The organism is Streptomyces sp. NPDC048191 (assembly GCF_040652655.1).
Taxonomy (GTDB): Bacteria; Actinomycetota; Actinomycetes; order Streptomycetales; family Streptomycetaceae; genus Streptomyces.
The window spans coordinates 343,363-568,586 of record NZ_JBEZMO010000001.1 but is presented as its reverse complement, the minus strand read 5'-3'; the positions used below and the strand labels follow the sequence as shown (position 1 = coordinate 568,586).

211 protein-coding genes, 2 tRNA genes and 3 pseudogenes (2 of these 216 only partly in view) are annotated in these 225,224 nt (G+C 72.1%); 96 read left to right on the top strand and 120 right to left on the bottom strand.

The window, feature by feature from the left end; genetic code table 11:
- Positions 1-438 carry the 5' end (the start) of an endonuclease III gene (gene nth, locus AB0D93_RS02625; RefSeq protein ID WP_362111633.1) on the bottom strand. It extends 537 nt beyond the left edge of the window, so 438 of the gene's 975 nt are visible here — the first part of the coding sequence; it begins with the start codon at positions 436-438; the stop codon falls past the left edge of the window.
- Between the two features lie 276 nt (positions 439-714).
- Here nth and AB0D93_RS02620 point away from each other — a divergent pair, with 276 nt between their 5' ends.
- Together AB0D93_RS02620 and AB0D93_RS02615 are read left to right on the top strand one after the other, a co-directional pair.
- Positions 715-1,389 (top strand): Crp/Fnr family transcriptional regulator, encoded by a 675-nt coding sequence (locus AB0D93_RS02620; RefSeq protein ID WP_030734182.1) that lies wholly within the window; start codon positions 715-717, stop codon positions 1,387-1,389.
- A gap of 135 nt (positions 1,390-1,524) precedes the next feature.
- Positions 1,525-2,370: a nucleotidyltransferase domain-containing protein gene (locus AB0D93_RS02615; protein ID WP_362111628.1), complete on the top strand. Its 846-nt coding sequence runs from the start codon at positions 1,525-1,527 to the stop codon at positions 2,368-2,370.
- Here AB0D93_RS02615 and AB0D93_RS02610 read toward each other — a convergent pair.
- From AB0D93_RS02610 to AB0D93_RS02595, 4 genes are all read right to left on the bottom strand, one after another.
- Positions 2,367-3,197 (bottom strand): MBL fold metallo-hydrolase, encoded by an 831-nt coding sequence (locus AB0D93_RS02610; RefSeq protein WP_362111625.1) that lies wholly within the window; start codon positions 3,195-3,197, stop codon positions 2,367-2,369. The two genes, AB0D93_RS02615 and AB0D93_RS02610, sit on opposite strands and share 4 nt — an antisense overlap.
- Positions 3,194-4,087, bottom strand: coding sequence for an NUDIX hydrolase (locus AB0D93_RS02605; protein WP_362111622.1), 894 nt, complete (start codon positions 4,085-4,087; stop codon positions 3,194-3,196). The genes AB0D93_RS02610 and AB0D93_RS02605 overlap by 4 nt, the downstream gene beginning before the upstream one ends.
- 66 nt (positions 4,088-4,153) lie before the next feature.
- Positions 4,154-4,618, bottom strand: coding sequence for a RidA family protein (locus tag AB0D93_RS02600; protein WP_362111619.1), 465 nt, complete (start codon positions 4,616-4,618; stop codon positions 4,154-4,156).
- Positions 4,615-4,776, bottom strand: a complete 162-nt coding sequence (locus tag AB0D93_RS02595; RefSeq protein ID WP_003975360.1) for a DUF4177 domain-containing protein — start codon at positions 4,774-4,776, stop codon at positions 4,615-4,617. The genes AB0D93_RS02600 and AB0D93_RS02595 overlap by 4 nt, the downstream gene beginning before the upstream one ends.
- Positions 4,777-4,894: 118 nt before the next feature.
- Between AB0D93_RS02595 and AB0D93_RS02590 the strand changes: the two genes are divergently transcribed.
- The gene (locus tag AB0D93_RS02590; protein ID WP_362111616.1) at positions 4,895-5,872 is read left to right on the top strand and encodes an ArsA-related P-loop ATPase; all 978 of its coding nucleotides are present in this window, start codon (positions 4,895-4,897) and stop codon (positions 5,870-5,872) included.
- Positions 5,869-7,224, top strand: coding sequence for an ArsA family ATPase (locus AB0D93_RS02585; protein WP_362111613.1), 1,356 nt, complete (start codon positions 5,869-5,871; stop codon positions 7,222-7,224). Before AB0D93_RS02590 ends, AB0D93_RS02585 begins: the two co-directional genes overlap by 4 nt.
- Before the next feature lie 373 nt (positions 7,225-7,597).
- Here the strand turns inward: AB0D93_RS02585 and wblA are convergent, their stop codons facing one another.
- Positions 7,598-7,936 (bottom strand): transcriptional regulator WblA, encoded by a 339-nt coding sequence (wblA, locus tag AB0D93_RS02580; protein ID WP_362111877.1) that lies wholly within the window; start codon positions 7,934-7,936, stop codon positions 7,598-7,600.
- Positions 7,937-8,432: 496 nt separating this feature from the next.
- Between wblA and AB0D93_RS02575 the strand changes: the two genes are divergently transcribed.
- Positions 8,433-10,754 (top strand): transglycosylase domain-containing protein, encoded by a 2,322-nt coding sequence (locus AB0D93_RS02575; RefSeq protein ID WP_362111610.1) that lies wholly within the window; start codon positions 8,433-8,435, stop codon positions 10,752-10,754.
- A gap of 166 nt (positions 10,755-10,920) precedes the next feature.
- Here the strand turns inward: AB0D93_RS02575 and AB0D93_RS02570 are convergent, their stop codons facing one another.
- A complete protein-coding gene (locus AB0D93_RS02570) occupies positions 10,921-11,388 on the bottom strand; it encodes a GatB/YqeY domain-containing protein (protein ID WP_356938574.1) in 468 nt (155 codons plus the stop codon).
- Between the two features lie 94 nt (positions 11,389-11,482).
- Here AB0D93_RS02570 and AB0D93_RS02565 point away from each other — a divergent pair, with 94 nt between their 5' ends.
- The 3 genes from AB0D93_RS02565 to AB0D93_RS02555 all read left to right on the top strand — a co-directional run bounded on the left by AB0D93_RS02565 (position 11,483) and on the right by AB0D93_RS02555 (position 13,453).
- Entirely contained in the window at positions 11,483-12,409 is a 927-nt protein-coding gene (locus AB0D93_RS02565) for a metallophosphoesterase (RefSeq protein ID WP_362111606.1), read from the top strand.
- A gap of 146 nt (positions 12,410-12,555) precedes the next feature.
- The gene (locus AB0D93_RS02560) at positions 12,556-13,314 is read left to right on the top strand and encodes a Pr6Pr family membrane protein (protein ID WP_362111603.1); all 759 of its coding nucleotides are present in this window, start codon (positions 12,556-12,558) and stop codon (positions 13,312-13,314) included.
- 65 nt (positions 13,315-13,379) lie between these two features.
- A tRNA-Pro gene (locus AB0D93_RS02555) sits at positions 13,380-13,453 on the top strand.
- 117 nt (positions 13,454-13,570) lie between these two features.
- Here the strand turns inward: AB0D93_RS02555 and AB0D93_RS02550 are convergent.
- Together AB0D93_RS02550 and AB0D93_RS02545 are read right to left on the bottom strand one after the other, a co-directional pair.
- Positions 13,571-14,029: pseudogene (locus AB0D93_RS02550) on the bottom strand (tyrosine-type recombinase/integrase); the annotation flags it as partial.
- Positions 14,030-14,190: 161 nt separating this feature from the next.
- Positions 14,191-15,456 carry an IS701 family transposase gene (locus AB0D93_RS02545; RefSeq protein WP_362111600.1) on the bottom strand — a complete coding sequence of 422 codons (1,266 nt, stop codon included), beginning with the start codon at positions 15,454-15,456 and terminating at the stop codon, positions 14,191-14,193.
- A 619-nt stretch (positions 15,457-16,075) separates the two neighbouring features.
- On the opposite strand from AB0D93_RS02545, the gene AB0D93_RS02540 reads away from it, so the two are divergent.
- On the top strand, positions 16,076-16,297 hold the full coding sequence (locus AB0D93_RS02540) for a hypothetical protein (RefSeq protein WP_362111597.1): 222 nt from the start codon (positions 16,076-16,078) through the stop codon (positions 16,295-16,297).
- 313 nt (positions 16,298-16,610) lie between these two features.
- Here AB0D93_RS02540 and AB0D93_RS02535 read toward each other — a convergent pair whose 3' ends face one another.
- Positions 16,611-16,886 carry a hypothetical protein gene (locus AB0D93_RS02535; RefSeq protein WP_362111595.1) on the bottom strand — a complete coding sequence of 92 codons (276 nt, stop codon included), beginning with the start codon at positions 16,884-16,886 and terminating at the stop codon, positions 16,611-16,613.
- A gap of 553 nt (positions 16,887-17,439) precedes the next feature.
- Here AB0D93_RS02535 and AB0D93_RS02530 point away from each other — a divergent pair.
- Entirely contained in the window at positions 17,440-17,649 is a 210-nt protein-coding gene (locus AB0D93_RS02530) for a hypothetical protein (protein ID WP_362111592.1), read from the top strand.
- Between the two features lie 166 nt (positions 17,650-17,815).
- Here the strand turns inward: AB0D93_RS02530 and AB0D93_RS02525 are convergent, their stop codons facing one another.
- Positions 17,816-18,586, bottom strand: a complete 771-nt coding sequence (locus AB0D93_RS02525; protein ID WP_362111589.1) for a calcium-binding protein — start codon at positions 18,584-18,586, stop codon at positions 17,816-17,818.
- Positions 18,587-18,807: 221 nt separating this feature from the next.
- Between AB0D93_RS02525 and AB0D93_RS02520 the strand changes: the two genes are divergently transcribed.
- Complete coding sequence (locus AB0D93_RS02520) at positions 18,808-19,818, top strand: sigma-70 family RNA polymerase sigma factor (RefSeq protein WP_362111586.1); 1,011 nt, start codon at positions 18,808-18,810, stop codon at positions 19,816-19,818.
- Between the two features lie 78 nt (positions 19,819-19,896).
- On the opposite strand, the gene AB0D93_RS02515 is transcribed toward AB0D93_RS02520, so the two are convergent.
- Positions 19,897-21,033, bottom strand: a complete 1,137-nt coding sequence (locus tag AB0D93_RS02515; RefSeq protein ID WP_362111874.1) for an MFS transporter — start codon at positions 21,031-21,033, stop codon at positions 19,897-19,899.
- Positions 21,034-21,319: 286 nt separating this feature from the next.
- Between AB0D93_RS02515 and AB0D93_RS02510 the strand changes: the two genes are divergently transcribed.
- The 4 genes from AB0D93_RS02510 (at position 21,320) to AB0D93_RS02495 (ending at position 27,169) form a co-directional block, all read left to right on the top strand.
- Entirely contained in the window at positions 21,320-21,826 is a 507-nt protein-coding gene (locus AB0D93_RS02510) for a hypothetical protein (protein ID WP_362111583.1), read from the top strand.
- Between the two features lie 93 nt (positions 21,827-21,919).
- Positions 21,920-22,858, top strand: coding sequence for a hypothetical protein (locus AB0D93_RS02505; RefSeq protein ID WP_362111580.1), 939 nt, complete (start codon positions 21,920-21,922; stop codon positions 22,856-22,858).
- A 147-nt stretch (positions 22,859-23,005) separates the two neighbouring features.
- Positions 23,006-23,926, top strand: a complete 921-nt coding sequence (locus AB0D93_RS02500) for a hypothetical protein (RefSeq protein ID WP_362111577.1) — start codon at positions 23,006-23,008, stop codon at positions 23,924-23,926.
- Between the two features lie 78 nt (positions 23,927-24,004).
- Complete coding sequence (locus AB0D93_RS02495) at positions 24,005-27,169, top strand: BTAD domain-containing putative transcriptional regulator (protein WP_362111574.1); 3,165 nt, start codon at positions 24,005-24,007, stop codon at positions 27,167-27,169.
- A 25-nt stretch (positions 27,170-27,194) separates the two neighbouring features.
- On the opposite strand, the gene AB0D93_RS02490 is transcribed toward AB0D93_RS02495, so the two are convergent.
- On the bottom strand, positions 27,195-27,986 hold the full coding sequence (locus tag AB0D93_RS02490; RefSeq protein WP_362111571.1) for an ABC transporter permease: 792 nt from the start codon (positions 27,984-27,986) through the stop codon (positions 27,195-27,197).
- Positions 27,983-28,969, bottom strand: a complete 987-nt coding sequence (locus tag AB0D93_RS02485; RefSeq protein WP_362111568.1) for an ATP-binding cassette domain-containing protein — start codon at positions 28,967-28,969, stop codon at positions 27,983-27,985. The genes AB0D93_RS02490 and AB0D93_RS02485 overlap by 4 nt, the downstream gene beginning before the upstream one ends.
- Positions 28,970-29,127: 158 nt before the next feature.
- Between AB0D93_RS02485 and AB0D93_RS02480 the strand changes: the two genes are divergently transcribed.
- Positions 29,128-31,170, top strand: a complete 2,043-nt coding sequence (locus tag AB0D93_RS02480; protein WP_362111564.1) for an NAD(+) synthase — start codon at positions 29,128-29,130, stop codon at positions 31,168-31,170.
- A 50-nt stretch (positions 31,171-31,220) separates the two neighbouring features.
- Here AB0D93_RS02480 and AB0D93_RS02475 read toward each other — a convergent pair whose 3' ends face one another.
- Positions 31,221-31,934 (bottom strand): TIGR03943 family protein, encoded by a 714-nt coding sequence (locus AB0D93_RS02475; protein ID WP_362111561.1) that lies wholly within the window; start codon positions 31,932-31,934, stop codon positions 31,221-31,223.
- On the bottom strand, positions 31,931-32,950 hold the full coding sequence (locus AB0D93_RS02470; protein ID WP_362111558.1) for a permease: 1,020 nt from the start codon (positions 32,948-32,950) through the stop codon (positions 31,931-31,933). Before AB0D93_RS02470 ends, AB0D93_RS02475 begins: the two co-directional genes overlap by 4 nt.
- Before the next feature lie 154 nt (positions 32,951-33,104).
- Here AB0D93_RS02470 and AB0D93_RS02465 point away from each other — a divergent pair, with 154 nt between their 5' ends.
- Positions 33,105-34,907 carry an NAD-binding protein gene (locus AB0D93_RS02465; RefSeq protein ID WP_362111871.1) on the top strand — a complete coding sequence of 601 codons (1,803 nt, stop codon included), beginning with the start codon at positions 33,105-33,107 and terminating at the stop codon, positions 34,905-34,907.
- 40 nt (positions 34,908-34,947) lie between these two features.
- On the opposite strand, the gene AB0D93_RS02460 is transcribed toward AB0D93_RS02465, so the two are convergent.
- Positions 34,948-36,765 (bottom strand): prolyl oligopeptidase family serine peptidase, encoded by a 1,818-nt coding sequence (locus AB0D93_RS02460; RefSeq protein ID WP_362111555.1) that lies wholly within the window; start codon positions 36,763-36,765, stop codon positions 34,948-34,950.
- Between the two features lie 84 nt (positions 36,766-36,849).
- Between AB0D93_RS02460 and AB0D93_RS02455 the strand changes: the two genes are divergently transcribed.
- Positions 36,850-37,698: a class I SAM-dependent methyltransferase gene (locus AB0D93_RS02455; protein ID WP_362111552.1), complete on the top strand. Its 849-nt coding sequence runs from the start codon at positions 36,850-36,852 to the stop codon at positions 37,696-37,698.
- A gap of 61 nt (positions 37,699-37,759) precedes the next feature.
- Positions 37,760-38,545, top strand: coding sequence for an SURF1 family protein (locus tag AB0D93_RS02450; protein WP_362111549.1), 786 nt, complete (start codon positions 37,760-37,762; stop codon positions 38,543-38,545).
- Between the two features lie 46 nt (positions 38,546-38,591).
- Here AB0D93_RS02450 and AB0D93_RS02445 read toward each other — a convergent pair whose 3' ends face one another.
- The 4 genes from AB0D93_RS02445 to AB0D93_RS02430 all read right to left on the bottom strand — a co-directional run bounded on the left by AB0D93_RS02445 (position 38,592) and on the right by AB0D93_RS02430 (position 43,261).
- On the bottom strand, positions 38,592-39,800 hold the full coding sequence (locus AB0D93_RS02445) for a hypothetical protein (protein ID WP_362111546.1): 1,209 nt from the start codon (positions 39,798-39,800) through the stop codon (positions 38,592-38,594).
- A 128-nt stretch (positions 39,801-39,928) separates the two neighbouring features.
- Positions 39,929-40,612 (bottom strand): SigE family RNA polymerase sigma factor, encoded by a 684-nt coding sequence (locus tag AB0D93_RS02440; protein ID WP_362111543.1) that lies wholly within the window; start codon positions 40,610-40,612, stop codon positions 39,929-39,931.
- A 313-nt stretch (positions 40,613-40,925) separates the two neighbouring features.
- On the bottom strand, positions 40,926-41,990 hold the full coding sequence (locus AB0D93_RS02435; protein ID WP_362111540.1) for an aspartate-semialdehyde dehydrogenase: 1,065 nt from the start codon (positions 41,988-41,990) through the stop codon (positions 40,926-40,928).
- On the bottom strand, positions 41,990-43,261 hold the full coding sequence (locus tag AB0D93_RS02430; protein ID WP_362111537.1) for an aspartate kinase: 1,272 nt from the start codon (positions 43,259-43,261) through the stop codon (positions 41,990-41,992). Before AB0D93_RS02430 ends, AB0D93_RS02435 begins: the two co-directional genes overlap by 1 nt.
- Before the next feature lie 212 nt (positions 43,262-43,473).
- On the opposite strand from AB0D93_RS02430, the gene AB0D93_RS02425 reads away from it, so the two are divergent.
- A complete protein-coding gene (locus AB0D93_RS02425) occupies positions 43,474-44,190 on the top strand; it encodes a sulfite exporter TauE/SafE family protein (RefSeq protein ID WP_362111534.1) in 717 nt (238 codons plus the stop codon).
- An 8-nt stretch (positions 44,191-44,198) separates the two neighbouring features.
- On the opposite strand, the gene AB0D93_RS02420 is transcribed toward AB0D93_RS02425, so the two are convergent.
- Together AB0D93_RS02420 and AB0D93_RS02415 are read right to left on the bottom strand one after the other, a co-directional pair.
- Positions 44,199-44,381 (bottom strand): DUF397 domain-containing protein, encoded by a 183-nt coding sequence (locus AB0D93_RS02420; protein ID WP_362111531.1) that lies wholly within the window; start codon positions 44,379-44,381, stop codon positions 44,199-44,201.
- A complete protein-coding gene (locus tag AB0D93_RS02415) occupies positions 44,374-45,153 on the bottom strand; it encodes a helix-turn-helix transcriptional regulator (RefSeq protein ID WP_362111868.1) in 780 nt (259 codons plus the stop codon). The genes AB0D93_RS02420 and AB0D93_RS02415 overlap by 8 nt, the downstream gene beginning before the upstream one ends.
- A 102-nt stretch (positions 45,154-45,255) precedes the next feature.
- On the opposite strand from AB0D93_RS02415, the gene AB0D93_RS02410 reads away from it, so the two are divergent.
- A complete protein-coding gene (locus tag AB0D93_RS02410; protein WP_362111528.1) occupies positions 45,256-45,690 on the top strand; it encodes a hypothetical protein in 435 nt (144 codons plus the stop codon).
- Here the strand turns inward: AB0D93_RS02410 and AB0D93_RS02405 are convergent.
- From AB0D93_RS02405 to AB0D93_RS02395, 3 genes are read right to left on the bottom strand one after another with little or no spacing between them, the layout of a single operon-like run.
- Positions 45,641-46,303 (bottom strand): DUF5063 domain-containing protein, encoded by a 663-nt coding sequence (locus AB0D93_RS02405; RefSeq protein ID WP_362111525.1) that lies wholly within the window; start codon positions 46,301-46,303, stop codon positions 45,641-45,643. The two genes, AB0D93_RS02410 and AB0D93_RS02405, sit on opposite strands and share 50 nt — an antisense overlap.
- Positions 46,296-46,895, bottom strand: coding sequence for a recombination mediator RecR (recR, locus tag AB0D93_RS02400; RefSeq protein WP_031164801.1), 600 nt, complete (start codon positions 46,893-46,895; stop codon positions 46,296-46,298). Before recR ends, AB0D93_RS02405 begins: the two co-directional genes overlap by 8 nt.
- A 51-nt stretch (positions 46,896-46,946) precedes the next feature.
- The gene (locus AB0D93_RS02395) at positions 46,947-47,291 is read right to left on the bottom strand and encodes a YbaB/EbfC family nucleoid-associated protein (RefSeq protein WP_362111865.1); all 345 of its coding nucleotides are present in this window, start codon (positions 47,289-47,291) and stop codon (positions 46,947-46,949) included.
- A gap of 264 nt (positions 47,292-47,555) precedes the next feature.
- On the opposite strand from AB0D93_RS02395, the gene AB0D93_RS02390 reads away from it, so the two are divergent.
- Positions 47,556-48,305, top strand: coding sequence for an SLATT domain-containing protein (locus AB0D93_RS02390; RefSeq protein WP_362111520.1), 750 nt, complete (start codon positions 47,556-47,558; stop codon positions 48,303-48,305).
- A gap of 23 nt (positions 48,306-48,328) precedes the next feature.
- Here the strand turns inward: AB0D93_RS02390 and AB0D93_RS02385 are convergent, their stop codons facing one another.
- The gene (locus AB0D93_RS02385; RefSeq protein ID WP_362111862.1) at positions 48,329-50,380 is read right to left on the bottom strand and encodes a serine/threonine-protein kinase; all 2,052 of its coding nucleotides are present in this window, start codon (positions 50,378-50,380) and stop codon (positions 48,329-48,331) included.
- Positions 50,381-50,626: 246 nt separating this feature from the next.
- Between AB0D93_RS02385 and AB0D93_RS02380 the strand changes: the two genes are divergently transcribed.
- The 5 genes from AB0D93_RS02380 to AB0D93_RS02360 all read left to right on the top strand — a co-directional run bounded on the left by AB0D93_RS02380 (position 50,627) and on the right by AB0D93_RS02360 (position 53,956).
- A complete protein-coding gene (locus AB0D93_RS02380) occupies positions 50,627-51,982 on the top strand; it encodes an aspartate aminotransferase family protein (RefSeq protein ID WP_362111517.1) in 1,356 nt (451 codons plus the stop codon).
- An 87-nt stretch (positions 51,983-52,069) separates the two neighbouring features.
- Complete coding sequence (locus AB0D93_RS02375; protein WP_362111514.1) at positions 52,070-52,765, top strand: GntR family transcriptional regulator; 696 nt, start codon at positions 52,070-52,072, stop codon at positions 52,763-52,765.
- Positions 52,766-52,813: 48 nt separating this feature from the next.
- The gene (locus tag AB0D93_RS02370) at positions 52,814-53,464 is read left to right on the top strand and encodes a hypothetical protein (RefSeq protein WP_362111511.1); all 651 of its coding nucleotides are present in this window, start codon (positions 52,814-52,816) and stop codon (positions 53,462-53,464) included.
- Between the two features lie 74 nt (positions 53,465-53,538).
- Positions 53,539-53,778 carry a DUF6400 family protein gene (locus AB0D93_RS02365; RefSeq protein WP_362111508.1) on the top strand — a complete coding sequence of 80 codons (240 nt, stop codon included), beginning with the start codon at positions 53,539-53,541 and terminating at the stop codon, positions 53,776-53,778.
- Positions 53,765-53,956 carry a hypothetical protein gene (locus AB0D93_RS02360; protein ID WP_362111505.1) on the top strand — a complete coding sequence of 64 codons (192 nt, stop codon included), beginning with the start codon at positions 53,765-53,767 and terminating at the stop codon, positions 53,954-53,956. The genes AB0D93_RS02365 and AB0D93_RS02360 overlap by 14 nt, the downstream gene beginning before the upstream one ends.
- 71 nt (positions 53,957-54,027) lie before the next feature.
- On the opposite strand, the gene AB0D93_RS02355 is transcribed toward AB0D93_RS02360, so the two are convergent.
- The 4 genes from AB0D93_RS02355 to AB0D93_RS02340 form a co-directional block, all read right to left on the bottom strand.
- Entirely contained in the window at positions 54,028-54,462 is a 435-nt protein-coding gene (locus AB0D93_RS02355; RefSeq protein WP_362111502.1) for an ester cyclase, read from the bottom strand.
- 29 nt (positions 54,463-54,491) lie between these two features.
- Entirely contained in the window at positions 54,492-56,309 is a 1,818-nt protein-coding gene (locus AB0D93_RS02350; protein WP_362111499.1) for a 5'-nucleotidase C-terminal domain-containing protein, read from the bottom strand.
- Positions 56,310-56,481: 172 nt separating this feature from the next.
- Positions 56,482-56,694 carry a hypothetical protein gene (locus AB0D93_RS02345; protein WP_362111496.1) on the bottom strand — a complete coding sequence of 71 codons (213 nt, stop codon included), beginning with the start codon at positions 56,692-56,694 and terminating at the stop codon, positions 56,482-56,484.
- A gap of 43 nt (positions 56,695-56,737) precedes the next feature.
- Positions 56,738-58,021, bottom strand: a complete 1,284-nt coding sequence (locus AB0D93_RS02340) for an adenylosuccinate synthase (protein ID WP_362111493.1) — start codon at positions 58,019-58,021, stop codon at positions 56,738-56,740.
- A gap of 196 nt (positions 58,022-58,217) precedes the next feature.
- Between AB0D93_RS02340 and AB0D93_RS02335 the strand changes: the two genes are divergently transcribed.
- From AB0D93_RS02335 to AB0D93_RS02320, 4 genes are all read left to right on the top strand, one after another.
- Positions 58,218-59,054, top strand: a complete 837-nt coding sequence (locus AB0D93_RS02335; protein ID WP_362111490.1) for a diacylglycerol kinase — start codon at positions 58,218-58,220, stop codon at positions 59,052-59,054.
- Positions 59,055-59,277: 223 nt separating this feature from the next.
- Positions 59,278-60,789 (top strand): APC family permease, encoded by a 1,512-nt coding sequence (locus AB0D93_RS02330; protein ID WP_362111487.1) that lies wholly within the window; start codon positions 59,278-59,280, stop codon positions 60,787-60,789.
- Complete coding sequence (locus AB0D93_RS02325; protein ID WP_362111484.1) at positions 60,743-61,663, top strand: ABC transporter ATP-binding protein; 921 nt, start codon at positions 60,743-60,745, stop codon at positions 61,661-61,663. Before AB0D93_RS02330 ends, AB0D93_RS02325 begins: the two co-directional genes overlap by 47 nt.
- Entirely contained in the window at positions 61,660-63,231 is a 1,572-nt protein-coding gene (locus AB0D93_RS02320; RefSeq protein ID WP_362111481.1) for an ABC transporter permease, read from the top strand. The genes AB0D93_RS02325 and AB0D93_RS02320 overlap by 4 nt, the downstream gene beginning before the upstream one ends.
- Before the next feature lie 3 nt (positions 63,232-63,234).
- Here AB0D93_RS02320 and AB0D93_RS02315 read toward each other — a convergent pair whose 3' ends face one another.
- The 22 genes from AB0D93_RS02315 to AB0D93_RS02210 form a co-directional block, all read right to left on the bottom strand.
- Positions 63,235-63,831: a Uma2 family endonuclease gene (locus tag AB0D93_RS02315; RefSeq protein WP_362111859.1), complete on the bottom strand. Its 597-nt coding sequence runs from the start codon at positions 63,829-63,831 to the stop codon at positions 63,235-63,237.
- Positions 63,832-63,918: 87 nt separating this feature from the next.
- Positions 63,919-65,142 carry a cytochrome P450 gene (locus AB0D93_RS02310; protein WP_362111478.1) on the bottom strand — a complete coding sequence of 408 codons (1,224 nt, stop codon included), beginning with the start codon at positions 65,140-65,142 and terminating at the stop codon, positions 63,919-63,921.
- 74 nt (positions 65,143-65,216) lie between these two features.
- Positions 65,217-65,678, bottom strand: a complete 462-nt coding sequence (locus AB0D93_RS02305; RefSeq protein ID WP_362111475.1) for a hypothetical protein — start codon at positions 65,676-65,678, stop codon at positions 65,217-65,219.
- A gap of 11 nt (positions 65,679-65,689) precedes the next feature.
- Entirely contained in the window at positions 65,690-66,355 is a 666-nt protein-coding gene (locus AB0D93_RS02300; protein WP_362111472.1) for a response regulator transcription factor, read from the bottom strand.
- A complete protein-coding gene (locus AB0D93_RS02295; RefSeq protein ID WP_362111468.1) occupies positions 66,352-67,683 on the bottom strand; it encodes a histidine kinase in 1,332 nt (443 codons plus the stop codon). The genes AB0D93_RS02300 and AB0D93_RS02295 overlap by 4 nt, the downstream gene beginning before the upstream one ends.
- A 127-nt stretch (positions 67,684-67,810) precedes the next feature.
- The gene (locus tag AB0D93_RS02290; protein ID WP_362111465.1) at positions 67,811-68,491 is read right to left on the bottom strand and encodes a response regulator transcription factor; all 681 of its coding nucleotides are present in this window, start codon (positions 68,489-68,491) and stop codon (positions 67,811-67,813) included.
- The gene (locus AB0D93_RS02285) at positions 68,488-69,792 is read right to left on the bottom strand and encodes a histidine kinase (RefSeq protein ID WP_362111856.1); all 1,305 of its coding nucleotides are present in this window, start codon (positions 69,790-69,792) and stop codon (positions 68,488-68,490) included. Before AB0D93_RS02285 ends, AB0D93_RS02290 begins: the two co-directional genes overlap by 4 nt.
- Before the next feature lie 139 nt (positions 69,793-69,931).
- A complete protein-coding gene (locus AB0D93_RS02280; RefSeq protein ID WP_362111853.1) occupies positions 69,932-71,101 on the bottom strand; it encodes an acyltransferase in 1,170 nt (389 codons plus the stop codon).
- 190 nt (positions 71,102-71,291) lie between these two features.
- Positions 71,292-71,474, bottom strand: coding sequence for a hypothetical protein (locus AB0D93_RS02275; protein WP_362111462.1), 183 nt, complete (start codon positions 71,472-71,474; stop codon positions 71,292-71,294).
- Positions 71,467-72,549: an alpha/beta hydrolase gene (locus tag AB0D93_RS02270; RefSeq protein WP_362111459.1), complete on the bottom strand. Its 1,083-nt coding sequence runs from the start codon at positions 72,547-72,549 to the stop codon at positions 71,467-71,469. The genes AB0D93_RS02275 and AB0D93_RS02270 overlap by 8 nt, the downstream gene beginning before the upstream one ends.
- Before the next feature lie 217 nt (positions 72,550-72,766).
- Positions 72,767-73,663 (bottom strand): alpha/beta hydrolase, encoded by an 897-nt coding sequence (locus AB0D93_RS02265; protein ID WP_362111456.1) that lies wholly within the window; start codon positions 73,661-73,663, stop codon positions 72,767-72,769.
- 157 nt (positions 73,664-73,820) lie between these two features.
- Positions 73,821-75,005: a kynureninase gene (gene kynU / locus AB0D93_RS02260; protein WP_362111452.1), complete on the bottom strand. Its 1,185-nt coding sequence runs from the start codon at positions 75,003-75,005 to the stop codon at positions 73,821-73,823.
- A complete protein-coding gene (locus tag AB0D93_RS02255; protein ID WP_362111449.1) occupies positions 74,998-75,846 on the bottom strand; it encodes a tryptophan 2,3-dioxygenase family protein in 849 nt (282 codons plus the stop codon). The genes kynU and AB0D93_RS02255 overlap by 8 nt, the downstream gene beginning before the upstream one ends.
- A gap of 153 nt (positions 75,847-75,999) precedes the next feature.
- Positions 76,000-76,413, bottom strand: coding sequence for a DUF3151 domain-containing protein (locus tag AB0D93_RS02250; RefSeq protein WP_362111446.1), 414 nt, complete (start codon positions 76,411-76,413; stop codon positions 76,000-76,002).
- Between the two features lie 153 nt (positions 76,414-76,566).
- Positions 76,567-78,024 carry an MFS transporter gene (locus AB0D93_RS02245; protein ID WP_362111443.1) on the bottom strand — a complete coding sequence of 486 codons (1,458 nt, stop codon included), beginning with the start codon at positions 78,022-78,024 and terminating at the stop codon, positions 76,567-76,569.
- Positions 78,025-78,093: 69 nt separating this feature from the next.
- The gene (fbaA, locus tag AB0D93_RS02240) at positions 78,094-79,116 is read right to left on the bottom strand and encodes a class II fructose-bisphosphate aldolase (protein ID WP_362111440.1); all 1,023 of its coding nucleotides are present in this window, start codon (positions 79,114-79,116) and stop codon (positions 78,094-78,096) included.
- A gap of 143 nt (positions 79,117-79,259) precedes the next feature.
- Complete coding sequence (gene pyrE, locus AB0D93_RS02235) at positions 79,260-79,808, bottom strand: orotate phosphoribosyltransferase (protein WP_067042079.1); 549 nt, start codon at positions 79,806-79,808, stop codon at positions 79,260-79,262.
- Positions 79,809-79,818: 10 nt separating this feature from the next.
- Positions 79,819-80,625 carry an aldose 1-epimerase gene (locus AB0D93_RS02230; protein ID WP_362111435.1) on the bottom strand — a complete coding sequence of 269 codons (807 nt, stop codon included), beginning with the start codon at positions 80,623-80,625 and terminating at the stop codon, positions 79,819-79,821.
- Positions 80,626-80,667: 42 nt separating this feature from the next.
- Positions 80,668-81,432, bottom strand: coding sequence for an SRPBCC domain-containing protein (locus AB0D93_RS02225; RefSeq protein ID WP_362111432.1), 765 nt, complete (start codon positions 81,430-81,432; stop codon positions 80,668-80,670).
- 54 nt (positions 81,433-81,486) lie between these two features.
- On the bottom strand, positions 81,487-83,124 hold the full coding sequence (locus AB0D93_RS02220) for a polyamine aminopropyltransferase (RefSeq protein ID WP_362111429.1): 1,638 nt from the start codon (positions 83,122-83,124) through the stop codon (positions 81,487-81,489).
- 97 nt (positions 83,125-83,221) lie between these two features.
- On the bottom strand, positions 83,222-83,746 hold the full coding sequence (locus tag AB0D93_RS02215; protein ID WP_362111426.1) for a DUF2617 family protein: 525 nt from the start codon (positions 83,744-83,746) through the stop codon (positions 83,222-83,224).
- 319 nt (positions 83,747-84,065) lie between these two features.
- Positions 84,066-84,413, bottom strand: coding sequence for a hypothetical protein (locus tag AB0D93_RS02210; protein ID WP_362111423.1), 348 nt, complete (start codon positions 84,411-84,413; stop codon positions 84,066-84,068).
- Between the two features lie 118 nt (positions 84,414-84,531).
- Here AB0D93_RS02210 and AB0D93_RS02205 point away from each other — a divergent pair, with 118 nt between their 5' ends.
- Complete coding sequence (locus tag AB0D93_RS02205; protein ID WP_362111420.1) at positions 84,532-85,716, top strand: pyridoxal phosphate-dependent aminotransferase; 1,185 nt, start codon at positions 84,532-84,534, stop codon at positions 85,714-85,716.
- Positions 85,717-85,831: 115 nt separating this feature from the next.
- A complete protein-coding gene (locus AB0D93_RS02200) occupies positions 85,832-87,025 on the top strand; it encodes a hypothetical protein (protein ID WP_362111417.1) in 1,194 nt (397 codons plus the stop codon).
- Positions 87,026-87,036: 11 nt separating this feature from the next.
- Here the strand turns inward: AB0D93_RS02200 and AB0D93_RS02195 are convergent, their stop codons facing one another.
- Positions 87,037-87,576: a YbjN domain-containing protein gene (locus AB0D93_RS02195; RefSeq protein WP_362111414.1), complete on the bottom strand. Its 540-nt coding sequence runs from the start codon at positions 87,574-87,576 to the stop codon at positions 87,037-87,039.
- A gap of 161 nt (positions 87,577-87,737) precedes the next feature.
- On the bottom strand, positions 87,738-90,335 hold the full coding sequence (clpB, locus tag AB0D93_RS02190; RefSeq protein WP_362111411.1) for an ATP-dependent chaperone ClpB: 2,598 nt from the start codon (positions 90,333-90,335) through the stop codon (positions 87,738-87,740).
- A gap of 117 nt (positions 90,336-90,452) precedes the next feature.
- On the opposite strand from clpB, the gene AB0D93_RS02185 reads away from it, so the two are divergent.
- Positions 90,453-90,845, top strand: a complete 393-nt coding sequence (locus tag AB0D93_RS02185) for a TIGR03618 family F420-dependent PPOX class oxidoreductase (RefSeq protein WP_362111408.1) — start codon at positions 90,453-90,455, stop codon at positions 90,843-90,845.
- Between the two features lie 147 nt (positions 90,846-90,992).
- Here AB0D93_RS02185 and AB0D93_RS02180 read toward each other — a convergent pair whose 3' ends face one another.
- The gene (locus AB0D93_RS02180; RefSeq protein ID WP_362111405.1) at positions 90,993-91,328 is read right to left on the bottom strand and encodes a hypothetical protein; all 336 of its coding nucleotides are present in this window, start codon (positions 91,326-91,328) and stop codon (positions 90,993-90,995) included.
- Positions 91,329-91,663: 335 nt separating this feature from the next.
- On the opposite strand from AB0D93_RS02180, the gene AB0D93_RS02175 reads away from it, so the two are divergent.
- Both AB0D93_RS02175 and AB0D93_RS02170 read left to right on the top strand, forming a co-directional pair.
- The gene (locus tag AB0D93_RS02175) at positions 91,664-92,626 is read left to right on the top strand and encodes a helix-turn-helix transcriptional regulator (RefSeq protein WP_362111402.1); all 963 of its coding nucleotides are present in this window, start codon (positions 91,664-91,666) and stop codon (positions 92,624-92,626) included.
- 57 nt (positions 92,627-92,683) lie between these two features.
- Positions 92,684-93,667, top strand: coding sequence for a helix-turn-helix transcriptional regulator (locus tag AB0D93_RS02170; protein WP_362111399.1), 984 nt, complete (start codon positions 92,684-92,686; stop codon positions 93,665-93,667).
- On the opposite strand, the gene AB0D93_RS02165 is transcribed toward AB0D93_RS02170, so the two are convergent.
- The 7 genes from AB0D93_RS02165 to AB0D93_RS02135 form a co-directional block, all read right to left on the bottom strand.
- Positions 93,630-94,676: a LuxR C-terminal-related transcriptional regulator gene (locus tag AB0D93_RS02165; RefSeq protein ID WP_362111396.1), complete on the bottom strand. Its 1,047-nt coding sequence runs from the start codon at positions 94,674-94,676 to the stop codon at positions 93,630-93,632. The genes AB0D93_RS02170 and AB0D93_RS02165 overlap by 38 nt on opposite strands.
- A gap of 309 nt (positions 94,677-94,985) precedes the next feature.
- Complete coding sequence (locus AB0D93_RS02160; RefSeq protein ID WP_362111393.1) at positions 94,986-96,092, bottom strand: substrate-binding domain-containing protein; 1,107 nt, start codon at positions 96,090-96,092, stop codon at positions 94,986-94,988.
- 255 nt (positions 96,093-96,347) lie between these two features.
- A complete protein-coding gene (locus AB0D93_RS02155) occupies positions 96,348-96,794 on the bottom strand; it encodes a helix-turn-helix domain-containing protein (protein WP_362111390.1) in 447 nt (148 codons plus the stop codon).
- Positions 96,795-96,799: 5 nt separating this feature from the next.
- On the bottom strand, positions 96,800-97,972 hold the full coding sequence (dnaJ, locus tag AB0D93_RS02150) for a molecular chaperone DnaJ (RefSeq protein WP_362111387.1): 1,173 nt from the start codon (positions 97,970-97,972) through the stop codon (positions 96,800-96,802).
- 48 nt (positions 97,973-98,020) lie between these two features.
- Positions 98,021-98,683, bottom strand: coding sequence for a nucleotide exchange factor GrpE (grpE, locus tag AB0D93_RS02145; protein WP_362111384.1), 663 nt, complete (start codon positions 98,681-98,683; stop codon positions 98,021-98,023).
- Entirely contained in the window at positions 98,680-100,527 is a 1,848-nt protein-coding gene (gene dnaK / locus AB0D93_RS02140; protein ID WP_362111381.1) for a molecular chaperone DnaK, read from the bottom strand. Before dnaK ends, grpE begins: the two co-directional genes overlap by 4 nt.
- Positions 100,528-100,621: 94 nt before the next feature.
- Positions 100,622-101,641, bottom strand: a complete 1,020-nt coding sequence (locus AB0D93_RS02135) for an undecaprenyl/decaprenyl-phosphate alpha-N-acetylglucosaminyl 1-phosphate transferase (RefSeq protein ID WP_362111378.1) — start codon at positions 101,639-101,641, stop codon at positions 100,622-100,624.
- A 200-nt stretch (positions 101,642-101,841) separates the two neighbouring features.
- On the opposite strand from AB0D93_RS02135, the gene AB0D93_RS02130 reads away from it, so the two are divergent.
- Both AB0D93_RS02130 and AB0D93_RS02125 read left to right on the top strand, forming a co-directional pair.
- Complete coding sequence (locus AB0D93_RS02130; protein WP_362111375.1) at positions 101,842-104,109, top strand: (Fe-S)-binding protein; 2,268 nt, start codon at positions 101,842-101,844, stop codon at positions 104,107-104,109.
- A gap of 206 nt (positions 104,110-104,315) precedes the next feature.
- Entirely contained in the window at positions 104,316-105,056 is a 741-nt protein-coding gene (locus AB0D93_RS02125; protein ID WP_362111372.1) for an NAD(P)H-binding protein, read from the top strand.
- Here AB0D93_RS02125 and sigJ read toward each other — a convergent pair.
- Both sigJ and AB0D93_RS02115 read right to left on the bottom strand, forming a co-directional pair.
- Positions 105,043-105,978, bottom strand: coding sequence for an RNA polymerase sigma factor SigJ (gene sigJ / locus AB0D93_RS02120; RefSeq protein ID WP_362111369.1), 936 nt, complete (start codon positions 105,976-105,978; stop codon positions 105,043-105,045). The genes AB0D93_RS02125 and sigJ overlap by 14 nt on opposite strands.
- A 626-nt stretch (positions 105,979-106,604) precedes the next feature.
- Positions 106,605-106,931: an antibiotic biosynthesis monooxygenase gene (locus AB0D93_RS02115; protein ID WP_362111366.1), complete on the bottom strand. Its 327-nt coding sequence runs from the start codon at positions 106,929-106,931 to the stop codon at positions 106,605-106,607.
- A gap of 277 nt (positions 106,932-107,208) precedes the next feature.
- On the opposite strand from AB0D93_RS02115, the gene AB0D93_RS02110 reads away from it, so the two are divergent.
- The 3 genes from AB0D93_RS02110 (at position 107,209) to AB0D93_RS02100 (ending at position 111,508) form a co-directional block, all read left to right on the top strand.
- On the top strand, positions 107,209-108,687 hold the full coding sequence (locus AB0D93_RS02110) for an FG-GAP and VCBS repeat-containing protein (RefSeq protein ID WP_362111363.1): 1,479 nt from the start codon (positions 107,209-107,211) through the stop codon (positions 108,685-108,687).
- A 216-nt stretch (positions 108,688-108,903) separates the two neighbouring features.
- Positions 108,904-110,340 (top strand): FG-GAP-like repeat-containing protein, encoded by a 1,437-nt coding sequence (locus tag AB0D93_RS02105; protein WP_362111360.1) that lies wholly within the window; start codon positions 108,904-108,906, stop codon positions 110,338-110,340.
- A 103-nt stretch (positions 110,341-110,443) separates the two neighbouring features.
- Positions 110,444-111,508 carry a YIP1 family protein gene (locus tag AB0D93_RS02100; RefSeq protein WP_362111357.1) on the top strand — a complete coding sequence of 355 codons (1,065 nt, stop codon included), beginning with the start codon at positions 110,444-110,446 and terminating at the stop codon, positions 111,506-111,508.
- 67 nt (positions 111,509-111,575) lie between these two features.
- Here the strand turns inward: AB0D93_RS02100 and AB0D93_RS02095 are convergent, their stop codons facing one another.
- The 3 genes from AB0D93_RS02095 to AB0D93_RS02085 form a co-directional block, all read right to left on the bottom strand.
- Positions 111,576-112,073 (bottom strand): phosphoribosyltransferase, encoded by a 498-nt coding sequence (locus AB0D93_RS02095; protein ID WP_362111354.1) that lies wholly within the window; start codon positions 112,071-112,073, stop codon positions 111,576-111,578.
- 13 nt (positions 112,074-112,086) lie between these two features.
- A complete protein-coding gene (gene dcd, locus AB0D93_RS02090; RefSeq protein WP_362111351.1) occupies positions 112,087-112,662 on the bottom strand; it encodes a dCTP deaminase in 576 nt (191 codons plus the stop codon).
- Between the two features lie 108 nt (positions 112,663-112,770).
- Positions 112,771-112,929, bottom strand: a complete 159-nt coding sequence (locus tag AB0D93_RS02085) for a hypothetical protein (protein ID WP_362111348.1) — start codon at positions 112,927-112,929, stop codon at positions 112,771-112,773.
- A gap of 279 nt (positions 112,930-113,208) precedes the next feature.
- Here AB0D93_RS02085 and AB0D93_RS02080 point away from each other — a divergent pair.
- Together AB0D93_RS02080 and AB0D93_RS02075 are read left to right on the top strand one after the other, a co-directional pair.
- Positions 113,209-113,282: transfer RNA gene (locus AB0D93_RS02080), tRNA-Gly, on the top strand.
- Positions 113,283-113,495: 213 nt separating this feature from the next.
- The gene (locus AB0D93_RS02075; protein WP_362111345.1) at positions 113,496-114,761 is read left to right on the top strand and encodes a DUF4365 domain-containing protein; all 1,266 of its coding nucleotides are present in this window, start codon (positions 113,496-113,498) and stop codon (positions 114,759-114,761) included.
- Positions 114,762-115,415: 654 nt separating this feature from the next.
- On the opposite strand, the gene AB0D93_RS02070 is transcribed toward AB0D93_RS02075, so the two are convergent.
- From AB0D93_RS02070 to AB0D93_RS02055, 4 genes are all read right to left on the bottom strand, one after another.
- The gene (locus AB0D93_RS02070) at positions 115,416-115,814 is read right to left on the bottom strand and encodes a PIN domain-containing protein (RefSeq protein ID WP_362111342.1); all 399 of its coding nucleotides are present in this window, start codon (positions 115,812-115,814) and stop codon (positions 115,416-115,418) included.
- Positions 115,811-116,092, bottom strand: a complete 282-nt coding sequence (locus AB0D93_RS02065; protein WP_362111339.1) for a hypothetical protein — start codon at positions 116,090-116,092, stop codon at positions 115,811-115,813. The genes AB0D93_RS02070 and AB0D93_RS02065 overlap by 4 nt, the downstream gene beginning before the upstream one ends.
- Positions 116,093-116,522: 430 nt before the next feature.
- A complete protein-coding gene (locus AB0D93_RS02060; RefSeq protein WP_362111336.1) occupies positions 116,523-116,729 on the bottom strand; it encodes a hypothetical protein in 207 nt (68 codons plus the stop codon).
- 261 nt (positions 116,730-116,990) lie between these two features.
- The gene (locus AB0D93_RS02055; RefSeq protein ID WP_362111333.1) at positions 116,991-117,899 is read right to left on the bottom strand and encodes a serine/threonine-protein kinase; all 909 of its coding nucleotides are present in this window, start codon (positions 117,897-117,899) and stop codon (positions 116,991-116,993) included.
- 108 nt (positions 117,900-118,007) lie between these two features.
- On the opposite strand from AB0D93_RS02055, the gene AB0D93_RS02050 reads away from it, so the two are divergent.
- The 3 genes from AB0D93_RS02050 (at position 118,008) to AB0D93_RS02040 (ending at position 120,182) form a co-directional block, all read left to right on the top strand.
- Positions 118,008-118,553: a sigma-70 family RNA polymerase sigma factor gene (locus tag AB0D93_RS02050; RefSeq protein ID WP_362111330.1), complete on the top strand. Its 546-nt coding sequence runs from the start codon at positions 118,008-118,010 to the stop codon at positions 118,551-118,553.
- Positions 118,554-118,614: 61 nt separating this feature from the next.
- A complete protein-coding gene (locus AB0D93_RS02045; protein WP_362111327.1) occupies positions 118,615-119,361 on the top strand; it encodes a hypothetical protein in 747 nt (248 codons plus the stop codon).
- Between the two features lie 137 nt (positions 119,362-119,498).
- Positions 119,499-120,182, top strand: a complete 684-nt coding sequence (locus AB0D93_RS02040; protein ID WP_362111324.1) for a hypothetical protein — start codon at positions 119,499-119,501, stop codon at positions 120,180-120,182.
- A gap of 258 nt (positions 120,183-120,440) precedes the next feature.
- Here the strand turns inward: AB0D93_RS02040 and AB0D93_RS02035 are convergent, their stop codons facing one another.
- A complete protein-coding gene (locus AB0D93_RS02035) occupies positions 120,441-120,884 on the bottom strand; it encodes a PIN domain-containing protein (protein ID WP_362111321.1) in 444 nt (147 codons plus the stop codon).
- Positions 120,881-121,147: a CopG family transcriptional regulator gene (locus AB0D93_RS02030; protein WP_329327816.1), complete on the bottom strand. Its 267-nt coding sequence runs from the start codon at positions 121,145-121,147 to the stop codon at positions 120,881-120,883. The genes AB0D93_RS02035 and AB0D93_RS02030 overlap by 4 nt, the downstream gene beginning before the upstream one ends.
- 327 nt (positions 121,148-121,474) lie before the next feature.
- Between AB0D93_RS02030 and AB0D93_RS02025 the strand changes: the two genes are divergently transcribed.
- A complete protein-coding gene (locus AB0D93_RS02025; RefSeq protein WP_362111316.1) occupies positions 121,475-122,659 on the top strand; it encodes a DUF6236 family protein in 1,185 nt (394 codons plus the stop codon).
- A complete protein-coding gene (locus AB0D93_RS02020) occupies positions 122,656-124,191 on the top strand; it encodes a hypothetical protein (RefSeq protein WP_362111313.1) in 1,536 nt (511 codons plus the stop codon). Before AB0D93_RS02025 ends, AB0D93_RS02020 begins: the two co-directional genes overlap by 4 nt.
- Before the next feature lie 10 nt (positions 124,192-124,201).
- On the opposite strand, the gene AB0D93_RS02015 is transcribed toward AB0D93_RS02020, so the two are convergent.
- From AB0D93_RS02015 to AB0D93_RS02005, 3 genes are all read right to left on the bottom strand, one after another.
- Positions 124,202-127,678 (bottom strand): protein kinase, encoded by a 3,477-nt coding sequence (locus AB0D93_RS02015; protein ID WP_362111310.1) that lies wholly within the window; start codon positions 127,676-127,678, stop codon positions 124,202-124,204.
- A 543-nt stretch (positions 127,679-128,221) separates the two neighbouring features.
- Positions 128,222-128,776 carry a GNAT family N-acetyltransferase gene (locus tag AB0D93_RS02010; RefSeq protein WP_362111307.1) on the bottom strand — a complete coding sequence of 185 codons (555 nt, stop codon included), beginning with the start codon at positions 128,774-128,776 and terminating at the stop codon, positions 128,222-128,224.
- Between the two features lie 229 nt (positions 128,777-129,005).
- Positions 129,006-129,701 carry a Clp protease N-terminal domain-containing protein gene (locus tag AB0D93_RS02005; RefSeq protein ID WP_362111304.1) on the bottom strand — a complete coding sequence of 232 codons (696 nt, stop codon included), beginning with the start codon at positions 129,699-129,701 and terminating at the stop codon, positions 129,006-129,008.
- A 261-nt stretch (positions 129,702-129,962) separates the two neighbouring features.
- Between AB0D93_RS02005 and AB0D93_RS02000 the strand changes: the two genes are divergently transcribed.
- Genes AB0D93_RS02000 through AB0D93_RS01985 form a run of 4 tightly spaced genes read left to right on the top strand, consistent with a single transcriptional unit; the run spans position 129,963 to position 132,340 of the window.
- On the top strand, positions 129,963-130,571 hold the full coding sequence (locus tag AB0D93_RS02000) for a phosphatase PAP2 family protein (protein ID WP_362111301.1): 609 nt from the start codon (positions 129,963-129,965) through the stop codon (positions 130,569-130,571).
- On the top strand, positions 130,568-130,690 hold the full coding sequence (locus AB0D93_RS01995) for a hypothetical protein (RefSeq protein WP_362111298.1): 123 nt from the start codon (positions 130,568-130,570) through the stop codon (positions 130,688-130,690). The genes AB0D93_RS02000 and AB0D93_RS01995 overlap by 4 nt, the downstream gene beginning before the upstream one ends.
- Before the next feature lie 26 nt (positions 130,691-130,716).
- Positions 130,717-132,072: a HAMP domain-containing sensor histidine kinase gene (locus AB0D93_RS01990; RefSeq protein ID WP_362111295.1), complete on the top strand. Its 1,356-nt coding sequence runs from the start codon at positions 130,717-130,719 to the stop codon at positions 132,070-132,072.
- 52 nt (positions 132,073-132,124) lie between these two features.
- Positions 132,125-132,340 (top strand): hypothetical protein, encoded by a 216-nt coding sequence (locus tag AB0D93_RS01985; RefSeq protein ID WP_362111292.1) that lies wholly within the window; start codon positions 132,125-132,127, stop codon positions 132,338-132,340.
- Here the strand turns inward: AB0D93_RS01985 and AB0D93_RS01980 are convergent.
- The 9 genes from AB0D93_RS01980 to AB0D93_RS01940 form a co-directional block, all read right to left on the bottom strand.
- Entirely contained in the window at positions 132,328-132,996 is a 669-nt protein-coding gene (locus tag AB0D93_RS01980; RefSeq protein ID WP_362111289.1) for a response regulator transcription factor, read from the bottom strand. The two genes, AB0D93_RS01985 and AB0D93_RS01980, sit on opposite strands and share 13 nt — an antisense overlap.
- Entirely contained in the window at positions 132,993-134,291 is a 1,299-nt protein-coding gene (locus tag AB0D93_RS01975) for a sensor histidine kinase (RefSeq protein WP_362111850.1), read from the bottom strand. Before AB0D93_RS01975 ends, AB0D93_RS01980 begins: the two co-directional genes overlap by 4 nt.
- Positions 134,292-134,355: 64 nt before the next feature.
- Positions 134,356-135,207, bottom strand: coding sequence for an ABC transporter permease (locus AB0D93_RS01970; RefSeq protein WP_362111286.1), 852 nt, complete (start codon positions 135,205-135,207; stop codon positions 134,356-134,358).
- On the bottom strand, positions 135,204-136,142 hold the full coding sequence (locus AB0D93_RS01965; protein ID WP_362111283.1) for an ATP-binding cassette domain-containing protein: 939 nt from the start codon (positions 136,140-136,142) through the stop codon (positions 135,204-135,206). The genes AB0D93_RS01970 and AB0D93_RS01965 overlap by 4 nt, the downstream gene beginning before the upstream one ends.
- Positions 136,143-136,269: 127 nt before the next feature.
- Positions 136,270-138,000 carry a SpoIIE family protein phosphatase gene (locus AB0D93_RS01960; protein ID WP_362111280.1) on the bottom strand — a complete coding sequence of 577 codons (1,731 nt, stop codon included), beginning with the start codon at positions 137,998-138,000 and terminating at the stop codon, positions 136,270-136,272.
- A gap of 168 nt (positions 138,001-138,168) precedes the next feature.
- Positions 138,169-138,678 carry a DinB family protein gene (locus AB0D93_RS01955; RefSeq protein ID WP_362111277.1) on the bottom strand — a complete coding sequence of 170 codons (510 nt, stop codon included), beginning with the start codon at positions 138,676-138,678 and terminating at the stop codon, positions 138,169-138,171.
- A gap of 326 nt (positions 138,679-139,004) precedes the next feature.
- Positions 139,005-139,454, bottom strand: coding sequence for a DUF6114 domain-containing protein (locus AB0D93_RS01950; RefSeq protein WP_362111274.1), 450 nt, complete (start codon positions 139,452-139,454; stop codon positions 139,005-139,007).
- Positions 139,445-140,017 (bottom strand): DUF6230 family protein, encoded by a 573-nt coding sequence (locus AB0D93_RS01945; protein ID WP_362111271.1) that lies wholly within the window; start codon positions 140,015-140,017, stop codon positions 139,445-139,447. The genes AB0D93_RS01950 and AB0D93_RS01945 overlap by 10 nt, the downstream gene beginning before the upstream one ends.
- Positions 140,018-140,215: 198 nt before the next feature.
- On the bottom strand, positions 140,216-141,082 hold the full coding sequence (locus tag AB0D93_RS01940) for a GNAT family N-acetyltransferase (protein WP_362111268.1): 867 nt from the start codon (positions 141,080-141,082) through the stop codon (positions 140,216-140,218).
- A gap of 134 nt (positions 141,083-141,216) precedes the next feature.
- Here AB0D93_RS01940 and AB0D93_RS01935 point away from each other — a divergent pair, with 134 nt between their 5' ends.
- Together AB0D93_RS01935 and AB0D93_RS01930 are read left to right on the top strand one after the other, a co-directional pair.
- Positions 141,217-141,537: a GYD domain-containing protein gene (locus AB0D93_RS01935; RefSeq protein ID WP_362111265.1), complete on the top strand. Its 321-nt coding sequence runs from the start codon at positions 141,217-141,219 to the stop codon at positions 141,535-141,537.
- A 33-nt stretch (positions 141,538-141,570) separates the two neighbouring features.
- Complete coding sequence (locus AB0D93_RS01930; protein ID WP_362111261.1) at positions 141,571-143,052, top strand: multicopper oxidase domain-containing protein; 1,482 nt, start codon at positions 141,571-141,573, stop codon at positions 143,050-143,052.
- Between the two features lie 11 nt (positions 143,053-143,063).
- Here the strand turns inward: AB0D93_RS01930 and AB0D93_RS01925 are convergent, their stop codons facing one another.
- Positions 143,064-143,378: an ANTAR domain-containing protein gene (locus tag AB0D93_RS01925; RefSeq protein ID WP_362111258.1), complete on the bottom strand. Its 315-nt coding sequence runs from the start codon at positions 143,376-143,378 to the stop codon at positions 143,064-143,066.
- 213 nt (positions 143,379-143,591) lie between these two features.
- Between AB0D93_RS01925 and AB0D93_RS01920 the strand changes: the two are divergent.
- From AB0D93_RS01920 to AB0D93_RS01905, 4 genes and pseudogenes are all read left to right on the top strand, one after another.
- Positions 143,592-143,825, top strand: a pseudogene (locus tag AB0D93_RS01920) (D-beta-D-heptose 1-phosphate adenosyltransferase); the annotation flags it as partial.
- Positions 143,822-144,835, top strand: coding sequence for a glycosyltransferase family 9 protein (locus tag AB0D93_RS01915; RefSeq protein ID WP_362111255.1), 1,014 nt, complete (start codon positions 143,822-143,824; stop codon positions 144,833-144,835). The pseudogene AB0D93_RS01920 and the gene AB0D93_RS01915, both read left to right, overlap by 4 nt.
- A 120-nt stretch (positions 144,836-144,955) precedes the next feature.
- Positions 144,956-145,720, top strand: coding sequence for a GAF and ANTAR domain-containing protein (locus AB0D93_RS01910; protein WP_362111252.1), 765 nt, complete (start codon positions 144,956-144,958; stop codon positions 145,718-145,720).
- Positions 145,721-145,760: 40 nt separating this feature from the next.
- Positions 145,761-146,513, top strand: a complete 753-nt coding sequence (locus AB0D93_RS01905; protein WP_362111249.1) for a GAF and ANTAR domain-containing protein — start codon at positions 145,761-145,763, stop codon at positions 146,511-146,513.
- A 26-nt stretch (positions 146,514-146,539) separates the two neighbouring features.
- Here the strand turns inward: AB0D93_RS01905 and AB0D93_RS01900 are convergent, their stop codons facing one another.
- Both AB0D93_RS01900 and AB0D93_RS01895 read right to left on the bottom strand, forming a co-directional pair.
- Complete coding sequence (locus AB0D93_RS01900; protein ID WP_362111245.1) at positions 146,540-148,075, bottom strand: FAD-dependent oxidoreductase; 1,536 nt, start codon at positions 148,073-148,075, stop codon at positions 146,540-146,542.
- 177 nt (positions 148,076-148,252) lie between these two features.
- Positions 148,253-149,068, bottom strand: a complete 816-nt coding sequence (locus AB0D93_RS01895; protein ID WP_362111242.1) for a helix-turn-helix domain-containing protein — start codon at positions 149,066-149,068, stop codon at positions 148,253-148,255.
- 254 nt (positions 149,069-149,322) lie between these two features.
- Between AB0D93_RS01895 and AB0D93_RS01890 the strand changes: the two genes are divergently transcribed.
- Positions 149,323-150,594: a S53 family peptidase gene (locus AB0D93_RS01890; RefSeq protein WP_362111239.1), complete on the top strand. Its 1,272-nt coding sequence runs from the start codon at positions 149,323-149,325 to the stop codon at positions 150,592-150,594.
- Positions 150,595-150,715: 121 nt separating this feature from the next.
- Here AB0D93_RS01890 and AB0D93_RS01885 read toward each other — a convergent pair whose 3' ends face one another.
- Positions 150,716-151,183, bottom strand: a complete 468-nt coding sequence (locus tag AB0D93_RS01885; RefSeq protein WP_362111236.1) for a DUF1877 family protein — start codon at positions 151,181-151,183, stop codon at positions 150,716-150,718.
- Between the two features lie 390 nt (positions 151,184-151,573).
- Here AB0D93_RS01885 and AB0D93_RS01880 point away from each other — a divergent pair, with 390 nt between their 5' ends.
- The 4 genes from AB0D93_RS01880 (at position 151,574) to AB0D93_RS01865 (ending at position 156,627) form a co-directional block, all read left to right on the top strand.
- Positions 151,574-152,206, top strand: coding sequence for a sigma-70 family RNA polymerase sigma factor (locus AB0D93_RS01880; protein ID WP_362111233.1), 633 nt, complete (start codon positions 151,574-151,576; stop codon positions 152,204-152,206).
- A gap of 96 nt (positions 152,207-152,302) precedes the next feature.
- Entirely contained in the window at positions 152,303-153,127 is an 825-nt protein-coding gene (locus AB0D93_RS01875; protein WP_362111230.1) for a hypothetical protein, read from the top strand.
- Between the two features lie 208 nt (positions 153,128-153,335).
- Positions 153,336-155,360 carry a cell wall-binding repeat-containing protein gene (locus AB0D93_RS01870; protein ID WP_362111227.1) on the top strand — a complete coding sequence of 675 codons (2,025 nt, stop codon included), beginning with the start codon at positions 153,336-153,338 and terminating at the stop codon, positions 155,358-155,360.
- Between the two features lie 94 nt (positions 155,361-155,454).
- The gene (locus AB0D93_RS01865) at positions 155,455-156,627 is read left to right on the top strand and encodes a PP2C family protein-serine/threonine phosphatase (protein ID WP_362111224.1); all 1,173 of its coding nucleotides are present in this window, start codon (positions 155,455-155,457) and stop codon (positions 156,625-156,627) included.
- 78 nt (positions 156,628-156,705) lie between these two features.
- Here AB0D93_RS01865 and AB0D93_RS01860 read toward each other — a convergent pair whose 3' ends face one another.
- From AB0D93_RS01860 to AB0D93_RS01850, 3 genes are all read right to left on the bottom strand, one after another.
- The gene (locus AB0D93_RS01860) at positions 156,706-157,899 is read right to left on the bottom strand and encodes an FAD-dependent oxidoreductase (RefSeq protein WP_362111221.1); all 1,194 of its coding nucleotides are present in this window, start codon (positions 157,897-157,899) and stop codon (positions 156,706-156,708) included.
- Positions 157,900-157,996: 97 nt separating this feature from the next.
- Positions 157,997-158,947, bottom strand: coding sequence for an RNA polymerase sigma-70 factor (locus AB0D93_RS01855; protein WP_362111218.1), 951 nt, complete (start codon positions 158,945-158,947; stop codon positions 157,997-157,999).
- A gap of 102 nt (positions 158,948-159,049) precedes the next feature.
- Positions 159,050-159,337, bottom strand: coding sequence for a metal-sensitive transcriptional regulator (locus AB0D93_RS01850; protein WP_362111215.1), 288 nt, complete (start codon positions 159,335-159,337; stop codon positions 159,050-159,052).
- Positions 159,338-159,451: 114 nt separating this feature from the next.
- On the opposite strand from AB0D93_RS01850, the pseudogene AB0D93_RS01845 reads away from it, so the two are divergent.
- Positions 159,452-159,568, top strand: a pseudogene (locus AB0D93_RS01845) (transporter); the annotation flags it as partial.
- A 36-nt stretch (positions 159,569-159,604) separates the two neighbouring features.
- Here AB0D93_RS01845 and AB0D93_RS01840 read toward each other — a convergent pair.
- Positions 159,605-159,850: a hypothetical protein gene (locus tag AB0D93_RS01840; RefSeq protein ID WP_362111212.1), complete on the bottom strand. Its 246-nt coding sequence runs from the start codon at positions 159,848-159,850 to the stop codon at positions 159,605-159,607.
- 220 nt (positions 159,851-160,070) lie between these two features.
- On the opposite strand from AB0D93_RS01840, the gene AB0D93_RS01835 reads away from it, so the two are divergent.
- Positions 160,071-161,165, top strand: a complete 1,095-nt coding sequence (locus tag AB0D93_RS01835) for a hypothetical protein (protein ID WP_362111209.1) — start codon at positions 160,071-160,073, stop codon at positions 161,163-161,165.
- 422 nt (positions 161,166-161,587) lie between these two features.
- Here the strand turns inward: AB0D93_RS01835 and AB0D93_RS01830 are convergent, their stop codons facing one another.
- Entirely contained in the window at positions 161,588-162,361 is a 774-nt protein-coding gene (locus AB0D93_RS01830; RefSeq protein WP_362111206.1) for a VOC family protein, read from the bottom strand.
- 214 nt (positions 162,362-162,575) lie between these two features.
- On the opposite strand from AB0D93_RS01830, the gene AB0D93_RS01825 reads away from it, so the two are divergent.
- Together AB0D93_RS01825 and AB0D93_RS01820 are read left to right on the top strand one after the other, a co-directional pair.
- The gene (locus AB0D93_RS01825; RefSeq protein ID WP_362111203.1) at positions 162,576-163,409 is read left to right on the top strand and encodes a hypothetical protein; all 834 of its coding nucleotides are present in this window, start codon (positions 162,576-162,578) and stop codon (positions 163,407-163,409) included.
- An 89-nt stretch (positions 163,410-163,498) separates the two neighbouring features.
- The gene (locus AB0D93_RS01820; RefSeq protein ID WP_362111200.1) at positions 163,499-163,975 is read left to right on the top strand and encodes a hypothetical protein; all 477 of its coding nucleotides are present in this window, start codon (positions 163,499-163,501) and stop codon (positions 163,973-163,975) included.
- 53 nt (positions 163,976-164,028) lie between these two features.
- Here the strand turns inward: AB0D93_RS01820 and AB0D93_RS01815 are convergent, their stop codons facing one another.
- Positions 164,029-168,840 (bottom strand): DNA repair ATPase, encoded by a 4,812-nt coding sequence (locus tag AB0D93_RS01815; protein WP_362111197.1) that lies wholly within the window; start codon positions 168,838-168,840, stop codon positions 164,029-164,031.
- A gap of 76 nt (positions 168,841-168,916) precedes the next feature.
- Complete coding sequence (locus AB0D93_RS01810; RefSeq protein WP_362111194.1) at positions 168,917-171,073, bottom strand: flotillin family protein; 2,157 nt, start codon at positions 171,071-171,073, stop codon at positions 168,917-168,919.
- 272 nt (positions 171,074-171,345) lie between these two features.
- Between AB0D93_RS01810 and AB0D93_RS01805 the strand changes: the two genes are divergently transcribed.
- The 4 genes from AB0D93_RS01805 to AB0D93_RS01790 all read left to right on the top strand — a co-directional run bounded on the left by AB0D93_RS01805 (position 171,346) and on the right by AB0D93_RS01790 (position 174,301).
- The gene (locus tag AB0D93_RS01805) at positions 171,346-172,425 is read left to right on the top strand and encodes a helix-turn-helix domain-containing protein (RefSeq protein WP_362111191.1); all 1,080 of its coding nucleotides are present in this window, start codon (positions 171,346-171,348) and stop codon (positions 172,423-172,425) included.
- Between the two features lie 102 nt (positions 172,426-172,527).
- The gene (locus AB0D93_RS01800; protein WP_362111188.1) at positions 172,528-173,373 is read left to right on the top strand and encodes a lipocalin-like domain-containing protein; all 846 of its coding nucleotides are present in this window, start codon (positions 172,528-172,530) and stop codon (positions 173,371-173,373) included.
- A 116-nt stretch (positions 173,374-173,489) separates the two neighbouring features.
- Positions 173,490-173,954, top strand: coding sequence for a hypothetical protein (locus tag AB0D93_RS01795; protein WP_362111185.1), 465 nt, complete (start codon positions 173,490-173,492; stop codon positions 173,952-173,954).
- Complete coding sequence (locus AB0D93_RS01790; RefSeq protein WP_362111182.1) at positions 173,951-174,301, top strand: transcriptional regulator; 351 nt, start codon at positions 173,951-173,953, stop codon at positions 174,299-174,301. Before AB0D93_RS01795 ends, AB0D93_RS01790 begins: the two co-directional genes overlap by 4 nt.
- Positions 174,302-174,313: 12 nt before the next feature.
- On the opposite strand, the gene AB0D93_RS01785 is transcribed toward AB0D93_RS01790, so the two are convergent.
- The 3 genes from AB0D93_RS01785 to AB0D93_RS01775 all read right to left on the bottom strand — a co-directional run bounded on the left by AB0D93_RS01785 (position 174,314) and on the right by AB0D93_RS01775 (position 176,795).
- On the bottom strand, positions 174,314-175,261 hold the full coding sequence (locus AB0D93_RS01785; protein WP_362111178.1) for an MIP/aquaporin family protein: 948 nt from the start codon (positions 175,259-175,261) through the stop codon (positions 174,314-174,316).
- Positions 175,262-175,344: 83 nt separating this feature from the next.
- Positions 175,345-176,010 carry an SDR family NAD(P)-dependent oxidoreductase gene (locus AB0D93_RS01780; RefSeq protein WP_362111174.1) on the bottom strand — a complete coding sequence of 222 codons (666 nt, stop codon included), beginning with the start codon at positions 176,008-176,010 and terminating at the stop codon, positions 175,345-175,347.
- An 83-nt stretch (positions 176,011-176,093) separates the two neighbouring features.
- Positions 176,094-176,795: a DUF4328 domain-containing protein gene (locus tag AB0D93_RS01775; protein ID WP_362111171.1), complete on the bottom strand. Its 702-nt coding sequence runs from the start codon at positions 176,793-176,795 to the stop codon at positions 176,094-176,096.
- Positions 176,796-176,996: 201 nt separating this feature from the next.
- Here AB0D93_RS01775 and ctaD point away from each other — a divergent pair, with 201 nt between their 5' ends.
- Positions 176,997-178,712, top strand: coding sequence for a cytochrome c oxidase subunit I (ctaD, locus tag AB0D93_RS01770; RefSeq protein ID WP_362111168.1), 1,716 nt, complete (start codon positions 176,997-176,999; stop codon positions 178,710-178,712).
- Positions 178,709-179,053: a cytochrome C oxidase subunit I gene (locus tag AB0D93_RS01765; RefSeq protein ID WP_362111165.1), complete on the top strand. Its 345-nt coding sequence runs from the start codon at positions 178,709-178,711 to the stop codon at positions 179,051-179,053. Before ctaD ends, AB0D93_RS01765 begins: the two co-directional genes overlap by 4 nt.
- A 217-nt stretch (positions 179,054-179,270) precedes the next feature.
- Here the strand turns inward: AB0D93_RS01765 and AB0D93_RS01760 are convergent, their stop codons facing one another.
- The gene (locus AB0D93_RS01760; RefSeq protein WP_362111847.1) at positions 179,271-180,107 is read right to left on the bottom strand and encodes an SDR family NAD(P)-dependent oxidoreductase; all 837 of its coding nucleotides are present in this window, start codon (positions 180,105-180,107) and stop codon (positions 179,271-179,273) included.
- 142 nt (positions 180,108-180,249) lie between these two features.
- Complete coding sequence (locus AB0D93_RS01755) at positions 180,250-180,936, bottom strand: DUF6445 family protein (RefSeq protein WP_362111162.1); 687 nt, start codon at positions 180,934-180,936, stop codon at positions 180,250-180,252.
- Between the two features lie 207 nt (positions 180,937-181,143).
- On the opposite strand from AB0D93_RS01755, the gene AB0D93_RS01750 reads away from it, so the two are divergent.
- Positions 181,144-181,884 carry a DUF4142 domain-containing protein gene (locus AB0D93_RS01750; RefSeq protein WP_362111844.1) on the top strand — a complete coding sequence of 247 codons (741 nt, stop codon included), beginning with the start codon at positions 181,144-181,146 and terminating at the stop codon, positions 181,882-181,884.
- An 8-nt stretch (positions 181,885-181,892) separates the two neighbouring features.
- Here AB0D93_RS01750 and AB0D93_RS01745 read toward each other — a convergent pair whose 3' ends face one another.
- The 3 genes from AB0D93_RS01745 to thrS all read right to left on the bottom strand — a co-directional run bounded on the left by AB0D93_RS01745 (position 181,893) and on the right by thrS (position 185,870).
- Complete coding sequence (locus AB0D93_RS01745; protein WP_362111159.1) at positions 181,893-183,539, bottom strand: glycoside hydrolase family 13 protein; 1,647 nt, start codon at positions 183,537-183,539, stop codon at positions 181,893-181,895.
- Between the two features lie 86 nt (positions 183,540-183,625).
- Positions 183,626-184,594 (bottom strand): nucleoside hydrolase, encoded by a 969-nt coding sequence (locus AB0D93_RS01740; protein ID WP_362111156.1) that lies wholly within the window; start codon positions 184,592-184,594, stop codon positions 183,626-183,628.
- A 40-nt stretch (positions 184,595-184,634) separates the two neighbouring features.
- On the bottom strand, positions 184,635-185,870 hold the full coding sequence (gene thrS / locus AB0D93_RS01735; protein WP_362111153.1) for a threonine--tRNA ligase: 1,236 nt from the start codon (positions 185,868-185,870) through the stop codon (positions 184,635-184,637).
- Positions 185,871-186,238: 368 nt separating this feature from the next.
- On the opposite strand from thrS, the gene AB0D93_RS01730 reads away from it, so the two are divergent.
- Complete coding sequence (locus AB0D93_RS01730; RefSeq protein WP_362111150.1) at positions 186,239-187,027, top strand: hypothetical protein; 789 nt, start codon at positions 186,239-186,241, stop codon at positions 187,025-187,027.
- Between the two features lie 6 nt (positions 187,028-187,033).
- Here the strand turns inward: AB0D93_RS01730 and AB0D93_RS01725 are convergent, their stop codons facing one another.
- From AB0D93_RS01725 to AB0D93_RS01715, 3 genes are all read right to left on the bottom strand, one after another.
- Complete coding sequence (locus AB0D93_RS01725; protein WP_362111147.1) at positions 187,034-188,377, bottom strand: helix-turn-helix domain-containing protein; 1,344 nt, start codon at positions 188,375-188,377, stop codon at positions 187,034-187,036.
- 270 nt (positions 188,378-188,647) lie between these two features.
- Complete coding sequence (locus AB0D93_RS01720) at positions 188,648-188,911, bottom strand: DUF397 domain-containing protein (RefSeq protein ID WP_362111144.1); 264 nt, start codon at positions 188,909-188,911, stop codon at positions 188,648-188,650.
- Complete coding sequence (locus tag AB0D93_RS01715; RefSeq protein ID WP_362111141.1) at positions 188,871-189,719, bottom strand: helix-turn-helix transcriptional regulator; 849 nt, start codon at positions 189,717-189,719, stop codon at positions 188,871-188,873. The genes AB0D93_RS01720 and AB0D93_RS01715 overlap by 41 nt, the downstream gene beginning before the upstream one ends.
- A 74-nt stretch (positions 189,720-189,793) precedes the next feature.
- Between AB0D93_RS01715 and AB0D93_RS01710 the strand changes: the two genes are divergently transcribed.
- A complete protein-coding gene (locus tag AB0D93_RS01710; RefSeq protein WP_362111138.1) occupies positions 189,794-191,038 on the top strand; it encodes an amidohydrolase in 1,245 nt (414 codons plus the stop codon).
- A 14-nt stretch (positions 191,039-191,052) separates the two neighbouring features.
- On the opposite strand, the gene AB0D93_RS01705 is transcribed toward AB0D93_RS01710, so the two are convergent.
- Complete coding sequence (locus AB0D93_RS01705; RefSeq protein WP_362111135.1) at positions 191,053-192,252, bottom strand: hypothetical protein; 1,200 nt, start codon at positions 192,250-192,252, stop codon at positions 191,053-191,055.
- A 73-nt stretch (positions 192,253-192,325) separates the two neighbouring features.
- Complete coding sequence (locus tag AB0D93_RS01700) at positions 192,326-193,480, bottom strand: PP2C family protein-serine/threonine phosphatase (protein WP_362111841.1); 1,155 nt, start codon at positions 193,478-193,480, stop codon at positions 192,326-192,328.
- Between the two features lie 154 nt (positions 193,481-193,634).
- Here AB0D93_RS01700 and AB0D93_RS01695 point away from each other — a divergent pair, with 154 nt between their 5' ends.
- The 6 genes from AB0D93_RS01695 (at position 193,635) to metG (ending at position 201,916) form a co-directional block, all read left to right on the top strand.
- Positions 193,635-194,117 (top strand): hypothetical protein, encoded by a 483-nt coding sequence (locus tag AB0D93_RS01695; protein ID WP_362111132.1) that lies wholly within the window; start codon positions 193,635-193,637, stop codon positions 194,115-194,117.
- A gap of 236 nt (positions 194,118-194,353) precedes the next feature.
- A complete protein-coding gene (locus tag AB0D93_RS01690; RefSeq protein ID WP_362111129.1) occupies positions 194,354-195,292 on the top strand; it encodes a hypothetical protein in 939 nt (312 codons plus the stop codon).
- A 72-nt stretch (positions 195,293-195,364) separates the two neighbouring features.
- On the top strand, positions 195,365-196,321 hold the full coding sequence (locus AB0D93_RS01685) for an endonuclease/exonuclease/phosphatase family protein (protein ID WP_362111126.1): 957 nt from the start codon (positions 195,365-195,367) through the stop codon (positions 196,319-196,321).
- 60 nt (positions 196,322-196,381) lie between these two features.
- Positions 196,382-198,343, top strand: a complete 1,962-nt coding sequence (locus tag AB0D93_RS01680; RefSeq protein WP_362111122.1) for an FUSC family protein — start codon at positions 196,382-196,384, stop codon at positions 198,341-198,343.
- A 73-nt stretch (positions 198,344-198,416) separates the two neighbouring features.
- Complete coding sequence (locus tag AB0D93_RS01675; RefSeq protein ID WP_362111119.1) at positions 198,417-200,045, top strand: VWA domain-containing protein; 1,629 nt, start codon at positions 198,417-198,419, stop codon at positions 200,043-200,045.
- Between the two features lie 155 nt (positions 200,046-200,200).
- Positions 200,201-201,916, top strand: coding sequence for a methionine--tRNA ligase (gene metG, locus AB0D93_RS01670; RefSeq protein ID WP_362111116.1), 1,716 nt, complete (start codon positions 200,201-200,203; stop codon positions 201,914-201,916).
- A gap of 221 nt (positions 201,917-202,137) precedes the next feature.
- Here metG and AB0D93_RS01665 read toward each other — a convergent pair whose 3' ends face one another.
- On the bottom strand, positions 202,138-202,485 hold the full coding sequence (locus AB0D93_RS01665) for a DoxX family protein (protein WP_362111113.1): 348 nt from the start codon (positions 202,483-202,485) through the stop codon (positions 202,138-202,140).
- A 101-nt stretch (positions 202,486-202,586) separates the two neighbouring features.
- Between AB0D93_RS01665 and AB0D93_RS01660 the strand changes: the two genes are divergently transcribed.
- Positions 202,587-203,270 carry a hypothetical protein gene (locus AB0D93_RS01660; RefSeq protein WP_362111110.1) on the top strand — a complete coding sequence of 228 codons (684 nt, stop codon included), beginning with the start codon at positions 202,587-202,589 and terminating at the stop codon, positions 203,268-203,270.
- 63 nt (positions 203,271-203,333) lie between these two features.
- Here AB0D93_RS01660 and aspS read toward each other — a convergent pair whose 3' ends face one another.
- On the bottom strand, positions 203,334-205,097 hold the full coding sequence (gene aspS, locus AB0D93_RS01655) for an aspartate--tRNA ligase (protein WP_362111107.1): 1,764 nt from the start codon (positions 205,095-205,097) through the stop codon (positions 203,334-203,336).
- Between the two features lie 233 nt (positions 205,098-205,330).
- On the opposite strand from aspS, the gene AB0D93_RS01650 reads away from it, so the two are divergent.
- Positions 205,331-207,598: a SpoIIE family protein phosphatase gene (locus tag AB0D93_RS01650; protein ID WP_362111104.1), complete on the top strand. Its 2,268-nt coding sequence runs from the start codon at positions 205,331-205,333 to the stop codon at positions 207,596-207,598.
- A 16-nt stretch (positions 207,599-207,614) separates the two neighbouring features.
- On the opposite strand, the gene AB0D93_RS01645 is transcribed toward AB0D93_RS01650, so the two are convergent.
- On the bottom strand, positions 207,615-208,715 hold the full coding sequence (locus AB0D93_RS01645) for an AI-2E family transporter (protein ID WP_362111101.1): 1,101 nt from the start codon (positions 208,713-208,715) through the stop codon (positions 207,615-207,617).
- Between the two features lie 101 nt (positions 208,716-208,816).
- On the opposite strand from AB0D93_RS01645, the gene AB0D93_RS01640 reads away from it, so the two are divergent.
- Positions 208,817-209,452: a MerR family transcriptional regulator gene (locus AB0D93_RS01640; protein WP_362111098.1), complete on the top strand. Its 636-nt coding sequence runs from the start codon at positions 208,817-208,819 to the stop codon at positions 209,450-209,452.
- A 114-nt stretch (positions 209,453-209,566) separates the two neighbouring features.
- Here AB0D93_RS01640 and AB0D93_RS01635 read toward each other — a convergent pair whose 3' ends face one another.
- The 3 genes from AB0D93_RS01635 to AB0D93_RS01625 all read right to left on the bottom strand — a co-directional run bounded on the left by AB0D93_RS01635 (position 209,567) and on the right by AB0D93_RS01625 (position 211,619).
- Positions 209,567-210,544 (bottom strand): pirin family protein, encoded by a 978-nt coding sequence (locus AB0D93_RS01635; RefSeq protein WP_362111095.1) that lies wholly within the window; start codon positions 210,542-210,544, stop codon positions 209,567-209,569.
- Positions 210,545-210,650: 106 nt separating this feature from the next.
- Positions 210,651-211,073, bottom strand: a complete 423-nt coding sequence (locus tag AB0D93_RS01630; RefSeq protein ID WP_362111092.1) for a hypothetical protein — start codon at positions 211,071-211,073, stop codon at positions 210,651-210,653.
- A 78-nt stretch (positions 211,074-211,151) separates the two neighbouring features.
- Entirely contained in the window at positions 211,152-211,619 is a 468-nt protein-coding gene (locus AB0D93_RS01625; RefSeq protein WP_351803055.1) for an SseB family protein, read from the bottom strand.
- Between the two features lie 412 nt (positions 211,620-212,031).
- Here AB0D93_RS01625 and AB0D93_RS01620 point away from each other — a divergent pair, with 412 nt between their 5' ends.
- The 3 genes from AB0D93_RS01620 to AB0D93_RS01610 all read left to right on the top strand — a co-directional run bounded on the left by AB0D93_RS01620 (position 212,032) and on the right by AB0D93_RS01610 (position 215,565).
- Complete coding sequence (locus AB0D93_RS01620; protein WP_362111838.1) at positions 212,032-213,858, top strand: acyl-CoA dehydrogenase; 1,827 nt, start codon at positions 212,032-212,034, stop codon at positions 213,856-213,858.
- Between the two features lie 76 nt (positions 213,859-213,934).
- Positions 213,935-215,233: a M18 family aminopeptidase gene (locus AB0D93_RS01615; RefSeq protein WP_362111088.1), complete on the top strand. Its 1,299-nt coding sequence runs from the start codon at positions 213,935-213,937 to the stop codon at positions 215,231-215,233.
- Positions 215,234-215,310: 77 nt separating this feature from the next.
- Entirely contained in the window at positions 215,311-215,565 is a 255-nt protein-coding gene (locus tag AB0D93_RS01610) for a DUF6458 family protein (protein ID WP_362111085.1), read from the top strand.
- A gap of 172 nt (positions 215,566-215,737) precedes the next feature.
- Here the strand turns inward: AB0D93_RS01610 and AB0D93_RS01605 are convergent, their stop codons facing one another.
- Positions 215,738-216,142, bottom strand: a complete 405-nt coding sequence (locus tag AB0D93_RS01605) for a cupin domain-containing protein (RefSeq protein ID WP_362111082.1) — start codon at positions 216,140-216,142, stop codon at positions 215,738-215,740.
- A 52-nt stretch (positions 216,143-216,194) separates the two neighbouring features.
- Between AB0D93_RS01605 and AB0D93_RS01600 the strand changes: the two genes are divergently transcribed.
- Positions 216,195-217,178 carry a helix-turn-helix domain-containing protein gene (locus AB0D93_RS01600; protein ID WP_362111079.1) on the top strand — a complete coding sequence of 328 codons (984 nt, stop codon included), beginning with the start codon at positions 216,195-216,197 and terminating at the stop codon, positions 217,176-217,178.
- Positions 217,179-217,209: 31 nt separating this feature from the next.
- Positions 217,210-217,704 carry an LURP-one-related family protein gene (locus AB0D93_RS01595; RefSeq protein WP_362111076.1) on the top strand — a complete coding sequence of 165 codons (495 nt, stop codon included), beginning with the start codon at positions 217,210-217,212 and terminating at the stop codon, positions 217,702-217,704.
- A gap of 18 nt (positions 217,705-217,722) precedes the next feature.
- On the opposite strand, the gene AB0D93_RS01590 is transcribed toward AB0D93_RS01595, so the two are convergent.
- Positions 217,723-218,541, bottom strand: coding sequence for a carbon-nitrogen family hydrolase (locus AB0D93_RS01590; RefSeq protein ID WP_362111073.1), 819 nt, complete (start codon positions 218,539-218,541; stop codon positions 217,723-217,725).
- 220 nt (positions 218,542-218,761) lie between these two features.
- Here AB0D93_RS01590 and AB0D93_RS01585 point away from each other — a divergent pair, with 220 nt between their 5' ends.
- Complete coding sequence (locus AB0D93_RS01585; protein ID WP_362111070.1) at positions 218,762-219,586, top strand: maleylpyruvate isomerase family mycothiol-dependent enzyme; 825 nt, start codon at positions 218,762-218,764, stop codon at positions 219,584-219,586.
- A 156-nt stretch (positions 219,587-219,742) separates the two neighbouring features.
- Here AB0D93_RS01585 and AB0D93_RS01580 read toward each other — a convergent pair whose 3' ends face one another.
- Both AB0D93_RS01580 and AB0D93_RS01575 read right to left on the bottom strand, forming a co-directional pair.
- Positions 219,743-221,053, bottom strand: a complete 1,311-nt coding sequence (locus AB0D93_RS01580) for an MFS transporter (RefSeq protein WP_362111066.1) — start codon at positions 221,051-221,053, stop codon at positions 219,743-219,745.
- Positions 221,050-221,724 carry a GntR family transcriptional regulator gene (locus AB0D93_RS01575; RefSeq protein ID WP_362111062.1) on the bottom strand — a complete coding sequence of 225 codons (675 nt, stop codon included), beginning with the start codon at positions 221,722-221,724 and terminating at the stop codon, positions 221,050-221,052. Before AB0D93_RS01575 ends, AB0D93_RS01580 begins: the two co-directional genes overlap by 4 nt.
- Before the next feature lie 188 nt (positions 221,725-221,912).
- Between AB0D93_RS01575 and AB0D93_RS01570 the strand changes: the two genes are divergently transcribed.
- The 5 genes from AB0D93_RS01570 to AB0D93_RS01550 form a co-directional block, all read left to right on the top strand.
- Entirely contained in the window at positions 221,913-222,827 is a 915-nt protein-coding gene (locus AB0D93_RS01570) for a D-alanyl-D-alanine carboxypeptidase (protein WP_362111059.1), read from the top strand.
- Positions 222,828-222,926: 99 nt separating this feature from the next.
- A complete protein-coding gene (locus tag AB0D93_RS01565) occupies positions 222,927-223,277 on the top strand; it encodes a GntR family transcriptional regulator (protein WP_362111056.1) in 351 nt (116 codons plus the stop codon).
- A 5-nt stretch (positions 223,278-223,282) separates the two neighbouring features.
- Entirely contained in the window at positions 223,283-224,263 is a 981-nt protein-coding gene (locus tag AB0D93_RS01560; protein ID WP_362111053.1) for a DUF1648 domain-containing protein, read from the top strand.
- Between the two features lie 7 nt (positions 224,264-224,270).
- Positions 224,271-224,822, top strand: a complete 552-nt coding sequence (locus AB0D93_RS01555; RefSeq protein WP_362111050.1) for an RNA polymerase sigma factor — start codon at positions 224,271-224,273, stop codon at positions 224,820-224,822.
- Positions 224,819-225,224 carry the 5' portion of a hypothetical protein gene (locus AB0D93_RS01550; protein WP_362111047.1) on the top strand. Its footprint extends 50 nt past the window's final position, so the window shows 406 of its 456 coding nt (coding positions 1-406); it begins with the start codon at positions 224,819-224,821; its stop codon lies beyond the right edge, outside the window. Before AB0D93_RS01555 ends, AB0D93_RS01550 begins: the two co-directional genes overlap by 4 nt.

Sequence of the window (225,224 nt, the reverse complement as noted above, 5' to 3'; positions counted from 1 at the left end):
CTCCTCGACCTCCTCCGGGTTGGCGGCGGCCAGGTCCTCGGGGGTGGGGTACCTCGCGAAGAGCGCGGGGGTGGTCTGGTTGACGCGCAGGTCGGTGGTCTGCGCCGACAGCACGGTGGCCACCAGCAGCTGGAAGGGGTTCTCGAAGTCCAGCTCGGGGTGGGCGTACGGATACACCTCGGCGAGCTCGCGGTTGATGCGGCGGGCCCGGCGGACCAGGGCGGTACGGGACTCGTCCCTCGGCGGCCGCACGGCGACCTTCTTCGCGGGCGCCGCCTTCTTCACGGCCACGGCCTTCCCGGTCCCCACGGCCTTCTTGGCCGGGGTGACCTTCTTGGCCGGGGTGACCTTCTTGTCCGGGGCCCCCTTCTTGACCGGGGCGGCCTTTTTTGCCGTTTTTCCGGTTTTCTTACTACCGCCGGAGCTCTGTTCGCCCACAGCGGAATCGCGACGTACAACCACCCGCTAAGCCCCCTTGGCCTGTGCTCTCACCGGCGATTTGGACACCCGGCCACCCTAAAGCCCGGCACCGACATCCGCCCCGGACCCGGGGGATCGGACCCCGATTGGACCCCTGACGCTTACCTCGGGAGGCCTGTGCGGCATCCTTGTGACAGATCACACTGTTTGGACCGTCCGGCAAAATGGGGAACACGGTCCCCTGGCACTCGGGGGAGCAAGATCCCCTGAGCAGGTCGACAAGGAGAGAACTCAGTGGACGACGTTCTGCGGCGCAACCCGCTCTTCGCGGCTCTCGACGACGAGCAGGCCGCGGAGCTTCGCGCCTCCATGAGTGAGGTGACCCTCGCACGCGGCGACTCCCTGTTCCACGAGGGCGACCCGGGCGACCGGCTGTACGTCGTCACCGAGGGCAAGGTGAAGCTGCACCGCACCTCCCCCGACGGCCGCGAGAACATGCTCGCCGTCGTCGGCCCCGGCGAACTGATCGGCGAGCTGTCGCTCTTCGACCCGGGCCCCCGTACGGCCACCGCGACCGCGCTGACCGAGGTCAAGCTGCTCGGTCTCGGCCACGGCGACCTCCAGCCCTGGCTGAACGTCCGCCCCGAGGTGGCCGGCGCCCTGCTGCGGGCCGTCGCCCGCCGCCTGCGCAAGACCAACGACGCCATGTCCGACCTGGTCTTCTCCGACGTCCCCGGCCGCGTGGCGCGCGCCCTGCTGGACCTGTCGCGCCGCTTCGGCGTGCAGTCCGAGGAGGGCATCCACGTCGTCCACGACCTCACGCAGGAAGAGCTGGCCCAGCTGGTCGGCGCCTCGCGCGAGACCGTGAACAAGGCGCTGGCGGACTTCGCCCAGCGCGGATGGCTCCGCCTGGAGGCGCGTGCCGTGATCCTGCTGGACGTGGAGAGGCTGGCGAAGCGGTCCCGCTGACGCCGGTGCGGCCGTACGACTGGGGGCCCTGCTCCTCGTGAGCCGGGCCCGTGTCGTTGCCGGCCGTTCCCCGGGAACGGCGAGCCGGGCCGGAAACGAGCCCCACGGCCGCCAGGCACCCGGCACAGTGGCCCCATGCCCCGACCGCCCGCCCCGCACGGCCTCGACCCCTTCGGCCACATCGCACGCGAAGGCTCCCTCGCCCACGTGCCCGCCGCCTTCCGCCCGGTCGTGGCCGCGGCCCGCGACCGGCTGCCGGAGGTCTTCGGAGCGCGCCTGCACAGCGCCTACCTCTACGGGTCGATCCCGCGCGGCACCGCCCTGGTGGGGCGCAGCGACCTGGATCTGTTCGTCGCGCTGCGGGACGAGCCGACCGACGCCGACCGGGACGCCGTACGGGCGCTCGGTGCCGCCGTCGACGGGGAATTCCCGCAGATCGACGGCGTCGGCACGCTGCTGTACGGCCGGGACCGCCTGCTGAGCGAGCTGGAACGGTACGACCTGGGGTGGTTCGTCGCGTGCCTGTGCACCCCGCTGCTCGGCGAGGACCTCGCCGCACACCTGCCGCGCTACCGCCCCGACTCGCTGCTCGCCCGCGAGACCAACGGCGACCTGGCCCGGCGGCTGCCGCGCTGGCGGGAGCGGATCGCGGGCACGGAGGACACCGAGACTGCCCGTCGGCCGCTCGTGCGCTTCATGTCCCGGCACCTGGTCCGCACGGGCTTCACCCTCGTCATGCCCCGCTGGAACGGCTGGACCAGCGATCTGCGGGAGATGGCCGAGGTGTGCGGCGCCTTCTACCCCGAGCGGGCCGCACCCCTGCGGACGGCGGCGCGGTACGGCAGCGAGCCCGTCGGCGATCCGGAGGTGCTGCGGTCGTACGTGGACGACCTCGGGCCCTGGCTCGCCGAGGAGTACGCGCGCGTGCACGGCGTGAAGGCCCCGCGCCCGGAGGATCGACAAGGCGCTCGACGGCCCTAGATCAGCCCGTGCTCGCTCAGGTAGTCCAGCTGGGCCCGCACGGACAGCTCCGCCGCCGGCCACAGGGAGCGGTCCACGTCGGCGTACACATGGGCGACGACCTGGGCCGGGGTGCGGTAGCCGTCCTCGACCGCCGTCTCCACCTGGGCGAGCCGGTGCGCGCGGTGGGCGAGGTAGAACTCGACGGCGCCCTGGGCGTCCTCCAGTACCGGCCCGTGGCCCGGCAGGACGGTGTGCACGCCGTCGTCCACGGTCAGGGACCGCAGCCGGCGCAGGGAGTCCAGGTAGTCGCCCAGGCGGCCGTCAGGATGCGCCACGACCGTCGTACCGCGCCCGAGGATGGTGTCGCCGGTCAGCACCGCCCGATCGGCCGGCAGATGGAAGGACAGCGAGTCCGCGGTGTGCCCCGGGGTCGGTACGACCCTCAGCTCCAGCCCGCCGACGTCGATCACGTCCCCGGCGGCCAGGCCCTCGTCGCCCAGGCGCAGTGCGGGGTCCAGCGCACGCACGCGCGTGCCGGTCAGTTCCGCGAAACGGGCGGCGCCCTCGGCGTGGTCGGGGTGGCCGTGGGTGAGCAGGGTCAGGGCTATGCGCTTGCCGGCCTTCTCGGCGGTGTCGACGACGGTGCTCAGATGGCCGTCGTCCAGCGGGCCCGGATCGATCACCACGGCGAGGTCGGAGTCGGGCTCGGCGACGATCCAGGTGTTGGTGCCGTCCAGGGTCATCGCGGAGGCGTTGGGCGCGAGGACGTTGACGGCCCGTGTGGTGGCGGGCCCGGAGAGCACCTGGCCGCGGGGCTGGCCCGGCAGCGCGCCGGCGTCGGTCATGCGGGGCCTCCACCCGTGGTCTCGGCGGTCGTCGGAGCCGTAGGGACGTGCTTGGTGAACTCCTCGTGCCCCGGCCAGGACAGGACGATCTCGCCGTCCTGGAGACGGGCGCTCGCCATCACCGGCGTCATGTCGCGCTCCGGGGCCGCGGCGAGTGCCCCGGCGGCGGTGGCGTACGGCAGCAGCTGGCGCAGGGTGGCGATGGTGGGCGGCATCATCAGCAGCTCGCCCTTGTCGTAACCGGCGGCGGCCTCGGCGGGGCGGATCCACACCGTGCGGTCGGCCTCCGTGGAGGCGTTGCGGGTGCGCTGGCCCTCGGGCAGGGCGGCCACGAAGAACCAGGTGTCGTAGCGGCGTGCCTCGAACTCCGGGGTGATCCAGCGGGTCCAGGCACCCAGCAGGTCCGAGCGCAGCACCAGACCGCGCCGGTGCAGGAACTCGGCGAAGGACAGCTCGCGCGCGACCAGCGCGGCCCGGTCGGCCTCCCAGTCCGCACCGGTGGTGTCGCCGACGACCGAGTCCGGGTCCGGCCCGGCGAGCAGGACGCCCGCCTCCTCGTACGTCTCGCGCACGGCCGCGCAGACGATCGCCTGTGCCCCGGACTCGTCGACGCCGAGCCGCTCGGCCCACCACGCGCGCGTGGGGCCCGCCCAGCGCACCAGACGGTCGTCGTCGCGCGGGTCGACACCGCCCCCGGGATACGCGTACGCGCCTCCGGCGAAGGCCATGGAGGCGCGTCTGCGCAGCATGTGGACCACCGGGCCGGACTCGGTGTCCTTCAGGAGCAGGACCGTGGCCGCGCGCCTGGGGGACACCGGGGTGAGGGTGCCGTCCGCGAGCGCGCGGATGCGGTCCGGCCACTCCGGGGGGTACCACTGACCGTTCGCCATGGCCGGAGGCTATCCCGTGTAGGGCGAATGTTCGAGAGGTGCCCGAGGTCAGTGGTGGTTCGCGGGCTACTGCGCGAGTTCCACCTGGATCTCGACCTCCACCGGCGCGTCCAGCGGCAGCACCGCGACGCCGACGGCACTGCGGGCGTGCACGCCCTTGTCGCCGAGGACCTCGCCGAGCAGTTCGCTGGCGCCGTTGACGACACCCGGCTGCCCCGTGAAGTCGGCCGCGGAGGCCACGAAACCGACGACCTTCACCACGCGCGCGATGCGGTCCAGGTCGCCGGTGACGGACTTCACGGCGGCCAGCGCGTTCAGCGCGCAGATGCGGGCCAGGTCCTTGGCCTCCTCCGGGGTGACCTCGGCGCCCACCTTGCCGGTGACCGGCAGCTTGCCCTCGACCATCGGCAGCTGGCCGGCGGTGTAGACGTACACGCCGGACCGCACGGCCGGCTGGTACGCGGCCAGCGGCGGTACGACCTCCGGCAGGGTCAGGCCCAGTTCGGCCAGCTTGGCCTCGACCGCGCTCATGCCTGCTTCTCCCGCTTCAGGTAGGCCACGAGCTGCTCGGGGTTGTTGGGCCCGGGCACGACCTGGACGAGCTCCCAGCCGTCCTCGCCCCAGGTGTCCAGGATCTGCTTCGTGGCATGGACGAGCAGCGGCACGGTTGCGTATTCCCACTTCGTCATGGGGCCGACTGTAGCCGCTGCGGCCGCGGGTACGGTGACCTGCGGCCCCGGGGGCCGTGACCTGCGTTATCCACAGCCTCTCGCGTGAGTGTCGACGGGACTGGTTAGTCTCGAAGACGTGAGCAGGCTCCAGGTCGTCAGCGGCAAGGGCGGGACCGGAAAGACGACGGTCGCCGCCGCACTGGCGCTGGCCCTCGCGACCGAGGGGAAGCGGACGCTTCTCGTGGAGGTCGAGGGCCGGCAGGGCATCGCCCAGCTCTTCGAGACGGAGGCGTTGCCGTATGAGGAGCGGAAGATCGCGGTCGCCCCCGGCGGAGGCGAGGTGTACGCCCTCGCCATAGACGCCGAACTGGCCCTTCTGGACTACCTCCAGATGTTCTACAAGCTCGGTGGCGCGGGCCGGGCCCTGAAGAAGCTCGGCGCGATCGACTTCGCCACCACCATCGCGCCCGGCATCCGGGACGTCCTGCTGACCGGCAAGGCGTGCGAGGCCGTGCGCCGCAAGGACAAGAGCGGCCGGTTCGCGTACGACTACGTCGTGATGGACGCCCCGCCGACCGGCCGCATCACCCGGTTCCTCAATGTGAACGACGAGGTGGCGGGCCTGGCGAAGATCGGCCCGATACACAATCAGGCGCAGGCCGTGATGCGGGTGCTGAAGTCGCCGGAGACGGCCGTGCACCTGGTGACGCTGCTGGAGGAGATGCCGGTCCAGGAGACGGCCGACGGCATCGCGGAACTCCGCGCGGCCAGGCTGCCGGTGGGCCGCGTCATCGTGAACATGGTCCGGCCGCAGGTGTTGGACGAGACCGACCTGGAACTCGTACGAGGCGTGCGGCGTTCTTCGGTCGCGCAGGCGCTCTCGGCGGCCGGACTGGGCGGGGCCCGGCGCGGCGGGAACGCGGAGAAGCTGGTGGACCCGCTGCTGGCGCAGGCAGCGGAGTACGCCGAGCGGTACGCCCTGGAGCAGGAGCAGCGCGCTGTCCTCGGCGAGCTGGACCTGCCGCTGGGCGAGCTGCCGCTGCTCGCCGAGGGCATGGACCTGGCGGGCCTGTACGAACTCGCCACCGAGCTGCGGAAGCAGGGGTTGTCATGAGTGCGGACCCGGCCAAGGCGCCCGAGACGGCCGAGGGGCGGGAGAGGGCCCACGGCCTCTCCCCCGCGCGCGTGCTGGACGTCGACCCGCTGCTGGACGACCCGAACACCCGGATCGTGGTCTGCTGCGGCTCGGGCGGGGTCGGCAAGACGACGACCGCGGCGGCCCTCGGCCTCCGGGCGGCCGAGCGGGGCCGCAAGGTGGTCGTGCTGACCATCGACCCGGCCAGGCGGCTGGCCCAGTCGATGGGCATCGACTCCCTCGACAACGTCCCGCGCCGGGTCAAGGGCACCGACGGCGACGGCGAGCTGCACGCCATGATGCTCGACATGAAGCGCACCTTCGACGAGGTCGTGGAGGCGCACGCCGACCCGGAGCGGGCGGCCACGATCCTGGCCAACCCCTTCTACCAGTCGCTCTCGGCGGGCTTCGCGGGCACGCAGGAGTACATGGCGATGGAGAAACTGGGCCAGCTGCGCGCGAAGGACGAGTGGGACCTGATCGTCGTCGACACCCCGCCGTCCCGCTCCGCGCTGGACTTCCTGGACGCGCCCAAGCGGCTGGGCTCCTTCCTCGACGGCCGGCTCATCCGCCTGCTGACGGCGCCGGCCAAGCTGGGCGGACGCGCGGGCATGGCGTTCCTCAACGTCGGCATGTCGATGATGACCGGCACGCTGGGCAAGCTGCTGGGCGGTCAACTGCTCAAGGACGTCCAGACGTTCGTGGCCGCGATGGACACCACCTTCGGCGGGTTCCGTACGCGCGCGGACGCCACGTACAAGCTGCTCCAGGCGCCCGGTACGGCGTTCCTGGTGGTCGCGGCACCGGAGCGGGACGCGCTGCGCGAAGCGGCGTACTTCGTGGAGCGACTGGCCGCGGAGAAGATGCCGCTGGTGGGACTGGTGCTGAACCGGGTCCACGGCAGCGGCGCCGGCCGGCTGTCGGCGGAGCGGGCGCTCGCCGCCGCCGAAAATCTTGAGGACTCCCGCATTGTGGATCAGGGCGCCGGGAAAGCTGGACTTCGTAACTCTCCCGACCCATACGGCAGTTCGCGATCTCCCGCATCCGAGACCGCACCCGACGCCCCCGCTTCCGAGGAAGGCTCCCCCGCCGACACGGAACGCTCCGTCGACCGGCTCACCGCGGGCCTGCTGCGACTGCACGCCGATCGCATGCAGCTGCTCTCGCGCGAGCAGCGCACGCGTGACCGTTTCACCGCCCGTCATCCCGAGGTCGCGGTGGTCGACGTACCCGCCCTGCCCGGCGACGTCCACGACCTCGCGGGCCTGCGTGACATCGGCGCCCTCCTCGCGGCGGGCGCGGAGGAGCGCAGACGTACGGAGCTGCCGTAGCGCGGCCCGGCACCAAGTACGTGCGTGCGGTATGTGCGTGCGGTACGTGCGTGGGCGGCGCCTACGTGAGCAGGTGGCGGGTGCCCGTGCGCAGGCGACGCACGCCGACGTGCGGCCGACCGTCGCACGCGCGCGTGGGTGGCACACGCGCGAACGGCGTGAGAGACGCACGGCGTGCCTTCCACGGGCACAGCGGCGCCGTGGCTCCGTGACCGCGTGCCGCGAGGCCCGCCCTTTCCGCGAGCCGGGGCCGCGAGGCCGATCGTGGCTTCCCCAGGCGTAGGCCCGACCGCCGCTCCCCGCACCCCGTCGCTTGCCGTGCCCCGGGCATGCACCCACTCGGCTTCCCCGGGAATGTACCGGGGGAACGCCCTCAGCTCACGGCCGCGTAGTGCTCGTACACCTCATCGCTGTCGAGGGGCACGATGCCCGCGCCGCGCTCGTACTCCGAGCGCGCGGTCTCCAGCAGCCTGCGCCAGGAGGTCACGGTGGGCCGGCGGCGCAGCAGTGCGCGGCGCTCCCGCTCCGTCATGCCTCCCCACACGCCGAACTCGACGCGATTGTCCAGCGCATCGGCCAGGCACTCGGTGCGTACCGGACATCCGGTGCACACCGCCTTGGCCCTGTTCTGCGCTGCTCCCTGAACGAACAGTTCATCCGGATCGGTAGTGCGGCAGGCGGCCTGCGCACTCCAGTCGGTTACCCAGCCCATACCGGCGCCGTCCTCTCCCGAATCGAGGCTCCCCCACGGCGGCAGCGGCATATTCACCGCCGCCAGTTGAGGACGTTACGGAAGGTGGGCACAGCGCAACACCCCCTTCGGGCCCAATCTTGAATGGCCCGAACGGACTATGGGTAAGCGGCAGATCACCCGCGGGAGTGAGCTGGCGACATATGCAACCATCCCGGCAAACCGGGACAGCTGTGGTGCGCCGCAACGGGCGCCGAGTGACACATGAGGCGGATTCGGACACGTCCGCCCCGGAAGCCGGTCATGCACCCGCGCGAAAAAAGCGGGCTACGCCCGGAACGATTCGGGGTCGCCGGACGTATTGATACGTGACCGCACTGCTGTGACAGTTGAGAGCAGCTTAGGCCAAGGCCTGCGCGCGTGTCCGGCGATTGGGAAGGTAGGCGTCCCTGCGTTGCCGTGCCGTGATGCGGTCACCCTTTCGGAACGCCCATTGGTACGGATTAGGCTGCCCCTCATGGGAAAGAAGCGCTCGGGCGGTGGTCTGTCGCCGACGCAACAGGCCGCCAAGTTCCTCGGTGTCAGTGTGCTCGCCGGAGCCGTGATGGCGGGCATCGCGCTGCCCGCTGCCGGTGCACTGGGCCTCGCGGCCAAGGGCTCGGTGAAGAGCTTCGACGAGATCCCGGCCAACCTCAAGAGCCCACAGCTGAGTCAGCGCACGACGATCCTGGACAACCAGGGCAACCAGATCGCGGCCGTCTACTCGCGTGACCGTACGGTGGTGGACCTCAAGGACATCTCGCCGTACATGCAGAAGGCGATCGTCGCGATCGAGGACTCGCGCTTCTACCAGCACGGTGCGATCGACCTCAAGGGCGTGCTGCGCGCCCTGAACAAGAACGCCCAGGAAGGCGGTGTCGCCCAGGGCGCCTCCACGCTCACGCAGCAGCTGGTGAAGAACTACTTCATCGAGGAGGCCGGCGACGACCCGACGAAGGTCGCCGAGGCCACCCAGCAGACCCTTGGCCGCAAGATCAAGGAGCTGAAGTACGCGATCCAGATCGAGGAGAAGCTCGGCAAGAAGAAGATCCTCGAGAACTACCTGAACATCACCTTCTTCGGCGAGCAGGCCTACGGCGTCGAGGCCGCCGCCCAGCGCTACTTCTCCAAGCACGCCAAGGACCTGAACCTGCAGGAATCGGCGCTGCTGGCGGGCATCGTGCAGTCCCCGAGCCGCTACGACCCGGTCAACGACGAGGCGGAGGCCACCAAGCGCCGCAACACCGTCCTGCAGCGCATGGCGGAGGTCGGCGACATCTCGCAGCAGGAGGCCGACCAGGCCAAGGAGCAGCCGCTCGGACTGCACCCGAGCCAGCCCAAGAACGGCTGCATCACCGCCGTCAAGGGGGCCGGCTTCTTCTGCGACTACGTCCGCGACGTCGTCCTGAACGACCCGGTCTTCGGCAAGTCCAAGGAGGAGCGGGCGAAGCTGTGGAACCAGGGCGGTCTGACGATCCGTACGACGCTCGACCCGCAGGCGCAGGAATCGGTGCAGGCGTCCATCAGGAAGCACGTCTACAAGACCGACCCCGTGGCGACCGCCGCGACGATCGTCGAGCCCGGCACCGGCAAGATCCTCGCCATGGGCCAGTCCCGCCCGTACGGCTTCGGCAAGGACGAGACGCAGATCAACCTCTCCGTCAACGCGGACATGGGCGGCGGCGCGGGCTACCAGGGCGGTTCGACGTTCAAGCCGATCGTCGCGGCGGCCGCGGTCGAGGGCGGCAAGTCCCCGACGCAGCAGTACTCGTCGCCGTACGCGATGACGTATCCGAGCCCGGTGCAGGCGTGTGACGGCAAGGTCTGGCGCAACGACCCGCGCAAGCTCGAAAAGCTGACGAACGAGAACGAGTCCGAGCACGGCCCGATGGGCATGAAGGAGGCGACCGCCAAGTCGGTCAACACCTACTACGTGCAGCTGATCAGCGACATCGGCATCTGCCCCGTCACCGACATGGCGACGAAGATGGGTGTGCAGCGCGCGGACGGCCGCGCCATGGACCAGGCCCCGTCCATCGCGCTCGGCACCCAGGAGGTGTCCCCGCTGACGATGGCGAACGCGTACGCCACCTTCGCCTCGCGCGGCATGTACTGCACCCCGGTCGCCATAGACTCGATCACGCAGAAGACCGGCACCGAGGAGAAGTCCCTCCAGGTACCGAAGTCGGCCTGCACGCGCGCGATGTCGGAGAAGACCGCGGACACCATCAGCACGCTCCTGAAGGGCGTGGTCGAGGACGGTACGGGCCAGGAGGCCGGCCTCGGCGACCGCCCCAGCGCGGGCAAGACGGGTACGACGGACGAGCGCTTCGCGGCCTGGTTCGACGGCTACACCCCGAACATGGCGGGCGCGGTCTGGGTCGGCGACCCGGCGCACAAGCGCCACATGACCAACATCACCATCGGCGGCGTCTACAACGAGAAGGTCTACGGCGGCCAGGTCCCCGGCCCGATCTGGCGCGACATGATGACCGGCGCGCTGAGCGGCAAGCCCGTGGAGGACTTCCACCTGATCAACATCCCCGACGACAAGAAGAAGGGGGATGGTCAGGGAAAAGGCCGAGGGGGGAACAACGGGGGAAACAACGGGGCGGGCCCGGGCGGGATCGGCGGACTGATCGGCGGACTGACGGACGGGGGAGCGGCGGCGGGCAGCACCACGGGTGACGCGACCGGCGGCGCCTTCCCCACGCCGACCATCTCCCTCCCCGGCAACTTCGTCCAGGGGCAGGGGAACGGCGGAATCAACGGGAACGGAAACGGGGGCTGGCACGGCTAGGCCCTGGTCCCGGTGACGTGAGTACGGCGGCGGGCCGCACCCCTCGGTCGGGGGTGCGGCCCGCCGCCGTACCTGTGCCCGCGTTGGCCGCATCCGGCCCGGGCCAGCCTTGAAGCAGCCCGTTCAGTCCTGAAGCAGCCTGTTCTTCAGTCCTGCAGCAGCCTGTTCAGCCCTGAAGCAGCTTCTTCACCGCGGCGGCGACGCGGCCGCCCTCGGCCTGGCCGGCCACCTTCGGGTTCACGATCTTCATGACGGCACCCATGGCCCGCGGACCCTCGGCACCGGCCGCCTTCGCCTCTTCCACGGCCTGGGCGACGATCGCGTTCAGCTCGTCGTCGGACAGCTGCTTGGGCAGGTACTCGGCGAGCACCTCGCCCTCCGCCTTCTCCCGCTCGGCCTGCTCGGCGCGGCCACCCTGTGCGAAGGCATCGGCCGCCTCGCGGCGCTTCTTCGCCTCACGGGTGATCACCTTGAGGACCTCGTCGTCGGAGAGCTCCCGCTTCTCCTTGCCCGCGACCTCCTCCTTGGTGATCGCGGCGAGCGTCAGCCGGAGCGTCGAGGAGCGGAGCTCGTCACGCTCCTTGATCGCGGCGTTGAGGTCGTCGTGCAGCTTCGACTTGAGCGTGGTGGTCATGCGGTCGATTGTCTCAGGTGTGCCGACCTTGACGCCCGCTGATTTAGGGGACGGCCGGTCTCGTCGGTGTTCGCGGATCTGACACGATGGAAGTATGCGCGCGCGATACGGAGTACCCCTGGGAATCATGGCGGCGGGCGTCGCCGGCCTGACGTACGCGGCGGGCTTCGAGGTCCGCTCCTTCCGCCTCCGACGAGTGACGGTCCCGGTCCTCCCGCCGGGTATGCGCCCGCTGCGCCTGCTCCAGGTCTCCGACATCCACATGGTCAGCGGCCAGCGCAAGAAGCAGCGGTGGCTGCGGTCGCTGGCGGGCCTGCGCCCCGACCTCGTGATCAACACGGGCGACAACCTGTCGGACCCCGAGGGCGTCCCCGAGGTCATGGACGCCCTGGGCCCCCTGATGGAGTTCCCGGGCGCATACGTCTTCGGTTCCAACGACTACTACGGCCCCAAACTCCGCAACCCCGCCCGCTACTTGCTGGAGAAGACGAGCGGCCGCCACGGCCTGAACGGCAATCCGCCGGCGGTCGGCGCCGTCCACAACCCGTGGGAGGACCTGCGTGACGGTTTCGACGAGGCGGGCTGGCTGAACCTGACGAACACACGGGGTGTCCTGAAGGTCGAGGGCGTCTCGATCGAGCTGACGGGCCTGGACGACCCCCACATCAAGCGCGACCGCTACGCCCAGGTGGCAGGCGGCCCCTCCGGCACGTCCGACTTCTCCCTCGGCGTGGTCCACGCCCCCTACCTGCGTGTCCTGGACTCCTTCACGGCGGACGGCTACCCCCTGGTCCTGGCCGGCCACACCCATGGCGGCCAGTTGTGCATCCCCTTCTACGGCGCGCTGGTCACCAACTGCGACCTGGACACCGACCGGGTGAAGGGCCTGTCCACCCACACCGCGGAGGGCCGCACCTCCTACCTCCACGTCTCGGCGGGCTGCGGCACCAACCGCTACACCCCGGTCCGCTTCGCCTGCCCACCGGAGGCGACGCTGCTTACGTTGGTGGGGCGGGCGTGACCGATCCGGGGCGGTCGTGACCGAGGGGGCGTCATCCCCCGGGGGACGGGCGTAACGAGGTCAGCCGTGACCACCCAGGAGCCGGGCGTAACCCACCCGGGCCAACCCATATGGCCCCGTCCCTCCCCCGCTCCTAGCGTGAGGGCATGACCGCCCCGATACCCAGGGACATCCCGGACCTGCCCGCGGTCCCGGGCCCGCCCCTGCTGCTGCCCTCCCCGGTCCCGGCCACGGCAGTGGTGGCCCCGGTCCGCCGCCCCGTGGTCGCGCTCCTGCGCCTCCTGATCGCCCTGGCGGCGGCAGCCGGTGTGACCCTGGAGATCCTGCTGGGGACCCCCGCCCGCACCCTGAGCTACTTCGGCATCCAGGCCACCGCCCTGCTGGCCATCGTCATGCTCATGTCAGCATCGAGGGCCTGGCGGGCACGACGCCCCCTGCCGTCCGGCATGACAGGCGCCACACATCTCTACGTCGTGATCGCAGCGCTCGTCTACCACCTGATGCTGGCCCGCACGACGCCCCCGTTCTCCATGACCGGTGCGACGACGATCCCGGAGCGCTGGCACGGCTCCTGGGCCACGCTCCAGATCCTGCACACCCTGACGCCCACGGCGGCCGTGCTGGACTGGCTGCTGCTCACCCCCGCGGCCCGCCTGCACCTGCGCCAGACGGTCACCTGGCTCCTCTGCCCCCTGGCCTACCTGGCCTTCTACCTGATCCGAGCGGCCGTCCTCGCCCCCACGGACCCCACCCGCTACCTCTACCCCTTCCTGGACGTGGCCGCCCACGGCTACCGCAGCACCCTGGCCAACGCCCTCCTGCTGGGCCTCGCGATCTACGCCCTGGCCGTCCTCCTCGTGGCCGTGGACCACACCCGCCCGACCCCGGTCCGCCGCCGGGTCTAAACCGGATTTCGTCTACAGCCACCGGTGGGCTAAAGTAAACGTCGTCGCCGCGAGAGCAGCGACATCGGGGTGTAGCGCAGCTTGGCAGCGCGCTTCGTTCGGGACGAAGAGGTCGTGGGTTCAAATCCCGCCACCCCGACAGCCGAAACACCAGGTCAGGGCCGGTCTTCCTTCATGGGAAACCGGCCCTGACTCGTTCCACAGGAGCCCTGGGGAGTGAATGGGGAGTGGATCAAGGAAATCGACTCCCCGAACGTCACCCTTGGCGGGCTCTCAGCAGCGCATCGAGCGGGCGCACCGGTGACCGCGGATGCATGGCAGACCGTGTCGCCAACGCTTCTTCCCACTGCTCGGTCAGTTCGTCCATGAGCCGGTTCCTCATCCGCGCCGTGATGTGCGAGTAGCGGGCTTGCACCGAGCCATCCTCGTGTCCCATCCGTTCGTCCATGAGTTTGGGCGGGGTCCCGAGCTCCTCCATGACTGTCTTGTGGGAGTGCCGGAGCCCGTGCGGAGTGAGGCCTCGTGCGATCGGTAGCCAGCATGCGTCGGCACGGCCCGAGGCATTCCGGCCCCGCGCCGGCACTCCTGGCCAGGGGTGCGCCATGACGGGCACGGGGCGCGCCTCCTGCGGGGCCTTCTTCGGGTACCACCCCGTCGTGGCCGGATGGAACAGCCAGGTCGCGAAACCGGTACGGCGCCAGTGGGCGGCCGTCTCGCGCCACTATGGTTTGCTCTGCAGAGCGATACGACTTTTCCTGCTGCACCAAGCCCCGGCTCCGCTACGGGCGACGCTCCTGCCTCCGGCCCGCTCCGCCCGCGCTGCGCCGAGGCGCGCCCACATGTGGATAGGGCCGGTGGTCATGAGCCGATCACCACTTATCGCGGCCCCGGCCAGAACAGTGCCTCCGGCGGGGGATCGGCCGATCGCCGGTAGTGGCTGCTGCGTGCTCGCTGCTGATGGCGGCGCCGCCAGTCCGACCAGCCGAGCCGGTGGGCCGCGTCGTGGAGAGGCTGGATGACAAGGGTGATGAACAGGCGTTGGATCTCGTTGCAGGACAGCGGGATTAGACCGTTGGGGGTGGGCTGGCGGGCGTGTTCATCGGCGCGGACCACGGCCAGGAAGGCGTGGGCGAGCATCGCGAGGGTGACCCTGCGACTCCAGGAGGGGTAGCGGCGGACCTGGTGCTCATCGAGTACCGCCGGCCCCTTCTCGGTCTGGAAGGTCTCCTCCACCCGCCATCTGGATCCGGCGACCTTCACCAAATTGGTCAGCGGCACCGGCTCGGGTGAGTAGCAGCGGTAGTAGGCGAGTTCGCCGGTAGTGCGGTTGCGGCGGATCAGCAGCTGGCGCCGGCCCGACGCCGGCTCGGCGAGGTCGATGACGGCCCAGTCGTAGAACCGCTCTCCCTTCGCGCCGCGTCCGGCCGAGAGCTGCTGCCAGGCCCGCTTCGGCACCTTCTTCACCAGGGCATCGGCGCGGAAGGTGCCTGCACCGGTGGTTACTTCGGCTGAGCAGGCCGCCGCCAGGACGTAGCCGGTGCCGCGTGCCTCGAGAGCTGCCCGCAGTTTTGGGTTGCCGCCGTAGACCTCGTCACCGGTGACCCAGTCAACGCGGTGTCCGGCGTCCAGGAACCTTTCGATCATCGTGCGGGCCAGTTCTGGCTTGGTCGCGAAGGCGGTGTCCTCGCCGAGTCCGGCTGCCCGGCAGCGGTCGGGGTCGGCCGTCCAGGAGCGCGGGATGTACAGCTCGCGGTCCACTGCCGCGTGTCCCCGGGCGCCGGCGTAGACGAGGTAGACGGCGACCTGGGAGTTCTCGATCCGTCCGGCCGTGCCGGTGTACTGGCGCTGGACCCCGACGGTGTGGGTCCCCTTCTTCAGGTCGCCGGTCTCGTCGACGACCAGCACCGCGGCCTCGTCGTGGAGGTGCTCGACGACGTATTCGCGCACGTCATCGCGGACGGCATCGGCATCCCAGACGGCCCGGCACAGCAGATGCTGCATGCCATGCGGGCTGGCCTCCCCGGCCCACTCCGCAATCGACCAGCAGTTCTTGCGTGGCAGGTCCGACAGCAGGCCCAGTACCAACCGGCCAGCTCGCAGGCGGGGTTCGTACCGGGCGAACCGGCCCGCGATCCGGCTCATGGCCACCTCGAACGCCTCACGCCAACGGGCGGGATCTATGCTGTGGCCCGCGGCCACCGTCTCGTCGCTTGTCCACACAACTCACGATGATCATCGGTGGCCGCACCCGTCTCCGCACTGGCCCGACCAGCAGGATCACGATCTACAGCTGGAGTACTAAGTGGACCGTGCCTCAGGGGCGTCCTTGGGGAGTAAACGGGGAGTGGATCAAGAAAATGTGGCCGCAGGGTACCGACACCGATCAAGGCATACCAAGGTTCTGACCTGCGTGCATGCCCAACGATTCTGGTCAGCCATCTTCCCGCACCTTATTCGGGATGAAGAGGTCGTGGGTTCAAATCCCGCCACCCCGACAGCCAAGTAACACGCCAGAGGGCCCTCACCGAGTCGGTGAGGGCCCTCTGGCTTTGCTGCGTGTCCATCCGCGTGACGGCGTTCCTGAAAGGCCGGCAAGTCGGCGTGCGCTCGCTCTGCCGAGACGCTGTCCGACGCCCCACGTCACCGACCCCGCACCCGTCGCCACTGTCACCCGAATGGCGCAACATGACGTGCCACCCACATGGGTGAAGATCAAGCTGACTAGTGCCCCGAACGAGGCAATCCGTGAAAGGGGAACCACATGCGCATTCGACGAATCCTCGCCGCCGTCACCGCCGCGGCAGCCCTCGCCGGACTCGGCCTCACAGGCGCCGCCACCGCCATCGCCGCCAGCGCCACCGCACAGGGTGCGCCCTCCTACGTGACCCCCTCCGAGTGCAGGCAGGGCGGCGGAACGCCCGCGATCAATGAGGCGGGCAACTACTGCAAGGGCGGTACGAAGGACGGGGAGAAGATCGACTAGACCCCACAAGGCGCCCCGCAGCCACGCGCCGCGGGGCGTTCCCGCGCGAGCGTAGCCGGGAGAGTGGCAGGGAGAGTCGCAGGGACTGTGCCGAGCCGTCGGGCACAGTCCCGCCTGTCGGCTCCGCCGTGCTTCTCGACGACCCCCGGGACGACTCCGTCGTTCGGCCCATCAAGGGCACCGGCCGCAATGCTGAAGGGGGCCAAGCGGAGTCGCCACACCCTCGCGTTCCGGTACGCCTCCGGCTTCCCGCTCCTCTCAGGCGCCTTCGTCCGGCCTTCGGGACGGGCAAGTCCAAAGACGACGGCGCCCTCTAACGCGGTTCGTGGGCCGCCGCCCGGCAGGCACCGGTCGCGGCGCCGCCCGCCACTCCGGCCCCGGTCAGTCCGGTCACGCAACCCTGCAGGTCTCCCACCACGCCACGGCTGCAGGCCGCTGTGACGGCGTCGGAGGCGGTGGCACCGGCCAGTTCGGCCATCCGTGTGCAGGCGGGGATGTCCGCCCGGGCCGCGGGAGCGGCGAGGACCGCACCGCCGAGGGTGAGGGTCAGGCCGGTGAGGGCACCGGCGATACGGGTCGACGTGCGCATGGGACGCACCTGCCTTCCGGGTCGGTCGCGCGGTCCTGGTCCCGGCGGGCCGGATCCGCGCGGTAAGGCCGCCTGGCGCCGCCCGGTGAGTGGTGCCCAGCCGGCGGGCGCACCGACTGACGCACGATTCCGCGTCGAATCCATCGAGCCGCCCCGGGCCATGGTCGCCAGGCCGAAGGAGAGGACCCGGACCGGATGAGACGCACTCGGACCTCCACTCGCGGGCCCCTCACTCCAGCGTCGCATCCTCTTCCCCGCCCGTCCTGGGCACGCGGGGGGCGGCATCGCTGAGTAACCGCGATGGTGCGAAGCGCGGTCCCGCGGGGTGCCGGGCCGTCACCGCGGTGGCACTTCACGGCGAGCGCCGGTGGAAGGACGAGGTGTCGTCGGGGGCACGTTCGCCCGAGTTGCTCCGCCGCAGTTGCCCACCCTGGGACCGAGACAGACGACTCGCGTGCCTGCTCACCGTCACCCATTCTGAGAAATAGGCCGTCCCTGGCACAGCCCGGTCGTCCCGCAGCACCGAACCAGGGACACGCGAGAGGAGAACGCCATGCGCACACGACGGTTGCTCGGGCTCGCCCTCGCCACCGCGACCCTCGTCGGCATGAGTGCCGTCGGCGCCGCCACCGCTCGGGCAGCGACGTATCCGTCCATCTCGGCCGAACAGTGCACGGCCGAGGGCGGAACCGTCCATCAGGGCGGCCCCTACACCGGCCCCACGTGCAAGTTCCCCGACGGGCACTCGGAACTCATTACCTGAACGCGCCGCACCAGACGGTCGGCGGGCCGCACTCGCGTCCTGCGGGATCGCCGGTGGCGGCTGTCTACGACAGCAACGTCCGTACACCGAACCGGACTTGACCGCTTCGGGTTCGGATCCCGCCACCCGCCAGCCGAAGCACACAGACCGTGGGTGCGGCCCCTCGTCACCGCACGTCGACGAAGTCGCCCGTGGCCTTGGCGGCCGGCGTGGTGGTCGTGCCCGGGAAGTAGTAGCGCCAGTAGCCGTCGGTGGAGGCGGTGACCGTGGTCCTGGCGTTGCCGCTGCCGTCCGTGGTCACGGTCTTGACGGTGCTGTAGGTGCTGCTGCCGGCCTTGCGGAACTGCAGCTTGACCGACTGTCCGGTGTACCCGTGATACAGGTGGTCCTCCCAGTTCGCCCTGGTCAGCTTGCCCGTGACGGTGATCGTCCGGCCCTTTGCGACCGGCTCCGGCGAGGCGTTGACCGTGAGCTTGGAGTAGCGCTGCACGTGGAAGGTGCCGAGGTTCGTCCGCTTCGCCGAGTCGCCGTCCTTGGCCTTCGCGTACGCCCCGAAGTGCCAGGTGCCCGCGAAGGCGTTGTAGTGCAGGTCGTACTCGGGGACGACGGTGTACGTCGACGTGCAGGTGGCCGTGGTCCCCGACGTGCACGTGGTTTCGCTGGGCGAGTCCTGGGTCCAGAAGGCGTCGGGGTCGCTCCAGGTGCCGTGGTACAGGTACGTCTGCCCCGACGCTATGCCGGACGGGTCGGAGGCCGTGAACGTGACCTTGAAGGTCACCTTGTTCGTCGTGCCGACGGCGACGTCCTTGCCACCGTTCACCACCACGTTCGAGACATTGGTGTCGCCCACCACCGTGTCCGCGTGAGCGACCGGAACGGTGAGTGCGATGAGTGCCAGCGCGCCGGACGAAGCGGCACCGATGGCGAGTCTGCGCATGAGTTCCCTCAGGAAGAGAGGCCTGTCGCCCGGGTAGGCGTTCGGCGGGTGAAGGAACTGTAAGGGATGGCCTCGCTCTTTCGGACACCTGTTCCCGGGCACCGCTGCCCCGGCGTGACGACGGCGACGGACAGGGGCGGGCAGGCATCCCGCCCCCACGGCCGGGTACTCGTCGTCCTCTGGAAGCAGAGCCGAAGCGACAGGACTCGGAGGCGGGAACCATGTCCGGCCCGGCACGGTCCGCTGTGGCGGACCCGCGAGAGCATCGCCGTGCCGCCGCCCGCTCCGCACGCCCGCGCAGCCGGGTGCCGGAGACGGGCGACGACGCCGATCTACTCGGCCAGTATCTGAACCAGATCGCCGCGACCCCGTTGCTCGACGCCGACGGAGAGGTACGGCTGGCCCGCCGCATCGAGGCCGGTGTGCGGGCCGCCGGGGAACTGGAGCGCGGGGCGGGCGAGCCGTCACCGGACCGGCGCCGTGAGCTGGAGACGGCTGTACGGGACGGCGCGCGCGCCAAGGACCACATGATCCGGGCCAATCTGCGGCTCGTGGTGTCGATAGCCAAACGGCACGCCCACCGGGGGGCGCCCCTGCTCGACCTGATCCAGGAGGGCAACCTCGGACTGATTCGGGCCGTGGAGAAGTTCGACCACACCAAGGGCTTCAAGTTCTCCACCTACGCGACCTGGTGGATCCGGCAGGCGATCGAACGGGGCCTGGCCCAGCACGCCCGTACCGTACGGCTGCCGATGCACGTCGTGGAGCAGCTGCAGAAGCTCGCGAAGGTCGAACGGCAGCTGCAGTTGCGCCTCGACCACGAGCCGACGGACGGCGAGGTCGCCCGGGAGAGCGGGTTCGACGAGGAGCGGGTCGCGTGGCTGCGCCGGGTCGGGCGGCAGACACTGAGCCTGGACACACCGGTGGACGAGACCGGCGAGACCGTGGTCGGTGACCTCATCCCCGCCACCGACGTGCTCCAGGCTCCGCAGGTCGCCGAGTACCGGGCGCTCGCCGAGGAGCTCAGGGACGCCCTGGGCGTGCTCGCGCCCCGCGAGGCCTTGATCCTCAGCCTGCGCTACGGGCTGCACGACGGGCACGCGCGCACCTTGCAGCAGGTGGCCGACCAGGTGGGGCTGACCCGGGAGCGCGTGCGCCAGCTGGAGAAGCAGTCCCTCACCCGGCTGCGGGCGCCGGAGACCGGCGAGCGGCTGCTGGACTGGGCGAGCTGATCGGCCGTGCGGTCACCGTGCTGGGCGAGCTGACCGGCCGTGCGGTCACCGTGCTGGGCGAGCTGACCGGCCGTGCGGTCACCGCGTCCGGGTGCGGTGCCGTACGAGGGCGAGTGCCGGGGCGAGGGCCAGCAAGGTGCCGAGGGCCGCGTAGCCGTGGGTGAGGGTGGTGAGCGAGGCGACCACCGCGACCAGCAACGGCCCGCCCGCGTCGCCGAGTTCGCGACCGAGTTCGGCGGCGCCCATGGTCTGGCCGAGACGCCCGGCCGGGGTCGCGGCGGCCAGGGCGGCGAAACCGAGCGGGGTGATCAGACCGGTCCCGGCACCGATCAGGGCGGCGCCGAGCAGGATGCCGGTCAGACCCGGCAGCATCGCGCAGCCCAGCCCGGCGGCGGTCACCAGCAGCCCTGCCGCGATGCCGGACCGGGTGGTCAGGCGCCCGTCGTCCCGCGCCCGCCCGGCCCACGGCTGCATCACGGCCGCACAGGCGGCGAGCACGGACACGGCGGCCCCGGTCGCCACCGTGCCCAGACCGGCCGCCCGGCCCGAGACCGGCAGGAAGCCCACGCCGACGGACAGGGCGGCGGTCGCCGCGGCCAGCGCGGACGTCGGCACGAGGAACGCCGGGTCGGCCAGCCGCCGGGCCAGGTCCAGCACCGTCTGCCGGGCCTTCGGCAGCGGGGGTACGACGGGAACGGCGAGCGCCGCCCAGCCGGCGACCGCAGCGCCGAGCACCGCGAGCACGGCGAACAGCAGCCGCAGGCCGCCGGCCCACACCAGGACACCGCCGAGCAGCGGACCGAGCGTGTAGCCGATGGACTTGTGGAAGCCGTAACTCCCGAAGGCGCGGCCGTGCCGGGCGGCCGGGTTGAGGCGGGCGACCAGTGCGGAGGCGGACGGGGAGAAGGCGGAGGCCGCGGCGCCCTGCCCGAGCCGGGCGGCCCAGAGCCAGCCGGGGCTGTCCGCGAGGGCGTACAGGGCTGAGGCCGCGGCGAAGGCGACGAGTCCGCCGAGCAGCACCGGGCGTGCGCCGACGCGGTCGGCGAGGGTGCCGAAGACCGGCTTGAGGAACACCTCGGCGCCGTCGTAGAGCGCGAGCAGGCCGCCCAGGACCAGCAGGGAGGTGACCGCGCCCGCGGCGTGACCGCCCAGGTTGGCGGCGATGCCGTGCGCGCCGAAGGCCGTGGTGAACCCCGCCGCGTACAGCGGCCACATCTGCCGGCCCGGCGGCGCCGGCCGTGCGCTCACCGCTTCCCCTCCGGGGCCCCGGCCGGGCCCCGGGGCCGCTTCCGGTTCCGTGTTCGGCACAGCCGTGAACGTAACAGGTGCCCCCTCCACGGCGTGGCCGGGCGCAGGGGGCGGAGCACGGAGCTCAGGTGGTCGCCCCGCGCCTACGCGCCGTCGGCAGGCCGTTGGTCTCTCGCCCCGCTCCTCGCCCGCCGGGTCCCCCGGTCGGCCGCGCTGCCCGCCCTCCCGCTCGTACCCCCCGTAAGGTGGAGCCGTGATCCACGCGCAGCCCGCCGGCCCGGCCGGGGCCCGTTTCCGCTCGGCGGTACGGCCCTCGGTGCTGGTCGCGGTGCTGCTCGGGCTGTTCCTCATGCACGGCGGTCCGGCCGCGGCCTCAGGCGGCTGCCACGGGGCCATGGCGGCGGACGCCGTCATGCGGACGGCGCCCGCCGCGACGACCGCGCACTCCGCCCTCCCTCACGAGCCGATGCCGGGCCGGCCGGAGACGACGGCCGGCCACCCCGGGACCGCAGCCGGGCAGGTCGTGGCCGGTGGTGACAAGGCCGCAGCCCGCACGGCTGAGGCCGTGCGGGGTGACCTCTGTCAGGCCACCACACCCCGCTCGCAGATCCCGGCGCCCCCGGTCGCGTCGGTCGCCCTTGTCCTTCCGGCCGTCGCCCTGCTGCCATGGGCCCGGCCCGGTTACGGCGGTACCCGCCGTCGAGGTCCACCAGGCGGTGGACGCCCTCTCCTGCTCCAGGTGTGCGTCGCGCGGACGTGACGGGACCCGGGACCGCGGCTCGTCGCCGCCGTCCCGCCCGGCCCCCACGTTCACCCGCGCCGGCTCACGGCGCCCACCTGGAAAGACACACCCATGTCCCAGCGCTTCCGCACGCCCCGCCGCGTCCTCGCGGCGGCCGCCGCCACCGCGGCCCTCGCCCTGACCCTCGCCGCCTGCGGCACGGACTCCGACCGCGACTCCGGCCACGGCTCCGCCATGGGCGGCATGCACCACGGCACCACCTCGTCCCCCTCGGCCTCGGCCTCGGCCGAAGGGGACGGCATGGCGTCGATGCCCGGGATGGACGCCGGCTCCGCCGGTAACGGTCTGGCCGCCGCCAAGGGCGGCTACAAAATGACCTCGGCGGTCTCCGCACTCCCGGGGGGCAAGGCGGCCGCGTACCGCTTCGCCATCACCGGACCGGACGGCAAGCCGGTCACCGACTTCGCCGTCGACCAGACCCAGCGGATGCACTTCTACGCCGTCCGCTCCGACCTCACCGGCTTCCAGCACCTGCACCCGGCCATGGCCGGCGACGGCACGTGGACCGCGCCGCTGGCCGCGCTGCGGCCGGGCACCTGGCGGCTGTACGCCTCCTTCACCCCCGGCAGCGGTGCGGGCAAGGGCAAGGGCGTCGTCCTCAGCCGCACCGTGAAGGTGTCCGGCACGGCGATGACCTCGCCCCTGCCGAAGGCGTCCGGGACGACCACCGTCGACGGCTACACCGTGGCGGTGAAGGGCGCTCCGATGGCGGGGATGGCACACCAGCTGACCGCCACCGTCAGCAGGGACGGCAGGCCGGTCACCGACCTGCAGCCCTACCTCGACACCTACGCCCATCTGACCGCGTTCCACCAGGGCGACCTCGCCTTCGCCCACCTCCACCCGGAGACGCGGGCCGAGGGCGACCACGGCGGCCCGACGCTGACCTTCCACGCCGAGTTCCCCCGGTCCGGGAACTGGCGGCTGTTCCTCCAGTTCCAGACGGGCGGCAGGCTGCACACCGCGGCCCTCACCCTGCACGTCGGCTGAACCGGCGGAGCGCCCAGGCCGCACGGGTGGTGCCGTGCGGCCTCTGCCGCCGGGCGAGGACGGTGGAGCGGGGTGTCAACCGCTCGCGGTGAGTTCTGAGTAGAAGGACTCATGTGCGTCAGGGCGCGGGCTGGCAGGCTCCGCGGCATGACGAGCGGCAGAGGGGCGCTGACGGCCCTGCATCTCTTCCTGGTCTGGGTGACGACGGCGGCCGTGGTGCCGGCGATCGGCTACGGGCTGGTGCTGATGGCCTGGGGCGGCGGAACCGGTGCGGCGGTGCCGGTCCTCGCGTTGTCCGTGCCGTCGGCGGTGGGCCTGCTGGTCGCGGTGGGCACACCGGCCAGGACCGTGGTGCCGCTGTGCGACTCCGTGCCGCGGCGGATCGGCTGGGCGGTCCTGGTGTTCGTCCTCGGCACGCTCGGCGTCCTGGCGGGTCTGGCCGCCTACAGCGGGGGCGTCGACCTGGGGAGCGACAGGACCCGGTTCGCGCTGACGGGGGTGCCGTACGCGGTGGCCGCGGCGTTCTTCGTACCGAACCGGTGGATACGGCTCGGCGCGGTGGCCGCGCTGGCCGCCGGGGTGGTCTACGGCGGCTTCGTCGGCCCGGCCCGGGCGCGGCAGCGCGGGCACGTCGCGGAGGTCGCGCGGTACCGGGAGCATCCGGAACTGCAGTATGTGATCGCCACGCCGCCCGGCATGGAGGCGGTCCGTGCCCAGACCGGCGCCGGCTCCTTCGGCATCGAGTACCACTCCGTTCGGCAGGACGGGTACGTGGGCCTCACCGTGCGCCCGCCGCTCACGCCGGAACTCCGGTGCCCCGAACCCGCGGAGAAGGGCGTGACCTGCACGGTGGACGGACACGGCGAGATGCGTACGGTCCGCGACGTCCCCGGTGGCACACCCGTCGTCACCCTCACCCGCCGCCACCGTGCCGCGGAGGCCGAGATCACCAGCCAGACCCTGGACGAACCCGCTCTGCGCCGTCTGCTGAACACCCTGCACCCGCTGTCCGACGCGGAGTTGGAGGAGTTGATGCGGGACAAGGTGATCGACCGGTGGGCGTCCTGACGACGTCGCACCCCGGTCGCGGCGGACGGCAGGACTTCGCCGTGCCCGCGTCGGAGGAAACGCCCTAGTCTTCACGACGTGACCACCGAGCTGACCCTGCTGTCCCGCGTCGCCTGTCGTGGCCGGGAGATCACCGCGCCCCGGTTGCGCGGGCTGTTGGCGCTGCTCGCGGGGGATCTGCGAGCCGGGTGCAGCACCGGGCGGCTGGTGGACGGGCTGTGGGACGACGAACAGCCCGAGCGGCCGGGCAAGGCCGTGCAGGTGCTGGTGTCCCGGCTCCGCGCGCAGCTCGGCGCCGGGCTGGTCGTGAGCACACCCACCGGCTACCGGCTGGCGCTGGAGGAGGCGCAGGTCGACAGTTCCGCACTGCTGCTGCACGAGGCGGCGAGCGCCGGGCGCGCGCGGGCGGGGGACCATGCCGGTGCGCTGGCCGAGGCCGAGGCCGGGCTGGCGCTGTGGGACGGCGGCGTGGGCGCCGGGCCGGGAGAGGACCTGCACGATCCGGTGGTCGCGCTGCGCCTGGAGCGGGTGCGGGCGCACCGGTCGCTGGTGCGCTCCCGCGCGCTGGCGCTCGCCCGGCTGGGCCGGCGGGAGCAGGCCGCGGCACCCCTTGCCGAGCTGGCCGGACAACTGCCGCGGGACGAGGAGGTGCTGACGGAGCTGCTGCGCTGCGAGGCCGCCGGCGCGGGACGGGCCGTGGCGCTGACCCGGTACGACGCCTATCGCCGCCGGCTGCGCGACGAGCTGGGGACCGACCCGGGGCCCGGACTCAAGGCCGTGTACCAGGAGTTGCTGAGCGCCGGCGCGGCACCGGTGCGGCACGGTGTGCCGCACGAGGCGAACCCGCTGCTGGGGCGGGACGCCGACATCGCCGCCGTGGCCGGGCTGCTGCGCACGGCCCGGGTCGTCACCGTCGTCGGTCCGGGCGGGCTGGGCAAGACCCGGCTCTCCCACGCGGTGAGCCGCGCCGCCGAGCAGCCCGTGGTCCACTTCGTCGCCCTGGCCGGTGTCACCGCCGACGACGACGTGGCCGGCGAGGTGGCCTCGGCCGTCGGTGCCGGGGACGGCCGGCCGTACCCCGGCGGCGGGGACGCGGCGGGCGGCATCGTCGGCGCGCTCGGTGCCGGGCCGGCGCTGCTGGTGCTGGACAACTGCGAGCACGTCGTCGCCGGCGCCGCAGCCCTCGTACAGGCGCTGGTGTCGCGGTCCAAGGAGCTGCGGGTACTGGCCACCAGCCGGGCCCCGCTGGGGCTGACCTCGGAGTCGGTGTACGCCCTGCCGGAGCTGTCCCAGGCGACCTCGGTGGAACTGTTCGTGCAGCGGGCGCGGGCCGCCCGGCCCGGCGTGGAGCTGCCCGCGGACTCGGTCGCCGAGATCTGCCGGCACCTGGACGGGCTGCCGCTCGCCGTGGAGCTGGCCGCGGCCCGGGTACGGGTGCTCTCCGTGGCCGACATCTCCCGCCGGCTGCGGGACCGGTTCACGCTGCTGCGCGGCGGAGCCCGCGACGCACCCGAACGGCACCGCACCCTGCGGGCCGTCGTCGACTGGAGCTGGAACCTCCTGGAACCCGACGGCCAGGCCGCCCTGCGCGCGCTGTCCGTGTTCCCCGGCGGCTTCACCGAGGACGCGGCCGAATACCTGCTCGGCGACGCCGGGGACACGCTGGGCCTGCTGGAGCAGCTGGCCGGCCAGTCCCTGATCAAGGCGGACGACGGCCCCGGCGGCGTGCGCTTTCGCATGCTGGAGACGCTGCGCGAGTTCGGTGCCGACCGGCGGGCCGCGGCGGCCGAGGAGGAGACGGTGACCGGCCGGTTCCTCGCCTGGGCGAGGGATTTCGGCCGCACCCACCACGACCTGCTGTTCAGTCACGATCCGGTGCCCGCCTGGGCCCGCATCCGCGCCGAGCAGGACAATCTCGTCCTCGCCCTGCGGCACGCGCTGGCCCGTGCCGACGGACCCACCACCGCGGCCGTCACCGCCGTGCTGTCGTCCCTGTGGTCCACCGGCTCCCACTACGGCCGGCTGGCCACGCTGGCCGCCGACACCGCGGGCCCCCTGTCCCACTTCCGGCCCGACGACCCCGCGGACGTGGAACCGGCCCGCAGCGCGGCGGCGGTGTGCGCGGCGAGCCTCTTCATGGGCCACGGCCCGCGCGCCGTACGCCAGTTGGTGACCCTGCGCCGGCTGCCGCCCGCCCCGCCGGACACCGTGCTGCGGGCCCTGTCCGTCGTCCTGTGCGCCGTGCCGGAGATGCGGCCGCCGGAGTACGCCCGGCTCCAGCAACTGTGCGAGGCCGACGAGCCGTTGCTGGCCGGCATCGCCTCGGGCGTGGCCAGCTACCTCTGGGAGGCCGCGCACGACACGGAGCGCGCGCTGCGGAGCGCCCGCCGGATGCTCGACGCGCTCGCCCCGCTGGACAACCCGGCCATGCACCTGCTCAGCCACGGCCGGATCAGCGAGCTGTGCCTGCAGTCCGAGCGGGGCGCGGAGGCGTACGACCATCTGCGCGCCGCACTGAGCGCGCTGGACGCGTTCGGCGACTGGTCCGACACGCTCGGCGTGCGCTGGGGGCTCGTGCTGGCCAGTCTGCACAAGGGCGAGGTCGACGAGGCCGAGTACTGGCTGGGCCTCGCCGCCCTGGACCAGCCGCCGGAGTCGGACGGGATGTTCAACCCCGAGCTGGAGGCCAGGGCGGAGATCTCGCTGGCCCGGGGACTGACCGAGGTCGGGCTCGGGCTGTGGCGCCGGGCGGCGGAGCGGGTACGGGAGGTCAGTGCCGTGTACGCCGCTGACGATCCCTTCGTGGACCCGTGGGCCCTGCAGGTGCAGGCGGCCGCCGTGGCCGCGCACGCGCTGCACGGCCGGCCGGAACCGGTCGCCCGGCTCGCCGGGGAGTTGCGGGCGCGGCTGCTCGGGCTGCTGTCCGGTGCCCCGGCCGGTGGCTCGCCGGTCGACGGGTCCCCGGTGGAACTGCCGGTGTACGGCACGCTGTTGCTGGCGCTCGGCCACGCCCGGCTGGCCCAGGGCGACCCGGCGGGCGTACGGCTGGTGGCGCTGGCCGAACGGATGCCGGTGGTACGGGAGTTCCCCACCCTGTCCCTGGCCCGCTCCCGGGAAGCGGCGGAGAACGCCGACGGGGCGGCATACGCCGACGCGAGGTCGAGGTACGCCGCCCTGGGACGGGAGGAACTGCGGGGGGTGGCACTGCGGGAGCTGGAAGCCGACGGCGGGGCGATTCCCTGAGGCTGTACGGGGACCGGGCGAGCGGTCACCTCCTGGGCTCGCGATGGAACTGCCCCTTGGACCACACGTAACCCAGCACCGACAGCCCGGCACACCACGCCAGGGTCAGCACGGCGTTCTTCGTGCCGATCCCGCTGCCCAGCAGCAGCCCCCGCAGCGTCTCGATGGCCGGTGAGAAGGGCTGGTACTCGGCGAACCAGCGGAACCAGTCCGGCATGGCGCCCACCGGCACGAACGCGCTGGACAGCAGCGGCAGCATCGTCAGCGGCAGCCCCATGTTGCTGGCGCCCTCGGCGTTCGGGCTGGCCAGGCCCATGCCGACCGCGATCCAGGTCAGTGCGACGCTGACCAGCGTCATCAGCCCGGCCGCCGCGACCCACTCCACCGGCGTCGCGTTCGGCCGGAAGCCGATGGCCAGTCCGATGCCCAGGATCGCCACCAGTGCCAGCAGCGTCTGGAGCACGTTGCCGACCACGTGGCCGATCAGCACGGAGGCGCGGGAGATCGCCATGGTGCGGAACCGGGCCATGATGCCCTCGGTCATGTCGGTGGCCACGGACACCGCGGTGCCGAGCGCGGTCATGCCCACGGTCATGAGAAGGATGCCGGGGACGATGTAGGCGACGTAGTCGGCCCGGTCCGCGCGGCCGCCGATGCCCGCGCTCATCACGTTGCCGAAGACGTAGACGAACAGCAGCAGCAACATCACCGGGGTGAGCATGACGTTCAGGGTGAGCGAGGGGTAGCGGCGCGCGTGCAGGAGGTTGCGCCGGAGCATCGTGAGGTTGTCGCGGAACGCGTGGCCGGCGGCGCTCATCGGGCGGTCTCCTTGTCGGTGGGCCGAATGGTGGCCTGTGCGGGCACGCCGGCGCCGCCGGTCAGGGCGAAGAAGACGTCGTCCAGGTCGGGGGTGTGCACGGAGAGTTCGTCGGCCTCGATCGCGGCGGCGTCGAGCCAGTCGAGGACGGCGCGCAGTTCGCGCTGGCTGCCGTCGCTGGGGATCTGCAGGGTGAGTGCCTCGTCGTCGCGGGTGGTCTCGCGCAGCGCGGCGGCTGCGCTCCGGTAGGCGGCCGGGTCGGTGAAGCGGAGTCTGACGTGTCCGCCGGGGATGAGCCGCTTGAGCTCGTCGGCGGTGCCCTCGGCGGCGATCCGGCCGTCGTTGAGCACGGCGATGCGGTCGGCGAGTTCGTCGGCCTCCTCCAGGTACTGGGTGGTGAGGAAGACGGTCGTGCCGCTGGCGACCAGCTCGCGGATGATCTGCCACATGGTGTGCCGGGAGCGCGGGTCCAGGCCGGTGGTCGGCTCGTCGAGGAAGATGATCCGCGGCTCGCCGACCAGGGTCATGGCGATGTCGAGGCGGCGCTTCATGCCGCCGGAGTAGGTGGAGGCGGGCTTCTTCGCGGCCTCGGTGAGGTCGAAGCGCTCCAGCAGCTCGGCGGTGACCCGCCGTCCCTCGCGCTTGGAGAGGTGGTGCAGGTCCGCCATCAGCAGCATGTTCTCCTCGCCGGTGATCAGCCCGTCGACGGCGGAGAACTGGCCGGTGACCCCGATGGCCGCCCGGACCGCCTGGGCCTCGGCGGTGAGGCCGTGCCCGGCGATCCGCGCCTCACCGCCGTCGGCGGAGATCAGCGTGGACAGGATGTTGACCACCGTGGTCTTGCCCGCGCCGTTCGGCCCCAGGAGGGAGAAGACGGTGCCGGTGGGCACCTGGAGGTCGATGCCGTCGAGGACGGTCTTGTCCCCGTATTTCTTGCGCAGCCCGGTGGCCGCGATCGCGAGTTCGTGGTCCGTCGTCGTCATGCCGCAGAGCCTGCGGCCGGGGCGGTTCAGACCGGTCTCAGCCGGGTTTCAGCCGGGCGGCGAGGCCTTCAGCACACTGAAACCCGCAGGTGGGCGGCGGGAGCGGCGCGGCCTTTAGGCTTCCTCCTGTGGGAACGTCGCTTCGGAAAGAGGTCCCGTTGAGCTTCTGGTCGATCTACCAGCACGGCTTCGCGCGCGTCGCCGCGTGCACGGGCCACACCGTCATCGCCGACCCGCCCGCCAACGCCGAGGCGGTCCTGCGCCACGCGCGCCGGTGCGCCGAGGAGGGCGTCGCCGTCGCCGTGTTCCCGGAGCTGTGCCTGTCCGGGTACGCGATCGACGACCTGCTGCTGCAGGACGCCATGCTCGACGACGTCGAGACGGCGCTCGCCACCGTCGTGGCCGAGTCGGCGGACCTGCTGCCGGTCCTGGTCGTCGGCGCCCCGCTGCGCCACCGGGACGTGATCTACAACTGCGCGGTGCTTATCCACCGCGGCCGGATCCTCGGCGTCGTACCGAAGTCGTACCCGCCGAACTACCGCGAGTTCTACGAGCGCCGGCAGATCGCTGGCGGCGACGGCGAGCGCGGCGGAACGATCCGGCTCGGCGGCGCGGACGTGCCGTTCGGCGTGGACCTGCTCTTCGCGGCCACGGACGTGCCCGGCCTCGTGCTGCACACGGAGATCTGCGAGGACATGTGGGTGCCGGTGCCGCCGAGCGCGGAGGCGGCGCTGGCCGGGGCGACCGTCCTCGTCAACCTCTCGGGCAGCCCGATCACCGTCGGCCGTGCCGAGGACCGCAAGCTGCTGTGCCGCTCGGCGTCCTCCCGCTGCCTCGCCGCCTACGTCTACGCGGCGGCCGGGCTCGGCGAGTCGACCACCGACCTGTCCTGGGACGGCCAGACCCTCGTCTACGAGAACGGGGTGCTGCTCGCCGAGACCGACCGCTTCCCGCTCGGCGAGCAGTACGCGGTGGCCGACGTCGACCTCGACCTGCTGCGGCAGGAGCGGCAGCGGATGGGGACGTTCGGCGAGAACCGCCGCACCCACGCCGCACGCACCGCCGACTTCCGGACGGTGTCCTTCGAGCTCGCCCCGCCGGCCACCACCGACCTCGGCCTGCGCCGCCGCGTCGAACGCTTCCCCTTCGTGCCCGCCGACGCCGAACGCCTCGCCCTAGACTGCTACGAGGCCTACAACATCCAGGTCGCCGGCCTCCAGCAGCGCCTCGCGGCGATCGGCGGCCCCAAGGTCGTCATCGGTGTCTCCGGCGGTCTCGACTCCACGCACGCGCTGATCGTCGCCGCCCGCGCGATGGACCGCGCGGGGCGCCCGCGCAGCGACATCCTGGCCTTCACCCTGCCCGGCTTCGCCACCAGCGACCACACCAAGGACAACGCCCACCGCCTGATGCGGGCCCTCGGCGTCACCGCGGCCGAGCTGGACATCACGCCGACGGCGCGACTGATGCTGAAGGAGATCGGTCACCCCTTCGCCGCCGGCGAGCCGGTGTACGACGTCACCTTCGAGAACGTCCAGGCGGGCCTGCGCACCGACTACCTGTTCCGCCTCGCCAACCAGCGCGGCGGCATCGTCCTCGGCACCGGCGACCTCTCCGAGCTGGCGCTCGGCTGGTCCACGTACGGCGTCGGCGACCAGATGAGCCACTACAACGTCAACTCCGGCGTGCCCAAGACGCTGATCCAGCACCTGATCCGCTGGGTCATCAGCAGCGAGCAGTTCGACGAGGAGACCGGCAAGATCCTGGCCGCGATCCTGGACACGGAGATCAGCCCCGAGCTCGTGCCCGGCGAGGAGATGCAGTCCACCGAGTCGAAGATCGGCCCGTACGCGCTGCACGACTTCACCCTCTTCCACGTGCTGCGCTACGGCTTCCGCCCCTCCAAGATCGCCTTCCTCGCCTGGCACGCCTGGCACGACCGCGAGTCGGGCGCCTGGCCTCCCGGCTTCCCCGAGGCCGACCGCGGCTCCTACGACCTCGACCGGATCCGCCACTGGCTGGAGGTCTTCATCCGCCGCTTCTTCGCGTTCTCCCAGTTCAAGCGCTCGGCCATGCCGAACGGCCCGAAGGTCTCGGCAGGCGGCTCCCTCTCCCCGCGCGGTGACTGGCGGGCCCCGTCGGACGGCACGGCCCAGGCGTGGCTGCGGGACCTGGAGCGGTTCGACCTCACGGAGGCATAGGCAGCGCGCGCGGGACACGTGACCGAGGTCACGGCGGCCGTGTCCCGGCGTCAGTTGTTCCAGGTCTCGTCGTACGGGTCGTGCGGCACCGGGACCGGTTTCGTCGACGTCACCTTCAGATACGGGACCGGGCCGTTGTTCACCGGGTCGTGCGTGAGGCGCGGGGTGTAGGTGCCGGTCACCTCCAGCCAGGCGTCCGGGCGCAGCACCGGGGGCAGCTCGCCGGTCAGGGCGATCTTGACGGGCTGGGCGTCCGCGGCACAGCAGTTGAGGGCCATGCGGACCAGGTACGGCGCCCCCGAGTGGTCCAGGGCGAGGAAACCCGTGACCCGGACCGGGCGGCCGTGCAGGGAGCGGCCGTGCCCGTAGGCCGCGCGGGAGGCGTAGTCGACCACGGACAGCGGGGCCGGGTCGCCGGCGGGCAGCGGGCCGAGGGCGTACGGCTTCTGCAGGGCCGTACCGGAGCGCAGGGCGCTGTAGGAGCCGAGGGCGGGCGGGGCGACGAGGATGAGGGCGAGGAGGGGGAGCAGCAGGAGCCAGGAGACCTTGGGTTCGGGGTGCTCGTGGGTGTGCCCGCCGCCACGGCCCCGGCGGCGCTCGTACCAGACCGTCGCCAGGGCCGCCGCGATGAGGACCGCGCCGGAGGCCAGCAGCAGCGGGCGCAGGCCCCCCTTGACGTAGCGCAGGTACAGGTCGGTGCTGCCCGCGTGGAGGAGGGCGGCGCCGAGCAGGAACATGACGGCGGCCTGGGACTGGCGGTTCACAGCAGCACCGTTCCCGTCACGAGGGCGCCCGCGATCGCCAGCGCGAAGGTGGCGGGGGCGAAGCGGAGTGCGAAGGTACGGCCGAACGTGCCGGCCTGCATCGCGAACAGCTTGAGGTCGATCATCGGGCCCACCACCAGGAACACCAGCTTGGCCGTCAGGGAGAACTGGGTGAGGGAGGCCGCGACGAACGCGTCCGCCTCCGAGCAGATGGAGAGCAGGACGGCCAGCACGGCGAGGGCGAGCACGGAGAAGACGGGGTTTCCGGCCGCCGTGCGCAGCCAGTCCGCCGGGGTGGCCGCCTTCAGCGTGGCCGCGGCCATCGCGCCGAGCACCAGGAAGCCGCCCGCGTGCACGGTGTCGTGCCGCACCGAGTGCCAGAACGCCTCCCCCTTCGTGGCGCCCTCGTGCGCGCCGTGGGCGGGCGGGCGCAGCCAGTCGGTGCGGCCGACGCGCTGCCACAGCCAGCCCATCGCGCAGGCCACCAGCAGGCTCGCCAGGAACCGGGCGAGCACCATCGCGGGGTTGCGCGGGAAGGCGACGGCGGTGGCGGTCAGCACGATCGGGTTGATCGCCGGCGCGGAGAGGAGGAAGGCGAGGGCGGCGGCCGGGGTGACTCCCCTCCGGACGAGGGCGCCGGCCACCGGGACCGAGGCGCACTCGCAGCCCGGCAGGATCGCGCCCGCGACGCCCGCGACCGGGACGGCCAGGGCGGGGCGGCGGGGCAGGGCGCGCGCGAAGAAGGACGGCGGCACGAACACCGCGATCGCCGCCGACAGCAGCACGCCGAGCACCAGGAACGGCAGCGCCTGCACGGTCACCGCGACGAACACCGTCATCCAGCTCTGCATCAGCGGGGTGCCGAGGAGCCCCCGGATGGGGGACTGGGCGAGCACCGCGAGGAGCAGAGTCAGCGTCAGCACCAGCGGGGAGCTGAGCCTGCGGCCCTCCGGGGCGGACGGTCCACCGGCGGGGCCGGCCTCCGCGCCGGGCGGGGCGTCTTCGGTGATGGCCACGTGCGGTTACCTCCGGCTGTCCTGGCTCCCTCCCCCTGCGTACGCGATTCGTCCCCCGGGTGTTCACGCCGTTGCTGGAACCACTCCTGTCCTTGGGGCAGTCTTTTCCCTCGTGGCGAGCGTTCCGTATCAAAGTGGGCCCCGTGCCCCGCACATGGTGGTCTGCGGTGACGACGGGCTCGCGCACCGGCTGGCCGCCGAGTTGCGCGGAGTCTACGGCGAGCAGGTCACCCTCGTGGTACCGCCGAACGAGCGCACCGCCAGGCCCCCGGTAGTCGGACGGTCCCGGTCCGCGTCGGCGGCGCTGTTCGACCGGGTGGTCAGCGCGGCGGTCGGCCGCACGGGCACCGGGTCCGGACCGGCACCGGGACCGGCGGCGACGGCCACCGGTGGTGGTGGCAACGGTCCCGACGCCCAAGGGGTGTTGGAGGCCGCCGAGATCACCGAGGCGGTGCTCGCCGAGGCCGGGGTGGAGCGGGCCGCCGCGCTCGCCCTGGTCTTCGACGACGACGAGACCAACATCCGGGCCGCGCTGACCGCCCGCCGGCTCAATCCCCGGCTGCGGCTCGTCCTCAGGCTCTACAACCGGCGGCTGGGCCAGCACATCGAGGAACTCCTCGACCAGGCGGCCGCGTTGGCCTTCGGCGACGGCGAGGGCGGCACGGACGCGTCCACCACCGTGCTGTCGGACGCCGACACCGCCGCGCCCGCGCTGGCCGCCACCGCCGTCGCCGGCACCAGCAAGGTCGTGCAGACCGACGGGCTGCTGCTGCGGGCCGTCGAACGGCAGGCGGGAACCGGACTGTGCACGCTCGCCCTGCTCTCCCCGGGCGCGGACCCCGAGGGTGGCGGGGAGCAGGAACCCCGGCTGCTGCCCGACGACGACGAGGTGGGGCAGGCCGGCGCGCGGACGGCGATGGTGCTGGAGCAGGTGTCGTCGGCGGGCGGCCGGGAGTCGGCAGCGCCCGGCCGGGGCGGAGTGCCGCCGCTCGCCTCGCTGTTCTCCCGGCGGCTGCGGTGGTCGCTGGCGGGCATGGTGGCGTGCGTGGTCGCGCTCGCCGTCGCCCTGTGGATCGTCACCCCCGGGATCCACCCGCTGCGCGCCTTCTACTACACCCTCCTCGACCTGTTCGCCATCGACAACCCCGCCATCGGGGCTCCCCTGGGCCGGCAGATCCTCCAACTCCTGTCCGGGCTCGTCGGGTTGCTGCTGCTTCCGGTGCTGCTGGCGGCCGTGCTGGAGGCGCTCGGCACCTTCCGCACCGCCTCCGCCCTGCGCAAACCGCCGCGCGGCCTCGGCGGGCACGTGGTGCTGCTCGGCCTCGGCAAGATCGGCACCCGGGTGCTGACCCGGCTGCGCGAGCTGAACATCCCCGTCGTGTGCGTCGAGTCCGAACCGGAGGCACGCGGGCTCGCCACCGCGCGACGGCTGCGGGTGCCGGTGGTGCTCGGCGACGTCACCCAGGAAGGGGTGCTGGAGTCCGCCAAGATCCACCGGGCGTACGCGCTGCTCGCGGTGACCAGCGCGGACACCACGAACCTGGAGGCCGTGCTCTACGCGCGCAACGTGCGGCCCGATCTGCGGGTGGTGCTACGGCTGTACGACGACGACTTCGCCACCGCCGTGTACCGCACCCTGCGGGCCGCGTACCCGCACGCCCTCACCCGGAGCCGGAGCGTCACGCACCTGGCCGCGCCCGCGTTCGCCGGGGCGATGCTGGGACGGCAGGTGCTCGGCGCGATCGCGGTGGAGCGCAGGGTGCTGCTGTTCGCCGCCGTCGACGTGGCCGGGCACGCGCAGTTGGAGGGGCGGACCGTGCGGGACGCCTTCCGGGCCGGGTCCTGGCGGGTCCTGGCGCTGGAGGGACGGACCGACACGGCGCCGGGCCATGTGCTGGAGAAGGGGGACCGGGTGGTGGTTGCCGCGACGCGCACGGGCCTCGCGGAGTTGCGCTGACCGCCGCGGCTCTTCCACCCGGCCGCCCCGAACCGTCGGCCTAGAGCGCGCCCAGGTGCCTCGCCGCGAACTCCATCTCCAGTCTCACCTGCTTGATCCGCTCGTCCACCACCAGGGAGCCGTGACCGGCGTCGTACCGGTACACCTCGTGGGTCGCGGCTCTCGTCTCCAGGCGCTTGACGAAGTTGTCGATCTGGCGGATCGGGCAGCGCGGGTCGTTGACCCCCGCCGAGATGTAGACGGGGGCCTTGACCTGGTCGACGTAGGTCAGCGGGGACGAGGCCTCGAAGCGCTCGGGGACCTCCTCCGGGGTGCCGCCGAGCAGGGTGCGGTCCATGGCCTTCAGGGCCTCCATCTCGTCGTGGTACGCCGTGACGTAGTCCGCGACGGGTACGACCGCGATGCCCACCGTCCACGCCTCGGGCTGGGTGCCGAGGCCGAGCAGGGTGAGGTAGCCGCCCCAGGAGGCGCCGGTGAGGACCAGCCGCTCGGGGTCGGCGAGACCGGAGGAGACCGCCCAGTCGCGCACCGCGGCCACGTCCTCCAGCTCGATCAGGCCGACCCGGTGCTTGAGGGCGTCGGTCCAGGCCCGGCCGTAGCCCGTGGAGCCGCGGTAGTTGATGCGGATCACCGCGTAGCCCTGGTCGACCCAGGCGGCCGGTCCGGCGGCGAAGGAGTCGCTGTCGTGCCAGGTCGGGCCGCCGTGCAGGTCGAAGACCGTGGGCAGCGGGCCGGTCGCCCCCGCGGGCTTCTGGATCAGGGCGTGGATACGGCCGCCGGGGCCCTCCACCCACGCGTCCTCCACCGGCACCGACGGGGGGCACGCCATGCCGGGAGGGTCCAGGACCACGCCGCCGGAGGTGGAGCGCACCGCCGGGGGTTCGGCGGCCGACGACCACAGGTACTCGACGCTCCCGTCGGGGCGGGCCGTGGCGCCGGAGACCGTGCCGGGCGGGGTGGGGATGCGGGTCAGCTCGCGGGTCGCCAGGTCGAAGCGGAACAGCTCGCTGCGGGCCTCGAAGCCGTGGGCGACGAGGAGGGCCGAGCCGTCCGGATACCACTCGGCGCTGACGTCGCCCGGCAGGTCCAGGGCAAGGTCGGTCTGTTCGCCCGTGGCCACGTCCCACACCAGGGGCTCCCAGCGGCCCCGGCGCTGGTGGCCGATGAGCAGCCGGGTGTCACCGTCGACCGGGGCGAAGCCCAGCACCTCCAGGCCCAGCTCCTCGGTGCCGCCCTCGGTGTCGTCCAGCTCGGCGACCGGCGTGCCGTCCGGGCGCAGCACGCGCAGCGCCGCGTGCATGGCGTCGCCGTGCTCGGTGTGCTCGACGGCGATCAGGGAGCCGTCGTGCGAGAGGTCGCCGACGCCCGCCGACTCGCGGTGGCGGTAGATCTCGACCGGCTCCTCGCCGGCCCGGGCGAGGTGGATCGTCGTGCCGTCCTCGTCCGTGGAGCGGCCGACGACCGCCGTGCGGCCGTCGCGGGCCAGGGCCAGGCCGGCCGGGTAGGAGGGTTCGAGGCCGGGGACGGCCGGCTCGGCCTCGCCGCCCGCGAAGGGCTGGCGGCGCCAGATGCCGAACTCGTCGCCGTCCTTGTCGTCGAACCACCAGATCCAGGCGCCGTCCGGGGAGAGCACGCCGTCCGTCGTGCCGTTCGGCCGGTCCGTCGCCTGGCGCTGCTCGCCCGTCGCCCGGTCCCAGGCGTACAGCTCGTACGTCCCCGTCGCGTTCGACACGAACAGGGAGCGGTGCGGCGCGTCCTCCGCCCAGTCGGGCAGTGACACCCGCGGCGCCCGGAAGCGCTTCTCCCAGTCCGGCATGCCGGCCGTGCCCCGCACGCCCGGCTCCTTGCTCTCACTCATGGCCCCAGTCATGCCGCCCATACTGCCTGGCCGCGCCGACAATTGGGTGGCGGGTGTGCGCAGCCTGTGGATAACTTCCCGACCATGAACACTTCCGTCCACACCCCGTCCGTCCCTGAAGGCTGGCGCGAGGACAACCGGGCCATGTGGGACGAGCGCGTGCCCGTGCATGTCGCGGGTGACTACTACGACCTGGACGCCTTCCGGGCCCGCCCGGACGTCCTGCGGGACTTCGAGACGGACGAGGTCGGCGACGTCACCGGCAGGACGCTCCTGCACCTGCAGTGCCACATCGGCACCGACACCCTCTCCTGGGCCCACCGGGGCGCCGCCCGCGTCGTGGGCGTGGACTTCTCCGCCCCGGCCGTCGAGGCCGCCCGCTCCCTCGCGGCCGACCTGGGCCACGGCCCCGAGCGCGCCGCCTTCGTCACCAGCGACGTGTACGACGCGGCCGGCGCCGTGCCCGAGGCGTCGTACGACATCGTCTACACCGGGCTCGGCGCGCTGTGCTGGCTGCCGGACATCCGCCGCTGGGCCAGGACCGCGGCCTCGCTCGTCGCGCCCGGCGGGTTCCTGTACCTCGCCGAGTTCCATCCGCTCACCGAGGCGCTGGACCAGGCGACCGGTTCCCGGATCGTGCGCGACTACTTCTCCCGGGACGCGACGGTCTACGACGAGCCCGGCACCTACGCCGAGCCGGGCGCCTTCACCTTCCACAACCGCAGCGTGCAGTGGCAGCACACCCTCGGCGACGTCGTGTCCGCGCTCGCCGCGACCGGGCTGCGCATCGAGTTCCTGCACGAGCACGAGGTGTCGCTCTTCGCGGCCTTCGAGAACTTCGAGGTGCGGGACGGATACCACCGCTTCCCGGCGGGCCACCCGCGCATCCCGCTGATCTACTCGCTCAAGGCGACCAGGCCCGCCGAGGGCTGACCCGGCGCCAAGGGCCGACCCGCGGGCGGGGGCGCGGGGGCGGCGCCGTACCGTGGAAGGCGTGTACCGGTTTCTGCTGACACCCCGCTGGTGGGGCATCAACGTCTTCGTGCTGCTCGCCATCCCGTTCTGCGTCTTCATGGGGTCCTGGCAGCTGAGCCGGTTCGAGGGGCGGGTGCACGACAGCCGCGCCGCGACGAAGCAGGCCGCGTCCGACCAGCACGAAAGAGCGCGCCCGCTGGACTCCATGCTGCCCGTCGACAAGGCCACCTCGGGGCGCCGGGTCACCGCGAGCGGGACGTACGGCAAGCAGCTGCTGGTGCCGGGCCGGCGGCTGGACGACAGGAACGGCTTCTACGTCCTCACCCTGCTGCACACCGGCTCCGGAAAGGCGCTGCCGGTGGTACGGGGCTGGCTGCCGGGCACGGCCGACGCGGCGAAGGCGCCCGCACCGCCGTCCGGTGAGGTCACCGTCACCGGCGCGCTGCAGGCGTCCGAGACGCCCGGGGACAACGGGGTCAGCGCGCAGGGCGGGCTGCCGGCCGGGCAGACGGCGGCGATCAGCTCGGCCTCGCTGGTCAACCTGGTGCCGGACCGGCTGTACGACGCCTGGGTGACCCTCGACCGGGCCGACGCCGGGATGAAGGCCGTGCCCGCGACGGCGCCGGACGGCACCGGCCTGGACCTGAAGGCGTTCCAGAACCTCGGCTACACCGGCGAGTGGTTCGTCTTCGCCGGCTTCGTGGTGTTCATGTGGTTCCGGCTGGTACGGCGAGAGGCCGAGGCCGCGCGGGACGCCGCGCTGGGCCTGGTGCCGCAGGAGGCACCGGAGCCGGCGGTCCCGTAGCCGGAGCGGCGCCGGAGCACGACTGCCCGCGAGGGCGGCGCTACCGCTACGCCCCCGCCAGCACCCCGGTGAAGATGACCGTCCCCGCGCACTCCCCCGGCACCGTCGCCGTGGCCGAGGGCGAGCCCCCCTGCGCGGTGTGGGTGATCTGCACGCTGCCGTCCGCCGTGCCGTCCTCGGTCATCAGCTGGGTCGTGGTGCCCGACGACGTGCTCCCGCCGTCCGCCGAACCGCCGGTGGCGCCCGCTTCCGGGGTGGGCGACGGATCCGGTGAGGCACCGCCGGTGTCCGTGCCGCCGGTGTTGCTGTCGCCGCCGGTGGTGGGGCAGGTCTGCGAGGGTACGAAGGCGAACTTCTCCTCGTAGGCCGCGCCGGGCTGCAGGACCAGTCCGGTGACCTCCAGCGAGGGGTCGGGCAGGCCGGTCGCCGCGTCCCCGGCCACGTGCCGCGCGGTACTGATCTTGGTCTGGTCGGCCGCGCCCATCGCGGTCGGGGTGATGGTGCCCGCGCCGTCGACGGTGCAGGCCGTGGTGGAGACGTTGACGACGCGGAACGTGCCATAGACCACGCCCGCGGTGTCGGGGGCGTCGGCGGTGCCGGTGGCGGAGCCCAGCTGGGTCGTCGTGCACGACGGGACGCTGCCCGCGGACAGGGTGGCGGAGGGGTTGGCGCCGTCGGTGGAGCCGGTGGAGCCGCCGCCGGGCCTGTTCTTCTGTCCGGGCTTGCCGGACTCCTTGCCGGGCTTGACGCTCGTGCTGCCGTCGCCCTTCCGGCCGCCCGTGTCGCCGCCCTTGTCCTTGCCCTGCCCGGTGCCGCCCTGGGCCTGGGAGGACTGGCCCGCCATGGCGGTGTTGGGGTCGCCGCCGCCGGAGTCGGAGACGTGCACGAGGGCGGGGATCGCGGTGCCGATGAACAGGGCCGCGGCGGCCATGCCGACGGCGGCCTGCCGCTTGCGGGCCCGCCGCGCGGGGACGGCCCGGCGCAGATGCTCCAGCGTGCCGGTGCGCGCCTCGATGTCGTCGACCGCGGAGTGCAGCAGCCGGCGCAGGGCCAGCTCGTCGTTGTCCAGCCCGTCGGTGTCCGGCTCGTCGATGCCGAGCCCGCCGGTGGCCGGCCCGTGGGGGTCGGCGCCGGGCCGGTCCGCGCCCGGTTCGGGTCCGTCGGAACCCTGGCCGAATCCGGCGGGGCCTCGGTCGCGCCCGTCGGGGCCCTGGTCGAGCCCCTCGGGACCCTTCTCGTCGGGGCCGTGGTTCACAGTTCCGTTCCCAGCGTGCGATGACTTGTGCTCTTGCTCGTCCCGCTCCGTCGGCTCGTGCCAGGCGAAGGGTTCGTGACGTTCGTGGGAGTGGCGTTCATCGGAATCGCCCCCTTGGGCGCGCTCGCTCATGCCGGTGCCCCCATGGCCACCCGCAGCGCGGCGATGCCCCGCGAGCCGTAGGCCTTCACCGAGCCCAGCGAGATCCCGAGGGTCTCGGCGACCTGGGCCTCGGTCATGTCCGCGAAGTAGCGCAGGACCAGGACCTCGCGCTGGCGGCGCTGCAGGCCCTTCATCGCCTTGATGAGGTCGCGGCGCTCCAGCTGGTCGTAGGCGCCCTCCTCGGCGCTCGCCATGTCCGGCATCGGCTTGGAGAGCAGCTTCAGGCCGAGGATGCGGCGGCGCAGCGTGGACCGGGAGAGGTTGACCACCGTCTGGCGCAGGTAGGCGAGGGTCTTCTCGGGGTCGCGGACGCGTTTGCGGGCCGAGTGCACGCGGATGAAGGCCTCCTGGACGACGTCCTCGCAGGAGGCGGTGTCGTCGAGGAGCAGCGCGGCGAGGCCCAGCAGGGAGCGGTAGTGCGCCCGGTAGGTCTCGGTGAGATGGTCGACGGTCGTCCCGGCGACCGCGGTCGCCTCGGTCGCCGCGGCCTCCTCGGAGCCGTCACGCTGACTGGGTATGCGGGCGGGCCGCGCTGCGGGCATGGGCGCGATCACCGGCATGCCGCCGGGCGTGCGGGGCCGGAGCGCCGCACGGGGCGGCCGAAGGGCCGCCGTGCCGCGGGCCGCGCTGAGTTCGAGTACCTCTGCCACGCCAGTTGGACACGTCTACCCCCGCCAGGGTTGTACGTGCCGGGCGTCACATGTGCGACGACCGGAGGTGCCTCAAATGCCGTCATGCGTCCCGCTCTTCCCCTATGTCTGATATGGGCGGGCGTCCCCACACCCCGCCCGTCGGCGTCCCCACGCCCGAAGAGTGACCGCAAAGACGCTCCCCGCCCTCCGCACGGTTGCGGGGACGGGGAGGGAAATCCTCTGTTGCCCAGAGCAATGGTTCAAGTGGATTGGACCATGCTTCCGGCCACACCTCTTACACAGATCCTACAAAGTTCTTGTAATGCCGGTGTCAGCGGTCGGCCCACTCGGCCGCGACCAGCTCCGCGATCTGCGCGGTGTTCAGCGCGGCGCCCTTGCGGAGGTTGTCGCCGCACACGAAGAGTTCGAGCGCGGTCGGGTCGTCCAGGGCCCGCCGCAGCCGGCCCACCCAGGTCGGGTCGGTGCCCACGACGTCCGCCGGGGTGGGGTACTCGCCGGCGGCCGGGTCGTCGCACAGCACCACACCGGGGGCGGTGGCGAGGATCTCCCGGGCACGGTCGACCGTCACCTCGCCCTGGAAGCGGGCGTGCACGGTCAGGGAGTGGGTGGTGATCACCGGAACCCGCACACAGGTCACCGCGACCGGCAGCCTGGGCAGCCCGAGGATCTTGCGGGACTCGTCGCGGACCTTCATCTCCTCCGACGACCAGCCGTCCTCCCTGAGCGATCCGGCCCACGGGACGACGTTCAGCGCCACCGGCTCCGGGAACGGCCCGGTGTCCTCCCCGACGGCCCGCCGCACGTCACCGGGCTTGGTGCCCAGCTCGGTCCCGGCCACCAGGGACAGCTGGGCCCGCAGCGCGTCCACACCGGCCCGCCCGGCCCCGCTCACCGCCTGGTACGACGACACCACCAGCTCACGCAGCCCGAACTCGGCGTGCAGCGCGCCCAGGGCGACGATCATCGTCAGGGTCGTGCAGTTGGGGTTGGCCACGATCCCGCGCGGGCGCACCCGTACGGCGTGCGGGTTGACCTCGGGCACCACGAGCGGCACCTCGGGGTCCAGCCGGAAGGCGGCGGAGTTGTCGACGACGACCACGCCGCGCGCTGCGGCGATCGGCGCCCAGTGCGCGGCGACCTCGTCCGGGACGTCGAACATCGCGATGTCGACCCCGTCGAAGGCCTCCTCACTCAGGGCCGCCACCTCGACCTCCTCCCCCCGCACGGCCAGCTTGCGGCCGGCCGAGCGCGGGGAGGCGAGCAGGCGGATCTCGCCCCAGATGTCCGCGCGCTGGGACAGGATCTGGAGCATGACCGCGCCGACTGCCCCGGTCGCTCCCACGACCGCGAGCGTCGGCTTGCCGGTCGGTGCCATTACCGGCCCGTGCCCCCGTAGACCACGGCCTCGTCGGTGTCGGAGTCGAGTCCGAAGGCGGTGTGCACGGCGCGGACCGCCTCCGGCACGTCGTCCTTGCGGGTGACGACCGAGATACGGATCTCGGACGTCGAGATCAGCTCGATGTTCACGCCCGCGTCGGAGAGCGCCTCGAAGAACGAGGCGGTGACGCCCGGGTTGGTCTTCATACCCGCGCCGACCAGCGAGATCTTGCCGATCTGGTCGTCGTAGCGCAGCGAGTCGAAGCCGATGCCCGGCCGGTTCTTCTCCAGTGCGTCGATGGCCTTGCGGCCCTCGGTCTTCGGCAGCGTGAAGGAGATGTCCGTCAGTCCGGTGGAGGCGGCGGACACGTTCTGCACGACCATGTCGATGTTGATCTCGGCATCGGCGATGGTCCGGAAGATCGCGGCGGCCTCACCCGGCTTGTCCGGCACGCCGACGACCGTGATCTTGGCCTCGGAGGTGTCGTGCGCGACACCGGAGATGATGGCCTGCTCCACCTGCTTGTCCCCAATCGGCTCACTGCTGACCCAGGTGCCCTGCAGTCCACTGAAGCTGGACCGGACATGGATCGGGATGTTGTAGCGGCGGGCGTACTCCACACAGCGGTGGAGCAGCACCTTGGAACCGGACGCGGCCAGCTCCAGCATGTCCTCGAAGGAGATCCAGTCGATCTTCTTCGCCTTCTTCACCACGCGCGGGTCGGCGGTGAACACGCCGTCGACGTCGGTGTAGATCTCGCAGACCTCGGCGTCGAGCGCGGCGGCGAGCGCCACGGCCGTCGTGTCGGACCCACCGCGGCCGAGCGTGGTGATGTCCTTCTTGTCGGCGCTGACGCCCTGGAACCCGGCGACGATGGCGATGTTGCCCTTGTCGAGCGAGTCCCGGATCCGGCCCGGCGTCACGTCGATGATCCGGGCTTTGTTGTGGACCGAGTCGGTGATGACGCCGGCCTGGCTGCCGGTGAACGACTGGGCCTCGTGGCCCAGGTTTTTGATCGCCATCGCCAGCAGGGCCATGGAGATCCGCTCTCCGGCGGTCAGCAGCATGTCGAATTCACGCCCGGCAGGCATCGGAGAAACCTGTTCGGCGAGATCGATCAGCTCGTCCGTCGTGTCGCCCATCGCGGAAACGACGACGACAACCTGGTTGCCGTTCTTCTTCGCTTCCACGATCCGCTTGGCGACGCGCTTGATGCCCTCGGCATCGGCTACGGAGGAGCCTCCGTACTTCTGCACGACAAGGCCCACGTGCGCTCCTCGCTCGGTTCGTTTGTGTCGGCTCAGTCTATCGAGCGCCCGAATTCCACCACCCTGCTCCCGCATGGTGAGACATCGGCCGTCCGTGACCCGCACCTGCCCAGCCTGCCGCTCACCACGCGGAAAGTGCCCCGGGTCACAGTGGCCCCTGCATTAAATTTCAACCACCAGCGGCACGGGCATGACGGTACGGGGGGTACGGCATGACGGAGATCCTGCTCGCGGCGATCGTCCTGCTCGGCGGCTGCGTGCAGTGGCTGACCGGCATGGGCTTCGCCCTGGTCGCCGTCCCGGCGCTGGTGCTGCTGCTCGGCCCCGCCGAGGGGGTGGTGCTCGCCAACTGCGCCGCCGGCGTCATCAGCGTCGTCGGCCTCGTGGGCGGCTGGCGCCGCGTCCGCGCGGCGGCGATGGTCCCGCTGTGCGCCGCGGCGGCCTGCACGGTGCCGCTGGGCGCCTGGATGACCCGCCAACTCCCGCGACCGGTCCTGCTGTTGGTGATGGGCTCCCTGGTGACGGCGGCCGTCCTGCTGGTGATGCGCGGCGCCCGGGTCCCGGCTCTCGGCGGCGGCAAGGGGGCCGTGACGGCGGGCGCGCTGGGCGGCTTCATGAACGCGGCGGCGGGCGTCGGCGGCCCACCCGTCTCCCTCTACGCCCTCAACGCGGGCTGGACGGTACGGGAGTTCGTGCCCAACGCCCAGTTCTACGGCGTCGCCGTCAACGCCTTCTCGATCGCGGCGAACGGCACGCCACGCCTGTCCGGCGTTCAGTGGGCGGCCGTCTGCGCCGCGATGGCCTGCGGCGCGCTGACCGGCAACGCGATCGCCGGCCGCATTCCGGAGCACCGGGCCCGCCGGCTGGTCCTGTTGCTGGCCCTGGCGGGCGGCGCGACGGCGATGACGAAGGGGCTGTGGGGGCTGTGAACCCGAGTTCAGGCTTCACGCCGGAGCGCGGAGACGAATGCCGACCAGGTGGGGACGGGGAGGTGGAGTACGGGGCCGGTGTGGTTCTTGGAGTCGCGGACGTGGACGGTGGTGGAGAACGCGACTTCGACGCAGGCTCCGCCCTCGTTGTCGCTGTAGCTCGACTTGAACCATGTGAGCTGGTCAGTCATGGCGATCCACCATCCGCTCGATGAAACGGGCAGACTCAGCGGCGCTGAGGGCCTGTGCGCGGATCATGCTAAGCCGTCCTGTCACCCGGCTGACAAGCTCCGGATCGGCCGTGAGTTCGCTGGCAAGCGGGCCTTCCGTGAAGGCGAACCACTCGTGTTCTCGGTCTTCCAGCAGGACCATGGGGCCCAAGTGCGCATCGCTGGTGGCCCGTTCGAACGGCAGCACTTGCAGGTCGACGTTCCGCAGGCCGGAGACCTCCAGAAGGTGGCGCAGTTGGCCAGTGTCGACGAACGGGCCCCGCAGGGCTGCCTCGTGAACAACGAAGCTGAGAGCCACCGGCGGCTTCCTGCCAGTCAGGATCGCCTGTCGTTCCATCCGCGCCGCGATCCGTTGCTCGACCATCTCCTCGTGGAGTGGCGGGTAACGGCTCTCGATGAGCGCGCGTGCGTACGCCTCGGTCTGCAACAGGCCGGGTAGCAGCATCGTCTCGTACCACCAGAGGCCAATCGCCTCCCTCTCCCGCTCCATGAACTCCTGAGCCCTGGGCGGGAACTTCTCCCTGCTGAGGTACTCCTTCGCCGCGCTCAGCAACCCCTCAGCCCGGCACAACTCGTCCGCCGCGTCCAGGACTCGGGGCGTCGGCATCCGCACCCCCTGCTCCATCGCCTTGATGGTGTCCGGGGAGTAGTTCGCGGCGGCGGCCAACTGCTCGCGGCTGACGTTGGCCTTCGTGCGCCAGCGTTTCATCTGGTTGCCGCTGAAGCGCCACATGGGCGGCGACTGGGACACCGTACGCACCTCCGACCGGTACACCTCGACGTGTAGCACCCGAGTCACTACCGAGCGTAGCGACCCGGAAGCCACCGTGTGACCATGACGAACGGAATTCACCGGCCCGCCTGGGTCCCCCTGCGCGGGCACCGCCTGCGCGTGGCCGGCGTGCACTTCGACGCCGTGCGGATCGAGGGGAGATGGGGCGAGGCCGTCGCCGAATCCCTGATCGAGCGCGAGGACGACGACGCGGGGCCCATCGTGTGCGCCGGCGGCAGCGGGGCGCGGTGGGTGTACTTCCTGCTGCGGCCCGGGGTCGTACACCGCTACGACTGGCCGCTCGGGGTGCAGTACTTCGGCCGGCGCGGCGACCGGACCGTCACCTACGTCGGCGTTCCGGCGCTGGACGGCGACACCTGGCCCCTGCGCTGGTACAGCGAGCCGACGCCGAGCGCGCCGTACGTCGACGCGGAGGCGCTGCGCGCGGTCACTTCCCCTGCCGGACCCCCAGTTGTCCGCCGATCTCCTCCGCCATGACCCGCCCCGCCTCGAACTCCAGGGTCTCGTCGCCCATCGTGGCCTGGTCGGTGTCGAGGCCGTCGAGCTCTTCCAGGGGCTGGTCGAGGCGGACGTGGATGAGGACCGACTGCAGGGCGCGCAGGACGGCGGAGGCGGTGGGGCCCCAGTTGGAGAAGTAGGAGAACTGCCACCACCACAGGGCCTCCGTGGTACGGCCCGAACGGTAGTGGGCCATGCCGTGGCGCAGGTCGGTGATGAGGTCCGCGATGTCGTCGGAGATCCGGGCCGGCACCGGCGCCTTGCGGGGCTCGTACGGGTCGAAGACCTCGGAGTAGACGTCGACCGGGTCGAGGAGCCGGGCCAGGTTCTCGCGGAGCTCGTCCACGTCCGGCTCGGGGCCCAGGTCGGGCTCGTAGCGCTCGTCGGGGACGATGTCCTCGTGCGCGCCGAGGCGGCCGCCGGCCAGCAGGAGCTGGGAGACCTCCAGGAGGAGGAAGGGGACCGTCGAGCCCGGCTCGTCGCCCCTCGCCACCTCCGTGACGGCCACCAGGAAGCTCTCGATCTGGTCCGCGATCTGGACCGCGAAGTCGTCCGGGTTCCGACCGGTCGCGTGCAGTGTGGCGTCAGACATCTAGGAGTCGTCTCCCCTCGAAGGCGCGGCCGAGGGTGACCTCGTCCGCGTATTCCAGGTCGCCACCCACCGGGAGGCCGCTGGCCAGGCGGGTGACCTTCAGGCCCATGGGTTTGATCATGCGGGCGAGATAGGTGGCCGTGGCCTCGCCCTCCAGATTGGGATCCGTGGCAAGGATCAGCTCCGTGACCGTCCCGTCGGCCAACCGCGCGAGAAGTTCTCGTATACGCAGGTCGTCGGGGCCCACACCCTCGATCGGGCTGATCGCGCCGCCCAGGACGTGGTAGCGGCCCCGGAACTCACGGGTGCGCTCGATGGCCACCACGTCCTTCGGTTCCTCGACGACGCAGATCACCGAAGGGTCGCGGCGCGGGTCGCGGCAGATGTTGCACAGCTCCTCCTGCGCGACGTTCCCGCACGTCGCGCAGAAGCGGACCTTCGCCTTCACCTCCAGGAGGGCCTGGGCGAGGCGCTTCACGTCCGTCGGCTCGGCCTGCAGGATGTGGAAGGCGATCCGCTGCGCGCTCTTGGGACCGACGCCGGGCAACCGCCCCAGCTCGTCGATGAGGTCCTGGACCACGCCTTCGTACAACGGACTGCCCTTCCTGGAGACCTTTCGGTACGTACCGTAGTTGGCCCGGCCTCAGAACGGCAGACCGGGGATGCCCGTGCCGCCGCCGAGGCCCTGGGCCAGCGGGCCGAGCTTCTGCTGCTGGAGCGTCTGCGCGTTCTCGTTGGCCGCCTGTACGGCCGCGACGATCAGGTCGGCGAGGGTCTCGGTGTCCTCCGGGTCGACCGCCTTCGGGTCGATCCTCAGCGCGCGCAGCTCGCCCGCGCCGGTCACGGTCGCCCTCACCAGACCGCCGCCCGCCTGGCCGTCCACCTCCGTGTCCGCCAGTTCCGCTTGCGCCCGCTGCAGATCCTGTTGCATCTTCTGGGCCTGCTGGAGCAACTGCTGCATGTTGGGCTGGCCACCACCGGGGATCACGATCAGCTCCTCTACGTTCTTCTCCTTGTGCACGAGACTACGTGGTCCACGCGCCCGTCGCCCCGCCACTCTTTCGAGTGAGAACCAGGGCAGCCCTATACCTGATCAAGGCCCTCTTCCGAGCGGAAAAGCTGGGAAAGCTCCTTCTTCGCCACCCATTGGGCGGTAGGAAGGGTGCCCCGCGTCGTCATGGAATTCGGCATGGAATGTCACGCAACGTGACCGGGTTGTGATCGGTGATCGAGGATCAGTAGGGAGTGCCGGGTGGGTCAGCCGGAGATGCAGCCCGAGGGTCCGCCACAGGACGGGCGTGACGAGGACGCGGCCGGGCTGCGGCCGGGCGACCTGACCGGGCGGGCCTTTCCGCTCGGCGACTGGGGCGAGCCCGCCGAGCGGCTCGACGAGCTGTACCGATGGGTGGAGCGCGGGGCACTGCAGACGGCGTCCTGGTACCTGCGGGACCGGGTGTGGAAGCGGCGCGGCGCCCAGGTGCTGCGCTCGGGCGCGGCCGCGGGCGCGGTGGCCGGCGCCGCGCTGCCGCTGCTGGACCTGACCGGGGCGGTCGACGGGGTGGCACCCTGGGGCTGTCTGGCGCTGCTGCTCGCGGTCTCCTGCGTCGGCATCGACCGGTACTTCGGCGTGACGTCGGGCTGGATGCGGGACGTGGCCACCGCGCAGGCGGTGCAGCGGCGGCTGCAGGCGCTGCAGTTCGACTGGGCCTCCGAGAGCATCCGGGAGGTGCTGGGGCCCGCGGAGGGCACGGCGAGCGAGGCGGCCGACCGGTGCCTGGGGGTGCTGCGGCGCTTCACGGAGGACATGACGGAACTGGTGCGCACCGAGACGACCGACTGGATGGTGGAGTTCCGGACCGGGTCCGCGCCGCTGGGGATCCAGGCGGCCGTGGCGTACGTGCCGCGGCAGGAGGCAACGGGCTCCGGTGGCCGCTTCCCGCTGCCGCCGGCCAACGGGACCCGCCCGAACATGCCCAGGCAGCGGCCGCCGGAACCCCGGTAGCCGCCGTCGGGGGCACTCGCCCCTCACTGCTTGGTGTACGTCAGGCTCTCCCCGCCGTTCGCCTTCGCCCGCCTCAGCGTGCCGTCCGGCAGCAGGGTGACCTCGGTGGCCTCGCCCGGGGAGCAGGAGGAGGCGGGCTCACCGCTGGTGACGGTGGACGGGCCGATCTCCAACGGGCCGTCGGCGCCCGGCTGTTGGGTGAGCTCGGCCGCGAAGACGCAGTGGTACGTCCCACCGCCGTTCGTCGGCCCGTCCGCGACGAGGGTCAGCACGCTGTCGCCCACCTTGCCCTGCCGGATGGTCAGTTGGCGGGTGTTGGTGCCGTCGGCGTTCTCGATCGTCGTCTCCCAGGTGCCCAGATAGGCGTCCGGGACCGCTCCGTCCGAGGGGGCGGAGGAGGACGCGGACGGCGACGAACCGGCCGGGCTCGGCGCTCCCGAGGTCCCGTCGGTCGCCGTGCCGGAGCTCGTGGCGGGCGCGGGAGAGGCGGCCCCTCCGCCCTTGTCGTCGGTCCCGCCGTTCTTCATCAGCGCGTACACGGTCCCGCCCGCGCCCAGCGCCACCACCAGCGCGATCACGACGAGCAGCGCGGTGGACCGCCCACCGTGCCGCTCCGGCGCCTGCTCCCCGACCCCGGGCGGCGGCCCGTACGGCGGCGTGGACCCGAGGCCGCCGCCGTAGGGGTTGTACGACGGCTGGGGGTAGCTCTGCGGATGGGTCTGGGGATACGTCCGGGGGTGCGGCTGGGCGTACACGTAGGGCCCGGGAGCCGCCGGCGGCGTTCCGGGCGGCGGGGTCGGACCGGAGGTGACGGTGGGCAGGTGACCGACGGCACCACCGCCCTTTCCGTCATCGGACACCGCGGCATGCTCGGGCGAGCCCCCGGCTCCATCACCGCCGGCCCCGCCCCCTCCAACACTCGGCGACGCCACAGCACCCCCACCGGGCCCACCCGCACCCGACGACGACGGCTGCACGGGTGACGCCGGTGGTGCCGGTGGTGCCGCTGTTGCCGGTGTTGCCGGTGGTGCCGCTGTTGCCGGTGTTGCCGGTGGTGCCGGTGGGAAACCGGACCCGGCCGCAGGGCGGGCGCCACTCCCCGGCTCACCCGCACCCGCGCCCGCGCCCGAGGTCGCCGCCCCATTTCCCTCCGGAGCCTCGACCTCCAGCAACTGCACAGCGTGCCGGCCGAGTTGGGCGACCAGCGCGCCCGGCAGCCAGGGGTCCCGGGACCTTCCCCCGGACACGGTGTCCTCCGCCCCCGTCCGCTCCAGCAGGGCGTCCAGCGAGGGCCGGGCCGCCGGGTCCTTGCGCAGGCAGTCCCGCACCAGGTCGGCGATCCCCTCCGGCACCCCCTCCAGGTCCGGCTCCTCCTGGGCGATCCGGAACATCAGCGCGTGCACCCCGCTGTTGGCGTTCCCGAAGGGCAGCGAGCCGGTCGCCGCGTACGCCAGCACGGACCCGAGGCAGAAGACGTCGCACGCCGGCGTGATCCGGTCCCCCCGCACCTGCTCGGGCGCCATGAACCCCGGCGACCCGACCAGCGACCCGGTCCGGGTCAGCCCCTCCCCGCCCAGCGAGGTCGTCTCCAGCGCCCGCGCGATGCCGAAGTCGATGACCCGCGGCCCGTCGATGGTGACGAGCACGTTCGACGGCTTCAGATCCCGGTGCACGATCCCGGCCGCGTGGATGTCCTTCAGCGCGTGCGCGAGCCCCGCCGCGAGGATCCGTACCGACCGCTCGGGCAGCGCGCCGTGGTCATGGCCGACCACCTGCTGCAGGCTCGGCCCGGCGACGTACCCGGTGGCCACCCACGGCACCGCCGCCTCGGTGTCCGCGTCCAGCACGGGCGCGGTCCAGTACCCGCCGACCTGCCGCGCGGCCCGCACCTCCTGCCGGAAGCGCGCACGGAACGCCTCCTGTGCGGCGAGTTCCTCGCGGACCAGTTTCACCGCGACGGTACGGCCCCGGTCCGACCGGGCCAGGTACACCTCTCCCATGCCGCCCGCGCCCAGCCGCGCCAGCAGCCGGTAAGCACCGATGAGCTGCGGATCCCCCGCCCCCAGCTTCTCCATGGCAGCCCCGCCCTCCCCCTGGACACACGTCGCATACGTGTGCATCGGACCGAGAATAGTCCGGCCCCGGAGGCAGTCGCGCGGCCCGCCGTCTACGGTTCCGTAACGGGCGTTCCCGCCCCGCCCGGGCCCGCCGGCGACCGCTCCGGCGGCGCCGCCCCGTCGACAACCTGTCGCGGAAAGCCCCCGTCCACGGAACAAGACGCCGATAGGCCTTCCGCATCGCGGACATTTAGGCTCGCAAGCATGACCCCTCAGCCCAACCCCGACGCCGGCGCCGCAGTCAAGGCCGCGGACCGCGCGCACGTCTTCCACTCCTGGTCCGCCCAGGACCTCATCGACCCGCTCGCCGTCGCCGGCGCCGAGGGGTCGTACTTTTGGGACTACGACGGCAAGCGGTACCTGGACTTCACCAGCGGGCTGGTCTACACGAACATCGGCTACCAGCACCCGAAGGTCGTCGCCGCCATCCAGGAGCAGGCGGCCCGGATGACCACCTTCGCGCCCGCCTTCGCGATCGAGGCGCGCTCGGAGGCGGCCCGGCTGATCGCCGAGCGGACCCCCGGCGACCTGGACAAGATCTTCTTCACCAACGGCGGCGCCGACGCCGTCGAGCACGCGGTGCGCATGGCCCGGCTGCACACGGGCCGCCCGAAGGTGCTCTCGGCGTACCGCTCGTACCACGGCGGCACCCAGCAGGCGATCAACATCACCGGTGACCCGCGCCGCTGGGCGAACGACAGCGCCGCGCAGGGCGTCGTCCACTTCTGGGCGCCGTTCCTCTACCGCTCCCGCTTCTACGCCGAGAACGAGGAGCAGGAGACCGCACGCGCCCTGGAGCACCTGGAGACGACGATCGCCTTCGAGGGGCCGGGGACCGTTGCCGCGATCATCCTCGAAACCATCCCCGGCACGGCCGGGATCATGGTCCCGCCGCCCGGCTATCTGGCCGGCGTCCGGGAGATCTGCGACAAGTACGGGATCGTCTTCGTCCTGGACGAGGTCATGGCCGGCTTCGGGCGCACCGGCGAGTGGTTCGCCGCCGGGCTCTTCGGTGTCGTGCCCGACCTGATGACCTTCGCCAAGGGCGTGAACTCCGGTTACGTGCCCCTCGGCGGCGTCGCCATCTCACAGAGGATCGCGGAGACCTTCGGCAAGCGGCCCTACCCCGGCGGTCTGACCTACTCCGGGCACCCGCTGGCCTGCGCCGCCGCCGTCGCCACGATCAACGTGATGGCCGAGGAGGGCGTCGTCGAGAACGCCGCGCGGCTCGGCGAGACGGTCGTCGGCCCGGCCCTGGCCGAGCTGGCCGAGCGGCACCCGAGCGTCGGCGAGGTGCGCGGCGTCGGCATGTTCTGGGCGCTGGACCTCGTGAAGAACCGCGAGACCCGCGAGCCGCTGGTGCCGTACAACGCGGCCGGCGAGGCGAACGCCCCCATGGCCGCGTTCGCGGCGGCCGCCAAGAAGCAGGGCATCTGGCCGTTCGTGAACATGAACCGGACGCACGTGGTCCCGCCGTGCAATGTCAGCGAGGCCGAACTGAAGGAGGGCCTGGCCGCCCTGGACGCGGCGCTGGGCGTGGCCGACGAGTACACGGAGTAGTACGGCCCGAGGCCACGAACGCGTAAGGTGACGTGCTCGTAAGAGAGAGGCGAGTACGTCACCCACGCGTGAGGAGAGGCCCCGACCATGCCCGGCACCGGCGCCGTGACGCGCAGCACCCTGCGCCAGCAGATCGCGGACGCGCTCCGTGACGAGGTGCTCGCGGGGCGGCTGCGACCGGGCCGGGCGTTCACGGTCAAGGAGATCGCCGAGCAGTACGGTGTCTCCGCCACCCCCGTCCGCGAGGCGCTGGTCGAGTTGTCCGCGCAGGGCATCCTGGAGTCCGACCAGCACCGCGGCTTCCGTGTGCCCGAGTACTCCCTCGCCGACTACCGGAACATGATCGAGGCCCGCAGCCTGGTCACCGACGGCATGTTCCAGGCCCTCACCACCGGCCACCCGGCCTTCCGCACCCCGCCGGAGGACCCGCGTACGGCCGCGGCCCTGGTCACCGTGCGGCGGCGCGGCGAGGAGGCCCAGCGGGCGGCGGCGGCCGGTGACCTGCCCGTCCTCATCGGCTACGACCTGCGCTTCTGGCGCGAGCTCAGCGCCCTGTTCGGCAACCCCTACCTCGGCGACTTCCTCAACCGCCTGCGCGTGCAGTCCTGGGTCTGCGCGGTGCAGCACCTGCTCCGCCTGCCCGACCTGCGCGGCCGCCTGTGGGCCGGGCACACCGACCTGGTCGACGCGCTCGCCCACCGCGAGGCCGAAACCGCGCGCACGATCGTCGCCGCCTCCAACGCCCACTCACTGGCGCTGCTGGAACACCTGACCAACGGGTAGGTGACCGGTACCCTTCCCAGACCACCTTCTGTGTGCGAGGAGCTCTCTTTGGCCTGTGACCTGTGGCTGGTACCGCTCGTGGACGTGTTGTGCCACACCCCGGACAACCCGTTCGCCGAGGAACTCGCGCAGTACAACAAGGCACTGGCCGAGGCCGGGTTGCCACCGGTGCCGGTGTACCAGTACATGCCGGGCCTGTCCGGCGAGGTCGCCCCGGTGGCCGGCTTCGACTACGACGCGCTGCACTTCCTGCGCCGCGCGTACCTGCTCCAGGTCTGCGGCCTGCCGGTGACCCCGGTGGACGAACTCGGGGGCGACTACGAACAGTTGCTGGAGATGTTCGAGTCCACGGCCCAGCAGTCCCACCTGGTGTGGCACTACGACCACGCGGGCGCGTACGTTCCGGTCGACTTCCCCGACCCGCTGTCGAACGAGGAACTGCTGGCGGGCGGCGGCCCGTTGGGCAGCTCCCAGACGCTGCTGCGCGAACTGGAGTACGTCGCCGCGTCGATCGGCATCGACCCGGCCAACCCCCCGGCGGCCCCGGCCCCGCCCGTGGCTCCCACGGAGCTGGAGGAGCCGGCCGTACCGGCGCCGTACGATCCCAGCCCCTTCGCCCGCGAACGGCATGTGTGGCTGGGACTGCACGCGGCGGCGACCCGCTCCCTGGCACAGGGCTCCATGATCGTGTTCAGCTGAGGGCCGGGCCGTGCCGGTGTGATTTCACCCACCTGTTCTTGCCGTGGGGGAAATGCCTGCCTACGTTCGGTGGCATGTCCCCCCACGGCCCCACCTTCGACTTCAGCGTCGACCTGAGCTCGCACGAGATGCTCCGGCGCACCCACGTCATGGCCGCCCTCGGCCCCGGCTGGGACCCCGCGGCGGCGCTCCGCGGCGAGGAGGAGGCGCGGGCGCTGCTGTACTCGAACCTGGACCCGGAGCAGCAGCGCATCTACGACGAGCTGGTCGCGGCCGGCGTGCTCCCGGCAGGGCCCGGCGATGCTGCCGCTTGATCCGCAGGCCGACCCAGGACGGCGCGCCTGGGGCGTCGGCTGCCCGGCCTGCGACGACCAGGGCCGGTGGCGCTACCTGCTGTCCAACACCGGCAGCCTGCTGCACCTGCAGTGCCCCGCGTGCCACCACGTCTGGACCCACGAGACCCACTTCGGCGCCACGCGCTCGGATCCCTGAGCGGGAACGCCCGGGGCCGAAGCCGGAAAGGGCGCCCCGTGGGGCGCCCTCCCGTCGGCAGTGGGCCGTCGTCAGTCGGCCACGGGCAGCGGCCAGCCGAGCTGGGCGAACAGCCCCAGGCGGTCGCTCACCGCGCGGATTTCGGTGATCTTGCCGTTGGCCAGCGTGAAGACCCAGATCGCCTCGATCTCGAAGGACCGGCCGGTCGGCTCGGGCATGCGCGGGTGGGCCGCGCTGTGCACGCCCCGCTGGGTCACCCGGGCCACCACGCGGTCGCCCTCGCCGAGCAGCTCGTCCACCTGCACCGTGAGCGGCGCCAGCGCCTCCGCCTGCTCGCGCAGGCCCTCGAAGGCCGCGCCCGGCTCGTCCGCCTCACCGTGGATGATCTTGTTGTGGTCCACGACGTCCGCCGCCATGTACTGCTGCAGGTCCTCGAGCCGGCCCTCGCCGACCGCCTCGAAGAAGCCCTGGACCACCTTCTTGCCGTCGTCGGCGCTCGCGCTCACGACTCCCCCTGTCCTGAAGGACACCCTGCCTAGAAGACCGGCGTACCGGCCTGTGTCAGCTTCCAGTTGGTGACGGCGAAGTCGGCCGGGTCGAGGCTCTTCTTCGCGGTCACGTAGTCGATCATCAGCTGCCGGATCTCGTTCGTCGAGCTGTACGCGATCGGCGCCGAGGCGATGTGCGGGTAGCCCGAACCGCCGTTCGCGCGGTAGTTGTTGACCGCGACGACGAAGACCTGGTCGTCGGCGACCGGCGCGCCGTTGTAGCTGAGGTTCTTGATCCGGGAGCCCTCCGGCTGCGCGATGTCGATGTCGTAGTCGACGCCCGCCGCCGTGTCGTACATGTAGTCCCAGAAGTTGTTGGCGTTGGTGAGGGTCGCGGTGTCCACCTTCGTGCCGGCCGGCACCTGGTGGTAGTACTTCGCCGCGTACTCCAGGTAGTCCTTGAGCTGGGCGCCCGTGAGCTTCTTGCCGTACAGGGTGTTGTCGTAGATGTAGAGGCCGGCGATGTCCTTGATGGTGACGTTGCCCTGGGGGATGTCGGCCGTGCGGGAGAAGGGCGCCGCCACCGAGATCAGCGGGAGCGCCGCGTCGGCCGTCGACAGGCCCGTCTTCACCGTCTCCATCTGGACCTTGTGGATGAAGTCCATGATGGGGACGTCCTTCCAGCAGGAGTCCGCCGCCGACAGGTCCGCCGTACAGGTGCCGACCGCCGTGTTCACGTACTTCACGACCAGCTCGTGGTCGGCCTCCAGGAGCTTCTTGATCTCCGGGTCCTCGTCCACGGTGTTGGGGTTGAGGGTCTGCGCCTTCTTGCTCGTCACCTTCCACTGCCCGTGGTGGAGTTCGAGCTCGAAGTCGAAGACGCTCAGGCGGTAGCCCCAGCAGTACGGCTCCGACAGGAGGACCTCCTCGCCGGTCTCCGCGTTCTTCACCGTGTACGAGGGGACCTCCACGTGCGTGTGTCCCACCAGGATCGCGTCGATGCCCGGCACCTGCTCGGCCACCAGGTTCGAGGCGTTCTCCACGTACGGGAGTTCGTCGCCGTAGGAGGAGGAGCCGTCGAGGCCGGAGTGGTCCGTCAGGAAGACCACGTCACAGCCCAGTGCGCGCAGTCTCGGCACGTACTTCTTCGCCTGCTCCACCAGCCCGGGGAAGACCATCTTCCCGCTGACGTTGTCCTTGTCCCACAGGGCGATACCGGGGTTGGTGAGACCCAGGATGCCGACCTTGATGTCGGGGGCGCCGGGGACGCGGATCCGCTTGACGGTGTACGGGTGGAAAGCGGGGCGCAGGGTCTTCGCGTCCAGCGCGTTCGCGCCGAGCAGCGGGAAGCGGCACTGGCTCTCGAACTTGCGCAGCACCTCGATGCCGTAGTTGAACTCGTGGTTGCCGAGGGCGGCGGCGTCGTAGCGCATGTGGTTCATGGCCACGGCCATCGGGTGCTTGGGACCCTGCTTGCCGTCGGTGCCGGTGATCGGGTCGACGCGCGCGAAGTAGTAGGCCAGGGACGTGCCCTGGATGATGTCGCCGGCGTCGACGAGGAGGACGTGGTCCTCGCCCTTCGCCTCGCGCTGCTGCTTGATGAGGGTGGCCACGCGTGCCACGCCCACCGAGTTGCCCGCCTTGTCGGTGTAGGCGGCGTCCTTGTAGTAGTCCCAGTCGAAGACGTGGCTGTGCAGGTCGGTCGTGCCCAGGATGGAGAACGACCAGGTACGGGGGTGGCAGTCCCGCTTCTGCTCGGCCGCCTGCGCGGGGGTCGCCGCGACGGTTCCCGCAGCGGCGACGGCCGCTCCGGTGACGGCCGACTTCTTCACGAACTCCCGGCGGTTCATGGGACTGAGGGGCATTCGGGGCTCCTGGTTCGACTGGAGTGGGCAACGAGCAGCGGCGGTGCAGTGCGGAGGCTACCCGCGTAGATGCTGCTCGCGCCCGCGATTGCCGGAAACCAGGAGAAGACCATGTCCAGGTCAAGGATGGGTCAGTGGGCGAACCGTGCGAACCCTGGGGAAACGGCCGGTGTCAGAGGCGGCCGACCAGCCTGATCTCCGGGGGCCACAGCACCCTGCTCGCCATCAGCAGGGAGGGGCCGAGATGCACCGGGCAGACCAGGATCGGGGGCAGATGGTAGCGGGCGACCTCGAAGACGGCCGGATCGGAGCAGTCCGTGCCGTCGGCCTGGTCGCCCTCACCGCCGTACGGTCCCCGGCACCGTGCGTTCCGGTGGACGCTCATACCTCGATTGTGCATCCGGAACGCACGGCCGTGGAGCCGATCTTTAAAGGAACGAGTTGATCTCGATGGTCTCGTCCCGGCCCGGGCCCACGCCGATCGCGGAGATCGGGGCACCGGACATCTCCTCCAGCGCCTTGACGTAGTTCTGGGCGTTCTTGGGGAGGTCGGCGAAGGACTTGGCCTTCGTGATGTCCTCGTTCCAGCCCGGCAGGGTCTCGTAGACCGGCTTCGCGTGGTGGAAGTCGGTCTGGGAGTACGGAAGTTCCTCGACGCGCTTGCCGTCGATCTCGTACGCCACGCACACCGGGATCTGCTCCCAGCCGGTGAGCACGTCCAGCTTGGTGAGGAAGAAGTCGGTCAGGCCGTTCACGCGGGTCGCGTAGCGGGCGATCACGGCGTCGAACCAGCCGCAGCGGCGGTCACGGCCGGTGGTCACGCCCCGCTCGCCGCCGATCCGGCGCAGCGCCTCGCCGTCCTCGTCGAACAGCTCGGTCGGGAAGGGACCGGCGCCGACGCGGGTCGTGTAGGCCTTGAGGATGCCGATGACGCGGCTGATCTTCGTCGGGCCGACGCCGGCGCCGGTGCAGGCACCGCCCGCGGTCGGGTTGCTGGACGTGACGAAGGGGTACGTGCCGTGGTCGATGTCCAGCAGCGTTCCCTGGCCGCCCTCGAAGAGCACGACCTTGTCCTGCTCCAGCGCCTGGTTGAGGACCAGGACCGTGTCGGCGACGTACGGCTTGATCTGCTCGGCGTAGCCCAGCAGTTCCTCGACCACCTGGTCCACGGCGATCGCGCGCCGGTTGTACAGCTTGGTGAGGATCTGGTTCTTGACGTCGAGGGCCGCCTCGACCTTCTGGGTCAGGATCGACTCGTCGTAGAGGTCCTGGACCCGGATGCCGACACGGTTGATCTTGTCCGCGTAGGTGGGGCCGATGCCGCGACCGGTGGTGCCGATCTTGCGCTTGCCGAGGAAGCGTTCCGTCACCTTGTCGACGGTCACGTTGTACGGCGTGATGATGTGCGCGTTACCGCTGATCAGGAGCTTGGACGTGTCAACGCCACGCTCGTTCAGACCGCTCAGCTCGGAGAGCAGGACCGACGGGTCGACGACGACGCCGTTGCCGATGACCGGAACACACGTGGGCGAGAGGATTCCGGAAGGGAGGAGGTGGAGGGCGTACTTCTGGTCGCCGACGACGACCGTGTGGCCGGCGTTGTTGCCGCCCTGGTACCGCACTACATAGTCCACCGAGCCACCGAGCAGGTCGGTCGCCTTTCCCTTGCCTTCGTCACCCCACTGAGCACCGAGCAGCACAAGTGCGGGCACGCGCGTACACCCCTTCCGGGCGGGGCATGTCCAAGGTCGGGGGCGTGGGCGTAAGGTTCACCGCCGCGTGCCACAGCGACCGCCGTTGGTCGCCAACCGTCGGACCGGATGCCCCGGAATAGACGAAGCCCCTGGCGCAATAGCGCAAGGGGCTCTTGCACAAAGATGCTACCCGAGGAAGCGAGGCAGGACCGAGGTGGCGACTTTCGCGACGTCCGAACAGCTGCTGGTGATCATCGATCCGGCGGCACGGCAGACGGACGGGGAGTCCGTACGGATCGCGAAAGACGTGCTCAGCGCGGGTGCGGCGGCCAAGGTGTGCCTGCCGGACGGGCCGGAGGAATTCGCCCGGGCGCTGGGCCGGCGGGGTTCGAGGCGGCCGGTGGTGGTCGGTGACGGCCGCGCTCTGGTGCGGGCCGTGACCCTGCTGCACCGGACGCGGGAGCTGGCCGGATGCGCACTGTCGGTGGTCCCGGTGGGCGACACCGGCCTCGCGGAGTCGCTGGGGGTGCCGGGCGGGGCCGTGGCAGCGGCACGGGCGGCCCTGGACGGGTCCGAGCGGCGCCTGGACCTGCTGGTGGACGACAGCGACGGGGTCGTGCTGAGCGGGCTGGGGATTCCGCCGGAGCCGGTGCGGGTGGCTGCCGCCGAGCCGGTGCCGGTCGCCGCCGGGCGGGCCTGGTACCGCTCCCTGGTCCGCAACCTCGCCCCGCGCCCGCCCCGGCTCACCGCCGTGCCCGCGCCGGGACCCTCCCGCTTCCGGGTCGAGGTCGACGGCGAGACGGTGGTGGACCTGGGCCAGCCGGTGGAGGCGGTGTCGGTGTCACCGGGCACGGGCGGGCTGGCGCGGGTGGAGGTGCGGCCGCTGTCGGTGGGGGCGGAGGCGACGCCGGTACGGCTCTCCGGCCAGACGGTGACGGTCGCGGGGGCGGACTTCCGGTACCGGGCGGACGCGGGCGTCTCGGGACCGGTGCGCAGGCGTACCTGGCGGGTCGTGGAGGGGGCCTGGGGACTGGTGCTGCCGTCAGCTTGAGGCGGGGGCCTGGAAGCCGGTGGTGTCGAGGTGGCAGTCGAAGGGCGCCGGGATGTGGAGCCGCTCACCGAAGGGCTTGCGCGCCACCAAAATCCTTTGCGGAACAAGCGGTCCAAAGGTCTGGTGACGAATATTTAACTTCCCCGACCCCTTCCCGTACCCCTCCCTCGTCCACCATCCTGCTCCATCAGGACCACGCACCGGAGACGGAAGGGGCCACCCGATGGCAGTGGAAGAGGGCGTCGCCCCCACGGCGGAAGCAGCTGGCGAGAAAACCGTTCACCGGCTGAAACCCAACGCCGTCGGGCTGCTCGGCGTGGTGTTCATGGCCGTCGCCACCGCCGCGCCGATCACCGCCATGACCGGCAACGTGCCCTTCATGGTGTCGTCCGGCAACGGGATCGGGGCGCCCGCGAGCTATCTCGTCGCAATGGTCGTCCTGGCAATCTTTTCCGTGGGTTTCACGTCGATGGCGAAGCACATCACGTCGACCGGAGCCTTCTACGGGTTCATCTCCTACGGCCTCGGCCGGACCGTCGGCCTCGCCTCCGGACTGCTCGCGACCTTCGCGTACGTCGTCTTCGAGCCGGCGCTGATCGGCATCTTCTCCACCTTCGCGACGACGACCCTCAGGGACCAGACGGGCCTGCACGTGCCCTGGTGGGCCTTCGCCGTCCTGATGCTCGCGATCAACGCGACCGGCACCTGGTTCGGCGTCAGCGTCGCCGAGAAACTGCTGGTCGTGCTGCTGGGCACCGAGGTGACCGTGCTGGCGGCGATGGCGGTGTCCGTCGCCCTCCACGGGGGCGGCCCGCACGGGTTCGGCCTCGCCCCGGTGAACCCGGTCAACGCCTTCAAGGGCACGTCCGCCGGGCTCGGCCTCTTCTTCGCCTTCTGGTCCTGGGTCGGCTTCGAGTCGACCGCGATGTACGGCGAGGAGTCCCGCGACCCGAAGAGGATCATCCCCAAGGCGACGATGATCAGCGTCCTGGGCGTCGGCGTCTTCTACGTCTTCGTCTCCTGGATGGCCATCACGGGCAACGGTGAGGCCGAGGCCGTGAAGGCGGCCTCCTCCGCCAACCCGCTCGCCCTGTTCTTCAACCCCACCGAGCGCTATGTCGGCCACTGGGCCGTCGACGTCATGCAGTGGCTGATGATCACCGGCTCGCTGGCCTGCGGCATGGCCTTCCACAACTGCGCCGCCCGCTATCTGTACGCCCTCGGCCGGGAGGGCGTCCTGCCCTCGCTGAAGAGGACCGTCGGCCGCACCCACGCCCGGCACGGCTCCCCGCACATCGCGGGCCTGGTGCAGACGGTGGTGAGCGCCGTAGTGATCGCCGCCTTCTGGATCGCGGGCAAGGACCCGTACAACGCGCTGTACGTGCTGCTGGCCATCCTCGGCACCATGGCGATCCTGGTCGTGCAGGCCGTGTGCTCCTTCGCGGTCCTCGTCTACTTCCGCGGGCACCACCCCGAGAGCCGGCACTGGTTCCGTACCTTCACCGCCCCCCTCGTCGGCGGCATCGCGATGCTCGGCGTGGTCGTCCTGCTGGTGTCCAACATGGGGGCCGCGGCCGGTGCGGAGTCCGGATCGCCGCTGCTGAAGGCGACGCCGTGGCTGGTGGCGCTGGTCGCGGCCACGGGGGTGGGCTACGCCCAGTACCTGAAGCGGCGGGCGCCCGAGCGGTATGCGCTGCTGGGGCGGACGGTGCTGGAGGAGACCAAGGAGCGCTGAACGGGCTCAGCGCAAGTCCTTCGGCCGTACGCACGCGCTGGACGGCCTCGACCTGGACGTCGAGGCCGGCGAGGTGCACGGCTTCCTCGGCCCGAACGGCGCCGGCAAGTCGACCACGATCCGGGTGCTGCTCGGGCTGCTGCGCGCCGACGCGGGCGCCGCGCAGGTGCTGGGCCACGACCCGTGGCGGGACGCGGTGGAGGTGCACCGCCGGATCGCCTACGTGCCCGGCGACGTGACCCTGTGGCGCAACCTCTCCGGCGGCGAGGTCATCGACCTCTACGGCCGTCTGCGCGGAGGGCTGGACACCCGGCGCCGCGCCGAGCTGATCGACCGCTTCGAACTGGACCCGACCAAGAAGGGCCGCACGTACTCCAAGGGCAACCGGCAGAAGGTCGCCCTGGTCGCCGCCTTCGCCGCGGACGTGGACCTGCTGATCCTGGACGAGCCGACCTCGGGCCTGGACCCGCTGATGGAGGAGGTCTTCCAGGCCTGCGTGGAGGAGGAACGGGACCGCGGCCGGACGATCCTCCTCTCCTCGCACATCCTGAGCGAGGTCGAGGAACTCTGCGACCGGGTCAGCATCATCCGCAAGGGCCGGACGGTGGAGAGCGGTTCCCTGGCCGACCTGCGGCACCTGACCCGGACCAGCGTGAGCGCCGAACTCGCGGGCCCGCCCGACGGACTGGCCCACCTGCCGGGCGTGCACGACCTCGACGTGCGGGGGCGCCGGGTCCGGCTGCAGGTGGACACCGACCAACTGGACGCCGTACTACGGTCGTTGACCGCCTCCGGGGTGCGCACCCTGACCTCGACGCCGCCGACGCTGGAGGAGCTGTTCCTGCGGCACTACCAGGACGAGGTGCCCGCATGAACTCCCCGCTCGCCGGCAGCGGAACCCTGCTGAGGTTCGCCCTGCGCCGCGACCGCGTGCTGATCCCGGTCTGGGTCGCGGTGAACGCGCTGATGGTCCTCTCCATGCCGAACACCCTGAAGACGCTGTACGGCACCCCGGCCCAACGCGCGGACCTGCTGCACCAGATGGCCACCAACACCTCCCTGCGCGCCATGGTCGGCCCGGTCTTCGGCGACTCCCTGGGCGCGCTGACGGCCTGGCGGGTCGGGGTGTACGCGGGCGCGCTCGCCGCCGTGACGAGCCTGCTCGTCGTCGTACGGCACACCCGCGACGAGGAGGAGAGCGGACGGCAGGAGCTGGTCTCCTCCGGGACGGTGGGGCGCCGGGCCCCGCTCACGGCGGCCCTGCTCACCGCGGCGGTCGCGAACGCGGCCCTGTGCGTCCTGGTCGTGGCGGGTCTGGCCGGACAGGGCGCGTCCGGTGCGCTGGCCTTCGGGCTCGGGGTGGCGGGCGTCGGCATGGTCTTCGCCACCACGGCGGCGGTCGCCGCCCAGCTGACGGAGAGCGCCCGGCTGGCCCGTGGGCTGACGGCGGCCGTGCTGGGCGCGGCGTTCGTGCTGCGGGCGGCCGGCGACTCGGCGAGGGACGACGGATCGTCGGTGCTGACCTGGCTGTCGCCGCTGGGCTGGCTGGAGAATCTGCGGCCCTACGCCGGCGAACGCTGGTGGGTGCTGCCGCTGTTCGCGGCGGCCGCCGCCCTCCAGGCCCTCCTGGCCTACGCGTTGGCGGGGCGCCGGGACATCGGCATGAGCTTCCTGCCGACCCGGCCGGGACCGGCGGCCGGCCGGCTGGGCACGGCGGGCGCGCTGGCCTGGCGGTTGCAGCGCGGCAGCCTGTTCGGCTGGTCCACCGGCTTCTTCCTCGCCGGGGTCGTCTACGGCGGGATGACGGACGGCGCGGCCAGGCTCGTCGGCGACAACACCAAGGCGCGGGAGATCTTCCAGCGGATGGGCGGCCAGTCGGGCCTGACGGACGCCTTCCTCGCCGCGATGGTCGGCATGCTCGGCCTGATCGCCGCGCTGTACGCCGTCTCGTCCGTGCTGCGGCTGAGCGGCGAGGAGACCTCCGGCCGGGCCGAACCGGTGCTGGCCGCGGCCGTGGGCCGGCTGCGCTGGGCCGCCGGTCACCTGATCATCGCCTTCGGCGGCTCGGCGCTGCTTATGCTCCTCGCCGGCCTGGGCTTCGCCGTCGGCTACGGCCGGCAGATCGGCCCGGTCCTGGGGGCGTGCCTGCTCCAGGTCGCCGCGGTCTGGGTGATCGGCGGGGTCACGGTCCTGCTGTTCGGCGTGCTGCCGCGGGGTGCGGTGGCGGCGTGGGGAGTGGCCGGTGCGGTGCTGCTGATCGGCTGGATCGGCCCCGCGCTGAACGTGCCACGGGCGGTGCTGGACCTGTCCCCCTTCGGGCATCTGCCGAAGTTGCCGGGCGGAGGGATGGAGTGGGGGCCGGTGGGGGTGCTGCTGGGGGTGGCCGGGGTGCTGGTGGGTGTGGGGCTCGCGGGCGTGCGGCGCCGTGATCTGTCGGGTTGAGGCTCAGTCGACGTACTGCTTCAGCTCGTCGGTGTCGAGTTCGATGCCGACGGGGTCGGGGAGGATGACCTTGCCGCCGAACGCGACCACATGGATGTCCCGGTATCCGACCTCCGGGTCCGGGACAGTGTGCACAAGGATCGAGTGGTTGTCACGGTCGATCAGCAAGTACAGCGGGATGCCCGCCTCACCGTACGCCTGGGGTTTGTCCACCCGATCCCGGTGGTGAGTGTCCGAGTCGTACGACGTGACCTCGACCGCCATCAGCACACCGTCGGGGTCGGCCCACTCACCTTGTCCATTGAAGTAACCCACTGGTGCAAGGACGCCGTCAGGCCGGGCGCGGCCCTTCCGGTACGCCTCGACCTTCAGCCCCTGGCCTGTCGTGTTGAGGGTGAGGTCGGGCCGTGCTTCCTTGCACCGGAAAGCCAACCACATGGCGATCTCACCGTGGCTGCCGTTCGTCACCTTCTTGACCCCGATCCGTCCGTCGATGAACTCGAACCTGACGGTCTCGTCCTCGCGTTCGGCGAATTCCGCGATCCGCTCGAACACGTCCACCGACATCTGAGACGAGGTGCGCTCTGCCATAACCGTCATGGTGCCCTCCTTCGCAGACAGGCACCAGCGTGACAAGCCACCGGCGGTCTTCGATCGGAATCGCTCGGCGATCATCCGAACGGGTGATCACCCCACCTCCACGCTCAGCCCCTCCAACCCCCTGATCACGAAGTTCGGCTTTCGCCGCGGCTCCGCCGCCAGGGTCAGTGTGGGGGCCTGCCGGAGGAGGGCCGTCATCGAGGCGGCCAGCTCGATGCGGGCCAGCGGCGCGCCGATGCAGTAATGGATACCGGCGCTGAAGGAGATGTGCGGGTTGTCGGCGCGGGTGAGGTCCAGACGGCCGGGGTCGGGGAAGACGGCCGGGTCGTGGTTGGCGGAGCCGAAGAGCATGGCGATCTCCGAGCCCCTGGGGATCACCGTGCCGTCGATCTCGATGTCGTCCAGCACCCAGCGTTCGAAGAGCTGGAGCGGGGTGTCGTAGCGCATCAGCTCCTCGATCGCGGAGGGGACCAGGGAGTGGTCGGCGCGCAGGGCGGCCAGCTGGGCGGGGTTGCGGAACAGCGCCCACCAGCCGTTCACCGTGGCGTTGACCGTGGCCTCGTGACCGGCGTTGAGCAGCAGGACCGCCGTGGAGATCATCTCCTGCTCGGTCAGCCGGTCGTCGTCCTCGTCGTGCGCCGCGATCAGACCGGAGACGAGATCCTCGCCCGGCTCCTTGCGGCGCGCGGCGATCAGCTCGCGCAGGTACTCCGAGAACTCCACCGAGGCGCGCACCGCCTTCGCGGCGGTCTCCTCCGGGGGGTTCAGCTCGTACATCCCGCAGATGTCCGCCGACCAGGGGCGGAGCTGGGCTCGGTCCGTCCCGGGGATGCCGAGCATCTCGGCGATCACCGCGACCGGCAGCGGCTCGGCGACGTCCCTCAGCAGATCGCCCCCGCCGTCGCGGACGAGCGCGGCCACCAGGTCGTTCGCCAGGCCGTGGACGTACGGCTTCAGGCGCTCGACCGTGCGGGGCGTGAACGCTTTCGACACCAGGCGCCGGATCCGGGTGTGGTCCGGCGGCTCCAGGTCGAGCATGCCGTGGTCGTTGAGCGTGTGGAACGGCTCGTGCTCCGGCGGCGGCGCGGTCCGCCCGAACTCCTCGTGCGAGAACCGGTGCTGATACGTCCGCCCCAGCCGGCGGTCCCTGAGCAACGCCGAGACGTCCGCGTGGTGCGGGACCAGCCACTGGTCGGTCGGCTCGTACCGCATCACCCGGCCGCGTGCGCGCAGCTCGGCGTAGGCCGGGTACGGGTCGGCGAGGAACGAGGGGTCCCAGGGGTCGAACGCGAGGTCGGTAGGGCCTGCCATGCGGGGACGCTAACGCCTGGGACCGACGTCTGACCAGGGGTGTCCGGCCCTGACGCGCTCAGGGCGAGCTCCACTCAGATCCGGTCGGTGACCAGGACGTAGTCGTAGTGGATCGGGTCGCCCTCTTCGTCCATCGGGTATTCGTAGCTGCTCTGGTTCGACAGGATCACCCCGAGCTCCGGCAGGGCGTCGAAGCCCAGGTCGTTCTCCTCGATGGTGTGGCCCCGTTCCGCGAGCTGTTCGAAGAGGTCCTCGCTCGGAGTACGGAAGACGTCGAGCCCGTCGAGCAGCACCCGCACGTCGGCGTCCTCGTTCCGGAACCGGAACAGCTCCACACCGCTCAGCGTGCCCTGGGTGAACCCGAGCACGACGTCCAGCCGGGACGCGTCGTGCGTGAGCGTGATCTGTCCCGGGTCCGCGTCACTCGCGACGACCCGGAAAAGCCCCCACTCGTCCAACGCGCCGCGCGCTTGCGCGACCGACATGCCGAGCCGGAAGCGCTCGACGCCGACGTGCGGCAGGAGTTCCAGGTCCATCTCGACCCCCGTCAGCCCGGCGTCACCAGGCGTGCCTCGTATGCGAACACCGCCGCCTGCGTGCGGTCCCTGAGGCCCAGTTTGACCAGGATGCGGCTCACATGGGTCTTGATCGTCGACTCCGCCACCACCAGCCGCTCGGCGATCTCCGCGTTGGACAGGCCCTGGGCGATCAGGACGAGGACCTCCGTCTCCCGTTCCGTGAGCTCGCCGTAGGCCGCCTGGGCCGACGGGATCAGGCGCGGCGAGTCCGAGATGCGGGAGAACTCCGTGATCAGGCGCCTGGTGACCGAGGGCGCCAGCAGCGCCTCGCCCGCCGCCACCACCCGTACACCGTCGGCCAGTTGGCGGGCCGAGGCGTCCTTCAGCAGGAAGCCGGAGGCTCCCGCGCGCAGGGCCTGGTACACGTACTCGTCGAGGTCGAAGGTCGTCAGGACCAGCACCTTCGCCGCCGCGTCCGCCGCCACGATCTCCCGGGTCGCCTCGATGCCGTTCAGCTCCGGCATGCGGATGTCCATCAGGACGACGTCCGGGGCGAGTTCACGGACCCGTTCCACCGCCTCCCTCCCGTTGACGGCCTCGCCGACGACCTCGATGTCCGGCATCGCGTTCAGCAGGACGGAGAAGCCCTCGCGGACCATCATCTGGTCGTCCGCGATCAGTACGCGGATGGTCATGCGTCCCCTTCGGTCGCGGTGGCCGCCGGCAGGAACACCGTCACCTCATAGCCCCCGTCCGGCGACGGGCCCGCCGTCATCTCGCCGTTCAGCATCGACACGCGTTCCCGCATGCCCGTGATGCCGTGCCCCGCGCCCGGTGAGGGTTTGACGAGGTGGGGCGCGGGCGGCGCGGTGTTGATGACGCGCAGGCCCAGACCGCCGAGGACATAGCCGATCTCCACGCGGGCACTCGCTCCCGGTGCGTGCCGCAGGGTGTTGCTGAGCGCCTCCTGCGCTATTCGGTACGCCGACAGCTCCACGCCCTGCGGCAGTTCGCGCACCGCCCCGGTCACCGCCTTCTCCACCGTGAGGCCCGCTTCGCGCACATTGGCGAGCAGTCCGTCCAGGTCGGCCAGGGTGGGCTGGGGGGCGTCCGGCGCCTCGTAGTCCTCCGCGCGGACGACCCCGAGGACCCGGCGCAGCTCGGTGAGGGCCGCCACGGCGTTCTCGCGGATGGTGGCGAACGCCTTCTCCAGCTCCTCCGGCGGGTTCTCCACCCGGTAGGGCGCGGCCTCCGCCTGGATCGCGACCACCGACATGTGGTGGGCGACCACGTCGTGCAGCTCGCGGGCGATCGTCGTGCGCTCCTCCAGCAGGGTGCGGCGGGAGCGTTCGTGCTCGGTGACGGTCTGCTGGGCGGTCATCTCCCGCTGGGCCTGGTGGCGGATGTGCCGGACCGAGACGGCGAGCAGGATCAGGGCCGACACGAGCAGCATCGGGGTGACGTTCGTGTCGTAGCGGTGCGCGCCGAAGACGTCTCCGACGACGAAGCCGTAGACCGCGGTCATCACCCACATCGAGGCCGCGGTGCGGGGGCGGGTGCGCAGCGCGACGACCGTGAGCACCACCAGGTGGGACAGGAAACTGCCCGGCATCCAGGGCCAGTCGCTCCAGTCGCCCCGGCCGATCACGGCGGCGGCCGTGCCCGCGGCCAGCGAGAGCCAGAACGCCCCCACCGGGCGCGCCAGCGTCAGCAGGACCGGTGCCAGCGCCAGCAGCCCGCACAGCAGGGCGGGAGGCCCGGACTCGAAGGAGCCCGCCACGGCGAGGGACATCGCCATCACGCCCAGGGCGGCCACCACCGTGTGCGGCAGCCAGCCGGCGCCGGACAGACGGCGGGTGAGGCGGCCGTCGGCGCTCAGGCGGGGCAGCGGATCATAGGCGAAGGCGTCCTGGAACAGGTCCTCCCGCAGCCCTCGCAGGGCGTCCGCGGCCAGCCGGAACTCCGGGCTGCGCGGCCGGCCGGCCTGGCCCGGTGTCGTCTGCGTGTGCGTCGTCTGGGTCACGTACGCAACGGTAGGCGCGGTCCGGGGTGTGGTCGTCACCTTGGAGAGGGGTTCTCGCGGGTCCCCCTCAGGTACTACGGGTCGCCCCTTGAGGGGCCCGGCCGCGTGCGGCGGGCCTTCCACGGGCTCAGCGTCCGCCCGGGCGGACCACGCCGGACTCGTAGGCGAAGACCGCCGCCTGGGTACGGTCGCGCAGGCCCAGCTTCACCAGGATCCGGCCCACATGTGTCTTCACGGTCTGCTCGGCCACGACCAGCCGCTCGGCGATCTCCGCGTTCGACAGGCCCTGCGCGATCAGCGCCAGCACCTCCGTCTCCCGTTCGGTGAGGTCGCCGACGCGCTTCTTCAGCGGGGCGCGGCGGCTGCCGTCCAGGCGGGAGAACTCGGCGATCAGACGGCGGGTGATGCCGGGCGCGAGGAGGGCGTCGCCCGCGGCCACGACCCGTACCGCCTCGGCCAGCTTGTCCGCGGAGGCGTCCTTGAGCAGGAAGCCGGAGGCACCGGCGCGCAGCGCCTCGTACACGTACTCGTCCAGGTCGAACGTGGTCAGCACCAGCACCTTGATGGCCGGATGCTCGGCGGTGATCCGGCGGGTCGCCTCGATGCCGCCGAGTTCGGGCATCCGGATGTCCATCAGCACCACGTCCGGGACCAGCTCGGCGGTCTGCACGATCGCGTCGAGTCCGTCCACCGCCTGCCCGACCACCTCGATGCCTGGCTGGGTGCCGAGCAGCACGCCGAAACCCTGCCGCACCATCTGCTGGTCGTCGGCGATGAGTACGCGGATGGGACCGGCGCCGCTCGTCATGGGGTCTGCTCTCCTGTCGCGGGGTCTGGGTGGTCCTGCGGTACGGGAATGCCGCCCCTGGGGAGGAACGCCGTCACCATGAAACCGCCGTGCGGATGCCGGGACGCGGTCAGGCTCCCGCCGAGCATCGCCGCACGCTCCCGCATGCCGAGCAGTCCGTGCCCGCTGCCGGGGGACGGCTGGACCGGCTGCCTCGGGTGTCCGTTGACGATGCTCAGGGCGATGCCTTCGGGCAGGTGCACCACATCCACGCGGACGGTGGCGCCCGGCGCGTGGCGCAGGACGTTGCTCAGGGCTTCCTGCACGATCCGGTAGGCGGACAGCTCCACCCCGGGCGGGTAGGCCCGGGGGGCGCCGTCGACGACCTTCCTGACCTCCAGGCCGGCCGCCCTGGTGTTCTCGATCAGGGTGTCCAGACGGCTCAGGTTCGGCTGCGGGGCGTCCGGGGCCGGGCCCGAGCCGGGGGCGGGCAGCCCGTAGGGGTCCCCGGTCTCGTCGGGGTCGTCCGGATTCTCCGACCGCAGCACCCCGAGGACCCGGCGCAGCTCGGTCAGGGCCTCCAGGGCGTTGTCGCGGATGCCGGCGAGGTTCTCCCTCAGCTCCTGCGAGGGGTTCTCCACCAGGTGCGGGGCGACCTGGGCCTGGATCGAGATCACGGACATGTGGTGGGCGACCACGTCGTGCAGCTCGCGGGCGATACGGCTGCGTTCCTCCAGCAGCGTGCGCCGGGCCCGTTCCTCGGCGTTGATCGTCGTCTGCTGGACCAGTTCGGTACGGGCCTCGCTGCGGCCGCGCAGGGCGGCGCCGATGCCGGCGGCGACGGCGAACAGGCCGACGCCGCCCCATCCCGTCGGGGAGTACTTCAGCGCTCCCAGGCCGCCTTCGACGACGAAGGTCACCACAGCCGTCACACCGAGCGCGGCGACCGTGCCGCGGAAGCGCACGCGCAGGGCGAGGAGCAGGAGTACGGCCATGTGGGCCAGCAGAGTGGGCGTGGTCCAGGGCCAGTTGGGGCCGCCGAGCGGGAGCTGCGCCAGGTTCTGGCGGGCGAGCAGCGCCGTGAAGACCGCGGCGGACAGCGACAGGGCCCAGGCGGGTACGGGGCGCCACAGGGCCAGGACGACCGCGGCGGCCTGGAGGAAGGTGCTCAGGAACGCCACGCCGGGGGTGAAGCCGTAGCTGTGGGTCAGCTCATCGGCGCCGGCCAGGGCGACACCGAGGCCCAGATAGCCGACGAGGAGGTAGGTGAGCAGGCGCAGCCAGCGGTACTTCGAGAAAGGGGGTGACTGCGACGAGGGCACCTCGCCCAGCCAGGCACCGAGGCGGCCCAGGCGGCCGGGCCCGGCGCCGGGAGCGGTCGGCTCGGGGGTGGGGGTGAGGCCGGCGGAGCCGTGGGGCTTGTCGAGGTCGTGGGAGTCCGCGGGCTTCACGAGGTCAACACTAGGCACTCTGCTGGTTCTTCGCTCCGGGCACATGGCGGTGCACCACGTGCGACATGCGGTTACGGGGGCGGCGGGGACCCTGTTCGTGATGGCGGAAGGCCGCCCAGCACACGGTCAGGACGAGGGCGAAGACGGGGAGCCAGGCGAGCCGGTACGGCACCCAGCCCAGGGAGTCGGGCGAGGTGTGCAGGCCGGGCAGCGGGCCGGCCGGCAGGGCCGTGGCCGTCGTCGCCATCATGGCCGTCTGGTGCCAGAGGTAGATCGTCATCGCGGAGAGGTTGACGAGGGCCACCGCCGCCCACGGCAGCGGGCGGGTCGTCACGCGGCGCAGGCGCTCGCGCAGGAGCAGGGCGAGACCGCACTGGGCCAGGCCGAAGGTGACCGCCGCCAGGGTCGGGGGGTCGAGGTTGGAGACCGTCGCGCCGGGGACGCCCACCATGGACGCCGGGTAGCCCGCGCAGGTGACGAGCACGGCCGTGGCCGCCGTACCGCCGAGGAACAGCAACCGTGCCGCGCGGCGGCTGTCCAGCTCGCCGCGGGTCCAGGCGGCGCCCAGGGTGTAGGGGACCAGCCAGCCCGCCGCCACGTTCAGCCAGCCCAGCCAGGACGGGCCGACGTGCAGGCCGAAGCGGAGGAGGTCCACGTGCAGCACGACCGCCAGGGGCCAGAGCGGGTTGAGGCGGGTGAGGAGCGGGGTGGCGGCCGTGAGGGCGGCGAACACCAGGAGGAACCACAGGGGCGACAGCGCCAGTTTGACCAGGGCCTCGATCGTGGCGAGCGGGGTGCCGGTGAGGAGGAGGGCCGTGGAGGCCACCGCCCACAGGCACAGGAGCGCGGTCACCGGGCGGAGGAGGCGGGTCAGCCGGGCGCGCAGCCAGGCGGAGTACGGCTCTCCCCGGCGGCGGGCGGTGGCGAGGCTTCTGGTCGCCACATGCCCGCCGACCAGGAAGAACACGGCCAGGGTCTGGAACAGCCAGGAGATCGGTGCCAGCCACGGCATGTGCTGGAGGGGGCTGGTGGTGTGCAGGCCTCCGTCCCGCGCCACCAGCGCGGTCACCAGCCAGTGGCCCAGGACGACCCCCAGGATCGCGAAGGCCCGCAGGGCGTCCACGGCTCGGTCCCGTGAGGCGGGAGTGGCGGTGTCGACGTGGTGGGCGGAACGGCGCAGGGCCTGGAGGGCGGCGGTGACGCTGAGGGGCGTGCGGGCCGCCCTCGACGGGACCTGCCGGTGACCCGCGTCGGCCGAACTCTCCGTCGGCCGCCCGGAGTCCGTGCCGGAGGCCCGGGTGGCCCCGGAACCCTGGGAAGGGGTGCGGCCGGTGGTGGGTCGTGAGCCGCGGGACGCGTGCGTGGCGGGTTCAGGCACGGGACACCTCCGTGGTCTCGCCGAGGGTGATCTGCCGGTGACCCGCGTCGGCCGAACTCTCCGTCGGCCGCCCCGAGTCCGTGCCGGAGGCCGGGGCGGCCCCGGAACCCATGGAAGGGGTACGGCCGGTGGTGGGTCGTGAGCCGCGGGACGCGTGCGTGGCGGGCTCAGGCACGGGACACCTCCGTGGTCTCGCCGAGGGTGATGCGGGCCAGGTTGGCGAGGGAGACCGAGCCCGGGGTGAAGTAACCGCTGTGGTCGGCGCCGGCCGCGTCGAAGACCCGGGCGCCGAAGGCGCGGGAGACCGGGTCGGTGCCGAAGCCGACGGTCGAGCCGAACAGGTCGGCGCTGACGTGCGGTACGTCGGCGACCCAGTCCTCGCTGCCGCGGGCCGCCCAGACCCGCGCGCGCGTGTGCAGGGCCGGGACCGAGTCCGCGCCGGTGCCGGGGCTGCCGACGAGGGCGATGTCGTCGGCGTCCACGCCGGAGGCGGCCCGGCCGCAGACGACCGTGCCGTAGGAGTGGCAGAGCAGTGCGATGTGCGCCCGTGCCGGGGTCGCGGCGCGCAGGTGGCGTACGAAGGCACGCAGACCGGGGGCGGCTTCGTCGGCGCGGGTGGTCGTGGTCACCGTGGTGCTGACGGTGCCGGGGGTGGCGTAGCCGAGCCAGGCGACGACCGCGGTGCGGGTGCCTCGGGGGGCGCGGTGGGTGAGGTCCGCGTAGAGGGCCGCGGCCGCCCTGTGGAAGCGGTCGTAGGTGTCCAGGGAGGTGTCGGAACCGGGGACCAGGACCGCTGTGCGGTCCGCGTGGGCGAGGTCGCCGAGCACTTCCGTGGCCCGGCCGGCGCCCCGGCCGTCGAAGGCGAGGAGGCGGCGGCTGGGCGAGGCGAGGGTGCGGTCGGCGGCGGCCCGGTGGGCGTCGCCGTGCGCGGCGGCCATGTCGGCGGCGCGGGTGGCGTCGGCGCCGTTGGCGGCGTAGATCGTCTGGAGGGTCTCCGCCGTGACCGGAGGCAGCGCGGCCGGGGCCGGGGCGGGGATCCGGGGGCGGGTGGCGCCGGAGAGGGGGACGGCTATGGCCGCGGTGAGGAGGGTGGCGAGCAGGGCGCGGCGCCACTTCCGCGTGCGGGTGCGGGTCGCCTCCGGCGGGAACCGCACTCCCGCCCGCACCGCCGGCTCCTCCCCGTCCGACCGTGACGGTTTCGTCGTCGGCTGCGGGTCCGTCAAAGGCGTGGCGTGCCGAATCTGCCCCATGGTCGGGCTTCCTTTCAGATGGCCCGGCCATCGGGCTTGTCTGGCAAGGAAGTTATGGATCGGGGCGTGTCGTCGGCGTCCCGCCAGGGAGCTGTCTTGCGGGGTAGCTCTCAGGTACTACGGGTATCACCGGGTCCCACCCCCGCAGGGGCGGGCCGCCAGGGACGGACCCGCCAGGGACGGGCCGCAGCCGGCACCCGGAGCCGGACTCCGGCGGTCACCAGGCCAGTTGGGCGATCTCCTCCGCCACCACGGCGCACGCGTCCGCCGCCGGGTCGATCAGCGGGAAGTGGCCCACGTCCTCCAGCAGCGTCAGGCCCGCCACCTCCCCCGCCTTGGCCGCCGCGTCCGCGTACGACTCGGCGACCGCCTGCGGCACCACCTGGTCCGTACGCCCCTGGACGAGGGTCGTCGCGATGCCCGTCGGGAGGAGCAGGACGGGGTCGGCGTAGGGGCGGCGCTCGGCGAAGCCGTCGTGGCCGCCGAGGAGCTGCAGACTCGCGTGGCCGCAGACGTCCAGCTTCTCCGCCACGTCGAAGTCCGCGATCGGGGCGAGGGCGACGACGCCGCGCAGCGGGGCGGGCCGGTCGGTGCGCCAGGGGGCGTCCGGGGGCAGGACGTGGCGGGCCGCGGCCCACAGGGCCAGGTGGCCGCCGGCCGAGTGGCCGGTGAGGACCGTACGGCGCGGGTCGGCCTGCGGGAGCACCTCGCGGACGAGGCCGGGCAGCGCGTCCAGGGCGGCGGCGACGTCGTCGAAGGTGTCGGGCCAGCGGCCGGCCGGCGGGGTGGCGTCGCCGTCGCCCGTGCTCTGCCCGGGGATCAGCGGCTCTCCGCCGCGCCGGTACTCGACGTTGGCCACCGCGAAGCCCCTGCGGGCCAGGTAGTCCGCGAAGGGGGTGATGTGCCGGCGGTCGTAGCGGGCGCGCCAGGCACCGCCGTGCAGGACCACCACCAGGGGGGCCGGGGAGTCCGGGGCGGTCCGGGGGGCGTAGAAGTCGATCACCTGGTCGGGGTGGGTGCCGTACGCGGAGGTGGCATCGGGGTCGACCGTGGGGTGCGAGAAGGCCGACTCCTCTTCGGCGGCGGCGCGGGCTGCGGCGGCCTCGTCCGGCATGCTCCAACCTCTCAGCGATGGAACCTGTTTGGCGGGGACGGTATCAGGGCGGTGACGTGCGAGGACATGGGGATGTCACACAGGGTGAGGCCGAACGGCCGCGTACGGGGCCCGGGAGAGGGGCGACCCCAGGGTCACCCCTCCCCCGGCGCCTGCCCTAGGCCAGTTCCTCGCCCAGGATCCGGGCCGCCCGCTCGGCCTCGCCGAAGCCGACGTACAGCGGGGTGAAGCCGAAGCGGAGGACGTCGGGGTGGCGGAAGTCGCCCACGACGCCCCGGGCGATCAGGCGTTTCATCACCTCGCCGGCGTCCGGGCAGCGCAGGGCGACCTGGCTGCCGCGCTCCTCGTGCCGTTCCGGGGTCACGCACTCCACGCGGCCCGGCTCGGTGTACCGCCGCACGCAGCGCAGGAAGAAGTCCGTCAACGCGAGGGACTTGGCGCGGACGGCGGAGACGGAGACGTCGTCCCAGACGTCCAGGGCCGCTTCCAGGGCCAGCATGGAGAGGATGTCCGGGGTGCCCACGCGGCCCCGCAGCGCGCCCGGCGCCGGTGTGTAGGACGGGCTCATGCCGAAGGGGTCGGTGTGCGAGTTCCAGCCCGGGAGCGGGGAGTCGAAGCGGGGTTGCAGGTCCCGGCGTACGTAGAGGTACGCCGGCGAACCCGGCCCGCCGTTCAGGTACTTGTAGGTGCAGCCGACCGCCAGGTCGACCCCGTGCTCGTCCAGGCCCACCTCCAGCGCCCCGGCGCTGTGGCACAGGTCCCAGACCGCGAGGGCGCCGGCGGCGTGCACCGCCGACGTGAGGGACGGCAGGTCGTGCAGGCGGCCGGTGCGGTAGTCGACGTGGTTCAGCAGGACGGCCGCGGTGCGCTCGCCCAGGGCGGCCGGCACCTCGGACGGGGTCAGCGCGCGCAGGGTGCGGCCGGTCAGGCGGGCCGCGGACTCGGCAATGTAGCCGTCCGTGGGGAACGTCGTGGCGTCCACCAGGATCTCGGTGCGGTCCTCGCCCGCCATCCGCGCCGCCGCGACAAGTGCCTTGAAGACGTTGACGCTTGTGGAGTCGCCCACGACGATCTGGCCGGCCGCCGCGCCGACCAGCGGGGCGATCCGGTCGCCGATCCGCTCGGGCGCGGTCCACCAGCCGCTCTCGTCCCAGGAGCGGATGCGCAGTTCGCCCCACTGACGGCGGACGACGTCCGCCACCCGGTCGGGGACGTTCACGGGCAGCGCGCCCAGGGAGTTCCCGTCGAGGTAGATCACGTCGTCGAGGACGAAGCGGGACCTGAGCGGTGCGAGCTCGTCGGCCGCGTCCAGCTGCTGGGCCTCCAGTGCCGGGTCAGACATGGGACCTCGCCGTCCACAGCTCCGGGAACACGTTCTTGCGGGCCCGCTTCTCCAGCCAGGCGACGCCGGCCGAGCCGCCCGTGCCGGGCTTGGCGCCCATCGCGCGGCGGGTGGCGACCAGGTGGTCGTTGCGCCAGCGCCAGACCAGTTCGGCCACGTCGGTCAACGCCTCGCCGAGCCGGGCGAGTTCGGCGTCCTGGGCGCCGGAGTAGATCGCCGTCCAGACCCGCTCGACCTGGTCGGAGGGCTCGTAGCGCCGGGACACGTCCCGGCGCAGGACGGACCCGGGGATCGCCTGGCCGCGGCGGGCCAGCAGCCGCAGCACCTCGTCGTACAGGCTGGGCTCGTGCAGCGCCTTCTCCAGTTCCGCGTGGACGCGTGGGGCGCCGCGGTGCGGTACGAGCATGGACGCGGACTTCTCGCCGAGCAGGAACTCCATGCGGCGGTACATCGCCGACTGGAAGCCGGAGCCCTCGCCGAGGGCGGCGCGGTAGGAGTTGAACTGCGCGGGGGTCAGCTGGCCGAGGGGCTTCCAGGAGGCGTTGAGGGCCTCCAGCTCCCGCACGGATCGCTTCAGCGCGGCGATCGCGGTGGGTACGTCGTCCGCGCGCAGGGCGTGCGCCGCCGTCTCCCACTCGTGCACGAGAACCGTGAACCACAGCTCCATGACCTGGGTCGTCACCAGGAAGACCATCTCTCCGGGGTCGTCGGAGAGGGTGTGCTGGAGGTGGGTGAGCACGTCCGCCTTGACGTAGTCCTCGTACGGCGTCGTGCCGGCGAAGTCGAGATGCGGCGTCTCGGGTTCAGCGGCCTCGGGAAGGGGGCGAGCCTTTTGGGACATCGCTGTCTCCTGCTTATTACTCCGGGTAGCGGTCCGCCCCTGCCGATGCCGGCACGGGGGCCCCGGTCCCCAGGCGGAATCCTCCGCAATCCCACCGGATACGGCAAGGCCCGTCTGCTGACAGACGGGCCACACCGGGAACTCCCGTAGGGGTCAGCCCAGGGTCTGGGCCGCCGTCGGGGAGGAGTCCTTCAGGAACTGCGAGCAACGCTCGTACTCCTCCTGCTCGCCGATCGCCTGGGCGGCGCGGGCGAGGGCGTGCAGGGCGCGCAGGAAGCCACGGTTCGGCTCGTGCTCCCAGGGCACCGGTCCGTGCCCCTTCCAGCCGCTGCGGCGCAGCGCGTCCAGACCGCGGTGGTAGCCGGTGCGGGCGTAGGCGTACGACTCCACGACCGCGCCGCGCTCGAACGCCTCGTCGGCCAGCTGGGCCCAGGCGAGGGAGGAGGTCGGGTACTTGGCGGCGACGTCCGCGGGGGCCGTGCCGCTCGCGAGGAGTTCGCGGGGCTCCGGGTCGTCGGGGAGGTGGGTCGGGGGCGGGCCGCCGAGGAGGTTCTCGTGAATCGTCATGAGGTCCAGTCTCGCTCACCGCACGGATTCCCGTGCCGGTGTCATGTGCGGGTGGCCTGTACTGGTCGCACCCGGTGACGGTCCTGGGGCCTGTCGTTTGGATCAGGTCGCAGGCCAGACCCCGCGTCTGCGGCGTGGTCCGAACGACAGGCCCTAACCCCGCCGCCGCTCCCCCTCCAGCGGTGGGGCCGTCACGCAGCAGTGCACGTGGCATTCCGGGTGGCGGCAGTCCGGGCCCGGGCGGCGGACCAGGGTGAAGGCCAGGGCCGCGCCCAGCAGCAGCACCCCCGCGCAGATCGGCATCGCCCGGCGGAACGCCGCGTCGAAGGCCGCCGGCACCCGGTACGCCTCCGGGCCCATGCCCGCCAGCAGCGGCAGGGCCGCGACCGCGATCAGACCCGCCGCTCTCGCCGCCGCGTTGTTGATGCCGCTGGCCAGGCCTGCCCGGGCCGTGTCCACGGAGGCGAGGACCGTGGCGGTCAGGGGCGCCACCAGCGTGACCATCCCGGTGCCCATGACCAGGAGGGCCGGAAGCACGTCGGTGAGATAGTCGGCGTCCTTGCCCACCCGCAGCATCAGCAGCAGCGCCACCGCGCAGAGGAGGGGACCGACCGTCAGCGGCAGGCGGGGCCCGGTACGGTCCGCGAGGGCGCCGGAGCGGGCGGAGAAGAGCAGCATCAGGGCCGTCGTCGGCAGCAGGGCCGTACCCGCGGCCAGGGGCGAGTAGCCGGCCACCACCTGGAGCTGGAGCGCGGTGAGGAAGAAGAACCCGCCGAACGCCGCGTACACGCACAGGGTGACGAGATTGACCGCCGTGAACTGGCGCGAGGCGAAGATGTCCGGCGGGAGCATCGGGTCCGGGCGGTGCCGCTCGACCAGGACGAAGGCCACCGCCGCCGCCAGGCCCGCCACCGCGCTCAGCGTCACCACCACCGTGCCCGTCCTCGCCTGGATCAGCGCGTACGTCACCAGGGCCAGGGCGAGGGCACCCAACGCCGCACCGAGCACGTCGAAGCGGGCGTGCTTCCCCCCGTCCCGCGACTCCGGGACGTGCCGCAGGGCGACCGGCACGCACAACAGCGCCAGCGGGACGTTCAGCAGGAACACCCAGCGCCAGCCGGGGCCGGCCACCAGCCAGCCGCCCACGAAGGGGCCGACCGCCGCGCCGATCCCGCCGAAGCCGGACCACAGGCCGACGGCCCGGCTGCGGTCGTCGGGGTGGAAGGACGACTGGATGATCGCCAGGGAGCCGGGAGTCAGGAGTGCGCCGCCCACGCCCTGCAGGGCCCGCGCGGCGATCAGCATGCCCGGGCCGAGCGACAGTCCGCACAGCAGCGACGCCGCCGCGAACCACACCACGCCCAGCACGAAGATCTTCCGGCGGCCGTAGCGGTCGCCCAGCGAGCCGCCCAGCAGGATCAGCCCGGCCAGCGTGACCATGTACGCGTTGACCGTCCACTGCAGCGAGGCCAGGCTCGCCCCCAGGTCCCGGCCGATGCGCGGGAGCGCCACGTTGACGACGGTCGAGTCCAGCAGCGCCATGCTGGAACCGAGGATCGTGGTGAACAGGATCCACTTGCCCTGGGGCGAGGCCAGCCGGACATCGGGCATGCCCCCAGGTATACAGCGGCCCGGCGACCGTGGACAGCCGCCGGGCCCGCCGCGAAACGGACGTACCGCTTACTTGATCTTGTTGCCCGCCGAGCGCAGGTTCTGCGTGGCCTCGACGACGCGCGCGGCCATGCTCGCCTCGGCCAGCTTGCCCCAGGTGCGCGGGTCGTAGGCCTTCTTGTTGCCGACCTCGCCGTCGACCTTCAGGACGCCGTCGTAGTTCTGGAACATGTGGGCGGCGACCGGACGGGTGAAGGCGTACTGGGTGTCCGTGTCGAGGTTCATCTTCACGACGCCGTTCTCCAGCGCGGTCAGGATCTCCTGCTCGGTGGAGCCGGAGCCGCCGTGGAAGACGAAGTCGAACGGGGACGCCTTGCCGAACTTGGCGGCGACGCCGTCGTTCAGCTCCTTCAGCAGGTCGGGGCGGAGCACGACGTTGCCCGGCTTGTACACGCCGTGCACGTTGCCGAAGGAGGCGGCCAGCAGGTAGCGGCCCTTCTCGCCCAGGCCCAGGGCCTCGGCGGTGCGGATCGCGTCCTCGACCGTGGTGTAGAGGGAGTCGTTGATCTCGTGCGAGACGCCGTCCTCCTCGCCGCCGGTCGGGGTGATCTCCACCTCCAGGATGATGTTGGCGGCGCGGGTGCGCTCCAGCAGCTCCTGGGCGATGGCCAGGTTGTCGGCGAGGGTCTCCGCGGAGCCGTCCCACATGTGGGACTGGAACAGCGGGTTCTTGCCGGCCTTCACGCGCTCCTCGGAGACCGCGATCAGCGGACGTACGTACCCGTCGAGCTTGTCCTTCGGGCAGTGGTCGGTGTGCAGCGCGATGTTGACCGGGTACTTCTCGGCGAGGATGTGCGCGTACTCGGCGAGGGCGACGGCGCCGGTGACCATGTCCTTGCTGTACTGGCCACCGAGGAACTCGGCACCACCGGTCGAGATCTGGACGATGCCGTCGCTCTCGGCCTCAGCGAACCCGCGCAGCGCCGCGTTCAGGGTCTGGCTCGAGGTGACGTTGATGGCCGGGTAGGCGAACTTGCCTGCCTTCGCCCGGTCGAGCATCTCGTTGTAGACCTCGGGGGTTGCGATGGGCATCTGTCCGCTCCTTGTGTTGCGGGTCGGCTTGGTGCGTTACGGCCCTGACCTAGACCTGGGGGTTCGACGTCGTCGTCGTCCCCATCTTTCCAGACATGGACCGCTGGTCCATGCGCCGGTCAAGTCCAGGTCAATCCGCGTCGTCAGTCCAGACCCAGTTCATCCTTCGAGAAGGCGAAGACGTACGGCACCCCGGCCTGCTCGGCGATCGCCTCGGCCGCGCCGGTGGCCCGGTCCACGATCGTGGCGACGGCGACGACCTCCGCGCCGGCCTCGCGCAGCGCCTCCACGGCCGTCAGGACCGAGCCGCCGGTGGTGGAGGTGTCCTCCACGGCGAGGACCCGGCGGCCCTTGACCTCGGCGCCCTCGATACGGCGCTGCAGGCCGTGCGCCTTGCCCTGCTTGCGGACGACGAACGCGTCGAGCACCTTCCCGCGCGCGGCGGAGGCGTGCAGCATCGCGGTGGCCACCGGGTCGGCGCCCAGGGTGAGTCCGCCGACGGCCTCGAAGTCCAGCTCGGCGGTCAGGTCGAGCATGACCTGACCGACCAGCGGTGCGGCCTCGCCGTCCAGCGTGATCCGGCGAAGGTCGATGTAGTAGTCGGCTTCCTTGCCCGACGACAGGGTCACCTTGCCGTGCACCACGGCCTTGTCCTTGATCTGCTGCAGCAGCGCGCCGCGTACGTCCGTCATGCCGACCAGCTTAAAGGCGCCGCCAGCTCCAGGTCGTGGTCGCCTCCAGCGGCTCCAGCGGGGTGACCAGGCGCGGGAGGGTGTTCAGGCCGTTGGGCGGGCCGGTCTGCGGCTCCACGCACACGGCCTCGGCCTGTTCGTCGTAGACCACCACCCACTCCTCCCGGCTGCCCACCTTCAGCTCCAGCTGTCCGGGCCAGGTGAGGGTGACGTCGACGCCGCCGGGCATGCCGAAGCAGTCGTCCCAGGGGCCGGGCCTCGGGTCGATCCGGTTGCCGGTGGGCAGATGGTCCTCCCCCCGCTCCTCCTGCCAGGCGGGCTTGAAGTCGAGCGTCGCGGCCTCGCCGACCGCACCGTCCGCGCCCGCGAGGGTTCGGTTGAACCACGGGTGCCAGCCGATCTGCGCCGGGAAGGAGTCGTCCCGCGCCTCCACCGACATCGTCAGCGTCAGGCTGTCCTCGGCGAGCGTGACGACCTGGGTGACGCGGCCGGGATGCGGCCAGGGGTCGGCCAGGTCGTACGTGATCACCGCCTCGTTCTCCGCGACGCGCACGGTGCGCCAGGCGCCGTCGCGGGCGGTGCCGTGGATGGCGTGGGGCGGGGAGTTGACCGGCATCTGGCGCACGGTGCCGCCGTCCAGGAAACGGCCTTCGCGGATCCGGCCGCACCAGGGCACCATGGGGAAACAGCCGTAGCGCGGCCCCTGCCTCAGCAGTTCCAGGGAATCGATCTCGAGGCCGCTGATCCGGCCGCCGCTCTCGGGGCTGACACGTACCTCTGCACTGCCTGCGGTCAGCGTGATGTCTTCGTTACTCACGGGAAGACAGTACTGGGGGGACCGGCTGGAACTGCACCGCGTTCAGCGCCGTTTGCGCAGTGCCCTGCTGACGACGATCGCCGACGCCACCACGAGTGCCGCCGCCGGGGCCGCCCAGCGCAGTGCCGAGGTCGCCGTCACCGTCTGGGGTGCCGGGACCGGGGCGTAGCGCCCGCGCGGTGGGGCGTGGTCGACCTCTTCCGCGCTGCGGCCGATCATCGTCCGGCGGGCGTGTGCGGCCTCGGCGGGCGGCTCGCCGGTGTCGGCGAAGTCCTCGGCGAGGCGGTCGGCCGCCGGGTCCAGGGACGGCGGCGGGACCTCGGTGTCGAAGACGGAGGTGGGCTCGGCCTCCGGCGCCGGCTGCCCCTCCTCCGGGGGCGCCGCGGGCTCCGGCGTCGCCAGGCTCTCCACGAAACGGTTCAGCAGGCGGGTCACCGCCGCGCTCACCGAGTCCACCGGGAGCTCCGCGATGCGGCCGTCCGCGTTCGCGGTGCCCTCGACCGTGACCGCCGTACCGCCTTCGGTGGCCGCGAGGCGCAGGGTGAGGGCGAGTTTCACGGTGCCGGTGCCACGGGCCTCGGTGGCGTCGGCCTCGACGGCGTACGTGCCGTCCTCGCGGGCCGTCACCCGTGCCGTTCCCCGGTAGGTGACGGAGTGTCCGCCGACGCGCAGCTTCAGGCGGCCGGTGACGGGTTCGGCACCGGCGTCCTGCTGCAGGCCGGGGACCGCGCGGGCGACGCGCGCGGGGTCGGCGAGGGCGTCTCTGAGCGGCTCGACCGGGACCGGGACGATGACCTGGTGCTCCATGTCCGGTGAGCCTACCCAGCCGTGACCGGAAATCACCCTCATCCGACCGGCTCGTCAGTACCGCGGATGCACCAGTGTCGACGCGGACAGTCCCCCGATCCGGGTCCGTGCCGCCGCCCGCGCGTCCGCCGCCAGTTCCGCCTGCGTCAGTGTGCGCAGCCGCCTGGTGCCCAGCCGCAGCGGCGGCGGGGTCCGTCCCGGAGCCGCCAGCAGGAACCCCCAGTCGGGCGGGGCCCCGGACTCCCCCGCCGAGCGGTCGGGACCGGCCGGGAAGCCGGTGTCGTGGCCGAGGACCCGGTAGGGGGAGTCGGCGAAGCCGGCGGCGCGCAGGGTCGCGGAGACCGTCCAGAAGGCGCGGGGGCGGGTGGTGACGGACCCGGCGTGCACGACGAGGCGGCCGCCGGGGGCGAGGACGCGGCGAGCCAGGCCGTAGAACTCCTGGGAGTACAGCTTGGTGCTGGCGGTGATGCCCGGGTCGGGGAGGTCGGCGACGACGACGTCGTACCCGGCGGCGGGTGCGCCGCGCAGCCAGCCGAGCGCGTCGGCGGTGGTGGTGTGGACGCGCGGGTCGTCGTAGGCGTGGCTGTTGGCGGCGGCGAGACCCGGGTCGTGGCGGGCCAGGCGGAGCAGGCCGGAGTCGAGTTCGACGATGTCGAGGCGGCGCACACCGGGCCCGCGCAGCACCTCGCGGGCGGCCAGGCCGTCGCCGCCGCCGAGGATCAGCACGCGCGCGTGCGGCCCGTCGGACAGCGCGGGCTGGACGAGCGCCTCGTGGTAGCGGCGTTCGTCGCGGCCGCCCACCCGGAGCCTGCCGTCCAGGAAGAGGTCGAGGGGCTTGCCGCCGGTGCCGCCGGCCAGGACGACCTCCTGCACGTCGGTCTGTTCGGCGACCCGGACGTCCTTGCCGTAGACGGCGTGCCGCGCGGCGCGTTCGAAGTCGTCGGCGAGCGCGGCGGCGGCGGCGAGGACGCCGAGGACGGTGAGGCCGACGAGGAACAGGGTCCAGCGGGCCCGCCGGGTCAGATCGCGCCGGAAGAGGCCGAGGACCAGGGCGCCGCCGGCGACGACGTTGACCGTGCCGGTGAGCAGGGCGCCCGTCAACTGGCCCAGGAACGGCAGGAGAAGGAAGGGAAAGGCCAGGCCGCCGACCAGCGCGCCCACGTAGTCCGCCGCGAACAGGTCGGCCACCGCGCCGCCCGCGTCCTGGTGCCGGATGCGCTGGATCAGCTCCATCAGCAACGGGACTTCGGCGCCGATGAGCAGGCCGATGGCGAGGGAGAAGGCGACCAGGAGGCAGCGTGGGCCCTCGGCCCAGATCCCGCCCCAGCCGCCGGTCCAGGCGAACACGGCGTACAACGCCATGGCGCTGCACCCACCGATCAGCGCGAGGGCGGTCTCGATCGCGCCGAAGCCGGCGGCCGCGTGCCAGCGCAGGCGCTTGGCGCCGAGCGAGCCGATGCCCATCGCGAACACCATCACGGACAGCACGACGGAGGCCTGGGTGACCGAGTCGCCCATCAAGTACGAGGCGAACGCGACGAGTTCCAGTTCGTACACGAGACCGCAGGCCGCGCAGACGAAGACGCACACGAGGACCAGGAACCGCCCGGTGCCGGGCCGGACGGGCAGCCGGACGGGGCCTGTCCAGGAGGGCGGGGCACCCGGGGGCGCGGGGGCGTGCGGTTCGATCACGCTGCGACGTTACGTCACATGCTCGGTACGCTTCGTCACCCACACGTGTGGAAATGGGGCGGTTGACGTCCGGCGGGTTTATGTCCGTGCGGCGCGCTCACCGCTGCTGTGCCACCACCACCCGCTGCCCCACCCGGGTCCGGGTGGCCACCAACTGCCCGTCCTGCGGGTAGGCGTGCCAGGTGCGCCAGTGCACCTGTCCCTCGTGGCGCTGGGCCAGCATCGCGGTGAAGGCGTGCGGGCTGCCCGGGAAGACGCCCGCGAGGCCGTGCGGATGGTCGGAGACGAGGGCCAGCAACTCCTGGGCGCGGCCCGCGAAGGAGCCGGGCGTGAGCACCTCGACCCGGGCGGCGAACTCGTACTCCCAGTCGCCGACGCGCTTGGCGACGCCGAGCGGCAGCGGGGTGCTGGAGCCGGGGATGCAGGCGACCGTCTCCGAACAGATGCCGCGCTCCTCCTCCAGCAGCACCTGGTGGGACGCGCCGAGCAGTCTCAACTGAAGCCTGGTCCCGCTGAGTTCCAGGTCCAGGGTGGCCAGGGCGGGCAGCGGCTCGCGCCCCAGTGCCCAGGCCAGGTCGGCAGCGCGCGTATCGGTGTAGGAGGTGTTCAGGGTCGTGAGCATGGGTCGGCTCCGCTAACACGCGATGAGGGGGAGATCGGCCATGTCAGCCCAGCCGGCTCGGCCGGGGCGGGGAGTCTCAGGGACGTCCGGGGGGCTGCGTTGGCGATTTAGAGGGAATCATGAACACAGGCGCCCCCACAGCGTTTTTACCCAAGTTCGCCGGGTTTCCATCCCTCAGAGGGCTCCACAGTTCAACTGTTCAACCATGGCGTACGCGGGGCGCGGAGGACGAACGGCGAGCGCCCGCCGGCCGTCGTGCCCGGCGGGCGCCCGCGTGCGGCCCGGATACGGCTCCCCCGACGAGCTCGGCTGCCCCGTGTCAGCTGCCTCCCCCGCATCCGCCGCCGCACGACGAACCCCCGCCGCACGAGGAACCGCCGCAGGAGGAGTGGCCCCCGCAGGAGTGTCCGCCGCCACAGGAGTGACCGCCGTGGTGGCCCCCGTGATGGCCGCCCGACGAACCGGAGTCGGCGCTTCCCGCCCACCAGCTGCCGCTGCCGTCGTACGACGAGGACGAGGAGGACGACGAGCGGTACGACCCGGACCGGCCGCGTCCGCCCTTGCCGAGCGACACCTTGCGCGGCCGGTTCCCGCCCCGCCCGCCGGCCAGTGCCGTCATGGCCACGAACGCGGCCACGACCAGGATGAAGATGATGCCGACGACCATGGCGTCACCCTCCTTCCGTTCCCCCGAAGCGGCCCCCCGTGGACCGCGGTGACCGGGGGATGCCCGGCGGTCACCGGGCTCAAAGCGGAGTTGAGGAAGTCCAGAGCTTGGGCGCAGGATGGCCGGCATGACCTCCAGCGCACGCCCTCACCTCAACCGCCGGCTCGCCGAGTTCGGTACGACGATCTTCGCCGAGATGTCCGCGCTCGCCGTCTCCACCGGTTCGATCAACCTCGGCCAGGGCTTCCCCGACACCGACGGGCCCGAGGAGGTCCGGGAGGCGGCGGTGCGGGCGCTGCGCGAGGGCCACGGCAACCAGTACCCGCCGGGCCCGGGCATCCCCCGGCTGCGCACCGCGATCGCCGCCCACCAGCAGCGCCGGTACGGGCTGCCGTACGACCCCGACACCGAGGTGCTGGTGACGGCCGGCGCGACGGAGGCGATCGCGGCCTCGCTGCTGGCGCTGGTGGAGCCGGGTGACGAGGTCGTGGCCCTGGAGCCGTACTACGACTCCTACGCGGCGAGCATCGCCATGGCGGGCGGCACCAGGGTGCCGGTGACCCTGCGGCCGCACGAGGGAAGCTTCCGGCTGGACCTGGACGAGCTGCGCGCGGCCGTCACCGACCGCACCCGGCTGCTGCTGATCAACACGCCCCACAACCCGACCGGTACGGTCCTCACGCGCGCGGAGCTGGCCGCGATCGCCGAGCTGGCGGTCGAGCGGGACCTGCTGGTGGTCACGGACGAGGTCTACGAACACCTGGTCTTCGACGACGCCGAGCATCTGCCGCTCGCCTCGTTCCCCGGAATGCGGGAGCGCACGGTGACGATCGGCTCGGCCGGCAAGACCTTCTCCTTCACCGGCTGGAAGGTCGGCTGGGTCACGGCCGCGCCCGAGCTGGTGGCCGCGGTCCGCTCGGTGAAGCAGTTCCTGACCTACGTCTCCTCGGGCCCCTTCCAGTACGCGGTCGCGGAGGCGCTCGCGCTGCCCGACTCCTACTTCGAGGACCTCCGCCGGTCCATGCTGGCCCGCCGGGACATCCTCGCGGGGGGACTGGCGGAGGCGGGCTTCGACGTCTACCGGCCGGCCGGCACGTACTTCGTCACCACCGACATCCGTCCCCTCGGCGAGAAGGACGGTTTCGCCTTCTGCCGCGCCCTGCCGCAGCGGGCCGGCGTCGTGGCGATCCCCAACGCCGTGTTCTACGACGACCGGGAGGCCGGGGCGCCGTTCGTGCGGTTCGCGTTCTGCAAGCGCGAGGAGGTGTTGCGGGAGGCGGTGGAGCGCTTGCGGGCGATGTGAGCGGTCCGGTGCCCCTTCGGGGGCGCCGCGGCAGGCAGCCGAATCGGTGAACCCGTGCCGCTCTCGGCCCCCACCTGCTCGCGTCGGCGCCGATGCCCTTGCAGGGTGCTCAGATGTGACCCACGCCAGCACCACCCTCGCCCCACCCGTAGCCGCGTCCAAACCGGCGCAGCGAGACCGCGCCCGTCCCTCCTTCCTCCGCACCAGCGGCGTCGCCGTGGGCCTCTTCCTCGGCGTCCGGCTCACCGGCGTGGCCGTGCTCGCCCTCTTCGCCCATGTCGCGGGCCGGCACCCGCTGGCGCTGCTCGCCCGGTCCTGGGACTCGGTGTGGTACCTCACCATCGCCGCGCACGGCTACGGTCACGACCTGCCCTCCGGCGACCCGGAGCCGCACAGCGACCTCGCGTTCTTCCCGCTGTACCCGGCGCTGCTGCGGGCGGTGACCGCGCTGACCCCGTTCGGCGGGGGCACCGCCGGGCTGCTGATCTCGTGGACCGCGGCCGCGGTGGCCGCCGCCGGGATCCACGCGGTCGGCTCCTGGCTGCACGGGCGGGCCACCGGTATCGCGCTGGTGCTGCTGTGGGGGCTGCTGCCGCACGCGGTGGTGCTGTCGATGGCGTACACCGAGCCGGTGCTGGCCGCGTTCGCGGCCTGGTCGCTGTACGCGCTGCTGGCCGGGAACTGGCTGTGGGCGGGCGCGCTCGCGGCGCTGGCGGGGCTGTCCCGGCCGAACGGGTTCGCGGTGGCCGCCGCTGTGCTGGTCACGGCCGGGGCCGAGGTGTGGCGGCGGCGCGGAAGGGTTTCCCACAGGCTGTGGACGGGCGCGGCGCTCGCCCCGCTGGGCTGGACGGCGTATGTGCTGTGGGTGGGCGGGCGCAAGGGCGATCTGCTGGGCGGCTACTTCGAGGTGCAGCGGCTGTGGGGCTCGACGTTCGACTTCGGGCGGGGCTCGGCCGGGTTCCTGCGCGCGATGCTGCTGCACGGCAGCCGGTTCGTCTTCCCGATGGCGCTGGTCCTGGTCGTGGCGGCGGCGGTGCTGTACGCGCTGCTGCTCCTGGACCGCGCTCCGCTGCCCCTGCTCGTGCACAGCGGGGCGCTGCTGCTGATCGCGCTCGGCGGGTCGGGCTTCTTCGAGTCCAAGCCGCGGTTCCTGCTGCCGGCGTTCCCGCTGCTGCTGCCGCTCGCCCGGGGACTGGTGCACACGGCGAAAACCCGGCCCTGGCACGCGACCGTGCTGGTCGCGGCCCTGGCCGGGCTCAGCTATCTCTACGGCGCGTACCTGGTGGTGTACGCGCAGGCACCGCTGTAGGCGCTGCGGGGCTACTCGCCCTCGCCCTCGGGGTTCTCGGGCTTGTCCGCCTCGTTGACGTCCTGCTCCAGGCCGAGCTGCTCGACGAGCCACTTGTCGAACTCGATCGCGGCCCGGACCCAGCTGACGGTCGAGGAGACGAAGTGGTTGATGTCGACACCCGTGCCGATCAGCATCTGGGCCTCGCCGATCAGGCGGACGGTGCCGTCGTCGTGGGTGTGGGTGTACACCTTGGGCCACAGGGTGCGGCGGTTCCAGTCGTCGACGGACTCCAGCAGCTGCGGCTTGTCATCGATCTGGTGGGGGCGATCGTAGAAGGTCCGCACCGAGAAGACGGCCTGCTCGGCCTCCCCGCGGAACATGAAGTAGGTGCGGAACTGCTCCCACGGAGCCGCGAGGTCGCCTTCCTCGTCTACGACGTACTTCAGCTCCATCTGGTCGAGGAGCTGCTTCACGAGGTCCTGATCCGGGAGGACGGGGCCGGCCGGTCCCTGGGGCTGCGGTTCGGGCTGGCCCCCGAAGTTCGGAATCGAGGACGGGTCGATGCTCACCGTGTTTTTCCCTTCATGGTGGATCTCGCCATCCTCCCCCATCCGGGGAGGGGGGAAGCAAGCCCCGACGCCCTCCTGTCCGCCATTGGCTGACAGGATTCCGGCTGCTGCACCCCCATGGCCGTCCTCCGGCCGCCCTCGGACGCCGGACGGCCCGGATCTCACAGCGTCTTCCCCGTCGCCGGTCCCACCAGCAGACCCTCGCCGAAGCGGTCGACGCGGACCGTGTCGCCGTCCTTGACCTCGCCGGAGAGGATCTCCTTGGCGAGCCGGTCGCCGATGGAGGTCTGGACCAGGCGGCGCAGCGGGCGGGCGCCGTAGGCCGGGTCCATGCCCTCCTCCGCCAGCCAGGCCAGCGCCTGCGGGGTGACGTCCAGCGTGAGCCGGCGCTCGGCGAGGCGCGCCGCCAGCCGGTCGATCTGGAGCCGGGCGATCCGGGACAGCTCGTCCTTGCTGAGGGCGGAGAAGACGACCAGGTCGTCCAGGCGGTTGAGGAACTCCGGCTTGAAGGAGGTGCGGACCGCCTCCAGGACCTGCTCCTTCTTCTCCTGCTCGCCCAGCATCGGGTCGACCAGGTACTGGCTGCCCAGGTTGGAGGTGAGCACCAGGATGGTGTTGCGGAAGTCGACCGTGCGGCCCTGACCGTCCGTCAGGCGACCGTCGTCCAGGACCTGCAGGAGGACGTCGAAGACCTCGGGGTGGGCCTTCTCCACCTCGTCCAGCAGCACGACGCTGTACGGGCGGCGGCGGACCGCCTCCGTGAGCTGGCCGCCCTCCTCATAACCGACGTAACCGGGGGGCGCGCCGACCAGCCGGGCCACGCTGTGCTTCTCTCCGTACTCCGACATGTCGATGCGGACCATGGCCCGCTCGTCGTCGAAGAGGAAGTCCGCGAGCGCCTTGGCGAGTTCGGTCTTGCCGACGCCCGTGGGGCCGAGGAAGAGGAAGGAACCGGTGGGCCGGTCGGGGTCGGCGATGCCCGCGCGGGAGCGGCGGACCGCGTCCGACACCGCGCGCACGGCCTCGGTCTGGCCGATCAGCCGCTTGCCCAGCTCGTCCTCCATGCGCAGCAGCTTCTGCGTCTCGCCCTCCATCAGGCGGCCGGCCGGGATGCCGGTCCAGGCGGCGACGACGTCGGCGATGTCGTCCGAGCCGACCTCGTCCTTGACCATCGTGTCCCTGGCGGCCTCCTCCTCGGCCTCGGAGGCGGCCTCCAGCTCCTTCTCCAGCTGCGGGATCTCGCCGTAGAGCAGCTTGGCGGCGGTGTCGAAGTCGCCGTCGCGCTGGGCGCGTTCGGCCTGGCCGCGCAGGTCGTCCAGGCGCTCCTTCAGCTCGCCGACGCGGTTGAGGGACTGCTTCTCCTTCTCCCAGCGTGCGGTCAGGCCGCGCAGTTCCTCCTGCTTGTCGGCGAGGTCGCGGCGCAGCTTCTCCAGGCGGGCGACGGAGGCCGGGTCGGTCTCCTTGGCGATCGCCAGCTCCTCCATCTTCAACCGGTCGACGGCGCGCTGGAGTTCGTCGATCTCGACCGGCGAGGAGTCGATCTCCATGCGCAGCCGGGAGGCGGCCTCGTCGACCAGGTCGATGGCCTTGTCGGGGAGGAAGCGGGAGGTGATGTAGCGGTCGGAGAGGCTCGCGGCGGCCACCAGCGCGCTGTCGGCGATCTGCACCTTGTGGTGGGCCTCGTACCGGCCCTTGAGACCGCGCAGGATCGCGATGGTGTCCTCGACGGTCGGCTCGGCGACCAGCACCTGCTGGAAGCGCCGCTCCAGCGCCGGGTCCTTCTCGATCCGCTCCCGGTACTCGTCCAGGGTGGTTGCGCCGACCATGCGCAGCTCGCCACGGGCCAGCATCGGCTTGAGCATGTTGCCCGCGTCCATGGCGGAGTCGCCGCCGGCACCGGCGCCGACGACGGTGTGCAGCTCGTCGATGAACGTGATGATCTGCCCGTCGGAGTCCTTGATCTCGGCGAGGACGGCCTTCAGGCGCTCCTCGAACTCGCCGCGGTACTTGGCGCCGGCGACCATCGCGCCGAGGTCCAGCGCGACCAGCCGCTTGTCCTTCAGCGACGAGGGCACGTCACCCTTGACGATCCGCTGGGCGAGCCCCTCGACGACGGCCGTCTTGCCGACGCCCGGCTCACCGATGAGGACGGGGTTGTTCTTCGTACGGCGGGACAGCACCTGCACCACCCGCCGGATCTCCGGGTCCCGCCCGATGACCGGGTCGAGCCGGCCCTCGCGGGCGGCGGCGGTGAAGTCGGTGCCGAACTTCTCCAGGGCCTTGTACTGGCCCTCCGGGTCGGCGGTGGTCACGCGGCGTCCTCCCCTGGCCTTCTTGAAGGCCTCCAGCAGCTTCTTCGCATCGGCGCCCTGCCCCTTCAGCAGCTCGCCCGTCGCCCCGCCCTTGGCGGCGATGCCGATGAGCAGGTGCTCGGTCGACAGGTACTCGTCGCCGAGGTCCTTCGCGCGCTCGGTGGCGTCGGCGATCACGGCCAGCAGTTCGCGGTTGGGCTGCGGGGGCGCCACGGTGGATCCGGTCACGCTGGGCAGCGCGGCCAGCAGCTTCTCCGCTCCGGCGCGCACGGCGGCCTGGTCGGCCTCGACGGCCGCGAGCAGGTCGGTGATGTTCTCGTTCTCCTGCCCCTGGAGCAGAGCCAGCAGCAGGTGGGCAGGGGTGAGGTCCGGGTGCCCCTCGGACACGGCCCGGTTGCCGGCCGTGTTGATCGCGTCCCGGCTCCTGTTGGTCAGCTCGGCGTCCACGTCGTCCGTTCTCCTCCTCGTCCGCACTCTCCACTGCTGACTTAACCAGCGTACACAAAGTTGAGTCCATTCCGCTCAAGGTTCGCGGGCCCCGCCTCCGGCGCTAGGTTGCGGGGCATGGCGAACCACTCTGAGCAGTACCTGGAGTTCTGGCGGGAACGCCACCTGTGCACCCTGACGACGCTCCGCTCCGACGGCAGCCCGCACGTGGTGCCGGTGGGGGTGACGTACGACGCGGAGGCCGGACTGGCCAGGGTGATCACCAACGGGGCCAGCACGAAGGTGCGGCACGTGCGCGCGGCCGGGGCCGAGGGCGCCCGGGTGGCGGTGTGCCAGGTGGACGGCCGGCGCTGGGCCACGCTGGAGGGGCGCGCACGGGTACGGACGGAACCGGAACGGGTCGCGGAGGCGGTCCGGCGCTACGCGGAGCGCTACGAGCGGAGGCCGGGGCCGAACCCGGCGCGCGTGGTGATCGAGATCGAGGTGGAGCGGACCCTGGGGAACGTCTGAGGTGGCCGAAAACTTTCAGCCAGGATGGAAGTCCCCCCGTACCCGCACATCTGCGTACAAACTGCAGCGGCGTCACCGTGTTCAGGTCACGGTGACGCCGCTGCGGGGGGAAGCACCTGAGCGATCTTTTACGACGGGGGAATCGCGTCAGGCACTGCGGGGGGTGGCAGAGATGGTCCTCAGGTCACGGTCCGTCGGCTCCGCGAGCCGATGATCCCGCTGGTCGAGGTTGACAAAGATCATTCCGTACCGGATGGCGCACCGGACCGGCTGGGGCGCGCCACGGGGCTTGCGCAGGCACCGGTACGCCCGCACGTCCTCGTCGTCGTCCCGCGTCACGACGACCGGCTCACCGAACACGGTCACCATCAGCGAGTCACCGCTGTGGGGGATGGCGGTGACCAGGTCGATGAAGTGCCAGCCGGAGCGGTAGGCCGTGGCCATTTCGCGTCGAAAGGAACGGTCGTCGGGCGGCGTACTCATGCCGGCACACCCGTCCGCACGATGTCCCAGCCGAGATCCTGCGCGGACCGGGCCTGGTTCACCGACTTGGCGCTGTCCCAGCCGAGATCCAGCGTACTCACCATGCCGAAGACCAGTCCTGCGGAGAAGGCAACGGCAAGTACTGAGCGAAGCATTCTCTTGCACATGATGGGCTTCGTCCTCACTTCCCCAGTGTCTCTCCCCCGCCTTCATGACGATGGCTCATCAAGCCACGTCAAAGCCACAGAACCGGTGCATCATGTTCCTGCACGTTCAGGACCCTGGGGGGTGGAGATTTGCCACATAACGAGAAAAGCGGGACACATCCTCACGGGATGACGGACCTCTGCGACGAAGGCAAGCGTCTCTATGCGGACGCGCTCCGGCTGGGCCGGGTTTCGCGCTCGGAGGTGGTTCCCGCCCCCTGCCTGCTGGAATTCGCGCTGCTGCACCCGGATCCCGACGATCCGAACTGGCTGCGGCCGGTACTGCCCGCGGCCGCCCTCGCCCAGCGCCTGCATCCCATCGAACGCGAGATCCAGGAGCGCAGACATCTCGCGATCGAACTCACCGACTCCTTCGAGCCATTCCTGGCCATCAGCGCCCAGGGCCCGAGGGAGACCCACGCCGTCACGGTGCACGAGGGCATCGACCGCATCAACGCGGCCATCGAGCGGGCCACCGCCGAGTGCCAGACCGAGGTGCTCACCGTGCAGCCCGGCGGCGGACGCAGCGAGCACGTGCTGAGCACGGCCCTGAAGCGGGGCCAGCACATCATCGACCGCGGCATCTCCATGCGCACGCTGTACCAGCACACGGTACGGCACAGCCAGGGAACGCTCGCCTACGCGGAGATCATGGCCAAGGGGAAGGTCGAGATCCGTACGCTGGAGGAACTCATCGAGCGGCTGATGATCTTCGATCGCTCGGTCGCGTTCATACCCGCGCGTGACGACCGTCAGGTCGCGCTGGAACTGCGGCACCCCGGCCTGGTCGACTACCTCGTGAAGGTCTTCGAGCAACTGTGGCGGCGCGCGGTGCCCCTCCTGGAGGAACCGGCCTACGCCCCTCCCGTCGACGGCATCACCGGCGTCCAGCGCTCGATAGCCAAGCTCCTGGTCGAGGGGCACGTGGACGAGGCCATAGCCCGCCGCCTCGGCATGAACGTGCGCACCTGCCGGGCCCACATCGCCAAACTGGCCTCGGCCCTCGGCAGCGGCAGCCGCGCCCAACTCGGCTTCCTCATCGCGCAGTCCGGGCTGCTGGACAAGGACACCTCGCTGGGCGGTGAGCAGTGACCGACGGGCACCGAAGAGCGGCACGGTGACGGCGCGGCAGCAGGGGGAGGTGAGTCCGTGAAGCACCGGGAGCACGGTGTCGAGGAGTTGTGCGCGGCCGGGCAGGAGGTGTACGAGCGTGCCCTGCGGGAGGGTCGCATACCCGTGGCCGACGCCGCCGACGCGCCCTGTCTGACCGGCTTCGGCCTGCTCCACCCCGCCCTCGACGACCTCGGCCTGCTCGAACCGGTCCCGCCCGCCGCGGCACTGCACCGGCTGCTGCGCGCCTCCGCAGTCCGCGTCGCCGAGGAACGGCGGCGCGAGGACCGGCTGGTGGAGCGGTTCGAGCCGTTCATGCGGGTCGACGTACGACAGCCGCCCGGCACCGGCGGCACGATGCTGCGGCTGCTCAGCGGCACCGAGCAGATCAACCGGGCCATCACCGACGCGATGGTCGACGCCACCGAGGAGTCCCTCACCATCCAGCCGCACTCCGGGCTGACCGGCGCGCGCGGCGAGGCGGCCCGTGAAGCCGCCTTCTCGCGCGACCAGGCCCTGCTGGACCGCGGCGGCCGCATCCGCGTCCTCTACCAGCACACCCTGCGCCATGTGCCGCTCGTGTACGGGCCGCTGGAGCACTTCCGGCGCGGCGACACCGAGGCCCGCAGCCTGGACGAGGTGCCGGACCGGCTCATCGTCATCGACCGCAAGATCGCCTTCCTGCCGGCCGACGACGACGGCACCCTCGCCCTGGAGGTCCGCCACCCGGCCCTGATCAAGTACTTCGTCACGACCTTCGACCGGCTCTGGCGGCTGGCCACGCCGATGTTCCCGAAGGCGGTGCGGCCGCCCTCGGTGAACGGCGTCACGCCCCGCCAGCGGGCCATCGCGGCCCTCCTCGTCGAAGGGCTCACCGACGCCGTCATCGCCGACCGCCTCGGCATGAACGTCCGCACCGCACGCCTGCACATCGCCAAGCTCTCCGCCACCCTCGGCAGTGACAGCCGGGCACAGCTGGGCTATCTCATCGCACGCTCGGGGATTCTTGATCAGGAGCCGTGAGCGCGGCGGCCGGCAGCCCGTGGCCCCGGTGGCCGTCCAGGCCGACCTGGGCTATGCGCACGCCCAGCTGGGTGCGGCTGGCCGCGCCGAGGGTCTCCGACAGACGGGCGATGTGGGCGCGGCAGGTGCGCACGCTGATGCCGAGCCGTTCCGCGATCACCGCGTCCTGGTGGCCCTCGGCGAGCAGCGCGGCGATGGACTGCTCGCGGTGCGAGATGCCCTCGATGCCGGTGTCGGGGAGCGGGGCGGTCAGGGGGATGGCGAGGCGCCAGAGCCGCTCGAAGACCGTCACCAGGTATTCGACCAGGGCGGGGTGGCGCAGCTCCAGGGCCATCGTGCGGTCGGTGTTGGCCGGGATGAAGGCCACCGTGCGGTCGAACAGGATGAGCCGGTCGATGACCTCGTCCAGGGTGCGAGCCTCGACGGTGTCGCCCATCAGCTCCAGGTAGTTGAGCAGCCCCTGGCCGTGCCGGGCCACATGGGTGTACAGGTCGCGCATGCGCACGCCCCGGCCGCGCAGGGCCAGTGCCCGGTGCAGCCCCTCGGTCAGCTCGGCCTCCCGGCGGATGCCGCCCGGCTGCACGGTGAGCACCTCGGTCGTGCACGCCTCGGTCGCCTCGTCCATCGCGGCCTGGATCCGGGAGAGCCCGTCCAGCACCCGGATCGCGCTGCCCTCGGCCGGCGCGGCCAGTGAGCCGAGCTGACGGCCCAGTCCGGCGTACCACTCGAAGGCCGCCACCGCCGAGCCCACCCGGCGCTGGCTCTCGCTGACCTCGTCGTAGACCCCGCGCAGCAGCCTGCTCATGACCTCCTGCGGGGAGGTCGGCACCAGCCAGTCCATGTCGTCGGGGTCCGGGTGCAGCAGGGCCAGCTCCAGCAGACAGGGCACCGGCTCGGCATCAGTGCGCGGCACCCGACCCCGGCGTACGGCCCGGGAATACACGCGATCCCCGGCCGCGCACAGTCGGTCGGCGCCGTGTGGATGCTCCTCCGCCCCGCGCCCGGCCATCGCCCATTTCACCCCCGGTGTGCTGCCACTTCCGCAGCGCAACTATGCGCGGCGTCGACCGGGTCCGCAACACGGCTCCCTCCAACGGGGCCGCCGCAAAGCGCTGTTATGTCCGGGTATCCGCCAGGCTCCGCCCCTCGCATTGCAACAAGCTGATGGTGGTGGGGCGGAGTGCGTCACGGCATCGTTGGTTCCACTTCCCCGCCGCGTCGGGGGCGTCGCATCGCGTTCACGGGGGTGACGCGAAGCGAGGCGCGCGCGGTTGCCCGCGCCCCTGGGGTGCCGTCCTCAGGGGCGCGGCGGAACGGTCTACTTCAGGCCGAGCGTCGCGCAGGCCGCCTTGTACTTGGCCGTGCAGATGTCGCCCACGGTGTAGATGCCGTCCGCGACGACCGTGGACTTGATGTTGCTCTTGGTCAGGGCGGTCGGCTGGATCAGCTTGGACGGGATGCTCTTGGTGGTGGGGCTGTCGACCTTGTCCTGGGTGAGCGCGTCGAACTGGATGTCCCGGCCCTGGACCTTGGCGACGGCCATCTGGGCGGCGGCCTGGGCCTCGTCCGGATAGGCCTTGTAGACGCTCATGTACTGCTCGCCGGCCACGATCCGCTGGACGGCGTCGAGCTCCGCGTCCTGGCCGGTGACCGGGGGCAGGCTGGTGACGCCGGCGGCCTTCAGGGCCTTGATGACGCCGCCCGCCATGCCGTCGTTGGCCGCGTAGACGCCGGCGATGTTGTTCTTGCCGATCGCGTTGAGGGCCTTGGTCATCTCGGTCTCGGCGAGCTCCGGCTTCCAGTCCGTGGTGTCGTACGTCGCCCCGATCGTCACCTTGCCGGTGAGCTCGGAGAGCGCGCCCTCCTTGAACTGCTTGGCGTTCGGGTCGGTGGGCGAGCCGTTCACCATGACGATCTTGGAGGAGCTGTCGGCGTTCGACCCGAGGGCCTCCAGCAGGGTGCGGCCCTGGACCTCGCCGACCAGCTCGTTGTCGAAGGAGACGTAGGCGTCGATCGGGCCCTCGGCGAGACGGTCGTAGGCGATGACCGGGATGCCCGCGTCCTTGGCCTTCTGCACCTCGGCGGCGATGGCGTGCGAGTCGACCGCGTCGACCAGGATGACGTCGACCTTCTCGTCGATCATCTGCTGCATCTGCGAGGTCTGCTTGGAGGCGTCCGCGTCCGCGTTCTCGTACTCGACCTTGCCCTGCTTCTTGGTGAGCGCGGCGACCTGGGTCTTGATGATGGGGTAGTCGAACTTGTCGTACCGGGTGTTCGCCTTCTCCGGCAGCAGCAGGCCCACGGTGATGTCGTTGCCCTTGCTGGGGCTCGCGTTCGCACCGTCCCCCGTCGCGTCCAGGACGCCGCAGCCGGCGAGCGAGAGGGTCATCGTGGATGCTGCCACGGATATGGCGATACGACGCATTCGAGGGCTCACTTCAGGTGTTCCGGACGTAGGGCTGCTATACGACCCAGGTGTCTGAAAAGACAACGCGGGTGCCACACCCGGCGTCAAGCGGAACTACTTAACGAGTCCGCAACACCACGCTCAGCTGACCCTGTGAAGGACGAGCGGAATCATCTTCAAACGCCCTTTACGGACCCTCCATCCAAGGGGAGTTCATGAGACGGCAAAAAAAGGGGCCCGGAATCCGGGCCCCTTCCGCACCGCGTCGGCTGCTCAGTCCTGCTGCCGCTTCGGCCGCCACACCACCAGCGCGCTGGTCTGCTGGACCTCCTGGTACGGCACCAGGTCGCGGCGGTAGGAGGCGTGGACGGCGGCCTCGCGCTGCCGCATCGCCGCCGCCGCGCCGTCCAGGGCCGCCTCCAGCTCCGCGACGCGGGACTGCAGGGCGGCGACCTGGTTCTCCAGTTCGATGATGCGCTTGATTCCGGCCAGGTTGATGCCCTCGTCCTGCGACAACTGCTGCACCTGACGGAGCAGTTCGATGTCGCGGGCCGAGTAGCGTCGGCCCCGGCCCGCGGTGCGGTCCGGGGAGACCAGGCCCAGCCGGTCGTACTGGCGCAGCGTCTGCGGGTGGAGTCCGGAGAGCTGGGCCGCCACCGAGATGACGTAGACCGGGGTCTCCTCGGTCAGTTCATACGGGTTACGTCGACGGCCGTCCATCTCTCTCAGTCTCCCTTCGCCGCCTCGAACAGCTCCGCCCGCGGGTCCTCGCCCGCGGTCGCCTCGCGATACGCCTCGAGTGCGTCACGAGCCTTCCCCGACAGGTCCTTGGGAACACGCACCTCGACGGTGACCAACAGGTCGCCGCGGGTGCCGTCCTTGCGGACCGCGCCCTTGCCCCGGGCGCGCATGGTACGGCCGTTGGGCGTGCCGGGCGGCAGTTTCAGGGTGACGGGCGGGCCGCCGAGGGTGGGCACCCGGACCTCACCGCCGAGGGCCGCCTCGGGATACGTCACGGGCACGGTGACGGTGAGGTTGTCGTCCTTGCGCCCGAACACCGGGTGCGCGCCGACGTGCACGACCACGTACAGGTCGCCCGCCGGTCCGCCCCGCTCGCCGGGCGCGCCCTTGCCGCGCAGCCGGATGCGCTGCCCGTCGGTCACCCCGGCCGGGATGCGGACCTGCATGGTGCGCGAGGACTTGGCGCGGCCGCTGCCCTTGCACTCCATGCAGGGGTGCTCGGCGATCAGGCCGCGGCCCTTGCAGTCGGGGCAGGGGTCGGTGAGCGAGAAGCCGCCGCCGGAGCCCCGGGCGACCTGCCCGGTGCCGACGCAGGTCGGGCACACGCGCGGTGTGCCGTTCTTGTCGCCGGTGCCGGAGCAGGCCTTGCAGGGCGCCTGGGAGGACATCCGAAGCGGCACCGTGGCGCCCTCGATGGCCTCCGTGAAGCTCAGCGTGACCTCGGACTCGATGTCCTGGCCGCGCCTGGGCTGGGTACGCGTGCCCGCGGTGCCGCCGCGGTTGAACAGGCCCCCGAAGACGTCACCGAGCCCACCGCCGAAGCCTCCGCCCTGGGTGGCGGTGCCGCCGCCTCCGAAGAGGTCGCCCAGGTCGAAGTTGAAGGAGCCGCCGGCGCCCGGACCGGGGCGGAAGCCGCCGTTGCCGAACAGGGCGCGTGCCTCGTCGTACTCCTTGCGCTTCTTGGGGTCGCCGAGCACGTCGTTCGCCTCGGAGATCTCCTTGAAGCGCTCCTCGGCCCTGGCGTTGCCCTTGTTGGCGTCCGGGTGGAACTCGCGGGCGAGCTTCCGGTACGCCTTCTTGATCTCGGCCTCGGTGGCGTCCTTGGGGACGCCGAGGACCTTGTAGTAGTCCTTCTCGATGAAGTCCTTGGTGCTCATCCCCGACGCCCCTCCTTCCTGTCTTCAGTCCTGTCTTCGGTGATGACGTCAGCCCTCGTCCGGGCCACCGTTCTCCTTGTCGTCGGCCTGCGTCGCCTCGGTGGTCTCCTCGGCGCCCTCGGCCTTGACGGTCTGCGCGCCGGGCTGCGGCTCGGCGACGGCCACCCGCGCGGGGCGGATGGTGCGCTCGCCGATGCGGTAGCCGGGCTGCAGGATCGCCACGCAGGTCGTCTCGGTGACGTCCGGCGCGTAGGAGTGCATCAGGGCCTCGTGGATGGTCGGGTCGAAGGGCTCGCCCTCCTTGCCGAACTGCTGCAGGCCCATCTTGGCCGCCACGGTCTCCAGCGACTCGGCCACCGACTTGAAGCCGCCGACCAGTTCGCCGTGTTCCCGCGCGCGGCCGATGTCGTCGAGCACGGGCAGGAGCTCGGTCAGGAGGTTCGCGATGGCGATCTCCTTGACCGCGATCCGGTCGCGCTCGACCCGGCGGCGGTAGTTCTGGTACTCGGCCTGGAGGCGCTGGAGGTCCACCGTGCGCTCGTTGAGCGCCGTACGCACCTGGTCCAGCTGGGCCACCAGACCCGCGCTTTCGTTTCCGTCCCCGGCCGGGGCCGCCCCCTTCTCGGGGGCGGCCTTCGACTCGGCGTCGTCGGGGGTGGCGCCGGAGGGGACGTCGGGCTTCTCTTCAAAGCCCGGGGTCTCCTCCGTCACGCGGCACCGTCCTTGCGCTCGTCGTCCACGATCTCGGCGTCGACGACGTCGTCGTCGGCGGCCTTGGCGCCACCGGCGGCGGCACCCTCCGGGCCACCGGCCTGCGCGGCCTGGGCGTCGGCGTACATGGCCTGGCCGAGCTTCTGGGAGACGGCCGCGACCTTCTCGGTGGCGGTGCGGATCTCGGCGGTGTCCTCGCCCTTGAGCTTCTCCTTCAGCTCGGCGACGGCCTCCTCGACCTCGGTCTTGATCTCGCCCGGGACCTTGTCCTCGTTGTCCTTGAGGAACTTCTCGGTCTGGTAGACGAGCTGCTCGCCCTGGTTGCGGGACTCGGCGGCCTCGCGGCGGCGGTGGTCCTCCTCCGCGTACTGCTCGGCCTCCTGGCGCATCCGGTCGACCTCGTCCTTCGGCAGCGAGGAGCCGCCGGTGACGGTCATCTTCTGCTCCTTGCCCGTGCCCAGGTCCTTGGCGGTCACGTGCATGATGCCGTTGGCGTCGATGTCGAAGGAGACCTCGATCTGCGGGACGCCACGCGGCGCCGGCGGCAGACCGGTCAGCTCGAACATGCCGAGCTTCTTGTTGTACGCCGCGATCTCGCGCTCGCCCTGGTAGACCTGGATCTGCACGGACGGCTGGTTGTCCTCGGCCGTGGTGAAGATCTCGGACCGCTTGGTCGGGATCGTGGTGTTGCGCTCGATCAGCTTGGTCATGATGCCGCCCTTGGTCTCGATGCCGAGGGACAGCGGGGTCACGTCGAGGAGCAGGACGTCCTTGACCTCACCCTTGAGGACACCGGCCTGGAGCGAGGCGCCGATGGCGACGACCTCGTCCGGGTTGACGCCCTTGTTGGCCTCCTTGCCGCCGGTCAGCTCCTTGACGAGCTCGGCGACGGCGGGCATACGGGTGGAGCCACCGACGAGGACGACGTGGTCGATCTCGTTGATGGAGATGCCGGCGTCCTTGATGACGTTGTGGAACGGCGTCTTGCAGCGCTCCAGCAGGTCGGCCGTCAGCTGCTGGAACTGGGCCCGGGTGAGCTTCTCGTCCAGGTGCAGCGGGCCCTCGGCGGACGCCGTGATGTACGGCAGGTTGATCGAGGTCTCGGTGGACGAGGACAGCTCGATCTTGGCCTTCTCGGCGGCCTCACGGAGGCGCTGGAGGGCCATCTTGTCCTTGCCGAGGTCCACGCCGTGGCCGGACGCGAACTGCTTGACCAGGTAGTCGACGACGCGCTGGTCCCAGTCGTCACCACCGAGGTGGTTGTCACCGTTGGTGGCCTTCACCTCGACGACGCCGTCGCCGATCTCCAGCAGCGAGACGTCGAAGGTGCCGCCACCGAGGTCGAAGACGAGGATCGTCTGGTCGTCCTTGTCGAGGCCGTAGGCCAGCGCGGCGGCGGTCGGCTCGTTGACGATGCGCAGGACGTTCAGACCGGCGATCTCACCGGCCTCCTTGGTCGCCTGACGCTCGGAGTCGTTGAAGTAGGCCGGGACGGTGATGACCGCGTCGGTCACCTTCTCGCCCAGGTACGCCTCGGCGTCCCGCTTCAGCTTCTGCAGGATGAAGGCGGAGATCTGCTGCGGGTTGAAGTCCTTGCCGTCGAGCTGGATCTTCCAGTCGGTGCCCATGTGACGCTTCACCGAGCGGATGGTCCGGTCCACGTTCGTGACCGCCTGGCGCTTGGCGACCTCGCCGACGAGCACCTCACCGTTCTTCGCGAAGGCGACGACGGACGGCGTGGTCCTGGCACCCTCGGCGTTGGTGATGACGGTGGGCTCGCCGCCCTCCAGAACGCTGACGACGGAGTTAGTCGTGCCCAGGTCGATGCCGACCGCACGTGCCATGGTTGATTCCTCCAGCTGACTTGAGTGGAACGGACTCAAGTGTGCACGACTCCCCCCGCTGGGTCAACAGACCTGAGTCAGGCGGGCTCAAGTCTTATCCGTTCCTTACACGCAATGTGCCCGTGACCTGCTGCGACGGCAGCCGCCGGGGCTGCTGGACAGGGATGCGAAGGGCGACGAGCACCAGCAGCAGCACCCCTCCGGCCACCCACAGCACGGCTCCCTCGCCGGTCCACCCGGTGTGCACGAGCACCCCCACGAGCGCCGTGGAGAAGGACCCGGCACTCAGGAGAACGACGGAGCCCGGCGTGGTGAGCCCGAGCCGCCGCAGCCGGTGCGCGAGATGGTCGGGGCCGCGCCGCAGCAGCGGGCGCCGGGCCAGCAGGCGGGCGAGGACCACCAGCGCGGCGTCGGCGAGGGCCACCGCACCGAGGCAGAACATCACCGCCGCGCTCGGCGTGAGGCCGTACCCCGCGCGCGTGAAGACCAGGGAGGACGACAGCAGGAACCCGGTGAACAGCGAGCCGCAGGCACCGAGGCCGATCCGCGCGGGATGCCAGTTGTGCATCAGGAACCCGGTGAGGGCGGCGGCGAACACGCTCAGCAGGACGGCGAGCCCGTCCATCACCTCGGCGGCGGCGCAGGCCCCCGCGCCGAAGGCGGTGACGACCCCGACCGTGCCGGCCAGCCCGTCCGCGTGGTCGAGCCCCTTGAAGGCGAGCGAGGCGACGACGATCCAGCCCACGGCAAGCAGCCCACCGGGCACGCCCGTCTCGTCGTACGGCACCACACAGACCGCCGCCACGGCCGTACCGGCGACGAGCACGCGCGGGCGGAGCCGCCAGACGTCGGCGACCAGGCCCAGCGCGGCGACCGAGGCGGCGGCGACCAGCAGGTCGGCGACCCCCTCCCCGAGCGGCGCGATCGCGGTCCACTGCCCCACCCAGGCGACGAGACAGGTGACCACCACCACCGCGAGCCCGCCGAGCAGCGGCAGCCGCCGCTGCCGGCGCCGGTCGACGATGCCCGCCCGCAGCGCGGGCACCCGGAGCAGCGCCGCGAGAACAGCGGCGAGGAGAAGGGCGGCGGTGGCGGCGGCGATCCCGTAGAGCACGACCCTAAGGTAGGGGCGAAAGTAGCAATTCGGTACGAATAACACGATCCGATGACCCGTGGGATGATGCGCATCACCCCGAGCCCTGCTGCATCCCGCAGGAAGATGGGGGTAGTCTCAGACGAACTGGATAAGTTACCGCTTAGTAATGTAGCCCGATTGATTGGCTCGGTTAATTCGAGGCCGCCTCAGGAGCCCCAATGCAACTCGCCGCGATCATCGTGTCGCTGGTCCTGATCGTGGTCGGCGTGGCACTGTTCGGCCGCGCCCTCCTCCAGATCTTCAACTTCATGCGGCTGGGCCAGTCGGTACCGGCCGGAACACGGACCAACGACCCCGCACAGCGCACCCTCACCGTGGTCAGGGAGTTCCTCGGCCACACCCGGATGAACCGCTGGGGCGTCGTCGGTGTGGCGCACTGGTTCGTGGCGGTGGGCTTCTTCACCCTGCTGCTGACGATCGTCAACGCGATCGGGCAGCTGTTCAAGGCGGACTGGATCCTGCCGGTCATCGGCGAGTGGGCGCCGTACAACATCTACGTCGAGTTCATCGGCACGATGACGGTCGTCGGCATCCTCGTCCTGATCGCCATCCGCCAGCTGAGCCACCCGCGCAAGCCGGGCCGCAAGTCCCGCTTCGCGGGCTCCAACTTCGGCCAGGCGTACTTCGTCGAGGCCGTCATCCTGATCGTCGGCGTCTGCATCTTCACCCTGCACGCCCTCGAAGGCGCCCAGCACCACGTCGACGGCTACGAGGCCTCGTTCTTCATCTCGTACCCGGTCGTGTCGTGGCTGAAGGGCATGGACGTCTCCACGCTCCAGAACCTCACCTACTTCTTCGCCGGCCTGAAGATCGCGACCTCCTTCATCTGGATGATCGTGGTCGGCCTGAAGACCGACATGGGTGTGGCCTGGCACCGCTTCCTCGCCTTCCCGAACATCTTCTTCAAGCGCAACGCCACCGGTGAGACCTCCCTCGGCGCCCTGCTCCCGATGACCTCCGGCGGCAAGCCGATCGACTTCGCCGACCCCGGCGAGGACGACGTCTTCGGTGTCTCCCAGGTCGAGCAGTTCTCCTGGAAGGGCCTGCTGGACTTCTCCACCTGCACCGAGTGCGGCCGCTGCCAGTCGCAGTGCCCCGCCTGGAACACCGGCAAGCCGCTCTCCCCCAAGCTGCTGATCATGTCGCTGCGGGACCACGCCCACGCCAAGGCGCCGTACCTGCTGGCCGGCGGCGGCAAGACCATGGAGGGCGAGGAGAAGGCCTCCGAGGAGGCCCTGAAGGACGTCCCCGCCGCCGCGCTCGCCGAGGCCGAGCGCCCCCTGATCGGCACCGCCGAGGAGAACGGCGTCATCGACCCGGACGTCCTGTGGTCCTGCACCACCTGCGGCGCCTGCGTCGAGCAGTGCCCCGTCGACATCGAGCACGTCGACCACATCGTCGACATGCGCCGCTACCAGGTCATGATCGAGAGCGCGTTCCCGTCCGAGGCGGGCACGATGCTCAAGAACCTGGAGAAGAAGGGCAACCCCTGGGGCCTGGCCAAGAAGCAGCGCCTGGAGTGGACCAAGGAGGTCGACTTCGAGGTCCCGGTCGTCGGCAAGGACATCGAGGACCTCTCCGAGGTCGAGTACCTGTACTGGGTCGGCTGCGCCGGCGCCCTCGAGGACCGCGCCAAGAAGACCACCAAGGCCTTCGCCGAGCTGCTGCACATCGCGGGCGTCAAGTTCGCGATCATGGGCGGCGACGAGAAGTGCACCGGTGACTCCGCCCGCCGCCTCGGCAACGAGCCCCTGTTCCAGGAGCTCGGCATGGAGAACGTGGCCGCGCTGAACATGGCCTTCGGCGAGGACGACGAGGACGAGAGCACCAAGAAGCCGAAGTCCGCGAAGAAGATCGTCGCCACCTGCCCGCACTGCCTCAACACGCTCGGCAACGAGTACCCGCAGCTCGGCGGCGACTACGAGGTCATCCACCACACCCAGCTGCTCCAGCACCTGGTCGACGAGGGCAAGCTGGTCCCCGTCACCCCGGTCGAGGGCATCATCACCTACCACGACCCCTGCTACCTGGGCCGCCACAACAAGATCTACACGCCCCCGCGCGAGATCATCGGCAAGGTCCCGGGCCTCAGGAACGAGGAGATGCACCGCCACAAGGAGCGCGGCTTCTGCTGCGGCGCCGGCGGCGCCCGGATGTGGATGGAGGAGCGGATCGGCAAGCGCATCAACAACGAGCGCGTCGACGAGGCCCTCTCCCTCAACCCCGACATCGTCTCCACCGCCTGCCCGTTCTGCCTCGTCATGCTCACGGACTCCGTGAACGGCAAGAAGAACGACGGCACGGCCAAGGAGTCCATCCAGGTCGTGGACGTCGCCCAGCTCCTCCTCGACTCCGTCAGGACGCCGGTCGACCCGGCGGGCGAGGCGGAGACCGAGAACGAGCCGGAGCCCGAGCCGGTCAAGTAACCACGGCTCCACCAGACATACGGCGCCCCCTGCTTCGCACAGGCAGGGGGCGCCGTCGTTCCCGCGGCCCCGTTCAGTCCCTCCCCGGCCCGGCTGTCACAGATCCGGCCGCTGCCCTGTCCTGCTGGTGTGCGTGCTCACGCACCGGGTCCGGCCGACGGCGCCGGCACCCGCCGAAAAGACCGGTTCAGTGAACGGAGACAGTGATGAGGATCGTGGTTGTCGGTGGTACGGGGCTCATCGGCACACAGGTGGTGGCGCGCTTGCGCGACGGAGGTCACGACGCCGTGCCCGCCGCCCCCTCCAAAGGAGTGAACGCCCTCACCGGTGAGGGCCTGGCGGACGCCCTCAAGGGCGCCGACGTCGTCGTGGACGTGTCGAACTCCCCGTCCTTCGACACCGAACCGGCACTGGACTTCTTCACCCGCTCGGCACGGAACCTGTTCGCGGCCGAGAAGGAGGCGGGCGTGCGTCACCACGTCACCCTGTCCATCGTCGGCGTCGACCAGGTGCCGGACTACGGCTACTACCGGGCCAAGGTCGCCCAGGAAGAGGCCGCGCGCGGCAGCGGCGTCCCCTACAGCATCGTGCGCGCCACCCAGTTCTTCGAGTTCATCGCCCCGGTGATGGACATGTGCACCGAGGGCACGGAGGTGCACCTGCCCTCCCTGCGGCTGCGCCCGATGGCCTCCGCCGACGTCGCCGCCGCCGTCGCCCGGGCGGCGCAGGGCGAACCGTCGAACGGCGTCCACAACATCGCGGGACCCGAGGTCCAGCGGCTCCACCGGCTCGCCGAGATCACCCTGGCGGCGAAGCCGGACGGCCGTACCGTCGTCATCGACGAGACCGCCGGACCGTTCGCGGGCATGCCCGACGAGGCACTCATCGGCGACGACACCGCGCACCTCGCCACCCTGCGCTACGAGGACTGGCTCACCCGGAACTGACCCGGCCGGACCCCGGGTCCGCGGGCCTGCGCGCCGAACGCTCGTAGGCCCGCAGCTTCTCCGGCGCCAGCACCCAGTACAGGCCGTCGATGCCGTCCGGCCCGGCCGTGACGCCCACCAGGGCGACCGTGACCCCGTCCTGGACGAGCCGTATGCCGGGCCGGCCGTTGGCCTCGACGACGCCGTACTCGGCGCCGGGGAAGAACCTCCGGGCGAAGGCGCTGACCCTGGCCACGCGCCCGGCCCCCACCACCGCCAGGCGGGCCACACCACGCATGCCGTTGCCGTCCGCGTAGGCGACCGCGTCGGCCGACAGGACGCTCTCCAGCGCGGCCACGTCACCGTGCCGCGCGGCGGCGACGAAGGCCTCGACCAGCCGCCGGTGCTCGGCCGCCTCGACGGGCTCGCGGCGCTCGGCGGACAGGCGCCTGCGGGCCCGGCTGATGATCTGCCGGGCGTTGGCCTGGCTCAGCTGCAGCATGCCCGCGATCTCGCCGTACGAGTACGCGAACGCCTCACGCAGCACATAGACCGCCCGCTCCACCGGGTTCAGCTTCTGCAGGACCACCAGCACCGCCAGCTCCAGTGCCTCGCCGCGCTCCGCGCCGACCTCGGGATCCACGCTGGTGTCCACCGGCTCCGGCAGCCAGGGCCCCACGTACGCCTCACGGCGGACCCGCGCCGACTGGGCCACGTTGACGGCCAGCCGGGTGGCGACCGTCGCGAGGAACGCCCCGGGATCCCGCACCGCCTCCCGGTCGGTGCCCTGCCAGCGCACCCACGCCTCCTGCACCACGTCCTCGGCCTCGGCCACGCTGCCCAGGATGCGGTAGGCGACCCCGAACAGCCGCGGCCGCAGCCGCTGGAAGACCTCCGCCGCCTCCTGCAGCGAACCCTCGGTGTGCTGCTCTCGCTCGTCCATGGTGCCGATGCCTTTCGAGGATGGTCAGCGGGGCGACGGCAGTTCGGTGAAAGACCGGCTCGCCGGCCGCCGCGCCGTCATGCGCTCGCCTGCCCGAGCCGGTGGGGCCTCGCCGCCGGGGACGGCGGCCGTGCACGTCCTGTTCGGCGTGGCCACCCCGCTGTCGGCGATCGTGCCGGGGGCACGGTTCGCGGCCCCGGGGACGCGGCCGCGCCCCCGGCCGCCGCTCCCGCTCGCGGTCAAGGCGGTGGTGCCGGGCGGCGGGGGTGCCGGGCGGCGGGACGGCGGCCCTGCACGGCGTCGCGCAGCCCCGCCGCCACGGCCATGGCGGTCGCCGTGGTCGCGAACACCGCGCCGGCCGAGCCCTTCCGCCGCGCCACCCCGCCCGTGCGACGCCGCTCGGCCAGGGCCTGTCGTTCGGATCAGGTCGCAGGACAGGGCCGGGGCCGACCGGCGCCGGTGAGCGGGGTCTGGCGCGTGCGGCTGCAAGGCGGAGGAGGGAGTCGACGCGATGGGGGTCCGCCCGCGCGAGCGAAGCCGAGCGTGGGGGAGTCGGCGACCGACGACGCCGCCGCAGACGTGCGTGCCGGGCCCCGCGTCCGCGGCGTGACCCAGACGACAGGCCCTTAGGCGCCCTTCGGCCCCGCCTGCTGCACCACCTCGAAGGACCACAGGGTGGAACCGGAGGCCGCAGGCTTCGGGCGCTCGGCACCCTCGCCGCCGCCCTGGTGCGCGGCCTTCATCGGCCCCTCCAGCCACGCCTGGAAGGACTCCTCGTCACGCCAGCGCGTGTAGACGAGGTAGGTGTCGGTGCCCTCGATGGGCCGCAGGAGCTCGAACCACTCGAAGCCGTCGGAGCTCTCCACCGCGTGGGCCCGGGAGGCGAATCGCTTCTCCAGCACCTCCCGCTGCTCGGCGGGCACGGTCAGCACGTTGATCTTCACTACGCTCATGGCACCATCCTGGCCCACCGCCTCCGCGCACCCGCGCCGCCCCGGGGTGTCGGGAGCGGCGAGGGTGACGTACGGGCGTGGAGGTGGGCCGGTCTCGCTCACGGCAGTCACAGGAATTTACCGTTCTCACGTACAACCCTTACGTGTGCCGGCGGGTCTCCTGATCGCCGACCGCCCGGTGAACCGTGGGCCAACCCACGGCGAACGGGGGCGGTCCGCACCCCATCGACTGTGGATGCCCGCCAGGCATCCCCCGCATGCAGCAGGAGAAACCCGCATGCACAGACCCCTGCGACTCGCCCTCGCGACGGCCACCGCTGCCGCGCTGACGGGCGGTCTGCTCACGTTCTCGGCCGTGACCGCCACGGCCGCGGACTCCACCACCGTCCCGCACGCCGACTTCAACGGCGACGGAATCGGCGACGTGGCCTTCTCGGCCGACGGCGCCTACGTGAACGGCAGGAGCGGCGCCGGCCAGCTGGTCGTCCTCTACGGCACGAGCAGCGGCGTCCACTCCGACAAGCGCTCCACGATCAGCCAGAACACCGCCGGCTCGCCCGGCACCGCCGAGTCCGGCGACCACTTCGGCGCGGAGACCGCGTACGCCGACTTCAACGGCGACGGCTACGACGACATCGCGGTCGGTTCCCCCGGCGAGGACGTCGGCAGCGACAAGGACGGCGGCGGCCTCGCGATCCTGTGGGGCTCGGCCCAGGGCATCACCGGCAAGGGCGTCACCGTCGCCGACCCGGCCCCCTCCAGCCACGACTACTGGGGCAAGAACCTCGCCGCCGGCGACTTCGACGGCGACGGCAGGGCCGACCTCGCCGTCGGCAGCTCCGCCGCCACGATCTACGTCCTCAAGGGCGGCATCGACGCCTCCGGCGTCCCGGGCGGCAAGTACACGATCAAGCCCCCGATCATGGGCACCGACGCGAGCGGCCCGCTCAACCTGACCGCCGGCAACATCAACGGCGGCAAGGAGACCGACCTGGTCGTCGACGGCTTCGAGACCGACACCGACTACGGTTGGAACCGCAACTACTACATCCCCGGCACCTCCAGCGGTCTGGACATGTCCCAGTCCGAGACCCTCAAGCCGGGCGTGATCACCGCGATCGGCGACATCGACGGCGACGGCTACGGCGACGTGGTCAGCGGCGCCTACTGGAACACCACCACCGAGGACGGCACCTCCGTGCCCGACTCCGGCAAGGGCGGCAAGGTCTGGGTGACGTACGGCTCCGACGGCGGCCCCCTCACCACCGCCGCCACCGGCATCACCCAGGACACCGGCAACGTCCCCGGCACGGCCGAGGGCAACGACTTCTTCGGGTACGAGCTCGACCTCGGCGACATCGACGGCGACGGCTACCTCGACCTGGCGATCGGCGTGGCGGGCGAGAACATCGGCAGCGCGACGAACACCGGCTCCGTCGCCGTCCTCTACGGCACCCCCACGGGCCTGAACACCCAGACCCGCGCCCAGGGCTTCGCCCAGTCCACCCCGGGCGTGCCCGGCAACGACGAGAAGAACGACTACTTCGGCCAGGACGTGAAGCTCGACGACGTCACCGGCGACGGCAGGGCCGACCTGCTCGTCGGCTCCGAGGAGAACGCCGCCAACGGAGCGGTGACCTACCTGCCCTCCGACGGCACGAAGATCAGCACGAGCGGCTCGCGCACCATCTCGCCGAGCACCTCGGGCGTCTCGACGACGGGGACGCCGTACTTCGGCGCGAACTTCGCCGACTGACGCGCCACTTGGCCGGCCCAAGTACGAAACCCCGTTGTCCCGCGGGCCGGTGGCCGACTGCCGGCCCGCGGGGCTGATCGCGCGGTTCCCCCGCGGTGCCCCGGGGAGCCGCGGTCCCGCCGGCTCGCGGGCCGGGCGAGTGCGCCCCGGCCCGCAGCGGCGCCGGTTCGGCCGCCGGCCCCCCGTACCGCCCTCTCCGTACCCCTAGGAGCCTCCTTGCGCAAGCGCACCCTCCTCCTCGCCACGGCCCTGACCACGGGCCTGCTCACCGCCCTCCCCGCCACCGCGGCCTCCGCCGCGCCCTCGGGCCTGTCCGGTGACTTCAACGGCGACGGCTACCGCGACCTCGCCGTCTCCGCCCCGATCGCGAAGGTCTCCGGCAGGTCCGGCGCCGGTTACGTGGCCGTCGTCTACGGCTCGGCGAGCGGCCTGGACACCGCCAAGCGCCAGATCATCAGCCAGGCCACGGACGGCGTCCCCGGCACGCCCGAGTCCGGCGACTACTTCGGCGACCGCGTGACCAGTGGCGATCTGGACGGTGACGGCTACACCGACCTGGTCGTGGGCGTGCACAGCGAGCGGATCGGCACCACGGACTCCTACGGCACGCTGACCGTGCTGTGGGGCGGCCCGGACGGCATCAGGTCCGGCACCGACATCTCCTCGCCGCTGCCCGAGTACCGCAACGAGCTGGGCTGGGCGCTGGCGGCGGGCGACTTCGACGGTGACGGCCACACCGACCTGGCGGCCGGCAACAACTCCACGCCCTCCCTGAACATCTTCCGCGGCCCGATCTCCCGCGCCGGCAAGGCGGCCTCGCTCATCGGCATCGACACCGTCGGCCAGACCACGATCTACCCCGACAAGCTGATCGCCGGCGAGGTCAACGGCGACGGCAGGACGGACCTGCTGGTCATGGGCCAGGAGGAGACCACCTCCGGGGACTACCGCACCCGAAGCGTCCTGTACACCGGCTCGGCCACGGGCCCCAAGCCGGGCAAGAAGCTCGCGGGCGGCTACGCCGGGGTCATCGCGGACGTGGACAAGGACGGGTACGGCGACATCGTCACCGGCAACTTCATGGAGAAGTCCACGACGGAGCCGAACGGCGGCCTGGGCGGCGCGGTCACGGTGACCTACGGCGCGGCCGGCGGCCTGAGCACCCGCACCCCCGTCCGCATCACCCAGGACACGGCCGGCGTGCCCGGCACCGGTGAGAAGGGCGACGGCTTCGGCTGGAGCCTCTCGGCCGGCGACACCAACGGCGACGGATACCCGGACATCGCCGTCGGCGCCGACAGCGAGGCCATCGGCTCGGTGCGGCACGCGGGCACGGTCACCGTCCTGCGCGGCTCGGCCTCCGGCCTGACCGGCTCCGGCGCCAAGTCCTTCTCCCAGAACACGGCGGGCGTCCCCGGCACCGCTGAGGCCGAGGACTACTTCGGCTCGTCCGTCCGGCTCACGGACACCAACGGCGACGGCCGCGCGGAGCTCGTCGCGGGCGCCTACGGCGAGAACACCGGCGACGGCGCCGTATGGCTGCTGAAGTCCACCACGTCCGGCGTCACGGCCACCGGCGCCCGGTCCTTCGGCGGCGCGACGGTGGGCGGTCCGGCGGGAGACGCGTACTTCGGCGACGTCCTGGAGGGCTGAGCCGGACGACGGGCCGGGGGCGGGGCGGACGGGCCGGGCCTTCGGGAAACGGGGGGACATCCCTGAAGTGCCCCTGGCCCAGGCGCTGACGGTCCCTTAGGGGATGTCACAGGTCGGCCGCAAAGCCGGGCCCGGACGCCCGGGCCCGGCACGTCACTCTCCGGGACCAGGTACGTTCGATGACGTGGCTGGATTCAGGATCGGACGCGGGGGGCGGGACAACCGCACCCCCCAAGGACAGCAGGCGTCGCAGGGACCGTCGTACGGCCGGCCCGGACCGCAGCAGGGGCAGCCGGGGCCGTCGTACGGGCAGCCCGCGGGGCCCTCGTACGGCTACCCGCAGGCGCCGCAGCGGCCCCACCCGCGCCAGGGACAGCAGCCGTCGTACCCCGGGCAGGGACAGCCGTACGCCCGGCCGGGACAGTCGTACGGCCGTCCCGGCCCGGGCGAGGACGGACCGGAGTACTTCGGCGACGGCGGCTACCCGGCCGGCGGCGCCGGCCACGATCCCTACGCGGCCAACAACCCGGGCCACACCCAGGCGTTCTCGATCGACGAGGCGGCCGGCTACACCCAAGGCGCGACCTACCAGGCCGGCTCCGCCGCCGCGCCCGCGGCCCCGCTCGGCCCGCCCCTGCACTGGAAGGAGCTGCTGAAGGGAATCGTCTTCTCCCCGAACCAGACCTTCCTGCGCATGCGGGACTACACGATGTGGGCCCCCGCCCTGATCGTGACCTTCCTCTACGGCCTGCTCGCCGTGTTCGGCTTCGACGGCGCCCGCAAGGACGCGATAGGCGCCACGCTCTCCAACGCGGTGCCGATCGTGCTGATCACGGCGGTCGTGATGGTGCTCGGCCTGTTCGTCCTGGGCGTGGTCACCCACACCCTGGCCCGCCAGCTCGGCGGTGACGGCGCCTGGCAGCCGACGGTCGGCCTGTCCATGCTGATCACGGCCCTCACGGACGCGCCCCGCCTGGTCTTCGCCATGTTCTTCGGCGGCGACGCCGGCTTCGTGCAGCTGCTCGGCTGGGCCACCTGGATCGGCGCGGGCGCCCTGCTGACCCTGATGGTCTCCCGCTCCCACGACCTGCCCTGGCCGAAGGCGCTGGGGGCGTCGGCGATCCAGCTGATCGCGCTGCTGTCGATAGTGAAGCTGGGCACGTTCTGATTCCCGCGACGGCATGCGAAAGGGCCCCCGGCGCCACGGCCGGGGGCCCTTCGTACGTGCGGCGGCTCTAGGCGTCGAGCACCTGCCCCACCCGCTTCACCACGGGCGGCTCCACACTCCACGGGAAGTTGATCCAGTCGTCCGTCCGCTTCCAGACGTACTCGCACTTCACCAGGGACTGGGACTTCTCATAGATCACCGCGGAGCGCACCTCGGCGACGGTGTCCAGGCAGAAGTCGCGGACGAGCTTCAGCGTCTTGCCGGTGTCGGCGACGTCGTCGGTGATCAGTACCTTCTTGTCGGAGAAGTCGATCACGTTGGGGACGGGCGCGAGCATGACCGGCATCTCGAGGGTGGTCCCCACGCCCGTGTAGAACTCGACGTTCACGAGGTGGATGTTCTTGCAGTCGAGGGCGTACGCGAGCCCGCCCGCGACGAAGACGCCGCCCCGGGCGATGCTGAGCACGATGTCCGGCTCGTACCCGTCGTCGGCGATGGTCTGCGCCAGCTCGCGGACGGCGGCCCCGAACCGCTCGTACGTCAGGTTCTCGCGCACTTCACTCATGTCGCTGTGGCCCTCACACCTGGGTCCGATGGAAATTGACGTAGGACCGCGAGGCGGTCGGCCCGCGCTGCCCCTGGTAGCGGGAGCCGTAGCGCTCGCTGCCGTACGGGAACTCGGCGGGCGAGCTCAGCCTGAACATGCACAGCTGCCCGATCTTCATGCCCGGCCAGAGCTTGATCGGCAGGGTGGCGAGGTTGGACAGCTCGAGGGTGACGTGCCCGCTGAAGCCGGGGTCGATGAACCCGGCGGTGGAGTGCGTGACGAGCCCGAGCCGCCCGAGCGAGCTCTTCCCCTCCAGCCGTGAGGCAAGATCATCGGGCAGGCTGATGACCTCGTACGTGGAGGCGAGCACGAACTCCCCGGGGTGCAGGATGAACGGCTCGTCCCCTTCCGGCTCGACCAGCCGGGTCAGGTCGGGCTGCTCGACCGAGGGGTCGATGTGCGGGTACCGGTGGTTCTCGAACACCCGGAAGTAACGGTCCAGCCGGACATCGATGCTCGACGGCTGCACCATGGATTCGTCGTAGGGATCGATCCGTACCCGCCCGGCGTCGATCTCGGCCCGGATGTCCTTGTCTGAGAGAAGCACGTAGCGAGGATACGCAAGGCGCGCGGAGCCGTGACAATCGTGACGGCTCCGCGCGCCTGCGTAACCACTGCGTATCCCTGTTACCGGTGGTGTTCCCGGTACGTCTTGCTAACGCTTCTCCAGGGTGACCGGCACCACACTGCGGAGCCGGGCACACCCGGGACACCTCATGAGCCGGCCGGGGCCGAGCCGCTCGGCCTGCTGCATCGGGAACGAAGCGGTGCTGAAGACGTGCCCGTCCGCGCAGCGGACGACGGTGCGTTCCATCAAGTCCCTTAAGTCCCTTCCCCAAGAGCCTCGTCGGGCTCACCGCCCTGACGACAAAAGCCACATTACGGGATCATAGAGACGACTCTCCAGGCGGCACTCCGAGCTCCCCCGACCCCTCCGCCAGGCCTCCACGGTACGCCCCAACTCGGCCCGCCCGCAGCCGGATCCCACCCCTGAAACAGACGCAGACCCCAGGGCTACGGGCACCGGGGGTCTGCGATGATGTACAGTGAGCAAGCGTCCGGACAGGACCCGTGAGGATCATGTCCGTTCTACGCGGGTGTAGTTTAATGGTAGAACATCAGCTTCCCAAGCTGAGAGCGCGAGTTCGATTCTCGTCACCCGCTCCATGAGGCCCAGATCATCGATCCGGGCCTTTTTGCTGTCCCTGGTGATCATTGCGTGCCAGATGGTTCACCGGAAGGCAGTGTCCCGGCGAGAGGCTTCCCAGGCTGGGCATGTGGCCCCCAGGCCGGATGTCAGAGGCGTGCGGCAGGATGTCGAAGGACGGTGCTGTCCCGGATCTGCCGGGGTCCGGCGAGGGAGCTCCGGGGGAGGACGACATGCCGAAGATCTCGAAAGGGCGGCGAGTGGGGCAGGCCGCCGTGAACGCGCTGCGCTCCCTTTTCGAAGAGCACGACCACATCGTTCAGGAAATTTCCGGGCAGAACGATTTCGGCGAGGACCTCTACGTCACCTTCACCCACAACGGGCATCTCACGAGCGACACGATCAAGGTTCAGGTCAAGGGTGGGAGCAGCCGGCGCCGAGGCAACGGCTACGCGGTGCGTGTCGACCAGCACGGCGACACCTGGGCGAACGGGAACATCCCCGTCTACTGCGTGGTGTACGACCCTGACACCAGACAACTGCACTGGGCGAACGGAACCCAACAGCTCCGTCGGTCCGGTCCGCTGAGTCCGTCGCGCTTCATCGGGGTCAGCCCCAACGCGGTGCTGGACGACACCACCATGGCGTCCTTCGTCGCCCAGGCCCGCCGCTACGTCGGGCGTTATCGAGATCGGCAGGCCGTCCTCACCCACCTCGGCGAGATGTCCGGCGTCGAATTCGACGCGGCGGACCACGTTCTGCACTTCGTCAACGGCTACGACGAGGACCTCATCTTCTGGAAGCGCCCGGGGGACCGTGTGGCGACGCTGCTGCTCAGCGCCCAGGACTGGGAACCGGTTCTCGTCACCCTGGAGTCCCTGATGCGCGGCCGGATCGAGGTACCCGAGGACCTAAGAGGCGGTGAATCCCCGGACCCCGATCTGTGGACCGCCGAGGACCTGGAGCTTAGCCCGTCGGAGATCATGTGGGCGACCTCGTGCTTCATGTCCACCCGAGAGGCCGACGAGGGGCCGGGGGACGACACCATCGGCCCCGTCGAGTGCGCGGGGTGCCCTGACTGCACGGACGAGGAGCCCGTGGAGCACGGCCGGATCGAGGCCGACCTGCTCCACGACTACCTCCTCGCCCGTATCCTCGACCGGATCGACGCCGAGCCCGATCTGATGCGACGCTCGATCCTCGCCATGCGCGAGGACGGCGAACTCGGACCGGAGGTCGTCGCCGAGCTCGGGCCTCTCGAAACCGAGCCCCGTGTCGTCCGTCAGGTCAACAGGCTGAGCCGGGCGACAGTGTCGACGGTGGACGATATGGAGCCGGGGGCCTTCCAGCTGGCCGTCCTCTACCTCATACACCGCGTCTACATCGGCGGCCCCGCACTCTCCCTCGGCGAGCAGGTCCGCATCGTCTGGCGCATACCCGAGCCCACGGCATCCGAGGAGGCCGTCGAAATTGACCAGGCTCCGGCCGCCCGGACGTGACCAACCCGCTGAGTGGCCCCGCGCATCGGTCGCGGCCACGAGCGGCCGCACAGCGATCCTCAGATGTCCCCGGTTCCTGGCCGATTCCGCCAGGGCAGTCAGGGACTCCCGCGCAGCATGGTCCGTCAGGGCATCCCACAGCCCGGCCGGTGGGGCATTGGTACACCGTGCCTTCCTGCCATGGACGTAGACGGGTGTCAGGGGGCCCGAGTGCCGCGCGAAACTGGGCTCAAGCTCAAGAGAGCGTCCCCGATGTCCCTGTCCGCCACCATGTCGTGCCCGAGGCGGCGGGCGTCCATGGCCGACTCCATCAGGGCCCTTTGCAAGGCTGTGCTGGTTTCGTACCTGTCGATGAGGGCGCAGCCATCGGCGAGATACTGGGTGATCTACCCCAGGCGTCCTGGCCGTTGATGTCAACCGAGCAGTTTCACGGCGCGGGCTAGGCTCTTGTCTCGATGCCCCGGCGGCGAATGTGCCGCAGTCGACGTCCATACGATCTCGCTTGCTCTCACCGGTGGCGTGGGGCGCGTCACGAGGACCTTTTCCAAGCGCTCGCCCTTGAAGCGGGGCATGAGGACAGGCGGGAACAACCAGCACGATCAATTTCAGGACGATCTCCGCACAGCGAGCACCGTCTCTGCAGAGCGCCTCGGCTCAGACCTTCTCCGAACTCACGCGTGGGTGCTCGGCAGTGAGCAGGGCGATGTCTTCCACATCACAAGTCAGGATCGTCACCCGGCCGGGATGCTGAAGGGCGGTCGCGCACAGCATGGCGTCGATGGCGTACTTGTGGCCGTGCAGCCCCGCTGCACGCAGCAAAGCGGCAGCGGATTGCGCGACGGCCTGGGTCACCGGCTCGACACTCAGTCGGGACAGGGTCCACTTCAGTGCGGCGTCGTTGACCTTTGGGTGGATCACCTCGACCAGCACCGCTGCCGAGGTGATCACGGGCAGGTCCGCGTCGCGAGCCGCCGTCAGCCACTCGTGGATTTCCCGATCACGCTGTACGGCCTTTGCCAGGCCCTCACTGTCCAGGACCAGGGCACCGCTCACGCGGCCGCCCCCGCATGTGAGGCGCCGCCGGTCAGCCGGGCACGCTTGGCCGCCACGGCCTCGGGGTCGGCCGGCCCGTGCACCCTGTCGAAGTCCGCGATCAACTCGTCCAGGTTGTCCCGCTCGATCTGCCGCTGGGCCGCCTTCTCCAGGTACGCCGATACGCCCCGCTTACCGACCCGCTCACGGATCGCCTGCAGAGTTCCGGCCGTCAGTGTGACGGAGATGCCGCTGGTAGGGCCGTCGCCGGGCAGGAAGTCAACGTCGTCGTCAGCCACATCCGCAGTATGCCATAAAAAATGGCATACTGCGGACAGGTTCGTGGGTGCTGTGCAGCCGCACGTCCCCTCGACAGCCGCCCCCGCACCGGGGCGGACCGCGCCCGGTTGTCCCCTCAGTGGCGCCGGTCTCCCCCCTTCTGGGATTGCGTGCCCTCCGCGTGCCCGTAAGAACGGAAAACCGCGGTCAACAGCGGTGCAATCCAACGCACACGACCACTCCGAGATCCGAGTATCCGTGCTGGTCAAAGGCATGGAGCCGGTGCAAGCGCCCTCGCTTCCCAAGCTGAGAGCGCGAGTTCGATTCTCGTCACCCGCTCCATGATGAAACCCCAGGTCAGCGACCTGGGGTTTTGTTGTTCAGTCTCGGCGGGCCGAGTCGCGCCGCCCCGCCGGGGGCCCGACCCAGTGAGCCGGGGCTCGCTTCGCCCTACGGCCAGAAGCGGCCGGCACCGGTGGACAGCTTGGCGACCGTCGCACTCTTGACGAGGGCCGCGGCCCGCGCGCCCTGCCAGGTACCTCCGGTGGTCAGGGGAGCCCAGCGCGGACTGTTGCCCACTCCGAGGGTGCCGGCGATCTCGTGCGGTGCGGCCCGCTCGGTCAGGTAGGGGCGCTGGCCGAAGCGCCCGGCTCCCACGGCTCGACCATGAGCGACCGGCTCTCCCGTGTCGCGCGCGAGTACAGGTCGGCGGGCGGGCTCGTCACCGGTACGTCGCGCCGCGGGCGCGGCCGGTGCAGTGCGTCCGCTCGCCCGGCAGTGCACCGCGGACAGCGATCTCTCCCCAGCGGGCCGAAGGCGCCGAGGCGGACCATGAGCCGCGGCGAGCGTCGTGCCGGGACCTGCTGCGGCGCTCGCGAACAGGCGGCGCCTTCCGTATGGGACGCGGTACCCGCGAGTTCAGCGGGACAGCCAGGTCAGTGCCGCTGTCATCACGAACACGACGACCGCCGCGAGCCAGACCGTCAGGCGCGTCGGCCCCGAGGACCTGACCGACGCCCGCTCCTCTTCCTCCTGTGACAGCAGAGCGTCCGCGAACGCCCGGGCGCTCTGCGGGCGTTCGTCGGGTTCTACGGACAGCGCGGCACGAAGCAGTGCCTGGATGCCGTCCGGAACCCCCAGCTCGCTGGGAAGGGTCGGCAACGACGACGTCGACGCCTGTCGCGTCACAGGGACCGTGCGACCGCCCGACCCGAACGGCTTGCGTCCGGTCAGCAACTCGAACGCGACGACACCGAGGGCGTACACATCGGCCCGGCCGTCGAACCCGCCGGTCTGGAAGGCCTGTTCGGGCGCCATGTACGCGGGAGTGCCGGTGGTCACTGTCAGCCCCGACGCGTCGGCCAGTTGCTTCGCGCTGCCGAGGTCCGCGACAAGTACGGCGGCAGGCGTGCGGCTGGCGTCGAGCAGGAGGTTCGACGGCTTGACGTCCCGGTGGACGACGCCCGCGTCATGGAGCACCTGAACCGCGTACCCGGCCTCGGCCGCGAGCCGGAGCGCCTCCGCAGGCCCGCAGTGCCCTGTCTGCTCGGCCAGCGTGCCGCCCCGGACGTAGTCCATGACGAAGTACGGCCGCTCGTCCTGGACGCCGACGTCGTGAACGCGCACGACACGTGGGCTGGAGATCCTGCGCAGCAGCCTCGCCTCCGCCAGGAAGCGCTGTCGTACGTCGGCGTTCGACGCCCAGTTGTCGGCCAGCACCTTGACCGCGACGTCGGTGTCGAGCTCGGGGTCGTATGCCTTCCAGACGGTGGCGAACGAACCGGCTCCCAGCCTGTCCTCGAGGAGATAACGACCTAGCTTCTGCATGTGGCAACATTTTTCCCGGGGCGATGTGGCGGATGTGGCCGGCTGTGGTGGGGGACTTCCGTGTGACCCGGTGGGGTCCAGGCCGGACGATAGCGGGGGGACAGCAGGGTGTTCGAAGAGGATGAGCTGACGCACCTCGTGGCGTCCGCCCAGGCAGGTGACCGGGCGTCCCTGGACCGCCTCCTCGTCAGAGTGCGGCCTACCGTCATGCGCCGCTGCTCCCGGTTCCTCCCGCACCACGCCGACGCCGAAGAGGCCGCGCAGGACGCCCTGTTGTCCATCAGCACGCATCTGCACGAGTACAGCGGGCGGGGCTCGTTCCTCGGTTGGGTGACCGTGATCGCGTCGAACGCCGCCAGGGCCACGTACCGCTCGATGCGCCGGCGCGCGGAGGACAGTCATGCGGTCGTTCCCGACGGTGTCGACCCTCGGATGACGAGCGTCATCGCGGGGACCCGCCTGGACCTGATGGAGTCGCTTGCCGCACTGGAGGAGCGGCACCCGGCCCTGGTGGAGTCCTTCGTGCTCCGCGATCTCGGAGACCTGACCTATCTCCAGGTCGCCGAGATCACCGACGCTCCTCTGGGCACGGTCAAGGACCGCATCCATCAGGCTCGCCGCTTCATGCGGGAGCGTCTCGGCGGTGGGCTCTGAGACGCCCCGCCTTCCCGCTCTCGCCCGGCATCAGCTCGACCGAGGGCCGGGAGGTGCTGCCATGCGTCCTCGGACGATCGTCGTCATCCTGGCGGTAGCCATCGGACTCGGCCTGTTGACCGGCCGGTTCGTCCTGCCCGCGCCCTCTGCTCCGGCCACCCCGACGGTGACCCCGGGCGCTGCGGCGTCCTCGCCGGGCAACGGCTCTCCGACGCCGAGGCCCGCGAGCGGACCCATGACGAACCGGCACTTGTTGACAGCGGCCGACTTCAGCGAGGTTGGTCTCGCCAAGCGCATCTACGTGCGGGACCGCGTCGGAGACGGCAACTACGCCAACGCGACCTGCGCCGGTGAGAAGACCCTCGGCGAGACGCTGGGATCGTACGGCGCGCACTTCCGCGGGTTGGTGACGAGCAAGGACACGGGCCACGGCGACAACACCGAGGCGGCGGACATCGGCGATCAGGTCGCACGCGAAGTCGCCGACGACGCCGGAAGCCGCGCACTGGCTCAGAACTACGCGGAACGCCTGCTGTTGGAGGAAGTGCCGTGCCAGAGCGAGCCCGCCACTCACTGGATCTACGGGCCCACGCACACGGTTGACGTCGCTGTGGACATCAACGCGAGCTGGATGGGTGTGTACGGCGGCGACCTGAACACCACCGGGACGGCACCGCGAGGAAAGGAGCCGTGTGGAGGCGTCGCCATACTCCGCAACGGCTCGCACTACGGGGTCCTGGAGATCGATGCCTGCCTGGACACGGCTGCGATGACGCGGATCGTCCGTACGGCCGTGACTCGGCTCTGAGGTCACCCCCGCCCCACCAGTGGACGTGACATGGATCACGTCGATCGTGGCGGATCGCCATCCAACATCTCCCGTACCCGCGGCATCTCCCAGGTGTACGACGACGCCAACCGCGTCGCGACCAGACAGGAGATGAGATGTTCGACAACCAGGCAGCCCGCGGGAAGTTCGCGCGTCGCGGTCGTATCGCAGGCGTGGCCGCCTCCGTCGGTGCCGCCCTGATGGCGGTCGGCATCGGCGCGCTTCCCGCCGCCGGCGCGGACACGAGTTCTGCGAGCCGGCCGGCCACCGCCCTTGCCGGACCCGGCCTCGGCTCCGCCGCCCTGATGCAGAGTGACGACTTCTTCCAGCAGGGCCTGGCCCCGGTCGGCGCGACGGTCGACCTGACCGGGAAGCAGGCTCTCTCGGCATGCTCGGGCGAGGAGACGATGCGCGAGCTGACCAAGGGGAAGGCCGCCGCCTACGCCGACGTGACCTGGACCTTCGACACCAAAGGCACCTCGCTGACCGAATCCGTCGCGGACGGTTCCACCGACGCATCGGCGGCCTCGTACGAGAAGCAGCTCGACAAGCTGGTGCGCGGCTGCCAGGACGAGCCGCGTGGTCACTGGTACTACGGCAAGGGGCACGCGATCACCGTCAAGGCCGGTGAGGGCCGTTGGTACCCGGCCTTCACCGGCGACGGCATGGTGGCCGGCGGCGTCGCCGTGATCCGCAGCGGCCACAGGTTCGGCATCGTCGAACTCACCGGTCAGCCCAGCGACGACCCCGGCTACATGGAGGGCATCACCGCCGCTGCCGTCAACCGGCTGGCCGACTGATCTGGTCCGGGCGGTTCCGGGAGCTGTGCGCGTGGGTGCTGCCCCGGCTCCGGGACCGTCCGGACCGGCCGGTGAACGTCTGCAGCGAAGCGCGGCGACCACCCCACGCACACTCCGCCGGCCGGTTGGCCTGAAGGAGGTTGCCCGGCGAGCTCGCCAGGCGCCGTGCCCAGACGCTCATCGACAGGGTGGGGGAGCCTGCGCCCCGTCACGTCGCGGCGTGGCGCCGACCCGCACTTGACCGCTTTGGGTCCTGCGTCAGAGCGGGAGGTCGTCGGGAAGTACACGGAACGCCTTGTGGCGGCCCAGCGGGCGTACGGCCCGGAAGTCTCGTCGGTCCAGGGTGAGAATCGCGTCCGTGTCGAAGTCGGCGGCAAGCGCCACGTTCACCGCGTCGGCGAGGTCGAGGTCCAGCGCGCGGTAACGGACACGGACGGACTGGGCTGCGCCCAGGTGGTCCGCCGTGATCTCCGGCAGGACGACACGACCCCGGCTCATCCAGCGCCGCAGGTCGTCGACCGCGCTGAGGGCAGCCTCCCTGCCGAGCTCACGCGTCGCCACATGATCCAGTTCGGCCAGCAGGAGCGGGGACATGACCAGCAGGCCCGCCGCCATGATGGCCTCGTTCGCCGCCCGGTGTTCCGGGTGGGCCGAGTCCAGCGCTGCCAGGAGGCCGGACGTATCGGCGATGACGATGATCACGCAGCGGATCCGGAGCCCGAGCCGGTCTCACGCCGGACGGCATCGGCGACCGTGTCGCGGACCTCCGACTTGGGCAGCGTGCGCCCCGGCCCCTCGAAGGTGCGTGAGAACAGCGGCTCGTCCCAGACCCGGTTCGCCATGGCCGCAAGATGGATGCCCTGGCGGATGATCTCGGCCTCGCTGATACCCCGGCGCTTGGCGGCCTCCTTGATGATCGCCAGGTCCTCGGGGTCCGCGTAGACGTTCGTGCGCTTCATGGACATGTACCAAGGGTAGTCCATGTACCGGATTGATGTATGCGATGCGGTGGACCTCCCCCACGTCGTGTTGCTGAGGACCAGCCGAGCCGACCTCGTCCCCGGGTCGGACCCTCGTCCCTGCCCGAGGACGCCTGGGAGGGGCTGCACGTCGCCTTCGGCTTCGCCGGCGCGGACGCGGACCTGGGTGCGCACATTTCTCCGAGTCCTCCCTCGGGTCACTGCCGACGCCGGAGCCCCTGGGTAAACTCCGGACAGGACCAACGGGCCGATGGGGCGCCGGTGTTGGGGGGCTTGGTGAACCCGATTGCGTTGTACTACCCGTACATTCACGTGCGGGACGACACCTGGCTGAAGTACGCCGCGCTGTACTGGCCCAAGATGGGCAGGCTTCGCCCGCCGGACTACCCCCTCCTGGACTCCGCGGTGTCCACACGGTTGCACGAGGAGGGGTGGCTGGTGGACATCCAGCCGCCGGAGTGGGCATGGGCCGAGGTGGGACAGCCGTTCCTGACGTTGATCAACGAGCACGCCGGGACGCTGCGTGACCGCTTCGGGCTCGACCGGATCGACACCTGGGGCGTTCCCGCCGCCGAGGCCGGATTCGGGTACGCCGGAGACCGGCGTTCGACGGGGAGGACCGACGACCCGGCGGCGCGCGGTGCGGTGATGTGGCTCAATCCCCGGTTCGGCTTCGTGCACGCCAGCGAGATCGGCCCCGAGATCGTGGCCGCCGCCGTGGAGGCCGGACTCGCGATCACCGGGCCGGGCAGAGGCGGGACCTGGGTGGGGATGCATCCGGAACTCGCGTCCGTGTACACCTGCGCGTTGACCGAACGCGTCGCCCTCGACAACCGCCTGCAGCCGATCACCGACCAGGAGCTGCCCCACACCGCGTTGTCCGGCTGGACCCTCGACCGACTGGTGCACCTGCTGGTCGAACCGCCCGCGGCTCACGACGACCGGCCCCGGCCCGGTCCGGACCTGGTGGACGCATTCGTGTTCCTGGCATTCGCGACCGTGGTGCCGGCGAACCTGGACGCCGTTCCGGTCGAGAAGATCATCGAGATCCGGTCGAAGTTCGGTGCCGAACTGGACGCCTTCCGGACGTATGTGACCGAGCAGGTGCAAGGCTTCGCCGCACTGGAGCACGTACGCGACCTGGCCGTCTTCCAGGAGTACCTGCACAGCGAGGTCCAGCGGACCGTGTCCGCGCGGCTGGCCGAGTTGCGAGAGCGGCTGCGCAGTGTGGGCCTCGAGTCGGTCTGCGCCCTGGCCAACGTCAAGTCGGTGGCGCTGCCACCGCTGGCCGCGCTGGCAGCCGAGACGGCCGGGATGCCCGCGGCGTTCACCCTGCCCGCCGCGGTCGCCGCCTGCGTGGTCAGCGCACCCGTCCAGTGGCGCCGGCAGCGCAGGGCGGCTCTCGACGAGTCACCCGTCAGCTACCTGTTCCGGCTCGAGCAGGAAATCAGTCCGCCCACCATGATCGACCGGCTGCGAAGGGTCTGGCCGGCGTGACACCCGATGAAGGCCCGCGGGACGAGGGACCGGACGACACGTTCGCGGTCGCGCTGCGCGAGGTGTTCCAAGGGGTGGGTCACGCGCACGCGTCCGACGTCGACCTGGCCCGGCTGATGGATCCGGCGCCCGATCCGGAGACCGGGGCGCGGATGCATGCGCTCGAGGATCGCGTCGCCCGCGAACTCGCCGCCGGCGCACCGGAGGGCTGGCTGCGGCTCGACGCCGTGTTCGCGCTGACCGGACCGACCGAGAGAGCACGCCTGGTCTACGACGTCGGCGCCCGGTCACTGGACGTCGGGGCCAGTGCCCTGGTGATGGAACTCGTACGCGCGCACCGGGAACTGTCCGCGCTGATGCCCACCGGACCGTGGTGGCGCCTGGAGATGGGGCTGACGGCCGGGGGTGTCCCCGAAGTCGACTACGACCACGGCGAAGCGCCGTTCCCGGACGAGTACCGGCTTCCGCCGGACGCGTACCGTGCCGACCTGGCCCGCTTCGGGTTTCCGCACGAGAAGCTGCCCACCTGGCTCGCGGCGTACGTGGGTCACGAGGACCGGCAGTCGCGCAGCCCGCGAGTGGCCGCGGCACGGGCGCGGGCCGACGCGGAGGCCGGAGTACGTGGGGTGGCGCTGGGCGACGCGATACCTGAACTCCCGGTGGTGTGGGCGCGGTGGGCGACGCTGTCGGCCGCGTTCGTCGCGGCCGGATCCCGCCGAGGTCCCCGAGTGCGGCCCGCACACGCCTGGTTCGAGAACTCCTCCCGGGGAGGTTCGACACTCCGGCTGCTCCCCGGCGACCGCGCGGTGCTCTCGGGGGGCGTGCGGGACGCGCCCGAACTGACCGCCGCCTACCGGGGGGACGCGCCGTTCCCCGACCTGTTCGCCGGGGCTCCGGACTGGGTGACGGACGACGTCCTCGACGCACGCGGCTCGAATGGCCTGATGTCCTTCTGCTACTGGTACGAGGGCCGGTGCTGGTGCCGTGGCGAGTCGCAGGATCCGGCGGACATCGCCGTGGCCCTGCCGGGCGTCCGGACCGCGGCCACGGTGATCGACACCGTCGCGCGTCTGACCGGGCGGGGCGGGGAGCCGGACGTACGGGGGGCGGCGGCGCGGCTGGTGGCCGCGGGCGAGGCGGGAACGGTCACCCGCGACCTGGTGGTCCACCTGTTCGGTGATGGGGATGCCGACGTCGACGGCGCGTTCCAGCAACTGGTGATGGCCGACGTGGTGAGACGCATGGGTCTCCCGCCGATCCCCGAAGACCTGGCGATCGCCATCGTGCGCGAGTACATGCTCGTCAACGACCTGGAGGATCCGGCCTATTCGGTCCGTGACCTCACGGCGACGCGACTCGGCGTCGGCTGGATGGTCCATGTTCCCGTGCCCCGGGGAGAGACGATGATCTGGCGGGCGATCTTCTACGTGGCCGATGACGGCGTGCTGGAACGGTCTTCGTCGGCGGAGGCACCCTCCCGTTACGAGGCCGGGTTCGAGAGGCGGTTTCACGAACGCCTCCGGAACCGGTGAGGATCGCGCCTCACCCCACGTCCAGCTCCCAGTCGAGCGCCCACAGCCGGACGACTCCGTCGTTTCCCCCGGACACGACGAAGTGCCCGTCGCCCGTCAGCGCCACGGAATCGACGCCACCGGGGTGTGCCTCGACCGAACGTACGCATCGACGCGATGAGATGTCCCAGATCCGCAGTGTCGTGTCCTCGGCGCCGGAGACCACATAGCGGCCGTCCGGGGTGAAGCGGATCCCCCTCGCGTTGCCGAGGTGTTCGTCGAGTACGGCGATGCAGTCGCCGGTGGCGACGTCCCACACCCGGACGGTCCGGTCCTCGTAGCCCCCGGCGGACACCGCGAGACGGCCGTCGCCGCTCAGTGCCGTGGCCGTCGTCCAGTGGGTGTGGCCTCGGAGGACGCGCGAGCAGTGACCGTCGGAAAGGTCCCACAGGCGCACGGTCGCGTCTGCCCCCGCGGTGGCGGCACGTTGTCCGTCACCGCCGATCCACGCGGACTGGACGGGGCCGCTGTGCCCGGCCATGGTCCGCAGGCAGACTCCGCGTTCCAGGTCCCAGAGCCGAAACGACCGGTCGGCCCCGCCGATCAGTGCTCGCCGCCCGTCGGCGCTGAACCGGGTCGACCTCGGCCCCCGGCTCATCGGTCCGATCATGCGCATCAAGGGCTGAGCGGTGTCGACCGCGATCAGACGCTCCCCGTCCAGGGAGTACAGCAGTCGTCCCGTGTCGACGGACCAGGCGTGCGCCGAACCGTCCCGGCCGGACGCCATGACGCGCGTTCCGTCCTCGCTCAGTTGCACCACGTCGATCGCGCGATGGGCGCCGGCCCGCTTCGGGTTGGCGATGGTCCGTGTGCAGCGGCCGGTCTCCACGTCCCACAGACGCAGCGTCCCGTCGTTCCCGCCCGAGACCGCGATCCTTCCGTCGGCGGTCACGTCGACCGACATGACCGAGGATTCGTGTCCGGCCAGGCTCCGTACGGCCCAGACGGCACGCAGGCCGGTTCGGTCGGCGGACCGGCTCACTGAGCGCCAGGCCGCCATGACGTTCGGCGCCCGCTCATGGCCGGGGACCTCCCGTGCCTCTCGGAGCCGCGTGAGCGCGGTGGCGCGGTCCCCGGCCGCCTCCAGTCGCGCCGCCTCGTCGAGCAGTGCCTGGACCATCTCGTCCCGCTCGCTCAGCTCCCGGTGCTCGCGGGGACGGCTCAGCTGGGGCGGCGCGGTGTGGGCGCGGGGCATCCGCCACAGGCGGACCGCGTTGTCCTGTCCGGCGGACAGGGCGTACTGGTCGTTCGCTCCCCATTGCACATGGCGTACGTCGTCGTGGCCACGGAACGTCCGCAGGCACCTGCCGGTGCTCACGTCCCACAACCGCACGGTGCCGTCCGACGCTCCGGACAGGAGCCGTTCGCCGTCCGAGGCCAGGGCCAGCGACCCGACGAGGCGGGTGTGGCCGGTCAACGTCCGGGTCAGCAGGCCCGTCCGCAGATTCCAGATGTCGACCGTCGAGTCCCAGTTCCCGATGGCCGCGACTCCCGCATCGAGGTCGAAGGAGAGCGCCGACTGGTTGACACCGCCGGCGCCGAAGACATGTCGGGGCCGCCCGGTCTCCAGATCCCACACGCGGGCGACGCAGTCCTTGTATCCGGCGACGAGCACCCAGCGGCCGTCAGGACTCAGTTCGGCCTTGACGAACTGCTCGACCTCCCGGTCGAGCCGCCATCGCTCCTGTCTGCTGCGCAGGTCCCAGACGACGAGAGCGGCACCCGGCCTCCCGTCGTGCCTCGTGTACTCCAGTCCGACCGCGATGCCCGTGCGGGCGCTCAGCGCGGCCCACTCCAGGTTGCCCGCCGTCCGGACGGCACGCAGACACGTGCCGTCGGCCAGGTCCCAGAACCGCGCCGTGTGGTCGCCGCCTGTGGACGCCGCGTACCGACCGTCGGGGGTGATCCGGACGGAATGGATTCCTCTGGAATGGCCCCCCAGGGTGTGCAGGCACCGCCCGGTGAGCACGTCCCACACGCGGACCTCGTCGTCGACACCTCCGGTCACCGCGCGCCGCCCGTCGGCGGAGACGTCGACCTCGAGGATCGGGTCGGCCCACCCGGGGCGGGTCCACGCCCAGCGGATCTCCCGCGTGGCCAGGCACCGGGCATCGGCGACGGCACCCGAATCGAGGGATTCCAGCGCCGTACGGACATCGGGTCGGCCGGACAACTCGCGGTCGGCGCGCTCGAGGAGCGGGCGGGCGGCCCCGAGGTCACCGCGCTCCAGATGGGCGAGGCCCAGCACGAGCCGAGCCGGCCAGGAGCCCTTCGTGTCGCGGCGGACGGCCTCGAGATCGGTGATGACGTCCTCGTCGGTGATCTCGCCACGGCGCCAGCGCATCAGTCCGCCGTTGTACGTGGCCTCCGCGTGCTGCGGATCGGCGGACAACGCCCTTTCGAACGCGGCCCTGGCGTCGTCCGGCCGGTCGAGGTCGAGGAACGACAGCCCCCGGTTGTTGAGTCCGTCGCCCCGCAGGTCCGCTTCCTGCGGCTCCAGACGTGGATAGGTCCGGCCGGTCTCCGACCGGTAGATGTCGGCGATCTCGGCAGCGACGCCGGTCATCGACCCGGGCCGGGCCGAGGCGTCGATCCGTAAGCAGCGTTCCAGCAGGTCCGCCAGGCGGGGCGGAATCGCCGGGAGGGCGGCGTCCGCGACCGCGCCGGCTCTGAACCGGGTGAGGAACGAGCCCGCTTCGGGTCCGAGCCCCCAGCGCTCCCCGCCGGCGAACATTTCCAGCACCGACGCCGCGAAGCTGAACACGTCGGTGCGCCGGTCGAGTTGACGGCGCGCCAGCTGCTCCGGCGAGGCGTACGCCTTCGTCATTCCGCCGAACGACACCGAGTTGGCCGTTTCGGGCGATGTGTGCCCGGTGGCGGTGCCCGGGGCGGCGACTCGACGGGCCCGGGCCAGGCCGAAGTCGGTGACCTTGGCGGTGACCTCGCCGTCGCCGTGGTCGTCGAGCAGGATGTTCTCGGGTTTCACGTCCTGATGGACCAGGTCCCTGCTGTGGGCATGGCTGAGCCCCCAGGCGATCTGGACGGCCACGTCGAGGACGCGTGCGACGGCCGCATCCCGGCCGTCCGCGTACAGGCGCCGGTCGGCGATCCAGTCGTGCAGGCTGCCGCCGCTCACGTACTCCGCGAACACGCGCGGGACACCGTCGAACGAGCGCACGTAGTGGCAGCCGCAGACATTCGGGTGCGACCCCAGCGAGACCCAGGCCTCGGCCTCCGCGACGAACAGGGCCTTCTGAGCGTCGGTTTCGAACCAGTCGGCGTTCGGACATTTCACCGCCAGGTCGATCCGCCACTGCTCGTGCCAGACCCGCAGCACCTGGCCCATCGTGCCCTGCCCGGCGACCCCCCGCACGTGGTAGCGGCCGTCCACCGTGCGGCCGACCGTCCACTGCGCCGGACCGCCCCCTGCGCCCTCGGACCCACTCATCTGGTGCCTGCTCCTCGTCCACGCCGCCCCGGGAAGCGCGCCGCCCGGCAGGAGCCACCCGCCGGGCGGCGTCCGCCCGTTCCCGCAGGTGCCGTGTCAGGCCGCCACGTCCGGGCAGATCATTCCTACGAACGGCGGTACAGCACCCACCCGGCTCGCCGGTCTCTACGAAGAATCCACACGCCGGCCGGGAGGCTGCCGGATCGGCCCGCGCGGGACGGGGCTGCACTCCACCGACGTCGGCCGCCGCTTCCCGACGGGCCCGCCGGCCGGCCTCTCCGCGCTCGCCGTCGTGGTGGTCGGCGGCGGACTGCGCGGCGTGACGGCGCTCGTCGCACCGGCCGTCGGCTCCTTCGTGCTGAACTCGGTCCCGGTCCGCCCCGGCAGTGGTCCGGACAGGGCGCAACACCTGACGGAGACAGGTGCAGTGAGTGGTGCCGGACGCGGACGGACTGGCCGGCGCCCGGGCGCCGGTGTCGGCACCGGTTCGCCACGGCCGCGGGATGATCCCCCTGACGGATACTCTCGGCCTCGCTCGTCCCGTCAGGCGAGCTTGATGCTGAGCTGGGCACCCAATTCCCGGAAGCCCAGGGCCGCCGCGACCCGTCGGGACGCGAGTGCCCGGGCGCGCCACTGCGGCAGCAGTCCGGCAGCGAGTGCATGCGCCACGGCCGCCGACGCCGTCAGCTGGGCGAGGCCGCGGCCCCGCCAGGCGGGATCGGTCAACACGCTGAGATGGGCGGCCCGTCCCGGCCAGGTCTGGTACCCGGCGGCGGCGACCACCGCACCGCCCGCGCGGACCGCGAAGGCCGGCGAGGTGATGTCCCCCAGAGCGGCCTCCTCGGCCCCCTCCTCACCGGCGGACTCCTCCAGACGTCGCAGGTCGGCGTGGTCACCAGGAAGTTGCCGCACAGACAGGGCACCCGGCACGGCCGAGCGGAACGCGTCCGGGGAGACGTAGGACAACGCCGCGGGGCCGAGTACCTGGACAACAGGCAGGACCCCACGCACCGCATCGGCGTCGGTCACCGCCTCCGGCGACAGCGTCGCCAGGCCGTCCCGGACCAGGGCTGCCGAGCGCTCGGTGGGGGTGGTCACGACCGCCGCACCACCGAGGGACACGACACCGACCCAGCCGGCAGGGCACAGGCTCGACCCGGGGGAGGCGACAACACTGACGCCTCCCCTCTCCGCGAACGAAACGGACGCTGCCGCCAGGCCCTCCCACAGCGCGCGGGCTCTGGCCGGCAAGGGATCCATGAGCATGGTCGGATCTTGCCAGCTTCGGTCCGGTGTCCGCCGTGACTGATCGTTTTACTACCGTTTGTCACGCACGGCGCGTCCGTTCGGCGGTCTCGGTCCTGACGGTCTCGTGCAGTTCGTCCGACGTGAAGCCGAGGACGCGCAGGATCTGTGCGGCCGGGCTGTCCTCGGCGCGGATCAGGCCCAGCAGCGTGTGTTCCGTGCCGACCCAGTCGTGGCCGAGGTCGGCCGACGCGCGGTGTGCCTGCTCGATGGCCTCCTTGCTCTCCGGCCGGAAGGGGATGTGACCCCGCAGCGCCTTCTCCCCGGCCGGCGGCATCGCTTCCTCGATCGCGTCGCGGACGCGTTGCTCCGACCCGGTTTTCTCCACCAGCACCTCATACGCGAGGCCCCGTGGTTCGCCGAGCAGGCCGAGCAGCATGTGTTCGGTGCCGATGAAGTCGTGCTTGTGCGTTCGGGCGGCCTCCTGCGCCAGCACGATGCCGTGCCGGTTCAGATTGGTGAACCGCTCGAACGCGGCGGGCGTGTGGCGTTGCTGGGCGGCCTGTTTGGACACCCCGAGGGCGTCGCCGATCTCGGTCCATGACGCGCCGGTCCGCTTGGCCTTGGTGACGTAGTGGTCGATGAGCTGGTCACCGAGGTCGGACAGCGTCTGGGCGCGAAGCCGCGCCTCGCTGACGCGGGCCAGTTCATTGGCGTCGGAGAATTCCTCGTCGAGCCGGGCGATCAGGTCGGCGAGGCTGATGTCGAGTGGGCTCATGCGTCAATTTTAAATTGACGATCCCCCGTGGCGTCAAGTTGTAATTGACGCTCACTTCCGGGGACACCGGCGGGCCTCACTCGGGAACGAACACCGGACGCCGTTCGTCTACAGTTCCGTAGACCGTCTACTCTTGTGTAGTCGCTCGTCCCCGGCTGTTCACCCGCATCGCCTCGCACGCAGGGAAGACCTCCATGACCGGTCCGCCCCCTCTGGCCGTCCAACCGCCCGCCGGGGCGCCGACGTGAAAGGAGCCGGCAAGTGATCCTCGCCTTCGACGGGTCGTCCATCGACGGATCCGCCTACGCGGACGTGGTGCGCCTCGCCCAGCACTCGCCCGGCTGGCTGGACGACACGGTCTCGGCCTGGTCGACGTACGGGCTCGCGGTGTTCGCCGTGCTGGCCGCCGTCGGCTGGTGGCGGGCCAGACACACCGGTGCCGTCGCCGCCGCGGTCGTCGCGCTGGTCGTGCCGGTGGTCGTCGTCGGGGCGTACGGCGTGGACGCCGTGCTGAAGCTGGTGGTGCGGGAGGACCGGCCGTGCCAGAGCCTGCACATGAGAACGCTGGAGGCGTGTCCGGCGCCCGGCGACTGGTCCTTCCCGAGCAACCACGCGGCCATCGCCGCCGCCGCTGCCGTGGCCCTGGTCTTCGTCTCGCGCCGCCTGGGCGGGGTCGCCCTGGTGGCCGCACTGGCGATGGCGGCCTCCCGGGTGTGGGTCGGCGCACACTATCCGCACGACGTGCTTGCCGGTCTCGTCGTCGGCGCACTGGTGGCGGTCGCGGCGATGTCCGCGGCGCGGAGGTATGCGGAAGCCCTGGCACGATGGCTGTCCGCCAGGCGCCTGGGCGCCCTGCTGCTGACCGCATGAGCCGCGGCGACGACGACACCCCCGACCAGTACCCGGGACGGCCGCGCCGCGAGAGGGGCGAGGCGGGCAGCGGCCTCACCGTCGGCGCGGCGCGAGGGATCGGACACCGCCTGTCATGAACCGTGCCTTCCGTCGCCTCCGCCGCATGGCCCCGCGCACCCTGCGCGGCCGGCTCTCGCTCGTCGCGCTGACCACCGCCGCCCTGCTGATGGCGATCCTGACCGTGGCCTTCAACGCCGTCATGGACCGGCACCTGCAGCACCAGGCGGACGACGACCTGCGCAACCGGGCGGCAGCGGTGGCCACGACCGTCGACACGCGGGGCTCGCGGGTACGCGTCCTGGAGACCGCCAACGACAGCCTGCTCGACTCCAACGTGTGGATCTACGCCGGAGACCGCCTCCTGGAGAAACCGCCGTCCACCACGGTCGGCAACCCGCTGACCCGGGCCGCCGACCGGCTGGCCGGGCAGCCCGGGCCCGTCTGCACGACCGTCCAGACCCACGGTCGCCCACCCGTCAGGCTGTGCTCCCGTCCCGTCCCCGGCCGGCGCACCGCCGCCACCGTCGTCACGGCCCTGGACCTCGCGCCGTACCGCAGCTCGGCCGACACCCTGCTGGTGGGATCGCTGATCCTCGACGCCGTGATGCTCGGCTGCACCTACGTGCTCACCCGCCTGTCCGTCGGCCGGGCACTGCGCCCGGTGCGGACGATGACCGACCAGGCGACCCAATGGAGCGCCATAGGCTCCGCCGAACGCTTCGGCGCCGAGGACCACCCCGCGGAACTCGCCCGCCTCGGAGCCTCGCTGGACCAGCTACTGGACCGCATCCGTACCGTGCTGCGCCATGAACAGCAGCTGACGGGAGAGCTGTCGCACGAACTGCGCACACCGCTCACCCGGATCGTCATGGAACTCGACTGGTGGCGGAGCCGCCCCCGCACGGACGCCGAGACCCGAGCCGCGCAGGAAGTGATCTCCGAGGCCGCCCAGTCCATGCGCACCATCTGCGACACACTCCTGAACGACGCCCGCGAGAACGCGCTGCGGCCCGCGACGGCTCCCGGAACGACCGATGTCGTACCCGTCCTGGACCACCTGCTCCAGCACCTCGGCACCCCGGACCGGGTCAAGACCTCGTTGGAGGCGGAAGCCCCGGTCCTGGAAGCAGGAGTCGCCCCCGCGCTCCTCGAACGCATCCTCAGCCCCCTGCTCACCAACGCCGCACGCTACGCCCGCCTCCACGTGACCGTGTCCGCGCGGCGCACCCCCGGAGTCGTGCGGATCGACGTGATCGACGACGGCCCCGGCGTACCGGAGACGTTCGTGGCCGAACTCTTCCAGCCCGGCCGCCGCGCCGACTCCGGCGACGGACACGACGGTGCCGGCCTGGGGCTGCCGCTGGCGCGACGCCTGGCCCGCGCCGTCGGCGGTGAGGTCTCCTACGACCCCGGACACGCGCCCGGGGCGAAGTTCACGGTCAGCCTGCCCACCGGCTGACCGCCTCCGGCGAGCGGACCGGCGGACGCGCCCGCAGCACGTGCCCGCCTCCGTGACGCCCTCGCGCGTCACGGCCGGATGGGCGGCCGGCCCGTCGGCCGGAAGAGTGGTCGCCGAGCGGGCGCGTATCGCGCCCGGCGAGCGGACCGCGTCAGGTGTGTTCGGGCACCCGGCCTTCGGCGGCGACGGCAAGGTTGCCGGCGGTGCCACGGTGATCGGTACCGACCGCGCCGCCGGCCCGGCCGAACCCGTCGCTCAGGCAGGGTGAGGGCGGGCCAGGCCGTGGTCGTAGGCGAAGATCACCGCCTGGATGCGGTCGCGGGCGCCGATCTTGGCCAGGACTCGGCCGACATGCGTCTTCACCGTGGACTCCGACAGGACGAAACGCACGGCGATCTCGCCGTTGGTCCAGCCCTTGCCGATGGCGACGAGGATCTCGCGTTCGCGGTCGGTGAGGGCGGCCAGCCTCGGGTCCTCGGCGGAGCCGTCCCCGCCGGACGGCACGAGACGGGCGAACTCGTGCAGCAGGCGGCGGGTGAGCGCGGGCGCGATCACCGCGTCGCCGACGGCCACGGCGCGGATGCCGGCGAGGAGTTCCTCGGGGCGGGCGTCCTTGAGGAGGAAGCCGCTGGCTCCGGCGCGCAGGGCGGCGTGGACGTACTCGTCCAGGTCGAAGGTGGTCAGGACGAGGACGCGGGAGCGGTCGCCGGCGGCGACGATACGGCGCGTGGCCTCGATGCCGTCCATGCCCGGCATGCGTACGTCCATGAGGACGACGTCCGGGCGGAGTTCGGCTGCCTTGCGCACGGCTTCGGCGCCGTGTGCCGCCTCCCCCACGACCTCCGTCTCGGGCACGGAGTCCAGGAGCATGCGAAAGCCGTACCGCTGGAGCGGCTGGTCGTCCACGACGAGCACGGTGGTCATCCGGCACCGCCCTGGGGAGCGAGGTCGAGGGTGGCGCGCACCGTCCATCCCGGGCCCGCGGGACCCGCGGTGACGTGTCCGCCGTAGAGAGCCGCTCGTTCGCGCATGCCCACCAGGCCGTGTCCTTCCTCGTTCGCCGTGCCGGGACGGCCCGCCGGTACGGCCGGGCCGGTGTCCTGGACGGTGATGGTCAGCCGTGTGTCCTCGACGACGACCGCCAGGTTCGCACGCGCGCCCGCGCCGGCGTGCTTGAGGGTGTTCGTCAGGGCCTCCTGCACGATGCGGTAGACGGTCAGCTGCACCCCGCTGTCGAGGGCGTCGACGTCACCGGCCGTACGGTAGACGACCTCCAGGCCGGCGGACCGCACCCCTTCGCACAGCGCGTCGATGTCGGTGAGACCGGGCTGCGGGCTCAGTTCGGGCGCGCTCCGCGGGCCGTCCGCCTCGCGGAGCACACCGAGCACCCGGCGCAGTTCGCTCAGCGCCTGGCGGCCGGTGTCGCCGATGAGGTGCAGGGCTTCCTTCCCCCGCTCGGGGGCGGCGGCGGTGGCGTAGGCGCCCGCGTCGGCGAGGGTGATGATGACGGACAGGTTGTGGCCGACGATGTCGTGCATCTCGCGGGCCACCCGCGTCCGCTCGGCCGCGACGGCGAGCCTGCCCCGCTGGTCCCGCTCGATCTCCAGCCGGGCCGCGCGGTCCCTGAGCCCGGCCAGCTGAGCCCGCCGGATGCGGATCATCAGCCCGAGCGCGAGGGCCGCGGTCGCCGTACTGAGCAGGAAGAACAGCGCGTCCCAGACCGACACCACCGCCGAGACCCGCGCCGCGACCAGGCCCAGGGCACCCGCCATGACGGCGCAGGCCCACGGCAGCTGCCGCAACGGCCCGTGCAGGGCCAGGCTGTACAGGGCGACGAAGAGGGCGACGTCCGCACGGAGCGCGGCACCGAGCGCCCACTGCAGGACGAACACGGCCGTGACGGCGCCGAAGGCCACCGCGGGCGCCCGCCGCCGCCACAGCAGCGGCACCACCAGCCCGGCCTGCAGGGCCAGCATGCCGAGCACGGGCAGCCGGGTGAACGCCAGTCGGAAGCGGCGCGGGCCGTCGCCGTCGCCGTCCCCGCCGGTCACCCCGACCGCGTGCAGCAGGTCCGGCAGGCAGAACAGCAGGAAGACCAGCACCACCACCGCGGTGTCCAGCACCCACGGACGGGCCCGGTCGGCGTGCCGGAGCCGCTGGCCGGCCCGGCCGAGCCGGGCGACCAGCGGCCCCATCCCGCTGAGGTCGTCGGTGGTCACGGAGGTCACCAGACCATGATGCGCGCCCATGGTGCGGATACCGCTGCCCGGACGTCGCCGCTGCTCAGACGTCGCTGCGCAGCAGCCGGTACGCCGCCCCGGCGAGTGCCAGTGCCGTCCACCCGAGGAAGACCAGGAGCCCGGCGGAGGGCGACAGGGAGGTGGAGTCGTGGGTCAGCGCGAAGATCGACTCGCCCGCGTTGCTCGGCAGGTACGGGTCGATGTTCCCCTGCCACGAGGTGGGCAGCAGGGAGACCAGTCCGGGCACCAGCATGAGGGCGGCGACCAGCACCGAGATGCCGCCGGCGACGGACCGCAGGAGCGCCCCGAGGGCGGCGCCGATCACGCCGACCAGGCCGAGGTAGAGCCCGGCGCCCAGCAGGCTGCGTACGACGCCGGCGTGGCCGAGGCCCATGGCGGCGGGCGTGCCGGAGACGATCCGGCTGCCGACGAGGAAGGCGACGAACGCGCCGACGGTCGCGACCACCAGGGCGACCGCCCCGTACACCGCCGCCTTGGACCACAGCACGGGCAGCCGGCGCGGTACGGCCGCGAGGGTCGAGCGGATCATGCCGGTGGAGTACTCGCCGGCCGTGACCAGCACGCCGAGCACACCGAGGGCGAGCTGGGCGAAGTTCGTGCCGAAGAGGGACAGGCTCACGGCCGTCGCGGTGGCGAAGTCGCGGTCCATGTGCCGGCCGGAGTCCAGATTGGACTTGTAGTGGCTCGCGGCGATGACGCCGAAGGCGACGAGGAACAGCAGGCCCAGGCCGAGGGTGATCCAGGTGGACCGCAGGGACCAGAGCTTGGCCCACTCCGAGGCCAGCACGCGCCGGCCGGTCACCCGGTAGGCGGGCCGGGCGGGAGCGGCCGGGGCGGTCTCGGGGGTCCCGGGGGTGGCCGTGAGGGTGCTCATGCGGCGCTCCCGGGGGTCTCGGTGGCGGTCGTGGTGCCGTGGTACTCCACGGCGTCCCTGGTCAGTTCCATGAATGCCTCCTCCAGCGACACCGCCTTCGTGGTCAGCTCGAACAGCGGGATCCCGTGCTCAGCCGCCTTCAGTCCGATCTCCCGGGCGGACATCCCGGTGACCTGCAGTTCCTCGGAACCGATACGGCCGGTGATGTCCACACCCGGCCCGGCCAGCACGTCCCGCAACCGGGCGGGGGCGTCCGTCGCGACCTTCACGGTGTCGCCGCCCGACTCGCGCACCAGGTCCTGCACGGTCGTGTCGGCCAGCAGCCGTCCCCGGCCGACGATGATCAGGTGGTCCGCCACCAGCGACACCTCGCTCATCAGGTGCGAGGAGACGAACACCGTGCGGCCCTCGGCCGCGAGGGAGGTGAGCAGATTCCGGATCCACAGGACGCCCTCGGGGTCCAGTCCGTTGACGGGCTCGTCCAGCATCACGGTCTGCGGGTCGCCGAGCAGGGCCGCCGCGATGCCGAGCCGCTGCCCCATGCCGAGGGAGAAGGCGCCGGCCCGCTTCTTCGCGACGCTGGCGAGGCCGGCCAGTTCGACGACCTCGTCGACCCGGCGGCGCGGAATGCCGTGGGTCAGCGCGAGCGCGCGCAGGTGGTTGTGGGCCGAGCGGCCCGGGTGGATCGACTTCGCCTCCAGCAGCGCCCCTACCTCCTGCAGCGGTGCCTGGTGACGGGCGTAGCGCTGTCCGTTCACCGCGACGGAGCCGCTCGTCGGCGCGTCGAGACCGACGATCATGCGCATCGTCGTCGACTTGCCCGCTCCGTTGGGGCCGAGGAATCCGGTCACCGTGCCCGGTTTCACGGTGAAGTCCAGACCGTCGACGGCGGTCTTCTCCCCGTACCTCTTGGTGAGCTGCTGTGCCTCGATCATTCGCGTTCTCTCTCTCGGACTCCGGCGCCGGGCACGCCTGGCGCCTCCTCCGCCACGCTAAGTCCGCGATCTCCCGGATCCGGTGGTACCGGGGACCGAACCAGGGGGTGCGGGTGGTACCGGGGTACTACGGCGAACCGGTGTCCCCTCGTGCGGGTGTGCGCAGGGCGAGGAGGGCGACGTCGTCGAGGCCGGGCGGGTGGACGCGGTGCAGCAGTTGGTCGGTGAAGGACGGCAGGGGGCGGTGGGCGAGAGCCGCGGCGTGCTGGCGCAGCCAGTTCAGGCCGTCGTCGAGAGTGCGGCCGGGTGCTTCGACGAGACCGTCGGTGTACAGCAGGAGGGTGCAGCCCGGTGGCAGGAGGACGGTGGCGTCGGTGCGGGGGCTGTGGACTCCGGTGCCGAGCAGGAGGCCGTGGCCGTCGGTGAGGTAGTGGGCCAGGCCGTCCCGGGTGACGAGGAGGGGCGGCGGGTGGCCGGCGTTCGTCCAGGACAGCTGCCGGTGACCGGCGTCGGTCCGGGTCAGCCGGGCGAGGACGAGGGTGGCCATGGTGACGTCGGTGATGGGCGTGACCGCCTCGTCGAGGCGATCGACGATCCGGCTGGGGGGGTCCTGCTGGGACCAGGCGTAGGCGCGCAGCATGTTGCGCAGCTGGGCCATGCCGGCGGCGGCCTCCAGGTCGTGGCCGACGACGTCTCCGACGGCGAGTGCCGTGGCACCGTCGGGGAGGGTGAAGGCGTCGTACCAGTCGCCGCCGACCTGGGAGGCGTCCGGGGCCGGCAGGTAGCGGACGGTCATCTGCAGCCCGGGCACCTGCGGCATCTGGGGCAGCAGGTGGTTCTGCATGGTCTCGGCGACCTTGCGCTGGCGCTGGTAGAGGCGGGCGTTGTCCAGGGCCAGGCCGGCCCGGCGGGCGATGTCCTCGAGCAGGGGCAGGTCGGCGACGGTGAAGTCGCCCGGCTTCCGCGCGCGGCCGAGGGTGAGGGCTCCCAGGACGTCGCGGGTGCTGCGCAGGGGGGCGATGGCCGCGGAGTGGATGCCGGTGGTCTCGAACAGGCGGTGCTGCTCGGCCGCGATGCCGGAGTCCGGGACGCCCCGGTACGTCTCGGGGCCGGCCAGTGCGGAGGCGACGCCACGCAGGGCCCTCGACAGGGGCATCGGGGACTCCTCCGGAATCGGCGGCATCGGCCCTTCGAGGTCCTCGTGGTGCACCAGGGTGTCGCCGTCGGCCTGGACGACGGCGGTGCGCCACACCTCGTCGCGCTCGGTGATCAGGTCGACGACCACCCAGTCCGCCAGGCGCGGCAGCACCAGGGCCGTCAGCCGGCGCACCGCCTCGTCGACGTCGAAGGTGGACGTCAGCTGGGTGGTGGTCTCCGCGAGCAGGGCGAGTCGCTCGAATTCGGTCAGCGGTTCGGCGGCCTGTTCGGGGCCGGGCCCGGTGCCGGGTGCCCGGTCGGGGGCGTGGAAGACGACGAGTGTGCCGGCGCGTCGGTCGCCGATGTCGTAGGGCGTCATCGTCCAGGAGACGGGCAGGAGGGACCCGCCGCCCCGCTCGAAGTACTCGGGGCCGCCCTGTGCCGGGCGTCCGGCGTGGAACGCCTGCCGCATGCTGCACTGCGTCGCGGACAGCTGCTGCCCCTGGGGCCCGCGGTGCAGCAGGTCATGGGCGTCATGCCCCACGAGGTCGCCGGCGGAGCGGTCCAGCAGGTGTTCGGCGCGGGTGTTGACCGCCACGATGCGGCCCTGCTCGTCCACGACGTAGGCGCCCGCCCCGATGGCCTCCAGAGCCGTGCGGAGCCGGGTGGAGGAGGGCGTCCGGGACTGCTCGTGCCCTGGTTCCGTGCCCTCCGGCCTCATGACGGCCTCGCCTCCCTGAAGATCGGACTTCCGCCCTCCGCGCCACGTCGGCGTGCGTACGAGGATGTCCCGCGCGCCTTTCCTCCCGTGTTCCCCGCTGCCGCGGAAGTGTGGCCCGGTCCACGGAAACGGGGCGGGCGCCGTCCGTGGCCGTCGCGGGTGCTCGGATCAGGCGCCGACCGTGCCGTCCACGCCCTCGCGGAGGAAGTCCGCGTGGCCGTTGTGGCGGCCGTACTCCAGGATCATGTGGAGCATCACCATCCGCAGGGACACGTCCTCGCCCCAGCGCGGCTGGTGCCCGGCCAGGTCCAGGGACTCGGCCTCGCGCTCGATGCGGCGCGAGTGCTCGACCTCGGCCTGCCACACCGCGAAGGCCTCCTCGGCGCTCGCGCCGGCGGTGTCGTAGGCGGCCTGGAAGTCGAACTCCTTCTCCGACCACAGCATCGGGGCGGAATTGTCGTCGAACACCCGGCGGAACCAGGCGCGTTCGACCTCCGCCAGGTGGCGGACCAGGGAGAGCAGGGAGAGGGTCGACGGCGGCCTCGACCGCTCCTTGAGCTGCTCCTCCGTCAGGCCCTCGCACTTCATCGCCAGGGTGGCCCGGTGGAAGTCCAGGAACGCCCGCAGCGTCTCGCGCTCCGTGCCGAAGAGGGGCGGGCCAATGCGTTCGACGGTCACGGGGCCCTCCCGGGCGGTAGTTGGGGCGTCGAACCTACCTCGCCTCGCCGTCCGCCGGGGCCGGGGGTGTGGTGGCCGCGTCCACTGCGCCGCCCGCTCCGGGCCCCAGGCCGGCGTGGCCGTGCCGCCGCCGTACCGGTCGCCGCCGTACCGCCGTACCGGTCGCCGCCGTACCCGACTTGGCCGTATCCGGCGTGACCGCGGGCATGCGCGTACCCGGCGCCGCCGTACGAATCGCCGCCGTACGGATCGTCGCCGTACGCTCCGCCGTCGTCGTCCGTCCCCGGCACGCGTCGTGTCCCCCCTGTCCTGGCGGGCCGGAGCTGTCACACCTCACGCCTCGGACGCGCCGGAATCGCCGGGACCGTGGCGTCGCCCGGTGGTGCCGCGGGCTCGTCAGCCGGGGGCGGCATCCAGGCGCAGGCCAGGGATCCGCCCACCAGGCCGGAGAGCACGCCGAGGAAGAGGCCGCCGAAGTTCGCGACGGGGAAGGAGACGAGGGCGAGCAGAAGGGTGGAGATCCCGGCGAACAGGCGAAGGTGGGGGCGGCAGCAGAGCGTGACGCCCAGGGTCAGGAGCAGAACGCCGATCACCAGGGAACCGGCACCGGACGTGGTCGAAAGAGCGAGCGGAATCCCGCCCAGGTCCAGGTTCGCGTAGGGCCAGTAGAGGATGGGCAGGCCGGCGGTGAACGTGAACAGCCCCGCCCAGAAGGGGCGTTCGCCACGCCACGTCCTGAACCTGCACCGAACAGGGGCCGGCCGGATCACGGGCATGCGTGGTTGCCCTGCTCGAGCCGCACGGCCAGGCCCGGAATGCTGAACGTGCCGGCGGAGAGCGCGACCGCGGTCACCCGCACGTCCTTCAGGGTGGTCGAGTCGGCCTGCTGGCCGACACCGTCCGGATCGAAGAACCGCGAGTTCCTGTCCCCGGGATTGACCGGGCCCTTGGTGATGGCGCCCTGGGCGACACCGATGTCGAGGCCGTTGAAATTCGCGTCGGCGGCCATGTCGGCCGTCGCGTCGATGAACAGGTCCGACGCCTCCGCCGGCCGGCCGGAACCGCCGGTGAGCCGCAGCGTCTGTGTGCCCAGCACCGGGACGTCGACGACGACGGACTGACACAGCCCGTGGATGGTCGCGTGCCGGAACCCGCTGACCACGACGGGTACGGGCTGCTTCTTCCTGGTGACGTCGATCGTGCCGTAGAGGCTGAACCCACGGGCGGTCAGGGTGTCGGCGGTGACCTGGAACTTCTGGCCGGAGATGAGGAACGAGGCGGCGAGCGCTCCCTGCGCCATGGCGATGCCGACCGCCGCGCAGGCCGCGACGCTGGGCACCAGGACCACCGCGAATCGCCTCCAAGAGGTCCTCCCGGCGCGGTGCGACATCCCGTCTCCTTCAGTGGTGAGCTGAACCCGCCCGTGCCGGACAAGGCAAAGGGGTGTCCCATTTGTCCGCTTATAGATACTAAGCTTCCGGGCGCGGTGACCAGTCGCACGCCGGGCCCGCCGTACGGGTGATGACCGCTGCGCCGGCTACCCGTCGCGGGAGAAGTCGTACGCGGCCCAGTCGGTGACCCGGACGTACCCGACGCGCTGGTAGAGGGCGTTGCTGGTGGGGTTGGCCGCGTTCGTGAACAGCACGACCTCCTCGGCGCCCGCGGCCAGCGCGGCCCTGCTCGCCTCGACCGTCACCGCGCCCGCGTAGCCACGGCCGCGCAGGCGGGCCGGGGTGTAGACGGGGTCCACCCGGACCTGGCCGCCGACCAACGGGTTCATGCCCGCCATGGAGACGGGCGTGCCGTCCGGGGTCTCCCAGTACATGTAGCGCTTCTCGGCGAACCGTGTGCCGGCCCAGGTCGAGGCGTCGATGGAGACGACCTCGCCGACGTCCGCGGCGAACTCCCGGCACCAGCCCATGAGGTGCTCGTGGTCCGGCTCGCCCACGGGCCGGCCCCGGCCCGCCGGGACCGGCTCCGGCGGGGTGAGCACGCCGAGGCGGTACAGGTGGAGCCGGACGCGGAGCTTCGGCGTCGCGCCCGTGTGCCGCTGCCAGGCCTCGGCGAAAGCAGCGGCGGAACGTTGGTCTGCGCTGACGGAGCGAACGGGGTGGCCGAGCGCGACCAGGTGGGCGGCGAGGCTGTCGGCCTGCTCGGGAGTCAGAGAGGTGACGCCCAGGCCGCCGGACGGGAGGCGGTAGAAGGTGGCGCCGACCTCGCCCGCCCGTTCCAGCCGGCCGGCGACGGTGGCGGGGGCGCCGTACGCGTCCGCTCCGCGCGTTCGCAGCTTCTCGAACACCGTCAGCTGCATGGTGTGCAGGACGGGACGCGAACGCAGGAAGCCCCCGGCCCGGGCGAGGAAGTCGTCGACGTCTTCGGTGAGGTGCCAGTCGTCGGGACGCATGCTTCATCTTCCCCGACGTACTCGAACCGGGGGAGCACTACGAGTGAATCCGGCCGTGCGGTGAGTGGGGGGCGGCAGGGCAGCGGGAAGGCCATGGTGCGTACCGGACACGTCACGGGCAGGGAGCGCCACCTATGCCGAAGTTCCTCATCCAGGCCAGCTACACGCCCGAGGGCACGAAGGGTCTGCTCAAGGAGGGCGGGAGTGGTCGCCGCGCTGCCGTCGACCAGGCCGTCACCGACCTCGGCGGGACGGTCGAGGCCATGTACTTCGCCTTCGGGGAGGACGACCTGGTGTGCATCGTCGACTTCCCCGACCCGGTCTCCATGGCGGCCGTCAGCCTCAGAGTGAAGGCCGGCGGCGCGCTCCGCACCCGGGCCACTCCCCTCCTCACCCTCGACGAGATCGACCAGGCGGCCCGTCGGCAGGTCACCTTCCGGCCTCCCGGCGCGTGAACGCGCGCGGCCGGAACGGAAGGGAGCACAGCGGTGTCCGTCTCTCGTCGCGAGGCTCTCCGGCTCGGGGGTGCCGCGCTGCTGGCCGGAGCCGGCTCGGGTGTGGCGACCGGCTGCGACTCACCGGCGGCGGTGAGCGCGGCCGTTCCCCCGAGAAGGGCCGACCACACGCTGCGGATCGCGACCGGACGCGTCGAGCTCGCGCCGGGCACGACCGTGACGACCACGACGTACAACGGCCGGTTCCCCGGGCCGCTGCTGCGGTTCACCGAAGGCCGCCCGGTCGTGGTCGACGTGCACAACGACACCGGCACACCCGAACTGCTGCACTGGCACGGCCAGCGGGTGCCCGCCGACGTGGACGGGGCCGCCGAGGAGGGCACCCCGGACATCCCCGCGCACGGGACGCGGCGCCTGTCGTTCACCCCCGGACCGGCCGGTTTCCGCTTCTACCACACCCATGTGGCGGCACACGGTGACCTGACCAGGAGCACGTACTCCGGTCAGGCGGGCCCGGTCTACATCGAGCCGAAGGCCGACCCCGGCGCCTACGACCAGGAAGTGTTCCTGACGCTGAAGGAGTTCGAACCCTCCCTCAGCCACGGCGGGGACGTGCCCCTGTCCTTCCTGGCCGGCTCCCCGGTGCCGGAGCTGAAGCGCAAGGGCGAGAAGGCCATGGCCGACTCACTGGCCCGGGGCATGCCGCGCGGCTACGAGGTCGGCTACCGCGTCTTCAGCGTCAACGGCCGCAAACTAGGCCACGGTCGGCCGGTCAGGGTCAGGACCGGGCAGCGTGTGCTGTTCCACGTCCTCAACGCCAGCGCCACCGAGATCCGCAGCCTCGCCCTGCCCGGCCACACCTTCGAAGTCGTCGCGCTCGACGGCAATCCGGTACCGCGCCGGGCGAGCGTCCCGGTGCTGTGGATCGGCACCGCCGAACGCGTCTCGGCCCTCGTGGAGATGAACCACCCGGGTGTGTGGGTCCTCGGGGACCTCTCGGACGACGACCGGAACGCCGGCCTGGGCACCGTGGTGGAGTACGCCGGCCGCACCGGTTCCCCGCGGTGGACCGCACCGCCCGCGTTCACCTGGGACTATCGCGCCTTCGCCGGCTCCGGCGCCACCGGCCGGCGGCCCGACCGCACGATCGACCTGCTGGTGGAGAAGCGCAACGCCGCGGCCGCGGGGTTCAACATCTGGCCCCTCAACGGCGTCCCCTTCTCCATGGACACCGACACGCCGGTGCTGGACGTCGAGCGCGGCAAGCGGTACCGGATGCGGCTGCGCAACGCCAGCGACGACATCCACCCCGTCCACCTGCACCGCCACACCTTCGAGGTCACCCACGTCTCCGGCGGCCCCACCCACGGCCTGCGCAAGGACGTCGTCATGCTCGGCGGCTACCAGGCCCTCGCCTTCGACTTCACGGCCGACCAGCCGGGACTGTCCCTGTTCCACTGCCACCAGCAGCTCCACATGGACTACGGATTCATGGTCCTGCTGCGCTGCTCCTGACACGGCGACGGTCACTCCGGGAGTGACTCCGGAACCTGGGCCGGACCGTGGCGGTCGAGGGCCGTCTCCAGCTCGGCCCGGATGTCCGTGGGCAGCTCTCCCCCGCGGCCCCAGAGGAGAATCAGTTCCGCGACGTTGCGCAGCCTGATGTTGGTGTGCTGGGACACCTCCCTCAGGACCTGCCAGGCCTGCTCCGGCGTGAGCCGCCCGAACGCGATGACCATGCCGATCGCCTGGTCCACCACGGCGTGCGAGGTCACAGCCTGCTTCAGCTGATCGATTTCTTCGCGCAGCTCCGTGACGCGCTGCCGCTCCCGCTCGCCCACGAGACCATCCTGCGCGCCCGGCGGGCTCCGGTGCCACCCCCGGATCCGGTGGCCGTGCGGGTCAGCCCACGCACCGACGGGCGGTTGGGGGGCCTCCAGGGCGGCACACCGGCCAGACCGCCCCGGCGGCCGGTCAGGCTGCCGTGTCGAGGGTTTCCCGGGTCGTCCTGTCGCCCGGCTCGGCGGGCAGGAGGACCGGGGTGCGGGGGCACGGTGTTCGACGAGGACACACCGGAACGGCTGCTCGGCGAGCTGCGCCCGCACATCTGGGCGAAGGGCGGCGACTACGCCCTCGGCCGGCTGCCGGAGGCGTCGCTGGTGGAGAGCTGGGGCGGCCAGGTGGTGCTGTTCCCCTACCTGGACGGCCGGTCCACCACCGGCATCGCACGGCGGGCGGCCTCCGGCCGGGAGCCGGCGCGGCGCCTGCCGGAGAGGGAACGCCGGTGAGCGGTGCGCCCCCGCCACGGGTCCTCGTGCTGCGTGCGCTGGGACTGGGCGACCTCCTGGCCGGGGTGCCCGCCCTGCGGGGCGTCCGGCGCGCGTTCCCCGGTCACCGCGTCGTCCTGGCGCTGCCGGCCGCGCTCACCGAGGCCGCGCTGGCCACCGGGTCGGTGGACGCGGTCCTTCCGGCCGAGGCACCCGGGCGGGGGGTGCCGACGCTGGCCGGATGGCCGGACGGGCCCCCCGACGTGGCGATCGACCTGCACGGCAACGGCCCGGAGAGCCGTGACGCGCTGGCCGCCCTCGCCCCCCGCCGCCTGCTGGCGTACGCCTGCGCCGACCCCTCGCTCGTCCGGCCGCCCGTGTGGCGGCCGGACGAACACGAGCGGGACCGGTGGTGCGGCTTCCTCGCGGCCCACGGCATCGCCGCGGACCCGGACGACGTACGGCTGCCCGTGCCGGCCACCGCCTCCCCGGCGCCGGGGGCCGTGGTCGTCCATCCCGGGGCGGAGTCCGCGGCGCGGCGCTGGCCCGCCGAACGCTTCGCCGGCCTCGCCCGGCGGCTGCGGGCGGCGGGCCACCGGGTGGTCGTCACCGGCGGCCCGAAGGAGGACGCGCTGGTCCGTGAGGTCGCCCGCCGCGCCGGCCTGCCGGCCGGGGACGAGCTGCGGGGCGGACTGCCGTTCGCCGAGCTGTCGGCGCTCGTCGCCGGTGCCCGGCTCCTGGTCAGCGGGGACACCGGCCTCGCCCATCTCGCGGTCGCCCACGCCACGCCGTCCGTCACCCTGTACGGCCCCGTCTCACCACGGCTGTGGGGCCCTCCTCCCGTCCCGCGGCACGTCGCCCTGTGGAAACCGGGGCCGCCCGGCGATCCGCACGGCGACCGGCCGGATCCGCAGCTGATGCGCATCGGCGTGGAGGAGGCGGCCGCCGCTGCGCTGGCCCTGCTCGGTCCGCACGGGCGGGGTCCCCTGCCCGCGTCCGGTTTCCCCCGGTACCGCGCGGAAACCCGGTGACGGCGAGGTGTGACAACGCCGTGCGGGCCGAGGACCGAGGGCGAGCCACCGCGGTGGGCGCGGACGGCTGCCGCCCTGTGCCAAGATCGGACGGAGCCTTTAGCGTGGGAGGTGATGGTCATGGCGGGCGACGACCTCCTGGGTGACGGGAACGCCGATCAGGAGACGGACCTCGAACGCGCCCGCATCGCCCATGAACTCATCGCCGCGGTACGGGATCTGGCGCCGTCGAAGGTGCCCGAGTCACTGTGCCGGGCCTGTGTCACGCTGCTCCCGGCGGCCTCGGGGCTGTCCGTGTCGGTCCTCGGCGACCGCTCGGAGACCGGTGTCCTGCTGTTCGCCAGCGACGGCGTCGCGGCACGGCTCGCGGAGATCCAGTACACCCTCGGCGAGGGGCCCTGCATGGAGGCGGCCCGGTTGCGTGCGCCCGTGTTCGCGGCCGACCTGACCCGGGTACCGGACACCCGCCGCTGGCCGCTGTTCGCCGTGCAGGCGGCCCAGGCCGGGGCGCGGGCGTCCTTCTCCCTGCCGCTGGCGGGTGCCGGGGCCGCGCTGGGCACGCTCGACCTGTACCGGGAGCGGCCCGGCTCCCTGGACGCCGCCCAGATCCGCACCGCCATGCTGGTCGCCGACGCGCTCACGCTGGCCGTGATCGCCCTCGACCACGCTTCTCCAGACCCCGAAGGAGTCGTAACGTGGCTGGCGGGAGCGGAAGCGGACCGGGAGGAGGTGCACCAGGCCACCGGCATGATCATGGTCCAGCTCGGGGTGAGCGCCGAGGAGGCCCTGCTGCGGCTGCGTGCGCGGGCCTTCGCCCAGGCGAGCACGTCCGTCGAGGTCGCCCGCGCCGTCATCGACCGCTCCTTGGACCTCCGCGATGACTGAGCGGCCCGTTTCACGAGAGAACAACGCCGGGGAGACGAACATGAACCGCGAGCGGCAACTGGCGCAGGCGTTCGTCGCCCTGTCGGACACCTATGCCGCGGAGTTCGATCCGCTGCACCTCTTCCACCGTCTGGTGCACTCCTGCCGGGAGCTGCTGGACGCCGACGCGGCGGCCGTGATGATCGGCGACGCCCGTGGCAGCCTGAAGACGATGGCGACCACCGACGACCACGCCGCCTTCATCGAACTGCTGCAGGTGCAGACCGGCCAGGGCCCCTGCATGGACTGCTACCGCACCGCTCAGGCGGTGGCCGTGCCCGACAGCACGGCCGAGTACGAGCGCTGGCCGAAACTCGTCACCGCCATGCTCGAGGCCGGCTACGGCTCCCTGAACGCGGTCCCCATGCGGCTGCACGACCGCCCGCTGGGCACCCTCACCCTGCTGCGCAGCCACGCGGGAGGGCTCCCGGAGGACGACGTCCTGCTGGCGCAGGCCCTCGCGGACTCCGCGACGCTGGCCCTGATGCACTGGTCGACCGAGCCGGCGCGCAGCGACGACGTCATCACCCGCGTGCAGAGCGTCATCTCCGCCAAGGCCACGCTCGAGATCGCCAAGGGCATGATCGCCCAACAGGCGGGAACCACCCTTCCCGAAGCCGCCCGGCTGCTCAGCGGCTACGCGAGCCACCACCGTCTCCGCCTCACCGAGACCGCCCACGCCCTGGTCACCCGGGCCCTGGAACCGGCCGCCGTCGTGGACGGCCAGCCGCCGGCCGTGGTCCGGCGGGGCTGAGGCCGCGCGACCGCGGACCGTCCGGGTCAGGACGGCGGGATCTCGCGCCGCTCCAGCGGCCGCACGGCCGGACCCTGGAGGATGCGGCCGTCCGGGGCGAACCGGGAGCCGTGACACGGGCACTCCCAGGCCTGTTCCGCCCGGTTGAAGGCGACGAGACAGCCGAGGTGGGTGCAGCGGGCCGAGACGGCCTGGAGACGGCCGCTGTCGTCCCGGTGGACGGCGCACTGGTGTCCGCCCACCCGTAGGACGGCACCGTCGCCGGGTGCGAGGCCGTCGGGTGAGGGCGCCGTGGCGGACGGCAGCCGGTCGCCGACGAAGTGCTTGGCCACGTGGGCCTGGTGCTTCAGGAACGACACGCCCTCGCGGACCACGGAGACCAGCCGGCGCGGGTCGTACAGGCCCGCCCACTCGACCGGGCGGCCCTCGACGAGGTCGCTGATCAGCCTGCCGGCCATGATGCCGCCGCTCAGGCCCCAGCCGCCGAACCCGGTGGCCACGTAGGTGTGCCGGCTGCCGGGGTGCAGCAGCCCGACGAGGGGCACCGAGTCGGTGGAGTCGTTGTCCTGGGTGGCCCACCGGTGGGTGAACGTCAGACCCGGGAAGCGGCTGTCGGCCCAGGCGGCCAGCCGGTCGAAGCGTTCCTCGACGTCGGCGGTGCCGGGGCCGAAGTGCTCCCCGGTGACGATCAGCAGACGGGTGCCGTCGCCGTACGGGGCGCTGCGGACGGAGCGGGTGTTCTGTTCGGGCGTGATGTACATGTCGCGGGGTGCCCGGTCCGCGTCGAGGGTGCCCGCGACGACGAGTTCGCGGCGCGGGGAGAGCCGGGTGAAGAGCAGTGCCCGGTCGAAGACGGGGTAGTGCGTGGCGACGACGACCTCGCGGGCACGCACCGCCACACCCGTGTCGGTCGTCAGGACGCAGGGTTCGCCCTCGGTGAGGCCGGTGACGCGCGTCCCCTCGTACACGGCGCCGCCGCGCCGGCGCAGGTCGTCGGCCAGGGCGAGCAGGTACTTGCGGGGGTGGAACTGCACCTGGCCGGTCACCCGGACCGCACCGGCCACCGGGTAGGGCAGCTCGGTGCCGGTGACGAACTCGGCCGGCAGCCCCGCCTCGCGTGCCGCCTCGGCCTCCGCCCGCAGCTGTGCGACACGCTCCGGGCTCTCGGCGTACGTGCAGGCCGCCGCCTCCTCCCACTCGCAGTCGATGCCGAGGTCGGCGACGATCTCGGCGGCCCGGTGCAGCGCGGCCGACTGCGACCGGGCGTACAGCCGCGCCCCCTCACGGCCGCGGGTGCGGCGGAGGTGGTCGTACACGAGCGTGTGCAGCACGGTCAGCTTGGCCGTCGTGTGGCCGGTGACCCCGGCGGCGATCCGGCCGGCCTCCAGCACGGCCACCTCGCGGCCGCGCCGGGCCAGCTCCCAGGCGGTGCTGAGGCCCGCCATGCCGCCGCCGACCACCGCCACGTCGACGGAGACGTCCCCGGCCGGCGGGGGAGCCGGGTCGCCGCCCGGCGCGGTCTCGATCCAGTACGACCCCCGGATTCCTCGCTCAGCGTCCATGACCACCGGGTTCCCGCCACGCCGGCTGACACGCGCGGCCACGCCGGGCGTCGTGAACCGGCCGGGAACCCCCGCTCCCGGTCACCGCACGCGCGACGGCACCGGCCAGGGCGTTGTCCACAGCGTCAACCGGCACAGAAGGCCAACCATCCGTCATCGCACGGCAGTTGAGCACCGCTACAGGCCCGGCTCCGGGCCGGGTGCAGAGTCTTTCCACACGCTGTGGAAGGCCAGCCGCAGGCAACCCGCGAGGGCCGGGTGCTCGATGAAGAGGGTGGTGGTGGAGCCGGCGCCGGCCACCGGGTCGGGCATGTCGCACAGGACGAGGGAAGCGTCGGCTATGACGAGCTTCAGCGGCAGCTCGGGAGCGAAACGGGCCTCCTCCCCCGCCGCGGCGAAGCGCCGCACGTGCTCCACCGTCCCGGGGTCCTGCAGGGCCTCGTCGAGGTAGATCGCCCGGACCGTACCGCCCGCCCGGTGGAGCCGGTGGACCACCGCCAGGCCCTCCGTGTTCTCGGCGGGGGCGACGAACGGCGGTTTGCAGAAGGTGAGCAGTTCGTGCCGCGCCTGCCGCTGGATGTCGGCGAAGCGTTCGGAGATCGCCTTCGGGTCGCGCAGGATCTCGATGTAGTCCAGCGGGTCGGTGTGGTCCCGCCCCTGGGACCACAGCGGCTGCAGCAAACCGGCCAGGCCCTGCGAGACCCGTTCCAGCCGGTCGACGGACTCCCGCTGCACGGCCATCAGCCGGGCGAGGGCCAGTTCGGGGGTGACGGCGGAGTACGTGGCCACGCGCCCGGGGTGAGCGGTGGCCAACTGCCGCCGTACGAGGGCGTCCAGGACGTCGTACACCCGCTGGCGCGGCACGTCCGCCTCCCGGGCCACTTCGGCGGCCGTGTAGGAGCCACGCCTGACGAGGGCCAGATAGACCCGAGCCTCGTACCGGGCCAGGCCCAGCGACATCAGATCGTTGATCGTTCCGACTTCAAGCTCCATGACCGCACAACGTACCCGGCCGGGAAGAGGAGTTGACACCAAGGTTTTTACCAACTGCCTCTGTTCTCTCCGGCAAATTCTCCATAGCCTCATGGGTAGCCACCACTGACCGGGGTGGCAGCATCGGAACGATGCCCGACAGTCGGCCCCACCCGACCACCCCCAACGGAAAGCGGTTGTCATGCTCATGGCGTGACAGGCCGGCTTCCGGCCGTCGACGTGGAGCCGCCCATCCCCCCACGGAGGGCAGTTCATTGCAGTCCCATCGCAGAAGGACCCCGATACGCCGCTGGGCGCCCGCGCTCCTGTCCGCAGCGGCTCTGATCACCGGCGGCCTGGCCGTCGGCACGCAGACGGCGGCCTTCGCCACGACCACCAGCGCGTCGCACACGACGGCCACCACCGCGGCCACGGCCGCCGACGTGCACACCCGCCCGCTGTGTTCGCAGCCGAGCAAGCCCGGCTACATGGCCTGCCAGGCGGTGGTCCGCACCGACCTGAAGACGCAGAAGTCCCTGGGCCGCCACGACACCCCCAAGGGGTTCGGACCGGCCGATCTGCAGGCCGCCTACAACCTGCCCAAGGACGGCGGCAAGGGCGCCACGGTCGCGATCGTCGACGCCAACGACGACCCGAACGCGGAGAAGGACCTGGCGGCCTACCGGTCCCAGTACGGCCTGCCGGAGTGCAGCACGGGCAACGGCTGCTTCAAGAAGATCGACCAGGACGGCGGCACCAGCTACCCGACGCCGGACGCCGGTTGGGCCGGGGAGATCTCGCTCGACGTGGACATGGTCAGCGCGGCCTGCCCGCAGTGCCACATCCTGCTCGTCGAGGCCAAGTCCGCGAACATGGACGACCTCGGCGCGGCCGTGAACCAGGCCGTCAAGCAGGGCGCCAAGTACGTCTCCAACAGCTACGGCGGCGGCGAGGAGACCGCCGACACCCAGGCGGACGACAAGTACTTCAAGCACCCCGGCGTCGCCATCACCGTCAGCTCCGGTGACAGCGGCTACGGCACCGAGTACCCGGCCGCCTCGCAGTACGTGACCGCCGTCGGCGGCACCTCGCTCAAGAAGGACAGCAGCACCCGCGGCTGGTCCGAGTCCGTCTGGGGCACGTCCGCCGGCGGCGACGGTGCCGGCTCGGGCTGCTCGCAGTACGACGCCAAGCCGTCCTGGCAGAAGGACACCGACTGCGCCAAGCGCGCCGTCGCCGACGTCGCGGCCGTCGCCGACCCGGCCACCGGTCTCGCCGTGTACGACACCTACCAGGCGAGCGGCTGGAACGTGTACGGCGGCACCAGCGCCTCCGCGCCGTTCGTCGCCGGCGTCTACGCCCTCGCCGGCACCCCCGGCTCCGGTGACGTCCCGGCCTCCTACCCCTACGCCCACCCGGACAAGCTGAACGACGTCACCGACGGCTCGAACGGCTCCTGCGCCAACTACCTCTGCAAGGCGGGCAAGGGCTACGACGGGCCGACGGGTCTCGGCACCCCGAACGGCGTCGCCGCCTTCACCAAGTAACGGAGTCGCGGCCTTCACCAAGTAACGGAAGAGAACCGACAGACCGCTTCGCCCCGCCGGGACCCCGGCGGGGCGAAGCGCTGCCGGCTGCTCCAAGTTCCCTCTGTGCAGGCTCCGTTCGTCACACCTCAGGTTCGGGCAGACACTTCACCACCGCGTCCCCGCGCTCGGCCGTGTGGGCGTAGAACGCCCTCAGCTCCTGGTGCGCGGCCGCGAACGCGCGCCACGTCTCGGGCTCCGCGGTGACGCCGCCGTAGTGCGGCAGCACGCCGTCCCGGGCGAAGTCCCACAGCGCGGCGAAGTCGGCCGTGGCCAGGAACCCGGCCACCCGGCGGGCCTGGGCCGCCGTCAGCACCAGCAGCGGGGGCTTGTGCCGGTCGGCGTGGAACACCGGCAGGCCGCCGAGCACCACCTGGGTGTGGGGCCGGTCCTCGGCGAGGGGACGCGGGCGGGCGCCGGTGTAGATGCGCTCCTGGTCCCGGTAGCGTCGGACGGTCTCCGAGTCGCCCTCGAAGAGCCGTTCCAGCCAGGTCGAGCTGTTGCGCAGTGCCGGCGGCGGCACCGCTCGCAGACGGAGGTACGCGCTCATGCCAGAGGCAGCGCACGGGAGCACCGAAGCGTCACGCGGCCGGCCGGGACCCGGTGCAGTGGTCGGGGTCCCGGCCGGCCCGCCCTCTCCGCGCCGCCCAGGGGGGAGTCGAGAACGGCACGGAGACGGGTCCGGGGCGAGCTGCGGCACCGCTGCCGGCGAGCGGCCGGACCGGCCCGGCGGTACCGCGGCCCGGCACTCACCCAGCGCACGGCCGGCGGGAAACGTCACCCGGCCGCGGCCGCCGGTCACCGGCGGAGTTGTGAAGGGCTTCGGCCCCGTTGTGACATTTCTGTGCGCGCGCACGCTGGTCCGAGTGGGGCCGTCGATGCGACCGGAGCGCGGCGGAGGGCACGAGCCCACAACGAACCGGCGCGAACGAGGACAGACTTGGGCCAGGCACGGCAACCCCGGCGCGCACAGGCGTACGACGGTGAACTGGGCGCGGCGGTCGCACGGGCCCAGGAGGGAGACGAGTCCGCCTTCGCGGTCGCCTACCGGATCGTCCAGCCGGGCCTGCTCGGCTTTCTGCGCGGCATCGTCGGCGACGACGCCGAGGACGTGGCCGCCGACGCCTGGCTGGAGGTGGCCCGCGACCTCGGCCGGTTCAAGGGCGACGGCGCCGGGTTCCGCGGCTGGACCGCGACCATCGCCCGGCACCGCGCGCTGGACCATCTGCGCCGCCGGCGCGTGCGGCCCCGGGCGGGCGGGACCGAGCAGGACGTACTGGACCTGCCCGCTCCGCACAACACCCATGAGCAGGCGCTGGAGTCCCTGTCCACGGCGCGCGCCCTGGAACTGGTGCGCCGGCTGCCCCGGGACCAGGCCGAGGCCGTGCTCCTGCGGGTCGTGGTCGGCCTCGACGGTCCCGCCGCCGCACGCGTCCTCGGCAAGCGCCCCGGAGCGGTGCGTACGGCGGCCCACCGGGGTCTGAAACGCCTCGCCGTGCAACTCGGCGTCGGCGGCGAGGCGGAGGAGGGTGTGACGGATGGGGCTGCCCGAACGCTGGGGGAGTCGACATGAACGACTCCGGCGGCAGCGGCCGACGGACGGCACCGGGCGCGGTGCACCGGACGCATCGAAACGGCCGGACGGGAACGGACAGGAACGGAAGCGGACATGGGTGAACGGCTGAGCGGCGACGGAGTACCGGGCCGTCGGCATGCGCAGCCCGGCGCCGTGTCCGGCGCGCCGGGTGCGGTCGAGGCCGCCGCGCTGGAGACGGCGCTGGCCGCCGTCCTGCGCGCCGGCGATCTCGATCCCCGGGCCGAGCAGCGGGCCGTGGCGGCGTTCCGGGCCGCGCGCGCCGCGGGCGCGCACGCGCGGACCCGGCGGCGGGACGACTGGCGGCCGCGCGCGGAGCGGCGGGCCCGACGGCCCCTGAGGATGACGTTCGGCGTGGTGTTCGCCAGCCTCACCCTGGGTGGTGTCGCCGTCGCGGCCATCGGCTCCGCGGGCTCGTCCTCGGACGGGGCCCGCGACGGCCGGGCCGCGCGCCCGTCGGCGGCGGCCCCGGACCGGCCGGGCGGAGCGGGCTCGTCGACGTCCTCCGGCGGCCACCGGCCGGCGGACAGGCCGCCCACCGCCCAGGACACCGAAGCCCACTGCCGCGCCTATGAGCAGGTGGACGGCCACGGCAAGGCGCTCGACTCGACAGCCTGGCAGCGGCTCGTCACGGCGGCCGGCGGCCGGACGAAGGTCGCCGCGTACTGCGCCGGGCAACTGGCGCGGGCGACGGCCCCGCCGGGCGGCCCGGGCAAGTCCGGCTCGGGTGCGGCGGGCGCCGGCGAGGGCGCGACGGGCAGGAGCGGCGCCTCCGGCAACTCCGGCAAGGGCGCGTCCGGCGGGGCGGGCAACGGCACGTCCGGCAGCGACCCCGGCGGCACGGACAAGGCGTCCGGGAGCGGCGGGACGGGCGGTGGGAGCGGCGGGAAGCACAAGTAGCGCCGGATCAGAGGTGCTTCGCGGGCGCCCGGGTCCGCTTGATGTGCCTGGCGCGGTAGCCGCCACCCCCCCATGTGACCCCTGTCTTCACATGCGCCGTGGCCTGCCATTACTGTTTCGCCGCTGCCGTACGGACAACGAACACGATGCCGTCCGTTCGCCTCGGGGGAGAGGCCCGGTGGCCATCCATTCACTTGTGGGGGCACTTTTGAACACACACCTGCGCCGAAGACTCGCGGCGCTCACCGGCGTCGCCGCGCTCGCGGCGGGGCTCCTCGCCGCTCTTCCGGGGCCGGCGGTGGCCGCCTCCGACGGCTGGCCCGCCGTCGACGGGAAGCTGCTGTACACCGACGTCGGCGGCCAGATGGCCTTCGTCAACCCCGACGGGTCCTTCGCGGCCCAGTTCTACCCGACCGGCAACCAGGGCGCCTGGTCCGCCGACGGCAGCCAGGTCGCCTTCGTGAACCCCTACGACGACCACATCCGCACGGCATGGGCCGACTCGGAGGACACCGGGGTCGACATCGCCATGCCGGCGGGCAGCGGCTGGCATCCGAAGGACCCGACGTTCTGGTACGGCGGCGGTGACGTCGTCTTCGCGGCCGGCGGCCGGCTGCGGATCACCGCGGCGGACGGCACCCGCGCACCCGAGGCGCTGTTCGGCACCGACGTCGACGGCTGCGACTCCAAGCCCAGCGGCGCGGTCAACGGCATGCTCGCGTTCGTCCGCACGGGCACCAGCTGCACCACGACCGGCACGCCCGCCGTGTGGGTCTACAACGGCCGTACCGGGGCGTTCAAGAAGCTCGCCGACGACGCGAACGAGCCGAGCATGTCCCCGGACGGCGGCTCGGTGGCCTTCACCAGGTCCGTCGACGGGCACAAGCAGATCTTCACCGTCAAGACCGACGGCACCGGACTGGCCCAGGTCACGACGGGCGACTACGGCCACAACCGGCCCGCGTGGTCGCCGAAGGGCGACCGGATCGCGTACGACATCTACAACTCCGGCAGCCCGGACGACCCGAGCGGCCCCCAGCTGCGGATCCTCGACCTCGGCACGGGCACGGTGGCCAAGGTGCCCCAGGGCGACGGCACCGACGTGGCCTGGCAGCCCATCCGCGACAACGCGATCTCCCGGGTCTACGGCTCGGACACCTACGACACCAACATCGCGTCGTCGAAGTGGACCTGGAACACGGTCGGCACGAGCACGCCCGGCCTGGCGAACGCGGGCGCGGCCGTCCTCATCAGCAAGTCGGACTCGGCGTACGCCACGACCGCGACCTCGCTGGCCGGCAAGAAGCGCGGGCCGGTGCTGATGACCTCCGGCACGGGCCTGGACACCTCGGTGCAGACCGAGCTGAAGCGCATCCTGCCGAAGGGCCGGACGGTCTACCTGGTCGGCGGCACCAAGGTCCTCGGCAGCGCGGTGGCGTCCAAGGTGACCTCGCTCGGATACACGGCCAAGCGGCTGTCGGACGTCTCGCGCTACTCCACCTCGGTGGCCGTGGCCAAGGCCGTCACCAGCACACCGAAGTACGTCTTCCTCGCGACCGGCACCGACTACCACAACGCCCTCGCGGCGAGTTCCGCCGCCGGTTCCCTGGGCGGTTCGGGGACCGCGGTCGTGCTGCTGACCGACGGTTCGACCATGACCGCGTCGGTCTACGGCTACCTCAACAAGTACAGCCCGGGCACCACGAGGATCATCACGGTGGGCACCGACGCCGAGTCGGCCCTGACCAGGGCGTACAACGCGGGCAGGATGCCGAACTGGCCCAGCAAGTACACGTACTACCGGGTCGCCGGCGGCACGCCGCAGTCCAACGCCAGGAGCCTCGCCCAGTTCTGGTGGTCGCTGCCGTCGGACGCCGCGGTGGCCTCCGTGGGCAGCTGGCGCGGCGGGGTCTCCGCGTCGGCGGCGATGACCACGTACGGTCCGCTGCTGTGGACCGACGTCACCTCGCTGCCGTACGACACCAAGCGGTACCTGATGTGGATGTCCGCAAGCCTGCACCACGTGGCCGTCTTCGGCGGCACCGGCTCGGTCGACGCGTCCGTCATCCCGACGATCGGCGCGGCCATCGGCGTGGGCAGCCACTACACCTACACCCCGTACTACAAGGGAGCGGCCCCGCAGGGCGTGACCGCCCAGCCCCAGTCCGCCGGCAGCACCGAGCCCGCTGCCCACCCGGACCTGGCCCCACTGCAGGTGACGGTCAGGAGGTGACCGCCGCGCCCGGGCCGCCGACGCCGGCGGCCCGGGCGCGGACCTGGGCGTGAGCCGATCGCCGCCCCGCCAGTGGTGGTGCACAGTGGTAGATGTGAACGTCCGGCCACGCCTTGCCGGTGTGCGGCGGCCCTGGCAGTCGAGCCATGCGCTGCTGCTGATCCCCATCGTGCTCATCGTGGTGATCACGATGGTGGACCAGTTGGTCCCGGCCGACATCCACCTCGGTCCGCTGCTGGTCATCGCCCCCGCGATCACCGTCTCGTTCGCCGGCGCCTGGTCCACCGGGCTGATCGGTCTCCTGACCGTCGGGGCGCAGGCGTACATCGGCTGGCACTTCGGTGTGCTGTTCTCACGCAACGTGCTGGTGCAGCTCCTCGCCCTCGCCGTGCTGTCGGCCCTGACGGTGTTCTACTGCGTGATCCGTGAGCGGCGGCGGCGCCAGCTGGCCCAGGTGCGCATGGTCGCCGAGGCCGCGCAGCACGTTCTGCTGTGGCCGCTGCCGGAACAGATCGGCTCCATGAGGATCGCCTGCCTGTACCTGGCCGCCGAGGCAGAGGCCCAGATCGGCGGTGATCTGTACGCCGCGACCCCCACCGACAACGGCGTACGGGTCATGATCGGCGACGTCCGCGGGAAGGGCCTGTCCGCCATCGGCGAGGCCGCCCTCCTCATCGGCGCCTTCCGGGAAGCCGCCCACCACCACACCACGCTGCCCGCGCTGGCCACCGCCCTGGAGCAGAGCGTGGCCCGCAACCTGCCCGACCTCGTGCCCGAGGAGGAGACCGGCGAGCGGTTCGCCACCGTGATGCTGGCCGAGATCCCCGACGACGGCCACGTCACCCGGATCCTGAGCTGCGGCCATCCGCCGCCCCTGCTGCTCAGCCAGGGCAGCGCCGTCACCGTCCCCGTGCACCCGGCGCCCCCGCTCGGGATCCACGGCCCGGCGCCCGGTGACTACACCGTCGACGTGCTCTCCTTCGAGCCCGGCGACACCCTGCTGCTCTACACCGACGGCGTCGTCGAGGCCCGCGACGCCGAGGGCACCTTCTACCCGCTGGCGGGACGCGCCGTCCGCTGGGCCGGCAGCAGCCCCGAGAAGCTGCTGCACCACATCCGCCGGGACCTGCTCGACCACGTGGGCGGCCGCCTGGACGACGACGCCGCGCTCATCGCCCTCTGCCGCACACCGAGCCCGCACCGGGCCCATCGACACGGCGTCCACATCGCCGGGGTCGGCCACCACGGCGGACCGGACACGCACTGAGCCACCAGCGACAGCCACTCCGGAGGACCAGGACGGACCGCGTCCGGTCGGGGCCGGTGTTCGTCGGACGGGGTGGGATCAGGTCGTGGCCTCGGCCGGTGCGGGGGTGTTGGCCGGTTGCCGGGCGACGCGGCGGCGGCGGGCCGGTAGGAGGGTCGGGTTGGCGACGGCCCAGGCCGCTCCCTTGCAGACCAGTTCCTTGTAGTGGGCGGCGAGCCGACCCGTCAGGGCCGCACGGACGGCGCGGTCGTCGGCGGTGACGTACTGGATCAGGCCTTCCCCGCGGCCCAGCGAGATGCACTGGTTGAAGTAGCGCACCGGGGTCTTCGGGACCTTCGCGCCGGTCAGCCGGGCCACGATGGCGTCGGCGGCCTGCCAGGCGGTCGGGACGCCCGAGGCGCACGACATCCGCAGCGGCTTGTCGCCGGGGCCCATCGCCATGGCCGCGTCGCCGACGGCGTACACGTCCGGGTGCGAGACCGAGCGCATGGTCCGGTCGACCACGATCCGGCCCGTGTCCGTGACCTCCAGGGTGGTGGCCCGCGCGATCGGATGGACGGCGAAGCCGGTGGTCCACACGGTGACCGCGGCCGGGAGGGCCGTGCCGTCGGCGAGGACGACGCGGTCGGCCTCGACGGCGGTGACGTCGGCGTGCTCGCGCACGGTGATGCCGAGCCGGTCGAAGACCTTCCGCAGGTGCCGGCGGCCCTTGGGCGAGAGCCAGTCGCCGAGGCCGGCGCGGGCGGCGAGGGCGACGTCGAGGTCCGGGCGGGCCTCGGCGATCTCGGTCGCGGCCTCCAGCCCGGTGAGGCCGCCGCCGACCACGAGCACGGGCTGTCCGGCGGCCAGGCCGGCCAGGCGCTCGCGCAACCGGAGTGCTCCGGGACGGCCGGCGAGCTCGTGGGCGTGCTCGGCGGTGCCGGGGACGCCCTGGTCGTTCCAGCCGCTGCCGAGGGCGTGGACGAGGGTGTCGTACGACAGTTCCTCGGCGCCGTTCGGGCCGCTGACCGTGACGGTCCTGCGGTCGACGTCGACGGCGGTGACCCGCGCCGGCTTCAGTTCGACGCCGGTGCCCGCGAACATCTCGCCGAGCGGCCGGGGCCTGAGGTCCTGGCCGGCCGCGAGCTGGTGCATCCGGACCCGCTCGACGAAGTCGGGCTCGGCGTTGACGAGGGTGATGGCGACGTCCTCGGGGTGCAGCCGCCTGGCGAGGCGCCCGGCGGCGATGGCTCCGGAGTATCCGGCCCCGAGGACGACGATGCGGTGCTGCATCTCCTGGCTCCTGTCTGCTGCTGTCTTCAGCGGATTCGCCCCTTGAACCGGGCGGCCCGCCGTTTCCTGACAGGAGTGGGATGTGAAGCACCTCACATCATTGCGGGAAGAGGGTGAGCAGGGGTTCGCCGTGGTCGACGGCCGCCCACTGCCGGGTCGCGCGTTCCAGCTTGTCGGGGTTGACCTGGTTGCGGAACGCGGCGATGCCCTCGGGGGTGATCTCCAGGCACATGACGCCGAAGACCCGGCCGTCGACGACCGCCACGAGGGCGGGCTCGCCGTTGGCGGTCGTGGCGTAGATCTCGGGCGAGCCGCCGGCCAGGGCGCGCTGGGCCGGGCCGGGCCTGAACAGGCCCCGCATGAACTTCGCGACCGCGAGGGCGCCCTCGAAGGCCTTGGCGCGGGCCGGGACCTTGCCTCCGCCGTCACCGATCGCGACGGCGTCCTGGGTGAGCAGCCGCACGAGCGGCTCGGTCCTGCCGCTGGTGGCGGCCGCGAGGAACTCGTCCACGATCCGCCGGGCGGCGTCCCGGTCGATCTCGGTGCGGGCCCTGCCGTCCGCGACGTGCTTCTTGGCGCGGTGGAAGATCTGCTGGCTGGCGGACTCGGTGATGTCGAGGATCTCGGCGATCTCCCGGTGCGGGTAGGCGAAGGCCTCCCGCAGCACGTACACCGCGCGCTCGTTCGGGGCCAGGCGCTCCAGCAGGACCAGCACCGCGTACGAGACCGACTCGCGCTGTTCCGCGGTGTCGGCGGGGCCGAGCATCGGGTCCCCGGCGAGCAGCGGCTCGGGCAGCCACTGGCCCACATAGGTCTCGCGGCGTGCGCGGGCCGAGGTGAGCTGGTTGAGGCACAGGTTGGTGAGCACCTTCGTCAGCCAGGCCTCGGGGACCTCGACGCGGTCCACGTCGGCGGCCTGCCAGCGCAGGAAGGTCTCCTGCACGGCGTCCTCGGCCTCGCTCGCGGACCCGAGGAGACGGTAGGCGATGGCCTCCAGACGGGGTCTGGACGCCTCGAACCGGTGCACGTCGCTCAGGGTCAGAGCCATGGCCGGATCCTAGCCCGCGGGGTGCGCGGCTCCGCCGCGACGGTGCGCGTGTGCTGCCGGACGTACGGGACGGCGATCCGCGGACCGTGGGCGGCTGCCGGCCTACGCCAGCGACAGGAACAGCCTCTCCAGCCGCGCGCGCATCGCCTCCGTGTCCTCACCGTTCTTGCGGCCCGACTCGATGTCCGCCACGCACTGCTGCAGACCGGTGGCGATGATCGCGAAACCCGCCCGGTCGAGGGCGCGCGAGGCGGCGGCCAGCTGGGTGACGACGTCCTCGCAGTCCCGCCCCTCCTCGATCATCCGGATCACGCCGGAGATCTGACCCTGCGCACGCCGGAGCCGGTTCAGCACCGACTTCAGGGCCGCGCCCTCAAGCTCCAGGTCCACCGTCACTCCTCACCAGCTCCCTGAAAAAATACCCCTGGGGGTACTGTACGTCCCGGTTCGGGACGGCGGCGACCAACAAGGATCACTTCACACACGACCAGCCCCCACACCCCCGTCCTCTCCGCCCTCACCGACACCTGCGGCATGGCCGTCGTACTGGACAAGCTGCCCCACAACCGGCCCGGCCCGGCCGACCTCGACACGACGATCGCCGCGCTGCGCGGCCGCTGACGCTCCACGGGCCACGCCCCCACCCGGGCGCCCGCGTCACCGGGCGCCGGCGCCCTCTTCCGCCGCTCCCGCCTGCCGAAGCAGCAGCCCGGCCAGGTCGCGTGCCTCGGCCGGGGTGAGGGCCGCCCACACTCCCGGCTCACCGCCCTGGTCCTCGCCGACGTCCAGGGTGATCCGGCCGACGGGCCGGTCCGGACGCCCGAACCACAGGCAGTGCACCTCGATCCGGCGCCCGCACCTGGTCACCAGCGGGACCTGTGCCACCTCTCCTGCCGTCGTCATCGCTCCCACGCTCCTCCTCCGGCGACCCGGGGGCCGTACACCCGGCCGGCTACGGGAATCAGCGCGTCCCGCACCGGAATTGTTCCGGGCCGGCGATGCCGACGCCGACCCGGTACGGGGGATCACGGCCCCGGATCCGGCTGTGTGATGATGCGTGCCGCACGGCCATCGGCTCCGGGGAGGGGCCGGTCGGGATGAGCGAGAAGGGCGGGGACACGGCGTGGGCAAGGACGGGGAGTCGTCCATATCGGACGAGGAGTGGGAGCGGTTCCTCCGGGAGGCCGAGGCCGGGACTCGGGGCGCGCCCCAGGAACCGTCGGCCCGGGCCCGGATGGTGGCGCGGCGGCTGCGGGAGGAGCCGGCCCGGCCGGACGCCTGGCGCGCTCATGAACCGCCCCGGCGCGGTGGCGGCAAGGCCCGGTACGTGGCCGGTCTGCTGGTCGCGGCCGGTCTGCTGGTCGTGGCGCTGAATCCGGGGCGGGTCACCGGATGGTTCGGGGGCGGGGGCGGCGCGGGTGCGCCGCTCGCCGCGGAGTCCGAGCGCCCGGACCAGCCACCGCCGACGACGGCCGCGGACCAACGGCCCACCCGGGAGCAGCCGTTCAGGGGATCGCCCGCGGCGCGCTGGGACGACGGGGCGGCCGGGATCGGGATGCCCGCGGCACGGGCGACCGGCTGGATGGGCAAGGAGCAGGTGGCGCAGGCGCTCGACCGGAGCCGGGACTTCCTCGTCGCGTCGAACCTGGACCACGGTGTGCTCCGGGGGGAGCGGCCGAAGCGGGCGATCGCGCTGATCAACCCCCACCAGCAGGACGTACAGCGCTATCTGGCGGCGGCGTTCCGCTCCCCCAGCCGCGGCGACGATCCCCTGCTGCTGTTCAGCCGGTTCGACCAGGCGAAGGTCCGGCTCGTCGGGGACGTGGTCAAGTCCCGGGGACGGATCACGTACCGGGAGGGCGAGCGCGGCGCGGTCGAGGTGACCGCCGACGTCACGTTCGTCTACCCGGTCGCACGCGCCGGGGCGGACGGAGACGAGGTCGTGCGCACGATCGTGCGCCGCGAGATCGTCATGAGCTGGGACGACCCGGCGAAGGTGATCACCGAGCGCGGGACCTTCTCCCTCCGCTCCTACAAGTCGGACACCACCAACGGCGGCTGCGGCACCTACACCGGCTATCTCACCCCCGAGTTCGGCACCGGGAGTGCGAGCCCGGACGACGGCCGGACCATCGACCCCTACGACCGGAGCACGCCGGTCGAGGCGGGTGGGCGGGGCGGGAGCGCCAGGACCTGCGGGACCGCCACCCGCTCCTGAGCGGTGCCGCACGCACACTCCGCAGGGCGCGCAGCGGAGACAGGTAGTTCGGCAGGAACCTCAGCGTCATGCCGGCCACGCCCACCCACAGCGTGGCCGGTGCGCCGAACACCGAGCCCACGGCCCCTGCTGCACGCTGGACTCGGCCACGACGCAGACGACCCCGCCCAGCGGGAGGGCCGCGAGGCCGACCGCCGCCGCGCACAGGCTCCGGCCCCGTGGACCAGGGCGACCGCGTAGAGCCGGCCCACCGTCAGCGCTCCCGCCCACCACGCCGCCGGTACCATCGCGAGCACCAGGGCCCGCACCAGGTCGGCTCCGCGTGACGCGGGCGATTCCGGGCGGATTCGCAAGCTACTGCACCGGGTCACGGCTACTGGAGCAGCACTGCGTCGCGTGGTCGCCCCGCTGCTCGCGTCCCGTCAGGCCTGGCGCGGGTCCGGCCTGAGGACCGCGAACACCGCCCCGGCCGGGTCGGCCAGCCACGCGATGCGGCCGACCCCGGGGACGTTCGCCGCCGGCATCAGCACCGAGCCACCGCTGTGACCCACCGCGGTGACGACCGCGTCCGCGTCCGTCACGGCGAAGTACGGCACCCAGCGCGCCTCCTCCCTGCCGTCCCGCAGCGGGGCCACACCGCCGAAGGAGCCCTCCTGCTGGTCGCCCTCGGCGATGCTGAGCACCTGGTACGTCATGCCGGGTGCCTGCATCTCCTGGGCGCGCCAGCCGAACAGCTCCCGGTAGAAGGCGATGGCCGCCGCCGGATCGCCGACGTGCAGCTCCACCCACACCAGCGTGCCGTCCTCGGACGCCCGCTGCAGTCCCTGCCCGGACTGGAGCACCGCGAACTGCGCGCCCTGCGGGTCGGTGAACTGGACGAAGGCGGCCTCGCCCAGGGTCACCGGCTCGGCGCGCAGCTTGCCGCCGGCCTCGGTCACGGCCCGGGCGGTGGCCTGGGCGTCACCGGTGCGGAAGTACGTCATCCACGCGGATCTCGCCCCCGGTTCGGTCAGCGGGCCGAGGGCGGCGACCGTGCCGCCGTTCTTCTGGAAGTAGCCGTAGCCGCCCGCCTCCGGGCCGGCGGACACGAACTCCCAGCCGAAGACGGCGCCGTAGAAGGCGACGGCCGCCGGGAGGTCGGGGCTGCCGAGGTCGAGCCAGATGGGCGACCCCGTGCGGAACTCTGTGCCGAGCATGCGTCTCCTTTGCCGTCCGGTGTGAAGCCGCCCGCCACTATGCCGACGGACCGGCCCCGGGCCGGCCCGCCGGACCGGACGCGCGCCCGGTTTCACCCGGCCGGGGAAGAGAACCCCGCGAATCTGCGCAGGAGTGCCACACGGACTGCACACAGCCTTTCGAAAGGCTCGTTAGCGTGACTGCTCGCCGCTCCCCCTGGACCCAGGAAGACAAATGGACTACTGCTCCTCGTGCCGCCGGCACCTCAACGGCGCCCTGGTGTGTCCCGGGTGCGGTGCCTACGCCCCGGACATAGCCCCGCCCCGCTCCCACGCCCCCGCCGTCACCGCCGTACCGCCGGCCGCCGACAGCTGGTTCCGCGCCGAGGAACCCGCCGCCGCACCGCCCGCCGACGCGGAGGACATGCCGTCCGCCGACGTCGAGGACGCTCCCCCGGCCCCGCGCGGACGCGCGGCCCGGCGGCGGCAGCGGGCCCGCTGGAAGAAGAGCCAGCGCCGGGCCGTGGTGGCGACCGCCGTCGCGCTGGTCGGCGGCGGCCTGACGCTCGCCTCCATGGACCGCGGCGGCTCCGGCGACCGTGCCCAGGCGGCCAGCGCACCGGACAACCGGAGCATGGGCCTGAGCGACGAGCCGTCGGCCGCGCCCAGCCGGCCGGCGAACACGCCGACCCCGCCCGCCACCACGCACCGGCACGCCCCCGCCACACAGGCGGCACGGACCCCTGCCGCCGACGGCACCCACCAGCAGACCCTCGCGATCACGCCGCGCACGGCCCGGACCGTGAGCCACACAGCCACCGCGACGGTGGCCCCGCACCCGACAGCGTCGGCCACACCGGCCGCCCCGCGGCCGCGGACCGACACCCACACGTCCTCCGGCACGAGCACCGGCGGCTCGGGCACGAGCACCGGCGGCTCCGGCGGCTCCGGTACGACGGCACAGCCGGCGCCCCCCGCCGGCACCGGCGGCAGCGCCTCGACGCCCACCACGTCCCCGGCATCGACCTCCCCCGGCCAGCTCTGCCTGGTCCTGGTCTGCCTCGGCTGACCGGGCGCCCTCAACGGGCACGGACGCAAGCTCCCCCTGTCGTTCGGCGGTCGGCTACGCTACGCGCCGAACGACAGGGGGAGCGACACATGTTCGACAAACGAGTGCGGGTGGCCGGCGTGACGGCGGTCCTGCTGGCCCTGCTCGCCGCGTGCGGTGGCGGCCATGACGGCGACGACACCGTCCACGGCCTCAAGGACACGCTCCGCCACGTCACCAGGAAGACCACGCCGGCCACCCGGCCGCACATGGTCAGGAACTGCACGACGCGCACCCACCGGGTCGGGCACAGCTCCCGCTCCGGGTCCGGCAGCCACCGCCGCACCCGCACCTGGTACACCACCGAGCGCTACCAGGACTGCCACAGGGTGCGGCACGGCACGGAGACCTACCGCAAGGAGATCCGCCCGGAACGCTGGTGCGTCCGCCTCGACGACGTGAACGGCAACCGGAAGAAGGACGACGTCTGGTACCGCGTCGACCGTACCGACTACAACCGTGTCCTGGACGCCGACGACCACGCCCGGGTGCAGTTCGTCCCGGTGTTCCCGGCCACGGGCTGCTGACCGACGGCGTCACCCGTCCCGCCGCGCCGGCGACGGCGCGCGGAAGCGGAGCGTCACCGCTCCTCGCCCCCTGAGTCCGCCCGGGCGCGGGTGATGGCGGACTCCACCGCCGCCACCCGGTCCGCGAGCAGGCCCAGGGCGGCCACCGCGCGGGTGAGGGGGTCGTCGTCGCGGCCGCCGAGGGTGCGTGCCCGGACGTGGGCGGCCTTCACCTCGGCCCAGCGGGCGGCCCGGACGGCGTCGAGCGTGCCGCGCAGCTCCGCCAGCTTCAGCAGGTTGGCCTCGGCGCCCGTGGTGAGGGTCTGGGCCTCGGCCGTGTAGTGGTCGGCCACGACGGCCTCGCGTTCGGCGTCGTTCATGACCGGCCGCAGCCGTTGCGCGATCTTGTTCATGTCGCGGTACGAGCCCTGGAGCCGGAAGGGGGGTTCCGTGCGGGCCGCATCCGACTGCGCGGCGGAGGCGATGTAGGCGGCGTTGACCTTGAGCACCGTCTCCCGCACCGCGGCGACATGACGCAACACGGCCAGCACACCCTCGAGTTCGGCCGCCGTCATCGGCTGCGTGAGGCGGTCGGCGCGGGCCGTGGGGTCGGCGGCGGCCAGCCGGACCAGGAGGTCCAGGTCGGCGCGGTCGCGGGCGGCGAGCGGGGCGAGCACCGGGTTGGCGGTGAGCGCGTTCTCGACGAAGCTGAGCGCGAAGACGTCCTCCTTGCCGGTGAGGACGTCACCGAGGTTCCACACGTCGGCCCGGTTGGCGAGCATGTCGGGGATGCGGAAGCGCTCGCCGGACTCGGTGTAGGGGTTGCCGGCCATACAGACCGCGAAGCGCTTGCCGCGCAGGTCGTAGGTGCGCGGTGCGCCGTCCCACACGCCGTCCACGCGCCGGGTGGCGTCGCACAGCGGGATGAACTTCTGCAGCAGTTCGGGCGAGGTGTGCTGGATGTCGTCCAGATGGAGGAGCGTGTTGTTGCCGGCCGCCAGCGCGAAGTTGATCTTCTCGATCTCGCGGCGGGCCGTGGCGTTCGGGGCGTCGGCCGGGTCCAGCGAGGTGACGGTGTGGCCGAGCGCCGGGCCGCTGACCTTGACCAGCATCAGGCCGAGCCGGTCGGCGACGTACTCCATGAGGGTCGTCTTGCCGTAGCCGGGCGGGGAGATCAGCAGCAGCAGCCCGCCGGTGTCGGTGCGCTTCGACTCACCGGTGGTGCCGAGCTGCCGGGCCAGGCTGTCGCCGACCAGGGGGAGGTAGACCTCGTCGACCAGGCGGTTGCGGACGAACGCCGACATCACCCGGGGGCGGTGGTCGTCCAGGCGGAGGCGGTCCCGTTCGGCCGCCACCAGGGCCGTACGGCGGCGCTGGTAGGCGCGGAAGGCCGGGACGTCCTCGGCGCCGAAACGGGCCGTGCGGGCCAGGAACTCGTCCAGCCGGAGCGGCAGTTGTCCGGCGCTCACCCGCGGGTGCGCGCCCAGCAGGCCCTCCGCGGTCGCGGTGAGCGGGGCGTCGCCGTCGTAGCGGACGAGGCCGGGGCACAGTTCGGCGGCGACCGCCTCGGCCAGCTCACCGGGGCCGGCCTCGGTGCCGGTGGCGGCGGCGTAGGCGCCGAGCCAGGCGTGCACGACCTGCCGGCGCGCGCCGAGGTCCGTCAGCCCCTCCAGGTCGTCCCGGTAACTCCCGCCCGCGTGCCGGAACTTCTCCAGCAGGGTGCGCGCCGTCAGCCCGAGGACGAAGCCCTCCGGGCCGCCGGTCAGCTCCTCGAAGAGATAGGCGGCGGCCGGTCCGCCCGCCGCCGAGGCGTCCCAGGTCTCGATCGCCCCGGCCAGCTCCCGCTGCAGCTCCCCCACGGCCGGCACGCCGCCGAAGGCGTCCCGGGCCCGGGCCAGCGACAGAGCCCGCCGGGCCCAGGCGGTACGGGCCTCCTCGGTGGTGCCGTGCGCCCAGAACAACTGGGCGGCGGCGCGCGCGGCCGGTTCGTGGCGCAGGGTGCCGGCGCCCTCGTACAGGGGCAGCAGGGCGCGCAGCACGACCGTCGCGTCATGGTCGTGGACGCCGCGTTCATAGCCCTCGTCGTACGACTCCTGCGCCGCCCTGCGGACCAGGTCCGGCAGGTCGTCGGCGGCGGCGAGGACGGCCGGGCCGTGCTCGGCGAGCAGGCGGGCGGCGAGGTGCTCGGCGCGGTAGACCTCCGGCGACTCGGAGGGCAGCCGTCGGTCCCAGTGGGCGCGGGTGCCGGCGAAGCCGGGGTCGGTGACGGGGGCGCGGTAGTCCGTGCCCGTCACCGCGAAGGCGAGGGTGTCGCCGTGCGGGACGAGGGTGAGGTCGAGCGGCTGGGTGTTGACGGCGAAGCGGTGGCCGCCGAGCAGCAGGGTGCGGCCGTCCTCGGCGTACAGGTCGGCGCGGTCCCGCAGGGCGCGGACGGCCTCCTGGCGGGCGGACTTCAGCCGGCCGTCGAGCTCCTCGGCGCGCACGTCGTCGCCGAGGGCGCGCAGTTCGCCGGCGGTGCGGCGGACCTTGGCGACCAGCGGGTCGGAGGCGAAGTAGGTGGTGACCGCGTCGGTGTCGGGGAGGGTGGCCGCGCGCCGGGCGACCGTCTCCAGCATCCGCCCGGCGGAGACGGCGAGTTGCTCGGCGCGGCGGGCGCGGGTGTCGGCGAGGGACTGCTTGCGGGCGGCGAACGCCTCGTGGATCTCGGTGCGGCGGTCGGCGAGTTCGGTGAGGAAGTCGTCGAACTCGGCGAACCGCCCGTCCAGGTCCTCCAGCCGGGCGAGGACTGCCGCGAGCTGGTCGTCGCACTGCTCCGGGGTGCCGGACGCGGCGAGCGCGGCGGTGACGGCCTGGGCCAGCAGGGCCGTCTCGGCGGCGAACTCGGCCCGCCCCTCGCGGTCCTGGAGGCTGCGGCGGCGGGCGTCCAGGGTCGCCCGGGCCCGGTTGACGCCGCCCAGCACGTCGGCGATCCGCTCCAGCACCGCCGTACGGACCGTGGCGTCGGCGATGTCGAGGCCGGTCACGACCTCGGTGACCGTGCGCAGCCCGTCGGCGAGCTCGTCTAGGCGGGCGGCCACGGGCGCCCCGCCGGCCACGGTCTCCACGGCCGCCGCGTCCGCGACCAGCCGCTCGACCTCCTCCCGCTGACCGGCGAAGGCGTCCGCGCGGGCCAGGAACGTCACCGCCCGCCGCCCGAACGCGACCAGGTCGGCCTCGGCGCCGTCGGCCAGCTCCTGCAGCCGGGCCGCGTCGACGTAGCGCAGCTCCCGCAGCGTGAGCAGGTGCCCGTGGGCCTGCCGGAGGTCGGTGAGCCCCCGCACCCAGGCGGCGGCCTCCCGCGGGGCCTCGCCGCGCAGCCGGCGCACCACGGCGGCGATCCGCCCGTCGGCCTCGTCGAGGGCGTCGGCGGCCTGCCGGGTCAGCTCCCGCACGGTCTCGAACTCACCCAGCACCTGCTCGGCGGTGTCCCGCACGTCCCCCAACGGGCCGACCAGGCCGCCGAGTTCCGGCTCCGTGAGCCAGTGGTGGGTGTCGGCGGCGCGCACACAGGCGGCCACCAGCGCCCGGTACCCCTCGCTCGTCCCGATGCCGTCGGTCACCAGCCGGGCCACGGACAGACAGTCGGCGAGTCCGCGCACGAGGTCCGCGTTGCCGACCCGGGCGAACACGCCGGTGCCGGTGCGCAGGGCGGCCGCGTGGGTCTCGGAGACGTACGGCGAGGTCCACCACTGGACCGGATGGGTGTGTGCGGGCTCGTCGCCGTCGGCGCGCAGCACGGCGAGCGCGCCGTCCTCGAACAGCGCCCAGCCCCGGCACGGCAGTGGGGTGGCGACCTCCTTGCGCAGGGTGTTGTACGACAGCAGCAGCGTGCGCCCCTGGGCGCGGGACCGGAAGGCGTACAGCACGTCCTCGCCGTTCGGTGCGCGCACCTCCCGCTCGAACTCCAGCCCGTCGGTGTCGACCTCGTACGTCTTGTGGGCACCCCCGGCCAGGCAGTACCCGCCCGGGAAGACGATGCCCTGCTCCTCGGGCAGCCGCCGGCACGCCTGCCCGATGCCGTCCAGCCGGACCACCGTCCGGCTCAGCGTGTCGAACACCAGGTACCGGTCGGCGTCCTCCTTGTACGGCCGCACCCGCAGCAGCACCAGGGCGCCGACCCGGGCGTGCCCGACCGCCGCGTCCGCGAGCGACTGCAGCGGCTCCTGCACGGGCTCGGCGTACAGCGGCTCACCGTCGGGGGTGCGCACCGTGAGGGAGCCGCCGACGGTCGTCACGCCGAGTCCGCCGGGCACGGCCACGTACGGGTCACGGCCGAGGACGTGGTCCTCGCGGGTGGTCCCGGTCCAGGTGACGTCCTGGCCGGGCGGGAAGACGTCGTCGCGGTCGCCGCGGGCGTCCAGGAACGCCACCCGGCCGTCGTCGGCGAGGCTCCAGCGCAGTACGCGCACGTCGTCGGCCTTCTCGCCGGTGCGGAACACCGCCAGCAGCCGGCCCTCGGCCCGGCGCAGCCTCAGCAGGCTCGCCTCGCGGTAGTAGCGGTGCAGCGCGCCGAACTCCTTGACGAAACCAGGGTCGTCCAGCAGACCCGGCACGGCGCCCTCGGCCAGCCGCCCGCCGTCGCGGCCGTAGAGCGTGAGGACGTCCGAGACTCCGCCCGTGACCCCGGTCGCGCCGAAGAGGAGCGCGTCCCCCACGGCCACGATGTCGCTCGGCACGCACGCGTGCTCGGTGCGGAGGCGGGCGGTGCCCGCGAGGTCCATCCGGGCCGAGCCGAACTCCTCGGCGCGGCGGGCGTTCAACGACCCGGCCCGCCGTGCCAGCTCGGCCGCCTGGGCCGCGAGCCGGTCGCGGAGTACCTCGTAGGTACCGGCGTCGACGGTGGCCATGGAGCGTTCTTCCCTTCGTGGTCATGTGCCGGTGCGCGGTGCCGTCGGCTGCGAGGCACCGCGCCCCCGTCCGGCCTCAGCTCCTGGCGCCGCTCCCGTTCAGCGCGGTCAGCGGCGTGTCCGACAGGCCCAGTTCGCTCGCCCGGTCCAGGAGTTTCTGGAGCTGACCCGCATTCGGGCCACCGCCCTTGATCTGCTTCATCAGCAGCGCCGAGACCGTCAGGTTCCGCAGGTCCGCCGAGCCGAGCGAGCCGAGGACGCGGCTCAGGTCCTGCGGGAAGCTGCCCGAGCCGTCCAGCCAGGGCCCGGCCAGGGCCTGCGCGGTGTGGGAGTTGTCGACGAAGCCGTCCACGCCCTTGCCGAGGGAGACGGAGGACACCAGCCGGTCGAGGAAGACGGACTCCCCGCCGACGATGTCGATGTCGGCGTGCTCCAGGCCGGTCGCGAGGACCGTCGCCTGGGCCTCCGCCACCTGCCGCTGAGTCTCCAGACCGGCCAGCCGGATCTCCTTCTCCGCCTGCAGCCGCAGCCGGTACTCCTCGTGCCCGCGCGAGGCCTCGTCCAGCGCGGCCATCGCGGCGGCCTTCTCGGTCAGACCGGCGGCCTCGGCCTTCAGCTTCTCGCCGATACCGGTCGCCTCCGCCAGGGCCTTCGCCCGGGCGCCCTCCGCCTCGGCCTTCAGCCGCGCCTCGGTGGCCTGCGCCGCCGCCCGCGCGCCCTCGGCCTCCGCGAGACCCCTGGCGCGTGCGCCTTCGGCCTCCGCGAGCGCCTTGGCCTGGGTGCCCTCGGCCTCCGCCCGCAGCCGGGCCTCGGTGGCCTCCGCCTCCGCGCGCCCCGCCTTGACGGTGACCTCGGCCTCCTTGTCGCGGACCTGCACGGCGGCGAGCCCCTCGGCGGCGGACTCGGCCTGGACGCCCTCGGCGAGCCGCAGCTTGGCCCGGGCGTCGAGGTCGGCCGTCTTCAACCGGGCCTCGGCCAGGGTGAGTTCCTCGGCGGCGCGGTGCGTGGCGGCCTGCTCGGCGGCCTCGGCGGCCTTGATGTCCTTGACCAGCTTCTCCTGCGCCTCCGCCTCGGCGGCGATGACGAGGGCCTGCCGCTCGCGCTCGGCCTCCTCGACCACGCGCAGCTTCTTGATGGACTCCTCCTGCTCGGCGACCGTACGGTCCACCGCGACCCGCTCCCGGACGACCTCGGCGATCTCCCGCTTCTCCGCCTCGACCTCCTTCTCGGCGGCGATCTTCGTCAGCTGGGTCTCCCGTTCCCGGGCGATGACCTCCAGCAGGCGGTCCTTCTCGATGCGCTCGTTCTCGACAGCGATGACCCGCTCGCGGTTCTTCGCGGCGACGGCGATCTCCCGCGCCTGGTTCTCGCGCTGCACGCCGAGCTGTTCCTCGGTGCGCAGGAAGGCGCCCTGGGCGCGCAGCCGCTCCTCCTCCACCACGCGGGCGGTCTCGGCCTCCTCGCGGGCCCGGGAGGTCTCGATCTCCCGCTTCTGCTTGATCTCGGCGTCCGCCTGCCGGCGCTCCAGCTCCAGGATGGCCTCGCGGGCGTCGACGTCCTGGCGGGTGATCTCCTTCTGCTCGTTGCGGCGGGCCTCGTTGGTGCGGACGTGCTCGACCGCCGTCAGCTCGGTGATCTTGCGGATGCCCTCGGCGTCGAGGACGTTGGCCGGGTCCATCTGGGACAGCGGGGTCTGCTCCAGGTAGTCGATCGCCGCGTCCTCGAGGTGGTAGCCGTTGAGGTCGATGCCGATCAACTCGATGATGTGGTACCGGAGTTCCTCGCGCTTGGTGTACAGGTCGGTGAAGTCCATCTGCTTGCCGACGGTCTTCAGCGCCTCGGAGAACTTCGCGTGGAACAGCTCCTGCAGCGTGTCCTGGTGGCTGGCGCGCTCGGTGCCCACGGTCTGGGCGACCTTGATGACGTCCTCGACGGTCTTGTTGACCTTGACGAAGAACAGGATCCGGATGTCGGCGCGGATGTTGTCCCGGCAGATCAGCCCGTCCCGGCCGGAGCGGCTGATCTCGATGGTCTTCACCGAGATGTCCATGACCTCGGCCTTGTGCACGATCGGCAGTACGACCTGTCCGGTGAAGGACACGTCGACCCGCCGCGTCTTCGACACGATCAGGGCCTGGCTCTGGTCCACCTTGCGGTACAGCCGCGAGAACGCGAGCAGCGCGAGCAGCACGACGACGAGACAGGCGGCGACGAGCACGCCGAGGACTTCCATGGCATACGTCCTTGCGTCAGACGACGAGGTACGGAGCCCCCCGGGGCCGCGGTGCCGGGCGGCCGCCCGGACCCCCGTGCCGGCCGTTTCTCCCGGTCATCCGCCGGTGCCCGGCACCGCGACCCTCCGTAGTGCTCCCCGCAGAGGATGGTGCGACGGCGGCACGCACCGGCGCATTGCCGGTTTCCGGCAGTGTTCACTAGGGTCTGTGTGCCGGACATGCGCCAAGAAGGCGTCACCGGCGCGTCAAGATCACGGGGGACGGGACCGGCATGGGGGACCAGCACGACAGACACGACCTGTCCGGGCACTACCTGGACGGCTTCGCCCGGACGCTGGCCGACGTCGCCGTCACCGGACGGCGGCTGACCCGGGAGGAGCTGAAGCTGCGGCGGACCCTGGGCGAGCAGGCCGCCGACGCCGGGCACGGACTGCGGGCGCTGGTCGTCGCCCACCTGGCCGCCACCCGCGCCGCCTGGCCGGACACGCACGGCTCGACGGAGGGCGGCCTGGCCACGCTGGCCGCTCTGGAGCAGGCGATCGACGCGTTCGCCGAGGGCTACGAACGTGCCCAGCGGCTCGCCGTGCGCCGCGACGAGGCCGCGCGCCGCGAGTTCATCGACGACCTGCTCTACGGCCGCAGCGACCTCGGCCGGCTCGCCGAGCGCGCCGAGCGCTTCGGTCTGCGCCTGTCCCGGGCGCAGGCGGTGGCCGTCGCCGAGGGCCCGTCCCCCTGTGTCGAGGGCGGCCCGGTCGCCCGCCGGGTCGAGGCCGCCGTCCTCGCCCGCTTCGACTCCCGCAGCATCCTGCTCACCACCAAGGGCGGCCGGCTGCTGTGCGTCGCGCCGGGCGACGAGGACGAGGTCCTCCTGCACTTCGCCCAGCACGCGTACGCGGCGGCGGGCGGCGGCCGGGTCGCCATCGGCCGCCCCCAGCACGGCGCGGGCGGGGTCGTGCAGTCCTACGAGGAGGCCCTCGCCGCACTGGAGATGGCGGCCCGTCTCGAACTGGCCGGGCCGGTGCTGCGCGCCGCCGACCTGCTCGTCTACCCGGTGCTGGCCCGGGACCGGCAGGCGCTGGTCGACCTCGTCTCGCACACCCTGGGCCCGCTCGCCGCCGCCCGGGGCGGAGCCGTACCGCTGCTGGAGACGCTCGGCGCCTACTTCGACTCGGGGTGTGTGGCCGCCGAGGCCGCCCGCCGGCTCTCCCTCAGCGTCCGCGCGCTCACCTACCGTCTGGAGCGCATCCACCAGCTCACCGGCGCCGATCCGGCCGACCCGGCCCACCGCTACATGCTCCAGACCGCCGTGATCGGCGCCCGCCTGCTGGACTGGCCGAACCGCCCCCTGTGAGTCACGGCGGGGCCGGTCGGCCGGGCCGTCTTCCGTGGCCGGGCGGTTCTAACCTTGATCGGTGATCCGGCCGTCAACGGCCGCCCGGTGACAGGAGATTCGATGACCACGGCCCGCCCCACCCTGATCGACGCCGCCGACGGACTCGCCCCGGTCCGTACCGGTGAGGCGGAGTCCTGGTGGTTCGGCGCCAGGGTGCACGACCAGGAGAAGGTCTTCTGGGTGAAGATCCACACGATGGTGATGGACGGCGCCTGCCTCAGCACGGTCGCACTGCGCCGGGAGCCGGACGGGCACACCGAGGACAAGCACACCGTCGAGGCCCTGGACGCGGTGACGGTGGCGGCGGACTCGCTCGACGTGCGGACCTCGGCCCTGACCGTGCGCGGGGACCTGGACGGGCTGGAGGTGTCCGGCACGACGGACGGCGCGTCGGTCCGGCTGGCCCTGCGCCGCGAGGATCCCGTGCTCTACAGCGGCGGCGCCGGCGTGTTCCCCTTCTTCGGCGGACGGACGGGGCAGTACGCGCTGCCCGGCCTGGTCACGTCGGGAACCGTCACCGTCGGGGGGACGGCGTACCGGGTCGGCGGACGCACCTGGTTCGACCGCCAGTGGGTCGCCGGGGCCACCGAGGCGCCGCGGTTCACCTGGCTCGGGCTCGACCTCGGCGCCGGCCGGTATCTGAGCGTCTGGGACGCCGCGGGGGACGGCACCTCCTGGCTCACCGCGCTCAGGGCCGACGGCTCCCACCTGATCACGGACGCCCGGCGGACCGAGCGGGACGGACACTGGCTGCTGACCGTCCCCGGTCTCGACGCCTCCCTCGCGATCACGCGTCGCGGGCTGTTCAGCACGCCGGGCGTCCACACCGGCGTGTGCGATGTGACGGGCACGCTCGCGGGCGAGGAGATCACCGGGCACGGCTTCACGGACGTCATCGGCGCCTGAGGCATCGACACCATCGGAAAGTACTTGCATTCTTGGAAAGTACTGTCCATGCTTTCGGTATGCATCCGGGGCGGCCCGACCAGCCGCCCCCTCCCTGCCACACCGGAGGAACACACATGAGCAGCACGGGGGATCCGATGGACGCCCGGCAGGCGCGGGACGCGCTCGCCGCCGCCCACGCGGCCCGGACCGCGGCGCGCACGGCGAGCGGGCGTGGCATACCCCGCCGTTATGCCGTCGGACAGGGCCTGACCTGCGCGGCCGGCTTCACCGCCCTGGGCCTGGCCGACCGCGAGCCACGGTGGGGGCACTGGCTCGTGGCAGCCGCCGTGGTGAGCCTGATCGTCTTCCTGGCGCTGATCTGGGTCGGCTCGCACCAGGGCGGGGTGACCCGCTGGTTCAGCCGCGACCGCGGCGCCGGCCAAGCCGCCTGGCGGGCCTGGGTGGTGCCCTTCGCCCCCGTGGCAGTCGGCCTGCTGGCCGCGATCCCGTACGGCGTGACCGGCTGGTTCATCGCCTTCGGCCTGGCCTGCGGCACGGACCACGTGCTGCGCGCGACCTGGCGGACCGGTACCGCATGACCGGCCCCATGGGCGGCGCGCCCCCCGCTCTCGACCGCGAACTCCACCACCCGACGCGGCTGGCCCTCGCCGCCTACCTCTCGGCGTGCGGCGAGGCGGAGTTCGCCGTCCTGCGCGACTACTGCCAGGTCTCCGACTCCACGCTGAGCAAGACCCTCTCCGCGCTGGAGAAGACGGGCTACGTCAGCATCCGCAAGGGGCACCTCGGCAAGCGGCCGCGCACCTGGGCCGCGCTCACGCTCACCGGCCGCAGGGCGCTCGACCGTCATCTGGCGGCGCTGGAGGAGATCGCGGCGACGGCCCGCCGGGCCGCGGAGGCCAGCGAGCCGGAGGGTTCCGGCTCCTGACGCACCGCCGGCTCACTCCCCGTCGGCCGTCCGCACCGGAGTCGCCCGCCCCGGCTCCGGCAGCTCGGCCAACTCCGCCCGCAGCAGCAGCACATCGCCGATGAAGAGGTCGTACACCACGATCCCGACCACACCGCCGATCAGTGGCCCGACGATCGGGATCCACCAGTAGCCGCTGTACCCGCCCGGCACGCTGCCCGGGAACGCCAGACTGTTCCAGCCGACCGCATAGGTGAGCAGGCGCGGCCCGAAGTCACGGGCCGGGTTGATGGCGTAGCCCGCGTTGGCGCCGTAGGACATGCCGATCGCGGCGACGACGAACCCCACGATCAGCGGGGCGAGGTTGGCCTTCACCGCCTGGTTGCGCACGTCGAGGACGGCGGAGATCAGCATGAGCAGGAAGGCCGTACCCACGACCTGGTCGATCAGCGGCCCCCAGACGCCGCCGTGGAAGTAGGCCGCCGGGAACGTCGCGAAGATGGAGAAGGTGGCGTTCGTGTGCCCGTTCACCTTCGGGCCCGGCGCCGCGTGGTCGTAGGCGCTGATCGCGTCGTGGTACACGAGGTAGACGAGCGCCGCGCCGGTGAGCGCGCCGACGACCTGCGAGAACCAGTACGGCAGGACCTTGGCCCAGGAGAAGCCCCGGCGCACCGCCATGGCCAGCGTCACCGCCGGGTTCAGGTGGGCCCCGCTCACGCCGCCGCCGACGTAGACGCCGAACGCCACGCCGAACGCCCAGCCCCAGGAGATCAGCAGCCAGTCCCCGGCCGCGAGGAAGATCGTGGTGGGCGTCGCGGCCCGGCCCGAACCGGGCAGCGCGGCGACCGCCATCGCGACCACACCGCAGCCGAAGCAGATCAGGACGAAGGTCCCGAGGAACTCGGCGAGGCACTCGCCCAGCAGGCCTCCCCGGCTCCTCAGCCGGGACGGCTTGATGATCGCGGGGATTTCGACAGCCACGGAGGCCCCCTCGAAGAGAGCAATACGGCCAACATCACCATCTTGGCGTACAAACCACCACCCCGCAGGTTGACGGTGCCCAGTCAGCTGTCCAGATCGTCGGCGAAGTGCCGGAACCCGCGCCGGTCCCGGTGCAGGCCCCACAGCGTCTCCGCGAGCACGGCCGGATCCTTGCGCGCGTGCCCCGTGGTGATCGCCCCGGGGATCACCAGCTGCGCGACGTGGATGCCCTCCCGCGCGAGCCGCTCGTGCAGCAGATGCCCGTACGCGGTCTCCGCGGCGAACGCGATGGACGTACCCGCCCGCTCGGTGTGCGGTACGGCGGCGGTCCCGCCGTTGACGAACAGGATCGTCCCGCGCCCCAGCCGCCGCATCCCCGGCAGCACCTGCTGTACGGCGGCGACCGGCCCGTACACGGAGAACTCGATCGGGCCGACGAGTTCCCGGTGCCCGGTGTCCAGCACGGACCGCATGAAGTCCCGGTGCGGCACCGGGCTGTACTGCAGCACCTCCACGGTGCCCACCTCGTCCGCCGCCCGCTGCAGCGCCCGGGCCAGCTCCTCCGGCCTGCGCACGTCGGCGACGAACCCGCGGGCCACGACCCCGGCCTCACCGAGGTCGCGCACCAGCGCGTCGAGCCGCTCCCGGTCCCGGGCGAAGAGGGCGACGTCGAACCCCTCCCGCCCGAACCGCCGCGCGACCGCGGCCCCGAGCCCCGGTCCGGCACCCACAATGGCGATACTGCTCATGCCAGGCATCCGTACCGCGCCCACCGCCACCGCACACCCGCCGGACTCCACCCACGGCGCCGCGCCCGCCGGGCGGCGGACGGCTACGCGACCCCGGTCATCTCCGCGGTCGCCGCGCGCACGGCACGCATCCGCTCCACCTGGACGGCGGTGACGGCCCGCACGGCGAAGGCGCCGGCCACGGCGGCCCCCACCACGGCCGTGTCGGCCATGAGCAGCGGCCACACCTCGGTGTAGGCACGCTCGATGACCTGGTCCGTGGAGTCGCGGTACACGATCCCCACCCCCGCGAACGTCCCGATCAGCCACAGCGTCCACCACACGTTGACGGAGCGGGGAAGCCGCCGCCCGGGCGCGCTGCCGCGGAACGCGTCGACGACGATCCCCCGCGGGATCCACAGGTTGAACACGGGCAGGACCCAGCCGAGATACACCCAGAACCCCAGGTACTTCGGCGTCCGGCCGGACAACGCCCGCGCGTTGTCCCGCAGCCGCCACATCCAGGACAGGAAGAGCAGCGCACAGACGAAGGCGACCCAGGCCCCCACCGCGGTCACCAAGTGGTACGAGTTCTCCAGCGCGTTGAGCGGCCGGTGCACCCCGTCCCCCTGCTCGGGCGGCCCGGCGCTCGGCTCCCCCGCGACGGCGAGCCGCACGTCCCAGACCCCGCGCGCGATCCAGGCGAGCCCGGCACACGACAATCCCCCGACGGTCAGCTGCCCGGCCACCTGAACGGGCCTGTACGCGCGTGCGTGAGCAGCGGACTGATCTATCTGTTCGGTCACGCCGCCATCCTGACGTACCGGGGCCGCGGACCACCAGGAAGGCCCCGGCACGGCACCCGCTCGGCCATCCGGGTGCATCCGTCACGCGATCGGCCGCACGTCGGCCGCTCAGGGCCTCGCGTACGCCGCCCCACGGCGAGTATGACGAGTAGCCGACGTCATGGCGTGCGCGGACCGCGAGCAGCAGGAGACAGACGACTTGTGAGCATCCTCAACGAACCCCATGGTGCCGCGGCCGAGGAGGCGTACGAGAGCGAGGTGCCGGTCAGGCGCCAGCAGCCCGGCAACGTCGTGGTGAAGTGGCTGACGACCACCGACCACAAGACGATCGGCACCCTCTATCTGGGCACGTCCTTCGCGTTCTTCCTGGCCGGCGGCGTGATGGCCCTGCTCATGCGCGCCGAGCTGGCCCGCCCCGGCCTGCAGATCATGTCCAAGGAGCAGTTCAACCAGCTGTTCACGATGCACGGCACCGTGATGCTGCTGATGTTCGCGACGCCGCTGTTCGCCGGCTTCACCAACTGGATCATGCCGCTGCAGATCGGCGCGCCCGACGTGGCGTTCCCGCGGCTGAACATGTTCGCCTACTGGCTGTACCTGTTCGGCTCGCTCATCGCGGTGGGCGGCTTCCTCACCCCGGACGGCGCGGCCGACTTCGGCTGGTTCGCCTACGCCCCGCTCCACAACGAGGTGTTCTCACCCGGTGTCGGCTCGGATCTGTGGATCATGGGTCTGGCCTTCTCCGGCTTCGGCACCATCCTCGGCTCGGTCAACTTCATCACCACGATCATCTGCATGCGCGCCCCCGGCATGACGATGTTCCGCATGCCGATCTTCGTGTGGAACGTGCTGCTGACCGGTGTCCTGGTCCTGCTGGCCTTCCCGGTGCTGGCCGCCGCCCTGTTCGCCATCGAGGTGGACCGCCAGTTCGGCGCGCACATCTACGACTCGGCCAACGGCGGCGCGCTGCTGTGGCAGCACCTCTTCTGGTTCTTCGGCCATCCAGAGGTGTACATCATCGCCCTGCCGTTCTTCGGCATCATCTCCGAAGTGATCCCGGTGTTCTCCCGCAAGCCGATGTTCGGCTACATGGGCCTGATCGCCGCGACCATCTCCATCGCCGGTCTGTCCGTGACCGTGTGGGCCCACCACATGTACGTCACCGGCGGTGTGCTGCTGCCCTTCTTCTCCTTCATGACGTTCCTGATCGCCGTACCGACCGGTGTGAAGTTCTTCAACTGGATCGGCACGATGTGGAAGGGCTCGCTGTCCTTCGAGACACCGATGCTCTGGGCCGTCGGCTTCCTCGTGACGTTCCTCTTCGGTGGCCTGACCGGTGTCATCCTGGCCTCGCCGCCGATGGACTTCCACGTCTCCGACTCGTACTTCGTGGTGGCCCACTTCCACTACGTCGTCTTCGGCACGGTCGTCTTCGCCATGTTCTCCGGCTTCCACTTCTGGTGGCCGAAGTGGACCGGCAAGATGCTCGACGAGCGCCTCGGCAAGATGACCTTCTGGATGCTGTTCATCGGCTTCCACGGCACCTTCCTGATCCAGCACTGGCTGGGCGCGGAGGGCATGCCGCGGCGGTACGCCGACTACCTGGCGGCCGACGGCTTCACCACCCTGAACACGATCTCCACCATCAGCTCCTTCCTGCTCGGGCTGTCGATGCTGCCGTTCCTCTACAACACGTGGAAGACCGCCAAGTACGGCAAGCCGGTGGGCCTCGACGACCCCTGGGGCTTCGGCCGTTCGCTGGAGTGGGCGACCTCCTGCCCGCCCCCGCGGCACAACTTCGTCACCCTCCCCCGGATCCGCAGCGAGTCCCCCGCCTTCGACCTGCACCACCCGGACATCGCGATGGCGGAACACGAGCACCAGGTCCCGGCGAGGCCCGACGGGGGACAGGGGTGAGCGGTCCGCCGCGGCAGGGGCCCGACGGCGTGCTCGGCAACGAGGTCGAGGGATACCTGCTCTGGCAGGCCCGGATCGCCGAGGCGGAGCAGCGCGCTCGGGAGTTCGTCGCGCCGATGGACTGGCTGACGACCGCCCAGCGCGAGGAGATCGAGCGGCGGTACATCACCGACGCCCTGCACCGGGCCCGGGCCGACCTGGAACGCGTCGCGGCCCGCTGCAGATCCCTGCGCGCCGAGTACGAACACCGCTACAGCGCCCTCCGCCGCCGCTGCGTGGCCACGGCCCTGACGGTGTGCGCGGGCTGCGTGGCCGTGGGGACGCTGCTGCGGGTGCTGTGAGCCCCCGACGGCAGCGGTTCGGCCACCCGGCCCCGAGAGCCGTCCGGCCGCGGCACCGAGCGCCGGTTGTGCGCGCCGCACCGACGGAGCCGACGTCGAACGAACCGGCCTCCGCCGGGCCGACGTCGAGCGAGCCGGTCTCGGCCCGGGCCGCGTCGGGCGAGCCGGTGCCGACAGGCCCTGGGGCCGGCGCTGGGAGACAGCCGGGCGGTGCCGGTCAGACGCCCGGTGCCGAGGGTGTCCGGCCCTGGGCCCGTACGGCGAGGGGCTGCCAGTCCGTCCAGGTCTTGAGGCGGTCGGCGTAGGCCTGTTGAGCCAGGGCGAGGTTCTGGGTGCCGAAGAAGACACGCAGCGGCGGGTCGTCGGTGTCGGCGATCTCCAGGAGGGCGCGGGCCGCTGCGGCCGGGTCGCCGTGATCGAGGGTCTTCGTGAGCGCGGCGAAGGATTCGCGCAGTTCGGCGTAGAGCGGGTCGGGCTCGGCCAGGACGGCGCTGGTCATCGCGTCGGTGGCGTAGCTGCCGGGCTCGACCAGGGTCACCTTGACGCCGAAGCCGGCGACTTCCTGGGCGAGGGATTCACTCAGGCCCTCCAGGGCCCACTTGGAGGCGTGGTAACCGCCGCCGAGCGGCATGGCGGTGACGCCGCCGGCCGAGGAGATCTGGATGACGCGCCCTCCGCCCCGCAGACGCAGGTGGGGCAGCGCGGCCTGGACCACCCACACCGCTCCGAGCAGGTTGGTCTCCAGTTGATCGCGCAGGTCGTGCTCGGTCAGTTCCTCGACGGCCCCGAGCAGTCCGTAGCCGGCGTTGTTCACGATGACGTCGAGACGGCCGAAGTGCTCCGCGGCCCGGCGCACGGCCTCGTGGACGGCGGCCCTGTCGGTCACGTCGAGGGCGAGCGGGAGCACCGCGTCGCCGTGCGCGGCGAGCAGGTCGGCCAGCCGTTCGGGGTGGCGGGCGGTCGCGGCCACCTTGTCACCGCGGGACAACGCGGCCTCGACGAAGCTGCGGCCCAGGCCGCGGGACGAACCGGTGACGAACCAGACCTTGGTCATCATGCCCTTCCGATCTTTCTGCGGAGGCGGTCGAGCCATCCGTGAGAGGTGGGTACACCCCTGGGACGAGATGGCCCGGCGGGCTGTGACATGACGTCACCGGACACCGCCCGGGCCCGCGCCGCCCCGCAGTCCGACTCGGTCAGGCCATCCAGAAGAAGACCGCGGTCATCCGCTTCTGCTCCAGCGTCGTGCCGTGGTAGCCCGTCGCGCTGTGCACGAGGTTGGCGTTGTAGAGGAGCAGGCGGTTGTACCGGTGCGGGACCCGGACGTCCTCCTCGAAGTGGTCGCCCGGGACGAACCGGGTGCCGAGGGCCTCGACGAGGTTGTTGTGCGGCGCCTGGACGATGTTGCCGCCGAGCCGGCCGCCGGGCAGCGACTGGCGGTAGAAGGCGGTGCCGCAGTCCTTGGGGACGTTCGGGTTGAGGTAGAGCACGGCCGCGTACCGGCACAGGGCGCGGGAGTCGGTGTGCGGGCGGGGCTCGCTCTCGCCCTCACCGACCACCTGGACGCAGTTGTGGTTGAGGGTGCCGCCGCCGGGCGTCTGCTGCACCCACAGCTTCCCCGCCCCGGTGGCCTTCTTCACCAGGCTCTCCACACGGGCGAGTTCGCCGGGTTCCAGGCCGGGCATGGCGCGCAGGCCGGGCCAGGTCTCGGAGGTGTACGGGTAGCCCTCGACCCAGTCGTCCTTGGCCAGGCAGCGCTCCCGTACGGCGTCGACGTCGGGCAGGGCGTCGTCGATCACCCAGTAGTCGCGACCCCTGGTGGGCTTGCGGTAGGGCAGGACGGGAAGGGCGGCGGGCATGCGGGGTGGTGGCTGTGGGGGCATGCGGCGAATCTAGGCCAGCGTTTCGTCTGCCTTCTCCCGAGGAATGGTCAACTCTCCCGGAGAAAGGTCAACTCTTCTTTACCCGCGGCGCAGAGACGAACCGCGTCCGCATCCGTACTGCTGTGTGTCCGAACCGCCACGCGGCGGCTTCACGACCGGGCAGGAGGCACGGTGCGCTTTTCGCGGAACGCGACGGGATCCCTCTTCGTGGGAGGGGCGATGGCCATGACCCTCGTGGCGCTCGCCTACCCGGGCATGCTCGGTCTCAGCAAGGTCACCACCGCCCAGGACCGCGTCATCTCCAACACCCAGTGGGGACCGCTCACCGAGCAGGACCGCGACTTCGTGGTGAAGGTGCGGGCGGCCGGTCTGTGGGAGTACCCGGTGGGGCAGATCGGGCTGCAGAAGGGCACCACACCGGCGGTCCTCACGGCCAGCAAGCACCTGGTCGACGGGCACGCGGCGCTGGACACCACCTGCCGCAAGATCGCACCGATGCTCAACATCACGCTGCCCAACCTGCCGAGCCCCCAGCAGCAGGGCTTCGTCAGCCAGCTGAAGGCGGACAGCGGGAAGAAGTTCGACAGCGACTTCGCCAACATCCTGCGGATGACGCACGGCGCGATCTTCAACACGATCTCGAAGATCCGGTCCACCACCAAGAACTCGCTGGTGCGCGCCCTCGCCGACCAGGCCAACGACACCGTGCTGGACCACATGACGGTGATGGAGAAGACGGGCCTGGTCGACTTCGACCAGACCATCTTCCAGCAGACCACCCCGCCCAAGCTGCCCAACTCCGACCTGACGCCGCCGCCCCCGCCCGCGGGGCAGCCGGAGGTGGTGCTCACGCCGCCGCCGAACCCGACCTCGACGCCGGTCGACCTCAGCGGACTCCTCGGCGGCAACGCCTCGGTGCAGCCGAGCCCGGGTCCGACGGGCGGCTGAGCAGGTCCTCAGCCGAGCCAGACCGTCGTGTCCGGGGGCAGGCTGCGGGTGCCGGGCAGGGGTGTGCTGGCCAGCAGCACCTCGCCCGGCGCGAGCGGTACGGGCCGGCCGGAGAGGTTGGTCACGCAGCGCCAGCCCTCGCAGCGGGTGAAGTCGAGCACGCCGACGGGACTGTCGCCGGCCCAGGTCAGCGTCTCACCGTCCAGCAGCTTGCGGCGCAGCCGCAGGGCCGTGCGGTACAGCTCCAGGGTCGAGCCGTCGGTCCCCGCCTGCGCCTCGACGGCGTACGACGCGAAGGACGAGGGCTGCGGCAGCCAGGCGGCGCCCGGCCCGAAGCCGTACGAGGGTCCGCTCGTCGTCCACGGCAGCGGCACCCGGCAGCCGTCGCGGCCCTTGCGGACATGGCCGGTCTGCTCCCAGACCGGGTCCTGGAGCACCTCGGTGGGCAGGTCGGCGACCTCGGGCAGGCCGAGTTCCTCGCCCTGGTACAGGTACGACGATCCGGGCAGCGCCAGCATCAGCAGGGTCGCCGCGCGGGCCCGGCGCAGCCCGGCCGCGGGGTCGACCGCGGGCGCCGTACCGCCGGACAGCAGCCAGGCCTCCGGGTCGGTGCCGGGCGGAAGCATCAGGCGGGAGGCGTGGCGGACGACGTCGTGGTTGGACAGGACCCAGGTCGCGGAGGCGCCCGCCGCCCGCGCGGTGGCCAGCTCGTCGGTGATGACCTGGCGCAGCTCGGTGGCGTCCCAACGGGACTCCAGGTACTCGAAGTTGAAGGCCTGGCCGAGTTCGTCGGCGCGGGCGTACAGGGTGCGGCGGGCGCCCGGGACCCAGGCCTCGGCGACGGCGGACCGGGGCGGGCTGTAGGCGTCGAGGATCTTGCGCCAGTCGCGGTAGATCTCGTGGACCTCGTCGCGGTCCCAGTACGGGTGGCTGCCCGGCGGGACGAGCGGAAGGGCCGTCTCACCGGTGGCGCCGAGGTTCCCGGTGTCCCGCAGGGGCTCGGTGAGGTCCTTGGCCAGCCCGTGGGCGACGTCGACCCGGAAGCCGTCGACACCCCGGTCGGACCAGAAGCGCAGGGTGGTGCGGAAGTCGGCGCGGACGTCGTCGTTGTCCCAGTTGAGGTCGGGCTGTTCGGGGGCGAAGAGATGCAGGTACCACGCGCCGTCCGCGGTGCGTTTCCAGGCGCTGCCGCCGAAGACGGACTGCCAGTCGGTGGGCGGGAGTTCGCCGTGCGGGCCCCGGCCGGGGCGGAAGACGAACCGGTCGCGGGCCGGGGACCCGGGGGCGGCGCGCAGGGCCTCCTGGAACCAGGGGTGCTGGCGGGAGGTGTGGTTCGGGACGATGTCGACGACGACCTTCAGGCCGAGCCGGTGTGCCTCGGCGACCAGGGCGTCGAAGTCGTCCAGGGTGCCGAGGCGGGGGTCGACGTCCCGGTGGTCGGCGACGTCGTAGCCGCCGTCGGCCAGTTCCGACGGGTAGAAGGGGCTCAGCCACAGGGCGTCGACGCCGAGGGCGGCGAGGTGGTCGAGGCGCTGGGTGACGCCCTTCAGGTCACCGAGACCGTCGCCGTCCGCGTCGGCGAAGCTGCGGGGGTAGATCTGGTAGATGACGGCCTGGCGCCACCAGTTGGGGTTCCGGGGAGAGAGGTCTGCCATACGGGCTCCCTTCGGGCAGGACGACGGTACAGGGAATCTGTCCACATTGCCCGAAAAGGAACCCTTCGGCCTCCGACGGGGCCGGTCTACGGCCGCTCCACCGCCTCCAGGTACAGCTTCACATAGCGGTCCACGTCGACCTCCAACGCCACGTCCACCAACGCCTGTTCGCGCTTGCCCTCGTGAATCTCGGACTCGCCGGGGCGGGGCCGGCGGTCGACGATCGTCTGGCCGCGGGTCGGGCCGGGAGCGAGGGCGACCTCGACCGGCAGCAGCCGGGTGGTGATGCCCTGCGGGTCGGCGACCGCGCACACCGCGCCCGCGTCGCCGAGGCCGCCCGCCTCCTCCGCCTCCGGCTCCTCGCCCTGGGTCGTCGGCCGGTGCGCGAGGAGTTCGCCGGCCAGCCGGGTGCCGGGGTCGCCGCTCCGCCGCAGCCGGTGCACGTCCTGGGCGTCCACGACGACCTGCATGAAGACGTCCAGCCCGTACATCGTGACCGGCACCCCGGCCGTGAGCAGGATCGCGGCCGCCTCCGGGTCGTGCCAGACGTTGAACTCGGCGACCGGCGTGGCGTTCCCGACGGACACCGCGCCGCCCATGAAGACGATCCGCTCGATGTTGCGGGTCACCTCCGGATGGGTGCGCAGGAGCAGGGCGATGTTGGTCAGGGGCGCCGTGGGGATGAGGGTGACCGGTCGCGGGGAGGCCAGGATCTCGCGGCGCAGCAGCGTCACGGCGTCGACGTCCGCCGGGGTCCGGGTCGGCGCGGGCAGGCCGAGGTCGCCCATGCCGTCGGAGCCGTGCACGTGCCGCGCCGAGCGCGCCGGTTCGATCAGCGGGCGCTCGGCGCCGCGGGCCACCGGGATGTCCGGGGCGCCCGCCTGCTCCAGCACGGTCAGGGTGTTGCGGACCACGCCGTCGACGTCCGTGTTCCCGGCCACGCAGGTCACCGCCCGCAGGTCCAGGCCCGGGTGGCGCACGGCGAGCAGCAGGGCGAGGGCGTCGTCGACACCGGTGTCGCAGTCGATGATCACGGGGATGGGCTGACCGGTCACGGCGGACTCCTTCCGTCAAGCCGACCTTAGATCACCGCGGTCACTCCCACAGGGCACTGCCGCGTGCGGCCACGCGTGCGGCGATCCGGGACAGCAGCTCCGGCACCGGCAGCCCGCCCGGCCGGCGGCCGTCCCGCAGCCGTACGGCGGCCAGGCCCGCCTCGGCCTCGCGGGCGCCGATCACCGCCTGGTACGGCACCAGGCGCGCGGCGCGGATCCGGGCGCCGAGGGTGCCCTGCCCGGGGCCGGCGAGTTCGGCCCGCAGGCCCAGCTCCACGGCCTCGCGCACAAGGGCCGCCGCCTGCTCCTCCTGCTCCTCGGCGACCGGCAGCACTACCAGTTGGACGGGCGCCAGCCAGGCCGGGAAGGCCCCGGAGTGGGCCTCGATCAGGTGGGCGACGGCCCGCTCGACGCTGCCGATGATGCTCCGGTGCACCATCACCGGGCGGTGCCGGGCGCCGTCGGCGCCGACGTAGTGCAGGTCGAAGCGGGCCGGCTGGTGGAAGTCGATCTGCACGGTGGACAGGGTGGACTCGCGGCCGGCCGGGTCGGCGATCTGCACGTCGATCTTCGGGCCGTAGAAGGCGGCCTCGCCCTCCGCCTCCTCGTACGCCACGCCGGACGCGTCCAGCACCTCCCGCAGCAGTTCGGTGGCCCGGCGCCACAGCTCCGGATCGGCGACGTACTTGCCGCCCTCGCCGGGCAGCGACAGGCGGTGGCGTACGGCCTCGATGCCGAGGTCGGCGTAGGCGCGGGCGATCAGCTCCAGCGCGGCACGGGCCTCGTCCACTGCCTGGTCGAGGGTGCAGAAGATGTGCGCGTCGTTGAGCTGGATGGCACGGACGCGGGTCAGCCCACCGAGGACGCCGGAGCGTTCGGCGCGGTGCATGCCACCCAACTCCGCCAGGCGCAACGGTAGTTCGCGGTAGCTGTGGGAGCGGGAGCGGTAGATCAGGGCGTGGTGGGGGCAGAGGCTGGGCCGCAGTACGACCTCCTCGGACTCGTGCGGACCCAGCCTCATCGGCGGGTACATGTCGTCGCTGTAGTGGTCCCAGTGCCCGGAGATCTCGTACAGCTCCCGTTTGCCGAGCACGGGCGAGTACACGTGCCGGTATCCGGCCCGGCGTTCGGCCTCGCGGATGTACTCCTCCAGGGTGTGCCGTACGACGGCGCCGTCGGGCAGCCAGTACGGCAGCCCGGCGCCCATCAGCGGGTCGGTGTCGAACAGCCCGAGTTCGCGGCCGAGCCTGCGGTGGTCGGGGAACGCGTCGTTCATGCGCGGGTCTCCTCGCTGCGGGAGGCGAACACCCACGGCACGACCGAGCCCCGGGGCGTTCGCCCCGGGGCTTCGATGCTGGTCAGGTGTCAGCGCGCCGGGACGGTCTCCGGCGTCGTCGTGCTCTTCGGGCACTGCTGGGCGCGCTGCATGCGGGGACCGTAGCAGTCCGCGAAGCCGCAGGTCGACGCATTTTCCGGCGGGGGTTCACCCGGATCGGCGCCCCGCTCACCCGGACGGCCCGGAGCGCTGGTGGGGCGGCCGGGGCGGTGATGCCGTGAGAACAGGCACCGCACGACCGGCCACCACGCGACCAGGCACCACCCCGGCGGGCAGACGACCGGCCCCGCAGACCAGGAGGCACCGCGATGATCTCTTTGCCCGACGCGATACGCCCCCGCGGCCGGCTCGCCCTCATCGCCGCCGGTCTCATCGTCGTCGGCGGCGGCGCGGCCCTCGCCCTGCACCAGCCGGAGACCGCGACCCAGCCCCTCCCGACCGTCGACAAGCCGTCCCCCACCGCGAAGGGGTCGGCGCGGCCGAACGGTTCCGCCCTCACCGACGGCCAGGCGCAGGCCGCGCTCCTCACCCAGACCGACCTGGGCGCCCCCTGGACGGCGACCAACGGGGCGGCCACCTGGCGGGACGAGCTGCTGAAGGCGACCACCACGGCCGGCGACTGCCAGCCGCTGCTGGAGGCCCTCTACACCGACGAGCTCCTCGGCGGCCCCGCCCGCGTCGCCGTCGACCTGGACGACCCCGACGCCAACGCCCAGCTGCGCTACCAGATAGCCGCCCGCCGCCCCGCCGACGTCGACAAGGCACTCGCCTGGCTGAAGACGATGCCGGCGCGGTGCGCCCGGTTCACGGCCACCACGCAGACCGGCATCACGGAGGACGTGCAGGTCACCGACGCCCCGCTGCCGGACGTCGGAAACGCGCGTCAGGGCCTCCGGGTCAGCATCGCCGCCACGAACACCGAGGGGCAGCACGCCCGGCTCACGCTGGACGTGGCCGCCGTCCGGGTCGGCCAGGACGCCTTCGCCCTCACCAACGGCGGCATGTTCGACGTACCGAACGACGCCACCCAGGCCGCCGTCCAGATCGGTGCCCTGCGCCTGGCGGACATCCGCAAGCAGGGGCGGGCGCAGGTGTAGCCCGGCTCAGAGGGGCGGCTGGGCCGGGGCCGGGCCCAAGGTGGTGGTGCCCGGGGTGGTGCGGTGGCCCAGGCCGGTGCGGTACGCGTCCAGGGCCGCCTCGATCCGGCCCGTACGGCGCAGCAGGTCGCCCAGGAGGCGGCACAGGTCGGCCAGGTCACCGGCGGCACCCGCGCGCTCCAGCAGGCTGAGCGCGCGGACGTAGTGCTCCTCGGCGGCCTCGGTGTCCCGGCCGTCCTCGGCGATGATGCCGAGCAGGCGGTGCGCCGCGGCGGCGTGGACCGCGCCGCGCTCGGAGGAGAAGTCGCCGAGGACGCCGCGCAGCAGCTCGGCGGCCTCCTGCGAACTGCCGCGGCGGTGCAGCACGTCGGCCAGTTCGACGGCGGCCTGGCTGCGGTAGAGGGCGGCCCGGCTCTGCGCCAGCATGGTGTGCGCCTGACGCAACTCCGCCTCGGCACGCTCCAGTTCCCCGTTCTGGGCGCAGACGTACCCGCGCATCCAGTGGCAGTTGGCCAGCTCGGTGCGCAGCCGCAGCTGCCGGTACAGCTCGGCCGCCTTGGCGAGGGAGGCGTCGGCCTCGGCGACCCGGCCCTCCGCGATCAGGGTGCGGGCCACCGAGCGGTGCATCCGGGCGATCAGCGCGGGGTCGGCGGCCTGCGGCGCGAGCGCGAGGGCGAACTCGGCGGCCTGGGCGGCGCGGGCGTGCGCGCCCATGTCCATGTACGGGCCGATGACGCTGGCGTAGAGCAGGAGCAGGGCGTCGGGGTCGTGCAGTCCGCCGCGGTTGAGTTCGTCGAGGGTGGACTCCAGGAGGTAGACGGCGTAGCGGAGTTCACCGGCCAGGTAGTGCGAGACGGCGCGGCCGCGGACGGCCGGTACGCGCACCGGCAGGGACTGGTCCGCGAGGCGCTCCTCGGCACATTCGAAGAACTCCCGCGCTCGCGCCAACTCGCCGGTCTCCAGACCGCATTCGCCCAGGCCCAGCAGTGCGGTGGCCTGCTCGCCCGCCAGCCCGTGGGCCTCCGCCTCCGCGCACAGCGCGGCGAACTGGACGGCGGCCTCCTCGGCCCTGCCGTCGGCGAGGACCCGCTGCGCCTCGGTCAGCCGCAGCCTGAGGTCGGTGGCGAGACGGGCGGGCCGGCCGACGGCCAGCTCCTCGAAGGCCACGCCGAGCCGGTCCGCGATGTGCCGCAGCGCCTCGTCGGAGGCCCGCACCCGTCCCGACTCCAGGGTGGAGATGTAGGCGGGTGTGTAGGCGGGTTCCGCCAACTGCCGCTGGGTCAGGCCACGTTGGGTGCGCAGCTGTTGTACGCGCCGCCCGACGACCGCCGGATCGTCCCGCTCCCGCATATTCCTCTTCCCCCCAACTCCCCTGGCCCCTCTTGCCGTTGGGCCCGCGCGACCTCTAGGTTAAACGGCGGATTAAGTCTGCTTAATAGGTCGCTGTTGTGTTGCGAGGTCACCGTGCCCGGACGTACATCCGCACCGAACGGAAACACCACGACACGCAGGGCGGTCGCCGCGGCCGTGATCGCCGCGACGACCCTCGTCCTCGCGGCGAACGCCGGCCCGGCCCGGGCGGCGGAGCAGGGGGCGTCCGCCCCGAGGCCTACGTGCGCGTCACCTCAGGGCCCGCAGGAAGGAGGCCCAGGACTGGGGGGACACTGAAAAGTGGGCCGCGCCGGGGTTCTTGGAGTCACGGACGGCCACGAGGGCGGGGAGGTCGGCGACCTCTACGCAGTCGCCGCCGCTGCTGCCGCTGTGCGAGGACTTACGCCATGCCGCAGCGCCGAGTGTGGCGCATTCCACGCATTCGCCACCGCTGCTGCCGCTGTACGAGGACTTACGCCACTGAGCCGGGGTCAGGTCCGGGGTGCTCCCCATAGCGTTCCTCCATCACACGGGTGATCAGGGTCGCCGACTCCCTCGGGGAGAGAGCCTCGGCTTGGAGGCGAGCGTAACCGACCGAACGTTCCCTGATTACCTGAGGATTCGCCGTCATGTGCCCCGAGTCGTAGCTCTCGCTGTAGTTCAGGTCCGGGTGGTCCTCGAAGCGCAGGACAGTGAACGAGCCCATCATCCCCGCGTGCTGGCCCACCGAGAACGGCAGCACCTGGAGCTCCATCCACGGCTTCCCGAAGATCCCCAAGAGGTGCGCGAGCTGCCCCCGCATGACCTCCCGGCCGCCGATCTCCCGGTACAGCACGGCCTCGTCCAGGACCACCCACACCACGGGCGGCTGCTCCCGGCACAGCATGCGCTGACGCTCCATCCGGGCCGCCACCACCTCGTCGAGCCGGTCCGTGTGCTCGACACTGAGAACGGCCCGCGCGTACGCCTCCGTCTGCACAAGCCCGTACACCAGCTGGCACTGATACGTTGAGATGTACGCAGCCGTCGCCTCCATCTCCGCATACGGCTGGAACCAGCTCGGCAACTGGCTCCGCAGGACCAGCCCCACCAGCCGCGAGAAGAACCCGTCGGTCAGCAGCGCCGCGTCCGCTCGCTCGGCGAATTCCCTGGTCGGCACCTTCGCCCCGGTCTCGATCTGACCGACCAGCGAGCCCGTGCAGAAGACGATCGCACCCAGCTCCTTCTGCGTCAGCCCCGCCGCCTCACGCTTCCGGCGCAGCTCATAGCCGAAGTAGTCCAACGGCGAGGCCGCGGGATCCAGTTCGCGGATGTTCACCATGTACCGAGCGTAGCCAAGCGACCGCACACAGGTGGGCCTGTCGGCGAAACCGCCGGGAGGCCTACCCTGCGGCCATGACCTCTGCCGCCGCCCGCACCGCACTGGACCTGACCTCCGACCTCCCGGTGACGGACCTGGAGGACCTGTACCGCGACCTGCACCGCCACCCCGAGCTGTCCCTGCGCGAACACCGCACCGCCGGGACGCTGGCCGGGCGGCTGAAGGGTGCCGGGTTCGAGACCGCCGAGGGTGTCGGCGGGACCGGGGTCGTGGGGCGGCTGGCCAACGGGGACGGGCCGACCGTGTTGCTGCGCGCCGACATGGACGCGCTGCCGGTCAAGGAGGAGACCGGGCTGTCGTACGCCTCGCGGACCGACGGAGTGATGCACGCCTGCGGGCACGATCTGCACGTCACCTGGCTGACCGGCGCCGCCGCGGCGCTGGCCGCCGGACGGGACGCCTGGCGGGGCACCCTGCTGGTGGTGGGCCAGCCGGCCGAGGAGAGCGGGCAGGGCGCGGCGCGGATGGTGGCGGACGGGCTGTACGAGCGGTTCGGCCGGCCCGACGTGCTGCTCGGCCAGCACGCCGCTCCGGGCCCGGCGGGCCTGTACCCGCACGCGCCGGGCCTGATCATGTCGGCGGCGACGGACGTGGACATCGTGGTGCACGGCCGGGGCGGACACGGTTCGCGTCCGGAGGCGACGGTGGATCCCGTGGTGACCGCCGCCTATCTGGTCACCCGGCTGCAGACCGTCGTCTCCCGCGAGCTCGCCGCCGGGGAGTCGGCCGTCCTGACGGTGGGCCGGATCGAGGCCGGTACCCGGCACAACATCATCCCGTCCGAGGCCCGCATCTCGCTGAACCTGCGCAGCCAGTCCGAGGAGGTACGGCAGCGGATGCTGGCCGCGATCCGGCGCATCGCGCACGGCGAGTGCCTGGCCGCCGGCTGCCCGCGCGAGCCGGAGGTGACCGTCGGCAACACGTTCCCGGCGACCGTGAACGACGCGGCCACCGACGCCACCGTGGCCGCCGTGCACGAGGAGGTCTTCGGCGCGGGCACGGTGTTCGACCCGGGCCCGGCGATGGGCAGCGAGGACTTCCCCCAACTGGCGCTGGGGAACTCCATCCCGTACTCGTACTGGTTCGTGACGACCACCCCGGCCCAGGTGTGGGACCGGGCCCCCGGCGACAGCGTCCCGGAGAAGTTCGCGGCCGTGTCGAGCAACCACAGCCCGCACTTCGCACCCGATCTGTCGACGATCGCCCCGGGTGTGCGCACCCTCGTCTCGGGGGCCCTGGCGCTGCTGTCGGCGACGTGACCTGACCGCCACCGCTACGGAGTGGCCTGGAGCCGGCCCAGCTGCCGCTGGACGTTCTCCAGCGCGCCCTGCCGGCGGCCCGGCACCCGGAGCCGCAACTCCGCGAGCGCGGGCCCGAGTTCACGGGCCCGCTCGGCGTCCGCGATCCTGCCCCACTGGTGGTGCGCCCGGTCCACGGCCGCCTCCACGGCGGGCGCGTCCACGGCCTGCCCGGCGGCCAGCCGCACCCCGGCAACCGCGAGCCACGCCCGGCAACTGCGCACCGCGTCCCCGGCGAACATCGCCAGGTCCGCCCGGACTTCGGCCCAGTGCAACGCCTCGTCGGACGCCGCCCCGTGCGCACGCACGGCAACCTGCTCAAGCCGAGCCGCCAGAACGTCGGCCTCCCCGTGCCGCCCACCCTGAACAGCGGCACTGATGGCGGCATGCGGGTCCTGTGACCCGCCGCCCACGGCTCGCGGGGCCGGTTGTGGGCGGGGGGCGGATGGGACGTGCCCGGTGCGGGGCGGTAGCCAGTGGGGGGCGGGCGGGGTGGTGGGGTGGGGATGCTGCTGAGCCTGGTGGGGGAATGGGGCGTTGGGGGCGGCGCCGGCCGGGAGGAGCAGGTCGCGGCCCGCACTCGACTCGGCGATCCGGGCCAGGGCCTGTTCGTGCAACGTGGCGAGCGGCGGGCGGTGCCCGCTGCGCAGCAGCGTGGCCACGGCCTTCATGTACAGCGGCTCGGCGGGGCCCCGCCGGCCGGGCGCCGGCGCGACACGGCCGTAGACGGCCGCGTTCCGGCCGCAGTCCAGCCCGCGTCCGGCCACGTACTGCCAGGCCTCCGCGTCCGCGTGCAGATCCACCACGAGCGCGGTGTCCGCGGCGGACCGCAACCGCAGCTCCTCCCGAATCCAGTGCCACGGCAGCGCGGTGTAGCGAACGGTCGCCGCGGTGGTGCGCGCCAGCGCGAGATGCGGCAGCCGCTGCCGGCGGTCCAGCTGCAGCTGCCCGGCGATGTACATGGTCAGCGGGCCTGGCGCGGCCGCGGCGGCGCGCAGCCGGGTCAGCACGGCCTGCGGTTCGAGAGGGTCGGCGAGTTCGACCACGTTCGCGGTATCGGTGCCGGACAGCACGGCGGGCGCGACGGCGGCCAGCACCGGCAGCACACCGGCCGCGTCCACCAGACGCCCCCGGCCCAGCGGCGAGGCCGCGAGCAGCAGCACGGTTCCGGGCATCGTCCCTCCCCCTGTTCGACCCTGGTCCGCTCTCCAGCCAGCACCGTAACCGCTGCGGCTGCAAACGCGCGCCTCAGGACCGCAAACGTCCCTCTTCGCCGTCTTCGCCCACCGCCTCCCGTATCCGCCGCACGGCGAACACCGTGGTGTCGTCATCCAGTCGGCCGCCGCTGTGCCGCAGCACGCCGTCGCGGACCCGGCGGACCAGCCGCCGGGGTTCGGCGGCCGGCGGCTCGGCGGCGACCGCGGCGGCGATCTCCCGGGCCAGTGGATAGAAGGCGCCCTTCCGGTCACGGGCCTCGCTCACCCCGTCGGTGACCAGCAGCAGCGTCTCGTCGGCGGCCAACGGCACCCGGTGCCCGGGCGGCACCCCGCCCGCGAGGTCGACGAGCCCCAGCGGCAGCCCGTCGCCGCTGGGCAGTTCGCGGACCCCGCGCGGCCCCACGGCTAGCGGGGCCTCGTGGCCGAAGTTGACGATCTCGACGGTGTCCGGGGTGTCCTCGGGGAAGCCGATCAGCACGGCCGTGGCGAACCGGTCGCCGTCGTCGCGGCCGAGGGCGGTGGTGTGCGCGCGGTGCCGCTGCATCCGGACCTCCAGGCGTTCGGCGACGGTCCCCAGCTCCTTCTCGTGGTAGCCGGCCTCACGGAACGTGCCGAGCAGCGCGGCGGCGGTCTCCACCGCGCCCAGGCCCTTGCCCTGCACATCGCCGACGAGGAGGCGGGTGCCGTGCGGGCCGGGCTGGATGTCGTAGAAGTCACCCCCGACCCGGGCCTCGACATCGGCCGCCAGATACACCCCGGCGTGCTCCAGCCCGCCCCAGCGCGGCGGCAGCGGGCGCAGCACGGTACGGCGGGTCGTCTCGGCGATGTCCTGGATGTGCAGGGTCTCCCGCTCCTTGCGCAGGCGCACGGCGCAGGCGATCGTGGCCATCAGGCCGCCGATCGCGACCAGCACGAAGTCGCCGAGTCCGGCCTGGTACTGGTCGGGCCAGGCGCTGTCGGCGGTGACGTACGTGAGCACCGCCAGCCCGGCGAAGGCGGCCGTCGTCCACACCCCGCAGATCGCGGCGGCCGTGCCGGGGACCAGCACGATCCAGGTGATGATCCGGAACCGTTCGGTGGTGTTGAAGTCCAGCACCAGGATGCCGGCGAGCAGCAGCAGGGGCGGCACCCAGGCGACACTGTGGCCGCGCACGCGCAGCAGCCGGCGCCGCCGCCCGTACTCCATCTCCGTCACGGCGCGCAGGCCTCCATGTTCCTCAGAGAAACACGGGAGAGAACCGGCCGCATCCGGGCACTCGTCACTCTCCTGGCCGACTTGCCAGGCCGCCCCCCCAGGTGTGCTCTGGAAGGCGGGGGCGAGGAGAGAGAGGAGTGCTCTCATGGCTCAAGCGGCACCCGCGCCCGGCGGCATGCCCCGCCCCGGCGGCAGGCCACAGGTCGAGGGCCGGACTTCCCAGGTGCGCGCCCGCCCACCCGACGTCTTCGACGCGCGCACCCACCGTGTCGCCCACATCGCCGTTCCGGTGGTGCTGGGCCTGATCTACGGCTACTGGGTCGCGGCCGACGCCCGCCAGGGCGGCCCCATCACCGGCTGGAACCTGCTGCTCGGCTGGCTCAGCGCCCTGGTGTTCGCGGTGGTGAGCATCGCGCTGCTGACACTGGCCCCGCGGATGCCGCGGGAGCTGCACGCACTGCTGTGGACCGCGTTCGTCGGCTGCGCGTTCGGTTTCCTCTACATCCAGACGCCGCACTCGGTGGGGCGGGCCGTGCTGATGTCACTGCTCGTCGCGGGGTGCACCTTCGCCACGTTCTTCTACCGCTATTACACGCGCGAGGACGCGTTCGGGCGCCGGATCCGCTGAGCGGGCGGCCGGCACGGTGTACGTGGGTCCCGGGCGGCCGGGACCCACGCTCCCCCGTGTTCCCCGCATCCCTCACCCGGCTGTGCACCAACTCCTTCCCCAACACCAGGAAACACCCGTTCGGGTGAACCCTCCACCTGAGACCCGACTTCCCGGTTCCGCCAACGGATACGGCGCTTCGCCCGAATGCACGCGCCCCGCTCGCGCCCGCGCGCCCCGGCCCTTTGTCTGGAAACGTGCCCCCACGCCTCAGGAGCGCCCTGTCGGCCGTACTCATCGCCCTGTCCTGCCTGCTCGTGCCGTTCGGCGCGCTGGCGGCCTGGGCGGCGTACGGGCTCGCCGACACGGGCCGGTACGTCACCACGATGGCGCCCCTGGCCGCCGACCCGGACGTGCGCGAGTTCGTCGCGAACACCGTCGGTGACGACATCGTGCGCGCGGTGGGCAGGCATCTGGACGTCCGCCGGGTACGCGGCTCCGTCCGCCCGTTCGTCCGCGAAGCGGTGCGCTCCTTCACCCAGACCGAGGCCTTCCGGCTGGCCTGGAACACCGGCAACCGGGTCACCCACGACACGGTGCTGCGCGCCCTGCGCGACGAGGACGACAACGCGACCGGGCGCCCGGTCACCGTCGACCTCGCCCCCGTCACCGACCAGGTCAAACGTCAGCTGGCCCGGGACCACGTGCCGCTCGCCGCCCGCATCCCGGTGGAGCACACCACGGTGCCCGTGCTGCCGGCGGGCGAACTGGTCCCCCTACGGAAGGGGTTCCACGTGCTCCAAGTCGCCGGATTCTGGCTGCCGGTGGCGGCCGTCGCCCTCGCCGCCACCGGCATCGCCCTCGCCGTGCACCGCCGTCGCGCCGTCACCGCGACCGCACTGGGCACGGCCCTGGGCGGCGGACTGCTCGCCCTGGCCCTCGCCGTCGGCCGCGAACTCACCCTCGCCGACCTGCCCGCCGACATGTCCCACCCGGCCGTCGGCGCGGTCTACGACGCCCTCACCGGCACCCTGCGCACGGTCGCCTGGCTGCTGCTCGGCCTGGGCCTCACGGTCGCCGTCACCGCCCGGCTGACCCGCCGACCGCGCCCGGGCGGGCCCGCCCGCCCCCCGCAGCCACCCCTCGCACCCGCACCGACGGTCCCGACCCCTCCGGTGTCCACAACCTGTAGATGACACAGGCGGGTTGATCCGAGCACCAAGGGATTCTCCTGGCGCGCGGCGGACGGCCGACCGTACGCTCGGCCCGTGAACCGACGCCCCGCACACCGGCCCAGCACCTGGTGCGCCGGGCTGCTGCTCGCCTCGGTCGCCGTGGTGGTCGGCTGCCGGGCCGCCGACACCGACGGCATCACCCCCGTACCCCAGTTGCTCGCCTTCCTGCCCTGGCTGCTCGTGCCGACCGGCTTCGCCCTGCTGTGCGCACTGCTCGCCCGCTGGTGGCCGGGGCTGGTGTGCGGCATCGCCGTACTCGGCCTGCTCGCCTGGTACCAGGACCCGTACGGCAAGGCCACCGATCCCGGCGGCCCGGCGCTCGCCGCCTTCCGTGTGCTCACCTCCAACGTGGAGTTCGGGCGCGGCACCCCCGCCCTGGTCCCACGGATCCGTGACCGCCGGCCGGACGTCGTCTTCGTCGAGGAGTGCGAGTACACCTGCCAGGCCACGCTGGAAACCGACTTCGCGACCGACTACCCGTACCGGCAGGCGGTCCGCGCGGCCGGTTCGCACGGCTCCCTCATCCTCAGCCGCTTCCCGCTGCGGCCCACCGCGGGCGTCCGCGGCACGATGGGCATGCCCGGCGCCGTCGCCGACGTGCGCGGCCACACCGTACGCCTCCAACTCGCCCACCCCATGCCGCCGCTGCCCGACCAGGTCGGCCTGTGGCAGCGCGAACTGGGCAGGCTCCGCGCCTTCGCCGCCGCCGACCCCCACACCCCCACCGTCCTCGCCGGCGACTTCAACGCCACCCAGGACCACGCGGCCTTCCGCCGCATCCTCGACACCGGCCTGACCGACGCCGCCCGGCTCGCCGGACACGACCGCGCCGCCAGCTGGCCCGCGCGCACCGCCTCCGTCATCGGCGCCCAGATCGACCATGTCCTGGTCTCCCCGGACTTCACCGCGACCGGCGCCCACTTCCTGCGCGTGGCCGGCACCGACCACCGTGCCCTCGTCGTGGACCTCACCCTCCACCAGCGCGGATGACCCGGGCGGGCCCGGCAGACGGCTCCGGGTCGACCGGAGCGAACCGGCGATAATGGCCGCATGTCGCGAGAGTTCCCCATCGGCCTCACCCCTCCCGACTGGCTGGTCCGGAACCTCCGCCCCCAGCACGCCCCCGTCAACAAGGCCGCCGTGGCCCGCGCCGCCGTCTCCATGGCCCTCCCGCTGGCGATCGGCCTCGCCGCCGGCTACCCGGCGTACGGCGCCCTCGCCTCCATGGGCGCCCTGTCCGGAGTCATCGGCGACACCGCCGACGCCTACCGCCTGCGCATCCTCAACATCGCCGTCCCACAGCTCTTCGGCGCGGTCGGCGTGACGCTGGGCGCGCTGGTGTACGGCCACGGCTGGTACGCGGTCGCCGCGGTGACCGGCGTCGCCCTGATCTCCGGCATGATCTCCACGATCGGCGCGGTGGCCTCGGTCTCCGGCCTGCTCCTGCTGCTGAACTGCGTGGTGGGCGCGGGCCTCCCGCTCCCGCCCCCCTGGTGGCTGGCCCCGGCCCTGATGACGGGCGGCGGCCTGCTGGTCCTCCTCCTCGCCCTGCTGGCCTGGCCGTTGCGCTCGGGCGTCCCCGAACGCGCCGCGGTGGCGGCCACCTACCGCACCGTCGCCACGCTCCTCACCGTCTCCGGCACGGACCGCACCGAGGAGTACGAGGACGCCCGCCGCGCGGTCACCCAGTCCCTCAACCAGTCCTACGACGTGATCCTGGCCCGGCGCGCCCGCCAGCACGGCCGCAGCCGCGAGCTCACCCGCCTGCTGGCCCAGTTGAACGCCATCACCCCCGTGGTCGAGGCGGCACCCGCGGCCCACCTGGCAGGCCACCCGCTGCCGCCCGCGGTCCCCGAGGCGGTCCGGCACCTGGCTCAGGCGGTGGAGACCGGCGACGCGGGCCGCACGAGCCCGGCAGCCCTGGACCTCCCGCTCCCTACGACGGAGACGGCCCGCGCCGTGGACCACGCCCTGCGCCACACGGCCGAGGTCGTCACGGCCCCCGACGCCGACCCGCCCCAGGGCGTCGACGACGGCCTGGGCCGCCCCGCGGCACTGGGCATCCGCACGGCACGAGCGGCCCGCAACGTGGCCCTCTCGGCCACCTCCTGGCGCTACGGCCTGCGCCTCGCGGTCTGCATCGGCATCGCCCAGGCGCTGGTCTCCCTGATCCCGGTCCCGCGCTCCTACTGGGTGGCCCTGACGATCACCTTCGTGCTGAAGCCGGACTTCGGCTCGGTCTTCTCCCGCGCCCTGCTGCGCGCCCTCGGCACGGTGGCGGGCCTGGCGGTCGCGGCGGTGGTGCTGGCGGAGGTCCCGCTGGGCTGGTGGGACGTCCCCGCGATGCTGCTGCTGGCCCCCTTGATCCCGGTCCTGAGCACCCGGGGCTACGGCCACCAGACGGCGGCGATCACCCCGGTGATCCTGCTCCTCTCGGACATCCTGAACCACCAGGGCACGGCGTTGCTGTTGCCCCGTCTGACGGACTCCCTGCTGGGCTGCGCGATCGCGCTGACCACCGGCTACCTGCTCTGGCCGGAGAGCTGGCGCACCAGGGTCGGCGACCGCCTGGCGGACGCGGTCGCGGACACGGCGACCTACCTGGAGGCGGCCTTCGTCACCGACACGACCGCCGACCCGGCGGCCCGGGCCCGCATGCGCCGCCGCCTCTACCGCGACCTCTCGGTGATCCGTACGGAGTTCCAGCGGGCCCTGACCGAGCCGCCGCCGACCGGCCGGCGCGCGGCCGCCTGGTGGCCGCTGGTGGTGGCCGTGGAACGCATCGTGGACGCCACGACGGCGGCCCGCGTCCGCGTGGGGCACGGGGCGCCGCGCCCGTCCACCGCCGAGATCACCCAGATCGCCCTCCAGCTCCGGGAGCTGTCGGAGGGCGTCCGGGACGCCGAAACGCTGGTTCCGGTCCGCTCGGATCTGACCGGTCCCGCCGGGAGTGTGCTGGAGTCCCTCCGCCAGGAGGTCGCCGCGGCCCGGTCGATCGCTTCCCCCCACTGACCGCTTCGCTAACCTTACGTGTCCGTCCTGGCCAGGGATCTACGGGCATCAACTCACGCGAAGGGTTGCGCATATGGGCATTCTCACTCTCCTGCGGAACGCATTCGGCCGCTCCCGCAGGGCACGCGCCGCCGAGGCAGAGGGTGCGAACCGCCTGCCTGCACCCATTCCGACCGACCCGACACCTTCCGCCCCCACCGTCCCGGAGCCCCGCAACTCCTCCCCGGACGAACACGAACTGGTCTCAGCGGCCTTCGACAACGTCAAGGTCCCCCACCCGTCGGAGGAACCAAACCCGGAGCACGAGGCCCCCGCCCAGCCAACGACCGAGCCCGCGGAGAACCCCGCCGAGCCGGTGGCCCAGCAGGAAACCCAGCCCGAAGCCTCCACCCAGGCGACGGCCGAGCCCGAGGAACTCCCCGAACCGCAGGTCACGGAGACGGCCGAGGACAGCGCCGAGAAGCCCGAAGCACCCACCACGCCGGAGCACCAGGGCACCGCCCAGGCGACGACCGAGCCCACGGAAAGCGCCGAGCCGAAGACGGAAGAGAAGCCCGAGCACGAGGGCGCCGCCGAGGCAACGGCCGAGCCCGCGGATCTCCCCGAGGAGAAGCCCGAGCCCGAAGCCTCCGCCCAGGCCACGACCGAGCCCGCGGATCTCCCCGAACCGGAGACCGAGGAGAAGCCCGAGCACCAGGGCGCCGCCCAGGCGACGGTCGAGGCCGAGGAAATCGGCGAGGCGGAGGTCACCGAGACGGCCGAAGACGCCGTCACGCCGGAAGCTGAGGATCAGGCGGGCGTGGAGACGGTGTCGGCGGCGACCGAAGAGACGACCGAGCCGCAGGCCGCCGACGGCGAGGACGCCCCACAGGGGCCACCCGCAGCCGACAACGAAAGCCGCACGGGTGGTGCGGGTGGGAACACGGACGCCGAAGGCGAAGCCGAGGCGGACGACACACACGCCGAAGCGCCGCAGGCGAACGCGCCGCAGGCAAACGCGCTGCAGGCCGAAACGGGTGACAAGACCCCCGCCACCCCCCTCGCCAGGCTCAAGTCCCGCACCCCCTCCCTCGCCACCGCCTACAAGGCCGCCACAGCCACCCTCAAGAAGACCGGCCTCACCGGCACCCGAGCGAAGCTCTACCTCGTCCTCGACCGCTCCGCGAGCATGCGCCCGTACTACAAGGACGGCTCGGCCCAGGCCCTCGCCGACCAGACCCTCGCCCTCGCCGCGCACCTGGATCCCGAGGCCACGGTCCACGTCGTCTTCTTCTCCACGGAGGTCGACGGCACCACCGACCTCACCCTCACCCCGGACCACGAGACCAGGATCGACGACGTCCACGCCGGCCTCGGCCGCATGGGCCGTACCAGCTACCACGCCGCCGTGGAGGCCGTACTCGCCCACTACGAGCAGTACGAGAAGGACACCACCCCCGACACGCCCGCCCTCGTCGTCTTCCAGACCGACGGTGCCCCCGACGCCAAGACCCCCGCCACCCAGTCCCTCACCGACGCCGCGAAGAACCACCCGTCCGTCTTCTTCTCCTTCGTCGCCTTCGGCGAGCACGACAACAAGGCCTTCGACTACCTCCGCAAGCTGAAGACCGGCAACACGTCCTTCTTCCACGCGGGCCCCACCCCCCGCGAGCTGACGGACACGGAGCTGTACCAGGGCGTACTCGCCGCCTGGCGCCCGTAACGGCCGGGCACCACCGGTGACACTCTCCGTCACCACCGGGCCGCCCCTTCCCACCCAGTCCCACCCAGCAGACGGGAAGCGGGCGGCCCACCCCTGTCGGCTACGATTTCAAGGTTCGAAACCGCAGAAAACGCAGCGACCTGGGAGCAGCCACGATGGCTCGACACCTCATCACCAGCGCCCTTCCGTACATCAACGGGATCAAGCACCTGGGCAACATGGTGGGGTCCATGCTCCCGGCGGACGTGTACTCCCGGTACCTCCGCCAGCGCGGCCACGACGTCCTGTACATCTGCGCCACCGACGAGCACGGCACCCCGGCCGAGCTGGCCGCCAAGGAGCAGGGCCTGCCGGTCGACCAGTTCTGCGCCCAGGCGCACGACGCGCAGAAGGCGGTCTACGACGGCTTCGCCCTCGCGTTCGACTACTTCGGCCGCAGCTCCAGCCCCGAGAACCGCGACATCACCCAGCACTTCGCCCGCAAGCTGAACGAGAACGGCTTCATCGAGGAGCGGTCGATCCGCCAGGTGTACTCCCCGGCCGACGGCCGCTTCCTGCCCGACCGCTACGTGGAGGGCACCTGCCCGCACTGCGGCTACGACAAGGCCCGCGGCGACCAGTGCGAGAACTGCACCCGGGTGCTCGACCCCACCGACCTCATCAACCCCCGCTCCGCGATCTCCGGCAGCACGGACCTCGAGGTGCGGGAGACCAAGCACCTCTTCCTCCTCCAGTCCAAGCTGGAGAACGAGGTCCGCGAGTGGGTGGCCCGGCACGACAGGGACTGGCCGCAGCTGGCCTCCTCCATCGCCCACAAGTGGCTGACCGAGGGCCTGCACGACCGTGCGATCACCCGTGACCTGGACTGGGGCGTCCCGGTCCCGGCCGACACCTGGCCGGAGCTGGCCGCCGAGGGCAAGGTCTTCTACGTCTGGTTCGACGCCCCGATCGAGTACATCGGCGCGACGAAGGAGTGGGCCGACCAGGACCCGGAGAACCGCGACTGGAAGTCGTGGTGGTACCAGGCCGACGACACGGTCCGCTACACCGAGTTCATGGCGAAGGACAACGTCCCCTTCCACACGGTGATGTTCCCGGCCACCGAGCTGGGCGTGCGTGAGCCCTGGAAGAAGGTCGACTACGTCAAGGCCTTCAACTGGCTGACGTACTACGGCGGCAAGTTCTCCACCTCGCAGAAGCGGGGCGTCTTCACCGACCAGGCCCTGGAGATCCTCCCGGCGGACTACTGGCGCTACTTCCTCATCGCCAACGCACCCGAGTCCGACGACTCCTCCTTCACCTGGGAGCACTTCACCGCCACGGTCAACAAGGACCTCGCCGACACGCTCGGCAACTTCGTCAACCGCGTGCTGTCCTTCTCGAAGAAGCGCTTCGGCGACGACGTGCCCGCGGGCGGCGAGCCCGGCGAGGCGGAGGCCCGCCTCGGCGAGGAGATCGCCCGTCTGCTCGCCGAGTACGAGCAGCAGATGGAGGCGCTCCAGTTCCGCAAGGCCGCCGCGGCCCTGCGCGCCCTGTGGTCGGCCGGCAACTCCTACCTGGAGGAGAAGGCCCCCTGGCTGCAGATCAAGACCGACAAGGACGCCGCGGCCCTCACCCTGCGCACGGCGATGAACCTGATCCACCTGTACGCGGTGGTCTCCGAGCCGCTGATCCCGGCCAGCTCGGCCGCGATGCGCGGCGCCTTCGACCTGCCGGGCGACACCGCCACCTGGATCACCGCGGACGAGGCCCGGTCCCTCACCTCGGTCCCGGCCGGCACCCCCTTCACCGTCCCGCCGGTCCTCTTCGCCAAGCTCACGGACGAGGACCTGGAGAACTACAAGGCCCGCTTCGGCGGCGAGCCGGCGTAACCACCGAAACGGCGGACGTCCCGTCCGAACCACCACGGCCCGGAACCGGAACAGGTGATGGATCCGGGCCGGAGGTGTCTCATAGCCGTCGGCTGCTCGCACCACGAGGACCCGCACACCACCGAGGTCATCCTCGGCCGCCGAGAACGTCTTCGCTCCTGTGGGACCTGATCGACCGGACGGACGTGCTCGGTTGCCGCCTCGCGGTGAGAACTTCCGGCTCAGGCGGCGTACCCGAGGACCAGCGCGCCGACGACGGGGGCCGCGTAGACGAGCGGGAACGGGATGTGGGAGTACCAGCGGGCGCGGGCCACGGTGACGGCGGCCCCGACGAAGTAGACCACCAGTCCGGTCCCGGCCAGCACCCCGATCACCGGCACGAACAGCCCGGCCACCAGCCCCACGGCGCCGGCGGCCTTGGCCACGCCGAGCAGCGTCCACCACGACTGCGGCACCGAGTAGTCGGTGAGCGCCTGGACGATCCACTGGGCCCGCAGCAGCAGGACGGCACCGGAGAAACCGGTCATCAGCGCGGCGAGCAGGGTGACGACGATCTGGGCGGTACGCATGAGAGGCTCCCATCGAGCATCGAGCATCGAGCGGTCGAAGAACTGCGGACACCTCTTTGAACCCCCGGCCCGCGCCCGTGTGACAGGAACCCGGAAAAATCTTGAACCTCCCCGAACCCCACCACCGGCTCCTCGCCGACGTCGTCACCGCGGGCGGTCCGTACGGGCTGGTGCTCGCCGGCGGATACGCCCTGCAGGCGCACGGTCTGGTGACGCGGCCGCACGCGAACCTCGACTTCGCCACGGAGAGTTCCGAGCCCATGGACCGGATCGCCGCCGCCGTCGGCGCGGCCCTGGAGGCCCGCGGCCGGCAGGTGCGTCCCGGGCCCGCCAGTGTGCTCACCGCCCAGCTGACGGTCACCGACCCGCCGACCGGTGAGCCCTGCGCCCTCGCGCTGCACAAGGAGGCCTTCTGGCAGCCGCCGGACCTCACCGCGTACGGCCCGGCGCTCTCCCTGGAGGACGCCGTCGGCACGAAGATCCGCGCGCTGTACGACCGGGGCGCGGCCGTCGACCTGATCGACGCGCGGGCCGCCGCGACCCGGTTCTCCCTGCCCGATCTGGAGGAACTGGGCCGCCGGCACGCCCACGACCCGTTCGACCTGCCGACCCTGCAGTCCCGGCTGACGGGCACGGACTTCTACTCCGACGTGGACTTCCTCCGGTACGGCCTGCAGGAGGCCGAGATCACCGCCCTGCGCGCCTGGGCCCAGCAGTGGTCCGACGACATCGCCGAACGGCTGCTGGAGGACGGCGCATCGCCCGACGCGGAGGACGGGGACTGACGAGGGAGAGGCCCGGAACCCCACGCCGGGGTTCCGGGCCTCTCCCTTGAAACTTCTGCCGTACTACTTCGGCTGCGGCTTCCTGATGTTCAGGTGCAGCTCGCGCAGGCGGGACTCGTCCAGCTCGGTCGGGGCGCCCATCATCAGGTCCTGGGCGTTGCCGTTGAGCGGGAAGGCGATCGTCTCGCGGATGTTGGGCTCGTCCGCGAGGAGCATGACGATGCGGTCCACGCCGGGCGCGATGCCGCCGTGCGGCGGGGCACCGAAGCGGAACGCGCGGAGCATGCCGGCGAACTTCTCCTCGACGGTCTCGCGGTCGTAGCCCGCGATCTCGAAGGCCTTGAGCATGATCTCCGGCTCGTGGTTCCGGATGGCACCGGAGGACAGCTCAACGCCGTTGCAGACGATGTCGTACTGCCAGCCCAGGATGTCCAGCGGGTCCTGGGTCTGAAGGGCCTCCAGGCCGCCCTGGGGCATCGAGAAGGGGTTGTGCGAGAAGTCGATCGCGCCGGTCTCCTCGTCCTTCTCGTACATCGGGAAGTCGACGATCCAGCAGAAGCGGAAGACGCCGTCCTCGAAGTGGCCGGCGCGGCGAGCGGCCTCCACCCGCACCGCGCCCATGATCTTCGAGACCTCGTCGAACTCGCCGGCGCCGAAGAACACGGCGTGCCCTGCGGCCAGCTGGAGCCGCTTGGTCAGCTCGGCCACGTTGTCCTCGGTGAGGAACTTGGCGATCGGGCCGGACAGCGATCCGTCCTCGGCGACGCGGACCCAGGCGAGTCCCTTGGCGCCCTGCGAGACGGCGAAGTCACCGAGCTGGTCGAAGAACTTGCGCGGCTGGTCCTGGACCGCCGGCACCGGCAGCGCACGCACGTGCTTGCCGGCGAACGCCTTGAACTCCGAGGCCTCGAAGACGTCGGTGATGTCGACCAGTTCCAGCTTGGCGCGCAGGTCCGGCTTGTCGGAGCCGTACTTCAGCATCGCCTCGCGGAACGGGATCCGCGGGAAGGGGGAGGTGACGTGCCGGCCACCGCCGAACTCCTCGAACAGCTCGGTCATGAGCTTCTCGATCGGCTGGAAGACGTCCTCCTGCTCGACGAAGCTCATCTCGACGTCGAGCTGGTAGAACTCGCCCGGCGAGCGGTCGGCGCGGGCGTCCTCGTCGCGGAAGCAGGGCGCGATCTGGAAGTAGCGGTCGAAGCCGGAGATCATCAGCAGCTGCTTGAACTGCTGCGGGGCCTGCGGCAGGGCGTAGAACTTGCCGGGGTGCACGCGCGAGGGGACCACGTAGTCACGGGCGCCCTCGGGGGAGGTGGCGGACAGGATCGGCGTCGCCATCTCGTTGAAGCCCATCGCGGCCATCTTGTGCCGGATCGCCGAGATCACCTGCGTGCGCAGCATGATGTTGCGGTGCATGCGCTCGCGGCGCAGGTCCAGGAAGCGGTACTCCAGGCGCCGCTCCTCGTTGACCCCGTCCTCGGCGTTGATCGTGAACGGCAGCGGGGCGGCCGCACCGAGCAGTTCGACCTCGCCGACCTCGACCTCGATCTCGCCGGTGGGCAGGTCGGGGTTGATGTTCTCGGTTCCACGTGAAACAACGCGGCCGTCGACGCGGACCGTGGACTCCTTGGAGATCTTGTCCAGGGCCTCGTACGCGGGCGTGCCGGGGCGGGCGACCAGCTGCGTGATGCCGTAGTGATCGCGCAGATCGATGAAGAGGATGCCGCCCAGGTCGCGCCGATTGTGCAGCCAGCCACTCAGCCGGACGTCGGTACCGACGTCAGAGGCGCGGAGCTGGCCGCAGGTGTGGGACCTGTACCGATGCATCGTCGTTCATCGTCCTTCGTGTATGCGGTCTGCGGGGTGCTCTCCCCGGCGAGAACGGGCACGGGGCCCGGACCCATCAAGGGTACCGGGCACCCCAAGATCGGCTCCCCACCATTACCGGGGACCCGCCCGTCATCGTGCCCCGGCCTTCGGTGAAACCTCCAACCCGCCGCATGTCCCCTCAGAGCTACTTACAGTGGCACCTTTCAATCAGATCTTCATAAAGTGGGGCAATGCATACAGCCGACCCCCTCCCGTCCGTCGGGGACGTCCTCGCCGCCCTCGCGACCGGGCTGTGGCACTGGGACACGGCTGCCGGGCTGGTCACTGTGGACGCGGAGGCGGCGCGGCTGCTCGGGCTGCCCGCGCAGCCGACCACCCTCACGGAGGTCCAGACCCGGGCCCGGCTGCACCCGGAGGACTGGAACGAGATCACCGGGGTGGTCCCGCTCGCGGTCGACGAGGGCACGCTGGCCGAGGTGCGCATCCGGATCATGGACGAGCAGGGAAACGTCCTGCGTGTCGTCCGCAGCCGATCCAAGCCGTCTTTCGATCCCGAACGGCGGGCGTACGAGCTGATCGGCACCCTCCAGGAGGTCACCGAGCCGACCCCGGGCACGCGGGCCGCCCGCAACGCGGTCACCGGGGACTGGCGGCGCTCCCGGGAGGCGTTCCTGCTGGACGCGGGCCGGGCGCTGGCGGAGGCGCGGTCCACGGCGGAGGTCCTGCGGGTGGCCGGCGGCCTGTCGATGCCGGGATTCTCACCGGACGGGCTCGTGGTGTTCGGGGTGGAGGGCGACCGGCTGACGATCACCGGCCAGCACGGGCACCAGCCCGACGACATGGGCCCCTTCTCGAACATGCCGCTGACCACCGACTATCCGGCGGCCCAGGTCGTCCGCACCGGCCGCGCGGTGTATCTGTCCTCCCCCGAGGAGTACAAGGCCCGCTACCCGACGGCCTGGCAGCTCGCCGGGCGCTTCGGCCGCCGCTCATGGGCCTTCCTGCCACTGACGGTCGCCGGACGCACGATGGGCGCCTGGCTGGCCGCCTTCGCCTATCCGGTGGCGTTCACACCCGACGAGCGCGCCGTGCTGACGACCGTGGCCCGGATGCTCGCCCAGGCCCTGTCCCGGGCGGAGGTCGCCGAGTCGGAGCGGGAGCTGACGGACGGCCTGCAGCGCTCCATGCTGCCCTCGCTCGGCCCGGAGATCCCCGGGATGCAGGTGGCCGCCCGGTACATCCCGACCGGCGGCGGGCTCCAGGTCGGCGGCGACTGGTACGACATGATCCCGCTGCCCTCCGGCCGCATCGCCCTGGCCGTGGGGGACGTCCAGGGTCATGACGTCCGGGCCGCGGGCCTCATGGGCCAGCTGCGCATCGCCCTACGCGCCTACGCCGCCGAGGGCCACCGCCCGGACGCCGTGCTCTCCCGCGTCTCGCGGTTTCTGCACGGCATCACGCACGACGACGGGATGACCGACCTCCGCTTCGCGACCTGCGTGTACGCGGAGGCCGACCCGGTGACCGGGGTGCTGGAGATCGCCCGCGCCGGGCACCCGGACCCGGCGATCCGGATGGCCGACGGCACGGTGATGATGCGGCCGACGGCGGGCGGGCTGCCGCTGGGCGTGGACCCGGACCCGGACTATCCGACGACCCGGTTCACGCTCGAACCCGGCGAGACGCTGATGCTGTGCACCGACGGGCTGATCGAGACCGGCGGCCACGACCTGGAGAGCGGCTGGCGCCGGCTGCGCGCGATCCTGGAGGCCCACCGCGGGGACGACGGGGTCGAACTGGAGTCGCTGGCGGACGCGCTGGTGCAGGGCGTGCACGGGCCGTCCTCGCACCACACCACCGGCCCCCTGGCCGACCGCCGCGAGGACGACATCGCGCTGGTGCTGCTGTCCCGGCCCCCGGAGGGCAGAGGCCGGCCCACGGTCCGGCGCACGCTGCTGTCGGTGGCGCAGGACGAGCCGGACCGGATCGCCGAGGCCCGCCGTCACCTGCGCGAGCTGCTGCACGACTGGGTCTCCTGTGAGCAGGTCGACTCGGCTGCGCTGCTGGTCTCCGAGATGGTCACCAACGTTCTCGTCCACACCGACGCCGACGCGCTGCTGCTCGCCGAGGTGACCGGCGAGGCGGGGGTGCGGCGGCTGCGGGTGGACGTCACCGACGCGGGCGACGACCTGCCGCACAGGCGGCGCCCGGGCGAACTGGCCTCCTCCGGGCGCGGCCTGATGCTGATCGAACTGCTCGCGGACGCCTGGGGCGTGGACCCACGGGGCGAGGGCAAGAGCATCTGGTTCGAACTCTACGAGTCGGGCGGAACATCGGCCGGGGAACCGGGGGCCGAGGCGTTGGAGGACGGTGTGCCGGGGGACGGCGCGCTGGAGCACGTCGCGTCGGAGACCGGCGCGCTGGACGACGGTGTGCCGGAGCCCGGCGCGCTGGCCGACGGTGTGCCGGATGACGATGCGGCGGAGGGCGCCGCCTAACGCGTGCGCAGTCGCTCTACGTCCCCGAAGGCGAGGCGTCCGAGGGCGGTTCGCCGGAGGACGTCGCGTCGGGGGACGGTGGGCTGGAGGAGACTTCGTACCGCGTGCGCAGTTCCTGTACGACGCCGAAGGCGGCCGCGGTCAGCGGGACCGCGAGCAGCATGCCGAGGATCCCCGCGACGGACGCCCCGGCGGTGATGGCGAGCATCACCATGGCCGGGTGCATCTGCACGGTGCGGCTCTGGATGACCGGCTGGAGCACGTGCCCCTCCAGCACCTGCACGGCGAGCACGACACCGAGCACCCACAGCGCGATGACGAAGCCGCGGTCGGCGAGCGCGACCAGGACGGCCACCGCACCGGAGATGAAGGCGCCGAGGTAGGGGATGTAGGCACCGACGAACACGAGCGCGCCGAGGCCGATCGCCCCCGGTACCTGGAGGATCAGCAGGCCCACGGTGATGCACACGGCGTCGATGAGCGCGATGAAGGTCGTCCCGCGCATGAACCCCTCCACCGCCTCGAAGGCGCGCCGGACGATGGCCTCCAGGGTGTCCGCGGAGCCACCGGGCGCGAGGGACCGCAGGGACTCCATAGCCCGGTGCGAGTCGCGCAGGAAGAAGAAGACGAGCAGCAGGGCGAGCACCGCCATCGCGATGCTCTCCCCGACGACACTGACCCCGCTGATGACATTGGACGCGGCCGTGCCGCCGAACCTGCTCAGTAGGGTGCGCGAGTTCGCGGCGAGGTCGTCGAGACCGGTGCCGGCCGCCCCGAAGTGCCGTGCGAGCCCCTTGGCGGCGTTCCGCAGCGAGGCGATGATCTGGTCGCCGGTGTCGATGAGCGCGGCGACGACGATGTACACGGCACCGCCGAAGACGGCCAGCACGGCGACACAGGTGAGCCCGGCCGCGAGCGAAGCCTGCACCCCGGTCCGAACGAGCCGCCGGTACAGCGGTCCGAGCAGCGCGGTGCCGAGCAGCGCGAGCAGCACCGGCGTGACGGCCGTACGGAACTCCCCGCACAGCCGCACCCCGACCCATCCCACCCCGGCGACGAGCAGCAGCACGACGCACCAGGCGGCGAGACGTCGGACGGGGTCGGGCAACAGCTGCACGCGTCCAGCGGATCATGGGAGCCGACGGGTGTCCCGCCGCGCGGGGCCGGGCGGGTGAGGTGTGCGGCGCCGGTGGGCCGCAAGGCTCGTATCCTCGCCCCATGCGTATCGGAGAGCTGGCGGGGCGCACGGGAGTCCCGGTCGCGACGATCAAGTTCTACACGCGCGAGGGCCTGCTGCGGCCCGGTGAACGCACCAGCCCCAACCAGGTCCGGTACGACGACAACCACGTCCGCAGGCTCAAGCTGATCCGGGCGATGCTCGAGGTCGGCGGCATGTCCGTGGCCACGGTCGGGCAGGTGCTCGCCCGGATGGACGATCCGGACCGCACCGCCCACGCCATGCTGGGCGTCGTCCAGTCCGCCGCCGGCCGGAGCGCCGCCGACCGGGGCACCCCGAAGGACCGCGCGCGGGCCGAGGCGGACGTGGCCGAACTGGTGCGCCGGCACGGCTGGACGGCCGGGCCGGACAGTCCCGGCTGGACGGCGCTGGTCCAGCTCGTCGGGACGTACCGGGACCTGGACCGGGAGGACCTGCTGACGCTGCTCGACACGTACGCGTCCGCGGCCGGCCGGCTCGCCGACGCCGAACTGGCCGCCGTGGCCCGCGTGCCGACCGTGGACGGCAAGGTCGAGACCGTGGTCCTGGGCACGGTACTGGGCGACGCCGCGATGGCCGCACTACGCCGCCTCGCCCAGGAGGACGCCTCGATCCGGACGCCGGCACTCCTGTCCTGACGGCCCCTTCCAGCCGACCGCACCGACTTCCCGACGGCCTGCCGGGCCGGCCGGACCGAACCCCGACGGGCCCCGGCCGGCCGAATCGCCCGCCCGCACCGGGACGGGGAACCGTCAGCCCTGCGGACCCTCGGCGCTCATCCCGTGCACCGCGGGGATCGTTCCCAGCCGGCCCTTCTGGAAGTCCTCGAAGGCCTGCATCAGCTCTTCCTTGGTGTTCATGACGAACGGGCCGTAGTGGGCCATGGGCTCACGGATCGGCTGTCCGCCCAGGAGCACGACCTCCAGGTCCGGCGTGTGGGAGTCCTGCTTCTCGTCCGCGCGGACGGTCAGCGAGGACCCGGCGCCGAACACCGCGGTCTGCCCGACGTGGACCGGCCGGCGGTCCGCACCGACGCTGCCCCGGCCCGCGAGCACGTAGGCCAGACCGTTGAAGTCCTCCCGCCAGGGCAGGGTGACCTCGGCGCCGGGTGCGACGGTCGCGTGGATCATGGTGATCGGGGTGTGGGTGATGCCGGGCCCCCTGTGACCGTCCAGCTCGCCCGCGATGACGCGCAGCAGCGCACCGCCGTCCGGGGTCGTCAGCAGCTGGACGTTGCCACCGCGGATGTCCTGGTAGCGCGGGGCCATCATCTTGTCCTTGGCCGGGAGGTTCACCCACAGCTGCAGGCCGTGGAAGAGGCCGCCGGACACGACGAGGGACTCCGGCGGGGCCTCGATGTGCAGCAGTCCGGAACCCGCGGTCATCCACTGGGTGTCACCGTTGGTGATGGTGCCGCCACCGCCCTGCGAGTCCTGGTGGTCGAAGACGCCGTCGATGATGTAGGTGACGGTTTCGAAGCCGCGGTGCGGGTGCCAGGGGGTGCCCTTGGGCTCGCCCGGGGCGTACTCCACCTCGCCCATCTGGTCCATCATGATGAACGGGTCGAGATGGCGGTAGTTGATCCCCGCGAACGCCCGGCGGACCGGGAAGCCCTCGCCCTCGAACCCGCTCGGAGCGGTCGTGACGGCCAGCACGGGACGTGCCACGGCGTCGGCGGGAGCGGTCACACGGGGCAGCGTCAACGGGTTCTCGACGGTCACTGCAGGCATGGTCGGTACCTCCTTCTGCGTCCACTTTAGTTGAGCGTTGAACTTTCTGCCACCCCTAACGGAACGAGCCCGGAGGGAATTCCCTCCGGGCCCTGAAGTGGCGACGTCACTTGAAGGCGATGGAGACGGCGATTCCGGCCGCCGGCGCACAGCCGCCCAGCACCGGAATCCCGAACACCAGCAGCAGGACGGCACCGAAGACGAACATCCCGGCGGTGCCGGTGCCGACCTGGCTGCTTTCGTCGGGGTCCGCGGGGTCGTACAGGACCGGCGCCCACGCGGCACCGCCCGTGTCGGTGCCCGTGCACGAACGCCGCGCCCCGCTCAGGTCGGTGCAGGAGTGGACATACCGCGTCAGCAGAGCGTCCTCGACGGTCTCCACGTAGGACGACTCCAGCCGCCCTTCCGCCACGACCCCCCGCCGGCGCAGCACCACGACCGCCCCCACCAGCGCACAGCCCGCCCGGGCGGACCACCACCCGACAACGCCCACGGCGACGGCGCAGAGCCACATCACGGCGGCCACCATCCCCCCGGCCACCCCCAGCGCACCCGACGTCAGCGCGACAGCGCCCGCGCCGGCCCACCCCGTGCGCGACAACGGCGGCTAGCCGTACATCCGCCGCATCGCGAAGTCGACCATCTGCTCGACCGCCTTCGCGTCGAACACCATCCGGTGCTCACCCTCCATGTCCAGGACGAAGCCGTAGCCGGTGGGGAGCAGGTCGATCACCTCGGCGCCGGTGATCACGAAGTACTTGGACTCCTTGCCCGCGTACCGGCGCAGCTCCTTGAGCGAGGTGAACATGGGGATCACCGGCTGCTGGGTGTTGTGCAGGGCGAGGAAGCCGGGGGTGTCGCCGCGCGGGCAGTACACCTTGGACGTGGCGAAGATCTGCTGGAAGTCCTCCGCGGACATCTGCCCGGTGGTGAAGGCGCGCACCGCGTCGGCGAGGGAGGGCGGGGACGGCTCCGGATAGAGCGGCGGCTGCTGGCCGTACCCGCCGACACCGCCCGGCTGCTGCGGCGGAGCGTACTGCTGCTGAGCGCCCACGTTCTGGTCGTAGCCGTACATGGCGCAAGAGTACCGAGCCCGCGCGCCGCACCGGAGCGCCCGGGAGAATACCCGGGCCCGGCCACACTGGAGGTGATGGACGCGGCGGAGCTGGAAACCCGGGGAGGACACGGGCGCGGGCGCCCGGAGCGCGGGCGGCGGCTGGACGTGACCGCCGGCTCACCCCCTGTCGCGCCGGCGACAGCCACGACGCCCGCCCCGTGGGGATACCGGGCGGTCACCTGCCTTTCGCCGACACCCGGACCGGTGGGCGACCCTGTTCACCAGCGAGGAGGAATAGACCCATCTCACACTTGCACGGACAGGGGTTGCTTCTTATTACCGACGGGTAGCATCATCTGAGCTACTTGTTGGTACGTGAACTAGGTGCGAGGAGTCAGTGCCTCGCCGATCCCTCTACGGAGCCGTCGCCATGGGGCACTACAAGTCGAATCTCCGCGACATCGAGTTCAACCTCTTCGAAGTACTGGGGCGCGACAAGGTGTACGGCACCGGCCCGTTCGAGGAGATGGACGTCGAGACCGCCAAGAGCGTCCTGGAGGAGCTGACCCGCCTCTCCGAGAACGAGCTGGCCGAGTCCTTCGCCGACGCCGACCGCAACCCGCCGGTCTTCGACCCCGAGACCAACACCGCGCCGATACCGGCGTCCTTCAAGAAGAGCTACCAGGCCTTCATGGACTCCGAGTACTGGCGGCTCGGCCTGCCGGAGGAGATCGGCGGCACCACCTCGCCGCGCTCCCTGATCTGGGCCTACGCCGAGCTGATCCTGGGCGCCAACCCGGCCGTGTGGATGTACTCCTCGGGCCCGGCGTTCGCCGGCATCCTCTTCGAGGAGGGCACCGAGGTCCAGAAGCACATCGCCAAGATCGCCGTGGAGAAGCAGTGGGGCTCCACGATGGTGCTCACCGAGCCCGACGCGGGCTCCGACGTGGGCGCCGGCCGCACCAAGGCGGTCCAGCAGGAGGACGGCTCCTGGCACATCGAGGGCGTGAAGCGCTTCATCACCTCCGGTGAGCACGACATGTCGGAGAACATCCTCCACTACGTGCTCGCGCGTCCCGAGGGCGCCGGCCCCGGCACCAAGGGCCTGTCCCTCTTCCTCGTCCCGAAGTTCAACTTCGACTTCGAGACCGGCGAGCTGGGCGAGCGCAACGGCGTGTACGCCACCAACGTCGAGCACAAGATGGGTCTGAAGGCCTCCAACACCTGCGAGATGACCTTCGGCGACCAGCACCCCGCCAAGGGCTGGCTCATCGGCGACAAGCACGACGGCATCCGCCAGATGTTCCGCATCATCGAGTTCGCCCGCATGATGGTCGGCACGAAGGCGATCTCCACGCTGTCCACGGGCTACCTGAACGCGCTGGAGTACGCCAAGGAGCGCGTCCAGGGGCAGGACCTGGCGGACTTCATGGACAAGACCGCGCCCAAGGTCACCATCACCCACCACCCGGACGTGCGCCGCTCGCTGATGACGCAGAAGGCGTACGCGGAGGGCATGCGCGCGCTCGTCCTCTACACCGCCTCGGTCCAGGACGCGATCCAGCTCAAGGAGGCCAACGAGGAGGACGCCTCCGCCGAGCACGCGCTGAACGACCTGCTGCTGCCGATCGTCAAGGGCTACGGCTCCGAGAAGGGCTACGAGCAGCTCGCCCAGTCGCTGCAGACCTTCGGCGGCTCCGGCTTCCTGCAGGAGTACCCGATCGAGCAGTACATCCGGGACTCCAAGATCGACACCCTGTACGAGGGCACCACCGCGATCCAGGGCCAGGACTTCTTCTTCCGGAAGATCGTCCGCAACCAGGGCGCCGCGCTGAACTCCCTCGCCGAGGACATCAAGAAGTTCCTGGCACTCGGCACCGGCGGCGAGGAGCTGGCCGGCGCCCGCGAGCACCTGGCCAAGGCGGCCGTGGAGCTGGAGGCGATCGTCGGCCTGATGCTGACCGACCTCGCCGCCACCGAGCAGGACACCAAGAACATCTACAAGGTGGGCCTGAACACCACCCGCCTGCTGCTGGCCTCCGGTGACGTCGTCGTCGGCTACCTGCTGCTGAAGGGCGCCGCGATCGCCGCCGAGAAGCTCGGCACGGCGTCCGCGAAGGACAAGGCGTTCTACACCGGCAAGATCGCCGCGGCGAAGTTCTTCGCGGCGAACGTCCTGCCGGGCGTCACCCTCGCCCGCAAGATCGCCTCCGGCGTCGAACTGGACCTGATGGAGCTGGACGAGTCCGCGTTCTAGGCAATCTTCCGGTAGATCCTGTGCGGGCCCGCTCCCTTTCCGGGAGCGGGCCCGCACACGTCGTTAAGGTGAATCCATGAGCGCAGCATCCCGCTTCGACCGCGGCCACACCGACGACCTGATGTCCTTCCTGGCGGCCGGTCCGTCGCCGTACCACGCGGTGGCGGTAGCCGCAGAGCGGCTGGAGAAGGCGGGCTTCCGCCAGGTCGCCGAGACGGACGCCTGGGACGGCTCGAGCGGCGGCAAGTACGTGCTGCGCGGCGGCGCGATCATCGCCTGGTACGTCCCCGAGGGCGCCGAGGCGCACACCCCGTTCCACATCGTCGGCGCGCACACCGACTCCCCGAACCTGAGGATCAAGCCGCGCCCGGACAGCGGGGCGCACGGCTTCCGCCAGGTCGCCGTCGAGATCTACGGCGGACCGCTGATGAACTCCTGGCTGGACCGCGACCTGGGCCTGGCCGGGCGGCTGAGCCTGCGGGACGGCTCCACGGTCCTGGTCAATGTGGACCGGCCACTGCTGCGCGTGCCCCAGCTCGCCATCCACCTGGACCGTTCGGTCAGCAGCGAGGGGCTCAAGCTCGACAAGCAGCGTCATCTGCAGCCGATCTGGGGCCTCGGGGACGACGTGCGGGACGGCGACCTGATCGCCTTCCTGGAGCAGGAGGCGGGACTGGCGGCCGGCTCGGTCACCGGCTGGGACCTGATGACGCACCCGGTGGAGGCCCCGTCCTACCTCGGCCGGGACCGCGAACTGGTCGCCGGGCCCCGGATGGACAACCTGCTGTCGGTGCACGCGGGCACGGCCGCACTGGCCGCCGTCGCCACCTCCGGCGCCGCGCTTACCCGTATCCCCGTGCTGGCCGCCTTCGACCACGAGGAGAACGGCTCCCAGTCGGACACCGGCGCCGACGGCCCGCTGCTCGGATCCGTGCTGGAGCGCTCGGTCTTCGCCCGCGGCGGCTCGTACGAGGACCGGGCCCGGGCCTTCGCGGGCACGGTGTGCCTGTCCTCCGACACGGGTCACGCCGTCCACCCCAACTACGCGGAGCGGCACGACCCGACGCACCACCCGCGGGTCAACGGCGGCCCGATCCTCAAGGTCAACGTCAACAACCGCTACGCCACGGACGGTTCGGGCCGGTCGATCTTCGCCGCCGCCTGCGAGAAGGCGAACGTCCCCTTCCAGTCGTTCGTCTCCAACAACTCCATGCCCTGCGGCACCACCATCGGCCCCATCACCGCGGCCCGGCACGGCATCCGGACCGTGGACATCGGCGTGGCCATCCTCTCGATGCACAGCGTGCGCGAACTGTGCGGCGCCGACGACCCGTTCCTGCTGGCGAACGCCCTGACGGCGTTTCTGGAGGGCTAGCCGAGGGCTAGCCGGGTCCTCGCCGGGTACCCGGTCGGCACCGGAGATTCCGGAACCGAAAGGGGAGGCGACTTCTCATGGGGCTCGGAGGATGCATCATCCTCATCGCCGTGGGGGCCATCCTCACGTTCGCGACCGACTGGCACATGCACGGGGTCAATCTCACGGTCGTCGGCCTGATCCTGATGGCCGTGGGCCTGATCGGCGTGGCCACGTTCAGCGGGATCGCGCGGCGCCGGCGGGTGGTCATGCCACCGACGCCGGTGGTGGAGGAGGAACCGCACCACCATCACCACCACGGCGACGGTTACGTCGACGGCTACGGCGTCTGAGGCGACGCCTGCCCACTGCTCGTCCGTCCCCGCCGGGACGAGCGGCAGGCGGTCCGCCCCACCCCAGGTGAGGCGGGCCGGTACGCCCCGGTCCTGCTGGTGGACACGGCAGGCGGGGCATTCGTCGCAGGCGGGGCATTCGCCGGCGGCCCGGTGGATTTCCGGAGTCCGGTCAGGTCAGTGCGTGGCCGGTGGTGACGTCCACGTGGCCTGGGACCTCCTCGTGCCGGTCGCCGACCGAGAGGGTGCCGGTGGGCTCGAAGAGGAGGACCTCCGCACGCCGGGGCGCGGACGGCTTGTGCTCGGTGCCCCGCGGGACGGTGAAGACCGACCCCCTGGTCAGGACGACCGTGCGCTCGCCGGCCGGCTCGCGCAGGCCCAGGTGCACCTCGCCGTCGAGGACCAGGAAGAACTCGTCGGTGTCCTCGTGCGCGTGCCAGACGTGCTCGCCCTCGAACTTGGCGATGCGGACGTCGTAGTCGTTGACGGCGGCGACGATGCGGGGGCTCCAGCACTCGCTGAAGGAGGCGAGCGCCTTGTCCAGGGAGACGGGTTCCTTGGGTTCCTTGGGTTCCATGCGTTCATCGTGCGGGCTTACGGTCGCGCCGTACGAGTGCTAGGAATCGCATATGGCGCAAGGATCCTCTCAGCCCCCGCACCGGGTCGTCGTGATCGTGGACGCGGGCACCAACCCCTTCGAGGTCGGCGTCGCGACGGAACTGTTCGGGCTGCCCAGACCCGAACTCGGCTTCCCGGGACCGCTGTACGCGGTGACGCTCTGCTCGCCCGCCCCGCGGACCCGGATGAACCACGGCTTCTTCACCCTCACCGGCGTACCGGGCCTGGACGCCGTGGACGAGGCCGACACCCTCGTCGTACCGGGGCGCCCCGACAACGTCGTACCGCGCGGCGCCGACGTCCTGGACGCCATCCGGCGCAGCCACGCGCGCGGGGCGCGCATCGTCAGCTTCTGCACGGGCAGCTTCGCCCTGGCCGAGGCCGGGCTGCTCGACGGGCGCCGGGCCACCACCCACTGGATGTGGGTGGACGCCTTCCGGGACCTGCATCCCAAGGTGCGGCTGGAACCGGACGTGCTGTTCGTCGACGAGGGCGACATCCTCACCGCGTCCGGCAGCGCGGCCGCGCTCGACCTGGGGCTGCACCTCTGGCGCCGCGACCACGGAGCCGAACTCGCCAACGCCGTCTCCCGGCGCCTCGTCTTCGCCGCCCACCGCGACGGCGGGCAGCGGCAGTTCGTGGAACGCCCGGTGCCCGACGTGCCCGACGCGTCGCTCGGCCCGCTGCTGGCCTGGGCGCAGGAACGGCTGGGCGAGCCGGTGACCGTGGCGGACCTCGCCGCCCGCGCGGCCGTCAGCCCCGCCACGCTGCACCGCCGCTTCCGCGCCCAGCTGGGCACGACCCCGCTGGCCTGGCTCACCCGGGAGCGGGTCGCGCTGGCCCGCCGGCTGATCGAGCGGGGCGAGGAGCGCCTGGACGTCGTCGCGGACCGCTGCGGCCTGGGCACGGCGGCCAATCTGCGGGCCCGGCTGCGCCGGGAGACGGGGCTCAGCCCGTCGGCGTACCGCAGGCGCTTCGGACCGGCGGGACCGTGACGATCAACGCGCGGCGGGGAACGGTACCCGCATGAGACTCCTCGTACACGACCGGCTGCTCGGCATCGGCGACGACTACTGGATCGAGGACGAGCACGGCCGCAAGGTCTTCCTCGTCGACGGCAAGGCCATGCGGCTGCGGGACACCTTCCAGCTGAAGGACGCCCACGGGCGCGTGCTGATCGACATCCACCAGAAGATGTTCGCGCTGCGCGACACCATGGTGATCGAGCGGGACGGCGAGGGCCTGGCCACCATCCGGCGCAAACGGCTGTCCCTGCTGCGCAACCACTACCGGGTGTCCCTGGTCGACGGCACCGAACTGGACGTCAGCGGCAAGATCCTCGACCACGAGTTCGCCATCGAGTACGACGGCGAACTCCTCGCCGTGATCTCCCGCCGCCTGCTGTCGCTGCGAGACACCTACGGCGTCGACATCGTGCGCGAGGACGCGGACCCGGCACTGCTCATCGCGGTGGCGGTGTGCGTGATCCACCTGGCGCAGAAGGAGCGGGAGGACCGCTGAGGCGCCGGAGCAGGCGCTCTACGGCCGGGGCGGCTCCAGGCCGAGCACACGGTCCTTCAGCGCCGGGAACTGCTCGCGGGTGGCCGCCACCTTCGCCGGATCGAACTCGACGGTGAGGATCTCCTCGTCCGGGCCCGCCTCGGCGAGCACCTCGCCCCACGGATCCACCACGATCGAGTGACCCGCCTGTGGAACTCCCGCATGGGTCCCGGCCGTTCCACACGCGAGCACGAACGCCTGGTTCTCCACCGCCCGCGCCTGAGCCAGCAGCGTCCAGTGCGCGCGCCGCCGCTCGGGCCAGCCCGCCGGGATCACCAGGGTCTCGGCGCCGGCGGCGACCAGTCCACGGAAGAGTTCGGGGAAACGGAGGTCGTAGCAGGTGGCCACGCCGAGCGTGGTCCCGGGCAGCCGGACCGTCACCAGGTCCCGCCCCGCGCCCATCAGCACGGCCTCGCCCTTGTCGAAGCCGAAGCGATGGATCTTGCGGTAGGCGGCGACCGGCTCACCGGAGGGGGAGAAGACGAGAGAGGTGTTGTAGAGGGGCCCGTCACCCGCGGCGGATCCGCTGCCGGATGCCGCGCGCTCGGGAATCGACCCCGCGTGCAGCCACACGCCCGCGTCGCTCGCGGCCTTGGCCATGGCCTCGTACGTCGGCCCTTCGAGCGGCTCGGCCTCGCGGCCGAACTCCTCGTAGGCGAAGGCACCGGTGGTCCACAGTTCGGGCAGGACCACGAGATCGGCCCCGGCCTGCTCCCGGACCAGCCCGGCCACCCGCTGCCGCCGGGAGTCGACCGATTCATCCTCGTTCACGGCGATCTGGATCAGCGAGGCGCGCACACTACCACCGTCCTGGCATTCGAGTCGTCCACACAGGCCTACGATCGTCACACGAAAGCACTGCCGGGGTGCCTGGAGGCAGCGTAACTTGGGGGTCCCCGTGGTTCGAGCGAAGCCGAGAACCAGGGGGACTCCCAGACGCCCGCCGAAGTGCAGCCGCCGCCCGCTGGCAACGCCGCCACAACCTGCCCGTGTACCGACCGCCGAGGGGTCCCGTTCCGTGAGTCTGCATCCCACCCTCCAGCCCTACGCCGACGCCTGGACGCACTCCATCGAAGCGATATCCGAGATGGTCCAGCCGCTGGCGGAAGGCGAGTGGAACCGGCGGACCCCCTGCCCCGGCTGGTCGGTCCGGGACATCGTGTCGCACGTCATCGGCATGGACTGCGAGATGCTCGGCGACCCGCGCCCCATCCACTCACTGCCCCGGGACCTCTTCCACGTCACCACCGAGCACCAGCGGTACATGGAGATGCAGGTCGACGTCCGCCGCCACCACACGGCGCCGGAGATGACGGCCGAGCTGGAGTACACGGTCATCCGCCGCAACCGCCAGCTGCGCACCGAGTCCCGCGACCCCGGCACCACGGTGCGCGGACCGCTGGGCACGGAGATCACGGTGGAACAGGCCTATCGTGACCGCGCGTTCGACGTGTGGGTGCACGAGCAGGACCTGCGCACGACCCTCGGCCGTCCCGGCAACCTGGACTCGCCCGGCGCGCACGTCGTGCGGGACGTCCTTCTGGAAGCGCTCCCCAGGATCGTCGCGAAGGACGCGGGGGCGCCGCGCAGTTCGGCGATCGTGTTCGACGTGCACGGCCCGGTGGAGTTCCTGCGCACGATCCGCGTCGACATCCAGGGCCGAGGCACCCTGGAAACCACCCCGGCCCTCGGTCCCGCCGCCACCCTCACCCTCGACTGGGAGACCTACGTCCGCCTCGCCTGCGGCCGCGTCAGCCCCGAGGCGGTGGCGGACCGAGTGAAGACGGAGGGCGACCCGGACCTGACGGCATCGATCCTGCGCAACTTCACGGTGACGCCGTAGCCGGCCGAACGCTCAGGTGGCGATCGGGGTGGGGCCGGGCGGGGCTCGGCGCACCTTCACGGCGGCCCCGGCCGGGGCCGAAGCCGTGGCGGCGGCCCCTCGCGACCTCACCTGCCGGCATGGGGAAGACGGAGGTGCACGGGTGGGTGAGCGCCGCTAGGCCGCCGGCACGTGCACCGTCTCCACCCGGCTCGCCACCAGCCGCTCACGCTCACGCCGAGCCGCCCGCCCGCGAAGCCGCAGGATCTGCGACACCCCGAGCGCCTGCAGCACGAACACCGACGACAACGCCACGCTGTAGTCGTCTCCGGTGGCGTCCAGCAGCACCCCGACCGCGAACAACGTCGTCATCGAGGCGACGAAACCACCCATGTTGGTGATACCGGAGGCCGTCCCCTGTCGCTCGGGCGGGTTGGCCGGCCGGGCGAAGTCGAAGCCGATCATCGAAGCCGGCCCACACGCCCCCAGCACCGCGCACAACACCACCAGCAGCCACATCGGCGCACGCACACCCGGATACAGCACCGTCGCCGCCCACGTCAGCGCCGTCGCCCCCACCGTGCCGAGCGCCAACGGAAGTCGCGCCGCATGGTGCCGGGCGACGATCTGACCGTAGACCAGCCCGATCACCATGTTGGACAGCACGACCAGAGTGAGCAGTTCACCGGCCGTGGCCCGGCTGAGCCCCTGCGCCTGGACCAGGAACGGCAGGCCCCACAGCAGCAGGAACACCATGGCCGGGAACTGCGTGGTGAAGTGCACCCACATCCCGAGGCGTGTGCCGGGCTCCCGCCAGGCCGCCGCGATCTGCCTGCGGACGTACGCCGAGCCCTGGTGCGCGACGGGCTCGGGCTCGTACCCCTCGGGGTGGTCCTTCAGGAACAGCAGGGTCAGCACGAGGACGACGGCACCGGCGAGCGCGCTGCCGGCGAACGCCGGGGTCCAGCCGATGCCGTGCAGCAGCCGCGCGATCACCAGGGTGGAGACCAGGTTGCCCGCCATGCCGACCAGCCCCGCGAGCTGGGCGACCAGCGGCCCGCGCCGGGCCGGGAACCAGCGGGTGCCGAGCCGCAGCACACTGATGAACGTCATCGCGTCCCCGCAGCCCAGCAGGGCGCGGGAGGCGACGGCGGTGCCGTAGGAGGGGGAGAAGGCGAAGCCGAGCTGCCCGGCGGTGAACAGCACGGCGCCGATGCTCAGCACCTTCTTGGTGCCGAGCCGGTCGACCAGCAGGCCGACGGGTATCTGCATGCCGGCGTAGACCAGCAGCTGGAGGATGGAGAACGTCGACAGCGCGGAGGCGTTGACGTGGAAGCGGTCCGCGGCGTCCAGCCCCGCGACACCGAGCGACGTACGGAAGATGACGGCGACGAAGTAGACGGCGACGCCTATGGACCACACCCGTACGGCGCGCCGGCCACCCGGTGGATCACCCGGAAGAGTGACATTGCTCCCCGAGCCGCTCATCGGACCTCACCTCGGGCGAGGTGCTCGAACCAGCTCACGTGCCGGTGCACGACCTCGACGGCCGCCTCCGCGTCCCCGGCGCGCAGCGCGCCCAGAATCTCCTCGTGCTCGGCGAGCGTCTTGGCGATCCGGTCGGGGTGCGAGTGCATGACGGCGACGCCCATCCGCAGCTGCCGGTCGCGCAGCTGGTCGTAGAGCCGGGACAGGATCTCGTTGCCACCGCTGCGCACGATCTCGGCGTGGAAGCAGCGGTCGGTCACCGCGGCCGCGGCCAGGTCACCGGCGGCGGCCTGGGTCTTCTGCAGTTCCAGCAGCTCGGCCAGCCGCTGGAGCAGACCGGGCGGGGCGGGTACGGCCTTGCGGGCGGCGTGCTCCTCGACCAGCTGACGGGTCTCCACCACGTCGGCGATCTCCTGCGCGGACACCGGCAGGACCAGCGCGCCCTTCTTCGGATAGAGCCGGATCAGGCCCTCGACCTCCAGCCGCAGCAGAGCCTCCCGCACGGGCGTGCGAGAGACCCCCACCGCCTCGGCCAGCTCGCCCTCGGTGAGCAGCGTGCCGCCCTCGTAGCGACGGTCCAGCACCCCCTGCTTGACGTGGGCGTACACGCGGTCCGCGGCGGGCGGCGGCTTGTCGTGCCGGCGGGCTGGTTGCTGTAGGGCCGTCTCCATGCCCACAGGATAGATACAACACGTACCCAAGCGGCAGCGCCGTCCAGCATCCGGACGTGACGCAGATCGCTCGCAGCAGCCGCACAACCTTCTGTGCTACTTACGTGTCTCACACGTGCGGCCCCCTGCTCTTGCCATTCAACTCGGCCGCACTTCAGGGGCATTCACGACTATCGGGGTACATCACTTTGATTACCGGCATTAAGGGCACCCGCAGCGTCCGCAGCACGCGCATCCGCAGAGCCGCCGCCGTCGCCGTCACCTCCGGCGCGCTGCTCACGACCGGTGCCCTCACCGCGGCGCCCGCTCAGGCCGTCACCGCGCCCTCGATCATCGCCAAGGGCGGCTACGTGATGAACGACGCGAGCGGCTCGACGCTGTACACCAAGGCAGCGGACACCAAGCGCTCCACGGGCTCCACCACCAAGATCATGACCGCCAAGGTCGTGCTCGCTCAGTCGAACCTCAACCTCGACAAGAAGGTGACGATCCAGAAGGCGTACAGCGACTACGTCGTCCAGAACAACGCCTCCCAGGCGCACCTGATCGTCGGCGACAAGGTAACCGTCCGTCAGCTGCTGTACGGCCTGATGCTGCCGTCCGGCTGCGACGCCGCCTACGCGCTCGCCGACACCTACGGCTCGGGCTCCACCCGCGCCGCGCGCGTGAGCAACTTCATCGGCAAGATGAACGCCGCCGCCAAGAGCCTCAAGCTCACGAACACGCACTTCGACTCCTTCGACGGCATCGGCAACGGCAACAACTACTCGACGCCGCGCGACCTGACGAAAATCGCCAGCAGCGCGATGAAGAACTCCACGTTCCGCTCGATCGTCAAGACGAAGGCGTACACCGCGAAGACGATCACCAAGACCGGCAGCACCCGCACCATGCAGACGTGGACCAACACCAACGGTCTGCTCAGCAGCTACAGCGGCACCATCGGCGTGAAGACGGGCTCCGGCCCGGAGGCCGGCTACTGCCTGGTCTTCGCCGCCACCCGCAACGGCAAGACCGTCATCGGCACCGTCCTCGCCTCCACCTCCATCCCGAACCGTGAGGCGGACGCGAAGAAGCTGCTCAACTACGGCTTCGCCAAGTGACGTAGCACCAGGCACACACGGGCCCGTCGCGACAAGCGGCGGGCCCGTTGCCGTACCCGGACCCGTAATGAAGCTGATGGTGCTAGTCTCATTGGCACCATGCTGCTACGTCTGGACAAGGCCGACACCCGCCCCCTGCACGAGCAGGTCGCGGCGGCGATCCGGCGGGCCGTCGCCGAGGGCGAGTGCCGCGCCGGCGACCGGCTGCCCTCGGCCCGCGATCTCTCCGCGGCCCTGGACATCAACGTCAACACCGTCCTGCGCGGCCTGCGCGAACTGCGGGACGAGGGCCTGCTGGAGTTCCGCCGGGGCCGCGGGATCACCGTCGCCGAGGGGGCGGCCCAGCGGTCCGGACTGCAGATCAAGGTGCGTGAGCTGATCGCGGAGGCTTCCCGGCTCGGCTACAGCCTCACCGACCTCATCGAGCTGATCCGGGGGACGACACCATGACGGACATGACGGACGGGGACGAACGGAAACCCGGCCGGAGCCGCGCCGCGCACTGGGGACTGGCAGCCGGCACGACCGCCGTCGCCGCCCTGCTCGCCGGCCTGCCCTGGGCCGCGCGGAGCCGGCTGCCCGACCGGCTCGCGACCCACTGGAGCGGGGGCAGTGTCCCCGACGGCTCGATGCCGCTGTGGGCCGCCTCCCTGTTCCCGGCCGGTGTCTGGCTGCTGATCGCCCTTTCGGTGAGCGTGCGATGGCGCCGTTCCTGGCCGGCCGTACGGCCTTGGCGGGCCATCGCGCTGGCGCCCACCGCGGTGGTGTTCGTCGGCGCACAGGCCTCCGTCGTCCGAGCGAACCTCGACCGTGCCGACTGGCACGCGGCCCGCGAGCCGGCCCTGGGCATCGTGCTGATCCTGGCGTCGGCGGTGGTCGCCGGCGTGGTGGCCTGGCGGTCGAGCACCCGGTCCACCTCCACGCCCGCCCCCGCCGGCCCCGAGCTGAGGCTGCCCGAGGGCGAGCGGCTGGTGTGGTTCTCCCGCGCGGCCAATCCCTGGCTGCAACTGCTGGCCGCGCTGACCGGCCTCGCCGCCGCAGGCGCCCTGGTGGCCCTGGCCGTCGGCCTGGCGCGTCCCGCCGCGCTGTGGCCGGTGTGCGCGGGCTGCGGCGTCGCCTCCCTCGCCGGCGCCTTCTTCTCCTCGGTCCAGGCGAAAGTGTCGGAGGCGGGCCTGGAGGTCTCGTTCGGCCCGCTCGGCTGGCCGGCCCGCCACTGGTCCCCGACCGCCATCGAGTCCGCCCGCGCCGAGCGCCGGCTGCCGTCCCAGGTCGGCGGCTGGGGCTACCGTCTCAGCGGCCTCGGCACCACGGTCATGCTCCGCGCCGGCGACTGTCTGGTCATACGGCCGCGGGGTCGCCGTACCGACTTCGCGGTCAGCCTGGACGACGCCGAACGGGGCGCGGCCCTGCTGAACGCGCTGCGACGGCGGGGCTGAGCCGGCCATGGACGTCCAGGGGGAGCACGACGGCCGGGCGGCGCCGTGGGACACGGCCGCCGCACGCGTCCGGGCCGCGCAGGACGGGGACGCCCTGGCCATGGACGAACTGCTGACGCTGGTCACGCCGTACGTGACCCGGCTCTGCCGCCCGATCGCCCCGCACGATGCGGCCGACGCCGTACAGGAGTCGCTGCTGGCCGTCTTCAAGGGCCTTCCCACCCTCCGTGATCCACGGGCCTTCTACGGCTGGGTGCGCACGGCCACCGTGCGCGAGGCGGTACGGGTCGCCCGCCGCAGCTCCGCCGAGGAACCGGCCGACCCCGCCGACCTGGCCCGGCTCGGCGACCTGCGCGCCGGCGCCGACGGGGAGCTGCCGGCCGACGTGCGGGACGCACTGGCCCGGCTGCCGGTCCGGCACCGCGCGGTCCTGGTGCTGCGCGAGCTGGAGGGCCTGGACGAGGCCACCGTCGCCGGCCTGCTGGGCGTACCCCGGGGCACCGTCAAGTCCCGGCTGAGCCGGGCTCGTTCCTCCTTCCGGAAGGCGTGGTCACGATGAGTTCCCCCGACCCGGTGCTGCGGCTGCGGGTGCTGGCCGCGGGGCTGCGCGCCGGTCTGTACGCCGAGGAGCATCTGCCGCTGCCGTACGACCGGGTGTGGGCGGTTGCCTCGGATCTGCAGGCGGAGCTGCCCCATCTGGTGTCGTTCCTGCGCGAGTTCCGTGTGCCACCCGGGGACGCGGGCCGCAAACCGGCGCTGGCGGTGGGCCGTTCGGGTGTGACCGAGTCCTTCCAGGTGCGGCTCTCCCCGGGCTGGTGCCTGATGCAGTCCCGGCTGATCGTCGGCGGCATGGCGGCGACCCCGGAGGCCGACGGCACCCGCTTCGCCGTCCTCGGGGCCACCCGCCCCACCGCGCTGCTCCCCGCCCAGTGGCTCTACGGCCGCCTGCTCGGCGAACGGC

Coding starts and splice junctions, on each gene's coding strand:
- AB0D93_RS02315 (WP_362111859.1), bottom strand. CDS start 63,831: ATGACGGTTATGGCAGAGCGCACCTCGTCTCAGATGTCGGTGGACGTG.
- AB0D93_RS02410 (WP_362111528.1), top strand. CDS start 45,256: ATGACGAACGGAATTCACCGGCCCGCCTGGGTCCCCCTGCGCGGGCAC.
- AB0D93_RS01895 (WP_362111242.1), bottom strand. CDS start 149,068: ATGGAGCTTGAAGTCGGAACGATCAACGATCTGATGTCGCTGGGCCTG.
- AB0D93_RS01965 (WP_362111283.1), bottom strand. CDS start 136,142: ATGATCGAGGCACAGCAGCTCACCAAGAGGTACGGGGAGAAGACCGCC.
- pyrE (WP_067042079.1), bottom strand. CDS start 79,808: ATGACGGACGTACGCGGCGCGCTGCTGCAGCAGATCAAGGACAAGGCC.
- AB0D93_RS01620 (WP_362111838.1), top strand. CDS start 212,032: ATGGGGCACTACAAGTCGAATCTCCGCGACATCGAGTTCAACCTCTTC.
- AB0D93_RS01745 (WP_362111159.1), bottom strand. CDS start 183,539: ATGGCAGACCTCTCTCCCCGGAACCCCAACTGGTGGCGCCAGGCCGTC.
- AB0D93_RS02385 (WP_362111862.1), bottom strand. CDS start 50,380: ATGGAGAAGCTGGGGGCGGGGGATCCGCAGCTCATCGGTGCTTACCGG.
- aspS (WP_362111107.1), bottom strand. CDS start 205,097: ATGCATCGGTACAGGTCCCACACCTGCGGCCAGCTCCGCGCCTCTGAC.
- AB0D93_RS01780 (WP_362111174.1), bottom strand. CDS start 176,010: ATGAGCAGTATCGCCATTGTGGGTGCCGGACCGGGGCTCGGGGCCGCG.
- AB0D93_RS02110 (WP_362111363.1), top strand. CDS start 107,209: ATGCACAGACCCCTGCGACTCGCCCTCGCGACGGCCACCGCTGCCGCG.
- AB0D93_RS02305 (WP_362111475.1), bottom strand. CDS start 65,678: ATGGACCTGGAACTCCTGCCGCACGTCGGCGTCGAGCGCTTCCGGCTC.
- AB0D93_RS02330 (WP_362111487.1), top strand. CDS start 59,278: ATGGCAGTGGAAGAGGGCGTCGCCCCCACGGCGGAAGCAGCTGGCGAG.
- AB0D93_RS02115 (WP_362111366.1), bottom strand. CDS start 106,931: ATGAGCGTAGTGAAGATCAACGTGCTGACCGTGCCCGCCGAGCAGCGG.
- AB0D93_RS01615 (WP_362111088.1), top strand. CDS start 213,935: ATGAGCGCAGCATCCCGCTTCGACCGCGGCCACACCGACGACCTGATG.
- AB0D93_RS02435 (WP_362111540.1), bottom strand. CDS start 41,990: ATGGCACCGACCGGCAAGCCGACGCTCGCGGTCGTGGGAGCGACCGGG.
- AB0D93_RS02530 (WP_362111592.1), top strand. CDS start 17,440: ATGCGCACACGACGGTTGCTCGGGCTCGCCCTCGCCACCGCGACCCTC.
- metG (WP_362111116.1), top strand. CDS start 200,201: ATGGCTCGACACCTCATCACCAGCGCCCTTCCGTACATCAACGGGATC.
- AB0D93_RS01710 (WP_362111138.1), top strand. CDS start 189,794: ATGACCTCTGCCGCCGCCCGCACCGCACTGGACCTGACCTCCGACCTC.
- AB0D93_RS01560 (WP_362111053.1), top strand. CDS start 223,283: ATGACGGACGGGGACGAACGGAAACCCGGCCGGAGCCGCGCCGCGCAC.
- AB0D93_RS02075 (WP_362111345.1), top strand. CDS start 113,496: ATGCCGAAGATCTCGAAAGGGCGGCGAGTGGGGCAGGCCGCCGTGAAC.
- AB0D93_RS01820 (WP_362111200.1), top strand. CDS start 163,499: ATGTTCGACAAACGAGTGCGGGTGGCCGGCGTGACGGCGGTCCTGCTG.
- AB0D93_RS02425 (WP_362111534.1), top strand. CDS start 43,474: ATGACGGAGATCCTGCTCGCGGCGATCGTCCTGCTCGGCGGCTGCGTG.
- AB0D93_RS02490 (WP_362111571.1), bottom strand. CDS start 27,986: ATGAGCGCCGCCGGCCACGCGTTCCGCGACAACCTCACGATGCTCCGG.
- AB0D93_RS02615 (WP_362111628.1), top strand. CDS start 1,525: ATGCCCCGACCGCCCGCCCCGCACGGCCTCGACCCCTTCGGCCACATC.
- AB0D93_RS02560 (WP_362111603.1), top strand. CDS start 12,556: ATGACCGCCCCGATACCCAGGGACATCCCGGACCTGCCCGCGGTCCCG.
- AB0D93_RS01905 (WP_362111249.1), top strand. CDS start 145,761: ATGAACCGCGAGCGGCAACTGGCGCAGGCGTTCGTCGCCCTGTCGGAC.
- AB0D93_RS01815 (WP_362111197.1), bottom strand. CDS start 168,840: ATGGCCACCGTCGACGCCGGTACCTACGAGGTACTCCGCGACCGGCTC.
- AB0D93_RS02375 (WP_362111514.1), top strand. CDS start 52,070: ATGCCCGGCACCGGCGCCGTGACGCGCAGCACCCTGCGCCAGCAGATC.
- AB0D93_RS02535 (WP_362111595.1), bottom strand. CDS start 16,886: ATGCGCACGTCGACCCGTATCGCCGGTGCCCTCACCGGCCTGACCCTC.
- AB0D93_RS02160 (WP_362111393.1), bottom strand. CDS start 96,092: ATGCGTCGTATCGCCATATCCGTGGCAGCATCCACGATGACCCTCTCG.
- AB0D93_RS01795 (WP_362111185.1), top strand. CDS start 173,490: ATGAGCAGCACGGGGGATCCGATGGACGCCCGGCAGGCGCGGGACGCG.
- AB0D93_RS01665 (WP_362111113.1), bottom strand. CDS start 202,485: ATGCGTACCGCCCAGATCGTCGTCACCCTGCTCGCCGCGCTGATGACC.
- AB0D93_RS01635 (WP_362111095.1), bottom strand. CDS start 210,544: ATGCCTGCAGTGACCGTCGAGAACCCGTTGACGCTGCCCCGTGTGACC.
- AB0D93_RS02225 (WP_362111432.1), bottom strand. CDS start 81,432: ATGGAGCACCAGGTCATCGTCCCGGTCCCGGTCGAGCCGCTCAGAGAC.
- AB0D93_RS02300 (WP_362111472.1), bottom strand. CDS start 66,355: ATGACCATCCGCGTACTGATCGCGGACGACCAGATGATGGTCCGCGAG.
- AB0D93_RS02320 (WP_362111481.1), top strand. CDS start 61,660: ATGAACTCCCCGCTCGCCGGCAGCGGAACCCTGCTGAGGTTCGCCCTG.
- AB0D93_RS02040 (WP_362111324.1), top strand. CDS start 119,499: ATGTTCGACAACCAGGCAGCCCGCGGGAAGTTCGCGCGTCGCGGTCGT.
- AB0D93_RS01755 (WP_362111162.1), bottom strand. CDS start 180,936: ATGCCCCCACAGCCACCACCCCGCATGCCCGCCGCCCTTCCCGTCCTG.
- AB0D93_RS02345 (WP_362111496.1), bottom strand. CDS start 56,694: ATGAGCGTCCACCGGAACGCACGGTGCCGGGGACCGTACGGCGGTGAG.
- sigJ (WP_362111369.1), bottom strand. CDS start 105,978: ATGGACGAGCGAGAGCAGCACACCGAGGGTTCGCTGCAGGAGGCGGCG.
- AB0D93_RS01855 (WP_362111218.1), bottom strand. CDS start 158,947: ATGGCTCTGACCCTGAGCGACGTGCACCGGTTCGAGGCGTCCAGACCC.
- AB0D93_RS01720 (WP_362111144.1), bottom strand. CDS start 188,911: ATGGGGAGCACCCCGGACCTGACCCCGGCTCAGTGGCGTAAGTCCTCG.
- AB0D93_RS01825 (WP_362111203.1), top strand. CDS start 162,576: ATGGACTACTGCTCCTCGTGCCGCCGGCACCTCAACGGCGCCCTGGTG.
- AB0D93_RS01940 (WP_362111268.1), bottom strand. CDS start 141,082: ATGCGTCCCGACGACTGGCACCTCACCGAAGACGTCGACGACTTCCTC.
- AB0D93_RS01630 (WP_362111092.1), bottom strand. CDS start 211,073: ATGGTGGCCGCCGTGATGTGGCTCTGCGCCGTCGCCGTGGGCGTTGTC.
- dnaK (WP_362111381.1), bottom strand. CDS start 100,527: ATGGCACGTGCGGTCGGCATCGACCTGGGCACGACTAACTCCGTCGTC.
- AB0D93_RS02175 (WP_362111402.1), top strand. CDS start 91,664: ATGACGGACCTCTGCGACGAAGGCAAGCGTCTCTATGCGGACGCGCTC.
- AB0D93_RS01715 (WP_362111141.1), bottom strand. CDS start 189,719: ATGGTGAACATCCGCGAACTGGATCCCGCGGCCTCGCCGTTGGACTAC.
- AB0D93_RS02180 (WP_362111405.1), bottom strand. CDS start 91,328: ATGAGTACGCCGCCCGACGACCGTTCCTTTCGACGCGAAATGGCCACG.
- AB0D93_RS02600 (WP_362111619.1), bottom strand. CDS start 4,618: ATGAGCGCGGTCGAGGCCAAGCTGGCCGAACTGGGCCTGACCCTGCCG.
- thrS (WP_362111153.1), bottom strand. CDS start 185,870: ATGAACGACGCGTTCCCCGACCACCGCAGGCTCGGCCGCGAACTCGGG.
- AB0D93_RS02455 (WP_362111552.1), top strand. CDS start 36,850: ATGAACACTTCCGTCCACACCCCGTCCGTCCCTGAAGGCTGGCGCGAG.
- AB0D93_RS01950 (WP_362111274.1), bottom strand. CDS start 139,454: ATGCCCGTGATCCGGCCGGCCCCTGTTCGGTGCAGGTTCAGGACGTGG.
- AB0D93_RS02565 (WP_362111606.1), top strand. CDS start 11,483: ATGCGCGCGCGATACGGAGTACCCCTGGGAATCATGGCGGCGGGCGTC.
- AB0D93_RS01970 (WP_362111286.1), bottom strand. CDS start 135,207: ATGAGCACCCTCACGGCCACCCCCGGGACCCCCGAGACCGCCCCGGCC.
- AB0D93_RS02310 (WP_362111478.1), bottom strand. CDS start 65,142: ATGGCAGGCCCTACCGACCTCGCGTTCGACCCCTGGGACCCCTCGTTC.
- AB0D93_RS02325 (WP_362111484.1), top strand. CDS start 60,743: ATGCGCTGCTGGGGCGGACGGTGCTGGAGGAGACCAAGGAGCGCTGAA.
- AB0D93_RS01760 (WP_362111847.1), bottom strand. CDS start 180,107: ATGACCAAGGTCTGGTTCGTCACCGGTTCGTCCCGCGGCCTGGGCCGC.
- AB0D93_RS02360 (WP_362111505.1), top strand. CDS start 53,765: ATGCTGCCGCTTGATCCGCAGGCCGACCCAGGACGGCGCGCCTGGGGC.
- AB0D93_RS01730 (WP_362111150.1), top strand. CDS start 186,239: ATGATCTCTTTGCCCGACGCGATACGCCCCCGCGGCCGGCTCGCCCTC.
- AB0D93_RS02155 (WP_362111390.1), bottom strand. CDS start 96,794: ATGGACGGCCGTCGACGTAACCCGTATGAACTGACCGAGGAGACCCCG.
- AB0D93_RS01935 (WP_362111265.1), top strand. CDS start 141,217: ATGCCGAAGTTCCTCATCCAGGCCAGCTACACGCCCGAGGGCACGAAG.
- AB0D93_RS01790 (WP_362111182.1), top strand. CDS start 173,951: ATGACCGGCCCCATGGGCGGCGCGCCCCCCGCTCTCGACCGCGAACTC.
- AB0D93_RS02055 (WP_362111333.1), bottom strand. CDS start 117,899: ATGCAGAAGCTAGGTCGTTATCTCCTCGAGGACAGGCTGGGAGCCGGT.
- AB0D93_RS02415 (WP_362111868.1), bottom strand. CDS start 45,153: ATGTGGCGCTTCAGCGGCAACCAGATGAAACGCTGGCGCACGAAGGCC.
- dnaJ (WP_362111387.1), bottom strand. CDS start 97,972: ATGAGCACCAAGGACTTCATCGAGAAGGACTACTACAAGGTCCTCGGC.
- AB0D93_RS02505 (WP_362111580.1), top strand. CDS start 21,920: ATGTCCCAGCGCTTCCGCACGCCCCGCCGCGTCCTCGCGGCGGCCGCC.
- AB0D93_RS02420 (WP_362111531.1), bottom strand. CDS start 44,381: ATGACTGACCAGCTCACATGGTTCAAGTCGAGCTACAGCGACAACGAG.
- AB0D93_RS02605 (WP_362111622.1), bottom strand. CDS start 4,087: ATGGCGAACGGTCAGTGGTACCCCCCGGAGTGGCCGGACCGCATCCGC.
- fbaA (WP_362111440.1), bottom strand. CDS start 79,116: ATGCCCATCGCAACCCCCGAGGTCTACAACGAGATGCTCGACCGGGCG.
- AB0D93_RS01900 (WP_362111245.1), bottom strand. CDS start 148,075: ATGGACGCTGAGCGAGGAATCCGGGGGTCGTACTGGATCGAGACCGCG.
- AB0D93_RS01650 (WP_362111104.1), top strand. CDS start 205,331: ATGCATACAGCCGACCCCCTCCCGTCCGTCGGGGACGTCCTCGCCGCC.
- AB0D93_RS01575 (WP_362111062.1), bottom strand. CDS start 221,724: ATGGAGACGGCCCTACAGCAACCAGCCCGCCGGCACGACAAGCCGCCG.
- AB0D93_RS01885 (WP_362111236.1), bottom strand. CDS start 151,183: ATGAGCGCGTACCTCCGTCTGCGAGCGGTGCCGCCGCCGGCACTGCGC.
- AB0D93_RS02005 (WP_362111304.1), bottom strand. CDS start 129,701: ATGAGCCCACTCGACATCAGCCTCGCCGACCTGATCGCCCGGCTCGAC.
- AB0D93_RS01605 (WP_362111082.1), bottom strand. CDS start 216,142: ATGGAACCCAAGGAACCCAAGGAACCCGTCTCCCTGGACAAGGCGCTC.
- AB0D93_RS01910 (WP_362111252.1), top strand. CDS start 144,956: ATGGCGGGCGACGACCTCCTGGGTGACGGGAACGCCGATCAGGAGACG.
- AB0D93_RS01960 (WP_362111280.1), bottom strand. CDS start 138,000: ATGAGGCCGGAGGGCACGGAACCAGGGCACGAGCAGTCCCGGACGCCC.
- AB0D93_RS01980 (WP_362111289.1), bottom strand. CDS start 132,996: ATGACCACCGTGCTCGTCGTGGACGACCAGCCGCTCCAGCGGTACGGC.
- AB0D93_RS01840 (WP_362111212.1), bottom strand. CDS start 159,850: ATGACGACGGCAGGAGAGGTGGCACAGGTCCCGCTGGTGACCAGGTGC.
- AB0D93_RS02265 (WP_362111456.1), bottom strand. CDS start 73,663: ATGCCGGACGAGGCCGCCGCAGCCCGCGCCGCCGCCGAAGAGGAGTCG.
- AB0D93_RS01640 (WP_362111098.1), top strand. CDS start 208,817: ATGCGTATCGGAGAGCTGGCGGGGCGCACGGGAGTCCCGGTCGCGACG.
- AB0D93_RS01675 (WP_362111119.1), top strand. CDS start 198,417: ATGGGCATTCTCACTCTCCTGCGGAACGCATTCGGCCGCTCCCGCAGG.
- AB0D93_RS02585 (WP_362111613.1), top strand. CDS start 5,869: ATGAGTGCGGACCCGGCCAAGGCGCCCGAGACGGCCGAGGGGCGGGAG.
- AB0D93_RS02015 (WP_362111310.1), bottom strand. CDS start 127,678: ATGAGTGGGTCCGAGGGCGCAGGGGGCGGTCCGGCGCAGTGGACGGTC.
- AB0D93_RS01805 (WP_362111191.1), top strand. CDS start 171,346: ATGGGGGACCAGCACGACAGACACGACCTGTCCGGGCACTACCTGGAC.
- AB0D93_RS01610 (WP_362111085.1), top strand. CDS start 215,311: ATGGGGCTCGGAGGATGCATCATCCTCATCGCCGTGGGGGCCATCCTC.
- AB0D93_RS01860 (WP_362111221.1), bottom strand. CDS start 157,899: ATGCAGCACCGCATCGTCGTCCTCGGGGCCGGATACTCCGGAGCCATC.
- AB0D93_RS02500 (WP_362111577.1), top strand. CDS start 23,006: ATGACGAGCGGCAGAGGGGCGCTGACGGCCCTGCATCTCTTCCTGGTC.
- AB0D93_RS02270 (WP_362111459.1), bottom strand. CDS start 72,549: ATGGGGCAGATTCGGCACGCCACGCCTTTGACGGACCCGCAGCCGACG.
- AB0D93_RS02575 (WP_362111610.1), top strand. CDS start 8,433: ATGGGAAAGAAGCGCTCGGGCGGTGGTCTGTCGCCGACGCAACAGGCC.
- AB0D93_RS01990 (WP_362111295.1), top strand. CDS start 130,717: ATGGCCCCGCGCACCCTGCGCGGCCGGCTCTCGCTCGTCGCGCTGACC.
- AB0D93_RS01565 (WP_362111056.1), top strand. CDS start 222,927: ATGCTGCTACGTCTGGACAAGGCCGACACCCGCCCCCTGCACGAGCAG.
- AB0D93_RS01625 (WP_351803055.1), bottom strand. CDS start 211,619: ATGTACGGCTACGACCAGAACGTGGGCGCTCAGCAGCAGTACGCTCCG.
- AB0D93_RS02205 (WP_362111420.1), top strand. CDS start 84,532: ATGGCCGGCATGACCTCCAGCGCACGCCCTCACCTCAACCGCCGGCTC.
- AB0D93_RS01830 (WP_362111206.1), bottom strand. CDS start 162,361: ATGCTCGGCACAGAGTTCCGCACGGGGTCGCCCATCTGGCTCGACCTC.
- AB0D93_RS01700 (WP_362111841.1), bottom strand. CDS start 193,480: ATGGAGTACGGGCGGCGGCGCCGGCTGCTGCGCGTGCGCGGCCACAGT.
- AB0D93_RS02185 (WP_362111408.1), top strand. CDS start 90,453: ATGGCGAACCACTCTGAGCAGTACCTGGAGTTCTGGCGGGAACGCCAC.
- AB0D93_RS02095 (WP_362111354.1), bottom strand. CDS start 112,073: ATGAGTGAAGTGCGCGAGAACCTGACGTACGAGCGGTTCGGGGCCGCC.
- AB0D93_RS02595 (WP_003975360.1), bottom strand. CDS start 4,776: ATGACGAAGTGGGAATACGCAACCGTGCCGCTGCTCGTCCATGCCACG.
- AB0D93_RS02125 (WP_362111372.1), top strand. CDS start 104,316: ATGAGGATCGTGGTTGTCGGTGGTACGGGGCTCATCGGCACACAGGTG.
- AB0D93_RS02130 (WP_362111375.1), top strand. CDS start 101,842: ATGCAACTCGCCGCGATCATCGTGTCGCTGGTCCTGATCGTGGTCGGC.
- AB0D93_RS02465 (WP_362111871.1), top strand. CDS start 33,105: ATGGTGGTCTGCGGTGACGACGGGCTCGCGCACCGGCTGGCCGCCGAG.
- AB0D93_RS02570 (WP_356938574.1), bottom strand. CDS start 11,388: ATGACCACCACGCTCAAGTCGAAGCTGCACGACGACCTCAACGCCGCG.
- AB0D93_RS02460 (WP_362111555.1), bottom strand. CDS start 36,765: ATGAGTGAGAGCAAGGAGCCGGGCGTGCGGGGCACGGCCGGCATGCCG.
- AB0D93_RS01995 (WP_362111298.1), top strand. CDS start 130,568: ATGAGCCGCGGCGACGACGACACCCCCGACCAGTACCCGGGACGGCCG.
- AB0D93_RS02380 (WP_362111517.1), top strand. CDS start 50,627: ATGACCCCTCAGCCCAACCCCGACGCCGGCGCCGCAGTCAAGGCCGCG.
- AB0D93_RS02290 (WP_362111465.1), bottom strand. CDS start 68,491: ATGACGAGCGGCGCCGGTCCCATCCGCGTACTCATCGCCGACGACCAG.
- AB0D93_RS02215 (WP_362111426.1), bottom strand. CDS start 83,746: ATGCTCACGACCCTGAACACCTCCTACACCGATACGCGCGCTGCCGAC.
- wblA (WP_362111877.1), bottom strand. CDS start 7,936: ATGGGCTGGGTAACCGACTGGAGTGCGCAGGCCGCCTGCCGCACTACC.
- AB0D93_RS02365 (WP_362111508.1), top strand. CDS start 53,539: ATGTCCCCCCACGGCCCCACCTTCGACTTCAGCGTCGACCTGAGCTCG.
- AB0D93_RS02525 (WP_362111589.1), bottom strand. CDS start 18,586: ATGCGCAGACTCGCCATCGGTGCCGCTTCGTCCGGCGCGCTGGCACTC.
- AB0D93_RS02245 (WP_362111443.1), bottom strand. CDS start 78,024: ATGCCCGATGTCCGGCTGGCCTCGCCCCAGGGCAAGTGGATCCTGTTC.
- AB0D93_RS02485 (WP_362111568.1), bottom strand. CDS start 28,969: ATGACGACGACGGACCACGAACTCGCGATCGCGGCCACCGGGCTGCGC.
- AB0D93_RS02405 (WP_362111525.1), bottom strand. CDS start 46,303: ATGTCTGACGCCACACTGCACGCGACCGGTCGGAACCCGGACGACTTC.
- AB0D93_RS02250 (WP_362111446.1), bottom strand. CDS start 76,413: ATGACGATTCACGAGAACCTCCTCGGCGGCCCGCCCCCGACCCACCTC.
- AB0D93_RS02045 (WP_362111327.1), top strand. CDS start 118,615: ATGCGTCCTCGGACGATCGTCGTCATCCTGGCGGTAGCCATCGGACTC.
- AB0D93_RS02210 (WP_362111423.1), bottom strand. CDS start 84,413: ATGGTCGTCGGCATCATCTTCATCCTGGTCGTGGCCGCGTTCGTGGCC.
- AB0D93_RS02515 (WP_362111874.1), bottom strand. CDS start 21,033: ATGTGGCCGCTGTACGCGGCGGGGTTCACCACGGCCTTCGGCGCGCAC.
- AB0D93_RS01705 (WP_362111135.1), bottom strand. CDS start 192,252: ATGCCCGGAACCGTGCTGCTGCTCGCGGCCTCGCCGCTGGGCCGGGGG.
- AB0D93_RS02165 (WP_362111396.1), bottom strand. CDS start 94,676: ATGGCCGGGCGCGGGGCGGAGGAGCATCCACACGGCGCCGACCGACTG.
- AB0D93_RS01875 (WP_362111230.1), top strand. CDS start 152,303: ATGGGTGAACGGCTGAGCGGCGACGGAGTACCGGGCCGTCGGCATGCG.
- AB0D93_RS02545 (WP_362111600.1), bottom strand. CDS start 15,456: ATGAGCCGGATCGCGGGCCGGTTCGCCCGGTACGAACCCCGCCTGCGA.
- AB0D93_RS01555 (WP_362111050.1), top strand. CDS start 224,271: ATGGACGTCCAGGGGGAGCACGACGGCCGGGCGGCGCCGTGGGACACG.
- kynU (WP_362111452.1), bottom strand. CDS start 75,005: ATGTCTGACCCGGCACTGGAGGCCCAGCAGCTGGACGCGGCCGACGAG.
- AB0D93_RS01680 (WP_362111122.1), top strand. CDS start 196,382: ATGTCGCGAGAGTTCCCCATCGGCCTCACCCCTCCCGACTGGCTGGTC.
- AB0D93_RS01725 (WP_362111147.1), bottom strand. CDS start 188,377: ATGCGGGAGCGGGACGATCCGGCGGTCGTCGGGCGGCGCGTACAACAG.
- AB0D93_RS01600 (WP_362111079.1), top strand. CDS start 216,195: ATGGCGCAAGGATCCTCTCAGCCCCCGCACCGGGTCGTCGTGATCGTG.
- AB0D93_RS01595 (WP_362111076.1), top strand. CDS start 217,210: ATGAGACTCCTCGTACACGACCGGCTGCTCGGCATCGGCGACGACTAC.
- AB0D93_RS01580 (WP_362111066.1), bottom strand. CDS start 221,053: ATGAGCGGCTCGGGGAGCAATGTCACTCTTCCGGGTGATCCACCGGGT.
- AB0D93_RS01810 (WP_362111194.1), bottom strand. CDS start 171,073: ATGGAAGTCCTCGGCGTGCTCGTCGCCGCCTGTCTCGTCGTCGTGCTG.
- AB0D93_RS02540 (WP_362111597.1), top strand. CDS start 16,076: ATGCGCATTCGACGAATCCTCGCCGCCGTCACCGCCGCGGCAGCCCTC.
- AB0D93_RS02255 (WP_362111449.1), bottom strand. CDS start 75,846: ATGTCCCAAAAGGCTCGCCCCCTTCCCGAGGCCGCTGAACCCGAGACG.
- AB0D93_RS02100 (WP_362111357.1), top strand. CDS start 110,444: ATGTCACAGGTCGGCCGCAAAGCCGGGCCCGGACGCCCGGGCCCGGCA.
- AB0D93_RS02520 (WP_362111586.1), top strand. CDS start 18,808: ATGTCCGGCCCGGCACGGTCCGCTGTGGCGGACCCGCGAGAGCATCGC.
- AB0D93_RS02610 (WP_362111625.1), bottom strand. CDS start 3,197: ATGACCGACGCCGGCGCGCTGCCGGGCCAGCCCCGCGGCCAGGTGCTC.
- AB0D93_RS02350 (WP_362111499.1), bottom strand. CDS start 56,309: ATGCCCCTCAGTCCCATGAACCGCCGGGAGTTCGTGAAGAAGTCGGCC.
- AB0D93_RS01695 (WP_362111132.1), top strand. CDS start 193,635: ATGGCTCAAGCGGCACCCGCGCCCGGCGGCATGCCCCGCCCCGGCGGC.
- AB0D93_RS02030 (WP_329327816.1), bottom strand. CDS start 121,147: ATGTCCATGAAGCGCACGAACGTCTACGCGGACCCCGAGGACCTGGCG.
- AB0D93_RS01800 (WP_362111188.1), top strand. CDS start 172,528: ATGACCACGGCCCGCCCCACCCTGATCGACGCCGCCGACGGACTCGCC.
- AB0D93_RS02085 (WP_362111348.1), bottom strand. CDS start 112,929: ATGGAACGCACCGTCGTCCGCTGCGCGGACGGGCACGTCTTCAGCACC.